220 protein-coding genes, 5 tRNA genes and 3 pseudogenes (2 of these 228 only partly in view) are annotated in these 226,478 nt (G+C 61.3%); 153 read left to right on the top strand and 75 right to left on the bottom strand.

Annotated elements, in window-relative coordinates:
• Window positions 1-585, bottom strand: the 5' portion of a protein-coding gene (locus J3P96_RS21175; RefSeq protein WP_434569488.1) for a M48 family metalloprotease. 849 nt of this gene lie to the left of the window's left edge; the window shows 585 of its 1,434 coding nt (coding positions 1-585); it begins with the start codon at window positions 583-585; the stop codon falls past the left edge of the window.
• Window positions 586-683: 98 nt separating this feature from the next.
• Here J3P96_RS21175 and J3P96_RS21170 point away from each other — a divergent pair, with 98 nt between their 5' ends.
• The gene (locus tag J3P96_RS21170; protein ID WP_025212368.1) at window positions 684-923 is read left to right on the top strand and encodes a sulfurtransferase TusA family protein; all 240 of its coding nucleotides are present in this window, start codon (window positions 684-686) and stop codon (window positions 921-923) included.
• Window positions 924-952: 29 nt separating this feature from the next.
• Window positions 953-2,023 carry an AI-2E family transporter gene (locus tag J3P96_RS21165; protein WP_434653356.1) on the top strand — a complete coding sequence of 357 codons (1,071 nt, stop codon included), beginning with the start codon at window positions 953-955 and terminating at the stop codon, window positions 2,021-2,023.
• Window positions 2,024-2,160: 137 nt separating this feature from the next.
• On the opposite strand, the gene J3P96_RS21160 is transcribed toward J3P96_RS21165, so the two are convergent.
• Window positions 2,161-2,634, bottom strand: a complete 474-nt coding sequence (locus J3P96_RS21160) for a peroxiredoxin (protein WP_434653354.1) — start codon at window positions 2,632-2,634, stop codon at window positions 2,161-2,163.
• Between the two features lie 10 nt (window positions 2,635-2,644).
• On the bottom strand, window positions 2,645-3,205 hold the full coding sequence (locus J3P96_RS21155) for a glycine cleavage system protein R (RefSeq protein WP_003184325.1): 561 nt from the start codon (window positions 3,203-3,205) through the stop codon (window positions 2,645-2,647).
• A gap of 315 nt (window positions 3,206-3,520) precedes the next feature.
• On the opposite strand from J3P96_RS21155, the gene dapA reads away from it, so the two are divergent.
• The 8 genes and pseudogenes from dapA to J3P96_RS21115 all read left to right on the top strand — a co-directional run bounded on the left by dapA (window position 3,521) and on the right by J3P96_RS21115 (window position 10,764).
• Complete coding sequence (gene dapA / locus J3P96_RS21150; protein WP_434603051.1) at window positions 3,521-4,399, top strand: 4-hydroxy-tetrahydrodipicolinate synthase; 879 nt, start codon at window positions 3,521-3,523, stop codon at window positions 4,397-4,399.
• 17 nt (window positions 4,400-4,416) lie between these two features.
• Complete coding sequence (gene bamC / locus J3P96_RS21145) at window positions 4,417-5,532, top strand: outer membrane protein assembly factor BamC (RefSeq protein ID WP_434653352.1); 1,116 nt, start codon at window positions 4,417-4,419, stop codon at window positions 5,530-5,532.
• Between the two features lie 4 nt (window positions 5,533-5,536).
• Window positions 5,537-6,295, top strand: coding sequence for an MBL fold metallo-hydrolase (locus tag J3P96_RS21140; protein WP_305496207.1), 759 nt, complete (start codon window positions 5,537-5,539; stop codon window positions 6,293-6,295).
• Between the two features lie 28 nt (window positions 6,296-6,323).
• Entirely contained in the window at window positions 6,324-7,037 is a 714-nt protein-coding gene (gene purC, locus J3P96_RS21135; RefSeq protein WP_025212375.1) for a phosphoribosylaminoimidazolesuccinocarboxamide synthase, read from the top strand.
• 83 nt (window positions 7,038-7,120) lie between these two features.
• Window positions 7,121-7,210, top strand: a tRNA-Ser gene (locus tag J3P96_RS21130).
• A 1,114-nt stretch (window positions 7,211-8,324) separates the two neighbouring features.
• A pseudogene (locus J3P96_RS21125) lies at window positions 8,325-9,098 on the top strand (MCP four helix bundle domain-containing protein); the annotation flags it as partial.
• 117 nt (window positions 9,099-9,215) lie between these two features.
• Window positions 9,216-10,004: a methyl-accepting chemotaxis protein gene (locus J3P96_RS21120; protein ID WP_370871136.1), complete on the top strand. Its 789-nt coding sequence runs from the start codon at window positions 9,216-9,218 to the stop codon at window positions 10,002-10,004.
• A gap of 13 nt (window positions 10,005-10,017) precedes the next feature.
• Complete coding sequence (locus J3P96_RS21115; protein WP_434653350.1) at window positions 10,018-10,764, top strand: phytanoyl-CoA dioxygenase family protein; 747 nt, start codon at window positions 10,018-10,020, stop codon at window positions 10,762-10,764.
• A gap of 11 nt (window positions 10,765-10,775) precedes the next feature.
• Here J3P96_RS21115 and J3P96_RS21110 read toward each other — a convergent pair whose 3' ends face one another.
• From J3P96_RS21110 to J3P96_RS21100, 3 genes are all read right to left on the bottom strand, one after another.
• Window positions 10,776-11,144 (bottom strand): cupin domain-containing protein, encoded by a 369-nt coding sequence (locus J3P96_RS21110; protein ID WP_305496201.1) that lies wholly within the window; start codon window positions 11,142-11,144, stop codon window positions 10,776-10,778.
• A gap of 101 nt (window positions 11,145-11,245) precedes the next feature.
• Window positions 11,246-12,052 carry an AraC family transcriptional regulator gene (locus J3P96_RS21105; protein WP_434653348.1) on the bottom strand — a complete coding sequence of 269 codons (807 nt, stop codon included), beginning with the start codon at window positions 12,050-12,052 and terminating at the stop codon, window positions 11,246-11,248.
• 123 nt (window positions 12,053-12,175) lie between these two features.
• The gene (locus tag J3P96_RS21100) at window positions 12,176-12,367 is read right to left on the bottom strand and encodes a YegP family protein (protein ID WP_305496199.1); all 192 of its coding nucleotides are present in this window, start codon (window positions 12,365-12,367) and stop codon (window positions 12,176-12,178) included.
• 164 nt (window positions 12,368-12,531) lie between these two features.
• Here J3P96_RS21100 and J3P96_RS21095 point away from each other — a divergent pair, with 164 nt between their 5' ends.
• Both J3P96_RS21095 and J3P96_RS21090 read left to right on the top strand, forming a co-directional pair.
• Window positions 12,532-13,467 (top strand): LysR substrate-binding domain-containing protein, encoded by a 936-nt coding sequence (locus tag J3P96_RS21095; RefSeq protein ID WP_305496198.1) that lies wholly within the window; start codon window positions 12,532-12,534, stop codon window positions 13,465-13,467.
• 71 nt (window positions 13,468-13,538) lie between these two features.
• Window positions 13,539-13,904, top strand: a complete 366-nt coding sequence (locus J3P96_RS21090) for a 5-carboxymethyl-2-hydroxymuconate Delta-isomerase (RefSeq protein ID WP_305496197.1) — start codon at window positions 13,539-13,541, stop codon at window positions 13,902-13,904.
• A gap of 3 nt (window positions 13,905-13,907) precedes the next feature.
• On the opposite strand, the gene J3P96_RS21085 is transcribed toward J3P96_RS21090, so the two are convergent.
• Window positions 13,908-14,843 carry a LysR substrate-binding domain-containing protein gene (locus J3P96_RS21085; RefSeq protein WP_434653346.1) on the bottom strand — a complete coding sequence of 312 codons (936 nt, stop codon included), beginning with the start codon at window positions 14,841-14,843 and terminating at the stop codon, window positions 13,908-13,910.
• Window positions 14,844-15,337: 494 nt separating this feature from the next.
• Between J3P96_RS21085 and J3P96_RS21080 the strand changes: the two genes are divergently transcribed.
• The 6 genes from J3P96_RS21080 (at window position 15,338) to J3P96_RS21055 (ending at window position 21,843) form a co-directional block, all read left to right on the top strand.
• Window positions 15,338-16,720 carry a glutamine synthetase family protein gene (locus tag J3P96_RS21080; protein ID WP_434653344.1) on the top strand — a complete coding sequence of 461 codons (1,383 nt, stop codon included), beginning with the start codon at window positions 15,338-15,340 and terminating at the stop codon, window positions 16,718-16,720.
• Between the two features lie 162 nt (window positions 16,721-16,882).
• Complete coding sequence (locus J3P96_RS21075) at window positions 16,883-18,532, top strand: phosphoethanolamine transferase (RefSeq protein WP_434653342.1); 1,650 nt, start codon at window positions 16,883-16,885, stop codon at window positions 18,530-18,532.
• A gap of 72 nt (window positions 18,533-18,604) precedes the next feature.
• Complete coding sequence (locus J3P96_RS21070) at window positions 18,605-19,246, top strand: class I SAM-dependent methyltransferase (protein ID WP_434653340.1); 642 nt, start codon at window positions 18,605-18,607, stop codon at window positions 19,244-19,246.
• A 121-nt stretch (window positions 19,247-19,367) separates the two neighbouring features.
• Complete coding sequence (gene rnd / locus J3P96_RS21065; protein WP_434653338.1) at window positions 19,368-20,501, top strand: ribonuclease D; 1,134 nt, start codon at window positions 19,368-19,370, stop codon at window positions 20,499-20,501.
• Window positions 20,498-20,791, top strand: a complete 294-nt coding sequence (locus J3P96_RS21060; RefSeq protein WP_030141193.1) for a YcgL domain-containing protein — start codon at window positions 20,498-20,500, stop codon at window positions 20,789-20,791. Before rnd ends, J3P96_RS21060 begins: the two co-directional genes overlap by 4 nt.
• Window positions 20,792-20,910: 119 nt before the next feature.
• Window positions 20,911-21,843 (top strand): D-2-hydroxyacid dehydrogenase, encoded by a 933-nt coding sequence (locus tag J3P96_RS21055; RefSeq protein ID WP_434625407.1) that lies wholly within the window; start codon window positions 20,911-20,913, stop codon window positions 21,841-21,843.
• Between the two features lie 126 nt (window positions 21,844-21,969).
• Here the strand turns inward: J3P96_RS21055 and J3P96_RS21050 are convergent, their stop codons facing one another.
• Window positions 21,970-22,563 (bottom strand): nitroreductase family protein, encoded by a 594-nt coding sequence (locus tag J3P96_RS21050; RefSeq protein WP_434653336.1) that lies wholly within the window; start codon window positions 22,561-22,563, stop codon window positions 21,970-21,972.
• A 160-nt stretch (window positions 22,564-22,723) separates the two neighbouring features.
• Here J3P96_RS21050 and J3P96_RS21045 point away from each other — a divergent pair, with 160 nt between their 5' ends.
• On the top strand, window positions 22,724-23,173 hold the full coding sequence (locus J3P96_RS21045) for a YcgN family cysteine cluster protein (RefSeq protein ID WP_003184256.1): 450 nt from the start codon (window positions 22,724-22,726) through the stop codon (window positions 23,171-23,173).
• Between the two features lie 30 nt (window positions 23,174-23,203).
• Window positions 23,204-24,433: a hypothetical protein gene (locus J3P96_RS21040; protein WP_434653334.1), complete on the top strand. Its 1,230-nt coding sequence runs from the start codon at window positions 23,204-23,206 to the stop codon at window positions 24,431-24,433.
• A gap of 137 nt (window positions 24,434-24,570) precedes the next feature.
• On the opposite strand, the gene J3P96_RS21035 is transcribed toward J3P96_RS21040, so the two are convergent.
• The 4 genes from J3P96_RS21035 to J3P96_RS21020 form a co-directional block, all read right to left on the bottom strand.
• Window positions 24,571-24,948, bottom strand: a complete 378-nt coding sequence (locus J3P96_RS21035; protein ID WP_434653332.1) for a YgaP family membrane protein — start codon at window positions 24,946-24,948, stop codon at window positions 24,571-24,573.
• Window positions 24,949-25,025: 77 nt separating this feature from the next.
• A complete protein-coding gene (locus tag J3P96_RS21030) occupies window positions 25,026-25,496 on the bottom strand; it encodes an RNA methyltransferase (RefSeq protein ID WP_264432809.1) in 471 nt (156 codons plus the stop codon).
• 203 nt (window positions 25,497-25,699) lie between these two features.
• On the bottom strand, window positions 25,700-26,074 hold the full coding sequence (locus J3P96_RS21025) for a YajD family HNH nuclease (protein WP_003184246.1): 375 nt from the start codon (window positions 26,072-26,074) through the stop codon (window positions 25,700-25,702).
• 47 nt (window positions 26,075-26,121) lie between these two features.
• Complete coding sequence (locus J3P96_RS21020; protein ID WP_030141186.1) at window positions 26,122-26,808, bottom strand: spermidine synthase; 687 nt, start codon at window positions 26,806-26,808, stop codon at window positions 26,122-26,124.
• Window positions 26,809-26,884: 76 nt separating this feature from the next.
• Here J3P96_RS21020 and J3P96_RS21015 point away from each other — a divergent pair, with 76 nt between their 5' ends.
• Window positions 26,885-27,172, top strand: a complete 288-nt coding sequence (locus tag J3P96_RS21015; protein ID WP_434653330.1) for a hypothetical protein — start codon at window positions 26,885-26,887, stop codon at window positions 27,170-27,172.
• A 128-nt stretch (window positions 27,173-27,300) separates the two neighbouring features.
• On the opposite strand, the gene J3P96_RS21010 is transcribed toward J3P96_RS21015, so the two are convergent.
• Window positions 27,301-27,774 (bottom strand): cyclic nucleotide-binding domain-containing protein, encoded by a 474-nt coding sequence (locus J3P96_RS21010; protein ID WP_434569467.1) that lies wholly within the window; start codon window positions 27,772-27,774, stop codon window positions 27,301-27,303.
• 210 nt (window positions 27,775-27,984) lie between these two features.
• Complete coding sequence (locus J3P96_RS21005) at window positions 27,985-30,039, bottom strand: S9 family peptidase (RefSeq protein WP_434653328.1); 2,055 nt, start codon at window positions 30,037-30,039, stop codon at window positions 27,985-27,987.
• 159 nt (window positions 30,040-30,198) lie between these two features.
• Between J3P96_RS21005 and J3P96_RS21000 the strand changes: the two genes are divergently transcribed.
• The 7 genes from J3P96_RS21000 (at window position 30,199) to J3P96_RS20970 (ending at window position 36,073) form a co-directional block, all read left to right on the top strand.
• Window positions 30,199-30,693, top strand: coding sequence for an MFS transporter (locus tag J3P96_RS21000; protein ID WP_305496183.1), 495 nt, complete (start codon window positions 30,199-30,201; stop codon window positions 30,691-30,693).
• Window positions 30,694-30,724: 31 nt separating this feature from the next.
• Window positions 30,725-31,501, top strand: coding sequence for a class II glutamine amidotransferase (locus tag J3P96_RS20995; protein ID WP_305496182.1), 777 nt, complete (start codon window positions 30,725-30,727; stop codon window positions 31,499-31,501).
• Window positions 31,502-31,513: 12 nt separating this feature from the next.
• Window positions 31,514-32,056: a DUF2937 family protein gene (locus J3P96_RS20990; RefSeq protein WP_305496181.1), complete on the top strand. Its 543-nt coding sequence runs from the start codon at window positions 31,514-31,516 to the stop codon at window positions 32,054-32,056.
• A gap of 296 nt (window positions 32,057-32,352) precedes the next feature.
• A complete protein-coding gene (locus J3P96_RS20985; protein ID WP_305496180.1) occupies window positions 32,353-33,639 on the top strand; it encodes an MFS transporter in 1,287 nt (428 codons plus the stop codon).
• A gap of 63 nt (window positions 33,640-33,702) precedes the next feature.
• Window positions 33,703-34,455 carry a 5-oxoprolinase subunit PxpA gene (locus J3P96_RS20980; RefSeq protein ID WP_434569463.1) on the top strand — a complete coding sequence of 251 codons (753 nt, stop codon included), beginning with the start codon at window positions 33,703-33,705 and terminating at the stop codon, window positions 34,453-34,455.
• Entirely contained in the window at window positions 34,452-35,156 is a 705-nt protein-coding gene (gene pxpB / locus J3P96_RS20975; protein ID WP_434653325.1) for a 5-oxoprolinase subunit PxpB, read from the top strand. The genes J3P96_RS20980 and pxpB overlap by 4 nt, the downstream gene beginning before the upstream one ends.
• Complete coding sequence (locus tag J3P96_RS20970; protein ID WP_434653323.1) at window positions 35,153-36,073, top strand: biotin-dependent carboxyltransferase family protein; 921 nt, start codon at window positions 35,153-35,155, stop codon at window positions 36,071-36,073. Before pxpB ends, J3P96_RS20970 begins: the two co-directional genes overlap by 4 nt.
• Window positions 36,074-36,192: 119 nt before the next feature.
• Here the strand turns inward: J3P96_RS20970 and J3P96_RS20965 are convergent, their stop codons facing one another.
• From J3P96_RS20965 to J3P96_RS20955, 3 genes are all read right to left on the bottom strand, one after another.
• The gene (locus J3P96_RS20965; protein WP_305496176.1) at window positions 36,193-37,371 is read right to left on the bottom strand and encodes a vWA domain-containing protein; all 1,179 of its coding nucleotides are present in this window, start codon (window positions 37,369-37,371) and stop codon (window positions 36,193-36,195) included.
• Between the two features lie 34 nt (window positions 37,372-37,405).
• Window positions 37,406-38,251, bottom strand: coding sequence for an AAA family ATPase (locus tag J3P96_RS20960; protein ID WP_304550908.1), 846 nt, complete (start codon window positions 38,249-38,251; stop codon window positions 37,406-37,408).
• Window positions 38,252-38,508: 257 nt separating this feature from the next.
• Window positions 38,509-39,585 carry a DUF748 domain-containing protein gene (locus J3P96_RS20955; protein WP_434569460.1) on the bottom strand — a complete coding sequence of 359 codons (1,077 nt, stop codon included), beginning with the start codon at window positions 39,583-39,585 and terminating at the stop codon, window positions 38,509-38,511.
• A 125-nt stretch (window positions 39,586-39,710) separates the two neighbouring features.
• On the opposite strand from J3P96_RS20955, the gene cysK reads away from it, so the two are divergent.
• The 3 genes from cysK to J3P96_RS20940 all read left to right on the top strand — a co-directional run bounded on the left by cysK (window position 39,711) and on the right by J3P96_RS20940 (window position 43,177).
• On the top strand, window positions 39,711-40,685 hold the full coding sequence (gene cysK, locus J3P96_RS20950; protein WP_434569459.1) for a cysteine synthase A: 975 nt from the start codon (window positions 39,711-39,713) through the stop codon (window positions 40,683-40,685).
• A gap of 355 nt (window positions 40,686-41,040) precedes the next feature.
• On the top strand, window positions 41,041-41,979 hold the full coding sequence (locus J3P96_RS20945; protein ID WP_434658285.1) for an aspartyl/asparaginyl beta-hydroxylase domain-containing protein: 939 nt from the start codon (window positions 41,041-41,043) through the stop codon (window positions 41,977-41,979).
• A 334-nt stretch (window positions 41,980-42,313) separates the two neighbouring features.
• Entirely contained in the window at window positions 42,314-43,177 is an 864-nt protein-coding gene (locus J3P96_RS20940; protein ID WP_434653321.1) for a DMT family transporter, read from the top strand.
• A 114-nt stretch (window positions 43,178-43,291) separates the two neighbouring features.
• On the opposite strand, the gene J3P96_RS20935 is transcribed toward J3P96_RS20940, so the two are convergent.
• Window positions 43,292-44,200 (bottom strand): DMT family transporter, encoded by a 909-nt coding sequence (locus J3P96_RS20935; protein WP_434653319.1) that lies wholly within the window; start codon window positions 44,198-44,200, stop codon window positions 43,292-43,294.
• A 131-nt stretch (window positions 44,201-44,331) separates the two neighbouring features.
• Here J3P96_RS20935 and aceK point away from each other — a divergent pair, with 131 nt between their 5' ends.
• The 5 genes from aceK (at window position 44,332) to J3P96_RS20910 (ending at window position 54,521) form a co-directional block, all read left to right on the top strand.
• The gene (gene aceK, locus J3P96_RS20930) at window positions 44,332-46,053 is read left to right on the top strand and encodes a bifunctional isocitrate dehydrogenase kinase/phosphatase (protein WP_434653317.1); all 1,722 of its coding nucleotides are present in this window, start codon (window positions 44,332-44,334) and stop codon (window positions 46,051-46,053) included.
• Window positions 46,054-46,311: 258 nt separating this feature from the next.
• The gene (gene hrpA, locus J3P96_RS20925) at window positions 46,312-50,223 is read left to right on the top strand and encodes an ATP-dependent RNA helicase HrpA (protein WP_434653315.1); all 3,912 of its coding nucleotides are present in this window, start codon (window positions 46,312-46,314) and stop codon (window positions 50,221-50,223) included.
• A gap of 335 nt (window positions 50,224-50,558) precedes the next feature.
• The gene (locus J3P96_RS20920) at window positions 50,559-51,680 is read left to right on the top strand and encodes a beta-ketoacyl-ACP synthase III (protein ID WP_434603076.1); all 1,122 of its coding nucleotides are present in this window, start codon (window positions 50,559-50,561) and stop codon (window positions 51,678-51,680) included.
• Between the two features lie 266 nt (window positions 51,681-51,946).
• The gene (locus J3P96_RS20915) at window positions 51,947-53,257 is read left to right on the top strand and encodes an OprO/OprP family phosphate-selective porin (RefSeq protein ID WP_305496166.1); all 1,311 of its coding nucleotides are present in this window, start codon (window positions 51,947-51,949) and stop codon (window positions 53,255-53,257) included.
• A 139-nt stretch (window positions 53,258-53,396) separates the two neighbouring features.
• Window positions 53,397-54,521 carry a GNAT family N-acetyltransferase gene (locus J3P96_RS20910; RefSeq protein WP_434653313.1) on the top strand — a complete coding sequence of 375 codons (1,125 nt, stop codon included), beginning with the start codon at window positions 53,397-53,399 and terminating at the stop codon, window positions 54,519-54,521.
• Between the two features lie 165 nt (window positions 54,522-54,686).
• Here the strand turns inward: J3P96_RS20910 and J3P96_RS20905 are convergent, their stop codons facing one another.
• The 4 genes from J3P96_RS20905 to J3P96_RS20890 form a co-directional block, all read right to left on the bottom strand.
• Window positions 54,687-56,519 carry an ABC transporter ATP-binding protein gene (locus J3P96_RS20905; RefSeq protein ID WP_434569451.1) on the bottom strand — a complete coding sequence of 611 codons (1,833 nt, stop codon included), beginning with the start codon at window positions 56,517-56,519 and terminating at the stop codon, window positions 54,687-54,689.
• Window positions 56,520-56,604: 85 nt separating this feature from the next.
• Window positions 56,605-57,168 (bottom strand): peptidylprolyl isomerase, encoded by a 564-nt coding sequence (locus J3P96_RS20900; protein WP_434625368.1) that lies wholly within the window; start codon window positions 57,166-57,168, stop codon window positions 56,605-56,607.
• Window positions 57,169-57,172: 4 nt separating this feature from the next.
• A complete protein-coding gene (locus J3P96_RS20895; protein ID WP_434653311.1) occupies window positions 57,173-57,976 on the bottom strand; it encodes an alpha/beta fold hydrolase in 804 nt (267 codons plus the stop codon).
• A gap of 14 nt (window positions 57,977-57,990) precedes the next feature.
• Window positions 57,991-58,914 (bottom strand): LysR family transcriptional regulator, encoded by a 924-nt coding sequence (locus J3P96_RS20890; RefSeq protein WP_305496160.1) that lies wholly within the window; start codon window positions 58,912-58,914, stop codon window positions 57,991-57,993.
• Window positions 58,915-58,964: 50 nt separating this feature from the next.
• On the opposite strand from J3P96_RS20890, the gene J3P96_RS20885 reads away from it, so the two are divergent.
• From J3P96_RS20885 to J3P96_RS20875, 3 genes are all read left to right on the top strand, one after another.
• A complete protein-coding gene (locus J3P96_RS20885) occupies window positions 58,965-59,279 on the top strand; it encodes a 3-phosphoglycerate kinase (protein ID WP_305496159.1) in 315 nt (104 codons plus the stop codon).
• 150 nt (window positions 59,280-59,429) lie between these two features.
• Complete coding sequence (locus J3P96_RS20880; RefSeq protein ID WP_434625363.1) at window positions 59,430-60,029, top strand: FMN-dependent NADH-azoreductase; 600 nt, start codon at window positions 59,430-59,432, stop codon at window positions 60,027-60,029.
• 343 nt (window positions 60,030-60,372) lie between these two features.
• Window positions 60,373-61,239 (top strand): carboxylate/amino acid/amine transporter, encoded by an 867-nt coding sequence (locus tag J3P96_RS20875; RefSeq protein ID WP_434653309.1) that lies wholly within the window; start codon window positions 60,373-60,375, stop codon window positions 61,237-61,239.
• A 123-nt stretch (window positions 61,240-61,362) separates the two neighbouring features.
• Here the strand turns inward: J3P96_RS20875 and J3P96_RS20870 are convergent, their stop codons facing one another.
• Entirely contained in the window at window positions 61,363-62,661 is a 1,299-nt protein-coding gene (locus J3P96_RS20870; RefSeq protein ID WP_434653307.1) for a mechanosensitive ion channel family protein, read from the bottom strand.
• 191 nt (window positions 62,662-62,852) lie between these two features.
• On the opposite strand from J3P96_RS20870, the gene J3P96_RS20865 reads away from it, so the two are divergent.
• Window positions 62,853-64,199, top strand: coding sequence for a DEAD/DEAH box helicase (locus J3P96_RS20865; RefSeq protein ID WP_434569446.1), 1,347 nt, complete (start codon window positions 62,853-62,855; stop codon window positions 64,197-64,199).
• Window positions 64,200-64,253: 54 nt separating this feature from the next.
• Here the strand turns inward: J3P96_RS20865 and J3P96_RS20860 are convergent, their stop codons facing one another.
• From J3P96_RS20860 to puuE, 6 genes are all read right to left on the bottom strand, one after another.
• Window positions 64,254-65,039 carry an outer membrane protein OmpK gene (locus tag J3P96_RS20860; RefSeq protein WP_434569445.1) on the bottom strand — a complete coding sequence of 262 codons (786 nt, stop codon included), beginning with the start codon at window positions 65,037-65,039 and terminating at the stop codon, window positions 64,254-64,256.
• A 374-nt stretch (window positions 65,040-65,413) separates the two neighbouring features.
• Entirely contained in the window at window positions 65,414-66,715 is a 1,302-nt protein-coding gene (locus tag J3P96_RS20855) for a urate hydroxylase PuuD (protein WP_305496153.1), read from the bottom strand.
• 51 nt (window positions 66,716-66,766) lie between these two features.
• On the bottom strand, window positions 66,767-67,270 hold the full coding sequence (locus tag J3P96_RS20850) for an ureidoglycolate lyase (protein ID WP_434653304.1): 504 nt from the start codon (window positions 67,268-67,270) through the stop codon (window positions 66,767-66,769).
• Between the two features lie 120 nt (window positions 67,271-67,390).
• A complete protein-coding gene (alc, locus tag J3P96_RS20845) occupies window positions 67,391-68,386 on the bottom strand; it encodes an allantoicase (protein ID WP_434653302.1) in 996 nt (331 codons plus the stop codon).
• 67 nt (window positions 68,387-68,453) lie between these two features.
• Window positions 68,454-68,969, bottom strand: a complete 516-nt coding sequence (gene uraD, locus J3P96_RS20840; protein ID WP_434569442.1) for a 2-oxo-4-hydroxy-4-carboxy-5-ureidoimidazoline decarboxylase — start codon at window positions 68,967-68,969, stop codon at window positions 68,454-68,456.
• Window positions 68,966-69,892, bottom strand: coding sequence for an allantoinase PuuE (puuE, locus tag J3P96_RS20835; protein WP_434569441.1), 927 nt, complete (start codon window positions 69,890-69,892; stop codon window positions 68,966-68,968). Before puuE ends, uraD begins: the two co-directional genes overlap by 4 nt.
• A 411-nt stretch (window positions 69,893-70,303) precedes the next feature.
• On the opposite strand from puuE, the gene uraH reads away from it, so the two are divergent.
• On the top strand, window positions 70,304-70,657 hold the full coding sequence (gene uraH / locus J3P96_RS20830; protein ID WP_305496148.1) for a hydroxyisourate hydrolase: 354 nt from the start codon (window positions 70,304-70,306) through the stop codon (window positions 70,655-70,657).
• 203 nt (window positions 70,658-70,860) lie between these two features.
• On the opposite strand, the gene J3P96_RS20825 is transcribed toward uraH, so the two are convergent.
• The 3 genes from J3P96_RS20825 to J3P96_RS20815 all read right to left on the bottom strand — a co-directional run bounded on the left by J3P96_RS20825 (window position 70,861) and on the right by J3P96_RS20815 (window position 73,669).
• On the bottom strand, window positions 70,861-71,487 hold the full coding sequence (locus tag J3P96_RS20825) for a LysE family translocator (protein ID WP_434653299.1): 627 nt from the start codon (window positions 71,485-71,487) through the stop codon (window positions 70,861-70,863).
• A 64-nt stretch (window positions 71,488-71,551) separates the two neighbouring features.
• On the bottom strand, window positions 71,552-72,901 hold the full coding sequence (locus J3P96_RS20820) for an NCS2 family permease (protein ID WP_305496146.1): 1,350 nt from the start codon (window positions 72,899-72,901) through the stop codon (window positions 71,552-71,554).
• A gap of 330 nt (window positions 72,902-73,231) precedes the next feature.
• Complete coding sequence (locus J3P96_RS20815) at window positions 73,232-73,669, bottom strand: MarR family winged helix-turn-helix transcriptional regulator (protein WP_305496145.1); 438 nt, start codon at window positions 73,667-73,669, stop codon at window positions 73,232-73,234.
• Between the two features lie 81 nt (window positions 73,670-73,750).
• Between J3P96_RS20815 and J3P96_RS20810 the strand changes: the two genes are divergently transcribed.
• Window positions 73,751-74,917 carry a PLP-dependent aminotransferase family protein gene (locus J3P96_RS20810; RefSeq protein WP_434569437.1) on the top strand — a complete coding sequence of 389 codons (1,167 nt, stop codon included), beginning with the start codon at window positions 73,751-73,753 and terminating at the stop codon, window positions 74,915-74,917.
• A 143-nt stretch (window positions 74,918-75,060) separates the two neighbouring features.
• Here the strand turns inward: J3P96_RS20810 and J3P96_RS20805 are convergent, their stop codons facing one another.
• The 5 genes from J3P96_RS20805 to J3P96_RS20785 form a co-directional block, all read right to left on the bottom strand.
• On the bottom strand, window positions 75,061-75,432 hold the full coding sequence (locus tag J3P96_RS20805; protein WP_434653296.1) for a glutathione S-transferase N-terminal domain-containing protein: 372 nt from the start codon (window positions 75,430-75,432) through the stop codon (window positions 75,061-75,063).
• A 103-nt stretch (window positions 75,433-75,535) separates the two neighbouring features.
• Window positions 75,536-76,081, bottom strand: a complete 546-nt coding sequence (folE, locus tag J3P96_RS20800) for a GTP cyclohydrolase I FolE (protein WP_305496142.1) — start codon at window positions 76,079-76,081, stop codon at window positions 75,536-75,538.
• A 77-nt stretch (window positions 76,082-76,158) separates the two neighbouring features.
• Window positions 76,159-76,716: a Smr/MutS family protein gene (locus J3P96_RS20795; RefSeq protein WP_434603147.1), complete on the bottom strand. Its 558-nt coding sequence runs from the start codon at window positions 76,714-76,716 to the stop codon at window positions 76,159-76,161.
• Window positions 76,717-76,790: 74 nt separating this feature from the next.
• Entirely contained in the window at window positions 76,791-77,111 is a 321-nt protein-coding gene (locus J3P96_RS20790; protein WP_434653294.1) for a hypothetical protein, read from the bottom strand.
• Between the two features lie 129 nt (window positions 77,112-77,240).
• The gene (locus tag J3P96_RS20785) at window positions 77,241-77,831 is read right to left on the bottom strand and encodes a cysteine hydrolase family protein (RefSeq protein WP_305496139.1); all 591 of its coding nucleotides are present in this window, start codon (window positions 77,829-77,831) and stop codon (window positions 77,241-77,243) included.
• Window positions 77,832-78,082: 251 nt separating this feature from the next.
• On the opposite strand from J3P96_RS20785, the gene prmB reads away from it, so the two are divergent.
• Complete coding sequence (prmB, locus tag J3P96_RS20780; protein WP_434653292.1) at window positions 78,083-78,991, top strand: 50S ribosomal protein L3 N(5)-glutamine methyltransferase; 909 nt, start codon at window positions 78,083-78,085, stop codon at window positions 78,989-78,991.
• A 182-nt stretch (window positions 78,992-79,173) separates the two neighbouring features.
• Here prmB and J3P96_RS20775 read toward each other — a convergent pair whose 3' ends face one another.
• Together J3P96_RS20775 and J3P96_RS20770 are read right to left on the bottom strand one after the other, a co-directional pair.
• On the bottom strand, window positions 79,174-79,962 hold the full coding sequence (locus J3P96_RS20775; protein WP_434569433.1) for a hypothetical protein: 789 nt from the start codon (window positions 79,960-79,962) through the stop codon (window positions 79,174-79,176).
• Between the two features lie 118 nt (window positions 79,963-80,080).
• Window positions 80,081-81,046 carry an alpha/beta hydrolase gene (locus J3P96_RS20770; protein WP_434653290.1) on the bottom strand — a complete coding sequence of 322 codons (966 nt, stop codon included), beginning with the start codon at window positions 81,044-81,046 and terminating at the stop codon, window positions 80,081-80,083.
• Between the two features lie 129 nt (window positions 81,047-81,175).
• Here J3P96_RS20770 and aroC point away from each other — a divergent pair, with 129 nt between their 5' ends.
• Genes aroC through mtnC form a run of 5 tightly spaced genes read left to right on the top strand, consistent with a single transcriptional unit; the run spans window position 81,176 to window position 85,316 of the window.
• Window positions 81,176-82,267 (top strand): chorismate synthase, encoded by a 1,092-nt coding sequence (gene aroC, locus J3P96_RS20765; protein ID WP_434653288.1) that lies wholly within the window; start codon window positions 81,176-81,178, stop codon window positions 82,265-82,267.
• Between the two features lie 34 nt (window positions 82,268-82,301).
• Window positions 82,302-83,447: an MFS transporter gene (locus J3P96_RS20760; RefSeq protein ID WP_434625313.1), complete on the top strand. Its 1,146-nt coding sequence runs from the start codon at window positions 82,302-82,304 to the stop codon at window positions 83,445-83,447.
• A complete protein-coding gene (locus tag J3P96_RS20755; protein WP_434569429.1) occupies window positions 83,444-84,064 on the top strand; it encodes a methylthioribulose 1-phosphate dehydratase in 621 nt (206 codons plus the stop codon). Before J3P96_RS20760 ends, J3P96_RS20755 begins: the two co-directional genes overlap by 4 nt.
• Before the next feature lie 18 nt (window positions 84,065-84,082).
• On the top strand, window positions 84,083-84,628 hold the full coding sequence (locus J3P96_RS20750) for a 1,2-dihydroxy-3-keto-5-methylthiopentene dioxygenase (RefSeq protein WP_434653286.1): 546 nt from the start codon (window positions 84,083-84,085) through the stop codon (window positions 84,626-84,628).
• 4 nt (window positions 84,629-84,632) lie between these two features.
• The gene (mtnC, locus tag J3P96_RS20745) at window positions 84,633-85,316 is read left to right on the top strand and encodes an acireductone synthase (RefSeq protein WP_434625309.1); all 684 of its coding nucleotides are present in this window, start codon (window positions 84,633-84,635) and stop codon (window positions 85,314-85,316) included.
• A gap of 86 nt (window positions 85,317-85,402) precedes the next feature.
• Here the strand turns inward: mtnC and J3P96_RS20740 are convergent, their stop codons facing one another.
• On the bottom strand, window positions 85,403-85,681 hold the full coding sequence (locus J3P96_RS20740; protein WP_186637286.1) for a DUF3509 domain-containing protein: 279 nt from the start codon (window positions 85,679-85,681) through the stop codon (window positions 85,403-85,405).
• Window positions 85,682-86,036: 355 nt separating this feature from the next.
• On the opposite strand from J3P96_RS20740, the gene J3P96_RS20735 reads away from it, so the two are divergent.
• The 4 genes from J3P96_RS20735 to J3P96_RS20720 all read left to right on the top strand — a co-directional run bounded on the left by J3P96_RS20735 (window position 86,037) and on the right by J3P96_RS20720 (window position 89,355).
• Entirely contained in the window at window positions 86,037-87,860 is a 1,824-nt protein-coding gene (locus J3P96_RS20735; RefSeq protein ID WP_434653284.1) for a long-chain-acyl-CoA synthetase, read from the top strand.
• Window positions 87,861-87,953: 93 nt separating this feature from the next.
• A complete protein-coding gene (locus tag J3P96_RS20730) occupies window positions 87,954-88,472 on the top strand; it encodes an ankyrin repeat domain-containing protein (RefSeq protein WP_305496129.1) in 519 nt (172 codons plus the stop codon).
• Window positions 88,473-88,562: 90 nt separating this feature from the next.
• Window positions 88,563-89,093, top strand: coding sequence for a hypothetical protein (locus tag J3P96_RS20725; protein ID WP_434653282.1), 531 nt, complete (start codon window positions 88,563-88,565; stop codon window positions 89,091-89,093).
• A 70-nt stretch (window positions 89,094-89,163) separates the two neighbouring features.
• Window positions 89,164-89,355: a PLDc N-terminal domain-containing protein gene (locus J3P96_RS20720; protein ID WP_053149901.1), complete on the top strand. Its 192-nt coding sequence runs from the start codon at window positions 89,164-89,166 to the stop codon at window positions 89,353-89,355.
• Between the two features lie 61 nt (window positions 89,356-89,416).
• Here J3P96_RS20720 and J3P96_RS20715 read toward each other — a convergent pair whose 3' ends face one another.
• From J3P96_RS20715 to gcl, 9 genes are all read right to left on the bottom strand, one after another.
• The gene (locus J3P96_RS20715) at window positions 89,417-90,616 is read right to left on the bottom strand and encodes an MFS transporter (RefSeq protein WP_434653280.1); all 1,200 of its coding nucleotides are present in this window, start codon (window positions 90,614-90,616) and stop codon (window positions 89,417-89,419) included.
• Window positions 90,617-90,869: 253 nt separating this feature from the next.
• A complete protein-coding gene (locus tag J3P96_RS20710; protein WP_434569423.1) occupies window positions 90,870-91,868 on the bottom strand; it encodes a sulfate ABC transporter substrate-binding protein in 999 nt (332 codons plus the stop codon).
• Between the two features lie 93 nt (window positions 91,869-91,961).
• The gene (locus J3P96_RS20705; RefSeq protein ID WP_434569422.1) at window positions 91,962-92,786 is read right to left on the bottom strand and encodes an ion transporter; all 825 of its coding nucleotides are present in this window, start codon (window positions 92,784-92,786) and stop codon (window positions 91,962-91,964) included.
• A 21-nt stretch (window positions 92,787-92,807) separates the two neighbouring features.
• Window positions 92,808-93,719 (bottom strand): urea transporter, encoded by a 912-nt coding sequence (locus tag J3P96_RS20700; RefSeq protein WP_434653277.1) that lies wholly within the window; start codon window positions 93,717-93,719, stop codon window positions 92,808-92,810.
• Between the two features lie 121 nt (window positions 93,720-93,840).
• Window positions 93,841-95,256 carry a pyruvate kinase gene (gene pyk / locus J3P96_RS20695; RefSeq protein WP_434569420.1) on the bottom strand — a complete coding sequence of 472 codons (1,416 nt, stop codon included), beginning with the start codon at window positions 95,254-95,256 and terminating at the stop codon, window positions 93,841-93,843.
• Entirely contained in the window at window positions 95,246-96,526 is a 1,281-nt protein-coding gene (locus J3P96_RS20690) for a glycerate kinase type-2 family protein (RefSeq protein ID WP_434653275.1), read from the bottom strand. Before J3P96_RS20690 ends, pyk begins: the two co-directional genes overlap by 11 nt.
• A gap of 148 nt (window positions 96,527-96,674) precedes the next feature.
• Complete coding sequence (locus tag J3P96_RS20685) at window positions 96,675-97,565, bottom strand: 2-hydroxy-3-oxopropionate reductase (protein WP_434653273.1); 891 nt, start codon at window positions 97,563-97,565, stop codon at window positions 96,675-96,677.
• A 165-nt stretch (window positions 97,566-97,730) separates the two neighbouring features.
• Entirely contained in the window at window positions 97,731-98,513 is a 783-nt protein-coding gene (gene hyi / locus J3P96_RS20680) for a hydroxypyruvate isomerase (protein WP_434653271.1), read from the bottom strand.
• Between the two features lie 127 nt (window positions 98,514-98,640).
• Entirely contained in the window at window positions 98,641-100,416 is a 1,776-nt protein-coding gene (gcl, locus tag J3P96_RS20675; RefSeq protein WP_305496119.1) for a glyoxylate carboligase, read from the bottom strand.
• Between the two features lie 268 nt (window positions 100,417-100,684).
• Between gcl and J3P96_RS20670 the strand changes: the two genes are divergently transcribed.
• A complete protein-coding gene (locus J3P96_RS20670) occupies window positions 100,685-101,125 on the top strand; it encodes a GlcG/HbpS family heme-binding protein (RefSeq protein ID WP_434653269.1) in 441 nt (146 codons plus the stop codon).
• Between the two features lie 209 nt (window positions 101,126-101,334).
• A pseudogene (locus J3P96_RS20665) lies at window positions 101,335-101,793 on the top strand (REP-associated tyrosine transposase).
• 128 nt (window positions 101,794-101,921) lie between these two features.
• On the opposite strand, the gene J3P96_RS20660 reads toward J3P96_RS20665, so the two are convergent.
• Window positions 101,922-102,527 (bottom strand): TetR/AcrR family transcriptional regulator, encoded by a 606-nt coding sequence (locus tag J3P96_RS20660; RefSeq protein WP_305496116.1) that lies wholly within the window; start codon window positions 102,525-102,527, stop codon window positions 101,922-101,924.
• A 131-nt stretch (window positions 102,528-102,658) separates the two neighbouring features.
• Between J3P96_RS20660 and J3P96_RS20655 the strand changes: the two genes are divergently transcribed.
• A complete protein-coding gene (locus tag J3P96_RS20655; RefSeq protein ID WP_434653267.1) occupies window positions 102,659-103,573 on the top strand; it encodes a DUF808 domain-containing protein in 915 nt (304 codons plus the stop codon).
• A 131-nt stretch (window positions 103,574-103,704) separates the two neighbouring features.
• On the opposite strand, the gene J3P96_RS20650 is transcribed toward J3P96_RS20655, so the two are convergent.
• Both J3P96_RS20650 and J3P96_RS20645 read right to left on the bottom strand, forming a co-directional pair.
• Window positions 103,705-104,493, bottom strand: coding sequence for an MlaA family lipoprotein (locus J3P96_RS20650; protein ID WP_434653265.1), 789 nt, complete (start codon window positions 104,491-104,493; stop codon window positions 103,705-103,707).
• Window positions 104,486-105,784: a serine/threonine protein kinase gene (locus tag J3P96_RS20645; protein WP_434653263.1), complete on the bottom strand. Its 1,299-nt coding sequence runs from the start codon at window positions 105,782-105,784 to the stop codon at window positions 104,486-104,488. The genes J3P96_RS20650 and J3P96_RS20645 overlap by 8 nt, the downstream gene beginning before the upstream one ends.
• A gap of 427 nt (window positions 105,785-106,211) precedes the next feature.
• On the opposite strand from J3P96_RS20645, the gene J3P96_RS20640 reads away from it, so the two are divergent.
• The 3 genes from J3P96_RS20640 (at window position 106,212) to J3P96_RS20630 (ending at window position 109,349) form a co-directional block, all read left to right on the top strand.
• Entirely contained in the window at window positions 106,212-107,066 is an 855-nt protein-coding gene (locus J3P96_RS20640; protein WP_434569410.1) for a glycine betaine ABC transporter substrate-binding protein, read from the top strand.
• Between the two features lie 316 nt (window positions 107,067-107,382).
• Window positions 107,383-107,694, top strand: coding sequence for a DUF485 domain-containing protein (locus J3P96_RS20635; RefSeq protein ID WP_305496111.1), 312 nt, complete (start codon window positions 107,383-107,385; stop codon window positions 107,692-107,694).
• Window positions 107,691-109,349, top strand: a complete 1,659-nt coding sequence (locus tag J3P96_RS20630; RefSeq protein WP_305496110.1) for a cation acetate symporter — start codon at window positions 107,691-107,693, stop codon at window positions 109,347-109,349. The genes J3P96_RS20635 and J3P96_RS20630 overlap by 4 nt, the downstream gene beginning before the upstream one ends.
• A 287-nt stretch (window positions 109,350-109,636) precedes the next feature.
• Here J3P96_RS20630 and gltA read toward each other — a convergent pair whose 3' ends face one another.
• Window positions 109,637-110,926 carry a citrate synthase gene (gene gltA / locus J3P96_RS20625; RefSeq protein WP_003172803.1) on the bottom strand — a complete coding sequence of 430 codons (1,290 nt, stop codon included), beginning with the start codon at window positions 110,924-110,926 and terminating at the stop codon, window positions 109,637-109,639.
• A 365-nt stretch (window positions 110,927-111,291) separates the two neighbouring features.
• Here gltA and sdhC point away from each other — a divergent pair, with 365 nt between their 5' ends.
• The 11 genes from sdhC to J3P96_RS20570 all read left to right on the top strand — a co-directional run bounded on the left by sdhC (window position 111,292) and on the right by J3P96_RS20570 (window position 125,414).
• Complete coding sequence (gene sdhC / locus J3P96_RS20620) at window positions 111,292-111,666, top strand: succinate dehydrogenase, cytochrome b556 subunit (RefSeq protein ID WP_003179220.1); 375 nt, start codon at window positions 111,292-111,294, stop codon at window positions 111,664-111,666.
• Entirely contained in the window at window positions 111,660-112,028 is a 369-nt protein-coding gene (sdhD, locus tag J3P96_RS20615; RefSeq protein WP_003179222.1) for a succinate dehydrogenase, hydrophobic membrane anchor protein, read from the top strand. Before sdhC ends, sdhD begins: the two co-directional genes overlap by 7 nt.
• A gap of 3 nt (window positions 112,029-112,031) precedes the next feature.
• Window positions 112,032-113,804 (top strand): succinate dehydrogenase flavoprotein subunit, encoded by a 1,773-nt coding sequence (sdhA, locus tag J3P96_RS20610; protein WP_434653260.1) that lies wholly within the window; start codon window positions 112,032-112,034, stop codon window positions 113,802-113,804.
• A gap of 11 nt (window positions 113,805-113,815) precedes the next feature.
• A complete protein-coding gene (locus tag J3P96_RS20605; protein WP_039594133.1) occupies window positions 113,816-114,520 on the top strand; it encodes a succinate dehydrogenase iron-sulfur subunit in 705 nt (234 codons plus the stop codon).
• Between the two features lie 262 nt (window positions 114,521-114,782).
• Window positions 114,783-117,614: a 2-oxoglutarate dehydrogenase E1 component gene (locus J3P96_RS20600; RefSeq protein WP_305496108.1), complete on the top strand. Its 2,832-nt coding sequence runs from the start codon at window positions 114,783-114,785 to the stop codon at window positions 117,612-117,614.
• 44 nt (window positions 117,615-117,658) lie between these two features.
• Window positions 117,659-118,882, top strand: coding sequence for a 2-oxoglutarate dehydrogenase complex dihydrolipoyllysine-residue succinyltransferase (gene odhB / locus J3P96_RS20595; protein ID WP_305496107.1), 1,224 nt, complete (start codon window positions 117,659-117,661; stop codon window positions 118,880-118,882).
• Between the two features lie 111 nt (window positions 118,883-118,993).
• Window positions 118,994-120,430, top strand: coding sequence for a dihydrolipoyl dehydrogenase (lpdA, locus tag J3P96_RS20590; RefSeq protein WP_434569407.1), 1,437 nt, complete (start codon window positions 118,994-118,996; stop codon window positions 120,428-120,430).
• 196 nt (window positions 120,431-120,626) lie between these two features.
• The gene (sucC, locus tag J3P96_RS20585; protein WP_305496105.1) at window positions 120,627-121,793 is read left to right on the top strand and encodes an ADP-forming succinate--CoA ligase subunit beta; all 1,167 of its coding nucleotides are present in this window, start codon (window positions 120,627-120,629) and stop codon (window positions 121,791-121,793) included.
• Window positions 121,793-122,677, top strand: a complete 885-nt coding sequence (gene sucD / locus J3P96_RS20580) for a succinate--CoA ligase subunit alpha (protein WP_305496104.1) — start codon at window positions 121,793-121,795, stop codon at window positions 122,675-122,677. The genes sucC and sucD overlap by 1 nt, the downstream gene beginning before the upstream one ends.
• Window positions 122,678-123,130: 453 nt before the next feature.
• Complete coding sequence (gene brnQ, locus J3P96_RS20575) at window positions 123,131-124,444, top strand: branched-chain amino acid transport system II carrier protein (protein WP_305496103.1); 1,314 nt, start codon at window positions 123,131-123,133, stop codon at window positions 124,442-124,444.
• Window positions 124,445-124,676: 232 nt separating this feature from the next.
• Entirely contained in the window at window positions 124,677-125,414 is a 738-nt protein-coding gene (locus tag J3P96_RS20570; protein WP_434603187.1) for a DUF599 domain-containing protein, read from the top strand.
• Between the two features lie 72 nt (window positions 125,415-125,486).
• On the opposite strand, the gene J3P96_RS20565 is transcribed toward J3P96_RS20570, so the two are convergent.
• Window positions 125,487-125,738, bottom strand: a complete 252-nt coding sequence (locus tag J3P96_RS20565) for a hypothetical protein (protein WP_030138335.1) — start codon at window positions 125,736-125,738, stop codon at window positions 125,487-125,489.
• A 158-nt stretch (window positions 125,739-125,896) separates the two neighbouring features.
• Between J3P96_RS20565 and J3P96_RS20560 the strand changes: the two genes are divergently transcribed.
• From J3P96_RS20560 to J3P96_RS20545, 4 genes are all read left to right on the top strand, one after another.
• Window positions 125,897-126,373 (top strand): PaaI family thioesterase, encoded by a 477-nt coding sequence (locus J3P96_RS20560; RefSeq protein ID WP_434653257.1) that lies wholly within the window; start codon window positions 125,897-125,899, stop codon window positions 126,371-126,373.
• The gene (locus J3P96_RS20555; RefSeq protein ID WP_434653255.1) at window positions 126,370-126,831 is read left to right on the top strand and encodes a PaaI family thioesterase; all 462 of its coding nucleotides are present in this window, start codon (window positions 126,370-126,372) and stop codon (window positions 126,829-126,831) included. The genes J3P96_RS20560 and J3P96_RS20555 overlap by 4 nt, the downstream gene beginning before the upstream one ends.
• Window positions 126,832-126,918: 87 nt before the next feature.
• Window positions 126,919-128,823 carry a molecular chaperone HtpG gene (gene htpG, locus J3P96_RS20550; protein WP_305496099.1) on the top strand — a complete coding sequence of 635 codons (1,905 nt, stop codon included), beginning with the start codon at window positions 126,919-126,921 and terminating at the stop codon, window positions 128,821-128,823.
• A 70-nt stretch (window positions 128,824-128,893) separates the two neighbouring features.
• Window positions 128,894-129,622 carry a dienelactone hydrolase family protein gene (locus tag J3P96_RS20545; protein ID WP_434653253.1) on the top strand — a complete coding sequence of 243 codons (729 nt, stop codon included), beginning with the start codon at window positions 128,894-128,896 and terminating at the stop codon, window positions 129,620-129,622.
• A gap of 142 nt (window positions 129,623-129,764) precedes the next feature.
• On the opposite strand, the gene J3P96_RS20540 is transcribed toward J3P96_RS20545, so the two are convergent.
• Window positions 129,765-130,625 (bottom strand): pirin family protein, encoded by an 861-nt coding sequence (locus tag J3P96_RS20540; protein ID WP_434653251.1) that lies wholly within the window; start codon window positions 130,623-130,625, stop codon window positions 129,765-129,767.
• 119 nt (window positions 130,626-130,744) lie between these two features.
• Between J3P96_RS20540 and J3P96_RS20535 the strand changes: the two genes are divergently transcribed.
• Together J3P96_RS20535 and J3P96_RS20530 are read left to right on the top strand one after the other, a co-directional pair.
• Window positions 130,745-131,761 (top strand): amidohydrolase family protein, encoded by a 1,017-nt coding sequence (locus tag J3P96_RS20535; protein ID WP_434658283.1) that lies wholly within the window; start codon window positions 130,745-130,747, stop codon window positions 131,759-131,761.
• 209 nt (window positions 131,762-131,970) lie between these two features.
• The gene (locus J3P96_RS20530; protein WP_018610122.1) at window positions 131,971-132,435 is read left to right on the top strand and encodes a DUF3859 domain-containing protein; all 465 of its coding nucleotides are present in this window, start codon (window positions 131,971-131,973) and stop codon (window positions 132,433-132,435) included.
• A gap of 194 nt (window positions 132,436-132,629) precedes the next feature.
• On the opposite strand, the gene fabB is transcribed toward J3P96_RS20530, so the two are convergent.
• The 5 genes from fabB to J3P96_RS20505 form a co-directional block, all read right to left on the bottom strand.
• Window positions 132,630-133,850 carry a beta-ketoacyl-ACP synthase I gene (gene fabB / locus J3P96_RS20525; RefSeq protein WP_434569400.1) on the bottom strand — a complete coding sequence of 407 codons (1,221 nt, stop codon included), beginning with the start codon at window positions 133,848-133,850 and terminating at the stop codon, window positions 132,630-132,632.
• 11 nt (window positions 133,851-133,861) lie between these two features.
• Window positions 133,862-134,377 carry a 3-hydroxyacyl-[acyl-carrier-protein] dehydratase FabA gene (gene fabA / locus J3P96_RS20520; protein WP_030138344.1) on the bottom strand — a complete coding sequence of 172 codons (516 nt, stop codon included), beginning with the start codon at window positions 134,375-134,377 and terminating at the stop codon, window positions 133,862-133,864.
• Window positions 134,378-134,626: 249 nt separating this feature from the next.
• Entirely contained in the window at window positions 134,627-136,528 is a 1,902-nt protein-coding gene (locus J3P96_RS20515) for an ATP-binding protein (RefSeq protein ID WP_434653249.1), read from the bottom strand.
• On the bottom strand, window positions 136,525-137,457 hold the full coding sequence (locus tag J3P96_RS20510) for an ABC transporter substrate-binding protein (RefSeq protein ID WP_434653247.1): 933 nt from the start codon (window positions 137,455-137,457) through the stop codon (window positions 136,525-136,527). Before J3P96_RS20510 ends, J3P96_RS20515 begins: the two co-directional genes overlap by 4 nt.
• Complete coding sequence (locus tag J3P96_RS20505) at window positions 137,458-139,617, bottom strand: TonB-dependent receptor plug domain-containing protein (protein ID WP_434653244.1); 2,160 nt, start codon at window positions 139,615-139,617, stop codon at window positions 137,458-137,460.
• 164 nt (window positions 139,618-139,781) lie between these two features.
• On the opposite strand from J3P96_RS20505, the gene J3P96_RS20500 reads away from it, so the two are divergent.
• The 8 genes from J3P96_RS20500 to J3P96_RS20465 all read left to right on the top strand — a co-directional run bounded on the left by J3P96_RS20500 (window position 139,782) and on the right by J3P96_RS20465 (window position 146,097).
• A complete protein-coding gene (locus tag J3P96_RS20500; protein WP_434653242.1) occupies window positions 139,782-140,807 on the top strand; it encodes an NAD(P)H-dependent glycerol-3-phosphate dehydrogenase in 1,026 nt (341 codons plus the stop codon).
• 30 nt (window positions 140,808-140,837) lie between these two features.
• On the top strand, window positions 140,838-141,185 hold the full coding sequence (locus J3P96_RS20495) for a DUF4389 domain-containing protein (RefSeq protein WP_434569395.1): 348 nt from the start codon (window positions 140,838-140,840) through the stop codon (window positions 141,183-141,185).
• Complete coding sequence (gene sixA, locus J3P96_RS20490; protein WP_434653240.1) at window positions 141,182-141,634, top strand: phosphohistidine phosphatase SixA; 453 nt, start codon at window positions 141,182-141,184, stop codon at window positions 141,632-141,634. Before J3P96_RS20495 ends, sixA begins: the two co-directional genes overlap by 4 nt.
• Before the next feature lie 50 nt (window positions 141,635-141,684).
• Window positions 141,685-142,128 (top strand): hotdog fold thioesterase, encoded by a 444-nt coding sequence (locus tag J3P96_RS20485; protein WP_434653238.1) that lies wholly within the window; start codon window positions 141,685-141,687, stop codon window positions 142,126-142,128.
• Between the two features lie 274 nt (window positions 142,129-142,402).
• A complete protein-coding gene (locus tag J3P96_RS20480; RefSeq protein ID WP_434653236.1) occupies window positions 142,403-143,197 on the top strand; it encodes an alpha/beta fold hydrolase in 795 nt (264 codons plus the stop codon).
• Window positions 143,194-144,045: an alpha/beta hydrolase gene (locus J3P96_RS20475; protein WP_434653234.1), complete on the top strand. Its 852-nt coding sequence runs from the start codon at window positions 143,194-143,196 to the stop codon at window positions 144,043-144,045. Before J3P96_RS20480 ends, J3P96_RS20475 begins: the two co-directional genes overlap by 4 nt.
• A 147-nt stretch (window positions 144,046-144,192) precedes the next feature.
• Window positions 144,193-144,999, top strand: coding sequence for a DUF4892 domain-containing protein (locus tag J3P96_RS20470; RefSeq protein WP_434653232.1), 807 nt, complete (start codon window positions 144,193-144,195; stop codon window positions 144,997-144,999).
• A 60-nt stretch (window positions 145,000-145,059) separates the two neighbouring features.
• Window positions 145,060-146,097 carry an AI-2E family transporter gene (locus J3P96_RS20465; protein ID WP_434603211.1) on the top strand — a complete coding sequence of 346 codons (1,038 nt, stop codon included), beginning with the start codon at window positions 145,060-145,062 and terminating at the stop codon, window positions 146,095-146,097.
• A gap of 32 nt (window positions 146,098-146,129) precedes the next feature.
• On the opposite strand, the gene J3P96_RS20460 is transcribed toward J3P96_RS20465, so the two are convergent.
• Both J3P96_RS20460 and J3P96_RS20455 read right to left on the bottom strand, forming a co-directional pair.
• Window positions 146,130-147,176 (bottom strand): sensor histidine kinase, encoded by a 1,047-nt coding sequence (locus tag J3P96_RS20460; protein WP_434625209.1) that lies wholly within the window; start codon window positions 147,174-147,176, stop codon window positions 146,130-146,132.
• Window positions 147,176-147,934, bottom strand: coding sequence for a response regulator (locus J3P96_RS20455; RefSeq protein WP_434625207.1), 759 nt, complete (start codon window positions 147,932-147,934; stop codon window positions 147,176-147,178). Before J3P96_RS20455 ends, J3P96_RS20460 begins: the two co-directional genes overlap by 1 nt.
• Window positions 147,935-148,206: 272 nt before the next feature.
• Between J3P96_RS20455 and pyrF the strand changes: the two genes are divergently transcribed.
• Entirely contained in the window at window positions 148,207-148,905 is a 699-nt protein-coding gene (gene pyrF / locus J3P96_RS20450; RefSeq protein ID WP_434569389.1) for an orotidine-5'-phosphate decarboxylase, read from the top strand.
• 132 nt (window positions 148,906-149,037) lie between these two features.
• Here pyrF and J3P96_RS20445 read toward each other — a convergent pair whose 3' ends face one another.
• Window positions 149,038-150,042, bottom strand: a complete 1,005-nt coding sequence (locus J3P96_RS20445) for an NADP-dependent oxidoreductase (protein WP_305496080.1) — start codon at window positions 150,040-150,042, stop codon at window positions 149,038-149,040.
• Window positions 150,043-150,267: 225 nt separating this feature from the next.
• Between J3P96_RS20445 and J3P96_RS20440 the strand changes: the two genes are divergently transcribed.
• The 4 genes and pseudogenes from J3P96_RS20440 to J3P96_RS20425 all read left to right on the top strand — a co-directional run bounded on the left by J3P96_RS20440 (window position 150,268) and on the right by J3P96_RS20425 (window position 154,711).
• On the top strand, window positions 150,268-151,029 hold the full coding sequence (locus J3P96_RS20440; RefSeq protein ID WP_434569387.1) for an SDR family oxidoreductase: 762 nt from the start codon (window positions 150,268-150,270) through the stop codon (window positions 151,027-151,029).
• Between the two features lie 206 nt (window positions 151,030-151,235).
• The gene (locus J3P96_RS20435; RefSeq protein WP_434653229.1) at window positions 151,236-152,633 is read left to right on the top strand and encodes a PLP-dependent aminotransferase family protein; all 1,398 of its coding nucleotides are present in this window, start codon (window positions 151,236-151,238) and stop codon (window positions 152,631-152,633) included.
• A 110-nt stretch (window positions 152,634-152,743) separates the two neighbouring features.
• Window positions 152,744-153,802 (top strand): annotated as a pseudogene (locus J3P96_RS20430) (methyl-accepting chemotaxis protein); the annotation flags it as partial.
• Between the two features lie 27 nt (window positions 153,803-153,829).
• Window positions 153,830-154,711 (top strand): methyl-accepting chemotaxis protein, encoded by an 882-nt coding sequence (locus J3P96_RS20425; RefSeq protein ID WP_434658281.1) that lies wholly within the window; start codon window positions 153,830-153,832, stop codon window positions 154,709-154,711.
• A 227-nt stretch (window positions 154,712-154,938) separates the two neighbouring features.
• Here J3P96_RS20425 and J3P96_RS20420 read toward each other — a convergent pair whose 3' ends face one another.
• A complete protein-coding gene (locus J3P96_RS20420; RefSeq protein WP_305496076.1) occupies window positions 154,939-155,697 on the bottom strand; it encodes a hypothetical protein in 759 nt (252 codons plus the stop codon).
• 371 nt (window positions 155,698-156,068) lie between these two features.
• On the opposite strand from J3P96_RS20420, the gene J3P96_RS20415 reads away from it, so the two are divergent.
• The 4 genes from J3P96_RS20415 to J3P96_RS20400 all read left to right on the top strand — a co-directional run bounded on the left by J3P96_RS20415 (window position 156,069) and on the right by J3P96_RS20400 (window position 156,482).
• Window positions 156,069-156,144 (top strand) — tRNA-Glu (locus tag J3P96_RS20415).
• 2 nt (window positions 156,145-156,146) lie between these two features.
• A tRNA-Gly gene (locus tag J3P96_RS20410) sits at window positions 156,147-156,222 on the top strand.
• A 105-nt stretch (window positions 156,223-156,327) separates the two neighbouring features.
• Window positions 156,328-156,403, top strand: a tRNA-Glu gene (locus tag J3P96_RS20405).
• Window positions 156,404-156,406: 3 nt separating this feature from the next.
• A tRNA-Gly gene (locus tag J3P96_RS20400) sits at window positions 156,407-156,482 on the top strand.
• Between the two features lie 175 nt (window positions 156,483-156,657).
• Here the strand turns inward: J3P96_RS20400 and J3P96_RS20395 are convergent.
• Both J3P96_RS20395 and J3P96_RS20390 read right to left on the bottom strand, forming a co-directional pair.
• On the bottom strand, window positions 156,658-157,065 hold the full coding sequence (locus J3P96_RS20395) for a PA2817 family protein (RefSeq protein WP_305496075.1): 408 nt from the start codon (window positions 157,063-157,065) through the stop codon (window positions 156,658-156,660).
• Between the two features lie 88 nt (window positions 157,066-157,153).
• Window positions 157,154-159,601 (bottom strand): acyl-CoA dehydrogenase, encoded by a 2,448-nt coding sequence (locus J3P96_RS20390; RefSeq protein ID WP_434653227.1) that lies wholly within the window; start codon window positions 159,599-159,601, stop codon window positions 157,154-157,156.
• A gap of 278 nt (window positions 159,602-159,879) precedes the next feature.
• Between J3P96_RS20390 and J3P96_RS20385 the strand changes: the two genes are divergently transcribed.
• The 3 genes from J3P96_RS20385 to J3P96_RS20375 all read left to right on the top strand — a co-directional run bounded on the left by J3P96_RS20385 (window position 159,880) and on the right by J3P96_RS20375 (window position 162,352).
• On the top strand, window positions 159,880-160,503 hold the full coding sequence (locus J3P96_RS20385; protein WP_434653225.1) for a glutathione S-transferase family protein: 624 nt from the start codon (window positions 159,880-159,882) through the stop codon (window positions 160,501-160,503).
• 134 nt (window positions 160,504-160,637) lie between these two features.
• A complete protein-coding gene (locus tag J3P96_RS20380) occupies window positions 160,638-161,570 on the top strand; it encodes an ABC transporter ATP-binding protein (protein WP_305496072.1) in 933 nt (310 codons plus the stop codon).
• 2 nt (window positions 161,571-161,572) lie between these two features.
• Window positions 161,573-162,352, top strand: coding sequence for an ABC transporter permease (locus J3P96_RS20375; RefSeq protein ID WP_434574258.1), 780 nt, complete (start codon window positions 161,573-161,575; stop codon window positions 162,350-162,352).
• 164 nt (window positions 162,353-162,516) lie between these two features.
• Here J3P96_RS20375 and J3P96_RS20370 read toward each other — a convergent pair whose 3' ends face one another.
• Window positions 162,517-163,047, bottom strand: coding sequence for a DUF2062 domain-containing protein (locus tag J3P96_RS20370; protein WP_434569369.1), 531 nt, complete (start codon window positions 163,045-163,047; stop codon window positions 162,517-162,519).
• 144 nt (window positions 163,048-163,191) lie between these two features.
• Between J3P96_RS20370 and J3P96_RS20365 the strand changes: the two genes are divergently transcribed.
• The 12 genes from J3P96_RS20365 (at window position 163,192) to J3P96_RS20310 (ending at window position 174,682) form a co-directional block, all read left to right on the top strand.
• Window positions 163,192-165,438, top strand: coding sequence for a DNA internalization-related competence protein ComEC/Rec2 (locus J3P96_RS20365; RefSeq protein ID WP_434653223.1), 2,247 nt, complete (start codon window positions 163,192-163,194; stop codon window positions 165,436-165,438).
• A gap of 95 nt (window positions 165,439-165,533) precedes the next feature.
• Window positions 165,534-166,169, top strand: a complete 636-nt coding sequence (locus J3P96_RS20360) for a MotA/TolQ/ExbB proton channel family protein (protein ID WP_305496069.1) — start codon at window positions 165,534-165,536, stop codon at window positions 166,167-166,169.
• Complete coding sequence (locus J3P96_RS20355) at window positions 166,166-166,594, top strand: ExbD/TolR family protein (protein ID WP_434569368.1); 429 nt, start codon at window positions 166,166-166,168, stop codon at window positions 166,592-166,594. The genes J3P96_RS20360 and J3P96_RS20355 overlap by 4 nt, the downstream gene beginning before the upstream one ends.
• Window positions 166,594-167,604, top strand: a complete 1,011-nt coding sequence (lpxK, locus tag J3P96_RS20350; RefSeq protein ID WP_434653221.1) for a tetraacyldisaccharide 4'-kinase — start codon at window positions 166,594-166,596, stop codon at window positions 167,602-167,604. Before J3P96_RS20355 ends, lpxK begins: the two co-directional genes overlap by 1 nt.
• 23 nt (window positions 167,605-167,627) lie before the next feature.
• Window positions 167,628-167,813, top strand: coding sequence for a Trm112 family protein (locus J3P96_RS20345; RefSeq protein ID WP_003179363.1), 186 nt, complete (start codon window positions 167,628-167,630; stop codon window positions 167,811-167,813).
• On the top strand, window positions 167,810-168,574 hold the full coding sequence (kdsB, locus tag J3P96_RS20340) for a 3-deoxy-manno-octulosonate cytidylyltransferase (protein ID WP_434653219.1): 765 nt from the start codon (window positions 167,810-167,812) through the stop codon (window positions 168,572-168,574). Before J3P96_RS20345 ends, kdsB begins: the two co-directional genes overlap by 4 nt.
• Complete coding sequence (locus tag J3P96_RS20335) at window positions 168,574-169,038, top strand: low molecular weight protein-tyrosine-phosphatase (protein ID WP_434653217.1); 465 nt, start codon at window positions 168,574-168,576, stop codon at window positions 169,036-169,038. The genes kdsB and J3P96_RS20335 overlap by 1 nt, the downstream gene beginning before the upstream one ends.
• Complete coding sequence (gene murB / locus J3P96_RS20330; RefSeq protein WP_434653215.1) at window positions 169,035-170,054, top strand: UDP-N-acetylmuramate dehydrogenase; 1,020 nt, start codon at window positions 169,035-169,037, stop codon at window positions 170,052-170,054. Before J3P96_RS20335 ends, murB begins: the two co-directional genes overlap by 4 nt.
• Window positions 170,055-170,321: 267 nt before the next feature.
• The gene (locus J3P96_RS20325; protein ID WP_305501323.1) at window positions 170,322-170,792 is read left to right on the top strand and encodes a (2Fe-2S)-binding protein; all 471 of its coding nucleotides are present in this window, start codon (window positions 170,322-170,324) and stop codon (window positions 170,790-170,792) included.
• Complete coding sequence (locus J3P96_RS20320; protein ID WP_434653213.1) at window positions 170,789-173,104, top strand: molybdopterin cofactor-binding domain-containing protein; 2,316 nt, start codon at window positions 170,789-170,791, stop codon at window positions 173,102-173,104. Before J3P96_RS20325 ends, J3P96_RS20320 begins: the two co-directional genes overlap by 4 nt.
• Window positions 173,104-174,075, top strand: a complete 972-nt coding sequence (locus tag J3P96_RS20315; protein ID WP_434653211.1) for an XdhC family protein — start codon at window positions 173,104-173,106, stop codon at window positions 174,073-174,075. The genes J3P96_RS20320 and J3P96_RS20315 overlap by 1 nt, the downstream gene beginning before the upstream one ends.
• Window positions 174,076-174,091: 16 nt before the next feature.
• A complete protein-coding gene (locus J3P96_RS20310; protein ID WP_434653210.1) occupies window positions 174,092-174,682 on the top strand; it encodes a nucleotidyltransferase family protein in 591 nt (196 codons plus the stop codon).
• A 249-nt stretch (window positions 174,683-174,931) separates the two neighbouring features.
• Here the strand turns inward: J3P96_RS20310 and rne are convergent, their stop codons facing one another.
• Window positions 174,932-178,153, bottom strand: coding sequence for a ribonuclease E (rne, locus tag J3P96_RS20305; RefSeq protein ID WP_434653209.1), 3,222 nt, complete (start codon window positions 178,151-178,153; stop codon window positions 174,932-174,934).
• Between the two features lie 699 nt (window positions 178,154-178,852).
• Here rne and rluC point away from each other — a divergent pair.
• Genes rluC through J3P96_RS20290 form a run of 3 tightly spaced genes read left to right on the top strand, consistent with a single transcriptional unit; the run spans window position 178,853 to window position 181,472 of the window.
• Window positions 178,853-179,809 carry a 23S rRNA pseudouridine(955/2504/2580) synthase RluC gene (rluC, locus tag J3P96_RS20300; RefSeq protein ID WP_434625175.1) on the top strand — a complete coding sequence of 319 codons (957 nt, stop codon included), beginning with the start codon at window positions 178,853-178,855 and terminating at the stop codon, window positions 179,807-179,809.
• Window positions 179,799-180,461, top strand: a complete 663-nt coding sequence (locus J3P96_RS20295) for an HAD-IIIA family hydrolase (protein ID WP_434625173.1) — start codon at window positions 179,799-179,801, stop codon at window positions 180,459-180,461. Before rluC ends, J3P96_RS20295 begins: the two co-directional genes overlap by 11 nt.
• A 21-nt stretch (window positions 180,462-180,482) precedes the next feature.
• Entirely contained in the window at window positions 180,483-181,472 is a 990-nt protein-coding gene (locus tag J3P96_RS20290) for a S49 family peptidase (protein ID WP_305496057.1), read from the top strand.
• A gap of 126 nt (window positions 181,473-181,598) precedes the next feature.
• Here the strand turns inward: J3P96_RS20290 and J3P96_RS20285 are convergent, their stop codons facing one another.
• The gene (locus J3P96_RS20285) at window positions 181,599-182,177 is read right to left on the bottom strand and encodes a Maf family protein (protein WP_434625169.1); all 579 of its coding nucleotides are present in this window, start codon (window positions 182,175-182,177) and stop codon (window positions 181,599-181,601) included.
• Window positions 182,178-182,282: 105 nt separating this feature from the next.
• Between J3P96_RS20285 and J3P96_RS20280 the strand changes: the two genes are divergently transcribed.
• The 23 genes from J3P96_RS20280 (at window position 182,283) to araH (ending at window position 202,618) form a co-directional block, all read left to right on the top strand.
• Window positions 182,283-182,810 carry a YceD family protein gene (locus J3P96_RS20280; RefSeq protein ID WP_003204262.1) on the top strand — a complete coding sequence of 176 codons (528 nt, stop codon included), beginning with the start codon at window positions 182,283-182,285 and terminating at the stop codon, window positions 182,808-182,810.
• A 13-nt stretch (window positions 182,811-182,823) separates the two neighbouring features.
• A complete protein-coding gene (gene rpmF, locus J3P96_RS20275; RefSeq protein WP_003179396.1) occupies window positions 182,824-183,006 on the top strand; it encodes a 50S ribosomal protein L32 in 183 nt (60 codons plus the stop codon).
• Between the two features lie 4 nt (window positions 183,007-183,010).
• On the top strand, window positions 183,011-184,021 hold the full coding sequence (gene plsX, locus J3P96_RS20270; RefSeq protein ID WP_434653208.1) for a phosphate acyltransferase PlsX: 1,011 nt from the start codon (window positions 183,011-183,013) through the stop codon (window positions 184,019-184,021).
• A gap of 123 nt (window positions 184,022-184,144) precedes the next feature.
• The gene (gene fabD, locus J3P96_RS20265) at window positions 184,145-185,083 is read left to right on the top strand and encodes an ACP S-malonyltransferase (RefSeq protein WP_434625165.1); all 939 of its coding nucleotides are present in this window, start codon (window positions 184,145-184,147) and stop codon (window positions 185,081-185,083) included.
• Window positions 185,084-185,098: 15 nt separating this feature from the next.
• Complete coding sequence (fabG, locus tag J3P96_RS20260; protein WP_434653207.1) at window positions 185,099-185,842, top strand: 3-oxoacyl-ACP reductase FabG; 744 nt, start codon at window positions 185,099-185,101, stop codon at window positions 185,840-185,842.
• Between the two features lie 191 nt (window positions 185,843-186,033).
• Complete coding sequence (gene acpP, locus J3P96_RS20255) at window positions 186,034-186,270, top strand: acyl carrier protein (RefSeq protein WP_003175607.1); 237 nt, start codon at window positions 186,034-186,036, stop codon at window positions 186,268-186,270.
• 108 nt (window positions 186,271-186,378) lie between these two features.
• Entirely contained in the window at window positions 186,379-187,623 is a 1,245-nt protein-coding gene (gene fabF, locus J3P96_RS20250; protein WP_305496054.1) for a beta-ketoacyl-ACP synthase II, read from the top strand.
• Entirely contained in the window at window positions 187,623-188,438 is an 816-nt protein-coding gene (gene pabC, locus J3P96_RS20245; protein ID WP_434653206.1) for an aminodeoxychorismate lyase, read from the top strand. The genes fabF and pabC overlap by 1 nt, the downstream gene beginning before the upstream one ends.
• 21 nt (window positions 188,439-188,459) lie before the next feature.
• The gene (gene mltG, locus J3P96_RS20240; protein ID WP_434658278.1) at window positions 188,460-189,617 is read left to right on the top strand and encodes an endolytic transglycosylase MltG; all 1,158 of its coding nucleotides are present in this window, start codon (window positions 188,460-188,462) and stop codon (window positions 189,615-189,617) included.
• A 19-nt stretch (window positions 189,618-189,636) separates the two neighbouring features.
• Window positions 189,637-190,269, top strand: coding sequence for a dTMP kinase (tmk, locus tag J3P96_RS20235; RefSeq protein ID WP_434625158.1), 633 nt, complete (start codon window positions 189,637-189,639; stop codon window positions 190,267-190,269).
• On the top strand, window positions 190,262-191,248 hold the full coding sequence (locus tag J3P96_RS20230) for a DNA polymerase III subunit delta' (protein ID WP_434653204.1): 987 nt from the start codon (window positions 190,262-190,264) through the stop codon (window positions 191,246-191,248). Before tmk ends, J3P96_RS20230 begins: the two co-directional genes overlap by 8 nt.
• 40 nt (window positions 191,249-191,288) lie before the next feature.
• Window positions 191,289-191,645 (top strand): PilZ domain-containing protein, encoded by a 357-nt coding sequence (locus J3P96_RS20225; protein ID WP_305496049.1) that lies wholly within the window; start codon window positions 191,289-191,291, stop codon window positions 191,643-191,645.
• Between the two features lie 10 nt (window positions 191,646-191,655).
• Complete coding sequence (locus J3P96_RS20220) at window positions 191,656-192,450, top strand: TatD family hydrolase (protein ID WP_434653202.1); 795 nt, start codon at window positions 191,656-191,658, stop codon at window positions 192,448-192,450.
• A gap of 382 nt (window positions 192,451-192,832) precedes the next feature.
• Complete coding sequence (locus J3P96_RS20215) at window positions 192,833-193,471, top strand: TetR/AcrR family transcriptional regulator (protein WP_003204240.1); 639 nt, start codon at window positions 192,833-192,835, stop codon at window positions 193,469-193,471.
• 137 nt (window positions 193,472-193,608) lie between these two features.
• On the top strand, window positions 193,609-194,577 hold the full coding sequence (locus J3P96_RS20210; protein WP_305496047.1) for a GTP 3',8-cyclase MoaA: 969 nt from the start codon (window positions 193,609-193,611) through the stop codon (window positions 194,575-194,577).
• Window positions 194,578-194,807: 230 nt separating this feature from the next.
• Entirely contained in the window at window positions 194,808-195,413 is a 606-nt protein-coding gene (locus tag J3P96_RS20205) for a DUF4823 domain-containing protein (RefSeq protein ID WP_434569347.1), read from the top strand.
• Between the two features lie 16 nt (window positions 195,414-195,429).
• Window positions 195,430-195,990: a DUF1285 domain-containing protein gene (locus J3P96_RS20200; protein ID WP_434625151.1), complete on the top strand. Its 561-nt coding sequence runs from the start codon at window positions 195,430-195,432 to the stop codon at window positions 195,988-195,990.
• A gap of 177 nt (window positions 195,991-196,167) precedes the next feature.
• Window positions 196,168-196,914 (top strand): FadR/GntR family transcriptional regulator, encoded by a 747-nt coding sequence (locus tag J3P96_RS20195; RefSeq protein WP_305496044.1) that lies wholly within the window; start codon window positions 196,168-196,170, stop codon window positions 196,912-196,914.
• On the top strand, window positions 196,911-197,786 hold the full coding sequence (locus tag J3P96_RS20190) for an SMP-30/gluconolactonase/LRE family protein (protein ID WP_434569345.1): 876 nt from the start codon (window positions 196,911-196,913) through the stop codon (window positions 197,784-197,786). Before J3P96_RS20195 ends, J3P96_RS20190 begins: the two co-directional genes overlap by 4 nt.
• A gap of 236 nt (window positions 197,787-198,022) precedes the next feature.
• Entirely contained in the window at window positions 198,023-198,841 is an 819-nt protein-coding gene (locus J3P96_RS20185; RefSeq protein WP_434653199.1) for an SDR family oxidoreductase, read from the top strand.
• A gap of 174 nt (window positions 198,842-199,015) precedes the next feature.
• Window positions 199,016-200,020 (top strand): substrate-binding domain-containing protein, encoded by a 1,005-nt coding sequence (locus tag J3P96_RS20180; RefSeq protein WP_434625147.1) that lies wholly within the window; start codon window positions 199,016-199,018, stop codon window positions 200,018-200,020.
• A 75-nt stretch (window positions 200,021-200,095) separates the two neighbouring features.
• Window positions 200,096-201,640, top strand: coding sequence for an L-arabinose ABC transporter ATP-binding protein AraG (araG, locus tag J3P96_RS20175; protein ID WP_434653197.1), 1,545 nt, complete (start codon window positions 200,096-200,098; stop codon window positions 201,638-201,640).
• A gap of 9 nt (window positions 201,641-201,649) precedes the next feature.
• On the top strand, window positions 201,650-202,618 hold the full coding sequence (gene araH, locus J3P96_RS20170; protein ID WP_434653195.1) for an L-arabinose ABC transporter permease AraH: 969 nt from the start codon (window positions 201,650-201,652) through the stop codon (window positions 202,616-202,618).
• A gap of 275 nt (window positions 202,619-202,893) precedes the next feature.
• On the opposite strand, the gene J3P96_RS20165 is transcribed toward araH, so the two are convergent.
• Complete coding sequence (locus tag J3P96_RS20165; protein ID WP_434625143.1) at window positions 202,894-203,274, bottom strand: Rho termination factor N-terminal domain-containing protein; 381 nt, start codon at window positions 203,272-203,274, stop codon at window positions 202,894-202,896.
• A gap of 47 nt (window positions 203,275-203,321) precedes the next feature.
• Window positions 203,322-203,663, bottom strand: coding sequence for a hypothetical protein (locus J3P96_RS20160; RefSeq protein ID WP_305496037.1), 342 nt, complete (start codon window positions 203,661-203,663; stop codon window positions 203,322-203,324).
• Window positions 203,664-203,829: 166 nt separating this feature from the next.
• On the opposite strand from J3P96_RS20160, the gene J3P96_RS20155 reads away from it, so the two are divergent.
• On the top strand, window positions 203,830-204,312 hold the full coding sequence (locus J3P96_RS20155) for a GNAT family N-acetyltransferase (RefSeq protein WP_434569340.1): 483 nt from the start codon (window positions 203,830-203,832) through the stop codon (window positions 204,310-204,312).
• Window positions 204,313-204,315: 3 nt separating this feature from the next.
• Here the strand turns inward: J3P96_RS20155 and J3P96_RS20150 are convergent, their stop codons facing one another.
• Complete coding sequence (locus tag J3P96_RS20150; RefSeq protein WP_434653193.1) at window positions 204,316-204,948, bottom strand: glutathione S-transferase family protein; 633 nt, start codon at window positions 204,946-204,948, stop codon at window positions 204,316-204,318.
• A 184-nt stretch (window positions 204,949-205,132) separates the two neighbouring features.
• On the opposite strand from J3P96_RS20150, the gene J3P96_RS20145 reads away from it, so the two are divergent.
• From J3P96_RS20145 to J3P96_RS20125, 5 genes are all read left to right on the top strand, one after another.
• Window positions 205,133-206,116 carry a 2-dehydro-3-deoxygalactonokinase gene (locus tag J3P96_RS20145; protein ID WP_434653191.1) on the top strand — a complete coding sequence of 328 codons (984 nt, stop codon included), beginning with the start codon at window positions 205,133-205,135 and terminating at the stop codon, window positions 206,114-206,116.
• A gap of 20 nt (window positions 206,117-206,136) precedes the next feature.
• Window positions 206,137-206,757, top strand: coding sequence for a 2-dehydro-3-deoxy-6-phosphogalactonate aldolase (locus J3P96_RS20140; RefSeq protein WP_434653189.1), 621 nt, complete (start codon window positions 206,137-206,139; stop codon window positions 206,755-206,757).
• Window positions 206,758-206,806: 49 nt separating this feature from the next.
• Window positions 206,807-207,955: a galactonate dehydratase gene (gene dgoD / locus J3P96_RS20135; RefSeq protein WP_434653187.1), complete on the top strand. Its 1,149-nt coding sequence runs from the start codon at window positions 206,807-206,809 to the stop codon at window positions 207,953-207,955.
• Between the two features lie 191 nt (window positions 207,956-208,146).
• Window positions 208,147-209,457: an MFS transporter gene (locus J3P96_RS20130; protein WP_434653185.1), complete on the top strand. Its 1,311-nt coding sequence runs from the start codon at window positions 208,147-208,149 to the stop codon at window positions 209,455-209,457.
• 60 nt (window positions 209,458-209,517) lie between these two features.
• The gene (locus tag J3P96_RS20125) at window positions 209,518-210,321 is read left to right on the top strand and encodes an IclR family transcriptional regulator (protein WP_013693986.1); all 804 of its coding nucleotides are present in this window, start codon (window positions 209,518-209,520) and stop codon (window positions 210,319-210,321) included.
• An 89-nt stretch (window positions 210,322-210,410) separates the two neighbouring features.
• Here J3P96_RS20125 and J3P96_RS20120 read toward each other — a convergent pair whose 3' ends face one another.
• A complete protein-coding gene (locus J3P96_RS20120; RefSeq protein ID WP_434653183.1) occupies window positions 210,411-212,075 on the bottom strand; it encodes an electron transfer flavoprotein-ubiquinone oxidoreductase in 1,665 nt (554 codons plus the stop codon).
• 547 nt (window positions 212,076-212,622) lie between these two features.
• On the opposite strand from J3P96_RS20120, the gene J3P96_RS20115 reads away from it, so the two are divergent.
• The 11 genes from J3P96_RS20115 (at window position 212,623) to J3P96_RS20065 (ending at window position 220,550) form a co-directional block, all read left to right on the top strand.
• Window positions 212,623-213,372, top strand: a complete 750-nt coding sequence (locus J3P96_RS20115; RefSeq protein WP_024776877.1) for an electron transfer flavoprotein subunit beta/FixA family protein — start codon at window positions 212,623-212,625, stop codon at window positions 213,370-213,372.
• 2 nt (window positions 213,373-213,374) lie between these two features.
• Entirely contained in the window at window positions 213,375-214,304 is a 930-nt protein-coding gene (locus J3P96_RS20110; protein ID WP_053123770.1) for an electron transfer flavoprotein subunit alpha/FixB family protein, read from the top strand.
• A gap of 75 nt (window positions 214,305-214,379) precedes the next feature.
• Window positions 214,380-215,204, top strand: a complete 825-nt coding sequence (locus J3P96_RS20105) for a substrate-binding periplasmic protein (protein WP_434653181.1) — start codon at window positions 214,380-214,382, stop codon at window positions 215,202-215,204.
• A gap of 9 nt (window positions 215,205-215,213) precedes the next feature.
• Complete coding sequence (locus J3P96_RS20100) at window positions 215,214-215,573, top strand: DUF4398 domain-containing protein (protein ID WP_434603286.1); 360 nt, start codon at window positions 215,214-215,216, stop codon at window positions 215,571-215,573.
• On the top strand, window positions 215,570-216,379 hold the full coding sequence (locus J3P96_RS20095; protein ID WP_434569332.1) for an OmpA family protein: 810 nt from the start codon (window positions 215,570-215,572) through the stop codon (window positions 216,377-216,379). Before J3P96_RS20100 ends, J3P96_RS20095 begins: the two co-directional genes overlap by 4 nt.
• 199 nt (window positions 216,380-216,578) lie before the next feature.
• Window positions 216,579-218,021, top strand: a complete 1,443-nt coding sequence (locus J3P96_RS20090; RefSeq protein WP_305496026.1) for a PLP-dependent aminotransferase family protein — start codon at window positions 216,579-216,581, stop codon at window positions 218,019-218,021.
• Window positions 218,022-218,105: 84 nt separating this feature from the next.
• Window positions 218,106-218,579, top strand: coding sequence for a translation initiation factor 2 (locus J3P96_RS20085; RefSeq protein ID WP_434653179.1), 474 nt, complete (start codon window positions 218,106-218,108; stop codon window positions 218,577-218,579).
• 148 nt (window positions 218,580-218,727) lie between these two features.
• Window positions 218,728-218,982 (top strand): YkgJ family cysteine cluster protein, encoded by a 255-nt coding sequence (locus tag J3P96_RS20080; RefSeq protein ID WP_434653177.1) that lies wholly within the window; start codon window positions 218,728-218,730, stop codon window positions 218,980-218,982.
• A gap of 39 nt (window positions 218,983-219,021) precedes the next feature.
• Window positions 219,022-219,630 carry an START domain-containing protein gene (locus J3P96_RS20075; RefSeq protein WP_434653175.1) on the top strand — a complete coding sequence of 203 codons (609 nt, stop codon included), beginning with the start codon at window positions 219,022-219,024 and terminating at the stop codon, window positions 219,628-219,630.
• Window positions 219,631-219,768: 138 nt separating this feature from the next.
• Window positions 219,769-220,005: a hypothetical protein gene (locus tag J3P96_RS20070; RefSeq protein WP_434653173.1), complete on the top strand. Its 237-nt coding sequence runs from the start codon at window positions 219,769-219,771 to the stop codon at window positions 220,003-220,005.
• Between the two features lie 203 nt (window positions 220,006-220,208).
• The gene (locus J3P96_RS20065; RefSeq protein ID WP_030137746.1) at window positions 220,209-220,550 is read left to right on the top strand and encodes a ribonuclease E inhibitor RraB; all 342 of its coding nucleotides are present in this window, start codon (window positions 220,209-220,211) and stop codon (window positions 220,548-220,550) included.
• 78 nt (window positions 220,551-220,628) lie between these two features.
• Here J3P96_RS20065 and J3P96_RS20060 read toward each other — a convergent pair whose 3' ends face one another.
• On the bottom strand, window positions 220,629-221,447 hold the full coding sequence (locus J3P96_RS20060; protein WP_434658275.1) for a c-type cytochrome: 819 nt from the start codon (window positions 221,445-221,447) through the stop codon (window positions 220,629-220,631).
• 587 nt (window positions 221,448-222,034) lie between these two features.
• On the opposite strand from J3P96_RS20060, the gene J3P96_RS20055 reads away from it, so the two are divergent.
• The 3 genes from J3P96_RS20055 (at window position 222,035) to J3P96_RS20045 (ending at window position 226,227) form a co-directional block, all read left to right on the top strand.
• Complete coding sequence (locus tag J3P96_RS20055; RefSeq protein WP_434653171.1) at window positions 222,035-223,240, top strand: acetyl-CoA C-acetyltransferase; 1,206 nt, start codon at window positions 222,035-222,037, stop codon at window positions 223,238-223,240.
• Window positions 223,241-223,266: 26 nt separating this feature from the next.
• Entirely contained in the window at window positions 223,267-225,408 is a 2,142-nt protein-coding gene (locus tag J3P96_RS20050) for a 3-hydroxyacyl-CoA dehydrogenase NAD-binding domain-containing protein (RefSeq protein WP_434653170.1), read from the top strand.
• Between the two features lie 84 nt (window positions 225,409-225,492).
• Window positions 225,493-226,227, top strand: a complete 735-nt coding sequence (locus J3P96_RS20045; protein WP_434653169.1) for an amidotransferase — start codon at window positions 225,493-225,495, stop codon at window positions 226,225-226,227.
• 91 nt (window positions 226,228-226,318) lie between these two features.
• Here the strand turns inward: J3P96_RS20045 and J3P96_RS20040 are convergent, their stop codons facing one another.
• Window positions 226,319-226,478 carry the end of a magnesium and cobalt transport protein CorA gene (locus J3P96_RS20040; RefSeq protein ID WP_305496018.1) on the bottom strand. The gene runs 812 nt beyond the window's last position, so only the last 160 of its 972 coding nucleotides appear in the window; the start codon falls outside the window, past its right edge — the gene reads right to left on this strand; the stop codon is at window positions 226,319-226,321.

Genomic DNA, 226,478 nt, shown 5'->3' with positions numbered 1-226,478 from the left:
TTCCTGTTCGTTTTGCCGCGAAAAACGCCGTTGCTCCTGGATGGCGGCCGCCTGGGTCCCGGCAATGGCGGCGATCCCGGCGTCACCGCCACCGGCGGCGGCAATCACGATGCCGGCCAGCAGCGCCGCCATCATCGGCACCTGCATGCGCTGTTGGGCTTCGACGCCGCGGGCAAAATGGCGTTGCGACAAGTGCGCCAGTTCGTGGGCCATGACCGAAGCATATTCGCCTTCGGTCTGGGCGTTGAGGAACAGGCCGCCGTTGACCCCGACGATCCCGCCGGGCGCGGCGAAAGCGTTGAGCTGGGGGCTATTGATCAGGATGAATTCCAGGCGCCGGTCGTTGACCTGGCTGGTCTCCACCAGCTTGTAGACGCTGGTTTCGACATAGTCCTTGAGCTGCGGATCGTTGAGCTGCGAGACCTGGCTGCGCAACAAGGCCAGCCAGGCGCGGCCCAGCTGATGCTCCTGTTCCGGCGAGACGATGGCAGAACTGGCATCGCCAAGTGACGGCAGGTCGTCGGCGAAGCCCGGTGAGGCGAGCAGGCAAGCGAGCGTCAGCAGGGTGGGGCGCAGAAATGTCATGCACGAAGCCTTAGTCGACAAAGACCTTACTGTAGCCGGACAGCGGGTCCGGGACCAGATATTCTAGGCCGCTCGACGACCTGTTGCGGAGTGAAACAATGACCGATGCTGTAGCCCACGATGCCGAGCTGGACGCCAGTGGCCTGAACTGTCCGTTGCCGTTGCTCAAGGCCAAGCTGGAACTCAATCGCCTGGCCAGTGGCGCCGTGCTCAAGGTGACGGCCACGGATGCGGGCTCCCAGCGCGACTTTCGCACCTTTGCCCGCTTGGCCGGTCATACGCTGCTGCGCGAAGAAGACGATAACGGCGTCTACCGTTACTGGCTGAAAAAAGCCTGAAAACCGACAGCGTCTCCTAAGGATTTTTAATGTTCAAAGTGTTACGCGACTGGATTCAGCGCTACTTCTCCGATGAGGAAGCGGTGGTCCTGGCAGTGCTGCTGTTCCTGGCGTTTACGGCGGTCCTGACGCTGGGCGGAATGCTCGCGCCGGTGCTGGCGGGAATGGTGCTGGCGTACCTGATGCAGGGGCTGGTCACAGCCTTGGAACGCCTGCGTTTGCCTGGCTCCGTGGCGGTAGGGCTGGTGTTCGCGCTGTTCATGGGGCTGCTGGTGGTGTTCCTCGTGGTCATCGTGCCGTTGCTCTGGCATCAATTGGTGACCCTGTTCAATGAACTGCCGGGAATGCTCGCCAAATGGCAATCGCTGTTGTTGCTGCTGCCGGAACGCTACCCGCACCTGGTTTCGGACGAGCAAGTGCTGCAGACCATCGAAGTGGTGCGTGGCGAGATCGGCAAGTTCGGCCAGTGGGCGCTGACGTTTTCGCTGTCCAGCCTGCCGTTGCTGGTGAACATCATGATCTATCTGGTGCTGGTGCCGATTCTGGTGTTTTTCTTTCTCAAGGATCGGGAAATGATCGGACGCTGGGTCCGAGGCTACCTGCCGCGCGAGCGGGCATTGATCACCCGTGTGGCCCAGGAGATGAACCGGCAGATCGCCAACTACATCCGTGGGAAAGTCATCGAGATTTTCATCTGTGGCGGCGTGACCTACGTCGGCTTTGTGGCCCTGGGTCTCAACTATGCCGCGTTGCTCGCGTTGCTGGTGGGCATTTCGGTGGTGGTGCCTTACGTCGGCACTGTGGTCGTGACCGTGCCGGTGGCGCTGATCGCGCTGTTCCAGTGGGGTTGGAGCGACCAGTTCATCTATCTGATGGCGGTGTACGGGATCATCCAGACGCTGGACGGCAATGTGCTGGTGCCGCTGCTGTTCTCCGAGGCAGTGAACCTGCATCCAGTGGCGATTATCTGCGCGGTATTGTTGTTTGGCGGGCTGTGGGGCTTCTGGGGGGTGTTCTTTGCGATTCCCCTGGCGACGTTATTCAAGGCGGTGCTGGATGCGTGGCCGAGCAAGGAGCCGGTGGTGGCGCCGTTGTTGTAGAAGTCAATCTGACTGGTCGGGAGGCTGATGGCCCCTTCGCGAGCAGGCTCGCTCCCACAGGGGATTGATTAACGCCACAAATCCAGTGTGGGAGCGAGCCTGCTCGCGAATGAGGCCAGTGCGGACAACAAAGATCTTCAGGCTTGGTTGAGCGCCTGAGCCGCCGCCAGCACCGCATCCACATGCCCCGGCACTTTCACACCACGCCACTCCTGGCGCAGCACGCCATCCTTGTCGATCAAAAAGGTGCTGCGATCAACGCCCAGGTATTCCTTGCCGTACAGCTTCTTCAGCTTGATCACGTCGAACAGTTGGCAGACCGTTTCGTCCTTGTCGCTGATCAGCTCGAAGGGGAACTCCTGCTTGCACTTGAAGTTCTCGTGGGACTTGAGGCTGTCCCGCGATACACCGAATATTTCGGTGTTGGCGGCCTGGAATTGCGCGTAGTGGTCGCGAAAACCCTGGCCTTCGGTGGTGCAACCGGGGGTGCTGTCTTTCGGGTAGAAATAAATGACCACCTGTTTGCCTTTCAGGGCGGCGAGGCTGATGGTCTGCCCGCTGGTGGCGGGCGCCTGGAAATCGGTAACCGGCTGGTCGATGGCAACGGCCATGAACGCTTCCTTACATTGGGTTTTGTGGGCGCCACGGTTCGATCAGTGCGTCCAGGTTCATCGCGTCGGCGAAATCCAGGAACTGATCGCGCAGCCAGCTGATCTGGGTGCCGGCCGGCAATGTCACGGTGAACGTGGCGTTGAGCATGGTGCCGCCAGTCTGCGGGGCCTGATAGGTATCGCAGGTCAGGTTTTCCAGCTCGACGTGATGGTCCATGAAGAACTGGCACAGTTCGTTGATGATGTCCGGGCGGTAGGCCGAACTCACATAAGCTACATACGGCAAGGCCTGGGGACGATTTTCCAGCGCGGCGCTGCGCACCACGTTGACGGTGAAGGCGTGCTTCTTGGCCAGCACCGGCAGGCTGCCCTCCAGGCGCGCCAGGGCGTCCCAGCTGCCGGAAATTTCCAGCACGAGGGCGCTGCATTCGCCATGACGGGTCAGGCGTGAGGTCACGACGGCGCAGCGATTTTCATGGCTGGCGCGGCACAGGACGTTAGTCAGCTCCATGGGGTTTGCGCCAAGGGCACTGATAACAAGGAATTGTTCGCGGACTGTGGGGGTGGACATGCAGCATTCCTAAAGCGATGAGCGGTCGGTACCTTTGTGCCGCGCGGCACGGTAGCAGCCCTGCGAAAGCGAACGGTTCAAGCCCTCTGCCGGGTTTCTGCTGCATTGCGGGATCAGCCAATGCTTCAGGACAAACGCAGGATCGGGGCTTGTAGCGACGAAAACGGAGGCTGGGAACCGGCGTGTGAGCTTATCGGTACCGATCAAAGCCTGAAGGGTAGCGAAAACCATCGCCAAGGGGAATGGGAGTTCGCTTGTACAAGCATCTTGGCGCCAGTACCATTACCGCTCTCTTTTTCCGGCAGGAGCGGTTTCATGATTGCGGGCAGTATGGTGGCACTGGTCACACCCATGGATGCACAAGGGCGTCTTGACTGGGCCAGCCTCAGCAAACTCGTGGACTTCCACCTTGAAAACGGCACCCACGCCATCGTTGCCGTCGGTACCACCGGCGAGTCGGCCACCCTTGACGTCAACGAGCACATCGAAGTAATCCGCGCCGTGGTCAAGCAGGTCAATGGCCGCATTCCGGTAATCGCCGGCACCGGCGCCAATTCGACCCGCGAAGCCGTCGAGCTGACACGCAACGCCAAGGAAGCCGGGGCCGATGCCTGCCTGCTGGTCGTTCCGTACTACAACAGGCCGACCCAGGAAGGCCTGTACCAGCACTTCAAGCACATTGCCGAAGCCGTCGACATCCCGCAGATCCTCTATAACGTTCCCGGCCGCACCTCCTGCGACATGCAGGCCGAGACCGTGATCCGCCTGTCCACCGTGCCGAACATCATCGGCATCAAGGAAGCCACTGGCGACCTGACGCGTGCCAAGGCCATCCTCGATGGCGTGAGCGAGGACTTCATCGTCATGTCCGGCGATGATCCGACCGCTGTCGAGCTGATCCTGATGGGCGGCAAGGGCAATATTTCCGTCACCGCCAACGTCGCGCCACGCGCCATGGCCGACCTGTGCGAGGCCGCGCTCAAGGGCGACGCCGAGACCGCACGGGCAATCAACGAAAAACTGATGCCGCTGCACAAGGACCTGTTCATCGAAGCCAACCCGATCCCGGTGAAATTCGCCCTGGTCGAAATGGGCCTGATGCACGAAGGCATCCGCCTGCCGCTCACCTGGTTGAGCACTACCTGTCACGAACAGCTGCGGCAGGCCATGCGCCAGTCCGGCGTCCTGGTTTAATTGAGGAACTACACCGCATGAAGCGAATGGCCGGCCTTTCCGCACTTGCCTTGATTATCTCCAGCACCAGTGGCTGTGGATGGATCTGGGGCCCGGATGGTTATTTCCGCGACCGTGGTAGCGATTACCTCGAAGCGCAACAGACTGCACCGATGCAACTGCCACCTGATGTCAGCGTTGCCAAGCGCCTGGATCCGCTGCTGCCGATCCCGCGCAACGTCGCCGACGACAGCGTCAAGGGCGAATACGTTGTCCCGCGTCCACAGCCGTTGTCGGCCGTGGCCGATGCCAGCGACTACACCTTGCAGAAGAGCGGTGATTCGAGCTGGGTCATGGGCCAGCATCCACCGGCCGAAGTCTGGCCCGTGGCTATCCAGTTCTTCCAGGACAACGGTTTCCGCCTGGACGAACAGCGCCCGCAGACCGGCGAATTCACCACCACCTGGCAGCGCTCCGATGAACTGTCCGCGGCCATGGCCAAGCGCCTGAGCGCCGCCGGTGTCGCAGCCGACAGCGAAACCCGCGTGCGCGTGCGCATCGAGCCGGGCGTGCAGCGCAACACCAGTGAGATCTACGTGGTCAGCGCCGAGCGTCCCGCCGGCAGCACTGCCGACGTGGCTTTCACCAATCGTTCGGTCAATGGCAGTCTCGACGCCGCGCTCGTCGACGACATGCTCGCCAGCATGAGCCGTAACGCCGAGCAGGGCGGTTCGGTCTCGATGCTCGCGACCCGTGACTACGACACGCCGAGCCGGGTCAGCCTGAGCGAAGACGGCAGCGGCAACCCGGTGCTCAACGTCGGCTCCGACCTCGACCGCGCCTGGTCGAGCGTTGGCCGCGCGCTGGAGCAGGGCGAATGGCGGGTTGAAGACATCAACCGCAGCCTGGGCCTCTACTACATCAACCTCGCTGAAAAAGCCGAGAAGAAAGACGAGAAGCCTGGCTTCTTCAGTAGCTTGTTCGGCAGTGCGCCGGACAAGGAAGAAGTCGAAGCCCGCGCCGAGCGTTACCAGGTTCGCCTGAGCAAGGTCGGCGACAACGTCCAGGTCACCGTCGAGAAAAACATCAATACCGTGGCGCCAGCCGATGTGGCTCGCAAGGTATTGGGTGTGATTCAGGACAACCTGGGCTGATCCGATGCGTTTTGCCGTTCTCGGCAGCGGTAGCCAGGGGAACGGCACGCTGATAGCCAGTGCTGGCACCTACGTGCTGGTCGATTGCGGTTTCTCCCTGCGGGAAACCGAGAAGCGCCTGTTGCGCCTGGGTGTGCATCCGGCGCAACTGAGCGCGATACTCGTGACCCACGAACATGCCGACCACGTGCATGGCGTGGGTTTGCTGTCTCGGCGCTACAATCTGCCGGTCTACCTCAGTCGCGGGACGTTCGGTGGCCTGCGCAAGCCCATCGAGCCGGCTGGCTTCGTGGCCGGTGGCGAGCAGTTGCGTATCGGTGCCCTGGACATCAGCGTGGTCAGCGTGGCGCACGACGCCCGCGAGCCGACGCAGTATGTGTTCAGTGATGGCGAGCGGCGCTTCGGATTGCTCACTGACCTGGGCTCGTACTGCGACAGGGTGATGGACAGTTATCGGGACCTCGACGCACTGATGATCGAATCCAACCACTGCCGCGACATGTTGGCGCGAGGGTACTATCCCTACTTCCTGAAGCAACGGGTAGGCGGGGAACACGGACATCTGAACAACCACCAGGCGGCATTCCTGGTGGCCGAGTTGGGCTGGCAAGGCCTGCAACACCTGGTCCTGGCCCATCTGAGCAGCAAGAACAACCTGCCGCAGCTGGCCCGGCAATGTTTCGTCGACACCCTCGGGTGCGACCCGGACTGGCTGCAACTGGCCGATCAAGATTCAGGGCTCGACTGGCGACATATCGCCTAGCCCATCTACTTAGCAAGCGGAGCCCATCATGGAAAAACGTGAAGAACTCTACCGCGGCAAAGCCAAGTCGGTTTACAAGACCGATGACGCTGACCGCTTGATCCTGCTGTTTCGCAACGACACCTCGGCGTTCGACGGCAAGCGTATCGAACAGCTGGACCGCAAGGGCATGGTGAACAACAAGTTCAACGCCTTCATCATGCAAAAGCTCGAAGCCGCCGGCGTGCCGACCCAGTTCGACAAGCTGCTGGGCGACAACGAATGCCTGGTCAAGAAGCTGGACATGATCCCGGTCGAATGCGTCGTGCGTAACTATGCCGCCGGCAGCCTGGTCAAGCGCCTGGGCGTGGAAGAGGGCATGAAGCTCAACCCTTACACGTTCGAGCTGTTCCTGAAGGACGACGCCAAGGGCGACCCGTTCATCAACGAATCCCACGTCGTGGCATTCGGTTGGGGCACCGCTGAGCAACTGGCGCGCATGAAGGAATTGTCGCTCAAGGTCAACGAAGTGCTGACCAAACTGTTCGACGACGCCGGCCTGCTGCTGGTCGACTTCAAACTCGAATTCGGCGTGTTCAGCGACGGCTCCATCGTCCTGGGTGACGAATTCAGCCCGGACGGCTGCCGCCTCTGGGACAAGGACACCAAGAAGAAGATGGACAAGGACCGCTTCCGCCAAGGCCTCGGTGACGTGATCGAAGCCTACGAAGAAGTCGCCCAACGCCTGGGTGTTCCGCTGTAATCGACGCAAGCATCTGATAGCACGGAAAAAATTTCGCTCGGGGGTTCGCTTCCGGCAAATGTACTGGTATGATGCGCGCCACTGGAGAGATGCCGGAGTGGCCGAACGGGACGGATTCGAAATCCGTTGTACTGGCGACAGTACCTAGGGTTCAAATCCCTATCTCTCCGCCATTATTGAATACGACTAAGCCCCTGAAATGGTTGAACATTTCAGGGGCTTAGTCGTTTCTGGCGTTTGGTTTTGAGGCGTTTTCAGGACGAAGAGCCTTGCTTCATTACCGCTCAGTGCAGTGACGTTGCGTCGTGGCCAGTTGGGCGGGCCTTGGCAGAGCCAAGCAAGAGAGCATAATTCGGCGGAGCAATGGAAATTCCTCAACTGATCAATAGCGAAAGGGCAAGTGCACAAGGCACTGGATCGGCAGCCGGACGCCTGATAGTGCTAAAAGAGTTATAAAACTAAATCCTGATTCAAAAAATGATTGAAAAACTGTCATTTATAACAGTGTTCCTGGCAATGATAATACCTACTATGAAGTTGCCACTTCATGTTATGAGGATTTATTGGATGAATAACTTAAATAAAGTAATTGCCCTGTCCCTGTCAGTGATGTTCTTGGGGATTCATCAAATTGTGCTCGCGGACCAGTGCGAGGATGCTTGGCGTAAAAGCTCAGCTTCTAGAAGTTGCGGGTCGGGGTCGTCGCCTGAGGCAAGGGCGGAATATATTGATAAGGGAGATGGGCAGTGCCGAGTTCGCACTTACTGCGGGACAAATATAAGTACGAATTCATATCCTAACAGCGGTACATATAGCTTGGAGGATATTTCTAAACTGGAAAACATAAATGGAAAATTAAGGTTAGGTGGTCGCTAAATTAGTCGAGCGCTACGCAAGCGCGGCTACAGGTAATGCCGCGCTTGTACCCCGTGCTTTTTATGAATGGAACGGATCGAACGCTAAAATCATTGGGTGTAGACCGCCAATAGGTCCTTCAGCTCATTACGTATTTCATTCTCCAAGTCCTAAAAATTGGCGCTTTATCGCTATAGGTTTTATAGGCGGCAATCCATCACCTGCGATGAAACATTGGTTGGCGCGCACCCGTTCAGCACTTGGTCCTGCTGCTTTCCGAAATGGATCATGCTCGGGACGGTTTTCATGCGGCTATCCATCTCAATGGCAGCTCGCGAATTGTCCAGTTCGATGAAACACGGCTGAGTAGGGTGCGCATTTCGAGACCGCCAATCTTTGTAACAATTAGACTAATGGTCTATAGCTCAAGGCATGGCTGCCGATAGGCAGGTTATCCCCCATGTAAGGAGTGACACCATGCTGCGGTTCTTCGCCGACCTTGGCTTTCGTTGGAAAATCACTCTGCCGATTGCGTTCCTGGCGGTGCTGCTGGTGCTGATGGGGTGGACGGGCATGCGCGGCATCGGTCAGGTGACCGAGTCCAGTACGCAGTTGACCAAGCGCTATCTGCCGGCCATCAGCCTGTTGCTCAATGCCGACCGCGATCTTTATCAGGCCTTTGTGGCCGAGCGCAGTCTGCTGGATGGTCATGCGGATGAGCATATCCAAGCGCTGAGTGCCAGTCATGGCGAGAATGCCAAGCAGGCCTATGACCGTGTGCAGAAATATGCCGCGATGCAGCCCGGCGCAGAGGCTCAGGCCTTGGTCAGCCAGTTCAATGACAGTTTCGGGAAATGGATGCAGGTTTCGCGGCGGGTCGTCGAGCAGTCGGTAGGCGATCCGCAGGGCGCCAGCGCGCTGAGCTTTGGTGACAGCGAGCGCCTGTTCGAAACCATGCGTGATTCAATCGACAAGCTGGGTGATCTGGAAGATGCGGCGTCCCATCGCGAGGGTGATGCGGCCATCGCCAATGGCGAGGCAGTCGGCGTGCAGCAGGGCGTTATTCTGCTGGTTGGCCTGCTCGGTTGCGTCCTGGTTCTGGTTGCCTTGCCGCTTGTGGTGCTGAGCCCGATGCGCCGTTTGTTGCACCGCGTCGAGCAAATCGCAGAAGGCGGCGGCGATCTCAAGGGGCGCCTTGAAGTGCGTTCGTCTGACGAACTCGGGCAATTGGGCAGCGCGTTCAACCGTTTCCTCGACAAGCTGCAGCCGCTGATTGCCGAGGTCGGACGGGTAACCGGGGAAGTGGACTCGGCAGCCCGGGCCATGGCTGCTATGGCTGCGACAAATGACCGGCTGATCAGCAGCGAGCACGCGGCGCTCGACCAGGTCAGCACCGCCGCGACGCAGATGAGCGCCGCTGTGCATGAAGTTGCTCATAACGCGGTCAGTGCCTCGGACGCCGCGCAGCAGGCCACGAGCCAATCCCGCGACGGCGCCGAGGTGGTCAGCAGCACGATCGAGTCGATCCGCCAACTGGCTCACGAAGTGGAAAGTGCCTCGGGCACGATCGAGGCATTGGCCCAGGAAACGTCCAGTATCGGTGCGGTGCTGGAGGTGATCCGTGGCATCGCCGAGCAGACCAATCTGCTGGCGCTGAACGCCGCCATCGAGGCTGCGCGAGCTGGCGAACAGGGTCGTGGTTTTGCCGTGGTGGCCGATGAGGTCAGGGCGCTGGCGGCGCGTACCCAGGATTCGACCAAGGATATCCAGGTCCGCATCGAGCGCTTGCAGAGCGGTGTCGCCAAGGCCGTGCAGGCCATGCAGGTCGGCAGCAGCAAGGCGCGGGACAGCGTCGAGCGCGCCGCCGGTGTCGACCAGGTGCTCAGTGGTACTGGCGGGTCGATCCAGCGGATCAATGACATGGCCGCGCAGATCGCCAATGCCTGTGAAGAGCAGAGCAGCGTGACCGAGGAGATCGCTCGCAACATTTCCGATATTCGTGACCTGTCCAACGAAGCGGCAGCGAACTCCGCCCAAAGCATGCACGCCAGCCAGCAGCTGTCGAACCTGTCGAGGAACCTGGCGGAGCTGACCGGTCGTTTCCGGACCTGAGCAGGTTGCGACCGTGTCCACCGCTGATCTTTTGCACGCATTGCATCAGGACGGTTTTGTCCTGATGCCCGGTGTGTTGACCGCCACGCAAATCACCGAAATACGCCAGGCCATCGACCAACTGAAACCCCGCCACTGGGACTACAGCGGCGTCATCGATCATTACAAATGCGTCTTCAATCGAGACCCGTTCTGGCTGCCGTATCTGGAAGTGGGCGGGGTGATCGAGCTGGCCGAGGCGGCGTTGGGCGAGGATTGCCACATCATTGGGCAGACCGCCTGGCGCTGCCATCCCGGTTTTGTTGGCGCTGCGCTGCACCTGGATTACTTGCCGATGCAGCTGCCCCCCAGCCTGTTGGCCGAGCCTTCTTTTGATCTGCCGATGCAGGTTTTCACCGCACAGTTCTACCTTGATGACATCGAGGCCGACTTGAGCCCGACGCGGGTCATTCCCGGCAGCCACAAGGCGGGGCGGGCGCCCATGGCCGGCGAAACCCAGTGGCAGGGCCGTGCGGCTAAACCGGTGCTGTGCCAGGCGGGTGATGTGCTGATATTGCGCAGCGAGTTGTGGCACGCCGGCAGTGACAACCGGACCGCCGACCGCACCCGCTACATGCTCCAGGTGCACTATGGCCGGCGGATGGTCGCGCAGAAGTTTTCACCTTACCTGCACTGGCAGTTCAATCCCGCGGTGCTGGCCGCCGCGACACCTCGCCAACGGCGGCTGCTGGGCGACCATCAGGAGGCGGAATACGATTGAGCCTGGCTCGGTCAGATCCAGACATCATTGATCGCGGTTCGCGCATTCACTTGTTCGCCGGTGTTGATGACTCCCCGCGGTTCGATCAGCAACAGTTTCACTTCCTGCGCGGCACTGGGCTTGTGCTCGACGCCTTGCTTGACGACATACATCTCGCCCGGGCCGATCAGCACCGCGCCATCGCGAAAGTCGATACGAAGTTCACCGTCCAGCACGATGAAGGTTTCATCCGTGTCGGCGTGGGTGTGCCAGATGAAATCGCCTTCGAGGCGGACGATCTTGAACTGGTAGTCATTCATTTCAGCCACGACTTTCGGTGCCCACTGATCGTGGAACAGCGTGTATTTCTGCGCGAAGTTGATGGGTGAATATCGAGTCATCCTGGCGTGCTCCTCTGTGGTTGATGAGCATCACCTTAGCGCTGGGAACTGCGTGGATATTGGATGATCGTGCAGCTTTTCGCGTTATGCCGTGCGTGCCGCTAGCGCAGCATTTTCAGCCAGCGTGCCGGTGAAATGCCGAAGGCCTGGGTGTGCAGCCGGGTCATGTGGCTCTGGTCGAAAAAGCCGCAGGCCAGTGCGGCTTCGCTCAGTGGCATGCCATGCAGCACCAGACGACGGGCTTCATTCAATCGACGCTGGGTGATGTAGCGATAGGGGCTGGTGCCGTACAGGGCGCGAAAGTCCCGGGACAGGCTCCATCGGTCCCGGCCACTGGCCTGCACGAGATCATCCAGGGTAATGGCCTGATGAAGGGCATCATGAATGAACAGGCGCGCGCGCTCTGCTGCCGGGTAGTCAAGCAGTCGGCGTCCGCGTTGGTGACCTGCCGCGTCAGCCAGTGCCTGGGCCACATCGTAGAGGGCATCGTCTTCCTCCAGCGGATCGAGGTGATGCCCGAGGCTGCCCAAGAGCCTGCGAGTCGCAACGTTGAGCCGAGGATCGTTCGACAACCCGCCTTCGATGAAAGGCAATGGCCTGCCCCCCAATACCTGCTGGATCAATGACGGTTCGATGTAGGACATTCGATAATGAAAACCATCGCTTGTCCCCGCCTCGCCGTCATGGACTTCGTCCGGGTGCAGCACGATGGTTCCGCCGGGCTGGCTATGACGTTTGCTCTGCCGGTAGTTGAAGCTCTGGACCCCGGCGAGCGTGAACCCGATGGCATAGGTGTCATGCCGGTGGGTGCTATAGCCGTGCCCACTGAAGTAGGCTTCGATGCGCTCGAGCTTCTTTGATTCAGGCGCGCGCAGCAGCCAGTCGCGACGGTTACCAGGTTGGGTCATGGAAGGTCGGCTCTCGCTTTTGTCTGCATACGATACCTGTCCGGCACGACCCATCCCAGCGGCGGCTTGTAGTTCAGGGAAAGCTGCTCATCGAGCAGCTTCGAGTGATACGAATGGACGGCTTCAGATTTCCTTTACAGGCGTCTCGCATTGGGCGGTTTTGATCAATCCGATGACGTGAAGGCAGTCCGCCTTGTTCACGTAGGATTCACCGCTGGCGATGGTTTCGTGGTTGCCGGCTCGCAGGCGCCAGCGCCATTGGCCTTGTCCTGTGGTCGGGGTCCCTCGGGTCTGTCGATAGATTTCAAAGTACATCGGTTCGCTCCATGCGATTAACGGATTCAGGACATGCTTGAACATGTCCTGGCAAGCCTAGCCAAGCTGGAATTTTTCGCTAATGGGAATACGTTTCCAATGATTGTGAGATATTTCCGCACATTGCAGCGCTTGCTTGATCCGACCGGAACCAGGAGCAATGGATGAACCGCAACGAATTGCGCAAGGCCGACATCAACCTGATGGTGGTTTTCGAAACGCTGATGCTGGAGCGTAACGTGACACGGGCGGCGGAAAAGCTGTTCCTCGGCCAGCCAACCATCAGCTCGGCCCTGAACCGCTTGCGCACGCTGTTCAACGACCCGTTGTTCATTCGCGTCGGGCATCGCATGGAGCCCACCGCCCGCGCCGAGGAAATCATCCAGCACCTTTCGCCGGCGCTGGATTCGCTGTCGGTGGCCTTGAGCCTGACCCATGATTTCGACCCCTCCAGCAGTGCCATGACGTTTCGCATCGGGCTGTCCGACGATGTCGAGTTCGGCCTCTTGCCGCCGCTGTTGCGCAGCTTGCGGCAGGAGGCGCCGCAGATCGTGTTCGTGGTCCAGCATGTCGATTACTGGCGTATCCCCGATTTGCTGGCCTCGGGCGATATCACTGTCGGCATCAGCCAGACCCGTGGGCTGCCGGCCAATGCCAAGCGCAAGCTGTTGCGACATATCCAGCCCTGCGTGTTGCGCGCCGATGCCTCGGATACCCCGCTGACCCTGGATGAATACTGTTCGCGGCCCCACGTGCTGGTTTCCCATACCGCCAACATCGCCGGGTTTGCTGACGAATGGCTGGCCGAGATCGGTCGCAAGCGCCAGGTAGTGCTGTCGGTGCCGCAGTACAGCGCGCTACCGGCGTTGCTGGCTGGCACCGACCTGATCGCCAGCCTGCCGGACTACACCGCCACCGCCATGGCCGCTTCCGGCCAGGTGTTCTGCGAACCCTTTCCCTTCAAGACACCGACCCTGGACCTCTCCATGGTCTGGCTGAGCCATGTCGACAATGACCCGGCCGAACGCTGGTTGCGGTCCCGCCTGGAGGCTTTCATGAGCGAGCGTGCCGGCTTGCTGGACGAAACAAAACCTGCCTGAAACTGCAAAGTCGAGGTATGGTTGCGCCGACTGTCATCCCAACATCATCTTTTCGAAACGGAGTCGAACACATGCCTCACCTGCACATGGAGTACACCGCGAACCTGACCGAGCTGAACGCCGACGTCGCGCTGTTGCGCATGAACAACGCACTGGTGGCATCCGGTCAGTTCGCCGCCGAGTTCGACATCAAGAGCCGGGCCGTGAAAATCGATACGTTTCGCGTCGGCACCGGCATGGGGGAGCGTGGGTTCGTGCATGTGAAGCTGGCTTTGCTGAGCGGCCGTTCGCCGGAAATCAAGAAGCAGCTGGCCGATAGCCTGCTGGCGGTGATCCAGGATCTTGGCCCATGGCCCGTCGGTGTCAGCGTGCAACTGTGCGTGGAAGTCCTCGATATCGACCGCGGCCCCTACGCCAAGGCCGCCATCGGTCTTTGAGGTTCAAGCGAGGTCTAGCCCGGGACAGGCCTTGACGATCTGTTCACGCAGCCAGGCGTTGGCGCTGTCCTGATCGGCCGCAAGGCTCCATTGCATGTCCAGGGTAAATCCCGGCAACCCCGCCGGCGCCGGGCAGTGCTGGAATGTCGCTGCGCTGGTCAGCAATTGCTGGATGCGACGGGGCAGGGTCAGGAGAAAATCGGTACCGGTAATCATCTTCAACGCCGCGCCGTAACTGTTGGCACGTGCGGCGATCTGCCGTTGCCGAGCCTGCCGCGTCAGCCAGCCGTCGACCATGTTGGTGGGCGACGCCCAAGGCGTGGGAAAAACGTGTCGACGCTGTACGAACGCTTCGATGCTCAACGGCGATTCCAGCGGAGCCGACCGTTTGTCTGTCACGCAGACCAGTTCTTCTTCCAGCAGGCGTTGGGTCTTGAGATCGGCATGGCTGCTGTGGAAATGGGGGCCGAAACAGATCACCAGGTCTAGGCTGCCGTCCCGCAAGTCATCAACGGGAATATCGGCCCCGAGCTTGTGCACGTTCACCACGACAGGCAGGTCTGCATGATCGAAGCCTTGCAGCAGTTGTGGCAGGAGCAGCTGTTCAAAGTATTCCGGTGCGCAAATCTCGAAGGTCACGGCCTGCCGGGTCGGATCGAAGGCCGGCGTGCCGGCATGGCAGAGGTTGATGCTTTGCAAGATGCTGCGCACATGCTCGTGCATGCCTTCGGCCTTGAAGGTGGGGCGCATGCCGGTCCGGGTGTTGATGAACAGTTCGTCGTCAAAGCAGGCCCGCAACTTTTTCAGGCTGTAGCTGACCGTTGACTGGCTGACGCAGAGGATTTCCGCCACACCGGTGACGCTGCCTTGCTCGAATACGGCGCTGAACACCATGAGGTCCTGCATGTCGAGCTTTCTGAGGGTGTTGCTGTTCAGCATCCGTTCTGTCTCTCGCTGTGCTCCTTGCGCGGGGCGTGCGCAAACAGGTTTTGATCCTAACGGAACGAGCGTGTGCAGAGAATGCCGGCCGCTGCTTTTCCCGCTGGCAAGACGGTGTTCAGCCGGCTTGGCGAAGACGATTGTTTAGCCGACGCCAACGCAGACTCCATCAAATCCTGGTTTAACGGCTCCTGGCGTCATGGGAGGCTCTTGTCGAATGTTTTTCCGTGATGCTCCTATGGACGGTTGGCCTGTCGCATTTCAATACCCGCCGTGCCCCGCCATCGTCCTGGTCGGCGCCCAACCGCCTGCCGTGCCTCCAGCATCCTTTGCGCTGCCCTGCGAACTGGCGTTTTGGGCCCTCTGGCATTGTCGCCACGCACGTCCTCCGGATGGCCGCATTTCCTGTTGATTCCTTGAACCGTGCTCGTTGATCGCGAGCACAGGATGACGGTGCCTGATCGCCCGTCCGACACGAAAATACGAGCATTCCCATGAGTCTTGTCGAATCTTCTTTTGCCTCCGTGCAGCAAGCCCAGGCGTTCCTGGCACAGAATCCGGATATCGAGCTGTTCGAATTGTTTATCGTGGATAACAACGGCGTGCCTCGGGGCAAGTGGCTGCATCGGGACGAACTGCTCGCGGTCTACCAGAGTGGCCGGCCGCTGCCGAGCACGATCCTCGGGCTGACGCTCAATGGCGACGATGTTGAGAACTCTGGCCTGGTCTGGGACGTCGGTGATATCGATTGTCGTGCCTACCCCATCAGCGACAGTTTGCAGCGCATGCCGTGGCGGCGGATTCCTACCGCCGCCGTGCAAGTCGGCATGCATCCCCGGGAGGGCATGCCTGCGGCCATCGCCGATCCGCGCTATCTGCTCAGTCGGGTGATCGAAGCCTTGCAGGCGCAGGGTTATTACCCGGTGATGGCGGCGGAGCTGGAGTTCTACCTGCTGGATGCGCAACGGGACAGCGAGGGGCGACCGCAACCGGCGCGGGATGCAGATGGGAGCAGGCCGCGTTCCACCCAGGTCTATGGTTTGCGTGAGCTGGAGCAGATCGAGCCCTTCCTTGCTGATCTTTATGCGGCCTGCAAGCTGCAGGGTATCCCCGCTCGGACAGCCATTTCCGAATACGCGCCGGGCCAGGTCGAGATCACCCTTGAACACCGCACCGATGCCCTGCAAGCCATGGATGACGCAGTGCGCTACAAACGGCTGGTCAAGGGCGTGGCGCACCAGCACGGCATGGCGGCCTGTTTCATGGCCAAACCGTTCGATCACCTGGCGGGTTCCGGCATGCACATGCATGTCAGTCTCGCCGACCGGGAGGGCAATAACCTGTTTGCCAGCGAAGCCGCCGACGGCACGCCGTTGCTGCGTCATGCGGTGGGCGGAATGCTCGCAACCTTGCTCGATTCGCTGCTGTTGTTTTGCCCGAACGCCAACTCCTACCGCCGTTTCCAAAGCCACAGCTACGCGCCGCTGGCAGCGACCTGGGACGTGGACAACCGCACCGTCAGCCTGAGAGTCCCGGGTGGCCCGGCCTTTTCTCGGCACATCGAACACCGTATCTGCGGTGCCGATGCCAATCCGTACCTGGCCGCAGCGGCGATCCTGGCCGGTATCCATCGGGGCATACGCGAACAGCGCGATCCCGGAGCGCCTGTCGAGGGCAACGGGTACGCCCAGGCGAGCCAATTGTTGCCCACCGACTGGCTGACCACCTTACGTGCCCTTGAGTCTTCGACATGGGCGCGGGAAGCGTTGGGGGATGAATTCCTTGGCGTCTACCTGGCGGTCAAGCGCGCCGAATATCGCCAGTTCATGGGCGAAGTCGGCGAGCAGGATTGGCGTTGGTACCTGAACCAGGCCTGAAGTGTTTTGAAGTGGCTGTTGAAAAATTATTTAACAGCAACTTTTTCACGAAAAATTGATGGTGGGCTGCCTAAAGTTTGTGTTGCCGTAGCAAATGAATTTTTCACATTTGCCTACGGCAGGTCTTTTTAAAGAGCAACTTTCAGGAAGTCTCCAACCCTCATGCTGACTATTAAAGCCGTGCGCCCCGAGTGGGTGACGCTGGTCGCCAGTGCCTTTTTGTTAGTGGCCTTCAACGCCATTCTCTGGCAACACCTGCTCGCCATCACGGCGGCGGACGGACACGGTGTGTTGCTGTGCATGGCGTTTGCCGTGATGGTGTTCTGCGCGTTCAATCTGGTGCTGACACTGGTGGCGTTCCGTGCGCTGCTCAAGCCGGTGTTGATGCTGTTGTTCATGATCAGCGCCGGGGTCGCTTATTTCATGGCCCAATACGGTGTTTTGATTGATGCCGGCATGTTGCGTAACTTTGCCGAAACCAATGCCACGGAAGTGCGTGACCTGATGTCGTTAAAGTTGTTTGGCTACCTTTTACTGTTAGGTGTACTGCCTGCATGGTTATTGTTCAAGACCCCGATAAGTTATCGTCGCTGGCCCAGGGAGTTGTTAAGCAAGTTGCTCGTCGGCGTCGTCTCGGCTGCGCTGTTGGGCGGGGTTGCCTTGATCAATTACCAAGGGTTGTCTTCGCTGTTTCGCAATCATCACGAGTTGCATCTGATGGTGGTGCCGAGCAACTACATCGGCGCCTCGATCGGCTACTTGCGCGAGCAGGTCGCCTCGGCCAAGCAGCCGTTCATTACATTGGGCGAGGATGCGCAGCGCAACCCGGCCTGGCAAACCCATGGGCGCAAATCCCTGACGGTGCTGGTAGTGGGCGAGAGCGCGCGTGCGGAGAACTTCGGCATTCTCGGCTATCACCGCGATACCACACCGCAGTTGGATAAAGAGGCCGGCCTGATTGCCTTTACCGACGTGCATTCCTGCGGCACCGAGACCGCCGTGTCGGTGCCGTGCATGTTTTCCAACATGGGCCGCAAGAACTACGACGCGAGCAAGGCCAAGAATGAAGAGGGCCTGCTGGATGTGCTCAAGCGCGCCGGACTGGAAGTGATCTGGCGCGACAACCAGTCCGGCTGCAAAGGCACCTGTGATCGGATTGCGGTGCAGGACGTGAGTAATCTCAAGGACCCGGCCCTGTGTGCCAACAGTGAATGCCGCGATGAAATCCTGCTCCAGGGCCTGCAGCAGTTCATCGATACCCTCGACAAGGACACGGTGCTGGTGTTGCACCAGATGGGCAGCCACGGACCGGAATACTTCAAGCGTTATCCCAAGGAGTACGAGCATTTCACCCCGGTGTGTGAAAGCAACGCGTTGAATAATTGCAGCCGAGAAAGCATCGTCAACGGCTACGACAATACGTTGGTATACACCGATCACGTGCTGTCGACGCTGATCGACCTGCTGCGGGCGAATCAGGACAAGGTCGACACGGCCATGCTGTACCTGTCGGACCATGGCGAGTCGCTTGGCGAATACAACCTGTTCCTCCATGGCACGCCTTATATGCTCGCTCCGGAGCAACAGAAGCATGTGGCGATGCTGGCCTGGTTCTCCGACGGTTATCAGAAAGCCTTCTCGGTCGATACGCATTGCCTGCAACTGAGTCGGGACAAACCCCTCAGCCAGGACAACCTGTTTCATTCGATGCTCGGGCTGCTGGAGGTCAACAGCAAGGTCTACAACCAGGAGCTGGACATGTTTGCCGGTTGTCGCGGCGCAGTCATAGACGGCGTGCTGGCCCGTGAGTAGAAGTTTCCTACACCTTTTTTTCACGCGGCACTGTTTAAGCTGTTGCTCACTTATTTTTACTGAGCTGTGAGTATGCCCGGGCAATCCCCATCCACCGTCGAGCTTGAGTTCACCCGACAGCACGAGCAGGAGCATGCGCAAACGTGCCGTCAACCGGCGCCTCGGCGGTTGCGCCTGGTGTTCTGGCGTGACGAGCAGTTGGTGCGCAACGCTCTGAAGGCCGCCGGCGAGCCCGGCCTGGTGCTGGATGTGGCGTGCGGGGCGGGGCGCTTCTGGCCGGTGCTGGCCGAACATGCCAACCGGGTGATCCTGGCGGCGGACCCGTCGCCGCAAATGCTTGATCACGCGCTCGCCCACCACGAGCAAGCGTTGCTTGAGCGGGTCAGGACCTTCCCGAGTTCCGCGTTCACCCTCGGGCTATCCGCGAACGCGGTGGACTGTATTTTTTGTCTGCAACTGTTTCTGCATATCCAGGCCAGCGAGCATCGCCTGGCGTTGCTGCGCGAATTCCATCGGGTCAGCCGCGACACAGTGATCGTGTCGGTCCAGATCGAGGGCCGGCTGAGAACCGGCCAGCCGCCACCCAGGCGCCTGGTCGACCGGGCCCGGGTCGAAGCCGAGTTTATCGAGGCCGGTTTCAGCGTGCAGTGGTATCAGGATTTCCTGCCCGGTTTCGCCTTGAAGCGAGTTTATGTATTACGTAAGACCAGTTAACCGCTGATGTAGGACTATTCTTGCGTTTGCGCAGGCGATTTCTCTAAAGCTCTTGCTCCGTAGATGCTCGCAATCGCCGACGGCGATATATACTGCGCGCCATTCTTCAAGGGAGAGCCGTGTGGCCATCGATATTCACTGGATTCGCGACAACGATAGCCTCGGTCGGTTTTGCGCCGAATGGCAACAGTTGCCATTCGTCGCCCTCGACACCGAATTCATGCGGGTCGACACCTTTTATCCCATCGCCGGCTTGCTGCAGATCGGTGACGGTAAAAGCGCCTACCTGATCGACCCATTGACCATTGATGACTGGCAACCCTTGGCTGCGCTGCTGGAGAACCCGGCAGTGCTCAAGGTGTTGCATGCCTGCAGCGAGGATCTGGAAGTCTTGCTGCGCCTGACGGGCAGCCTGCCCGCGCCGCTGTTTGACACCCAGCTGGCCGCCGCTTACCTGAACCTGGGCTTTTCGATGGGTTACTCGCGGCTGGTGCAGGAAGTGCTGGGTATCGAGTTGCCCAAGGGCGAGACCCGTTCCGACTGGTTGCAGCGGCCCCTTTCCGAGACGCAGATCAGCTACGCCGCCGAGGATGCCGTGCACCTGGCGGAAGTTTTCGTCGAGTTGCGCCCGAAGCTTTCCGATGAAAAATACGCCTGGGTATTGGAGGATGGCGCCGAGCTGGTGGCCAACCTGCGGCGTGAAATCGACCCGTATGAGGTCTACCGCGACGCCAAGCTGGCCTGGAAGCTCTCCCGTGCGCAACTGGCCGTGCTGCGCGAGTTGTACGCCTGGCGCGAACGCGAGGCGCGAGCCCGTGACCTGCCGCGTAACCGCATTATCCGCGAGCATTCGCTGTGGCCCCTGGCCCGCACGCAGCCGGATAACCTCGGCGCGCTGGCAAAAATAGAAGACATGCACCCGCGCACGGTGCGTCAGGACGGCGAATTCCTGCTGGACCTGATCAAGCGTGCCGGCAGCGTGCCGCCCGAACAATGGCCGCCCGCCGTGGCCGAGCCGCTGCCCATCGAGGCCGCGGCGCTGCTCAAGCGCCTCAAGGCGCTGGGCCAGGCTGAAGCCGAGCGCCTGGGCATTGCTCCTGAATTGATGCTTCGCAAGAAAACCCTCGAAGCCCTGATCAAGAGCGGCTACCCCGAGGGACCTTACCAACTGCCCGATTCGCTGCGTGGCTGGCGCCGCGAGTTGATGGGCCAGGCGCTGCTCGACAGCCTGGCCACCGCCGGAGAACAGCCTTGAAACGTATCTGCTCCATCTACCGAAGCTCGAAGAAAAACGAGATGTACCTGTATGTGCTCAAGAGCGAGGCATTGGCCCGTGTGCCTGAGCCATTGATGGCGGCCTTCGGCAAGGCGATCCATGCCTTCGACCTGGTTCTGAGCCCGGAGCGGCAATTGTCCCGCGAAGACATCAACAAGGTGCTTGAGAATCTCGATACCCAGGGTTATCACCTGCAGATGCCACCGGCGGAAGACGAGTACATCGAGCATCTGCCCGAAGAGTTGTTGCGCCGCAACGACCCGGTCTGATTGCCTTGGGCGTCCGTCCTGGGGGCTCTCGAAACACTGGAATGATTATCGGGATGGCCGCGAAGATGGAGCAACACTCTGTCGGCGGCCGTTTGCACTGTTTTTGAAAGGTTTGATTCATGCGCGTTCTGATTGCCGAACACGACCACGCGATGTATGCCCAGCTCCTGCGCCAGGCTGCAGCCGATATCGAAATCCTGACCAGCGGCGACTCCGCTGAACTGTCACGCCTGGCCGCCGATTGCCCGGTCTGGCTCGGCCAGCCGGACTTGCTGGCGACCTTGTTGCGTCAGGGCCACAAGCCCCGTTGGTTGCAATCGACCTGGGCGGGGATCACGCCGCTGCTGGCCGAGGGCCTGACCCGTGACTACCGTCTGACCCGCGCGGTGGGCATTTTTGGCCAGGTCATGGCCGAATATGTGCTCACCTACATGCTCGGCCATGAGCGCGAAGTCCTGGCGCGCCTGGTCAGCCAGGTGGAGCGCAAATGGGATAATCGCCAGAGCCAGAGCCTGGCGGGCCGCAAGGTATTGATCGTCGGGACCGGCGATATCGGTCGCCGCGTGGCTGAGTTCCTGGTGCCATTTGGCGTGCAGTTGTACGGCATCGCCAGTGAAGCTCGGGAGTTGGCGCCGTTTATTGAAGTTGGCGCGTTGCAGGACTTGCCCCGTCTGGTGGGCGAGGTGGACTACGTGATCAACCTGTTGCCGAATACACCGGACACTCACGATATCTACGACGCGGCGTTGTTCAAGCAATTCAAACCCACCGGGCTGTTCATCAATGTCGGCCGTGGCGTGGCCGTGGTCGACGCGGACCTGGTGCAAGCGTTGCAGGACGGGCACCTGGCCGGTGCGGTAATCGACGTGTGCCGCCAGGAGCCGTTGCCACAGCGCCATCCGTTCTGGACCGCCTGGGGATTGTTGCTGACCGGCCACAGCTCCGCACCGACGTCGCCGCCGATGATGGTGCAGCTGTTCCTGGAGAACCTGCGAGCCTATGAGGCCGGCGAAGCGTTGCGCGGGGAAGTGGATTTCAGTCGGGGCTACTGATCCGGCATTCAATGCGGTCCATTGTGGGAGCGAGCCTGCTCGCGAAAGCGGTGTGTCAGTCGACATCCCTATGTCTGACTGGGCGCTTTCGCGAGCAGGCTCGCTCCCACAGGGATTGTGTCGAGATCAGAGGGTGAAATCACCCTCGGCCACCAGTTCGCTCAACGGCCGGCGCGGGCTCGGGACTTCGCGGGCCTGGAGGTAGTCGGCCAGCGTCGATTTGTCTCCCAGCTTGCCAATCGCCACGGCCGCGTGCAGAGCGTAGCCGTCGGGGATCTTCAGTTCCTTGCGGGTCAGCTCCTGGTCGAAGCCGGCCATGCCATGGGTGTGCCAGCCGCTGAGGCTCGCTTGCAACGCCAGGTGGCCCCAGGCCGCGCCCGTGTCGAAGGTGTGGCACTGGGCCGGGGTTTCCTCGGTGGCGCCGGGCACCGCGAAGGTGGTTTTCGAGGCGATGATCACCAGCGCCGAGGCGTGTTGGGCCCAGCCACGGTTGAATTCGTTGAGCAAGCCCAGGTAACGCTCCCAGTTCGGCGTGTCGCGACGGGCATACAGGAAACGCCACGGCTGCGAGTTATAGGCCGAAGGCGCCCAGCGCGCGGCTTCGAAGAAGCTCAGCAGGGTTTCTTCGCAAATGCTTTCAGCGGTGAAAGCGCGGGGGGACCAGCGTTCGATGAACTGGGGGTGGATGGCGTATTCGGCGATGAGGGGATTGGCACTCATGGGCTTACCTTGGCTGGGATCGGGAACGTGATGAAGCAACCTACGTCCGGACATCCGGGCTGACAAGCCCCCTTGTACCGACAGTCGCCAATGCTTGGCCTCAAGAGGCCCCGGCACTAGACTGTCGGCCTTTTCACCACGTGATGTTGATGCTTGAGCCATGGCCGCCAAAGTCGAACCGTTCTGGATACGCAAAACCCTCGATCAGCTTGATTCACAGGAGTGGGAATCGCTGTGTGACGGCTGTGGCCTGTGCTGCCTGCAAAAGCTCGAAGACGAAGACGACAACAGCGTCTACTACACGCGCATCGCCTGCAAGTTGCTCGACCTGAAGACATGTCAGTGCACCGATTACCCCAATCGTCGCGACTTTGTTCCTGATTGCATCCAGCTCACGCCGGGCAAGGCCGATGAGTTCAAATGGTTGCCGCCAACCTGCGGCTATCGCCTGGTCAGCGAGGGCAAGGACCTGCCGCTGTGGCACCATCTGGTCTGCGGCGACCGTGACGCGGTGCACCACGAACGCATTTCCCAATCCGGGCGCATGCTCGCCGAAGGCAGCGTGGCTGAAGAGGATTGGGAAGATCACCTGATTTTCCGCGCCGGCTGAACCACCCGCCATCGCACCCCAGGAGAGCCCATGGCTGCAGGATTGAAATGGTTGCTGGCGGCCGGGCTGCTGGCAGTGAGCGGACCGCTGTGGGCGGTGCAGAAAGTCGATCTGGATTATCACGTCCACCTGTTGCCGCAGAGCGACCAGGCCGAAGTGCGCCTGACGCTGGCGCGGGGCTCGGCGGTGCGCAGCCTGGATTTCGATCTTGGAAGCGATGATCGCTACAGTGATTTCAAAGCCGATGGCCAGTGGCAACTGACTCCCGGTCACGAAGCTCGGGGCGTCTGGCGCCCAGCCGCCGACAAGGCGAGCCTGACTTATCGCGTCCGCCTCAGCGAGTCGCGCAAGAACGGCTCCTTTGAGACCCGCATGACCCCCGGATGGGCGCTGCTGCGCGGTGATGACCTGGTACCGCCAGCCAGGCTGGATCAGCAGGACGGCACCGAGCTGGTGTCACGCCTGGAATTCGAATTGCCGGGTGGCTGGCAAAGCATCGAGACGCCCTGGCCGCGTATCGGCAAGCAGCGTTTTCGCATCGACAACCCTTCGCGCCTGTTCGACCGGCCGACGGGCTGGATGCTGGCCGGCAAGCTCGGCAGCCGCCGCACGCGCTTGGGCGAGACCGAAGTGACCGTGGCTTCGCCGCGAGGCCAGGGCATGCGGCGGATGGACGTGCTGACGCTGCTGACCTTCGTCTGGCCGCAGGTGCAGGCAATCGTGCCGCGCCATCCGGCCAAGCTGTTGATCGTTGGCGCGGGCGATCCGATGTGGCGTGGCGCCCAGGGCGGCCATGAATCGATTTACCTGCACAGCCGTCCGGCATTGGTCAGCGAACGGGGCAGCAGCCCGTTATTGCGGGAGTTGGTCCAGGTGCTGGCGCGCATCAACGATCATGATCGCAGCGATTGGATCAGCGAAGGGCTCAACGAGTATTACGCCATCGAATTGCTGCGCCGTGCCGGCGGCATGAGCGACGAGCGTTACCAGGCATTGAATGATCGACTCGCCCGGGACAGCAAGGGCGTCACGACATTGCGTGGTGAACAGGTGAGCCCTGCAATGGTGTCCAAGGCGGTGCTGCTGTTGCAGGAGCTTGATCGGGAAATTCGCCTGAAGACCCGCAACAAGCGTTCGCTGGATGATGTGCTGCAAGGGGCGATGCGGTTGGAAACCGTCGACACCGAGGAGTTTGTGCAGCTCAGCGAGAGCATCCTGGGTGGAGGCTCAACTGTTCTGGATACACGGTTACTTCAGTAGTACCGCTTTCGCGAGCAAGCTCGCTCCCACATTGATCGAGCCGTACACAACATGGTGTATCACTAAAAATCCTGTGTGGGAGCGAGCTTGCTCCGGGCGGCGTTCCGACGATGAGGCCATCAGCCTCACCGCAAAAATCAGAGCCCAGCCTTCGGCGAAACCAACGAATCATTCCCCGTCACCGTAGCGGTGCCGGTCGCCGCCTCGGCATTGGTTTTCATGCGGCTCAGTTCATCGCCGGCCTGCTCGATCCGGGCGCGGGCGTCGTGCAGGTGCTGACGATTTTTTTCCAACAGGGTCTTGGCCGAACAATGCCCGGTGATGCCGCGGGCCAGGGCCATGCCGCCGATTGCCAGTTGGGCCAGGCCGATCACACCGCCGCGGCGCAAGCCCTTGCCCATCATCAGCACCCCACCGGCCAGTGACCCAAGGCGCTCCCAGCCGTGCACATTCTGCGGGCTGCGGGTTTGGAAAGGGGTGGTCTCAACCGGCCCGAACGGATTGTTGTCGCTCATGATCTGTCTCCAGTGTGGGGATGTGTATAAAGCTGACTGCCAGAGCGAATCCGTCGTTCCATGGAATTTCCCGCCGGTCAGCGAAATTGCGGCCCCGAGCGGGTGTTGTTGCCTTTGGCCATGCGGTCGTAGAGCACGACGTTGACTGTAGCGGCCAGGTTCATGCAGCCGTTGGTGGGGATATAGATCACGTCTTCGCACCAGTCGCGGATGTCCTTGTCCAGGGAACCGTCTTCCGGGCCGAAGATGTACAGGGCCCGGTCCGGATGGGTGTATTCGGGCAAGGGACGGGCGCCGTCCACCAGCTCGACGGCCACCGGCACGCAGCCCAGGGGCAGGATTTTTTTCAGGTCGTCGATGCCGATCAGCGGGATGTCGTAGTGGACTTTTTTGGTGTCGGTAACGAAGTCGGCAGCGCGTTCGTAGCGCTTGCCGGTATAGAACACCGACGCGACGCCGTAACAGCCGGCGGCACGCATGACCGAACCGACGTTTTCCGGCGACTTGGGGTTGAACAGACCGATGCAGCTGTAGCGTTTGTTGGCCACGGACGGGGGTGCCTTTGGGAAAAGGCGCGATTATACGGGGAATGGCTGAGGGTGGTCAGGTTCGAGATCAGTGGTGGGCTGGTTGACCGCCTTCGCGAGCAGGCTCGCTCCCACACTGGATTTTCGGCGTCCACAAAACCTGTGGGAGCGAGCTTGCTCGCGATGGCGGCCTGACTGTCTGCAACATTTTCGGGTAATGACGACTACTCGTCTTTTTTCATCAACCCGGCTAACGCGGCGAAGGGGTTATGCGTCGCCTTGGCGATCTTCGGCGTGCTCAGGGAGCCGTCGCCGAAGTATTGCTGGTCGGTGTAGCGCGAGTGCTCGTTGTCGTGGCAGTACAGGCACAGCAGTTCCCAGTTGGAACCGTCCTGCGGGTTGTTGTCGTGGTTGTGGTCACGGTGATGGACGGTCAGTTCGCTCAGGCGCTTGCCGGAAAACTCACGGGCGCAGCGACCGCAGACGTGGGGGTACATTTTCAGGGCTTTGTCGCGGTAGCCCATTTCCCGGTCGCGCTGGGCGTCGGCGAGGATGCGGTCGAGCTTGGCGGTGTTGGACGGTGGGGTGGACGAACTCATGGGTTCACCTTTGTAAAAAGACTGATGACGGTTGGACAGAGTTTAGCTCAGCCCTTGAGCTTCTCGGCAATCCAGATGGTGTGGCGGGTGCCTTTGTTGCCATGGGCGAACACTTGCACCTCTTCGGCCTTGAAACCGGCCTTTTTCAGCTTGTCGGAAAACTGCCGGTCAGCGCTGGCCGACCATACCGCCAGCACGCCCTTGGGGCGCAGCGCCTTGGCGCACGCGGCCAGGCCGCCGGCCGAATACAGCCAACTGTTGGCTTTCTGGGTAAGGCCTTCCGGGCCGTTGTCGACATCCAGCATGATCGCGTCGAACCCCTGCGGCTCGGCTTGCAGGACCTTGGCGACGTCTTCCATGCGGATCACGGTGCGCGGGTCCGACAGCGGTCGCCCGGCCTTTTCGCCGAGGGGGCCGCGGTTCCACTCGACCACCCCCGGGACCAGTTCAGCCACCACCACTTCGGCGCTCTTGCCCAGGTGCTTGAGGGCGGAGGCGAGGGTGAAGCCCATGCCGAGACCACCGATCAGTACCCGCGAGCCGGGACGGCCGGCGACCTTGCGACAGGGAATCTCGGCCAGGGCATCTTCGGAACCGTGCATGCGGGTATTCATCAACTGTCCGCCGTCACCGCCCTGGATCTTGATGACGAAGTCTTCGCCATACTCGAAAAGGCACAAGGCACCGCCGTTGTCGGGAATGGGCGTGGTGTCGAGCAGAACGAAACGTTTCATGGAAATCTCATGGGAATGGGGCAGACCGGCCCGGTTGGGACTAGCCTGAAAGCAGACAATAGCCACGGAGCCATTGATGAAGTGCACCATTCTAACGGCCATTGCCGTGGCGGCGCTCTCGATAAGTTGCGCCCAGGCCCAGCAGCCGACGATTCCCGTCAACCCGCCGAGCATCCCCGGGGCGCCGGGCACCGCCACGCCCATGCCGTATCCGCCAGTCACGCCCAACGGCGTGCCCAAGGCTGCCCCACCGGGTGGCGGCCCGCCGCTGTTGCCGCCGATCGAAATGCCCAGGCCGCCGAAGGACCAGCCGATCCCGGGCATGGAACCGAAGCCGGCGAAGGCGAAGTCGCCGGGGGGGTAGATCGCCAAATACCTGTGGGAGCGAGCCTGCTCGCGAAAGCGGTGTGTCAGGCAACACAACACTGACTGATCTGACGCCTTCGCGAGCAGGCTCGCTCCCACAGGTTCTGTATTTGCTGATAGAAAGCGCTACACCTGCTGCGACAGCAACTGCCCGTCGGCCATGCGCAGGCGCTTGGACAGGGAGACGGCGAGGGCGCGGATGATCTTGGCGGCGATCTTCGGTGCGTCGTTGAGCATTTTTTCCAGGGAGTCCTTGCCCAGGTTCAACAACTGACATTCGGTGGCGGCGATGCAACTGGCCGAGCGTCGTTCGCCGTCGAGCACGGCCATTTCGCCGAAGGCGCGGCCGCTGCGCAGCGTGGCGATGGTCACGGGCTGGCCGTCGGGGCCGGTTTTCTGCACGGCCACCTGGCCGGTGTGAAGGATGCACATGAAACTGCCGGCATCGCCTTCGCGAAAAATCGCTTCGCCCTGGGCGACGGTACTGATGCTGAAATAGCCCGATGCCGCGGCGAAGTCAACGGGCAGCAGTTGGTCGAAGAGACCACAGTCCATCAGCCAGTCGCGAATTTGGTTGTTCAGTAAGGTCGGTTCTGACATGTCGTCACGGTCTTTTCTTATCGTGTTCTGCGGTTTTGGATTGTCTTGAATGTAAGGCGATTCCCTGTGGGAGCGAGCCTGCTCGCGAATTCGGTCTTTCAGCCAACGTTGGGGCAGGCCGATCCACCGTCATCGCGAGCAGGCTCGCTCCCACATTTGATCCAGTCGAGCCAGGTATGGAGCTAAGACCCAGCCATCCCGCAGAGTTCCTCAAGCCACGCGCAAAACCTTCAAGACAAATGCATATTCGAGCGCTACGTCACGCAATCCCTGGTAGCGGCCGCTCATGCCGCCATGGCCAGCGCCCAGTTCGGTCTTGAGCAGCAGCGGGTTTTCGTCGGTCTTGGTCGCGCGCAGTTTCGCCACCCACTTGGCCGCTTCCCAGTACTGCACGCGGCTGTCGTTGTAGCCGGCGACCACCAGCATTGCCGGATACGCCTGGGCGCGGACGTTTTCGTACGGCGCGTAGGCCCGGATCCGATCATAGACGTCCGGCTCCTCGGGGTTGCCCCATTCGTCGTATTCGGTCACGGTCAGTGGCAGTTCGGGGTCGAGCATGGTGTTGAGCACGTCGACGAACGGCACTTCGGCGATCGCCACCTTGAACAGCTCCGGGCGTTGGTTGAGGACTGCGCCGATCAGCAGGCCACCGGCGCTGCCGCCGCTGATCGCCAACTGATCGGCCGAGGTGAAGCCCTGGGCGATCAGGTGCTCGGCGCAAGCGATGAAATCACTGAAAGTGTTGTGCTTGTGCTCCTGCTTGCCGGCTCGATACCAGGCCTCGCCCAGTTCGCCGCCGCCACGCACATGGGCGATGGCAAACGCTACACCACGATCCAGCAGGCTCAAGCGCGAATGAGAAAACCACGGGTCGAGGCTTTCGCCATAGGCGCCGTAGCCGTACAAGTACAGCGGCACGGGCTTGCCCAAGGCCTCGCGCTTGACCACCAGGCTGATGGGCACTTGCGTACCGTCCGGTGCCGTCGCCCAAAGCCGTTGGCTGACATACGCATCGGCATCAAACGGACCCAGTACCGGGGTTTGCTTGAGTACGACCTGAGCACCGCTGGCCAGGTCCAGCTGGCGGATCTGCGCCGGACGATTCAGCGCTTCGTAGCGCAGGCGAATGCGCTCGCTGACAAACTCCAGGCTGTTCTGCACGTGCAGGCTGTAGGCCGCGTCCGGCAATTGCACCCGATAGGCCGGTAAACCTTGTGGGTGGACTTCGATGATCGGCAGGCCGCCCTCGCGCAGGCTCAATGTCATGGCGCTGGCGTTCAGGCTCAGGCCGTCGATCATCACCGTGTCACTGTGGGGGATCAGGTTCTGCCAGTCCGCTTCGGCCGGCGCTTCGCCCATATCGGGCGCCTGGTACAGGGCGAAATTGATGCCGTCGCGGTTGCTGCGGATAAACCAGGTCCATTGCCCTTCGAGCAGGCCATGGTCGACATCGTATTCGTGGTTCTCTACCCGTGGCGCGACGCAGGTAAACGGTTGTTGTGGTTGCGCCGCGTCCAGCACCCAGACTTCGCTGGTGGTCTTGCTGCCCAGGGACAGGATCAACTGCCGCTCGGAGCTTGAACGGTAGCAATGCAGGAAAAAGCGCCCGTCCGGCTCATGGAACACTTCTTCGGCGGCGGTGCCGTCCAGGCGATAGCGCAACAGCTTGTGCGGGCGATGGGTATCGTCAAGTTCGCCGAAGAACAGCGTCAGGCTGTCGTTGGCCCAGGTCATGCTGCCGTCGCAGTTTTCGAAGGACAGTTCGCTGACCTTGTCGTTGGACAGCTCCTTGACGAACAGCGTGTAGATCTCATCGCCGCTGGTGTCCAGGCTGTAGGCCAGACGCTGATGGTCGGGGCTGATGCTGAACGCGCCGAGGGAAAAGAAACCGCCGCCGGCCAGCGCGTTCGGGTCCAGCAACAGCTGTTCACGACTTTCATCGACCGTCAGGCTGTCATCGGCCGGACGCGGGCAACGGTAATGGCGAGCGTATTCATCACCCGCCGTGGTGCGGGTGTAATACAGGTAAGGGCCCCAGGGCGAGGGCAGGGAGAGGTCGGTTTCGAGGATTCGTCCCTTGATTTCCTGGAACAGCGTTTCGCGCAGTTCGGCCTGATCGGCGAGCCGGGCTTGCTGGTAGCTGTTTTCAGCCTTCAGGTATTCGAGCACGGCGTCGGTGTCGCGCTCCTGCAGCCAGGCGTAGGGGTCAACACCGGGGGCCTTGCGGGCAATCGGGGCGTCGGGAACGTGGGCGGATAGGGGCATGGAAAAACTCTCAAGCATGATACGAACAGGGACAAGTGGCCGACGGGGTCAGTTCGGTAGCCGGACCGAAAAACTCACCCCGCCGGGCATCCGGCAGATGCCGGGGCAGCCTGACGAGCGAAAAGCCGTTACTATAAGCGCCTCTTTGCCTGCCTTGCCATGGACACCATGACCGAGAACGATTATCTGATTGCCTGGGGTCTCTACGCCTTCGCCGCCCTCGGCTGCCTCCTGGTGTGGATGCGCATGACCCGCTTCATGTGGCGCTGGTTGCGCGAGCCGCTGCGGCTGCTGATGGCGGTGTTGCTGTTCAGCCCGACCATCGTCGACCCGGTGAAGGAAAAGGTCGCCCCGGCGCTGGCCATTGCCGCCCTGGACTTGCTCTTCAAGGTTGGCAACAACGTCTGGCGCGCAGCGTCCGACCTGCTCATGTACGCCATGATCGCCTTCGGCCTCTATCTGGTCCTGGTGCTGATCCGTATTCCTGTCGAACGCGCGGCCAAGGCTCGCCAGGAGCGGGCCGCCGCAGCCAAAGCGGCCGCCGCTGCCGAGCCTGACGACGAGCCTGCGTTCGGCGTGGCCGGTGACGACCGTTATGGTCGCCCACCCGTGCCGAGCAATCCCCAGCGTTCGCGTATCGAACCGCGCCTGTAACCGGGCTGCCCAATCAAACGAGGGTTCGAGCATGTGTGAGTTATTGGGCATGAGCGCCAATGTGCCGACCGATATCGTCTTCAGCTTCACCGGGCTGATGCAGCGCGGCGGCAAGACCGGGCCGCACCGCGACGGCTGGGGCATCGCTTTTTATGAAGGCCGTGGCCTGCGCCTGTTCCAGGACCCGGCCGCCAGCAGCGAGTCGGAAGTGGCGAACCTGGTGCAACGCTATCCGATCAAGAGCGAAGTGGTCATCGGTCACATCCGCCAGGCCAACGTCGGCAAGGTCTGCCTGTCCAACACCCACCCGTTCGTGCGGGAGTTGTGGGGGCGCAACTGGTGTTTCGCCCACAACGGCCAGCTCGCCGATTTCCAGCCGGGCGTGAGTTTCTACCGCCCGGTGGGCGATACCGACAGCGAGGCGGCGTTCTGCGACCTGCTCAACCGCGTGCGCCAGGCTTATCCTGAGCCGGTGGAGGTCGAGCAGTTGCTGCCGGCCTTGATCGAGGCGTGCAGCGAATACCGCAGCAAGGGCGTGTTCAACTGCCTGCTCAGCGACGGCGACTGGCTGTTCTGCTATTGCTCGACCAAACTGGCGCAGATCACCCGGCGCGCACCGTTCGGCCCGGCGCGGCTGAAAGATGTGGACGTGATTGTCGATTTCCAGGCCGAAACCACGCCCAACGACGTGGTCACGGTGATTGCCACCGAACCCTTGACCGAAAACGAAACCTGGACCCGCTACGAACCGGGCCAATGGAGCCTGTGGCGACGCGGCGAATGCGTCAGCCACGGCCGGACCGAATAAGGACGTCACGTTATGTTGCTCAGTTATCTACGGTTGGTGTTGTTCGCGGTGGGCCTGCTGGTTGGGGTCCAGGTGCCGGGCTTCGTCAATGATTACGCCAAGCGGGTCGAGGCCCACCTGATCGAGGCGCAGACTGGCCTGCAGGGGTTCCAGGGCACCGCCAACCAGTTCTTCAAGGGTGACATGCAGGCCCTGGTGGCGCATTACCGCGCCAGTGAAGACCCGATCTTTCGCAGCGATGCCGACAGCCTGAACACCTTGCTCGTGCGCCAGCAAGCTCTGGACAAACAGTTCCAGGCAATGCAGGGCCCGTGGTACATCCGCCTGCTGCAGGTGGCCCTGGCCGCCGATCCGGACATCCGCAAGGAAACCTGGAACGGCTACAGCTACCAGATCCTGCTGACCCCCGAGGCGATGATCTGGGGCATCAGCGGCGCGATGTTGCTGTCGTTCGGCCTGGAATGCCTGTTCCGCCTGATCGACTGGGTGGTGCTGGGCGGCAAGCGCCTGCGCCAGAGCCGGCCGATCGAAGAGCGTGACCTGCGCGGACTGTAGCGCCGCGCCGGGCTCCTGTGGCGAGGGGATTTATCCCCGCTGGGTCGCGACGCGGCCCCAACAAGGCCGCATGCAGTATCAGACAGGGTTGCTGATGGGGCTGCTTTGCAGCCCAGCGGGGATAAATCCCCTCGCCACAACGGCGCGTGCCCCAACCTACCCAATCAAGTTTTTCTTATGACCCGGCCAAGGTTTTATTCGTTGGACGCGATCAGCCGTGGGCTCAAGAATCGGGGCAACGGTCTCCACGCCAGCGTCGTCGAGACTCACAACAATAAAACCCGTGGAGAACCACCATGAGTGCACCCGACACGCTCGGCGTCCCCCAACCCCAGGCCCGCTCCGGTCCGTTCGATTGGTATCGCAACATCAACCAGCAGGAACGGCGCACCTTCTGGAGCTGCAAGATCGGTTACGCCCTGGACGGCATGGACACCCAGATGCTCAGCTTCGTGGTGCCGACGCTCATCGCGATGTGGGGCATCAGCACCGGTGAAGCGGGGCTGATTCACACCAGCACCTTGATCGCTTCGGCCATCGGCGGCTGGGTGGCGGGCATTCTCTCGGACCGCATCGGTCGAGTGCGCACGTTGCAATTGACGGTATTGTGGTTCGCCTTCTTCACCTTCCTCTGCGGTTTCGCCCAGAACTACGAACAACTGTTGATCGCCCGCACGCTGATGGGCTTCGGCTTCGGCGGCGAGTGGACCGCCGGCGCCGTGTTGATGGGCGAAGTGATTCGCGCCAAGGACCGTGGCAAGGCGGTCGGCATGGTGCAATCGGGCTGGGCCCTGGGCTGGGGCATGACGGCGATTCTGTATGCGCTGCTGTTCTCGGTGCTGCCGCCGGAAGACGCCTGGCGCGCATTGTTCATCCTCGGCATCGTGCCGGCGGTGTTCGTGATCTTCGTTCGCCGGCTGGTCAAGGATCCGGAAGTCTATAACCAGACCAAGGCCCGGCTGACGCCCGAGAACCCGGCGAAGTTCTACGAGATTTTTGCCCCCGGCATTCTGTTCACGACGATTCGAGCCTCGCTGCTGACTACTGGCGCGCTGGGTGGCTACTACGCCATCACCTCCTGGCTGCCGACCTTCCTGAAAAACGAGCGCGGCTTGAGCGTCCTGAGTACCGGCGGCTACCTGGCGATGGTGATCGTCGGCTCTTACGTGGGTTACGTCATTAGCGCTTATCTGTCCGACATCCTCGGACGGAAGAAAAATTTCGTCCTGTTTGCCGTCGGTTCCTTCACCATCGTGCTGCTGTACACCCAGGTGCCGGTGAGCAACAACGTGATGCTGTGGCTGGGCTTCCCCTTGGGCTTCTTCGCTTCGGGCATGTTCAGCGGCATGGGGTCGTTCCTCACCGAACTGTTCCCCACGCGCATCCGCGGATCGGGGCAGGGCTTCTGCTACAACATTGGCCGCGCGGTGGCGGCGCTGTTTCCGCTGTTGATCGGTATCCTGAGCCAGAAGGTGCCGCTGAGCGTCGGCATCGGAGCCTTCGCGGCGGTGTCCTATGGCGTGGTGATCCTGGCGGCCCTGAGCCTGCCGGAGACTCAGGGCAAGCAGTTGGAAGCCGACTGATTGATAACCTGTGGGGGCGCGATCCCCATGGTCCATAAGAAAGAATCCACAGGAGCGTTCACCGTGAACCGCCTGCTACTGAACTGCGACATTGGCGAAAGCTTCGGCAACTGGACCATGGGTCTGGACGCCGAGGTGATGCCCTTTATCGATTGCGCCAACATCGCCTGCGGCTTTCATGCCGGCGACCCGAGCATCATGCGCAAGACCGTCAGCCTCGCCCTGAGCCACGGCGTACGGATCGGCGCGCACCCGGCCTATCAGGACCTGGCGGGCTTCGGCCGCCGCTCCATGGCCTATGGCGCCCAGGAGCTGCAAGACCTGCTGCACTACCAGATCGGCGCCTTGGACGGTATCTGCCGGGCCCAGGGTGGACAGGTCAGCTACGTCAAACCTCACGGTGCGATGTACAACGACATGATGGCCAACCCGGCGCAACTGCGTGCTGTTATCGAGGCCATCGCCGCGTATGACCGGCAGTTGCCGCTGATGCTGCTGGCGACCCGGGACAACAGCGCCGCCCAGGCCCTGGGCGACGAATACGGGGTGACCCTGTGGTTCGAAGCCTTCGCCGACCGGGCCTATGACAGCGCCGGTCGCCTGGTCTCGCGGCAGTTGCCGGGGGCGGTGCATCACGATTCCGAGGTGATCATCGGGCAGGCGCTGACCATTGCCCGCGGCGACGCGCTGACGGCCAGCGACGGCAGCGCGTTGAATCTGCACGCCGATACGTTGTGCGTGCACGGCGACAACGCCAGCTCCGTGGCGGCCGTGCAGCGTATCCGCGAGGCCCTCGACCGGCAGAGCGCGCCATGAAACCACGCGTGGAAGTGGTGGCGGTGGACTGCCTGATGGTGCGCCTGTTCGACGAAATCGCCGAGGCCAACATGCCGTGGATGCTCGCTGCCAGCGCGCGCCTGCGCGCGGTTTTCGCCGATGATCTGATTGATCTGGTGCCGTCCTACACGACCCTGATGGTGCATTACGATTTGCTCGCCCTGACCCCGGCCCAGGCCCGCGAGTTGATCGGCCAAGCGCTGAACAACCTCTCGCCGGATGCCCGGTCTGCCGGGCAATGCCATGTGCTGCCGGTGTGGTACGACCCGCGTGTCGGGCCGGAGCTGGACCTGCTGGCGAGCCGCAGCGGGTTGACGGTGACGCAAGTCATCCAGCGTCACAGTGAGCGGGAATATCAGGTGTTCGCCCTGGGCTTCGCGCCGGGATTCGCTTTCATGGGGCTGGTGGACGAGGCGCTGGCCGCACCGCGCCTCGACACCCCACGCAAGCGGGTCGCGGCGGGCAGCGTCGGGATCGCCGAGCGCCAGACCGCAGCGTATCCGGTGGTATCGCCTGGCGGCTGGAACCTGATCGGCCGCACCCCGGCCAAATTGTTCGATCGCGAGCGCGATGGCTACAGCCTGATGCAACCCGGCGATACGGTGCGTTTTGCCGCTGTCGATCACGCTGAGTTCATTGCCCTGGGCGGCGATGACACACCGTTGGAGGCACAGGCATGAGCCGTCTGTTGATCGAGGCCAGCACAGCGCTGTGCCTGTTGCAGGACACTGGCCGCTTTGGCGTCAGGCATCTTGGCGTGACCCAGGGCGGCGCGGCGGACTGGCTGTCGATGAGCTGGGCCAACTGGATGCTGGGCAACGCCCCGGATGCCGCAGTGGTGGAAATCACCCTCGGCGGTTTTACCGTGGTGGCCGAGGAGAATTGCGTGCTGGCGCTGGCCGGTGCGGACCTGGGCGCGAGGATAGACGGCCAGGGCGTGGCGTCGTGGCGCTTCTTCAGCCTGCGCCAAGGCCAGACGTTGGCGCTCACTCAGCCGGTGCTCGGTGCCCGCGCCTACCTGGCGGCTCCCGGCGGCTTTAACGCGCCTGCGGTGCTGGGCAGCCGGGCGACGGTGGTACGCGAGGAACTCGGTGGCCTGGATGGGCGGGGGCGGGCGCTGAGTCGCGGTGAGCAGCTGAGTTATTCAGGCTCGGCAACGCCTCGGCCGATGCCCCACAGGCGGATTCCGGATTTTCAGCAGCTGCAGCCGCTGGACCTGATCCTCGGCGCGCAAAATGGCGCGTTCAGCGGACGCAGTCTGTTCGATGCCTTCAATACACTGTGGACGCTGGACAGTCGCGCCGATCGCATGGGCATGCGCTTGCTCGGTCCGGCGCTGGAATACCAGGGCCCGGCGATGATTTCCGAAGGCATTCCGCTCGGCGCCGTGCAGGTGCCGCCGGACGGCCAACCGATCGTGCTGCTCAATGATCGACAGACCATCGGCGGTTATCCGCGCCTGGGCGCCTTGACGCCGCTGTCCCTGGCCCGGTTGGCGCAATGCCTGCCTGGGACGCAACTGCGGTTGCGGCCGGTGGTGCAGGAGGTGGCGCATCGGCAGCAGGTGGAGTGTATGCGCAGTTTCCTCGACCGCTAAAAGCATCGTCGGATCGCCGCCCGGAGCAAGCTCGCTCCCACACTGGATCTTCGTCACACCCTAGATCCCTGTGGGAACGAGCCTGCTCGCGAAGAGGCCCTTACAGGCACCGGAAGACTTTACTTGGAAAGAAACCGCATCCCTTCCTCCAACCCTCGCAACGTCAGCGGATACATCCGGTCCTCCACCAACTCACGGACAATATTGGTCGAGGCGGTGTAGCCCCAGGTGTCCTTCGGGTACGGATTGATCCAGATGAGCTTCTTGTACTTCTCCATGAAGCGCTGCATCCACACATAACCGGCTTCTTCGTTCCAGTGCTCGACGCTGCCGCCGGCCTGGGTGATCTCGTAGGGGGCCATGGCCGCGTCGCCGATGAAGATCACTTTGTAGTCGGCGCCGTATTTGTGCAGCAAGTCTTGGGTCGAAGTGCGCTCCGAGGTGCGACGCAGGTTGTTCTTCCACACCGATTCGTAGACGAAGTTGTGGAAGTAGAAATACTCCAGGTGCTTGAACTCGGTCTTGCAGGCCGAGAACAGCTCCTCGCAGATCTTCACATGGGCGTCCATCGAGCCGCCGATGTCGAACAGCAGCAGGAGCTTGACGGTGTTGCGGCGCTCCGGGCGCATCTGGATGTTCAGCAGGCCAGCGTCCCGGGCGGTGTGATCGATGGTGCCGTCGATGTCCAGCTCTTCGGCCGCGCCCTGGCGGGCGAACTTGCGCAGGCGGCGCAGGGCGATCTTGATATTGCGGGTGCCCAGTTCCACCTGGTCGTCGAGGTTCTTGTACTCGCGCTGGTCCCAGACTTTCACGGCCTTGCCCTGGCGCTTGCCAGCGTCGCCGACCCGGATACCTTCGGGGTTGAAGCCGCCGGAACCGAACGGGCTGGTGCCGCCGGTGCCGATCCACTTGTTGCCGCCGGCGTGGCGTTCCTTCTGTTCTTCCAGACGCTTCTTGAACTCTTCGATCAGCTTGTCCAGACCGCCCAGGGACTGGATCTGCGCCCGTTCCTCATCGGTCAGGGAGCGCTCGAACTCCTTGCGCAACCAGTCCTCGGGAATCAACGCCTGCAGATGATCATCAAGTTTTTCCAGGCCATTGAAGTAAGCGCCGAACGCCCGGTCGAACTTGTCGAAGTGCCGTTCGTCCTTCACCAGGATGGCCCGGGACAGGTAATAGAACTCGTCCATGTCGGCGAAGATCACCCGCTGTTTCAGCGCGTTGATCAGGTCCAGCAGTTCGCGCACCGACACCGGCACCTTGGCGGCGCGCATCTCATTGAACAGGTTAAGCAGCATGGCAATCGCCCTCGCTCTTGTTGGACGAAGAGGATCAGCGAGTGCCGCGACGGCTCATGAACGCCAGGCGCTCAAGCAATTGCACGTCCTGTTCGTTCTTGACCAGGGCGCCGGCCAGCGGCGGGATAGCCTTGGTCGGATCACGCTCGCGCAGCACCGCTTCGCCGATGTTGTCGGCCATCAGCAGCTTGAGCCAGTCCACCAGTTCGGAGGTGGAAGGTTTTTTCTTCAGACCCGGCACCTTGCGCACGTCGAAGAACACGTCCAGCGCTTCGCTGACCAGGTCTTTCTTGATGTCCGGGTAGTGCACGTCGACGATTTTCTGCAGGGTGGCGCGGTCGGGGAAGGCGATGTAATGGAAGAAGCAGCGGCGCAGGAAGGCGTCCGGCAGTTCCTTTTCGTTGTTGGAGGTAATGATGATGATCGGGCGCTGCTTGGCCTTGATGGTTTCGTCCGTCTCGTAGACGTAGAACTCCATCTTGTCGAGTTCCTGCAGCAAGTCGTTGGGGAACTCGATGTCGGCCTTGTCGATTTCGTCGATCAGCAGGATGACCCGCTCTTCGGACTCGAACGCTTCCCAGAGCTTGCCCTTCTTCAAGTAGTTGCGCACGTCGTGGACCTTGTCCACGCCCAGCTGTGAGTCGCGCAGGCGGCTGACCGCATCGTATTCGTACAGGCCCTGGTGGGCCTTGGTCGTGGATTTGATGTGCCAGGTGATCAGGCGCGCGCCGAAGGACTCCGCCAGTTGTTCGGCCAGCATGGTCTTGCCGGTGCCCGGTTCGCCCTTGACCAGCAACGGCCGTTCCAGGGTGATGGCGGCGTTCACCGCCAGTTTCAGGTCATCGGTGGCCACGTAGGCGCGGGTGCCTTCGAACTTCATCTGCAAATCCTCGAACGGTGTCGCCGGCCCGGCGAGGCGGGGCGCGCGAAATAAATGTCGTGCCCGACTATAACGCGCGGCCCCGCCGACTGTGAACGCAGACGCTGTATTCAGTCTCTGAATGGGGCGTCACATGTTGACTCAGTCTTGTGGCGAGGGAGCTTGCTCCCGCTCGAGTGCGCAGCGCTCGCAGGCTTTTAAGGCCCGCTTCGCGGCCCAGCGGGAGCAAGCTCCCTCGCCACTAAAAGCCGCAAATCTCAGTCCTTCGAGGGCGGCGGCTGTTCATAACGCGCATTGAAGGCCTGGACGAAACCGTTGCGCAGAATCTGCAGGAAGGCTTCGAAGGCGCTGATGTTCTGCTGATGCACGTTGCCGCTGAGCTCCACGCGAGTGGCGAACTGGTTCCTGCTCTGGTTTTTCAGGGCGGTTTCGCCCGTGCCGACCAAGGCTTCCCAGACCGAACGGAAGATGTTCTTGTTCTTGTTTTCGACGTCCTGTTGCCAGTCGAACACGTCCACATCGCGAAGCAGCGGCTTGATGTAACCGCTGAGCCGGGCGTTGTCGGCTTCGGCCTCGACTACAAGGTCGCCGTGGCCGGCGTTGAAGTCGAACTTGCCATAGGCCGCGGCAAAGTCGTTCAGGCGCTTGAGCTCGATATTGGTGGCGCGCAGGCGGAAATCGAAATCCTCGAAGTCGCTCAATGGGTCGAAGGTTGCCTGGACTTCCAGTGGCGCATGCTCGGCCACCAGGGCCTTGCCTTCGAAACGGGCGTCGCGCTTGCCTTCGGTGTCGACCACATTGGTCAGGTTATAAAAGCTGGCGTTGACGTTGGTAGCTCGCAGATTGACCGGTGGTTTGGAGTTGAAGTTGCGAAACGTGGCCTTGCCGTCGCTGATCCGCACCTCGTTCAAGGTGATGGGCATCAGTTTGCTCAATTGTTCACGCCAGTTGGTGCCACGGCCGGTCTGGGAATTCTGCCGGTTGGGCCCGCCGTCAACGAAGTTGACCTCGGGATGGGTGAACTCCACGGCGGCGACCACCGCATGGTCATACCAGAGCGAGTGCCAGCTCACGGACAGGTCGACCAGCGGCGCGTCGACGAATGGCACCGGGATCTTGCCATCGACCTTGACGATTTTCAGGCCATTGATCCGGTAGGCGCCGCGCCAGAGCGCGAGGTCGACATCGCTGACCTGGCCGCGGTAGTCGCCCATGTCCGCCAATTTGTCGTTCAGGTAGTCGCGCACCAGATAAGGCAGCGCGAAATGCACGGCCACCAGCAGTGCAACGATGGCGACGAAGGCCCACAGTGGCCAACTGTATCGACGCTTCATGTCAGTAGTCTCCGTTGTTAAAGCCATTGACTCTCGTAACAACTGGAACGTTCGCTGCAACTGGACGCCCTTTGGCAACAGGCTTACCTTTAAGCGCTAAATTCCCTCTGCATTAAGGACCGGTCATGAGTCGTATATACGCTGACAACGCCCATTCCATCGGCAATACGCCACTGGTGCAGATCAACCGCATCGCCCCGCGCGGCGTGACCATCCTGGCGAAGATCGAAGGGCGCAACCCGGGTTATTCGGTCAAGTGCCGGATCGGCGCAAACATGATCTGGGACGCTGAAAGCTCAGGTCGTCTCAAGCCTGGCATGACCATCGTCGAGCCAACCTCGGGCAATACCGGCATTGGCCTGGCGTTCGTGGCCGCCGCCCGTGGCTACAAGCTGATGCTGACCATGCCGGCGTCCATGAGCATCGAGCGGCGCAAGGTGCTCAAGGCGCTGGGCGCGGAGCTGGTGCTCACCGAGCCGGCCAAGGGCATGAAGGGCGCCATTGAGAAGGCCGCGGAGATCCTCGCCAGCGACCCGTCGAAATATTTCATGCCGCAGCAGTTCGATAATCCGGCGAACCCGGCGATCCACGAAAAAACCACCGGTCCGGAAATCTGGAACGATACCGATGGCGCGGTGGACGTGCTGGTCGCGGGCGTGGGCACGGGTGGAACCATTACCGGGGTCTCGCGGTATATCAAGAACACCTGTGGCAAACCGATCCTGTCGGTGGCGGTGGAGCCCGAGGCGTCGCCGGTGATTACCCAGGCGATGGCGGGGCAGGAGATCAAGCCGAGCCCGCACAAGATCCAGGGGATCGGTGCGGGTTTTGTACCGAAGAACCTCGATCTGTCGATTGTCGATCAGGTCGAGCGAGTGACCGATGAGGAGTCCAAGGCCATGGCCCTGCGCCTGATGCAGGAAGAGGGCATCCTTTGCGGCATTTCCTGCGGCGCGGCCATGGCCGTGGCGGTGCGCCTGGCGGAAAAACCGGAAATGCTGGGCAAGACGATCGTGGTGATCCTGCCTGATTCGGGCGAACGGTACCTGTCGAGCATGTTGTTCAGTGACCTGTTTACCGAGCAGGAGACTCAGCAGTAACTGAACGCTGGATTTAGCGGGGGAAGGCTCTTGTGGCGAGGGAGCTTGCTCCCGCTCGACTGCGAAGCAGGCGCCCGGGATTGAGGCGTGCCGCCGATTGCAGGGCGCGCTTCGCACGCCAGCGGGAGCAAGCTCCCTCGCCACAAAAAGATCTCGCCCTCTGGAGGGCAGGTGGAAGATCGTTCGATGCGTCAGCCAAGGTTCAGCTGACGCATGTTAAGAAGGGCTTTGTTGCGTAATCCTCAACAGTGAATGTCGCGTCTGACGATGTTTCATCTGCACGAGGATATCTAACATGGCCAGCCGCCGCGTCGGGCTGATGGCGCTGCGCAATTCAAACAAGGAGTTGAAAGAAATGAGCGTTTCGTTTGTCGCCAAGGCCTCGGTGTTGCTGCTGTTTGTGGGCAGTACGCTTTTTGTGCATTTGCGTGGCAAGGCGCGTCTGCCGGTGTTGCGCCAGTTCGTCAACCACTCGGCGTTGTTCGCCCCTTACAACGCCTTGATGTATCTGTTTTCCAGGGTGCCCTCCAAGCCCTACCTCGATCGCCGCGAATTTCCGGAATTGGATGTGCTCAAGGAAAACTGGCAAGTGATCCGCGACGAAGCCATGCATCTTTTCGACGAGGGTTATATCCGCGCCGCCGAGAAAAACAACGACGCCGGTTTTGGTTCGTTCTTCAAGAAAGGCTGGAAGCGCTTCTATCTCAAGTGGTACGACAAGCCGCTGCCATCGGCGGAGTTGTTGTGCCCCCAGACCGTCGAGCTGGTCAATCGGATTCCCAACGTGCGGGGCGCGATGTTTGCCCTGTTGCCGGGGGGCAGCCATCTCAATCCCCATCGTGACCCGTTCGCCGGTTCGCTGCGCTATCACCTGGGGCTGTCCACGCCCAACTCCGATGATTGCCGGATCTTCGTCGACGGGCAGGTCTACGCCTGGCGCGACGGCGAAGATGTGATGTTCGATGAAACGTATGTGCACTGGGTCCGCAATGAAACAGACCAGACGCGCGTGATCCTGTTCTGCGATATCGAGCGTCCCCTCAAAAACCCATTGATGACTCGTTTCAATCGCGCCATAAGCGCCTTCCTCGGCCGCGCCACCGCGCCGCAGAACCTGGACGACGAGCACGTCGGCGGCATCAACCGCGCCTATGCCTGGAGCAAGACGTTCAGCGACGGCATCAGTGGCCGGGTCAAGCAACTCAAGCGCCGGCATCCCAAGGCCTATCGGGTGATGCGACCGGTGTTGGCGGTGGCAGTGTTGACGGCGCTGGGCTACTGGTTGTTCGTTTAAGCATTGCGTTACACATCGGGCGCTGGTTATAGTCGGCGCTCGGTCTTCGGACCCATCCTCCAAGAGATCGGCTCATGCCTGCATTCCTATTCACCGCGGTTGTGGTTCCAGCGTTCAACGCTGGCGTCGTGCCGTGCGGGAATCCGCAGCCTGAGCAGATCGGTCAATACCCTCCACCTGTCAGTCGCTCACCGGTATACGCCTGCGTATCACCGCCGGGTGTTGGCGTTCGGGGCTGATCGGCAACGGTTGCCGTCCCCTGTGCCTGCCTGAAAAAACGACTGGATTTCAGCTTCGGCTGAGTTGGCTTTTTGCCTGACTACAGGTGGTTTTCATGTTTTCCTTTTCCAAGAACGCCTTATTGGCGACGGCTTCCACGAGCCTGTTCGTTTTGTTGTGGAGCAGCGGAGCGATCTTTTCCAAACTGGGCCTGGCCCACGCGTCACCCTTCGCTTTCCTGCTGATCCGTTTTGCGCTTGCGCTGTGCGCGCTGGTGCTGTTGATCCCGCTGTTGAAGTTCAAGCTGCCGAAGGCTGGCAAGCCGATGCTGTACGCGGCGGCGACCGGCCTGGTGTTGTTGGGTGCCTATCAGATTTTCTATCTGCTGGCGCTGCAATTGAACGTTACGCCCGGTGTGATGGCCACGTTGATGGGCGTACAACCGATCCTCACCGTGGTGCTCATGGAGCGCCAGCGTTCCTGGCAACGGGTGTTCGGCCTGGCGCTGGGCCTGGTGGGCTTGATCATGGTGGTTTACCAAGGCATTGGCCTGGCCGGCATGTCGTTGACGGGCATGCTGTGCGGGTTGCTGGCGCTGGTGAGCATGACGGCAGGTTCGATCATGCAGAAACGCATCACCGACAATCCCCTCGGTACATTGCCGGTGCAGTACCTGGCCGGGCTCTTGCTGTGCGTGGTGTTCGTGCCGTTTCAACCGTTTCACTTCGAGCACAATGCGGGGTTCATCGTGCCGGTGTTGTGGATGGGGCTGGTGGTGTCGGTGTTGGCGACCTTGTTGCTCTACCGCTTGATCGCCCGGGGCAACCTCGTCAACGTCACCAGCCTGTTCTACCTGGTGCCGGCAGTGACGGCGATCATGGACTACCTGGTGTTCGGCAACCGGCTTGCGTTATTGAGCCTGCTGGGCATGGTGCTGATCATCGTCGGGTTGGTGTTTGTGTTCCGTAAAGTCCGCTAGAGCTTCGGTAACTGTCATACCGCTATCGCGAGCAAGCTCGCTCCCACAGGGTTATGCGCAGCCCTTTGTGGGAGCGAGCTTGCTCGCGATGGCGGAGTCAATCACACCGATGTGCTACCGGCCAGACACCTCAGCCGGTTTCGCCCCGCCAGGCTTCAACACCAGCCACAACGCCGCCGCAATCAACACCCCGCCATACAAATGCGCCATCCCCAACGGCTCATCCAGCAGTAACGCGCCCCACAGCACGCCGAACGGCGGGATCAAAAAGGTCGTTGTCATGGATTTGACCGGACCGATAGAGCTGAGCAAGCGGAAATACAGGATGTACGCCAGCGCGGTACACACCAGGCCCAGCCCCAGCAACGATAGCCAGACGCTCCAGCCGCCCCAACTGGCCGGCGGTTGGCTGATGATGCTGTAACCGAACAACGGCAGGAGGAAAACCGTGGCGCCGAACATACTGCCCAAGGCGGAGAGGCGGCTGTCCAGCCCACCTTGATGGTCGAGCCAACGACGGGTGAGGAAACCGGCAAAACCATAGCAAGTGGTGGCGAGCAGACAGGCGAGGGCACCCATCAGTAACTGGTGGTCGAATGCCACCGGGCCGGCACCGGTCAGGATGCCAACGCCGAACAGGCCGAGGAACACCCCGCTGACCTTGGCCACGGTGAGTTGCTCGCTGAAAAACAACCCGCCAATCAGCACGCCCATCAACGGTGTGGTGGCGTTGAAGATTGCCGAATAACCGGCCGGCAACACCTGGGCGGCAAGGGAATAGAACGTTGCCGGAATGCCCGAGTTGATCAGGCCCAGCACCATTACCGCTTTCAGCTTGCCGCGAAAATTCCAGTCGATACGCATCAGCGCAAGAATGACCAGCAAGCCGACGAAGGCAATGGAAACGCGGAAAAAAGCCGTGGGAATTGTGCCGATCACCGGAGCGATGATGCGCATGAACAAGAAACTGGCCCCCCAGATGGCGGCCAGCGACAGCAAGCGCAGGGTGTCGACGAGATTCACGAGATGCGTCCTTCCTTGATCGGGCCGCAAGTGTCGCCCCGCCAAACACCGATGGCAATGGTTGCGTTGCCGCTCGGTTGGCCTCTAAGCTCAGTCGCCAATAACAAGCATGACCCGCCGAGGTTTTCCCTATGTCGCAGCCATGGCCCACCACCGATATCGCCCGTTCGATTCTCGACGGCTTCGATGATTACCGTGAGCAATTCCGGCACATCACCGATGGCGCCCGTGCCCGATTCGAGCAGGCGCAGTGGCAGGAGGCGCAAGCAGCGTCGGCGGCGCGCATCAACTTGTATGAAGAAAAAGTCTTCGAAACCGTGGCCAGGCTGCGCAACACCTTCGATGCCGAGGCCTTGATGGATGTCGGTTGCTGGCCGCTGGTGAAAAGCGCCTATATCAGCCTGATCGACCTGCGTTTTGACGATGAGCTGTCGGAGACCTGGTACAACTCGATCTTCTGCGGCCTGTTCAGCCATGACCTGATCAGCGACGGCACCATGTTCATCCACACCACCCGGCCGAGCCTGCGCCGTGCCCGTGCGGCCCAGACCCGGACCTACAAACCCCAGGGGCAACTGGACAGCATGCTGGCGGCGATGTTCGCCGACTATCGCTTCAGCGAGGACTACGCCGACCTGCCCGGCGACCTGCAACGCCTCGAAAGCCAACTGCGCGAGAACCTGCCGGATTGGGTCTGCAAGGATCCGGAACTGACGGTGGAGTTGTTCTCCTCGGTGCTCTACCGCAACAAGGGCGCCTACCTGGTGGGGCGCATCTACACCCGTGACGACCAATGGCCGCTGGTGATCCCGCTGCTGCATCGTGAAGGGCGCGGCATCCAGATCGACGCGCTGATTACCGACGAGGCGCAGGTGTCGATCATTTTCTCGTTCACGCGTTCGTATTTCATGGTCGATGTGCCGGTGCCCGCGGAATTCATCGGTTTCCTCAAGCGCATCCTGCCGGGCAAGCACATCGCCGAGTTGTACACGTCCATCGGTTTCTACAAGCACGGCAAATCGGAGTTCTACCGGGCGCTGATCAACCACCTGGCGAATACCGACGACCAGTTCATCATGGCCCCGGGCGTGCGCGGCATGGTCATGAGCGTGTTTACCCTGCCGGGCTTCAACACGGTATTCAAAATCATCAAGGACCGCTTCTCGCCGTCGAAAAACGTCGACCGGGCCACAGTGATCGAGAAGTATCGACTGGTGAAAAGCGTCGACCGGGTCGGGCGCATGGCCGACACCCAGGAGTTCGCCGACTTCCGTTTTCCCCTGAGCAAATTCGAACCGGCCTGCCTGGAAGAATTGCTGGAAGTGGCGCCGTCCACGGTGTCGGTGGAAGGCGACACGGTGCTGATTCGCCACTGCTGGACCGAACGCCGGATGACGCCGCTGAACCTCTATCTGGAAAACGCCAATGAAGCCCAGGTACGCGAGGCGCTGGAAGATTATGGCCTGGCGATCAAGCAACTGGCGGCGGCCAATATCTTCCCCGGCGACATGCTGCTGAAGAACTTCGGCGTCACTCGCCATGGTCGCGTGGTGTTCTACGACTACGATGAAATCTGCTTCCTGACCGAAGCCAACTTTCGCCACATTCCCCAGCCGCGCACACCGGAAGATGAGATGGCCTCCGAGCCTTGGTATTCCATCGGCCCGCTGGACGTCTTCCCGGAAGAATTCCCGCCGTTCCTGTTTGCCGATGCCGGGCAGCGCAAGCTCTTCGACCAGTTGCATGGCGAGCTGTACAACGCCGATTACTGGAAGGGCCTGCAAGAGGCGATTCGGGCGGGGAAGGTGATCGATGTGTTCCCGTATCGACGCAAGGACCTGGACAGCGAATAATCGCCCGGCAAACAAAGCCCCTGTGACTTGTGGCTCCCTCGCCACAACCGCATTCCTTGACGCAAATCCCCTGTGGGAGCGAGCTTGCTCGCGATGACGGTGTGTCAGTTAACATCAACGCTGGCTGATCCACCGCTATCGCGAGCAAGCTCGCTCCCACAAGGGGAGAGTGGTGGGGCTGCTTTGTGTGCTCGGCGCAATAGCCGCAAATCTGCGACAATCGCCCCCTTGCTCAAACCGACGACCCCTGCGTACCTGATGACTGACCAAGCCCCCGCTATCGACAAACTGCTGAAGAACCTCGATCACGCCATGCTCGCCGACCGTCACCGGTTGCGGCGGCAGTTGCTCGAGCTGCGCAAGAAACCCGACGAGGCCAAGCTGGCCCAGTGGGTGACGCGCATGCAGGCATCGTGCGACCAGGTGCTGGCGCGCAAGGCGAGCGTGCCGTCGATTCGCTACGACGACAATTTGCCGATCGCGGCCAAGCGCGACGAGATCAAAGAGGCGCTGCTCAAGCATCAGGTGTTGATCATCGCCGGCGAAACCGGCTCGGGTAAAACCACCCAGTTACCGAAAATCTGCCTGGAAATCGGTCGCGGCCAGCATGGCTTGATCGGCCACACCCAACCACGCCGGATCGCCGCCCGCAGCGTGGCGAGCCGGGTCGCCGAAGAGCTTGGCACGCCGTTGGGGGCGTTGGTGGGTTACCAGGTGCGCTTCGAGGACCAGAGCGATGCCAATACCCTGATCAAGCTGATGACCGACGGTATCCTACTGGCCGAGACCCAGAACGACCGCTACCTCGAACGCTACGACACGATCATCGTCGACGAGGCCCACGAACGCAGCCTCAACATCGATTTCCTGCTCGGCTACCTCAAGACCCTGTTGCCGCGCCGTCCGGACCTGAAGGTCATCATCACCTCGGCGACCATCGACCTGGAACGCTTCTCCAAGCACTTCGATGACGCGCCGATCGTCGAAGTCTCGGGCCGCACCTTCCCGGTGGAAACCTGGTATCGCCCGCTGACGCTGGAGCAGGACGAGGAGGGCAATCGGGTCGAGGACGACTTGACCGTCGACCAGGCGATCCTCGCCACCCTCGATGAAATTGCCGCCCATGAACGCAGCGAGCGGCGCAGCCCCGGTGATGTGCTGGTGTTCCTGCCGGGCGAGCGGGAGATTCGCGACGCGGCGGAGATGCTGCGCAAGGCCCAGCTCAAACACACCGAAATCCTGCCGTTGTACGCGCGACTGTCGCCGGCCGAACAACAGCGTATCTTCCAGTCCCACCCGGGCCGGCGCGTGGTGCTGGCGACCAACGTCGCCGAAACCTCGCTGACCGTGCCGGGCATCCGCTACGTGATCGACAGCGGCACCGCGCGCATCAGCCGCTACAGCTACCGCGCCAAGGTCCAGCGTCTACCCATCGAAGCCATTTCCCAGGCCAGCGCCAACCAGCGCAAGGGCCGCTGCGGACGGGTCGAGCCGGGGATTTGCGTGCGCTTGTACAGTGAAGAGGATTTCCTTGGCCGGCCGGAGTTTACCGATCCGGAGATCCTGCGCACCAACCTGGCGGCGGTGATCCTGCAGATGCTGCATCTGCGCCTCGGCGAGATCACTGACTTTCCGTTTATCGAGCCGCCGGATGGCAAGGCCATCAGCGACGGTTTCAACCTGCTGCAAGAGCTTTCGGCGGTGGACCGCAACAGCCAGCTGACGCCGTTGGGGCGCCAGTTGGCGCGCTTGCCGGTGGACCCGCGCATGGGCCGCATGTTGCTGGAAGCGGCGAAACTGGGCAGCCTCCAGGAAGTCCTGATCGTTGCCAGTGCCATGTCGATCCAGGATCCGCGCGAACGCCCGCCCGAGCGCCAGCAGGCCGCCGACCAGGCCCATGCGCAGTGGAAGGATGCGGATTCGGACTTCGCCGGGCTGGTCAATCTGTGGCGCGGCTTCGAAGAGCAGCGCCTGGCCTTGACCGCCAGCCCCCTGCGTAACTGGTGCCGCAAGAACTTCCTGAATTACTTGCGCCTGCGCGAATGGCGCGATTCCCATCGCCAGTTGAGCCTGATCTGCCGCGACATGCAGTTGAGCCTCAATAAGGAACCGGCCGATTATCCGAAACTGCACAAGGCGGTGCTCTCGGGCCTGTTGAGCCAGATCGGCCAGAAAACCGAGGACGGCGATTACCTCGGTGCGCGGCAGCGACGCTTCTGGGTCCATCCCTCGTCCGGGCTGGGCAAGAAGCGCCCGCAGTGGCTGATGACCGCCGAGCTGGTGGAAACCACCAAGTTGTATGCGCGCATGGTGGCGAAGATCGAACCGGACTGGATCGAACCGCTGGCCGGGCACCTGATCAAGAAAAACCACTTCGAACCCCATTGGGAGAAGAAGCGCGGGCAGGTGGTGGCTTACGAGCAGATCACCTTGTTCGGGCTGATCGTGGTCGGTCGCCGGCCGGTGCACTACGGGCCGGTGGACCCGGTGGTGTCCCGCGAACTGTTCATCCGCGAGGCGCTGGTGCGTGGCGAAATCCAGTCCCGGGCCAAGTGCCTGAGCGCCAACACCCGATTGCTCGAGCAGCTTGACGAACTCGAAGCCAAGGCCCGTCGCCGCGACATCCTGGCGGACGAGGAGACCCTCTTCGCCTTCTACGATGCACGCCTGCCCGCCGAGATCCACCAGACCGCGACGTTCGATAGCTGGTACCGGATCAACAGCCAGAAAGACCCGCAGTTGTTGATCATGCGCGAAGAAGACGTGCTCGCTCGCGAGGCCAGCGAGGTGACGGCCAATCTGTATCCCGACACCTTGCGCGTCGGCGACCTGACCTTGCCGTTGAGCTATCACTTCGAGCCCAACCACCCGCGCGATGGCGTGACGCTGCGGGTACCGGCGCCGCTGCTGCCGATGCTGCCGCCGGAGCGCCTGGAATGGCTGGTGCCGGGGATGATCGAAGCCAAATGCATCGCCCTGGTGCGCAACTTGCCCAAGGCCTTGCGCAAAAACTTCGTGCCGGTGCCGGACTTCGTCAAGGCGGCGCTGCAGCGCATCACGTTTGCCGAGGGCTCACTGCCGCAATCCCTGGGACGTGAGTTGCTACGCATGACCGGCGCACGGGTTAGCGACGAAGCCTGGGCGGAAGCGGCGCAGCAAGTGGAAAGCCATTTGCGCATGAACCTGGAAATCGTCGACGGCCAAGGCAAGTTCCTCGGTGAAGGCCGCGACCTGGCCGAGCTGACCGCGCGTTTTGCCGAAGCCAGCCAGGCGGCCCTGGCCGTGCCGCAAACGGCGAAGAACCAGGAACCGGTGGAAGCGAAAATCTTCGCGCCAGTGGCGGAAAAAACCCAGCAGAAGATCGCCGGGTTGTCGATGACGGTGTACCCGGCGCTGGTGGAAGAGGGCGGCGTGGTCAAGGAAGGGCGTTTCCCGACCCCGGCCGAAGCCGAGTTCCAGCATCGCCGCGCCTTGCAGCGGCTGCTCATGCAGCAACTGGCCGAAACGGCGAAATTCCTTCGCGGCAAGCTGCCGGGCCTGACCGAACTGGGCCTGCTGTATCGCGAACTTGGGCGCATCGACGGTCTGGTGGAAGACATCCTGCTGGCGAGCCTCGACAGTTGCGTCCTCGAAGGCGAGCCGAGCCTGCCACGCGACGGCGCCGCGCTGGCGGCCCTGGCCGAACGCAAGCGTGGCGGCTGGACCGAGCATGCCGAACGCCTGGCCAGGTTGACCCTGGATATCCTGAAACTCTGGCACGGCCTGCAAAAACGCTTCAAGGGCAAGATCGACCTGGCCCAGGCCGTGGCGCTGAACGACATCAAGCAGCAGCTCAGCCACCTGGTGTACCCGGGCTTTGTGCGTGAAACCCCGCATCAATGGCTCAAGGAGCTGCCGCGCTACCTCAAGGCTATCGAGCAACGCTTCGAGAAGCTCGGCAGCCAGGTGCAGAAGGACCGGGTCTGGAGCGGCGAGCTGTCCAACCTCTGGGCGCAATACCAGGCCCGCGCCAGCAAGCATGCCCAGGAAGGCAAGCGCGATCCGCAGCTGGAACTGTACCGCTGGTGGCTGGAGGAATACCGCGTATCGCTGTTCGCCCAGCAACTGGGCACCAAGGTGCCGATTTCCGACAAGCGCCTGAGCAAGCAATGGGGGTTGGTGGAGGCTTAGGGTCGGCGTACGACCTGTGGGAGCGAGCCCGCTCGCGAAGGCGGTGGTCCAGCCGGCATTGAAGGTGACTGACACTCCGCTTTCGTCGGATCGCCGCCCGGAGCAGGCTCGCTCCCACAGGGTTTTGTGTTGTAAGCAAGGGAGAATGGGCCAAACGCCAGCGTTTATGGCAAACTTCGCGCCTATAAATGCCGGTCCCGTGGTTTTGGCTTCAATGCCACGGGCGGATCGGAATAAAGCGATGCCAGGTCTGCTCCCACGGGATGGGAAAGACCCTTTGCGTGTTGGTACGTCGGTGCCAATACTTTCTGCCTGAACAGATCAGAGACACGACCATGCATAACGTCGTCATCAGCGGCACCGGCCTGTACACCCCAGCCAACAGCATCTCCAACGAAGAGCTGGTGCAGTCTTTCAATACCTATGTCGCGCAGTTCAACGCCGACAACGCCGACGCCATCGAGCGCGGCGAAGTCGAGGCATTGACCGAGTCCAATGCGGCCTTCATCGAAAAGGCTTCAGGCATCAAGAGTCGTTTCGTGATGGACAAGGACGGTATTCTCGATCCCAAGCGCATGACGCCGCGCCTGCCGGAGCGCTCCAACGAAGAATGGTCGGTGCTCTGCGAAATGGCCGTCGGCGCCGCGAAACAGGCGCTTGAGCGCGCCGGTCGCAGCGCCGCTGACATCGACGGCGTGATCGTTGCCTGTTCCAACCTGCAGCGTCCCTATCCGGCCATTGCCATCGAAGTCCAGGAAGCCCTGGGTATCGAAGGGTTCGGTTTCGACATGAATGTGGCCTGTTCTTCGGCGACCTTCGGCATCCAGGCCGCCGCCAACAGCGTACAGCTGGGCCAGGCCCGGGCGATCCTGATGGTCAACCCGGAAGTGTGCACCGGGCACTTGAATTTCCGTGATCGCGACAGCCATTTCATCTTCGGCGACGCAGCCACGGCGGTGATCATCGAGCGGGCGGACCAGGCGACATCGCCGTACCAGTTCGACGTGGTCAGCACCAAGCTGCTCACCAAGTTCTCCAACAACATCCGCAACAACTTCGGCTTCCTCAACCGCGCGGCGGAAGAGGGCATCGGCACGCGGGACAAACTGTTCGTCCAGGAAGGCCGTAAAGTGTTCCGCGATGTTTGCCCTATGGTCGCTGAATTGATTGGCGCTCATTTGCAGGAAAACCAGCTGAACGTCGGCGAAGTGAAGCGTTTCTGGCTGCATCAGGCCAACCTGAGCATGAACCAGCTGATCGTGCGCAAGCTGCTCGGGCGCGAAGCCAGCGAGGAAGAAGCCCCGGTGATTCTCGACCGCTACGCCAACACCAGCTCGGCGGGTTCGGTGATTTCCTTTCACCTGTACCAGGACGACCTGCCCAGCGGCTCGGTCGCGGTGCTCAGCTCGTTTGGCGCCGGCTACTCGATCGGCAGCGTGATCCTGCGCAAGCGCTGATCCGGACTGCTTGATTCGTGGCGAGGGAGCTTGCTCCCTCACCATGCAATAAACCTAACTTCATGTGGGAGCGAGCCTGCTCGCTCCCACAGGTTTTGCAGAAAATCTGTTATTCCCTTTCGAAGTAAAAAGTTCCGCTGTCATAAAATCTTTATGTGATAGCAACTCGCCTGACACAACCCATCGCCAAGATCCCCTCCCAACACCAGCGGGCCCAGTTCCGCGTGTTTTCTAACGCATAGACTACCAACTAGGGGAATTCTTCGATGATCCGTAAGCACTTCGCAGGTTTTGCCGCCAGCGCTCTGGCAATGGCAGTAACCGCCCAGGCTTTCGCCGGCACCGTAACCACCGACGGCGCCGATATCGTGGTCAAGACCAAGGGCGGCCTGGAGGTCGCTACCACTGACAAAGAGTTCAGCTTCAAGCTCGGCGGTCGTTTGCAGGCTGACTACAGCCAGTTTGACGGGATCTACACCGACAACGGCGACAAGGCTGATGCCGCTTACATCCGCCGCGGCTTCCTGGAGCTGTCCGGTGTGCTGTACACGGACTGGGCCTACACCATCAACTACGATTTCTCCCACAACAGCGGCGATTCCGACAACGGCTACTTCGACGAAGCGTCCCTGGCTTACAACGGCTTCAAGCCGGTGTCGATCAAGGTTGGTCGCTTCGACCCGGACTTCGGCCTGGAAAAAGCCACCAGCTCCAAGTGGGTGACCGCGCCTGAGCGTAACGCCGCCTACGACCTGATCGACTGGGCCAACGGCCACCAGAACGGCCTGGGCCTGCAAGCCTCCGGCGTCTTCGCCGACTCGTTCTACGCCTCGGCTGGCGTGTTCAGCAAAGACACCGACGACACCGACGGCAACAGCATCAAGCAGGCCAACGGTCGTTTCGTATTCGCTCCGATGCACGACGCCGGCAACGTGCTGCACTTCGGTGTGAACGTGGCCTCGCGTGACGTTTCGGACACTGCGTTCGACGCGCGTTATCGCTCCCGTCTGGGCATGCGTGGTGTCGAGACCCTGGGCGGCAACGATGCCGGTCCTAACGGCAACCGTCCGGTACTGGGTGGCGCGAATAACTCGCCGGCCGGCTCCTACGACACCGACACCGCTTTCGGCCTGGAAGCCGCGTTCGCCATGGGTCCTGCGTCGATCCAGGGTGAATACATCACCCGCAAGACCAAGGCTGACGACAGCGCCTTCGAAGACCTCAAGGGCCATGGTTTCTACGTGCAGGGCGCCTACACCCTCACCGGCGAGGCGCGCGGTTACAAAATCGGCAAATTCGATTCGATCAAGCCTGCCAACAAATCCATCGGCGCCTGGGAACTGTTCTATCGCTACGACAGCATGACCGTCGAAGACGACAACATCACCACCGCCACCGCGACCCGTGATGTGGGCGACGCCGAAGCCAAGGTGCACAACCTGGGCGTCAACTGGTACGCCAACGAAGCGGTGAAGATCTCTGCCGCTTACGTCAAGGCCAAGACCGACAACGTGACCAACGTCAACGGCGACGACGACGGCAAAGGTGTGGTCGTGCGTGCCCAGTACGTGTTCTAAATCGCTTTGACCTGATACACCGCTCCACTTTCATCCGTTACGCTCCTTTGAACCCCGCCTCTGGCGGGGTTTTTTTATGCCCGACCGGCCTGGATCGGCGATACTCGGGTAATCCGCCGCCTGGATATCGAGGAACCGCATGCCGCTTCACGTCCTGGACAACCTGTCCGCCATCGCGTCACCCGAGTGGGACGCGTTGGTGCCCGCCAATCAACCGTTCCTGCGCCACGCTTTTTTAAGCACCCTTGAAGACAGCGCCAGCCTGGGCGCGCATTCCGGCTGGCAGCCCGAGCACCTGTTGCACATGGAAGACGGACGGCTGCTGGCGGCCCTGCCCAGTTACCGCAAGTGGCATTCCTACGGCGAGTACGTGTTCGATCATGGTTGGGCCGACGCCTGTGCCCGGGCGGGCATCGACTATTACCCCAAGCTGTTGACAGCGGTGCCGTTCAGTCCGGTCAGCGGGCCGCGGCTGCTGGCGGCGTCAGTGGAGGACGGTCTGGAATTGCTCGGCAGCCTGCCGGGTTATCTGGAAATCGAAGGGCTTTCCAGCGCTCACATCAACTTCACCGATGCCTTTACCGATGCGGCGCTTACCGGTCAGGACGGTTGGCTGCAGCGGATCGGTTGCCAGTACCACTGGCAGAATCGCGGCTATCGGGACTTCCAGGATTTCCTTGATGCGCTCAGTTCCCGCAAGCGCAAGCAGATGCGCAAGGAGCGCGAGCAAGTGGCAGGGCAGGGCATCGAGTTCGAGTGGCTCGAAGGCCATCAACTGGACGAGGCGCAATGGGATTTTGTCTACGCCTGTTACGCCAATACCTATGCGGTGCGTCGGCAAGCACCTTATCTGACCCGGACATTCTTCAGCCTGCTGGCCGAGCGCATGCCCGAGGCCATTCGCGTGGTGCTGGCCAAGCAAGGTTCGCGGCCGGTGGCGATGGCATTCAGCCTGGTCGGTGGCGACAGTTTTTACGGCCGTTACTGGGGCTGCCTCGCGGAGTTCGATCGCCTGCACTTCGAGACGTGTTTCTACCAGGGCATGGACTATGCGATCGCCAACGGTCTGCAGCGCTTTGACGCCGGAGCCCAGGGCGAGCACAAATTGATTCGCGGGTTCGAGCCGGTGATTACCCGCTCGTGGCATTACTTGCGCCATCCGGGCCTGAAGGCGGCGGTGGCGGATTTTCTCCTGCGTGAGCATGAGGGCGTGCTGGCGTATGCCGAAGAGGCCAGGACAGCATTGCCGTATCGGCAGTGCTGAGAATGTTATGAAACCCCGTGGCGAGGGAGCTTGCTCCCGCTGGGCTGCGCAGCAGCCCCAAAAAATCTGAATCCAACCATGAAGCTGGACCGGGCCCCAAGGGGGGCGCTGCGCACCCCAGCGGGAGCAAGCTCCCTCGCCACGGGTTTTGTGCGGACTCCGGAGTCAATCAATCCCGACAAATCCACCCGTCTGATGCTGCCAGAGCCGCGCATACAGCCCGCCATGGGCCAACAGCTCGGCATGACTGCCGGTCTCGGCGATGTGGCCGTTTTCCAGTACTACCAGTCGGTCCATCCGGGCGATCGTCGAGAGGCGGTGGGCGATGGCGATCACGGTCTTGCCTTGCATCAGCGTCTCGAGACTTTCCTGGATCGCCGCTTCGACTTCCGAATCCAGCGCGGAGGTCGCTTCGTCCATGATCAGGATCGGCGCATCCTTGAGCAATACCCGGGCGATGGCGATGCGTTGGCGCTGGCCACCGGAGAGCTTCACGCCGCGCTCACCGACGTGCGCATCGAAACCGCTGCGGCCTTCGGCGTCCGACAGCAACGGGATGAACTGATCGGCACGAGCCTTGTGCACCGCTTCCCAGAGTTGCGCGTCGGTGGCGTCGGGCTTGCCGTAAAGCAGGTTGTCGCGGATCGAGCGGTGCAGCAGCGAGGTGTCCTGGGTGATCATGCCGATGCGTTCGCGCAGGCTTTCCTGCCCGACATGGGCAATGTCCTGGCCGTCGATGAGGATGCGTCCGCCCTGCACGTCATAGAGGCGTAGCAGCAGGTTCACCAGTGTCGATTTACCCGCGCCGGACGGCCCGATCAGGCCGATTTTCTCGCCGGGCCTGATGGTCAGGTTCAGGTCGCTGATCACGCCGCTTTTCTTGCCATAGTGGAAATCGACATGCTCGAAACGCACCTCGCCACGGGCCACCGCGAGCGGCTTGGCCTGCTCGCGGTCGGTGACGCTGACCGGCTGGGAGATGGACTGCAAGCCGTCCTGGACCATGCCGATGTTTTCGAAAATGCCGGTGACCACCCACATGATCCAGCCGGACATGTTGACGATGCGGATCACCAGGCCGGTGGCCAGGGCAATGGCGCCGACGCTGATGAGCGATTGCGTCCACAGCCACAGCGCCAGGGCCGTGGTGCCGACGATCAGCAGCCCGTTCATGCTGGTGATGACCACGTCCATGCTCGTCACCACGCGTCCGGCCAACTGGGCTTTCTCGGTCTGTTCCTCGATGGCTTCGCGAGCGTATTGCTGTTCGAAGTTGGTGTGGGCGAACAGCTTCAGGGTGGTGATGTTGGTGTAGCCGTCGACGATCCGGCCCATGAGCTTGGAGCGCGCATCGGAGGACACCACGGAGCGTTCCTTGACCCGTGGCACGAAGTAGCAGAGCGCGCCGATGTAGGCGGCGATCCAGGCCAGCAGCGGGATCATCAGGCGCCAGTCGGCTTCGGCGAACAGCACCAGTGAGCTGATGGCGTAGATCAGCACGTGCCACAACGCATCCACGGCCTGTACCGCCGAGTCGCGCAGGGAGTTGCCGGTCTGCATGATGCGCTGGGCGATGCGCCCGGCGAAGTCGTTCTGGAAGAAGTTCAGGCTCTGTTTGAGCACGTAGCTGTGGTTTTGCCAGCGGATCAGGCTGGTCATGCTCGGGCTCAGGGTCTGGTGCACCAGCAGGTCATGCAGGGCCACGAAGATCGGCCGGAACACCAGCGCGACCACCGCCATCCAGGCCAGTTCGAGGCCGTGCAGCTTGAAGAAGTCGGTGTTGGGCGTGGCCTGGGTCAGGTCGATGATGCGGCTCAGGTAGCTGAACAGCGCCACTTCGATCAGCGCGCCGATCAGGCCGACCACCAGCAGTGCGGCGAAGCTGGGCCAGACCTGTTTCAGGTAATACGTGTAGAAGGGCAGGACGCGGTTCGGCGGGGCCGAGGTCGGGGCGTCGCGGAAGATGTCGATCAGTTTTTCAAAACGGCGGTAAACCATGGGGTACATAGCCCGGGCGGGGGCTCTCCTTTTTTGCGGTGGGCGGCGCGGGGTAGCCGGCGCCGCTCAGGCTTGCCCTGTGGGTTCAGTCGATGCGCTTGGCCGACTTGATGATCACAGGATCGACCGGCACGTTTTGCATGCCTGATTTGGTGGTGGTCTGGGAGTTGACGATGATGTCCACCACGTCCATGCCCTTGACCACCTTGGCGAATACCGCGTAGCCGGCGTCGCGGCCCGGGTCGAGGAAGGCGTTGTCGGCCACGTTGATGAAGAACTGGCTGGTGGCCGAATCCGGGTTGGATGTACGGGCCATCGACAAGGTGCCGCGAACGTTATGCAGGCCATTGCTGGCTTCGTTCTTGATCGGTGGCTTGGTGTCTTTCTGCTGCATCTGCTGGGTGAAACCGCCGCCCTGAGCCATGAAGCCCGGAATGACGCGATGGAAAATCGTGTTGTTGTAGAAGCCGCTGTCCACGTACTCAAGGAAATTCTTGGTACTGATGGGCGCCTTGACCGGGTCCAGTTCGATTTCGATCTGGCCGTTGGTGGTGTCCAGCAGGACGTGTGGCGCCTTGGCCGGCGTGGCGGCCATCAGGTTGGCAGCAAACAGTACGGTGCCGGCGGCGAGGGCGATTTTTTTCAGCATGGGTTCAGTGATCCTGGGTAGTGAAGTCGGTTGCGGTCAAGAATTCGAGCAGGGTCTGGTTGAAGCGTTCGGGTTGATCCAGGGGCGTAGCGTGCCGTGAATCGGCGATGACCGCCAGTCGTGCGTCAGGCAGCAGTTTTACATAGGCCTCTTTCAGCGCCACCGGGGTGTAGTCGTGGTCGGCGCAGATAATGAGGGTTGGACAGGCAATTTGCGCCAGGCGTTCCTGCACGCCCCAGCCGACAATGGCGTCGAAACTGGCGAGATAGGCACGTTTGTCGTTCTCTGCCCAACGCCGGGCCATCTCCAGGCGCAGTTCGGTTTGTTCGGGCTTGGGGAACAACTTCTCGCCGAGGGCCTTGCCGATGGTTTCCAGGCTCAGCAGGCGCATCAGGCTCCAGCGCTTGAACCATTGCCAGCAATCGTCGGGCGTACGGACTTTGACTTCAGGGGCACTGTTGACGATGCACAGGCTCCTGACCCGTGCGGGTTGGTCCACGGCCAGCTGGAAACAGATCATGCCGCCCATGGACCAGCCCACCAGGTGCACCGGGCCGAGATCGAGGTGCTCGATCAGGGCATCCAGATCGGCGCTGAAGCCCGCGATGCTGTAGTGCTCGCGCGGCTTGTCGGAGCGGCCGTGGCCGCGCACATCCATCACGATCAGGCGGTAGTGGCGCGACAACACGGGAATCTGCTTTTCCCAGTCGCGCGTGCTGGAGCCCAACCCGTGGACCAGCACCAACGGTGCGCCGTGGCCATATTCCTCATAGTGCAGGTTGCAACCTTCATGTTCGAAAAAGGCCATCGGCGAGATCCTTGTCAGGCTTGTTCAGGGGCAGCGAACGGCGCATCCAGCGGCGCGGTATCGAAGGTGCGCAGCAGCTCGATGAGAATCTGCGTGGCCGGTCCCAGGGGCTTTTCCTTGTTCGAATACAGATAGAAGCTCGGGTTGCGGCTGGCGCCCTGATCCAAGGGTAGACGTTTGAGCGTGCCCTCCCTGAGTTCTCGCTCGATCATGTGCCGGGGCAGCCAGGCAAAGCCCAGGCCGCTGCCGACGAACGTCGCGGCGGTGGCCAGGCTCCCCACGGTCCAGCGCTGTTCGGCGCCGAGCCAGCCGACATCGCGGGGCTGCTGGCGGCCGGAGTCGCGGATCACCACTTGCAACTGGCTCTCCAGGTCCTGGAACGTCAGCTCGCGGTTGAGTCGGTGCAGGGCGTGCTCGGGATGGGCCACCGCGACGAATTCGACATCGCTCAGTTCCGCGCCCAGGTAACCGGGAATGCTGAAGCCGCTGATGGCGAGGTCGGCGACGCCTTCGAGCAGTACCTCTTCGACACCGGACAAGACTTCTTCGCGCAGCCTTACCCGGCAGCCCCGACTCTGCGGCATGAATGCGGTCAGGGCGCGGACGAGGCGGGCAGTGGGGTAGGCCGCGTCGACCACCAGGCGCACTTCAGCTTCCCAACCCTGCTCCATGTGGTGGGCCAGGTCTTCCAGCTGGCTGGCCTGTTTCACCAGTTGCCGGGAACGGCGCAGCAGCACGCCGCCGGCTTCGGTCAGCACGGCCTTGCGTCCGTCGATACGCAGCAACGGCACGCCGAGCTGATCCTGCATGCGGGCCACGGTGTAGCTCACCGATGATTGAGAGCGGTGCAGTACTTCGGCGGCCTGGGCGAAACCACCATGGTCCACCACCGCCTGCAACGTTCGCCATTGATCAAGGGTCACGCGGGGCGCTTTCATATTGAGCTCCTCTTGTCCTAAGCTGGCGGTCCCCTCGTGGAGACTGCCGAATGAAAAAAATCTGTTGTGCGCTGCTGGCCCTGCTGCCGCTGAGTGCCTTTGCCTACCCGATCGACGTGGAAAAACACCTCAACGGCTTGAGCATCGACTACACCGCCTACGACACCGATGCCGACATCGGCTCGATCCAGGTCAACAACTACGGCAGCACCGACGCGGCGTGCAGCGTGGTGTTTCGCAACGGCCCCGAAGCGCCGCGAACCCGCAAGATCGAAGTCGCCGCCGGCAAGTTCAAGAACGCCACCGCCAAGTTCAACCGCAACATCATCAAGCTGCGCATCGAGCTGACCTGCAAGCCGAAATAACCAGCGGCGGGGCAGCGTCACAAGGCGTGCTCCGCTTATAAACGAAATAATCGATGTTTTGCAGCAATTATTTGCGCTTTTTCATCGATATGATCGCACTTAACCTTCACTCCATCGACTTACAACATTCTCAGATGGAGCCTACAAGCCATGTCCCGCGTTCTGATCATCGAAAGCAGTGCCCGCCAACAAGACTCGGTTTCCCGTCAACTGACCCAGACCTTCATCAGCCAGTGGAAAGCCGCGCATCCGGCCGATGAGATCAGCGTTCGCGACCTGGCAGTCAACCCTGTTCCGCACCTGGACGCCCATCTGCTGGGGGGCTGGATGAAACCGACCGAGCAGCGCAACGACCTCGAGAACGCCTCCCTGGAGCGCTCCAACCAGCTGACCGATGAGCTGCTCGCCGCCGATGTTCTGGTGATGGCCGCGCCGATGTACAACTTCGCCATCCCGAGCACCTTGAAAGCCTGGCTCGACCACGTGCTGCGCGCCGGCGTGACCTTCAAGTACACCCCCACCGGTCCCCAGGGGCTATTGACCGGCAAGCGCGCTTTCGTGCTCACCGCCCGCGGCGGCATTCATGCCGGTGGCAGCACCGATCACCAGGAACCGTACCTGCGCCAAGTCATGGGCTTCATCGGTATCCACGACGTGACCTTCATCCATGCCGAAGGCATGAACCTGGGCGGCGACTTCCAGGAGAAGGGCCTGAACCAGGCCAACGCCAAGCTATCCCAAGTGGCCTGAGCGTTAATCCTCGGGTAATCGCCAGGTGTTCTAGTGACTTGGCGCTTCCCTTCAAACCGTTTTGCGCATCGAACCTCCCTTGGCACTTATTGCTCCTGAGTGCAGCCGCCCGATTGAACGCTGAAGCGAGATCGGGCTTTTTTTTGCCTGCGATCTGGTGACCGCTACACATCCCCTGTGGGAGCGAGCCTGCTCGCGAAGACATCCTGTCAGTCAATACATCTGTTGCCTGATACTCCGCTTTCGCGAGCAGGCTCGCTCCCACAGGGTTCCCGGTGTTGGGGTAACTCGCGACAATTTCGAAAAACCGCTATCTTCGCCGCCATTCGAAACGAGGGGCGGTATGGGCTATCTACTTTTTGTGACCTTGATCCAGGCGTTGTCCTTCAGCCTGATCGGCGAATACCTGGCCGGGCATGTCGACAGTTATTTCGCGGTGCTGGTGCGCGTCGTGCTGGCGGGGCTGGTGTTCATTCCACTGACCCGCTGGCGCCAGGTTGAGCCGTCGTTCATGCGCGGCATGCTGTTGATCGGCGCCCTGCAGTTCGGCGTGACCTACGTTTGCCTTTACCTGAGTTTCCGCGTACTGACGGTGCCCGAAGTGCTGCTGTTCACCATCCTCACGCCCCTGCACGTGACCTTGATCGAAGATGCACTCAATCGGCGTTTCAACCCTTGGGCCTTGATTGCGGCGCTGGTGGCGGTGGCCGGCGCGGCGGTGATTCGTTATGACCGGATCAACCCGGATTTCTTCATGGGCTTTTTGCTGCTGCAACTGGCGAACTTCACCTACGCGGCCGGGCAAGTGTTGTACAAGCACCTGGTGGCACGGCACCCGAGCGACCTGCCGCACTATCGGCGTTTCGGCTATTTCTACCTCGGCGCGCTGATGGTCGCGCTGCCGGCCTTCCTGCTGTTCGGCAAGGCCGATTTCTGGCCTGAAGCGCCGTTGCAATGGGGCGTGCTGGTATTCCTCGGCCTGGTCTCCACCGCGCTGGGGCTGTATTGGTGGAACAAGGGCGCGTGCCTGGTGAACGGCGGGACATTGGCGGTAATGAACAACCTGCACGTGCCGGTGGGGTTGCTGGTGAACCTGCTGATCTGGAACCAGCATGAGGCGTTGGGTCGGTTGCTGCTGGGTGGGTCGGTGATACTCGCGGCGGTGTGGATCAGTCGGTTGGGGATACGCCAGCCTCAGCCTTCACATTGACCCTTCACCCTGAACCCTGTGGGAGCGAGCTTGCTCGCGATGGCGCACTATCAGTCAACATCTATGTTTCTGATGCACCGCTATCGCGAGCAAGCTCGCTCCCACAGGGGAATCGGGTTGGCTTCAGACCACCTGCTTTTCCGGTTCCGGAATATGGCTTGCCCCCAACACCGCCGGCAGCAATCCGGCCCGCAGGTCCGTACCGCTCGGCTGTTGGTACAAGCCCAGCCCGAACTCTGGCATCACCGCCAGCAGGTAATCGAAGATATCCCCCTGGATGCGCTCGTAGTCGGCCCACACGGTGGTGCCGGTGAAGCAGTAGATTTCCAGCGGGATACCCTGGGCAGTGGTCTGCAGCTGGCGGACCATGCAGGTCATGTTCGGTTGGATCTCCGGGTGGCTTTTCAGATAGGCCAGGGCATAGGCGCGGAAAGTGCCCAGGTTGGTCATCCGCCGGCGGTTGGCCGACATCGCCGCGACGTTGCCCTGGGCTTCGTTCCAGGCCTTGAGCTCGGCCTGCTTGCGGCCGATGTAGTCGGTCAGCAGGCGCACCTGGGTCAGGCGCTGTTCCTCCTCGTCGTGGAGGAAGCGCACGCCGCTGGCATCGATGAACAGGCTGCGCTTGATCCGCCGTCCGCCGGATTGCTGCATGCCGCGCCAGTTCTTGAACGATTCGGACATCAGGCGCCAGGTGGGGATCGAGACGATGGTCTTGTCGAAATTCTGCACCTTCACCGTGTGCAACGTGATGTCCACCACATCACCGTCGGCGCCGACCTGGGGCATTTCGATCCAGTCGCCGACCCGCAGCATGTCGTTGCTGGTCAACTGCACGCTGGCGACAAACGACAGCAGCGTGTCTTTGTAGACCAGGAGGATCACCGCCGACATCGCACCCAGGCCCGACAGCAGCAACAGCGGCGAGCGGTCGATCAGCGTGGCGACGATGATGATCGCGCCGAACACGTAGAGGACCATTTTTGTCAGCTGCACGTAGCCCTTGATCGAGCGGGTGCGGGCGTGTTCGGTGCGCGCATAGACGTCCAGCAGCGCACTGAGCAGGGCACTGACGGCCAGCAGCATGAACAGGATGGTGAAGGCCAGCGCGACATTGCCGAGGAAGACCATGCTGGTCTTGCTCAGCCCCGGCACCAGGTGCAGGCCGAACTGGATGATCAGCGACGGCGTCGTCTGCGCCAAGCGATGGAAGACTTTGTTCTGGCGCAGGTCGTTGACCCAGTGTAGGGCCGGTTGGCGGCCGATCAGCTTGGCGCCGTGCAGGATCAGGTAACGCGCCACGCGTCCGAGCACCAGCGCGATCGCCAGCAGCAGGGCCAGGGCGAGGCCGGAATGCAGGAGCGGGTGCTGATCCAGGGCCCCCCAGAAATCCTGAAGGTTGAGCCAGAATTGTTTGATATCCATGGACGAGACGGTCTTCTAATGAGCGCGATGGGCGAATTAGAGCATTTAAGCGTGGCGAAGTGACCGTTGATGACAAATCCGGTCTTGAAAACACACTGATTTGCAGCCGTTTGTATAAAGAAACTCGGCCTGCGCGCTCGAAACCGGTAACCTATGCAGCTGTTTTTTTGCATTTCTTCGAGGTAGCACCCGTGTTTTCCCAATTCGCCCTGCACGAACGCCTGCTCAAAGCCGTGGCCGAGCTTAAATTTGTCGAGCCAACGCCGGTGCAGGCAGCGGCTATTCCGCTCGCGCTCCAGGGGCGTGACCTGCGGGTGACGGCGCAGACCGGCAGCGGCAAGACCGCTGCGTTCGTGCTGCCGATTCTCAATCGCCTGATCGGCCCGGCCAAGGTCCGCGTCAGCATCAAGACTCTGATCCTGCTGCCGACCCGCGAACTGGCCCAGCAGACCTTGAAGGAAGTGGAACGCTTTTCGCAGTTCACCTTCATCAAGTCCGGCCTGATCACCGGCGGGGAAGATTTCAAGGTCCAGGCCGCCATGCTGCGCAAGGTGCCGGACATCCTGATCGGCACCCCGGGGCGGATGATCGAGCAACTGAACGCCGGCAACCTCGACCTCAAGGAAGTCGAAGTGCTGGTGCTGGACGAAGCCGACCGCATGCTGGACATGGGTTTTGCCGAAGACGTGCAGCGCCTGGTGGATGAATGCGTCAATCGCCAGCAGACCATGCTGTTCTCCGCCACCACTGGCGGTTCGGGCCTGCGCGAGATGATCGCCAAGGTCCTGAACAACCCTGAGCACTTGCAGCTCAACGCGGTCAGCCAGCTGAACTCCACGACTCGCCAGCAGATCATCACCGCTGACCACAACCAGCACAAAGAGCAGATTGTGAACTGGTTGCTGGCCAACGAGACCTACGAAAAAGCCATCGTATTCACCAACACCCGGGCCATGGCCGACCGCATCTACGGTCGTCTCGTCGCCCAGGAATACAAGGCGTTCGTGCTGCACGGCGAGAAAGACCAGAAGGACCGCAAGCTGGCCATCGACCGTCTCAAGCAGGGCGGTGTGAAGATCCTGGTTGCCACCGATGTCGCCGCCCGTGGCCTGGACGTCGACGGCCTGGACATGGTCATCAACTTCGACATGCCCCGCAGCGGGGACGAGTACGTGCACCGCATCGGCCGCACCGGTCGCGCCGGCAACGATGGCCTGGCGATCTCGCTGATCTGCCACGGCGACTGGAACCTGATGTCGAGCATCGAGCGCTACCTCAAGCAGAGCTTCGAGCGCCGCACCATCAAGGAAGTCAAAGGCACCTACGGCGGACCGAAAAAGGTCAAGGCGTCGGGCAAGGCCGTTGGCGTGAAGAAGAAAAAGGTCGACGCCAAGGGCGACAAGAAAAAAACCGGCGCCAAGGCCCCGACCAAGCGCAAGACCGCCAACCGCCCGAAGAGCGATGCGCCGTCGCTGGTCAGCAAGGACGGCATGGCCCCGCTCAAACGCCGCAAGCCCGAGGCGCCGGCGGCTGAATAAGCCCATGAATGAAAAACCGGACCTTGGGTCCGGTTTTTTTATGGGTACGCCGAGTCAGAAATGGTATTTGACCAACAGGCTGGTATTGCTCTGGTTGGTCTTGAAGCTTTCACTGTCCTCGATGGCGTACTTGTTCTTCCAGTAGTCGTATTCCACGCCCACGTATAGCTGCTTGGCGCCGAGCTTCAAGGCCTTGCCCAGGTCATATTTGATCTGCGGGACGATATGCAGGTTGGCGTGGTACGTGCCCTTGGCGTTGCTGTCGTTGTCGACGACCCAGTCGATGAACCCGTCGAACAGAATGTCGGATGAACCCACCGGGACGGTGACGGCCCAGACCGGGGTGATCTGCCAGACGTTGTCGCCCGCCCGCGAGCCTTCGGTCTGTCGGTTGTAGAAGTTCAACTGGAAATAGTCGAAGCCGGGAATCGCCAGGTCGAAACCCGGGCCGATCAGGTAGGACTCGTTGTCACCTTCGCCAAACTCATAGGTCATCGCCAGCAGCACATCCTTGACCGGGCCCAGTTCCAGCTTCTGATCAAAAATCTTGCCGAACGACAGGCGCGGGCTGAACTCGCCGTAGTAGGTGTTCGGGCCGGAATTGCTGTCGTCCTCGCCGTTGTAGAAGATCCGGTCGAGGAAGAAGAAGTTGTCGCCGTAGGTCCAGGCATCGGCGTGTTCGAACGTCACGGTCTGCTGGATACGCGGGTTGATCTGGAAATCCTTGCCGTAGAGATAACTCAGGCTGTTGTTCTGCCACTGCAACAGATCGCCGGCCATGGCTTGGCTGCCGGCGAGCAACGATCCTGCGAGTATCAGGCTGGTGCACGTACGTTTCATTCGGTTTGCTCCCAAAGGTAAGTGGTACCGCGTTGTTGTCGTCAGCGCTCTGGTGTGGCGCCTTTTTCCACGGACAAAACATCCGTTCGGTCAGCTTTTTGTTTGTGGCAGTGGCTGAAAGTCGGCGGGTCGCTCAGGACTTGATGATTATTTTGAGGTGTCCGGGTTTGAACGGCCGCGCAGGATACGGACTTGCCTGGGACGACTCAAGTGCGTTGCGACGGCGCATCTGGAGGCGTGACGATGGAGCGCATGCATAAAGCTTTCCTCTTGTTCTTGTTGTTGAGGCGCAGGCGGCCGCTGACAGGCGACCGGTCGTGTGCCGGCCTGCCTGTCTGCGGTATTGCGGGTGGAGCGGGGTGTGTCTGGCCGGACTAGTTGGTGCGTGCGCCCTGGGTGATCCAGGCGCCGATCAGATCACGTTCCTGCTGGGTCATCTGGGTGATGTTGCCCAAGGGCATGATCTGGGTGGTCACGGCCTGGGCCTGGATGCGTGCGGCCTGTTGCTGGATCTGCTGCGGCGTATCGAAGATCACCCCGCCCGGCGCGGCGCTGAACAGCGGACTGGTGGGCTTGGCCGAATGACAGACCGAGCAGCGCTCCTGGATCACGCTGTGGACCTTTTCAAATGACGGGCCCTGCGCACTGGACGCCTGGGCGGGCGCGGTTGCCGGAGCGGCTGGCGCCGTGGCCGGTTTGGCCCCGCCGCCCACCGCCGTTTCCGGCAACGGTTGATACTCGATCACGCCAGGAGCCTTGGCGACTTCCGGTGCCGTTGGCATTGGCTTGGGCCCGGTGACGTAAGCCAGGCAGATCATCGCCAGGGCGCCGACCGGCAGCGTCCAGGCAAACCGGTTGCTGTCATGGCGGGTGTTGAAGTAATGACGCACCAACACGGCCGCCACGGCGATCCCGGCCAGGATCAACCAGTTGTACTGGCTGCCGTAGGTGCTCGGGAAGTGGTTGCTGATCATGATGAACAGCACCGGCAGGGTGAAGTAGTTGTTGTGGCGCGAACGCAGCAGGCCCTTGGCTGGCAACGCCGGGTCAGGTGTGCGGTTCTCGGCGATGGCCGCCACCAAGGCGCGCTGGGCCGGCATGATGATGCGGAACACGTTGCCGACCATGATCGTACCGATGACGGCGCCGACATGCAGATAGGCGCCGCGACCGCTGAACACCTTGCTGAAGCCGTAGGCCGCGGCGATCAACAGCACGAACAGAATCAGGCCGAGCAGGGCGGGGCGTTTGCCGAGTGCCGAGTCGCAGAGTGCCGAATAGACGAACCAGCCAACGAACAATGAACCGATGCCCAGGGCAACACCCTCAGCGCCGCTCAGGCTGCTGCCGGGAGCCAGCAGGTAGACGGTCGGGTTCCAATAGAACACCAGGCACAGCAGGGCGATGCCCGACATCCAGGTGAAATAGGCTTCCCATTTGAACCAGTGCAGGTTGTCCGGCATGGACGGCGGCGCGAGTTTGTATTTTTCCAGGTGGTAGATGCCGCCACCGTGGATGGCCCATAAATCACCGGCCAGGCCGCTCCGGGGATTGACGCGATTGAGGTTGTTTTCCAGCCAGACGAAGTAGAACGACGCGCCGATCCAGGCCACGCCAGTGATCATGTGAACCCAGCGCACGCTCAGGTTCAGCCATTCCAGCATATGTGCTTCCACAGTCTTTACCTCTCGCCCGTCACCCTTGTCTTCGGGTGATCGGACCTTCTCTTATTGGTGGGGGGCGAGGATCAATAGCTCATCCTCTTGGAAAAAATGCTCATCGCAGTTGTTGCCTGTGCCACTGCGATCAACCACCAGGAAGTCATCCCGCTTTTCGATCGTCAGCACCGGGTGGTGCCAGACGCCGCGATGGTAATTGATGCCCTGCCTGCCGTTGGTGACGAAGGCGCGGACCAAGCCTGATACAGGTGCATCGCCAAGTGGCGCGACCACGATCAGAAAGGGGTTGCCGAGCAGCGGAATGAAGGCCTGGCTGCCCAGCGGATGGCGCTCCAGCATGCGCACGGTCAACGGCATCTGCAGCGCGTCGGCGCGGAAGATGCTGATGATCGCGTGGTCGTCCGGCGTGGCGGTCTCGACCGTCGCCAGGCGGTGGAAGCGCATGGTCGAACCGTTGTTGATCATGAAGTGATCGCTGCCGTCGGTTTCGATCACGTCACCGAACGGGGCGAAGGCTTCTTTGGTCAATGGCTCGATCTTGAGTGTGCGCATGCTGGTCTTCTTAACCTTGAATTCGTTGTTGTCTGTTCTATTGCTATCGCGAGCAGGCTCGCTCCCACATTTGACCGCATACCCCTGTGGGAGCGAGCCTGCTCGCGATTGGCTTCACTGCTATTTAGCGACCTTGCCCAATACCCGCAGGCGACTCACGCCACCGTCCGGGAACACGTTCAGACGGATGTGGGTGATCGGCCCCAGCGCCTTGATCTGCTCGGCGAAGGTGTGTTCGGCGTGCATTTCCAGCTTCTGGCTCGGCAGCAGTTCACGCCAGAACAGCGACTGGGTTTCGATCTGGCTGTCGGTGCCGCCTTTGACGAACGCGCCCTGGATCGAGCAGCTGTCCGGGTAGTTGCCTTTGAAGTGCAGGGTATCGACGACGACTTTCTCAACAATGCCGGCATGGCCCAGGGCGACAATCACCCAGTCATTGCCGGGGGTGCGCCGACGGGCGGTTTCCCAGCCGTCGCCCATGTTCACGCCACGGCCCGGGTTGAGGATGTTGCTCATGCGGCCGAAGTGTTCGTCGGAACAGGCCAGGGCACGGCCACCGTTGAGGGCGGCAGCCAGGTCGATCTGTTCGTTGTCGCCGACGGCGGACCAGTCGCGGTATGGAATCCCGTAGACCCGCAGCCGGGCCACGCCGCCGTCCGGATAGATGTTGAAGCGCAGATGGCTGAACGCCTGGTCATTGCTGATTTCGTGGTAGTGGTGGCTGTCGCCCTTCAGCTCGACGGCCGACAGCACTTCGGTCCACTGGGTGTTTTCATCCGACTCGCCTTCAGCCAGGAAACAGGCTTCCAGGGAGGCCGACGGTGGGTAATTACCGGTGAAGAATGAGGTGTCGATATCCACGCCCTTGATCGAGCCCGGCACGCCGAGGCGGATCACCGCGCTGTCGTAGCCTTCGAAACGTTTGCGGCGCGACTCCCAGCCGTCCATCCATTTGCCGTTATCGTCGAACACACCCTCCTTCCACACGGCCGGGGTCGGCTGGAACAGGCGGTTGGCATCGGCGAACCAGTCATCGGTCACCGAAATGATCCTGGTGCCCAGGCGGGCGTCGGCCAGGTTGACGAATTTCTCGAACGGTACGGCGTAAGCTTTCATTCTTCTTGTCTGCCTTTGATAAGTTGGCTGGGGATGCTTGCAGGACCTGGTCTTGAGGTGCTGCTCGCTAAAGGGTCAGTAATCGGAACAACGCGATCTTGTTGATCTCTGCCAATGCGCATTTGAATTCGGCATCCGCCGAGTGGTGAATGCGCGTTTCGAACGCGGCAAGGATCTGGTGCCGGTTGCTGCCTTTTACCGCCATGATGAAGGGAAACTTGAACTTGGCCTTGTAGGCCTCGTTCAGCTCGGTGAAGCGCTGGAACTCTTCGGCCGTGCATTGGTGAATACCGGCGCCAGCCTGTTCGTTGGTGCTGGCTTCGGTCAGTTGGCCCTGGACGGCGGCTTTGCCGGCCAGGTCCGGGTGAGCGTTGATCAACGCCAGCTGGCTGGCGTGGTCGGCACTCAACAGGATGTCGCTCATGCGCTGGTGCAGGGTTTCGATCTGGTCGATCGAGGGATCCTGGCCCAGGTCGAAGGCCTTTTCGGCAACCCATGGCGAATGTTCGTAGATGTCGGCGAAGGCTTCGACGAACGCTTCGCGGCTCAGGCTGGAAGGCTTGAGGGTCTGGAAGGCAGTCATTTCGAAGCTCCCGGATACGGGTGGGTCTGCTGCCAGTGGCGCGCAATGTCGACGCGGCGGCTGAACCACACCTGTTCGTGGCCCTTGACGTATTCCAGGAAACGCTTGAGGGAGGCGAGGCGGGCAGGGCGGCCGATCAGGCGGCAATGCAGGCCGATGGACAACATCTTCGGTGCTTCGGCGCCTTCGGCATACAGTACGTCGAAGGCATCCTTGAGGTACTGGAAGAAGTCGTCACCCTTGTTGAAACCCTGCACCTGGGTGAAGCGCATGTCATTGGTGTCGAGTGTGTAAGGGATTACCAGGTGCGGCTTGCCGGTGGGGTTGTTCGGCTCCCAGTACGGCAGGTCGTCGTCGTAGGTGTCGCTGTCATAGAGAAAGCCGCCTTCTTCCATTACCAATCGCCGGGTATTGGGGCCGGTGCGGCCGGTGTACCAGCCCAACGGCCGCTCGCCGGTAAGTTCGGTGAGGATGCGGATCGCTTCGAGCATGTGTTCGCGCTCCTGCGCTTCATCCATGTACTGGTAGTCGATCCAGCGATAGCCGTGGCTGCATATTTCATGGCCGGCGGCGACCATGGCGCGGATCACGTCCGGATGGCGCTGGGCGGCCATGGCCACGGCGAAGATAGTCAGCGGGATATCGAATTGCTTGAACAGCTTGAGGATCCGCCAGACGCCGGCACGGCTGCCATACTCGTATAGCGACTCCATGCTCATGTTGCGCTCGCCCAGCAACGGTTGCGCCGAAACCATTTCCGAGAGGAACGCTTCGGACTCACGATCGCCATGCAGGATGTTGCGCTCGCCGCCTTCCTCATAGTTGAGTACGAAAGACAGGGCGATTCGGGCATTGCCCGGCCATTGCGGGTGGGGAGGGTTACTGCCGTAACCGATCAGGTCGCGTGGGTAGTCAGCGCTCACTGCAGTCTTCCTTCTTCTTCGAACCATGTAGGTGGCGCCTTGGGGGTGGATCACAGGCTGGCGTCACGACGATGGGCTGATTGTATACAACTTTATATTCGACTTGTAAGCCTGTTTTTTGCATTTTTCACCGCGACCGTCGGTTTGTCTACACTGCAAGAAATCTGCCCACTTGGTCAATTTACTCTTCACAAGCCTTTGTCGAAGCAGGGGCGGACCGGGAGTCGGGCGGAACCATCGTCAGGCGGTGTGGACGAGAAAAATTCAGTTTTTATTGTGTACAATTTACGTTTAAAGTGTCTTAATTCGAAAATTGCCGCAGCGTTAATGCTTCACAATGGTGCGGCCTGTCTTTCAACTGACTCAGGAGGCGCCGTGCCTGGTCGCCTTGCGGCAAGGCACGCACAATCAATGGGACGTCTGACTACACACGTTTTGGATGCTGCACACGGTTGTCCGGGCAGCTCGATCAGGATCGAGCTGTACCGCGTCGAAGGTTCGCAATTGCAGCTGGTCGCCAGCGCGTTGACCAACAGCGATGGCCGTTGCGACGCACCGCTTCTGCAAGGGGATGACTACCGCAGCGGGGTCTACCAGATCCAATTCCACGCCGGCGACTACTACCGCGCCCGTGGCGTGCAATTGGCCGAGCCGGCGTTCCTTGATGTGGTGGTGCTGCGCTTCGGTATTGCGCAGGAGCAGGAGCACTACCACGTGCCCCTGCTGATTTCGCCTTATGCCTATTCAACCTATCGAGGCAGCTGAGCCCCCAAGCAGCTGCCTTGCCCTGGAAGCGACTGCGCATAGAGCTTCTTTGGTTTTTAGCCCGCTCACACTGCGGGCTTTTTTTGGCCTTGAAAAAGAGCTTGTCTTAGAGGCTGCCTTCGCGAGCAGGCTCGCTCCCACACTGGATGTCTGGCGCTCACAAAACCCTGTGGGAGCGAGCCTGCTCGCGAAGCTTTTGCTTTTCAGCGGCTCAACAAAGAAGCCGCCCCCGCCCCACTGAACAACCCCGCACTGACCCGGTTGAACCAGCTCTGACCCTTGCCTGTACGCAGATACCGGGCGGCGCCGTGGGCACCCAGGCCATAGGCCAGCTTGCACAGCAGGTCAAGCGCGGTCCAGGTGGCGATCATGATCAGCAGTTGCGGCAGGAGTGGCTGCTCGGCGCTCAGGAATTGCGGCAGGAACGCCGCGAAGAAGAGGATGTCTTTCGGGTTGCTCGCGCCCAGCATGAATGCCCGGCCGAACAGCGCGCGAAACCTTGGAGTGGCGGTAGCCTGGGGCACTTCGGCGCCCTGGGATGGCTGACGCGATTGCTGCCAGCTCTGCCAGGCGAGGTAGAACAGATACAGCGCGCCGACGATTTTCAGGGCGCTGAACAATTGTTCCGACGCCAGCAACAGCGCCCCGAGCCCCAGCGCTGACGCGCTCAACAGGCAGATCGAGGCGACCACCCCACCGAGGAACGCCGGATAAGAACGACGCAGACCGTAGTTGAGGCTGTTGCTGATCATCAGCAGCGACAGCGGGCCGGGGATGAGGATCACCACCAAGGCGGCGCCACTGAACAACAACCAGGTTTCCAGATTCATTGCTTTGCTCCTGATGCACAAAAGCCTCACCCGACGGGGTGAGGCGGATACAGACGGTGCCCGCTTACAAGAAGATGAACTTGGCGATAAAGATCGCGCAGAGCACCCACAGGCTGACGGATATTTCCTTGTGTTTACCGGTGCCGGCCTTCAGTACCACGTAGGTGATGAAACCCAGCGCGATGCCATCGGCGACCGAGAAGGTCAGCGGCATCATGATGGCGGTGACGATGGCTGGAATACTGTCGGTCGCTTCGTCCCACTCGATGTGGGCCATGCCGCCCATCATCAGCATGGCCACATAAATCAAGGCGCCGGCCGTGGCGTAGGCAGGAATCATCCCGGCCAGCGGGGCAAAGAACATGGCGGCAATAAATAGCACACCGACCGTCACCGCCGTAAGCCCCGTGCGGCCGCCGGCTGCGACGCCGGCCGCGCTTTCCACGTAGCTGGTCACCGGCGGAACACCGACCATCGCGCCGAATACGCTGGAGGCGCTGTCGGCCTTGAGGGCCTTGGACAGGTTTTCGATCTTGCCGTCGGGCTTTACCAGGCCGGCGCGTTGGGCGACGCCCATCAAGGTGCCGGCGGTGTCGAACATATGCACGAACAGGAAGGCCAGCACCACACTGATCATGCTGACGTTGAACACGCCGGCGACGTCCATCGCCATCCAGGTCGGAGCCAGGCTCGGCGGCGTCGACATCACGCCGTTGTATTGCACCAGTCCCAGGCCCCAACCGGCCAGGGTCACGGCAATGATGCTGATCAGGATCGCGCCGAACACGCGGTGATAGCTCAGCACGGCGATCATCAGGAAACACACGGCGGCCAGCAGCGGTCCTGGCTCATGCAAGGAACCCAGCTTGATCAACGTCGCCGGGCTGTCGACGATGATTCCGGCGGTCTTCAGGCCGATCAGCCCGAGGAACAATCCGACCCCCGCGCCCATGGCGTAGCGCAGGCTCACCGGAATGCTGTTGAGCAACCACTCACGCACCCGCGACAGGGTCAGGAACATGAACAACACCCCGGAAACGAACACCGCGCCCAGCGCGGTTTCCCAGTTGTAGCCCATGGTCCCGACGACGGTGTAGGTGAAAAAAGCATTCAGGCCCATGCCCGGCGCCAGGCCTACCGGCCAATTGGCATACAGGCCCATCAGCAGGCAACCCAGGGCGGCGGCAATGCACGTAGCGACGAATGCAGCGCCATGATCAATGCCCGCGTCGGCCATGATGTTGGGGTTGACGAAGATGATGTAGGCCATGGTGATGAAGGTCGTCAGGCCGGCGATCAGCTCGGTCTTCACCGTGGTGCCATGCAAGCTGAGTTTGAAGATTCGCTCCAGCCAGCCACTGCGTAGTGGCGGCGAAAGGTCCAGGGTCTGGGCTTCGGGTTTGCGGCTTTCCACAGCGAGTACTCCTCAAGAGTCTTATTGTTATTTCAGCACCGCGTGCTCCCTGAGGAGGGCTGCGAGGCATTGAGGCGGTAAGGCTGGCGAAGTAGTTGACCTTTTGGTCAGAAACTCGCACGAAGCGAATTATGCTTTTGTATACAAATAAAGCAAATAATGTTTTCTGTTTTGTTGACGAAAATTATGACGGTCGGGCTATATCGGTCTTTAGGACGCTATCGCGAGCAAGCTCGCTCCCACAATGGTGCAGTGGTGAATGAAAGATTGTGTTCACCGATGAACCCTGTGGGAGCGAGCTTGCTCGCGATAGCGGCGGAGCAGACGCTTTCATTCACTGGATTTCCCCAACCCCAGATTCACCGCCAGCCACCCATCCACCGCCGCTTCCCCCGCCTCGGCAAACACCCGTTCAAGCAATTTCACCTGCTCGCGCCGTAACGCCTGTTCAAAGCGCGCGCCCTCGGCGGTCAGTTCCAGCAGCCGCTTGCGCTTGTCGGCCTCGGAGGCAACGCTGTTCACCAAATGCATTTCCATCAATTGCCGCAGCGGCATGTTCAATGCCTGTTTGCTCACGCCAAGCAGCGCCAGCAGCTCCTTCACACTCAATGATGGATAACGGGCGATGAAAAAAACGATGCGCTGATGCACGCGGCTCAAGCCCCGGCGCTCAAGCATTTCATCGGCTTTGGCGGTGAACGCCTGGTAACCGAAGAAGAACGCTTCCATGGCCATTTGTTGGGAAGTCGGATTTTTAAGGTCAAGCATGTTGACGTTTCCAGAGGCGACGCGGTAATTTCGGTCAAACAGTTTGACTCATTTTTCCAACGCCTCGCTACGGGTGACCCCATGGCTTTTTCCGAACGTGTCTCGCGCCTCAAAAGTTCTTTGATCCGGGAAATTCTCGCCGCGGCGCAGCGCCCGGAAGTGATGTCGTTTGCCGGCGGCCTGCCGGCCGAAGCCATGCTGCCGAAGGTGCAGTGGGAGGACATGCCGCTGTCCATGGGCCAATACGGCATGAGCGAAGGTGAGCCGGCCTTGCGTGAAGCGCTGGCAGCGCAGGCGCGATCGTTGGGCCTGGCTTGTGAGGCCGGTCAGGTATTGGTCGTGAGCGGTTCCCAGCAAACCCTCGATCTGGCGGCAAAGCTGCACATTGACGTCGGCACCGAGATCCTGCTCGAAGCGCCGACCTACCTTGCGGCTCTACAGATTTTCCAGTTGTTCGGCGCCAATTGCATCACCGTGCCCCTTGAAGCGGATGGCCCGGACCTTGAGCAATTGCGGGCCCGGCTGCAGCAGCATCGACCGGCGTTCATCTACCTGATCCCGACGTTCCAGAACCCTTCGGCGGTACGCTACAGCGAGGCCAAGCGCGATGCGGTCGCGGCACTGCTGGACGAGTTCGGCGTGACGCTGGTGGAGGACGAGCCCTATCGCGAACTGACCTTCGATGGCGGCAGCGCCACGCCAATTGCCAGCCGTTTGAAAAAGGCCAGCTGGATCTACACCGGCACGGTGTCGAAGACGCTGCTGCCTGGGTTGCGTGTGGGTTACCTGATTGCCAGCCCGGACCTGTTCCCGCATTTGCTACGGCTCAAGCAGTCAGCGGACCTGCACACCAATCGCATCGGCCAGTGGCAGGCGTTGCAATGGATCGGCACCGAGCAGTACCGCAGCCATTTGAGTGAATTGAGGGATTTCTACCGGGATCGCCGCGACAGGTTCCAGGCCGCGCTGCAAAAGCATTTCGCCGACATCGCCGACTGGAACGTGCCCCAGGGCGGGCTGTTTTTCTGGCTGACCCTCAAGCAACCGCTGGATACCCGGACCTTGCTTGCCGCAGCCCTGGCGGAGGACGTGGCGTTCATGCCAGGAGAGCCGTTTTTTCCCGAGCCGGACAAGCATCCCGGGCACTTGCGGTTGAATTTCAGCCATATCGATCCGGCGCGGCTGGATGAAGGGCTCAGGCGACTGGCGGGGGTGGTGCGGGGGGCTTTGGCTGCCGAGGCGGCTTGAGGCTTGGGTTGGATCGACCGGCCTCTTCGCGAGCAGGCTCGCTCCCACATGGATCTCTGGGTGATTGCAAACTTGTAATCAACACCGGCCTCCTGTGGGAGCGAGCCTGCTCGCGAAAGGGCCATCAACCCCAGCACAAACCCTCAGACCGCCGAAAACCGCTTGTCCAGATAATCAATAATCACCTTGGACTCATACATCCAAGTGGTCTCGCCATTCTCTTCAATACGCAGGCAAGGCACCTTGATCCGGCCGCCCTGTTCGAGCAGCGTCTGGCGATCCTGCTCGTTGTTTTTCGCATCGCGCAGCGCCACGGGCACGTTGAGGCGGTGCAGGGCGCGGCGGGTCTTCACGCAGAACGGGCAGGCATGGAACTGATAAAGCGTCAGGCTGCGGGCCGCCTGGTCGACTTGCGCCTGGGCTTCGGCCGAGCGCTTTTTCTTGCCGGGGAGAGTGATGAAATCGATGAAGATGATGAGCTGGCCCAGACCAACTCGAAGCGCTTTGACGATCACGGTGCAAGCCTCGAAGCAGGGAAGAAGAGGGCGCGCAGCTTACCTGATTTTTGCCAGGCGAAAAAAAACCGGCGATCAATGCCGGTTTTCTTGATGCATCGCGTTACTTGATCAGGCTGAGGAATTCCATGCGAGTCGCCGCGTTTTCACGGAATTCACCGAGCATCACCGACGTGATCATCGAAGAATTCTGTTTTTCCACACCGCGCATCATCATGCACATGTGCTTGGCTTCGATCACCACTGCCACGCCCATGGCCCCCGTCACCTGCTGGACCGCATCGGCGATCTGGCGGCTGAGGTTTTCCTGGATCTGCAGGCGACGCGCATACATATCGACGATACGCGCGACTTTCGACAGGCCCAGCACCTTGCCACTCGGGATGTAGGCCACATGGGCCTTGCCGATGAAAGGCAGCAAGTGATGCTCGCACAGCGAGTACAACTCGATGTCCTTGACCAGCACCATTTCGCTGTTGTCGGAGCTGAACAAGGCACCGTTGGTGACTTCTTCCAGGGTCTGTTCATAACCGCGGCAAAGGTACTGCATGGCCTTGGCAGCGCGCTTGGGCGTGTCGAGCAGGCCCTCGCGGGAAACGTCCTCGCCGAGTTGGCCGAGGATCGCGGTGTAATTCTGTTCCAGAGACATGAAACTACCTGTGGGATTTTACGCAAAGGGCAAGGGTACGGTGGCGGACACGGCGCTGCAAGCTCGGCAATCGAGGGTTACTCGTCGCGACCTTCCATCATGGTGCGCTTGAGCATCACGTAGACCGCCCCGGCGCCGCCGTGCCTGGCCTGGCAGGAGGTGAAGCCGAGCACTTGCGGGTGCTGGCGCAGCCAGGTGTTGACGTGGCTCTTGATCATCGGTCGCTTGCCGTCCAGCCGCACCGCCTTGCCGTGGGTGACGCGCACGCAGCGGATTTCGAATCGGGTGGCTTCGGCGAGGAAGGCCCAGAGGGTTTCCCTGGCCTTTTCGACAGTCATACCGTGCAGGTCGAGGCTGCCTTCGAAGGGGATCTGACCGACCTTCAACTTGCGCATCTGGCTTTCCTGGACCCCGTCGCGCGCCCACATCAACTCGTCTTCAGGACCGACGTCGATGACGAACTGATCGGACAGGCCATCCACGGTTGTTGCATCGGTGCGCACGGTGGCGGCCTGGCGCAACTTGGCGATCTGCGCGCGATCGGCCTTTGGCTTGCCGGTTTCGGCGCGATCGTGTTTGATCGGTTTTACGCCCTGGATCGCACTTTTGAACAGGGAAAAGTCGTCGTCTTGCATGTCAGCCTCCGCGAAGGCCGGCCAGTTTACCCAACTCCGCTGGGATAGGGCGCGACAAAACGTCGGATGGCGGATCAGTCGTGTTTTTTCATCAGATGGGGAGCCATGGCCAGCTCCAGGGATTGGCGGGCGCGACGGCGGCAACGGCGCCAGAGCCAGATGCCCAATAGCAGAACCAACAGACCGATTGCCAGGATGATCGCCGAGCCGAACGGGGTGGCGTTCAACTCGCCCAGCGCGGGCGGACGGCCGAGCAGGCTGGCGGCGCCGGCCATCGCCAGCAGCACACCGAGCGTTGCCAGCAGCGCCGCGATCCCTGCGCCGATACGAAATCGCCAGTTGCTCGGGCCCTTGGGCCGCAAGCGACGTGCGTCAAAACCATCGGATAACTTCATTCCGACCTTCCTCAATGGGTATCGGCCCTTCGACCGGAAGATGTTCGGGTTGTTCCTGAAGCTGGGACAATTGCAGCAAATGAGACGTTTTTGCGGATGAGCGGCGCAACCAGCCGCTCATCAGCGCTGTCAGGTGAAGTCGCGGGTCATGGCCAGGGTGGCGAAGTTGTCCGCCATGATCGCCATTTCAGTCTGGTGGACGTGTTCGGCGCTCAGCACGCCGCCCTTGTGCGGCAGATCACGGGTGGCGCAGGCGTCTTCGACCAGGGTGCAGCGAAAGCCCAGGTTCTTGGCGGCGCGCACGGTGGTGCTGACGCTGGAATGGCTCATGAAACCGCAGACGATCAGATCCAGTGGGCCGAAATCTTCCAGGCGCTTCTTCAGTTCGGTGCCGTGGAAAGCACTCGGCAAGAGCTTTTCGATAATGGTTTCGTCGTCCCGCGGCTCAAGGCCTGGAATGAACTCCCCCCGTTCGCCCTGTGGATCGAACAGCCCGCCGTGGGTACCGAGGTGGCGTACATGCACGATCGGCCGGCCGGCGGTGCGGGCTGCGCCGAGCAGTTGCTTGATGTTCGCGACCGCCGCATCCATGCCGCTAAGGGCCAGGGGGCCGGCGAGATACTCTTTCTGGGCATCGATGATGATCAGCGTCGCTTGACTCAGGTTGGCCGCTGCATAACCGCGGCCGCTGAGTTGAAACATCGTTTTTGGAACGGACATTCTGGGGCTCCTTCGAGTGGGGCTTTTGCGACATTCTCCTCCGGCTGAGCGGTTCTGTGAATCGCTTCCATCGCAAGGGCCGTCGTTGCTGGCCTACAGCCTGTCAAGATCGCCATCTTATTCAACGGGCGGTGCAAAAAATGGAAAGATCCTACGGCTGGATCGGAGTTTTTCGTTTCTCGCGGGGGTGTTTGGGAGAGTGCGGGTTTGGCTGGTAGACTCGCCCGTCGATTTCTCTGGAGTTTGCCGCTGTGATCACTTCCCGCCTTCGTACCCTGCGCGACCATATTCGTTGGGCCGTCAGCCGTTTCCATGGCGAGGATCTGTTCTTTGGCCATGGCACCGACAATGCCTGGGATGAGGCTCGCCAACTGGTGTTGGGCGCGCTGCATTTGCCTTGGGAAATTGCCGACAGCTATCTGGATTGCCGTCTCGAAGACGAAGAGCTGGTGCATGTACAGCGCCTGCTGCGCCGACGTATTGCCGAGCGCATTCCGACTGCCTACCTGCTCGGTGAAGCGTGGTTCTGCGGAATGTCTTTCATCGTCGACGAACGCGTGCTCATCCCGCGTTCGCCCATCGGCGAGCTGATTGAAAAACGCTTCGAACCCTGGCTGGGCCAGGAGCCTGCGCGGATCCTCGACCTGTGCACCGGTTCCGGCTGCATCGGGATCGCCTGTGCCTATGAATTCCCGGAAGCCGAAGTGGTGTTGGCCGACCTGTCGTTCGAAGCGCTGGAGGTGGCCAATCAGAATATCGAGCGCCATGGCGTCGATGAGCGGGTGTTCACAGTCCAGGGCGATGGTTTCGATGGCTTGCCGGGGCAACGTTTCGATCTGATCGTGTCGAACCCGCCTTACGTCGACGCGGAGGATTTCGCCGACATGCCCCAGGAGTACCAGCACGAACCTGAGTTGGGCCTGGCCTGTGGCGATGACGGCTTGAACCTGGTTCGCCGGATGCTGGCCGAGGCGGCCGACCATCTGACCGAGAAGGGCCTGTTGATTGTCGAGGTGGGCAACAGCCAGGTACATGTCGAGGCGCTGTACCCGGAGGTCGACTTCGCCTGGCTGGACTTCGAACGCGGCGGGCATGGCGTGTTCATGCTCAGCGCCGGACAGTGCCGTGAGCACCAGGCGTTGTTTGCCTCAAGGGTTTGACGCTGGGCTGCCTTTGTGGCGAGGGAGCTTGCTCCCGCTGGGCTGCGCAGCAGCCCCGCTTCAAAGGTTTGAGATAGGAGTCGCCAGGTTTACGACTGCTGCGCAGCCGAGCGGGAGCAAGCTCCCTCGCCACGGTTTCTGCGTTCCGCCGCGCTCCCACAGGGTTATTCACCCGCTTGGATTCAATGTCGCGTCGCAATCCAGATCAGCAATCCCGCCTGGAACATCGCAAACGCCACCAGGCAAGTGATGGTAAAGCGCAAGCCGGTGTCTTCGCGCTTGAACTTGTTGACCTTCTCTTCCTGCTTCTTGAGTTTGACTTCCTGCTCCGCCAGGTTCTGCTCGGCTTGTTGCAGCATCTGCGCGGCTTCGAGAATCTCGACGAACTGCAGCTTCTCGGTGTTCCAGTCGCCCACCAGGTCGCCAACCTGGGCGGCCTTGACGCTGCCCTTGAGATGCTGGGCGTCGGCGTAGACCACCTCGAAGCCGTGGGCCTTGAGGAAGTGATCGCGGCGCAGGCGCGTGTCTTCGTTCAGCGCGTCCTTGTTGTTCAGGTCGCTGCCGTCCACCCGATAGCTCGACCAGCGCTTCTTCGCCCAGGTGATGCCCTGAGCGGCGAGAAAGCGTCCGAGCCCACGATTCAAAGGCTCGACTTGCAAGTTGTCAGGGGAGAAAGACAGACGTTTCTCGACGTGGTCGGCCCAGACGTCCAGATGGTTCTGTTCCTTGCGCACCCGTTGGCCCGGCAACTTGATGCTCATGCGCAGCAAACTGCGCTCCTTGCTGTGACGCTCGGCGTAGCTGAACTCGACAAAGCGCAAGGGCCGCACACCGGTGGCGCGATCGGTCTTGAGCGGGGCCAGCCGGAGCATTTTATGCTGCTCAGCCTGCACATCCGCCCAAGGCTGCTCCACCGCAGGCGCGGCGGCCGGTTCGGCGACGGTGTCGGGAGAAGTTTGAGTCTCAGTCATAACGGCAAAATCCTGTCCAGGCCGGCTTGTCGACAGCCATTGCGCTGCCCGACGTCGGTTTATCGGCCGTTTTCGCCAGGACTGGAGGGCAATTGGCCGGTATGGCGATCAAGTCCGCTCAACGGGAACCGATCGAGCCGATAAAGCGCAGGATCTGCACACCCAGTTCAGCCGCCAGGGGCAGATTGGGGTCTTTATAGGACGCCAGTTGCCGCTTCACGTCGTTGGGCACAATGCGCATCACATGGTTCATGCCCTCGATCAGGGCCAGTTGTGCGTCAGGCTTGGCGGCTTTCAGCTGCCTGGCATCGTCGACGCTGACCTGGATGTCATGGCTGCCCTGGATGATCAGCGCCGGCATCTTCAATGCCGCGAAGGCTTGGGCCGGGTCCTGGCGGAACAACGAGATCAGGTAAGGCTGCACACTGGGACGGAAAATCACCTGCAGCTGCGCAGGAACGTCCGCGTCGGGGCGCCCGGCCTTGAGGCTGTCGAGTAGCTCGTTGCTGCGCAACATCAGCGCCGGTGGCAAGCGGCTGCTCAGTTGTTGCCGTAGCACCTGGTCGATCGGCCGTGCACTGCCGGACACCGAAATCACTGCCACAGCGTTGGCCTGGGGCGCGGCGAGGCTGGCGATCAGCGCGCCTTCGCTGTGGCCCAGCAGGATCAACGGGCCCAGTCGCGGATCGGCGGCGAGCTTGTGGCTCCAGGCCACGGCATCGGCGACGTAGGCCTCGACGCTGAGGTTGCGCTCGTCCGGCGTGGCGGCGAGGCTGGCGGCCACGCCGCGCTTGTCGTAGCGGACGCTGGCGATGTTGTGCCTGGCGAGTACCCAGGCCAGGCGCTTGAGGCTGTCGTTGCGCCCGCCCTCGGGGTTGTTTCCGTCACGATCCGTAGGACCTGACCCGGAAATGATCAGGACAACGGGCACCGGTGTGTCGGACTTGGGCAGCAGCAGCGAGCCGAAAAGTTCACCGTTGCCGGTGTCGAGGCTGATGGGGCGTTGCAGGACGGTGGCCTGGGCCTGGCCGCAAACCAGGCCAGTCAAGAGGGCGAGACTCAAGGCAAACAGTTTTAACATCATGACGCCATTAGTTGCGAAGGTGCCGGTTGGACTGGCGCGCACCGATAAGGTTCGAGGATGAACTACTCGGGGAGCCTGCGTATACTGGCGCCCATCTCGATTTTTCAGCGATTCCACGGAGCACCCTGCATGTCCGGCAATACCTACGGCAAGCTGTTCACCGTCACCACCGCGGGCGAAAGCCATGGCCCGGCGTTGGTCGCCATTGTCGACGGCTGCCCGCCGGGCTTGGAGATTTCCCTGGAGGACCTGCAGCGTGACCTTGATCGCCGCAAGCCCGGCACCAGCCGCCACACCACCCAGCGCCAGGAAGCCGATGAAGTCGAAATCCTCTCCGGTGTGTTCGAAGGTCGCACCACCGGTTGCGCCATCGGCCTGCTGATTCGCAACACCGACCAGAAGTCCAAGGACTACTCGGCCATCAAGGACCTGTTCCGCCCGGCCCACGCCGACTACACCTACCATCACAAATACGGCGAGCGCGACTACCGTGGCGGCGGTCGCAGTTCGGCCCGGGAAACCGCCATGCGCGTAGCGGCCGGGGCAATCGCCAAGAAGTACCTGGCCAGCCAGGGCATCGTCATCCGTGGCTACATGAGCCAGCTGGGCCCGATCGAAATCCCGTTCAAGACCTGGGATTCGGTGGAGCAGAACGCCTTCTTCAGCCCCGACCCGGACAAAGTCCCCGAGCTTGAAGCCTACATGGACCAGCTGCGCCGGGACCAGGATTCGGTCGGCGCGAAAATCACCGTGGTCGCCGAAGGCGTGATGCCTGGCCTGGGCGAGCCGATCTTCGACCGTCTCGACGCCGAACTGGCGCACGCGCTGATGAGCATCAACGCAGTCAAGGGCGTGGAGATCGGCGCCGGTTTCGCCTGTGTCGCCCAGCGCGGCACCGAACACCGCGACGAGTTGACTCCCCAGGGATTTCTGAGCAACAACGCCGGCGGCATCCTTGGCGGCATCTCTTCGGGCCAGCCGATTGTCGCTCACCTGGCGTTGAAGCCGACGTCCAGCATCACCACGCCGGGACGCTCGATCGACATCCACGGCAACCCGGTGGATGTCATCACCAAGGGTCGCCACGACCCTTGCGTGGGCATCCGCGCAACGCCGATTGCCGAGGCGATGATGGCGATCGTGCTGATGGACCACCTGTTGCGTCATCGCGGACAGAACGCCGACGTTCGGGTCGGCACGCCGGTGTTGGGTCAGCTTTGATGGCTGGCCTGCCGACCGCCGTGGCCTGACGACCATGGCGGCAGTGCCGTACTGGCGGCTTTCCAGCTTCTATCTGTTTTACTTTGCGCTGCTCGGTTCGACCGCGCCGTTCCTGGCGCTGTATTTCGATCACCTCGGGTTCAACGCCGCGCGCATCGGCGAGCTGGTGGCGATTCCCATGCTGATGCGTTGCGTCGCGCCGAACCTCTGGGGCTGGCTGGGTGACTACACCGGCCGGCGCCTGGCAATCGTGCGGTTTGGCGCGATCTGTACGCTGCTCAGTTTCTCGCTGATCTTCATCGATAAAAGCTACGCTTGGCTGGCGATGGTCATGGCGCTGCATGCGTTCTTCTGGCACGCGGTGCTGCCGCAATTCGAAGTCATCACCCTGGCCCACTTGAGCGGGCAGGCTGCGCGCTACAGCCAGATCCGCCTGTGGGGCTCCATCGGCTTCATCATCACCGTGGTCGCGCTCGGTCGGTTGTTCGAATGGTTGAGCCTGGACATCTATCCCGTGGCGCTGGCGTTGATCATGGGTGGCATCGTGCTCAGCAGTTTCTGGGTGCCCAACGCCCAGCCCGTTCAGGGGCCGCGGGTGGCCGGGGACGGTTTCCTGCGGCAGTTGCGCAATCCGGGCGTGCTGGCGTTTTATGCCTGCGTCGGCCTGATGCAACTGAGCCATGGGCCGTATTACACCTTCCTGACGTTGCACCTGGAACGCCTGGGCTACAGCCGCGGATTGATCGGCATGCTCTGGGCCGTCGGCGTGGTTGCGGAAGTGCTGGTTTTCCTGCTGATGAGCCGGATCCTGGCGCGGTTTTCCGTGCGCCGGGTGTTGATGGCCAGCTTCCTGCTGGCGGCGCTGCGCTGGTTGCTACTGGGGTCGTTGGCGGAGTTTCTCTGGGTGCTGCTGCTTGCCCAGGTCCTGCACGCAGCGACCTTTGGCAGCTTTCACGCCGCTGCCATCCATTTCGTGCAACGTAGCTTCGGTTCACGCCAGCAAGGTCAGGGGCAGGCGCTGTACGCCGCGCTGGCCGGCACCGGCGGTGCCCTGGGTGCGCTGTATTCCGGCTACAGCTGGAATGCCCTGGGCGCCGGTTGGACTTTCAACATCGCCAGTCTCGCAGCCTTCGCTGCAGCCGTTATCATTGCCACACGCATGCAAGAGGACAGGCCATGAGCCTTACCCGTGAACAACTCACCCGGGAGATCATCGACGCCGGGCGTTTTCTGTATGGTCGCGGCTGGTCCCCGGCCACCAGCAGCAATTATTCGACCCGGTTGTCTTCCGACCAGGCCCTGCTTACCGTTTCCGGCAAACACAAGGGGCAACTGGGCGTCGACGATGTGCTCGCCACCGACCTGGACGGCAACAGTCTGGAGCCGGGCAAGAAACCGTCTGCCGAAACCCTGTTGCACACGCAGCTGTATCGCTGGCGGCCGCAGATCGGCGCGGTGCTGCACACCCATTCGGTGAATGCCACGGTGCTCTCGCGCCTGACCGGCGCAGCCTTCATCGACTTCGAGGACTACGAGCTGCAAAAGGCCTTCAGCGGAGTCACGACCCATGAGTCCCAGGTTCGCGTGCCGATTTTCGACAACGACCAGGACATCGCGCGCCTCGCCGCCAAGGTTCAGCCCTGGCTCGACGCGCACCCCGATTGCGTCGGTTATCTGATCCGTGGGCACGGCCTGTACACCTGGGGGCCGGGCATGAACGATGCGCTGCGGCAAATCGAGGCGTTCGAGTTCCTGTTTGAATGCGAGCTCAAGACTCGCACAGTCCTGAACCGTTAAATTGCTGGAGCCATGACCATGAGCAGCCTGTCCGTCTATCACGTTTCAAGTTCCGAGATTCCGAACAAGGTCCTGACCCATTTCGAAGACATCGCCGCGACCCTCGCCGAAAAAGGCGTGCGCTTCGATCGTTGGGAAGCCGCGACGAAGATCCAGCCCGGCGCCAGCCAGGAGGAAGTGATCGGCGCCTACCGGACCCAGATCGACAAGCTCATGAGCGAGCGCGGCTACGTCACGGTGGATGTCATCAGCCTCAACAGCGACCACCCGCAAAAAGCCGAACTGCGCGCCAAGTTTCTGGATGAACACCGTCACGGCGAGGACGAAGTCCGCTTTTTTGTCGCCGGTCGTGGCCTGTTCACCTTGCACATCGACGACTACGTCTATGCGGTACTGTGCGAAAAGAACGATCTGATCTCGGTGCCCGCCGGTACGCCGCATTGGTTCGACATGGGCGAACACCCACATTTCGTCGCCATTCGGCTGTTCAATAACCCGGAAGGCTGGGTCGCCAAGTTCACCGGTGATGAAATCGCCAGCCGTTTCCCGCGCCTGGAGGACTGAGCCCGTGACAATCAAGGCCATCCTCACCGACATTGAAGGCACTACCAGCGCCGTCAGTTTTGTATTCGACGTGCTGTTTCCCTATGCCGCCCGACACCTGCCGGATTTTGTCCGGCACAACGCCGGGCGTGCCGACGTGGCCGAGCAACTGGACGCCGTGCGCCGCGACAGTGCCGAGCCGGACGCAGACGTCGAACGGGTCATCGCGATCCTGCTGGGCTGGATTGCCGAAGACCGCAAGGCCACGCCTCTCAAGGCCTTGCAGGGTATGGTCTGGGAGCAGGGATACACGGCCGGCCAGTTGAAAGGGCACGTTTATCCTGACGCGGCGCAGGCGCTCGAAGCCTGGCATCAGCAAGGTTACCGGTTGTTTGTCTATTCCTCGGGGTCGATCCAGGCACAGAAGCTGATTTTCGGCTGTTCCGAGGCTGGCGACCTGTCGCCGTTGTTCAGCGGTTATTTCGACACCACGTCGGGAGCCAAGCGGGACGCGCAGTCGTATCGGCGAATCAGCGAGGCGATGGGGATCGCGCCGCAGGAAATCCTGTTTCTGTCGGATATCGTCGAGGAACTGGACGCGGCCAGGAATGCCGGAATGGCAACCTGTGGATTGGCCCGCGAGGGCGGTGATCTGGCCGGCCACACGACGGTTGAAAGCTTCGCGCAGATCGAACCTTCGCGCTTCTGAACGCCTTCTCGCTGCTGAAAAAATCAGGCCATGGAACCGCTGGGTTCCATGGCCTGTCTTTGTTCAGAGCTTGAAGCTGTTGGCTGTCAGGCGCTGTGATAGGTCGGCAGCGCGAAACGGTGCTGGCTCTGCAGCATCGCGACCGGTGGCAGTTCGCTGGCCTGTTCAGCCAGATCGCGGCGAATGGCACTGATCGCCCAGGAGAGTTGATCCCCGGCATGCAACTGAGCGTAGGAAATCGTACGCTTGAACAGTTTGCCATCGCTGTTGCGCAAGGTCAGCAGAATGCCGCCGTCCGGGCGAGGCTGCGTGGTGACTTCGTAGTTGGAAAACAGCGATGCAAACTTCTCTTGAATCATGTTCATAGTTGACTGCTCCATGGTATGGCAAACCGTGGAGGGGTAGTTGCAGTGTCTATGCCAGCATTGGAATTATAAAAAATACGTTTAAAAACAATAAGTTAATCTTTTCAGGGTTTTTTGCATTCGTGCATCTTGCATGAACGGCCATCGTGCATCCTGCATTTTGCGGGGGTGCTTGATTATTTTTGGAACCAAACCGCATCCTGGCGCTCCCGCTTCGCCTGTTCCCCGCAGCGGATACAAAACATTGCAAAAACCGCATGTACAGCACCGGAATCGCTGGCGTAATTTCCCTCCAGATTCGCCCAACCCATAACAAGAACCGCGGCCCACAAGGTCGAACGGGGAAGGATCGTCCATGAGTCGTACACCCAGCGACGCTATTACCTGGGGCATGATGCTGCGCAAACTGCCCGTCATCGCCAAAGTTGTTCCGCGAATCATCAAAGGCCTGAAACTCGCCAACGTCCAGGACCCCACCCAGCCTTGCGGCCTTGGTTGGTGTTTCGAACAGGCCACGCAACGCAATCCCCTCGGCCCGGCGCTGCTCTGCGGCGACACGGTGCTGTCTTATGCACAGGTCAATGAACAGGCCAATCGCATTGCCCATTACTTGCTGGCGCAAGGTATTGGCAAGGGCGACTGCGTGGCGATTGTTCTGGAAAACCGCCCGCAGTTGCTGATTACGGTGTTGGCGGTGGCGAAGGTCGGGGCGGTGAGCGCGATGATCAATACATCGCAAACCGGAGACGCCCTGGTGCACAGCCTGGCGCTGGTCGCGCCGGTGGCGGTGGTGGTCGGGGATGAACGGGTCGCTGTCTTCAACGACGTGCGCGGCCGAACGGCGCTGGCGGATGCGCGGACCTGGTGGGTTGCCGACCAGGACAGTGGCGCGGTTCCGTGCGGATTCGTCGACCTGATGGTCGGCAGCGAGGATTACCCAGGCGATAACCCGCTTGGCAGACAGGTGTTTTTCAACGATCCCTGTTTTTATCTCTACACCTCGGGCACCACCGGGTTACCCAAGGCCGGCGTATTCCGCCATGGACGCTGGATGCGCACCTCCACCAGTTTTGGCCTGATCGCCCTGGACATGCAGCCCGATGACGTCGTTTATTGCACGCTGCCGCTGTATCACGCCACCGGCCTGTGTGTTTGCTGGGGCGCGGCAGTTTGCGGTGCCTCGGGGTTCGCCATCCGCCGCAAGTTCAGCGCCAGCCAATTCTGGAGCGACGTGCGTCGCTACCGGGCGACCACGTTGGGTTATGTCGGCGAACTGTGTCGCTACCTGATCGAGCAGCCCGCCAGCGCCGACGACCGGCGGCATGAGGTCCGGAAGATGATCGGCAACGGCTTGCGCCCGGGCGCCTGGCTGGCCTTCAAGACCCGCTTCGGGATTGGCCATATCTGTGAATTGTATACGGCCAGCGACGGCAATATCGGCTTCACCAACATCCTGAATTTCGATAATACGGTCGGGTTTTCCCTGATGGGTTGGGAACTGGTGCAGTACGACCATGACAGCGGCGCGCCGTTGCGCAACCTGCAAGGGCGCATGCAGAAAGTCCCCAAGGGCGAGCCGGGCCTGCTGCTGGCGCGCATCGACGACAAGGCGCCGCTGGATGGCTACACCGATCCGGCCAAGACCGAAAAAACCGTCTGCCGAGACGTCTTCGTCCCAGGCGATCGTTATTTCAACACCGGCGACCTGCTGCGCAATATCGGCTTCGGCCACGGGCAGTTCGTTGATCGCCTCGGCGACACCTATCGCTGGAAAGGCGAAAACGTCTCCACCACCGAAGTCGAAAACGTGCTCCTGCAACATCCACAGATCGCCGAGGCGGTGGCCTACGGCGTGGAGATCACCGGCACCAACGGCCGCGCCGGGATGGCCGCGATCACCCCGGCCGAGTCCCTCGCGACCCTGGATTTCAACGAGCTGCTGCAATTTCTGCAAGGCAAGCTGCCGGCCTACGCGGTGCCGCTGTTCCTGCGGATCAAGGTGAAGATGGAAACGACCGGCACGTTCAAGTATCAGAAAACCCGCCTCAAGGCCGAAGCCTTTGACCCCTGCCTCACGGGCGAGGAACCGATCTACGCCTGGCTCCCCGACACCTCGACCTACGTGCGGGTGGACCGCCAACTGGCGACGCTGATCCAGGGTGGGCAGTACCGCTATTGATTGTGGCTATGGCTCTTGCAGAGAAAAAAGGGATGACAGGCTATGAGTCCCTCGGGAAACTAGCGGCTTTGCAAAAGCCAGAGGAAGTTGTCCATGTCCGATACAAGCCGCCAGATGACCCCGGAAGAGGCTGCGGAGTTTGCCGAGCAGGTATTCAACGTCGCTCGTCAGGGCGATGCCGCGATGATGGCCGCGCTGTTGAGCAAGGGCCTGCCACCGAACCTGCGCAATCACAAGGGCGACACCTTGCTGATGCTGGCCGCGTACCACGGGCACGTGGAGACGGTAAAAGTGCTGCTGGAGAATAAGGCCGATCCGGAAATCCGCAACGACAACGGCCAGAGCCCGATTGCCGGTGCGGCGTTCAAGGGCGATCTGGCGGTGGTTTCGGCCCTCGTCGATGGCGGCGCGCAAGTCGAAGGCTCCTCGTTCGATGGCCGCACGGCGCTGATGATGGCGGCGATGTTCAACCGGGTGGAAATAGTCGATTACCTGATCAGCAAAGGCGCCGACCCGAAGGCCAAGGATGCCAACGGCGTGTCGGCGCTGGACGCGGCCAGGACCATGGGCGCGGTGGACACCACGGCGCAGCTGGAAAAGTTGTTGGGCTGAAGCCTGGCTCCCTGGCCACAGGGTTCCTGACTTGACCTGGGGTGATGCGCTATCCTGCGCGCCAGAAAATTCAGCCACAGGATCCGCCCCATGAAAGCCGCACTCGTCGAACTCATCAGCAAAATCAGCTCCGGCTGCCTGGGCGAGGCGGACATCGAGAAAATCGCCGACGAAGCGGCCCAGGCCTACGCCGACCCGGTGACGTTCCTGGCGGCGAACCCGGACATCAACTATGACGACAGCTTCCCGATCCCGCTGGGGGAGTGGGTGGTGGTAGGCAGTCTGCCGGACACCGTGCTGTTCCAGGCCGACTCCTACGTCGACCTGTTCGAGCAGATCGTCGCCTCGTTCGGCCCTGGCGTCGCGTTCAACCTCAAGCCCAAGCAACTGGCGAAGACCGAGGCGCTGACCGCGCTCAATCGTATCCAGATCCAGATGAGCAGCCTGAACAAGGAGAGCGGCGGCTACGTGCTGATGAACTTCAGCCAGTTGCTCGACGATGAATTGCAGATGGTGCTGGTGTACGGCAACGACGTGCCGCGTGTGCTGGAACTGTGTGGCGAAGTCGGCATCGCCACGGCCCCCGCCCTGGAAGCGCTCAAGATCGCGGTTCACGTCTGAAACAATAAACGGAACCCTTGCCCGGACCCCGCTATCCTAAGTGTGCATACCACCATTCGGGAGCGACACCATGGGTTCCACTTTCAACGGCCTGATTGGCCTGATCATCCTGGCGCTCGATATCTGGGCGATCATCAATGTGCTCAAGAGTGGCGCGGGCACCGGGGCGAAAGTCCTGTGGGTGCTGCTGATTCTCCTGCTGCCGGTGTTGGGCCTGATTATCTGGGCGATTGCCGGGCCGCGGGGCAACGTGCGGGTCTGACCGCTCCATGTAAAAAGCCCGACAGGTCCTGGCCGGTCGGGCTTTTTTTTGCTCGACGGTATCAGGCCGTCGCCAGCGAAGCCTTCTTCGAAGCACTCAGGAAACGCAACAGGGCCAGCAACGGGAGGGCGCTGCCGACGATCACTACCCACAGCCAGCCGCCATGCTCGTAGACGGCGCTGGCGATGGACGAACCGAAAGCGCCGCCAACAAAGATGCTGGTCATGTACAGCGCGTTCAGGCGGCTGCGGCTTTTTGCGTCAAGGGCGTAGATGGTGCGCTGGCCCAGGACCATGTTCATCTGCACGCAGAAATCCAGGACCACGCCGGTCACCGCGAGGCCGATCACGCTATAAGCGGGATGGATGAATGCCGGCAGGAAACTCAGGCTGGCGAATAGCATGGCCAGCAGCGAAGCAATTCGGGTGTGGCCGGCGTCCGCCAGGCGGCCGGCAATCGGCGCGGCGACGGCACCGATGGCGCCGACCAGCGCAAACAGCGCGATTTCAGTCTGGGACAGGCCATGGTTGCGCGACAGCTCCAGGGGGACGGCGGTCCAGAACAGGCTGAACGTGGCAAACATGCACGCCTGGTACAAAGCCCGCTGGCGCAACTGCGGCTGCTGGCGTAACAGGGTGCCGAGCGAGCCCAGCAGTTGCGCGTAGGAGGCGCGGTGCTCGGGCTGGCGCTTGGGCACGGTGAATGCCAGGACGATGCTGATTGCCGCCATCAACGCGGCGGCGATCATGAACATCGCCCGCCAGCCAAGGTGATCGGCGACGAGGCTGGACACCGGGCGCGCCAGCAGGATCCCCAACAGCAGGCCGCCCATGATCCCGCCCACGACCCGTCCCCGGGATTCTTCCGGTGCCAGGTGCGCGGCCAGCGGAATCAGCACTTGCACCGAGACGGAACTGAACCCCACCAGCAATGACACCAGCAGGAACACGTTCGACTGCTCGGTAAACGCCGCGCCCAGCAGGCTGGCGATTGCCACCACGGTGGTGAGGATCATCAAGCGCCGGTTTTCCAGCAAATCCCCCAGCGGCACCAGGAAAAACAGGCCCAGGGCGTAGCCGATCTGGGTCAGCGAGACGATCAGGCTGGCCATGGTGCTGGACAGGCCGACGTCGGGCGCGATCAGTTCGATGATGGGTTGGGCGTAGTAGATATTGGCAACGATGGCGCCGCAGCAGAAGGCAAACAGCAGGACCATGCCTCGGGTCAGGGCAGCGGGCGAGGCGGGTGAATGAGCACTCATGGCAATCTCATCGATCGATTGAAAGGGATGGCGAGAGGCTAAAGACTTGCAGGGCTCTGGAACAGGGCTTGGGGTTGATAGCAGTCATGCCTGCGGTTGATGGTAGAAGGCGCCAGAGGGAATGTGAAAGTGCTCTTGTGGCGAGGGAGCTTGCTCCCGCTCGGTTGCTCGGCAACCGCCTGAATGGGGCTGCTACGCAGCCCAGCGGGAGCAAGCTCCCTCGCCACAGGACCGCGTTCAGCTCACTATTGCCTTATTGCCCGCTATAGATCTGGTCAAAAATCCCACCATCGTTGAAATGGGTCTTCTGCACGGTGCGCCAGTCGCCGAAGGTTTTTTCCACCGAGAGGAAATCCACTTTCGGGAAACGGTCGGTGTATTTGGCCAGCACCGCCGGGTCGCGAGGGCGCAGGTAGTTGGCGGCGGCAATTTCCTGGCCTTCGGGCGACCACAGGTATTTGAGGTACTCCTCGGCAGCGGCGCGGGAACCTTTCTTCTCGACGACTTTATCCACAACGCTCACCGGTGGCTCGGCTTCGGCGGAGACGCTTGGGTAGACCACTTCGAACTGGTCGCGACCGAATTCACGGGCGATCATTTCCGCTTCGTTCTCAAAGGTCACCAGCACATCGCCGATCTGGTTGGTCATGAACGTAGTCGTCGCGGCACGACCGCCGGTGTCCAGCACGGGGGCCTGCTTGAACAGCTTGCCGACGAAATCCTTGGCCTTGTTCTCATCGCCGCCATTCTTCAGCACATAGCCCCAGGCCGAAAGATAGGTATAGCGGCCGTTGCCCGAGGTTTTCGGGTTGGGCACGATCACTTGCACGCCGTCCTTGAGCAGGTCCGGCCAGTCCTTCAGCGCTTTCGGATTGCCCTTGCGCACGATAAACACGGTGGCCGAGGTGAACGGCGCGCTGTTGTTCGGCAGGCGGGTGACCCAGTTATCCGGAACCAGCTTGCCGTTGTCGGCCAAGGCATTGATGTCAGTCGCCATGTTCATGGTGATGACATCCGCTGGCAACCCATCGATTACCGAGCGCGCCTGCTTGCTCGAACCGCCAAAGGACATTTGCACGGTGATGCTTTCGTTGTGCTCGGCCTGCCAGTGTTTCTGGAACGCGGCGTTGTAGTCCTTATAGAAATCCCGCATCACGTCGTAGGAAACGTTGAGCAGAGTCGGGGCGGCGTGGGCCAGGCTGCCGAACGCCAGGCCGGCGGCGAGGAGGGAGGCGCCAAAGAAATTCTTCACTGCGAGGTCCTTTTTATTGGCAAGGGATGCGGGCGATAAGCCAGCACCCTAGCGTTTAGCTTATAGGTCATCAAGAATTAAAAAGTGCTTTGCTTATTCCAATTTTTTAAACAGTGCGTTACCGCAACGAGAACAGAATGCAGCGCCATGTTCGTGGTTGTTTTTGCTGCACACCGGGCAATTGTGCTTGAGCTGGTCACCGCGCATGGCGGTGGCGAGTTCCGCAGTGAAGATACCCGTCGGCACGGCGATGATCGAGTAGCCGGTAATCATCACCAGGGACGAAACCACTTGGCCCAGCGGCGTCTTCGGCACGATGTCGCCGAAGCCTACGGTGGTCAATGTCACGATAGCCCAATAGATGCCCTTGGGAATGCTGGTGAAACCATGCTCGGGGCCTTCGATGACATACATCAGGGTGCCAAACACCGTCACCAGCGTCGACACGCTGACCAGGAACACGATGATTTTCTGCTTGCTGCCGCGCAGTGCGGCCAATAGATAGTTGGCCTGCTTGAGGTAGGGGCTGAGCTTGAGAACGCGGAAAATCCTTAGCATGCGGATGATCCGTACGATCAGCAGGTACTGGGCATCGCTGTAGTACAACGCGAGGATGCCCGGCACGATCGCCAGCAGATCCACCAGGCCATAAAAGCTGAACGCATAGCGCAGCGGCTTGGGCGAGCAGTACAGGCGCAGGCCGTATTCAACGATGAAAATCAACGTGAAACCCCACTCGATGTAGGCCAGCAGGGCTGCGTAGTTCTTGTGCACGCTGTCGATGCTGTCAAGCATCACGATCACCAGGCTCGCAAGGATGATCAACAGCAGCGTGCTGTCGAAGCGCCGGCCGGCCACCGTGTCGGTCTGGAAAATGATCACGTAGAGGCGTTCACGCCAGTTGTTGTTGCTGTCCATAACCTTCGCCTGAACCAATGATCAGCCCAGCCTAGGGTGATTGCCCCGCAGAGTGCAAGGCGCGATGTCGAGACAGCCTGGGTGCCAAAGCCGCGCGGTGGCATGCACCAGCCAGCACGCGAGAATGAAAGGCGCCGTCAGCGGCGCCGCGCCCAGCGCCGCGAAACCCGGTGCGAGAAGGACCGCCAGCAGCACGCCCGCCAGCGGCTGCCATGGCCCGCGTGTGTGTTGGCCGAGGGCCAGGGCCGCTAACGCCGGGTTGTAGCCGCCCAGGCCGGACAAGGCGTGCGGGCAATCGTGCAGCCAGGCGAAGGCAAAGCCTGCGACGGAACCGAACAGCGCCCAGCCGGCGGCGCGACGGTTGGCGATCAGCAGGCCGATGGTGATCAGCACACCAGCCAGGGGCTGGTCGAGAAACATGACCTGGCCCAGGCCGTTCAGCGGGGCAAGCAACAGGTTGGGGAGTGTCTGCTCCAGTGCAGCGGGCAAGGGCGCAGGCGGGGCGAGACCCAGCAGCAACCAGCCGAGCCCGACGAAAGGCGCGGTGTAGGCGGGCAGGCAGCGTGGGCCTCGGGTGCGCTTGAGCCACTGTTGGGTGAGCATTGCGCTGAGGCCGCCAGCGGCGATGATCAATGGCGGCAACAGGGCTGACCAAGGCAATACCAGGCTCAGCAGCAAACCCAGCAGGATGCCGTTATAACTGAACAGCCCGGCCTGCCGATCCTCCTTGGCATAACCACGCCGTTGGGCCGTCAGCAATCCGGCCACGCCGCCCAGGAGCGCGCCGCCGAACAACGCTGGCGCGGTGAGCAGAATCGCCAAGAGACAGAACAGGCCGCACAGGGGATGGCGCTGGAGGAAGATCTGGCTGAAGCCGTTGAGCAGGGCGGTGGCCCAGTCTGGGCAGTGGGAGGATGAAGAATGGTTGGGCATATGGGTCAGGGATAAGGGAACACTGTGGCGAGGGAGCTTGCTCCCGCTCGGTTGCGTAGCGACCGCAAAAAAAGGGGCCGCTACGCGACCCAGCGGGAGCAAGCTCCCTCGCCACGGAAAATCAGAGGAGGGTCTCGATACGCAGCGAGTTGGTCGACCCCGGCTGCCCGAACGGCACGCCGGCGGTAATCAGCAGGGTGTCGCCACGCTGGGCCATGCCCTGGGCCTGGGCGATTTCCAGCGCGGTGGAACACACTTCGTCCACCTGCCGCAGCCGATCGTTGACCACCGAATGCACGCCCCACGCGACGGTCAGGCGACGGGCCGCCTGCAGGTTGGGCGTCAGGTTGAGGATCGGCACCGTCGGCCGTTCCCGCGCCGCCCTCAGGCTGGAGCTGCCCGACTCGCTGTAGTTGACCAGCACCGCCACGGGCAGCACGTTGCTGATCCGGCGGATCGCGCAACTGATGGCGTCCGACACCGTGGCCTCGGCTTTCGGTCGGCTGACGTCGAGTTGTGCCTGGTAGTCCGGGCCGTTTTCCACCTGGCGGATGATCTTGCTCATCATCTGCACGGCTTCGAGGGGATAGTCGCCCGAGGCGGTTTCCGCCGACAACATCACCGCGTCGGCACCCTCGGCCACGGCGTTGGCGACATCGGTGACTTCGGCGCGGGTCGGCGCCGGGGAGAAGCGCATCGACTCAAGCATCTGTGTCGCCACCACCACCGGTTTGCCGAGGGCGCGGCAGGTGCCGATGATGTTTTTCTGAATCTGCGGCACGCTCTCGGCCGGCACCTCGACGCCCAGGTCACCTCGGGCAACCATGATCGCGTCGCTCAGTTCGGCGATTTCCCGCAGTTGGGCGACGGCCGAGGGCTTCTCGATCTTGGCCATCAGGAACGCCTTGTCGCCGATCAGCGCGCGGGCTTCGCGGATGTCCTCGGCACGCTGGACGAACGACAGCGCCACCCAGTCCACGCCCAGCTCCAGGCCGAAGCTCAGGTCGCGGCGGTCCTTGGCGGTCAGCGGGCTCAGGTCGAGCACGGCCTGGGGCACGTTCACGCCCTTGCGGTCCGACAGTTCGCCACCGTTGAGCACCTCGGTATCGATGGCGTCGGTGTGTCTGGCGGTTACCCGCAGGCGCAGCTTGCCGTCATCGAGCAGCAAGTCCATGCCCGGCTCCAGCGCGGCGATGATTTCCGGGTGGGGCAGGTTGACCCGACGCTGATCGCCCGGCGTCGGGTCCAGGTCCAGACGCAAGGCTTGACCGCGCTGCAACAGCACCTTGCCATCGGCGAACTTGCCGACCCGCAGTTTTGGTCCCTGCAGGTCCATCAGGATGCCCAGCGGGTAATTGAGCTGCTGCTCGACTTCGCGGATCCACTGGTAGCGCTGGGCGTGGTCGGCGTGGTCGCCGTGGCTGAAGTTCAGGCGAAAGATGTTCACCCCGGCCTGCACCAGTTCGCGGATGTCGTCGATTCCACGTGTGGCGGGGCCGAGTGTCGCGAGGATCTTGACCTTCTTGTCAGGCGTCATTTTTCGGGTTCTCGAGGATCAGGATGGCGCGAAAATCGTTGACGTTGGTGCGGGTCGGCTCGGTGACGATCAACCCGTCCAGCGCGGCGAAGTAGCCGTAGCCGTTGTTGTTATCCAGTTCATCGCTGGCGTTCAGGCCCAGCTCGGTGGCGCGGCGATAGCTGTCCGGGGTCATGATGGCGCCGGCGTTGTCTTCGGAGCCGTCGATGCCGTCGGTGTCGCCCGCCAGTGCATAGATGCCGGGGTGCCCCTTGAGGCTGTCGGTCAGGCTCAGCAGGAACTCGGCGTTGCGCCCGCCACGGCCATTGCCGCGCACGGTGACCGTGGTTTCGCCGCCGGAGAGGATCACGCACGGCGCAGCCAAGGGCTGGCCGTGGAGGGCGATTTGCCGGGCGATGCCGGCGTGGACCTTCGCCACGTCCCGGGATTCGCCTTCCAGGTCACCGAGGATCAATGGGCTGAAACCGGCCTGGCGAGCCTTCACCGCTGCGGCTTCGAGGGATTGCTGAGGACGGGCGATGAGCTGGAAATGACTGCGCGCCAGGCTCGGGTCGCCGGGCTTGATGGTCTCCGATTCCGGACTTTGCAGCCAGGTGCGCACCGAGGCCGGGATCTCGATGCCGTAGCGCTTGAGAATCGCCAGCGCGTCGACCGAAGTGCTGGGGTCGGCCACGGTAGGGCCGGAGGCGATGACCGTGGCAAGATCGCCGGGCACATCGGAAATCGCGTAGGTGTAGACGGTCGCCGGCCAGCAGGCCTTGCCTAGTCGGCCACCCTTGATCGCCGAGAGGTGCTTGCGCACGCAATTCATCTCGCCAATGGTGGCGCCAGACTTGAGCAGGGCCTTGTTGATCGATTGCTTGTCGGCCAGGGTGATGCCCGCCGCCGGCAAGGCCAGCAACGCCGAGCCCCCACCGGACAGCAGGAAGATCACCCGGTCGTCTTCGTTGAGGTTGCTGACGAGTTCGAGCACCCGTCCGGCCACTTCCAGGCCAGCGGCGTCCGGTACTGGATGAGCGGCCTCGACCACTTCGATTTTCTCGCAGGGCGCGCCATGGCCGTAGCGGGTCACCACCAGGCCGCTGACTTCGCCGCGCCAGCAGCGCTCGACCACTCGCGCCATGGCCGCGGCGGCCTTGCCGGCACCAATGACGATCACCCGACCGCTGCGGTCAGCGGGCAGGTACTGTTCGAGGACGTGCTGCGGATGGGCCGCGTCGATGGCCGTGGCAAACAGCTCGCGCAGCAATTGTTGCGGATCGACCGACATGGCGGGCTCCCGATTTTTATTATTGGCTGAGGCGACTCGGTTACCTGTGGGAGCGAGCCTGCTCGCGAAGGCGGTGTGTCAGTCAACGCTTGATTGGCAGATTGACCGCCTTCGCGAGCGGGCTCGCTCCCACAGGGTGTCGGCTATGTCAGTTATCGCGAATCGAGAAATTGGCCATATGCTCCAGCCCCTTGATCAGCGCCGAGTGGTCCCAATTGCTGCCACCCATGGCCGCGCAGGTGCTGAACACTTGTTGGGCGTTGGCGGTGTTGGGCAGGTTGATGTTCAGCTCCCTGGCGCCTTGCAGGGCCAGGTTCAGGTCCTTCTGGTGCAGGCTGATGCGGAAGCCCGGGTCGAAGGTGCCCTTGATCATGCGCTCGCCGTGCACTTCGAGGATCTTCGACGAGGCGAAACCACCCATCAGCGCTTCACGGACCTTGGCCGGGTCGGCGCCGTTCTTCGAGGCGAACAGCAGGGCCTCGGCCACGGCCTGGATGTTCAGCGCGACGATGATCTGGTTCGCCACCTTGGCGGTCTGGCCATCGCCGTTGCCGCCCACCAGGGTGATGTTCTTGCCCATCGCCTGGAACAGTGGCAGCGCGCGCTCGAACGCGGCGCTGTCGCCACCGACCATGATGCTCAGGGTCGCGGCCTTGGCGCCGACTTCACCGCCCGATACAGGGGCGTCGAGGTACTGCGCGCCTTTTTCATTGATCTTCGCCGCGAACGCCTTGGTGGCGGTGGGGGAGATCGAACTCATATCGATCACCACCTTGCCCGCGCCCACGCCGGCCGCTACGCCGTCGGCGCGCAACAGCACGTCCTCGACCTGTGGGGTATCCGGGACCATGACGATGATGAACTCGGCCTCCTGGGCGACTTCCTTCGGGTTGGCCAGCGCCACCGCGCCGCCTGCCACGAGGTCGGCCGGGGCAGCGTCGTGATGCTGGGTCAGGAACAGGCTGTGACCGGCCTTTTGCAGGTTCAGTGCCATGGGGTGGCCCATGATGCCGGTGCCGATGAATCCTATTTTAGCCATGTGGAAAATCCTCTCTTGTTTAAGATGCCCCGCGGACTCTGTGGCGAGGGAGCTTGCTCCCGCTGGGCCGCGAAGCGGCCCCAGAAATCCATCGGTGAAAAAAACATGCGTCTGCTTCGCAGCCGAGCGGGAGCAAGCTCCCTCGCCACAAAAGCTCGTGTCAGGTCAGATCGCGTTATGGGTCTTCAGCCAGCCCAAGCCTGCTTCGGTCGTGGTGAGCGGCTTGTATTCGCAGCCGACCCAACCCTGATAGCCGATACGATCCAGGTGTTCGAACAGGAAGCGGTAGTTGATCTCGCCGGTGCCGGGCTCGTTGCGGCCCGGGTTGTCCGCCAGTTGCACATGGTTGATCTCGCCCAGATGCGCCGACAGCGTCCGGGCCAGGTCGCCTTCCATGATTTGCATGTGATAGATGTCGTATTGCAGGAACAGGTTGGCGCTGCCCACCTGTTCGCGGATCGACAGGGCCTGGGCGGTGTTGTTCAGGAAGAAACCCGGGATGTCGCGGGTGTTGATGGCTTCCATCACCAGCTTGATGCCGGCGCCCTGGAGCTTTTCGGCGGCGTACTTCAGGTTGGCGACGAAGGTTTTTTCCGCCAGCGCTTCGTCGCACTTCTGCGAACGGATCCCGGCCAGGCAATTGACCTGGGTGTTGCCCAACACCTTGGCATAGGCAATCGCCAGGTCGACCCCGGCACGGAATTCCTCGACCCGGTCCGGCAGGCAGGCGATGCCGCGCTCACCGTTGGCCCAGTCGCCGGCCGGCAGGTTGAACAGCACCTGGGTCAGGCCATTGGCGTCGAGCAGGGCCTTGAGTTCGGCGGAGCTGTAGTCGTAGGGGAACAGGTACTCGACACCACTGAAACCGGCCTTGGCGGCCGCTTCGAAACGGGCGAAAAAATCCTGCTCGGTAAACAGCATGGACAGGTTGGCGGCGAAACGCGGCATGGTGGTCTCCTGTAAAAAGTTGGCAGGTCCTTGTGGGAGCGAGCCTGCTCGCGAAAGCGGTATGTCAGTCAACATTCAATAAAGGGTAGATCGCCTTCGCGAGCAGGCTCGCTCCCACAGGAGGAGGTCAGTCGAGCAATGAAATCGCGGTGGGTGCATCGTTGCCCACCAGCGCCAGGTCTTCAAATTCATTGACGGCGTTGATCTCGGTGCCCATGGAAATGTTGGTCACCCGCTCAAGGATGATCTCGACGATCACTGGCACCCTGAACTCTTCGATCATCTCCTGGGCCTTGCGCAGCGCTGGCTGGATACCTGACGGCTCGAACACCCGCAATGCCTTGCAACCCAGGCCCTCGGCCACGGCGACGTGGTCCACGCCATAACCGTTGAGCTCCGGGGCGTTGAGGTTGTCGAACGACAGCTGCACGCAGTAGTCCATGTCGAAGCCGCGCTGAGCCTGGCGGATCAAGCCCAGGTAGGAGTTGTTCACCACGACGTGGATGTAGGGCAGCTTGAATTGTGCGCCCACCGCCAGTTCTTCGATCATGAACTGGAAATCATAGTCGCCCGACAGCGCCACGACCTTGCGATCCGGATCGGCCTTGACCACTCCCAGCGCGGCCGGAATGGTCCAGCCCAGGGGACCGGCCTGGCCGCAGTTGATCCAGTGGCGTGGTTTGTAGACGTGGAGGAACTGCGCCCCGGCGATCTGTGACAGACCGATGGTGCTGACATAGCAGGTGTCCTTGCCGAACACCTGGTTCATTTCCTCGTAGACGCGCTGCGGCTTCACCGGCACGTTGTCGAAATGGGTCTTGCGCTGCAGGCTGGCCTTGCGTTGCTGGCAATCCTGAAGCCAGGCGCTGCGGTTCTTCAGCTTGCCGGCGGCTTGCCATTCGCGGGCCACTTCGATGAACACGGTCAGGGCCGAGGCTGCGTCGGAAACGATACCCAGGTCGGGGGTGAATACCCGGCCGATCTGGGTCGGTTCGATGTCGACGTGAATGAACGTGCGGCCTTCGGTATAGACGTCCACCGAACCGGTGTGGCGGTTGGCCCAACGGTTGCCGACGCCCAGCACCACGTCCGACTTGAGCAAGGTGGCGTTGCCGTAGCGGTGCGAGGTTTGCAGGCCGACCATGCCGACCATCAACGGATGATCGTCCGGGATCGTGCCCCAGCCCATCAAGGTCGGGATCACCGGGATGCCGGTGAGCTCGGCAAACTCCACCAGCAAATCGCTGGCATCGGCATTGATGATGCCTCCACCCGCCACCAGCAATGGGCGCTCGGCCTGATTCAGCATCGCCAGGGCCTTCTCGATCTGCACCCGGTTGGCGGCCGGCTTGGCCAGGGGCAGCGGCTGATAGGCGTCGATGTCGAATTCGATTTCGGCCATCTGCACGTCAAACGGCAAGTCGATCAGCACCGGGCCCGGACGGCCGGAGCGCATCTCGAAGAAAGCCTTCTGAAAGGCGTAGGGCACCTGTCCCGGCTCCAGCACCGTAGTCGCCCATTTGGTCACGGGCTTGACGATACTGGTGATATCCACCGCCTGGAAATCTTCCTTGTGCATGCGGGCGCGGGGCGCTTGCCCGGTGATGCACAGGATCGGAATCGAGTCGGCCGAAGCGCTGTAGAGGCCAGTGACCATGTCAGTGCCCGCCGGCCCCGAAGTACCGATGCACACGCCGATGTTGCCGGCCTTGGTCCGGGTGTAGCCCTCGGCCATGTGCGAGGCGCCTTCAACGTGGCGAGCGAGGACATGATCGATGCCGCCAACCTTTTGCAGGGCAGAGTACAGCGGGTTGATCGCGGCACCCGGGATGCCGAAGGCGGTGTCCACGCCTTCACGGCGCATCACCAGGACGGCGGCTTCGATTGCTCTCATTTTGCTCATTGTTTTGTGCCTCTTACGTTTTGTAATTGTATACAAGTGGCTTTGCGGCAGAGTGTATTCATGGCGAATGGCGCAGGTCAATCCCTTTCCTCAAGCACGCGTTTAATTCGTTGGGAACCTGATTCTGCTGCGGCCTTTTGTCGCTAAAGCTGCTTTGCGTAAATTATTGTATACAAAAATATATATTGTTGTGTTCTATTTGTGGTGTTCGGTTTTGCTGAAAGTGAAGCCGCCAAGGCTTTCCCATAACAAAAGAAGGACAGCACCCATGAGCGTTCTAACCTTGAAAGTTGCCGTCAACCTGGCGGGACAAGCACTGGCCGCAGGCCGTGAGGTCAATGCAGCCCCCTTGACCGTCGCGGTCCTGGACAGCGGCGGACACCTGGTGGCCTTGCAGCGTGAAGACGGCGCCAGCCTGCTACGCCCGCAAATCGCCATCGGCAAGGCCTGGGGCGCCATCGCCCTGGGCAAAGGCTCACGCCTGCTGGCCCAGGACGCCCAGCAGCGCCCGGCGTTCTTTGCCGCTTTGAACGGCATGGGGCAAGGCAGCGTCGTGCCGGCGCCGGGCGGAGTGTTGATCAGGGATCAGGACGGGAGGGTGATAGGGGCGATTGGTGTCAGCGGGGATGTTTCGGATGTGGATGAGCAGGTGGCGGTGAAGGCGGTGGAGGTTTCGGGGTTGAGGGCGGATACGGGGGTGGTTGTTTGATTATGTAGTGACTGGACTGGCGCCATCGCGAGCAAGCTCGCTCCCACAGGGTTGGGTGTTGGACACATAATTTAAGAAATGCGCAAATCCAATGTGGGAGCGAGCTTGCTCGCGATGACGATCTACCCGACACATCCTGCGAAGAGTCTGCCCGGCGTTCAAAATCCACTGGCCTAGCCTTTGATGACCTGATCATTGGAGGCGCAGGAATGTCTGACCTACCCGCTTCACACCGCTTGCGAACCGGCCGCTACGGTGAGTTGAATCGAATCTATTTATTGACCACTAACACGGCTGATCGAAAGCCCGTCTTCCATGATTTCGCTTTAGGCAGATTGGTCGTTGAACAATTTCGATGTGCTGAGGATAAACGATGGGCAAAGTCATTAGCCTGGGTGGTCATGCCGGACCATTTTCATTAGCTGGTTGAGTTGCAACAAAGCTCACTGAACGAGCTGATGCAAAAGACCAAGTCCTTGAGCGCTCGGGCAGTAAACATATCCACCGGCTATAGAGGCAGCCTTTGGCAGCCGGGATACCATGACCGAGCATTGAGGCAGGAGGATGGATTGATAGTTATGGCGCGCTATGTCGTCGCCAACCCACTGCGGGCAGGCCTGGTGAAGCGGCTTGGCGACTATCCGCTGTGGGATGCCATCTGGCTTTGACTTGAAACCGAGTGGTCTTCATCGCGAGCAAGCTCGCTCCCACAGGGTTTTGTGGTGAATACAGTCTCTGCTGGCAACCTGGATTCCTGTGGAAGCGAGCTTGCTCGCGATAAGGGCAACCCGGTCTATCAGCCCACCTCACACCCCTTCAAAACCAACCGGATAATCGTCTGCGCCGCGGCTTCGTAATCCGCTTCGTCGAGCTTGGCCTTGCCGGTCACGGCGCTGATCTGCCAGTCGAAATCGGCGTAGGTCTGGGTGGCGGCCCAGATGCTGAACATCAGGTGGTTGGGGTCGATGGGGGCGATTTGGCCGCGGTCGATCCAGGTCTGGATGCAGTCGATGTTGTGCCGGGCCTGGGCGTTGAGTTGTTCGACCAGGTCGGCGCTGAGGTGCGGGGCGCCGTGCATGATTTCACTGGCGAAGACTTTCGAGGCGAAGGGCAGGTCGCGGGAGATGCGGATCTTGGAGCGGATGTAGTGGCTCAATACTTCGCCCGGCTCGCCGTCAGCGTTGAAGGGCGTGGAGGCCTGGAGGATCGGCTCGATGATGCTTTCCAGGACCTCGCGGTAGAGGTTCTCCTTGGATTTGAAGTAATAGTAGACGTTGGGTTTGGGCAGGCCCGCCTTGGCCGCGATGTCGCTGGTTTTGGTCGCGGCGAAGCCCTTGTCGGCAAACTCTTCGCTGGCGGCACGCAGGATCAGTTCTTTGTTGCGCTCGCGGATAGTGCTCATAAACCCTGGGGTTCCTTGCCGGTTCTGGCGGTGGCGCATGGTAGCACCGGCCTCGCGGGCCGCTCAAGAATGCCCCAAGGCGGCGCCGCTCGCGGTATGCTGCGCAGCATTATTGTTCAAGGAGCCCCTCCATGGCTGGAAGCAGTTTGCTGGCTTTGATCGACGACATCGCCACCGTGCTCGACGATGTGGCGCTGATGACCAAGATGGCCGCCAAGAAAACCGCCGGCGTGCTCGGCGACGACCTGGCGCTCAATGCCCAGCAAGTCTCTGGTGTGCGGGCCGAGCGGGAGCTGCCGGTGGTCTGGGCGGTGGCCAAGGGTTCCTTCATCAACAAGCTGATCCTGGTGCCGTCGGCGCTGGCAATCAGTGCCTTCGTGCCTTGGCTGGTGACACCCCTGTTGATGGTGGGCGGTGCCTACCTGTGTTTCGAGGGGTTCGAAAAACTCGCCCACAAGTTCCTTCACAGCAAGGCTGAAGACCAGGCCGGGCATGCGCAACTGGTGGAGGCGGTGGCCGACCCGGCGGTGGACCTGGTGGCCTTCGAAAAGGACAAGATCAAAGGCGCGGTTCGCACCGACTTCATTCTCTCGGCGGAAATCATCGCCATCACCCTCGGCACTGTCGCCGATGCGCCGCTGACCCAGCAGGTTATCGTGCTGTCGGGCATTGCGATTGTCATGACTGTCGGCGTGTACGGCCTGGTGGCGGGGATCGTCAAGCTCGATGACCTGGGCTTGTGGCTGACCCAAAAGCCTGGCCAGGCCGCCAAAAGCATCGGCGGCGCCATCCTGCGCGCCGCGCCCTACATGATGAAAAGCCTGTCGGTGATCGGTACGGCAGCGATGTTCCTGGTGGGCGGCGGCATCCTGACCCATGGCGTACCGGCGGTGCATCACTGGATCGAAGGCGTGGCGGCTGGTGCCGGCGGCGCCGGGTTTATCGTGCCGATGCTGCTCAATGCGGTGGCGGGGATTGTCGCGGGTGCGGCCGTGTTGGCGGGTGTGCTCGTCGTGGGCAAAATCTGGAAAGCGCTGAAAGGCTGAGTCTGCCAACGCATTACAACTGTGGGAGCGAGCCTGCTCGCATAGCGGCCTGTCAGGCAACATTAATGTTGAATGTCAGGCCGCATTCGCGAGCAGGCTCGCTCCCACAGTGGTTTTATGGTTGCCGAAAGTTACTCGGCGATCTGCAACTTGCGCGACTCGGTGTACACGTACCGCACCTTCTCATACTCGAACGGCGAGTTCAGCTGCCCGTAGCGGAAGCTGGTCTGGTAGCGCCTGTCCACGCCGCGCAACAGCAGCAGTTCCGGGTGGTTGGAGCTGACCTCCGAGACGTTCAGGAAGTTGATCGCCGATTCCGCGGTGTAGTCCACCAGCAGGCCCGACGTGTCGCGCAGGTTCGAAGGACCGAAGATCGGCAGCACGAAATACGCGCCGCCGGGCACACCATAGAAACCCAGGGTCTGGCCGAAGTCCTCGCTTTGGCGCGGCAGGCCCATGGCCGTGGCCGGGTCCCAGAGGCCGGCGATGCCTACGGTGGTATTGAGGAGCAGGCGCGCCGTGGTCTCCATCGAACGCTTGCCCTTCAATTGCAGCAGGCTGTTCATCAGGTTCGGCACGTCGCCCAGGTTGTTGAAGAAATTGCTGACGCCGGTGCGCACGAAGCTCGGAGTGACGTAGCGATAGCCGTCGACGATGGGCAGGAAGACCCATTCGTCAAAGCGGTAGTTGAAGTGGTAGACGCGGCGGTTCCACGATTCCAGCGGGTCATAGACGTTCAAGGCGTTGAGCGTCGAGCGTTCGAATTCGCGCTGGTCTAGGCCGGGGTTGAACTTGAGTTTGGTCAGCGGCTCCTTGAAGCCGTCCGAATCCACCACCACGGGCGCATTGGCCTTGCTGTCATCGGCGTGGACCATGCCCGCGCTCATTAACGCGGCGATAAGCAGGAGGTATTTAGCCACGGAAGAACTCCAGCATGGCGTCGCTGTTGACGCGATAGTTAAGGTTGCCGCAATGGCCGCCCAGTGGATAAACGGTCAGGCGGTCGCCAAAAGTCTTGCGCAGGAAGCCGAGGTCGCCCGGGCCGAGAATCACATCGTCGGCGTTGTGCATCACCGCGATTTTCGTGCTGGCCTGCAGATAATCCTTCAGCGCGTAGAGACTGACCTGGTCGACCAGTTGCAACAGGCTGCCGCCGTCTGTGCGAGCACGCCACATCGGGATCACCTGTTCGGTGAGGTAGCAGTCGAAATCGCATTGCAGCGCGCGCTTGAGGAACGGCGTCAGGCTGGTGCTTTCAGTGATCGGGAACTTCGGCGGGATGATCAGGCCGCGACGGTTGATCAGGTCTGAGGTAAAGGCGATGTCGGCCGCGGAGAAACGGAACGAGGTGCCGATCAGCATCGCCATCTGCTCGTTGCTCAGGTGTTGCTTGGACTGCTGGAAGTCATAGAGCAGGGCGTCGTTGAGGTCGATGTAGCCTTTCTGCTGGAAGTAGCGGGTCAGCTTGTTCAGCACCAGTTCATAGAATGTCGTGGTGCTGTTGATGCCCTTGACCTCGGTCTGGACCAGCTTGTCCAGGTTGGTGATCGAGGTGTAGAGGTTCACTGGCGGGTTCAGCAACAGGACTTTCTTGAAGTTGAAACTGCGCCGGGTCTCGTCCAGGTGCGCAACGAAGGCCGCGTCCAGGGCGCCGAGGCTGTAGCCGGTCAGGTAGTACTCGGTGACGGGCACTTTCGGATTTTGCGCGCGCACGGCCTGCATCACGCGGTACATGTCTTCGGCGTCTTCCTTGGTGATGCCTGGCGTGGCGAAGCGCGAAGCGGCACTCATGAAATCGAAACTGGTGGGCGAGGACAACTGCACCACGTGGTAGCCGGCCTTGTAGTAGAGGCGCTTCAAATACTCATTGAGCGTGCTGTCATACCGCGCGCCGGTGCCGGCGATCAGGAAGATCAGCGGCGCGGGTTTGTCCTGGGTAGCCATGCGGTAGGTGAGGCTTTTCACCGGCCAGAAATTGTCCGGCAGGATGAATTCGCGCTCCGGACGCAGGGTCAGGCTCTGGTCCGACTGGTTGATGTCCTCATTGAGCGGCAGCTCCGGGCGCAGGTCCGGCGGCGTGGTGGCAATGGTCGCCTCGAACGGGTTGGTCAAGGGATAGCCATAGCTGGCGGCGTCGACATCCACCGCCAGCGCGGACGCACTCAGGATAAGGCCGCCGGCGAAGGCAGCGAAGCGCAAGGAACGGAGCATGTCTGGATCCCTTAGAGGAAGGTGCCGAATGAAGTTCGCAGCCTATGACCACCGAAGTGAAGCCAAGTGCCATGACGGCTGCAAAACAAGCGCGGACGGGTCGCGATAGTAGCGGGACGATACACGTTGAGGCGTGTTGACCGCTAGTGACCTGGCGGCTCGCCTGGTTCAGGCATGCAAGATTTGATCGAAATCCGCGGTCTGAAACGCCCGGGATGGCTTGCTGGCTTTCTGATGTCGTTTCTCGCTGCCTCAGGGTCGCAGACAGAGCAGGTTCCAGATCGGCGCAGGTTGATGATCAGCCTGTCAGTACTCCACTGGCGTTCGAACCGGTTTGCAGGTGAGCGTGATGGGGGCGCTGTGCACCATAACAATACGTTGACGCTGCTCGGCATCCGTCGGGCGCAGCACTTTCGGGGAAGTAACGATGAAGATGCGACGACTCTTGGGCGCAGGTGCCGCACTGGTACTGGCGATCAGCTCCACCCTGGCCAGCGCCGAAACCAAAACCCTGAGCATTGGTTATGTCGACGGCTGGTCCGACAGCGTCGCGACCACCCATGTGGCGGCCGAAGTGATCAAGCAGAAACTCGGTTATGACGTGAAGCTGCAAGCGGTGGCGACCGGGATCATGTGGCAGGGCGTGGCCACCGGCAAGCTCGATGCAATGCTTTCGGCCTGGCTGCCGGTGACTCACGGTGACTACTGGACGAAAAACAAGGACAACGTGGTCGACTACGGCCCGAACTTCAAGGACGCCAAGATCGGCCTGATCGTGCCAGAGTACGTCAAGGCCAAGTCGCTGGAAGACCTCAAGACCGACGATTCCTTCAAGAAACGCATCGTCGGCATCGACGCCGGTTCAGGCGTGATGCTCAAGACCGAACAGGCGATCAAGGACTACGACCTGACCGGTTATCAACTCAAGGCCAGCTCCGGCGCCGGCATGATCGCCGAGCTGACCCGTGCCGAGAAGAAGAACGAGTCCATCGCCGTCACCGGTTGGGTGCCGCACTGGATGTTCGCCAAGTGGAAACTGCGCTTCCTTGAAGACCCAAAAGGCGTCTACGGCGCGGCTGAAACCGTAAACAGCATCGGCAGCAAGGAGCTGGCTACCAAGGCGCCGGAAGTGGTCGAGTTCCTGAAGAAGTTCCAGTGGGCCTCGAAAGACGAAATCGGCGAAGTCATGTTGGCAATCCAGGAAGGCGCCAAGCCGGACGCCGCCGCGAAGGATTGGGTTGCCAAGCACCCGGACCGCGTGAAGGAGTGGACCGGCAAATAAACGGCCTGGTCTGACTGTTCCGAAAAACCGCATGAGTTGTTCATGCGGTTTTTTTGTGCCCGTGATTCCTGACTTGTCCACAAATCCTGTGGGAGCGAGCTTGCTCGCGATGACGGCGCAACATTCAATAGAGATGCAAGCAGACACGCCGCTATCGCGAGCAAGCTCGCTCCCACAGGAGGGGGAACCGCGGAAAATTGCGGGAAACTGGCAAAACCGTCATGTCGTTCTAATACTAAGGTCGTCTGGAACCTGGCCTTGAGCCGCATAGAGTAGGGTCGTTCCAACTTAAATCTGTGCTGCGAGGATAAAAACAATGAACGACAGCATTTACCTCTCGATACAAAACAGCCCGCGCTTCAAGGAGCTGGTGAGTAAAAGGGAAAAGTTCGCCTGGATTCTCTCGGCGATCATGCTAGGGCTTTACTCGGGATTCATCCTGCTGATTGCCTACGGGCCGCATATTCTCGGTGCCAAGATCACGCCTGAGGGAACGATCACCTGGGGCATTCCCATCGGGATCGGCCTGATTCTCTCGGCTTTTGTCCTGACCGGCATTTATGTACGACGCGCCAATGGCGAGTTCGACGACCTGAACAATGCGATTCTCAAGGAGGCTCAGCAATGATCCGGCGTCTACTGGCTCTTTTGAGCATCGCTGCGTTCGCACCGAGCGTCTGGGCGGCTGATGCCGTGGCGGGGGCTGTGCAGAAACAACCCCTCAACGTCGCGGCTATCCTGATGTTCGTGGCCTTCGTCGGTGCGACTCTGTACATCACCTACTGGGCATCCAAGAAAAACAACTCGGCGGCCGACTACTATGCGGCCGGCGGCAAGATCACCGGCTTCCAGAATGGCCTGGCGATTGCCGGCGACTACATGTCGGCGGCATCCTTCCTGGGTATTTCCGCGCTGGTGTTCACGTCCGGTTATGACGGCCTGATCTACTCCATCGGCTTCCTGGTGGGCTGGCCGATCATTCTGTTCCTGATCGCCGAGCGTCTGCGCAACCTGGGTAAATACACCTTTGCCGACGTGGCGTCCTATCGCCTCGGGCAAACCCAGATCCGCAGCCTGTCGGCTTGCGGCTCGCTGGTGGTGGTGGCGTTCTACCTGATCGCGCAAATGGTCGGTGCCGGCAAGCTGATCCAGCTGCTGTTCGGCCTGGACTACCACGTTGCGGTGATCCTGGTCGGTATCCTGATGTGCCTCTACGTGCTGTTCGGCGGCATGCTGGCCACCACCTGGGTACAGATCATCAAGGCCGTGCTGTTGCTGTCGGGTGCTTCGTTCATGGCGCTGATGGTGATGAAGCACGTCAACTTCGACTTCAACATGCTGTTTGCCGAAGCGGTCAAGGTTCACCCTAAAGGTGAAGCGATCATGAGCCCTGGCGGCCTGGTGAAGGATCCGATCTCGGCCTTCTCCCTCGGCCTGGCGCTGATGTTCGGTACCGCTGGCCTGCCCCATATCCTGATGCGCTTCTTCACCGTGAGCGACGCCAAGGAAGCTCGCAAGAGCGTGCTGTATGCCACCGGCTTCATCGGCTACTTCTACATCCTGACCTTCATCATCGGCTTCGGCGCGATCCTGCTGGTCAGCACCAACCCGGCCTTCAAGGATGCGGCAGGTGCCTTGCTGGGCGGCAACAACATGGCGGCGGTGCATCTGTCCAACGCGGTTGGCGGCAGCATCTTCCTGGGCTTCATCTCGGCGGTGGCGTTCGCGACCATCCTGGCGGTGGTAGCGGGCCTGACCCTGGCCGGTGCCTCGGCGGTGTCCCATGACCTGTATGCCAGCGTGATCAAAAAAGGCAAGGCCAACGAGAAGGACGAGATTCGCGTCTCGAAGATCACCACCATTGCCCTGGCAGTGCTGGCAATCGGCCTGGGTATCCTGTTCGAGAAGCAGAACATCGCATTCATGGTGGGCCTGGCGTTCTCCATCGCGGCGAGCTGCAACTTCCCGGTACTGCTGCTTTCGATGTACTGGAAGAAGCTGACCACCCGTGGCGCCATGATCGGTGGCTGGCTGGGTCTGGTCAGTGCCGTGGGCCTGATGGTGCTTGGTCCGACCATCTGGGTGCAGATCATGGGTCACGAGAAGGCGATCTTCCCGTATGAATACCCGGCGCTGTTCTCGATGATCATCGCGTTTGTCGGCATCTGGTTCTTCTCCATCACCGACAAGTCGGCTGAAGGCGCCAACGAGCGGGCGCTGTTCTTCCCGCAGTTCGTGCGTTCGCAGACTGGCCTGGGGGCGAGTGGGGCGGTGAATCACTGAGGCAGCTGCAAGTTGAAAGCTTCAAGTTGAAGCGTTGTGTTTGAAGAAATACCCCGGTCGAGAGGCCGGGGTATTTTTTTGCATGTGATGTTTGCGTTGTCTGTGAGGACGCCTTCGCGAGCAGGCTCGCACCCACAGTGGTATGCGATCCTTGTGGGAGCGAGCCTGCTCGCGAAGAGGCCGGTCCTGACACTAAGCTTTTTGAAGGCATAAACAAAACAGCCCCTGCTCTTTATAAGAAGCAGGGGCTGTTCCGGTGCAGCTTGAGACTTACTGCAAGGCAAGCCTTACTTGCGGTCTTCCAGCTTGGTGATGTCACGCGACTCGTAGCCGGTGTACAGCTGGCGCGGGCGGCCGATCTTGTACGGGCTGGAGAGCATTTCCTTCCAGTGGGAGATCCAGCCGACGGTCCGCGCCAGGGCGAAGATCACGGTGAACATGCTGGTCGGGATGCCGATCGCCTTGAGGATGATCCCCGAGTAGAAGTCGACGTTCGGGTACAGCGAGCGCTCGATGAAGTACGGGTCGGTCAGGGCGATCTCTTCCAGGCGCATGGCCAGTTCGAGTTGCGGATCGTTCTTGATCCCCAGTTCCTTGAGCACTTCGTCGCAGGTCTGCTTCATGACGGTGGCGCGCGGGTCGCGGTTCTTGTAGACCCGGTGACCGAAGCCCATCAGCTTGAACGGATCGTTCTTGTCCTTGGCCTTGGCGATGAACTTGTCGATATTCGAGACATCGCCGATTTCATCGAGCATGGTCAGTACCGCTTCGTTCGCGCCGCCGTGGGCAGGGCCCCAGAGCGCGGCGATACCGGCGGCGATACAGGCGAACGGGTTGGCACCCGACGAGCCGGCCAGGCGCACGGTGGATGTGGAGGCGTTCTGCTCGTGGTCGGCATGGAGGATGAAGATGCGGTCCATGGCCTTGGCGAGCACCGGGCTGATCGGTTTGATCTCGCACGGGGTGTTGAACATCATATGCAGGAAGTTCTCTGCATAGGTCAGGTCGTTGCGCGGGTACATCATGGGCTGGCCCATGGAGTACTTGTAGACCATGGCTGCCAGGGTCGGCATCTTCGCCACCAGGCGGATCGCGGAGATTTCGCGATGCTGGGGGTTATTGATGTCCAGGGAGTCGTGGTAGAAGGCCGAGAGGGCGCCGACAACACCGCACATGACGGCCATCGGGTGAGCATCGCGACGGAAGCCGTTGAAGAAGGTCTTCAACTGCTCGTGGACCATGGTGTGGTTCTTCACGGTGCTGACGAACTGGGCCTTTTGCTCTGCGGTTGGCAGCTCGCCGTTGAGCAGCAGGTAGCAGGTTTCCAGGTAGTCCGATTTTTCAGCCAGTTGCTCGATCGGGTAGCCGCGGTGCAGCAGGATGCCGTTGTCGCCGTCGATATAGGTGATTTTCGACTCGCACGAGGCGGTCGACATGAAACCTGGGTCAAAGGTGAAACGGCCCGTGGCCGTCAGGCCCCGTACGTCGATTACATCGGGACCAACGGTGCCGGTTAAAATGGGCAGCTCGACGGGGGCTGCGCCCTCGATGATCAACTGCGCTTTTTTGTCAGCCATGTGGCCTCCTATTAATGCTTGGAATCATCAGACAGACCCCCCACGCAGGGCCCGCACCACTATAGTGAGATAAATCCGAATGTCAATTTGCCTAAAGTCTTGCTCCAGAAGGCTTTAACCGGACTTTTTCCGCGAAATTGCCTGCCGTTTACGCCTTTTGCCCTGCATGTGCAATGCGCTATTAGGGGAAGGTGAACGCGTTGTCATTAGTAGCCTAACTGTCTATACTCGGCCACCGACCGCCAGGGGCTTTTGGGCCTGCTTTCTTGGGGGTCGTCACTCCCTGGGTGGTGAGTACCTGACCAGTGCGCGCCCCAACAACTTTGCCCTGATTGTTAGGGGCTCTTCAGTGTGAAAAAAAAGCCGTGAAAAGCCAACGACCTGTAAACCTAGACCTAAGGACCATCAAACTCCCAGTCACTGCTTACACGTCCATTCTTCACCGTATTTCCGGTGTCATCCTCTTCGTCAGCCTGGCCATCATGCTTTATGCATTGGACAAGTCGCTCGATTCGGAAGAAGGCTTCGGTCAGGTGAAAGCGTGTCTGACCAGTCCGCTAGCCAAGCTAGTGATTTGGGGCATCCTGTCCGCCTTGCTGTATCACCTGGTAGCCGGCGTGCGCCACTTGATCATGGACATGGGCATCGGTGAGACGCTGGAAGGCGGCAAGCTGGGCTCGAAAATCATTATCGCCGTGTCTGCGGTGCTGATCGTTCTGGCAGGAGTCTGGATATGGTAACCAACGTCACGAACCTTTCGCGTTCGGGCCTCTATGACTGGATGGCGCAGCGTGTCTCTGCGGTCGTTCTCGCGGCTTATTTCATCTTCCTGATCGGATATGTGGTAGCCAACCCCGGCCTGGGCTATGCCCAATGGCACGAACTGTTTGCAAACAACTGGATGCGTATCTTCAGTCTGCTGGCACTTGTCGCACTCGGCGCTCACGCCTGGGTCGGCATGTGGACCATCGCGACCGACTACCTGACGCAGATGGCGTTCGGCAAGTCGGCGACTGCCGTACGTTTCCTCTTCCAGGCAGTATGCGGCGTTGCGATGTTCGCTTACTTCGTCTGGGGTGTGCAGATTCTCTGGGGTATCTGATTCATGGCTAACATTCCAACGATTTCTTTCGACGCCATCATCATTGGTGGTGGCGGTGCCGGCATGCGCGCAGCGCTGCAACTGGCACAGGGCGGTCACAAGACTGCCGTGATCACCAAGGTCTTCCCGACGCGTTCGCACACTGTTTCCGCCCAGGGTGGCATCACTTGCGCCATCGCTTCGGCCGACCCGAACGATGACTGGCGCTGGCACATGTACGATACCGTCAAGGGTTCCGACTACATCGGCGACCAGGACGCTATCGAATACATGTGTCAGGAAGGCCCGGCTGCTGTTTACGAGCTGGACCACATGGGCATGCCGTTCTCGCGTACCGAACAGGGTCGTATCTACCAGCGTCCGTTCGGCGGCCAGTCCAAGGACTACGGCAAGGGCGGCCAGGCTGCACGCACTTGCGCTGCGTCCGACCGTACCGGTCACGCACTGCTGCACACGCTGTATCAGGGCAACCTGAAAGCCGGTACCGTGTTTCTGAACGAGTACTACGCTGTCGACCTGGTGAAGAACCAGGACGGCGCCTTCGTCGGCGTGATCGCGATCTGCATCGAAACTGGCGAAACCACCTACATCCGCGCCAAGGCCACCGTGCTGGCGACCGGCGGTGCGGGCCGTATCTACGCGTCCACCACCAACGCCCTGATCAACACCGGTGACGGCGTCGGCATGGCCCTGCGTGCCGGCGTGCCGGTGCAGGACATCGAAATGTGGCAGTTCCACCCGACCGGCATCGCCGGCGCTGGTGTACTGGTCACCGAAGGCTGCCGTGGTGAAGGCGGTTACCTGATCAACAAGCACGGCGAGCGTTTCATGGAGCGTTATGCTCCGAACGCCAAGGACCTTGCCGGTCGTGACGTCGTTGCTCGTTCGATGGTTAAAGAGATCATTGCCGGTAACGGCTGTGGCCCGAACGGCGACCACGTGATGCTCAAGCTCGACCACCTCGGCGAAGAAGTGCTGCACAGCCGCTTGCCAGGTATCTGCGAACTGTCCAAGACCTTCGCTCACGTCGATCCAGTCGTTGCGCCGGTTCCAGTGGTTCCAACCTGCCACTATATGATGGGCGGCGTTGCCACAAACATTCATGGCCAGGCAATCACCCAGAACGCCGAAGGCGTGGACGAAATCATCCCTGGCCTGTTTGCGGTGGGTGAAGTGGCATGCGTATCGGTGCACGGTGCCAACCGCCTGGGCGGCAACTCGCTGCTCGACCTGGTGGTATTCGGCCGCGCTGCCGGTCTGCACCTGGAAAAAGCGCTGACCGACGGTATCGAATACCGCGACGCCAGCGACACCGACATCGACGTGGCGCTCAAGCGTCTGGCCGGTCTCAACGAGCGTACCGAAGGCGAAGACGTCGCCACCCTGCGTCGCGAGCTGCAAAGCTGCATGCAGAACTACTTCGGTGTGTTCCGTACCGGCGAATACATGCAGAAGGGTATTGCCCAGCTGGCGCAATTGCGTGAACGAATCGCCAACGTGAAGATCAACGATAAGTCGCAGGCGTTCAACACTGCCCGTATCGAAGCGCTGGAACTGCAGAACCTGCTGGAAGTGGCCGAAGCCACCGCCATCGCGGCTGAAGTGCGTAAAGAGTCCCGTGGTGCACATGCCCGCGAAGACTTCGAAGACCGTGACGACGAAAACTGGCTGTGCCACACCTTGTACTTCCCGGGTGAAAAACGCGTCGCCAAGCGTGCCGTGAACTTCTCGCCGAAGACTGTTCCGACTTTCGAACCTAAAGTCCGGACTTATTAAGGGTGACCGCTATGTTGCAAGTCAGTGTGTATCGCTACAACCCTGATCAGGACGCCGCGCCGTTCATGCAGGACTTCCAGGTCGATACCGGTGGTAAAGACCTGATGGTGCTGGACGTGCTGGCCTTGATCAAAGAGCAGGACGAAGGTTTTTCCTATCGTCGCTCGTGCCGCGAGGGCGTTTGCGGCTCCGACGGCATGAACATCAACGGCAAGAACGGCCTGGCCTGCATCACGCCGCTGTCGGCGGTGGTCAAGGGCAACAAGCTTATCGTTCGGCCGCTGCCAGGTTTGCCGGTCATCCGTGACCTGGTCGTCGATATGAGCATCTTCTACAAGCAATACGAGAAGGTGAAGCCATTCCTGCAGAACGACACGCCGGCTCCGGCCATCGAGCGTCTGCAGTCTCCTGAAGAGCGTGAAAAGCTCGACGGTCTGTACGAGTGCATCCTGTGCGCCTGCTGCTCGACCTCGTGCCCATCGTTCTGGTGGAACCCGGACAAATTCCTGGGCCCGGCCGCCCTGCTGCAAGCGTATCGCTTCCTGGCAGACAGCCGTGACACCAAGACGTCCGAGCGTCTGGCCGCACTGGATGACCCGTTCAGCGTATTCCGCTGCCGCGGGATCATGAACTGCGTCAACGTCTGCCCGAAAGGCCTGAACCCGACTAAGGCCATCGGTCACGTACGTAACATGCTGCTGCAAAACGGCGTGTGATTCAGCTGCTGTACCCGTAGAACCGCTGTACCCGTAAAGGCGAGGGCGTGGGCTTCAACCCACGTCCTGGCTATAACCAGAGCAGCCACTCACAAAGCGGCCGTTCTTATTTTGAAGAAATGAGACAAGCAGGGGCATCCGGGCTGGTACCCGGACTATCAGCGTGATCCTAAGTGGCTTGTTTTAGTCGCTGCACTCGGACTTCTGCAAGTTTGCTCGGTGTTTTCGCCGGTGGTGTTCCCCTAATCGAGGGTGACCAAGCATGCAAGAAAGCGTGATGCAGCGCATGTGGAACAGTGCCCACCTCTCCGGTGGTAACGCTGCCTATGTGGAAGAGCTCTACGAGCTCTACCTGCACGACCCTAACGCTGTGCCAGAAGAATGGCGCACCTACTTTCAGAAGTTGCCGGCTGACGGTAACTCTGCCACCGATGTTTCGCACTCGACGATTCGCGATCATTTCGTGCTGCTGGCAAAGAACCAGCGCCGCGCCCAACCGGTGTCTGCCGGCAGCGTGAGCTCCGAGCACGAGAAGAAGCAAGTTGAAGTACTGCGACTGATCCAGGCCTACCGGATGCGCGGCCACCAGGCAGCCCAGCTGGACCCGCTGGGGCTGTGGCAGCGTCCTGCACCTGCAGACCTGTCGATCACTCATTACGGCTTGACCAATGCCGATCTTGATACGACCTTCCGTGCCGGCGACCTGTTCATCGGCAAAGAGGAAGCGAGCCTACGCGAAATTCACGAAGCGTTGCAGCAGACATATTGCCGCACCATCGGCGCTGAATTCACGCACATCACCGATTCCGAGCAGCGCCAGTGGTTCCAGCAGCGTCTGGAAAGCGTTCGTGGCCGTCCGACGTACTCCGCCGACATCAAGAGCCACTTGCTCGAGCGCGTCACCGCCGGTGAAGGTCTGGAGAAATACCTGGGTACCAAATACCCGGGCACCAAGCGTTTCGGCCTGGAAGGCGGCGAAAGCCTGATTCCGATGCTCGACGAGCTGATCCAGCGTTCCGGCTCCTACGGTACCAAGGAAGTCGTCATCGGCATGGCCCACCGTGGTCGCCTGAACGTACTGGTCAACACCTTCGGCAAAAACCCGCGCGAGCTGTTCGACGAGTTCGAAGGCAAGAAGAAGGTCGAGCTGGGTTCCGGTGACGTGAAATACCACCAGGGCTTCTCGTCCAACGTGATGACCACCGGTGGCGAAGTCCACCTGGCCATGGCCTTCAACCCGTCCCACCTGGAAATCGTTTCCCCGGTGGTCGAGGGTTCGGTCCGTGCCCGCCAGGATCGTCGCAACGACCCGACCGGTGAAAAGGTCCTGCCGATTTCCATCCACGGTGACGCGGCATTCGCCGGTCAGGGCGTGGTCATGGAAACCTTCCAGATGTCGCAGACCCGCGGCTTCAAGACTGGCGGTACGGTTCACATCGTCATCAACAACCAGGTCGGTTTCACCATCAGCAACCCGCTGGACTCGCGTTCCACCGAGTACGCTACCGACGTCGCGAAAATGATCCAGGCGCCGATTCTCCATGTGAATGGTGATGACCCGGAAGCCGTGCTCTTCGTGACCCAGCTGGCCATCGACTACCGCATGCAGTACAAGCGCGACGTGGTGATCGACCTGGTCTGCTACCGTCGTCGCGGCCACAACGAGGCCGACGAGCCAAGCGGTACCCAGCCACTGATGTACCAGCAGATCGCCAAGCAGCGCACCACCCGCGAGCTGTACGCCGATCGCCTGACCCAGAGCGGCGTTCTGGATGCCGCGCGCGTCCAGGAAAAAGTCGATGAATATCGCAACGCCCTGGACAACGGCCTGCACGTTGTAAAAAGCCTGGTCAAGGAACCGAACAAGGAACTGTTCGTGGACTGGCGTCCTTACCTGGGCCACGCCTGGACCGCGCGTCACGACACGCGCTTCGACCTCAAGACCTTGCAGGAACTGTCCGCCAAGCTGCTGGAAATCCCGGAAGGCTTCGTGGTCCAGCGCCAGGTTGCGAAGATCTACGAAGACCGCCAGAAGATGCAAGCCGGCGGCCTGCCGATCAACTGGGGTTACGCCGAAACCATGGCGTACGCGACCCTGGCGTTCGAAGGTCACCCGATTCGCATCACCGGCCAGGACGTAGGCCGCGGTACTTTCTCGCACCGCCACGCGGCGCTGCACAACCAGAAAGACGCCAGCACCTACATCCCGCTGCAACACCTGTACAAAGGCCAGCCACGTTTCGACCTGTACGATTCGCTGCTGTCCGAGGAAGCCGTCCTGGCGTTCGAATATGGCTACTCCACCACCGAGCCGAATGCGCTGGTGATCTGGGAAGCCCAGTTCGGCGACTTCGCCAACGGTGCCCAGGTGGTGGTCGACCAGTTCATCACCAGCGGCGAGCACAAGTGGGGTCGTCTCTGCGGCCTGACCATGCTGCTGCCACACGGTTATGAAGGGCAGGGGCCGGAGCACTCTTCGGCACGTCTGGAGCGTTACCTGCAATTGTGCGCCGAGCACAACGTCCAGGTTTGCGTACCGACGACCCCGGCGCAGATCTACCACCTGCTGCGTCGTCAGGTCATCCGTCCGCTGCGCAAGCCGCTGATCGTGCTGACCCCCAAGTCGCTGTTGCGCCACAAGCTGGCGATTTCCACGCTCGAAGACCTGGCCGAAGGCTCCTTCCAGACCGTTATCTCGGAAATCGATACCCTGGACGCGGCGAAGGTGACTCGCCTGATCCTGTGCAGCGGCAAGGTCTACTACGATCTGCTGGAAAAACGTCGTGCCGAAGGCCGCGAAGACATCGCCATCGTGCGTATCGAGCAGCTCTACCCGTTCCCGGAAGACGACCTGATGGAGGCTATCGCGCCTTACACCAACCTCACCCACGTGGTGTGGTGTCAGGAAGAACCGATGAACCAGGGCGCGTGGTACAGCAGCCAGCATCACCTGCGTCGCAGCATCGGCAACCATAACAAGGCCCTGGGCCTGGAGTACGCCGGTCGTGACGCTTCTGCTGCCCCTGCGTGTGGTTATGCGTCGATGCACGCCGAGCAGCAGGAAAAACTGCTGCAAGATGCCTTCACTGTTTAACGCCTTCGTGCTGACTGAAACCGAATTTTAAGGACCCACAGATAATGGCTATCGAAATCAAAGCCCCGTCATTCCCGGAATCGGTTGCCGATGGCACCGTTGCCACCTGGCACAAGAAACCAGGCGAGGCCGTCAAGCGTGACGACCTGATCGTCGACATCGAGACCGACAAGGTCGTGCTGGAAGTATTGGCCGAAGCCGACGGCGTGCTGGGCGCAATCATTGCCGAAGAAGGCGCTACGGTTCTGTCGAACCAGGTCCTGGGCTCGATCGAAGAGGGCGGCGCTGCCGCCGCCGCTCCAGCAGCAGCTGCTGCACCGGCTGCCGCTCAGGCCGCTGCTCCTGCTGCATCGGGCGAAGACGATCCAGTCGCTGCCCCTGCTGCTCGCAAGCTGGCTGAAGAGAACGGTATCAACATCGCTTCCGTTGCCGGCACCGGCAAGGGTGGTCGCGTGACCAAGGAAGACGTGGTTGCAGCTGTTGCCGCCAAGAAAGCCGCACCGGCCGCAGCACCAGCCAAGCCTGCCGCGCCTGCCGCTTCCGCACCAGTGTTCGCTGCCGGCGACCGCGTGGAAAAACGCGTTCCGATGACCCGCCTGCGGGCCAAGGTTGCCGAGCGTCTGGTCGAAGCCCAGTCGAACATGGCGATGCTGACCACTTTCAACGAAGTCGACATGACCGAAGTCATGGCCCTGCGTTCGAAGTACAAGGATCTGTTCGAGAAGTCCCACAATGGCGTACGCCTGGGCTTCATGTCGTTCTTCGTCAAGGCTGCCACCGAAGCGCTGAAACGCTTCCCGGCCGTCAACGCGTCGATCGACGGTTCCGACATCGTCTACCACGGCTACGCCGACATCGGTGTCGCGGTCTCCAGCGACCGTGGCCTGGTGGTTCCGGTACTGCGCAACGCCGAACTGATGAGCCTGGCCGAAATCGAAGGCGGCATCGCCACCTTCGGCAAGAAGGCCCGTGACGGCAAGCTGTCCATCGAAGAGATGACCGGCGGTACGTTCACCATCACCAACGGTGGTACATTCGGTTCGATGATGTCGACCCCGATCGTCAACCCGCCACAAGCGGCTATCCTCGGCATGCACAACATTCTGCAGCGTCCGATGGCGATCAATGGTCAAGTCGTGATTCGTCCGATGATGTACCTGGCACTGTCCTACGATCACCGCCTGATCGACGGCAAAGAAGCCGTGACGTTCCTGGTAACCATCAAGAACCTGCTTGAAGATCCGGCTCGTCTGCTGCTGGATATCTGATTTTCGCCGCGAGGGCCGGTCTGTTGATCGGCTTCTTGCTGAAACAACCGGTTTCGTCCCTCGACGGTCACCACAAGTGACCGTCCGGTTTGATTCGAAAAGGAATGACTCATGACTCAGAAATTCGACGTGGTAGTGATTGGTGCGGGCCCTGGCGGCTACGTAGCGGCCATCAAGGCTGCGCAACTGGGCCTTACCACTGCCTGCATCGAGAAATACACCGACAAGGAAGGCAAGCAAGCCTTGGGCGGTACTTGCCTGAACGTCGGTTGCATTCCTTCCAAGGCGCTGCTGGACAGCTCTTGGAAATACAAGGAAGCGAAAGAAAGCTTCAACGTTCACGGTATCTCTACCGGTGAAGTGAAAATGGACGTCGCCGCGATGGTTGGCCGCAAGGCCGGCATCGTCAAGAACCTGACCAGCGGTGTTGCCACCCTGTTCAAGGCCAACGGCGTGACTTCCATCGAAGGCCACGGCAAGCTGCTGCTGGGCAAGAAAGTCGAAGTGACCAAGCCAGACGGCTCGGTTGAAGTGATCGAAGCCGAAAACGTCATCCTGGCGCCAGGCTCGCGTCCGATCGACATCCCGCCGGCTCCGGTCGACCAGAACGTCATCGTCGACTCCACCGGTGCCCTGGAATTCCAGACCGTGCCAAAACGCCTGGGCGTGATCGGCGCTGGCGTGATCGGCCTGGAGCTGGGTTCGGTATGGTCGCGCCTGGGCGCTGAAGTGACCGTGCTCGAAGCCCTCGACACCTTCCTGATGGCCGCCGACACCGCGGTTTCCAAGGAAGCGCTGAAAACCCTGACCAAGCAAGGCCTGGACATCAAGCTGGGCGCTCGCGTGACCGGCTCCAAGGTCAACGGCGAAGAAGTCGTGGTCAACTACACCGACGCCAACGGCGAACAGACCATCACGTTCGACAAGCTGATCGTAGCGGTCGGCCGTCGTCCGGTGACGACTGACCTGCTGGCCGCCGATTGCGGCGTGGAAATCGACGAGCGCGGCTTCATCGCGGTCGATGACCATTGCGCAACCGCCGTACCGGGCGTCTTCGCCATCGGTGACGTGGTTCGCGGCATGATGCTGGCGCACAAGGCGTCCGAAGAAGGCATCATGGTTGTCGAGCGCATCAAGGGTCACAAGGCCCAGATGAACTACGACCTGATCCCATCGGTTATCTACACCCACCCGGAAATCGCATGGGTCGGTAAAACCGAGCAGGCCTTGAAAGCCGAAGGCGTTGAAGTTAACGTCGGCACCTTCCCGTTCGCCGCCAGCGGCCGCGCCATGGCAGCCAACGACACCGGCGGTTTCGTGAAAGTCATCGCCGACGCCAAGACCGACCGCGTATTGGGCGTTCACGTCATTGGCCCAAGCGCTGCCGAGCTGGTACAGCAAGGCGCGATCGGTATGGAATTCGGCACCAGCGCTGAAGACCTGGGCATGATGGTCTTCTCCCATCCGACCCTGTCCGAAGCCTTGCACGAAGCGGCCCTGGCCGTGAATGGCGGCGCCATCCACGTGGCCAACCGCAAGAAGCGTTAACGGATAATAAGAAACCACGGCGGTGCGGCCCGTCGCGAGCCTTGCGTGCAAGACTCACCGCGGAATGTCCGCTGGACGCAGTCTTGCGTAGCGGCACCGGTTAACCGGAACGCTACGCAAGCAGCAGTCACAGGTGGTGCGGCACCACAACGGTGCAGCACCGAATGCGCAGTACCTAACGAAGACGGTAATAAGCATGAATCTTCACGAGTATCAGGGTAAGCAGCTGTTCGCTGAGTACGGCCTGCCAGTATCCACCGGTTACGCGGTAGACACCCCGGAAGCGGCAGCAGAAGCTTGCGACAAGATCGGCGGCAGCGAATGGGTTGTCAAAGCCCAGGTTCACGCCGGTGGTCGCGGTAAAGCGGGCGGCGTCAAGCTGGTTCGCAGCAAAGAAGACGCCAAAGCCTTCGCGCAGCAGTGGCTGGGCAAGCGTCTGGTGACTTACCAGACTGACGCCAACGGTCAGCCAGTCACCAAGATCCTGGTTGAATCGTGCACTGATATCGCTAAAGAGCTGTACCTGGGCGCTGTCGTTGACCGTTCGAGCCGTCGTATCGTGTTCATGGCTTCCACCGAAGGTGGCGTGGACATCGAGAAAATCGCTCACGACACCCCTGAGAAAATCCTCAAGGCCACCATCGATCCACTGGTTGGCGCACAGCCATTCCAGGGTCGCGAGCTGGCTTTCCAGCTGGGCCTGGAAGGCAAGCAGGTTGCCCAGTTCGCCAAGATCTTCGTGGGTCTGGCCAAACTGTTCCAGGATCACGATCTGGCCCTGCTGGAAGTGAACCCGCTGGTGATCAAGGCCGACGGCGATCTGCACTGCCTCGATGCCAAGATCAACATCGACGCCAACGCCATGTACCGTCAGCCTAAGCTGAAGACTTTCCACGATCCGTCGCAGGACGATCCGCGCGAAGCGCACGCTGCCAAGTTCGAACTGAACTACGTAGCGCTGGAAGGCAACATCGGCTGCATGGTCAACGGTGCCGGCCTGGCCATGGGTACCATGGACATCGTCAACCTGCATGGCGGCAAGCCAGCCAACTTCCTCGACGTGGGCGGCGGTGCTACCAAGGAACGCGTTACCGAAGCGTTCAAGATCATCCTGTCCGACTCCAACGTCGCTGCAGTACTGGTCAACATCTTCGGCGGCATCGTTCGCTGCGACATGATTGCCGAAGGCATCATTGGCGCCGTGAAAGAAGTCGGCGTGAAAATCCCGGTTGTTGTGCGCCTTGAAGGCAACAACGCTGAACTGGGCGCTAAAGTACTGGCAGAAAGCGGTTTGAACATCATCGCTGCTACCAGCCTGACCGACGCTGCTCAACAAGTCGTCAAAGCTGCGGAGGGCAAATAATGAGCGTCCTGATCAACAAAGACACCAAGGTTATCTGCCAGGGCATTACCGGTTCGCAAGGTAGCTTCCACACCCAGCAAGCCATCGAATACGGCACCCAGATGGTCGGCGGTGTAACGCCGGGCAAAGGCGGCACCGAGCACCTGGGCCTGCCAGTGTTCAACACCGTGAAAGACGCTGTAGCTGCCACTGGCGCCACCGCCAGCGTGATCTACGTTCCAGCTCCTTTCTGCAAGGACTCCATCCTGGAAGCAGCATTCGGCGGCATCAAGCTGATCGTTTGCATCACCGAAGGCATTCCTACCCTGGACATGCTGGATGCCAAGGTCAAGTGCGACGAGCTGGGTGTTACCCTGATCGGCCCTAACTGCCCAGGCGTGATCACTCCAGGCGAATGCAAGATCGGCATCATGCCAGGTCACATTCACTTGCCAGGCAAGGTCGGTATCGTTTCCCGTTCCGGCACCCTGACCTACGAAGCCGTGAAGCAGACCACTGACGCCGGTTTCGGTCAGTCCACTTGCGTCGGCATCGGCGGTGACCCGATCCCAGGCTCCAACTTCATCGACATCCTGAAGCTGTTCCAGGAAGACCCGAAGACCGAAGCGATCGTCATGATCGGTGAGATCGGCGGTTCCGCTGAAGAAGAAGCCGCTGCCTACATCAAGGCAAACGTGACCAAGCCGGTCGTTTCCTACATCGCTGGTGTGACTGCCCCTGCTGGCAAGCGCATGGGCCATGCGGGTGCAATCATCTCCGGCGGCAAAGGCACTGCGGACGAGAAGTTCGCTGCGCTGCAAGACGCAGGCGTGAAAACCGTGCGTTCGCTGGCAGACATCGGCAAGGCCCTGGCCGAGCTGACTGGCTGGGAAATGAAGAAGTAAGCTTCGGCTGACCCTTCGTTCCAAACAAAGGCCACCTTCGGGTGGCCTTTGTCGTTTCTGGTTCGCTCTTGTGGCGAGGGAGCTTGCTCCCGCTCGGCTGCGTAGCAGTCGCAAACTGGACAGCGCATTTTGTCTGAATAGATACAGGCGCCTGAATGAGGGCTGCTGCGCAGCCCAGCGGGAGCAAGCTCCCTCGCCACGGGGGGGGCATTGCTGCGGCCTGGTGGAAAAATAGATACGTAAATGCGACACAGCAATGTCGTGTATCGGATAGTTCGCCCTGTAACAGTGCGTTTTTCACTTGAATTCGTTAGGCTAGCAGCCATTTTTGCGACCGCTGCCCACAAGGAAGCGACGCGCTAAACGGGTCGGTCTCATACGGATCGGCAGCATTTCCCTCACCCATAAGGGAAATCCCTCTCTAAATTCCGATTCAGTAGTGTGGTTTCCTTAATGAAAGTGTTGAAAGGCCAGGACATCCTGGCGCTTGGTTTCATGACATTTGCCCTGTTCGTCGGGGCCGGCAACATCATCTTCCCGCCTATCGTCGGTTTGCAGTCCGGGCCTCATGTCTGGATGGCGGCGCTGGGCTTTCTCATCACGGCGGTCGGGCTGCCGGTGATCACGGTCGTTGCGCTGGCCAAGGTCGGCGGCGCGATGGACGCCTTGAGCAGCCCCATCGGCAAGATCGCCGGTGGTTTGCTGGCAGCGGTGTGCTACCTGGCGGTCGGCCCGCTGTTCGCCACCCCGCGAACCGCTACCGTATCGTTCGAAGTCGGCCTGGCACCGCTGACCGGCGAGAGCCCGTTGGCGTTGTTCCTGTACAGCGCGGTGTACTTTCTGGTGGTGTTCTTCATCTCGCTTTATCCGGGCCGCTTGCTGGACACCGTCGGGCGCTTTCTCGCGCCGCTGAAAATCATCGCCCTGGCAGTGCTGGGCATCGCCGCGTTTGCCCTGCCGGCGGGCGACATCGGCGTGGCGACTCCCGAATACGTGGCGGCGCCGTTTTCCCAAGGCTTCATCAATGGCTACCTGACCATGGATACCCTCGGTGCCTTGGTGTTCGGCATCGTCATCGTCAACGCCATCCGTTCCCGAGGGGTCGAGTCTCCGGCCTTGATCACCCGCTACGCCATCATCGCCGGGCTTATAGCCGGGGTGGGGCTGGCGCTGGTCTATGTCAGCCTGTTCCGCCTGGGTTCGGGCAGCCATGAAGTTGCCGCGGGCGCGACCAACGGCGCGGCCGTCTTGCATGCCTACGTGCAACATACCTTCGGCAGCCTGGGCAGCGGCTTCCTTGCGGTACTGATCTCCCTGGCGTGCCTGGTGACGGCGGTTGGCCTGACCTGCGCCTGCGCCGAGTACTTCAGCCGCGTCCTGCCGCTGTCCTACAAGACGCTGGTGATCATCCTGGCGGCGTTTTCGCTGCTGGTGTCCAACCTCGGGCTGACCAAGCTGATCGCTTTCTCGATTCCGGTCCTGACCGCGATCTATCCGCCTTGCATCGCATTGGTCGCCCTGAGCTTCTGCAAGGACTTCTGGCATGAGCAGGGGCGCATCGTCGGCCCGGTCATGCTGGTGTCGTTCCTGTTCGGCTTGATCGACGCCCTCAAGGGCGCCGGGCTGGCGGATTGGCTGCCGACGCAGTTGGCCCACCTGCCGTTGAGCGACCAGGGCCTGGCCTGGCTGGTGCCTTCGGTCATGACCCTGGTGGTCGCAGTGGTCTGCGATCGACTGCTGGGCAAGCGCAGCGAAGCGTTGGCGTAAGCGGCTTCCAGCAGGCCCATCGGTAAAACGAAATGCCCCGTATCAATCGATGCGGGGCATTTTTTATTGGGACAGTGTCTTTTTCCGTGGACCTGTGGGAGCGAGCCTGCTCGCGAAAGCGCCCGAACTGCTGACATAGAAGCGAAAGTTATATCGCTATCGCGAGCAGGCTCGCTCCCACAGGGTTCGCTGATATTATTGCCGCAGGTTTTGTTTCATCACAGGGAACTGCATGTCATTCATCCAAGCCAACCTGATCCATCTGCTCGCCGCCGTCTGGTTCATCATCTGCTGGGCCGGTTATACCCGTTACGCTTCCTGGAAGGCCCGCGACACGGCGTGCCTGGCCAGCGTGATGCACCTGTACCGCGAAGACTGGATGCGTCGCATGCTGCTGCGCGACAACCGCATTGCCGATGCCAGCGTGATCGGCAACCTGGAGCGCAACGCGTCCTTCTTCGCCTCCAGCACGCTGATCATCCTGGCCGGTATCCTGACCGTGCTCGGGGCGTCTGACCGCGCGGTATCGCTGCTTGCGGACCTGCCGTTGGTACAACAGGCCTCCCAGGGCATGGCGGAAGTGAAGCTGCTGTGTCTTGCGCTGGTGTTCGTCTACGCGTTCTTCACGTTCAGCTGGTGCATGCGCCAATACAACTTCGCCGCGGTCCTGGTAGGTTCTGCGCCGATGATCGGCGAGCGGCATGTGTCCGAGCTGGAGCGCAAGGCCTTTGCTTCGAGGGCGGCGCGGGTCATTTCGATGGCGGCCAACCAGTTCAACTTCGGCTTGCGTGCCTATTATTTCGGCATGACCATGCTGGCATGGTTCGTCAGCCCCTGGCTGTTCATGCTGATGAGCGCCGGCGTGGTGTTTGTGTTGTATCAACGCGAGTTTCATTCGGATGTGCTGGACGTGATGGTCTACACGCCTACCGAAGCGCCGGTGCCCGAAACCGGCAAGGAAGCGGCTTGACGGCTGTTTTGTCGAATTGCAGGCAAAAGAAAACCCGCACCAGGCGGGTTTTCTTTTACCACTGAAACCGTATCAGTTGGTTTTAGGCGCGGTAGCAGGGGCTTGTTCCTGCTGGGCGGCACTGTTCGATTCAGACTGAGCTTTGGCAGCTTCGGCGTTTTCTTTCGCCGCGTCGTTCACTTTATCCTGTGCTTTGTTCATGTCTTGCTGAGCTTGTTCAGCGTGTTGGTTGGCATCTTGAGCCTTGTCCTCGGATTTTTTATCGCAGGCAGCGAGACCGAGGGAGGCGGCCAACATCAAGGCAATAGCAAAAGTCTTACGCATGGGGTGTTTCTCCTTATGGATATAACTACTGGCCTTTTGAGCGGGCCCCCTCTGGTTAAGTTCCTCTTTTGCTCTAGATATATAACTTTGCAGCGCAGCGGAACTTTATGGCCCACGGTGGTTGTTGGGCTTCTGCATACACAAGGGCATTAACACAAATGGCTGAAGATTCCGTTTTTGAGCGTGCGACACGCTTTTTATCCGCGCTGAGGCATTGCCAGGTGCTGGGTCTGACGCTGCACAGCGCCAGTTCCGAAGGGTTGACGGTAATGTTGCCGTACAGCCCCTCCATTGTCGGTAATCCGCTGACAGGCATCGTCCATGGCGGAGCGCTGACCACGCTGATGGATACCGCCTGCGGCATGTCGACCTTGTGCGTGCTGCCGCAATTCGAGGTCTGCCCGACCCTGGATCTGCGCATCGATTACATGCACGCGGCCATGCCTGATAAAGCCATCTATGGTTTCGCCCAGTGCTATAGGGTCACGCCGGACGTGATTTTCAGCCGGGGTTTTGCCTACCAGGATGATCCCGGGCAACCCATCGCCCATGTGGTGGGCACTTTCATGCGCCTGGGCGATAGCGCTCGGGGAATGAGAAAGGGTGGCCTGACGGCTGCGGCGCAAAAGCCATGACCGATATCACCGAGGAACAACTGCGCCAGGCCTGCGAGCATGGCGACCACGCGCTGCTGCTGGCCTCGATTCCCTATGCGCGCCTCATCGGCGTCGAATGTTCTCGTCAGGGCGACGAGTTGCTGTTTTGCCTGCCGGCCAACAAGGACAACATTGGTAACCCTTTACTGCCCGCGATCCATGGCGGGGTGATTGCCGGTTTCATGGAGCTGTCGGCCGCTGTTCATCTGCTGATTGCGACCCGTGCGACCGGGGTGCCGAAGATCATCGATTTTTCCCTGGATTACCTGCGCGCCGGGCAGTTTCGTGACACTTATGCCCGGTGTCAGGTCTGGCGCCAGGGCCGTCGCGTGGCCAATGTGGCGATCACCGCCTGGCAGGAATCCGAAGCCGAACCGATTGCCACGGCTAGAGCCCATTTCAAGATCCCGGCACCCTCCAGGCCGACCGCCCCTTGAAATCATCACCGGTGCCCCCACCTTGTGGACATCCCGCCGCCAATCTCAGCGAGGCGGACACCACCATCCACTTGGAGTTTGATGACCATGAGCGTGGAAACTCAAAAGGAAACCCTGGGCTTCCAGACCGAGGTGAAGCAGCTGCTGCACCTGATGATTCACTCGCTGTATTCGAATAAGGAAATTTTTCTTCGCGAGCTGATCTCGAACGCCTCTGACGCTGTCGACAAATTACGTTTCGAAGCGCTGTCCAAGCCAGAACTGCTGGAAGGCGGCGCGGAGCTGAAAATCCGTGTGAGCTTCGACAAGGACGCGAAAACCGTCACTCTCGAAGACAACGGTATCGGCATGAGCCGCGACGAGGTGATCACGCACCTGGGCACCATCGCCAAGTCCGGCACCGCCGATTTCATGAAAAACCTGTCGGGCGACCAGAAGAAGGATTCCCATCTGATCGGTCAGTTCGGCGTCGGTTTTTATTCCGCGTTCATCGTTGCCGATCAGGTCGAAGTGTTCAGCCGCCGTGCCGGCCTCGCAGCGAGCGAAGGCGTGCACTGGTCATCCAAGGGCGAAGGCGAATTTGAAGTCGCGACCATCGACAAGGCTGAGCGCGGTACCCGCATCGTCTTGCACCTGAAGTCCGGTGAAGAAGAATTCGCCGATGGCTGGCGCCTGCGCAACATCATCAAGAAATACTCTGACCATATCGCGCTGCCGATCGAGTTGCCGAAGGAAGTCACCGCTGCCGAAGGCGAAGAAAAACCTGAAGTGGAATGGGAAACCGTCAACCGCGCCAGTGCCCTGTGGACCCGTCCTCGTACCGAGATCAAGGACGAGGAATACCAGGAGTTCTACAAGCACATCGCCCACGACTACGAGAACCCGCTGAGCTGGAGCCATAACAAGGTCGAAGGCAAGCTGGAATACAGCTCGCTGCTGTACGTGCCGGCCCGTGCGCCATTCGACCTGTACCAGCGCGAAGCACCACGCGGGCTGAAGTTGTACGTGCAGCGCGTGTTCGTGATGGACCAGGCCGAATCGTTCCTGCCGCTGTACCTGCGCTTCATCAAGGGTGTGGTGGACTCCAACGACCTGTCGCTGAACGTTTCGCGGGAAATCCTGCAGAAAGATCCGATCATCGACTCCATGAAGTCGGCGCTGACCAAGCGCGTCCTCGACATGCTGGAAAAGCTGGCGAAGAGCGAGCCTGAGCAATACAAGAGCTTCTGGAAGAACTTCGGCCAGGTGATGAAAGAAGGCCCGGCCGAAGATTTCGCTAACAAAGAGAAGATCGCCGGCCTGCTGCGTTTCGCCTCGACCCAGAGTGACGACGGCGAGCAGAGCGTCAGCCTGGCCGATTACCTGGCCCGCGCCAAGGAAGGCCAGGACAAGATCTACTACCTGACCGGCGAAACCTATGCACAGGTCAAGAACAGCCCGCACCTGGAAGTCTTCCGCAAGAAAGGCATCGAAGTGCTGCTGCTGACCGACCGCATCGACGAGTGGCTGATGAGCTACCTCAACGAGTTCGACGGCAAGAGCTTCGTCGATGTGGCCCGTGGCGACCTCGACCTTGGCAACCTGGATTCGGAAGAAGACAAGAAAGCCGCCGAAGAAGTCGCCAAGAGCAAGGAAGGCCTGGTCGAGCGGATCAAGACTGCGTTGGGCGATGCCGTCAGCGAAGTGCGTGTCTCGCACCGCCTGACTGACTCCCCGGCCATCCTGGCCATCGGCGAGCAGGACCTCGGCCTGCAGATGCGCCAGATCCTTGAGGCCAGCGGTCAGAAGGTGCCGGATTCCAAGCCGATCTTCGAATTCAACCCGGCTCACCCGCTGGTGGAAAAACTCGACAACGAGCAGAGCGAAGAGCGTTTTGGCGACCTCTCGCACATCCTGTTCGACCAGGCGGCCCTGGCGGCCGGCGACAGCCTGAAGGACCCGGCGGCCTATGTCCGGCGTTTGAACAAGCTGTTGGTTGAGCTGTCAGCTTGATCAAGTGAATACAAAACCCGCTCAGGCGGGTTTTGTCATTTCTGGTGTTCAGTCAATAAAGGAATCCGTCATGAGTCAGGTTACGGTTCGTTCACTGGTGTATCAGATCGATGGGCAAAGCTATGAAGGTCGCCTGGCCTTCGACGTCAACCAGCAGGGCCCGCGTCCGGGTTTGCTGATGGCGCCGAACTGGATGGGCGTGGGGGCGGGGGCCGAGGACATTGCCAGGTCGGTGGCCGCCAACGGCTACGTGGTGCTGATCGCCGACCTGTACGGGCAGACGCTGCGCCCGACCAACGCCGACGAGGCGGGAGCGGCAATGATGCCGCTCAAGAATGACCGGGCCTTGTTGCGCAAGCGCATGCAGGTAGCGCTGGAGCAATTGCAGAACCAGGGCGAAGCGCAGGTCGACACGGCCAAACTGGCCACGTTCGGCTTCTGCTTCGGTGGTTGCTGCTCACTGGAGCTGGCTCGCAGCGGCGCACCGCTCAAGGCTGCGATCTCGTTCCACGGGACCCTGGATACGCCGAACCCGGCCGATGCGCAGAATATCCAGGGCGCCGTCCTGGTGATGCATGGCGCCTCCGATCCGCTGGTGCCGAAAGAACAGTTGCCGGCTTTCGAGGAGGAGATGAACGCCGCCGGGGTGGACTGGCAATTGCTGAGTTACGGCGGCGCGGTGCATTCCTTCACCGATCCTCAGGCCAATGTGCCGGGCAAGATGATGTACAACGCCAAGATCGCCGGGCGGGCGTTCCGGTCGATGCATAATTTGCTGGATGAGGTGTTCAAGGGCTGATTGCCCTGGCTTCTGTCATATTGCTTTCGCGAGCAGGCTCGCTCCCACATTGAACCGAGTTGTACGCGAGATCTGCGAACCGCGCCGATCCAGTGTGGGAGCGAGCCTGCTCGCGATGGCTGCATATGAGACACCCCTGAAATCAGGGCAATTCGATCCGCTCGCTTTCCCCCGGCACAGTCGGCCAGTCCCCGGCCGCCCAGCGCCGGCGGGCTTCATCGATACGGGCCGGGTCGCTGGCGACGAAATTCCAGTTCATCCGCCGTGGCCCGTCCAGCGGTGCCCCGCCGAACAGCACGGCATGGCAGTCGCTGCTGGCGAACAGGGCCATCTCTTCTCCGGCCGGCAGGATGACCAGCGAATGAGGCTCCAGCGGCTCACCGTCCAGTTGCGCCTCGCCGCTCAATACATACAGTGCACGCTCTTCATGCTCGGTGGGGATCAGCAATGTCGTCGCGGTTTGCAGGGTCAGTTCGGCATACAACGTAGGCGAGAGCACCGGTACCGGCGATTCCAGGCAAAAGCCTGACCCGGCAATCATGCGGATGCTGACGCCCAGGTTCTCGCTGACCGGCAGGGTCGGTGCCGGATGATGGCTGTAGTGCCCGGGCCCCTGCTCGTGAGACTGGGGCGAGGCCAGCCAGACTTGCAGGCCATGCATGACAAAAGCGCTGCCCAGCAACGACTGCGGAGTACGCTCGACATGGGCGATCGCGCTGCCCGCCGTCATCCAGCTGACATCCCCGGCATCCACTACCTGGTCGGAACCCAGGCTGTCCTTGTGCTGGAGTTTTCCTTCGAACAGGTAGGTGAGGGTGGATAACCCGATGTGCGGGTGCTGGCGGATGTTCATGCCTTTGCCCGCCGGGTAGGTGGTTTGCAACATATGGTCGAAAAACACGAAAGGCCCGACGCTGCGGCATTTGGCGGACGGCAGCGGGCGAAGAATCGGCTGGCCCTCCACGTCTTCTGCGCGGGGACGAACGATCAGGGGAGCGGTCATGGTGTCTTCCAGGTTGAACGACGAATGCGCAAAGCATAACCCGAGGCTACAGCGGACGGCAGCGCTGGCTGAACCCAGGCGGGACGGATGGGTCTATGCTGCTTATGGCTTTTCGGAGACTGCCTGTGCCTTTGACCCGTTTGATCTTCATTTGGCTGCTGGCTGTTTCGAGCACCGGCGCTGTGGCTCGCGAATACACCTACAGTGATGCGCACCTGCACTACGTCGATTTCTTCCAGGAAACGGCCGGCATGCCCAAGTTGCTCAAGGCCATGGCGGACAATCGCATCGAGCATGTGATGATCTCCGGCGTGCCGGTGGCCAAGAAATGGCATGAAGACGAACCCAAGCGCCCGCGCTATTACGCCGGTGACGATGCCGACGCCTATTGGTACAGCGCCACCGATGTGATTGTGGCCGCCGCGGTAAACAAACTGTCCGCCGAACAGCGGCAGTACTTCCATCCGTTCCTGTCCGGCTTCAATCCCAATGACAAGAACTCCGACGCTCATATCCAGCGCATGCTCGACCTGTATCCGGGGCTGTGGCAAGGCATCGGCGAAGTTTTCACTCGCCATGATGACCTGACGGCGCTGACCTCCGGCGACACACCGCGCGCCAACAACGAAGCGATGACGCGGATCTATCACCTCGCGGCGGAAAATGACCTGCCGGTGATGCTGCATTCCAACATCACCTCCAAGCGTGAGAAAAATCCGCTGTACCTGGCGGAGGTCGAAGAGCCGTTGCGCAATCATCCCCATACGCGATTCATCTGGGCTCATGCCGGCACCAGCATGGAAATCCATCGGCACCAGACTCGGCTGGATTTCCTGTTGCCCACCCTGACGCGGATGCTTGAGTCTTATCCCAATCTGTTCATCGACCTGTCCTGGAGCATGCTCACGCCGTATTTGCTCGACGAGGCGGGTAAGCCCCGCGAGGAATGGGTAAAACTGGTGGAGCGCTTCCCGGAGCGCTTCATGCTCGGGTCTGATGTGGTCGGACGCTTCAACAAGCTGGGCAAGGAGCTGCACAGCTTCGACCCGTTCCTTGATGCCTTGCCGGAAGATGTCGCGAGGAAAGTGGCGCGGGATAACTTCCTTTCGGTATTGCCGCGCTCAGTGACCCGCTAAGTCCGTTTTTGTGGCGAGGGAGCTTGCTCCCGCTGGGCTACGCAGTAGCCCCAAAATCTGGCGACTGCTGCGCAGCGGAGCGGGAGCAAGCTCCCTCGCCACAGGTCAGCCATAACCCAGGCCATTGGGGGCATGGCGAACATCGCCTTGTCATCAGGCTGTCACTCCCGCGTCATACCCTCGCGCTCATCTCAATCAAGGAGCGCACTATGCATCTCACCCGTTCAAGCGCACTGGTCGCGCTGTTGTTGACCTGCGGCCTGGCACAGGCCGAAGTCCGTGTCGAAGGTCCGGTGGAATACGGTGTCTTCGAAGGGCCGCAAGCCGAATTGCAATCGGGCGAGCGGGTCTTGCGGCGCAGCAATGAGCAGATCCGCCAGACCGAGAGCGTACCGGCAAAGCTGGGCACCAAATTTGGCATGCGTTACCAACTGGCCGGCAAGGTCGCGGATGACCAGCCGTTGACCCTGTTGTATTTCACCCCGGGCATCCGTACCCCCGATGGCGTGCGCCATGACAAATTCGAAGTCATCCAGAAGCTGGTGCCTGGCGCGCCGCAGGATGTGATGGCCTACGAATTCACCGAAAGCCACGAAGTGGTGCCGGGGGAGTGGCGATTCATGGTGTTCCAGGGTGATCGGTTGCTGACGCAGCAGCGGTTTGTCGTGCGCTGAACCTTCATTTGCGCAGATCAAAAATGTGGGAGCGAGCCTGCTCGCGAAGGCAGGGCGACAGTCAGGGAATCGTTGCCTGACACTCCGCTTTCGCGAGCAGGCTCGCTCCCACAATGAACCCAGGCACATTTGCCGGACAAAAAAAACGCCCCGAACCAGTCGGGGCGTTTTTGTGTGCGGCGTAGCAGCGGGGCTTACTGGCCCTGCCAGCGCTTCATCACCAGGGTGGCGTTGGTGCCACCGAAGCCGAAGCTGTTGCTCATCACGGTGTTGATGGTGGCGTTTTCGCGAGTCTTGGTCAGGATCGGCAGGTCGGCCACTTCCGGGTCAAGCTCGTCGATGTTGGCCGAACCGGCCATGAAGTTGCCTTCCATCATCAGCATGCAGTAGATCGCTTCGTGAACGCCGGCGGCGCCCAGGGAGTGACCCGACAGGCTCTTGGTGGAGCTGATGGCCGGGGCCTTGTCGCCGAACACTTCACGTACGCCCTTCATCTCCGCGACGTCGCCGACCGGAGTCGAGGTGCCGTGGGTGTTCAGGTAGTCGATTGGCGTATCGACGGTGGACATGGCCATCTGCATGCAGCGCACGGCACCTTCGCCGCTTGGCGCGACCATGTCGTAGCCGTCGGAAGTGGCGCCGTAGCCGACGATTTCCGCATAGATTTTCGCGCCACGGGCGAGGGCGTGTTCCAGCTCCTCGACCACGACCATGCCGCCACCGCCGGCGATGACAAAACCGTCGCGGTCGGCATCGTAGGCACGGGAAGCTGTCTGCGGAGAGTCGTTACGCTTGCTGGACAAGGCGCCCATCGCGTCGAACAGGAACGACTGGCTCCAATGTTCTTCTTCGCCGCCACCGGCGAAGACGATGTCCTGCTTGCCCATCTGGATCTGCTCGACCGCGGTGCCAATGCAGTGGGCACTGGTGGCGCAGGCGGAGGAGATCGAGTAGTTCAGGCCCTTGATCTTGAATGGCGTGGCCAGGCAGGCCGACACAGTGCTGCCCATGGTCCGCGTGACGCGGTACGGGCCGACACGCTTGACGCCTTTCTCGCGCAGGATGTCCAGCGCTTCCATCTGGTTCAGGGTCGACGCGCCACCGGAACCGGCGATCAGGCCGGTGCGCACGTTGGAAACCTGCTCGTCGGTCAGGCCGGAGTCAGCGATTGCGTCCTTCATGGCCAGGTAGGCATAAGCTGCCGCGTGGCCGACGAAACGGTAGATCTTGCGATCGATCAGCTCTTCGAGATTGAGGTCAATGGAGCCGGAAACCTGGCTACGCAGACCCATTTCGGCGTATTCCGGGTTGTACCGGATGCCAGGGCGACTTGCACGCAGGTTAGCGGAGACGGTCTCTTTGTCATTGCCCAGGCACGAAACGATGCCCAGACCAGTGATAACGACGCGGCGCATGCGGATAACCCTTAGAAGTTGTCAGTGGAGGTGAAAACGCCGACCCGAAGGCCTTCGGCGGTGTAGATCTCGCGACCGTCGACAGCCACCGAACCATCGGCAATGGCCATGTTCAGCTTGCCCTTGAGGACGCGTTTGATATGAATGTTATAGGTAATCTTCTTCGCGGTCGGGAGCACCTGACCGAAGAACTTCACCTCGCCCGAACCCAGGGCGCGACCGCGACCCGGCAGGCCCTGCCAGCCAAGGAAGAAGCCGACCAGTTGCCACATGGCATCCAGGCCCAGGCAGCCCGGCATCACCGGGTCACCTTCGAAATGGCAGGCGAAGAACCACAGGTCCGGAGTGATATCCAGCTCGGCGACCAATTCACCTTTGCCGTACTTGCCACCCTCGTCGCTGATATGGGTGATGCGATCCACCATCAGCATGTTCGGGGCGGGCAGTTGCGCGTTACCTGGGCCGAACAGCTCACCGCGACTGCAGCGCAGCAGATCTTCCCGAGTAAAGGCGTTTTGTTTGGTCATGCGAGCTCCTCAATAGTCCCATGCGGCAGGGTGGGGCAAATCTTCCCGGCCGATCGAAGCGTTCATGCCTCGAGTCGGCAGCCTACTCATAGACTATTGCGTTGTAGTGAAAGTCACAGCGCACGGGAAAATGAATGTACACCTGTGCACTGAAATTGTTATTCGTTTCCCGATCGAGTCTTGTCCGGGTGCTTAAGACTGCCGCACTTTCGCCTTTCACGCCAGTCACAGATGGTCCGGGGCCCCGGATCAACGTACCCAGCGCTGCAAAATCTGCTGCAGGTCAATTCTTTTGAATGGCTTGGCCAGGTAATCGTTCATGCCTGCGGCCAGGCAGGCTTCACGGTCGCCCTGCAACGCGTTGGCCGTCAGGGCGATGATGGGCACCTCGGCACAGCCCGGCAACTGACGGATCTGTCGCGTGGCTTCGTAGCCGTCGATCACCGGAAGCCGGCAGTCCATCAGGATGACTTCGAAAATCAGGCTTTCGGCGCTGCGCACGGCCTGGGCGCCATCGGTGGCGACGCTGACCGTGAAGCCCAGGCTGCGCAGCATGGCTTCGATCACGGTCTGGTTGACCGGATTGTCTTCCACCAGCAAGACGTTGCGGCCCTCGCCATCATTGCCGCCACCGGGGGCGCGCGGGGCCAGGGTCGGTGGAGACTGCCGCGACAGCGCGAGCGGGATTTCCAGGGTGAACACCGAACCTTGGCCTTCCGCGCTCTGGGCCCGCAGTGTGCCGCCCATGCGTTCGGCCAGGGTGCGCGCGATCGGCAGGCCCAGGCCCGTGCCGCCATAGCGGCGGGAAATCGAACTGTCGGCCTGCTGGAACGCATCGAACATGCGCTCCAGGCTGTCGGCCGGGATGCCGATCCCGCTGTCGCGTACCGTGCAGGTGAACCACAGCAGTTCATGATCCAGCGCCTGCCACTGGCATTGCACGGTGACGCGCCCCTGGTCGGTGAACTTCAGTGCGTTGCCAATCAGGTTGACCAGGATCTGGCGGATCCGCGTCGGGTCGCCTTGCACTTGCAGGGCCCGCATATCGTCGGGGATCAGCAGGTCCAGGCCCAGCTTGCGTTGCGCGGCGCTGTGCTGGAACGACTGGGCGCAGCTGCCGACCAGTTCCGCCAGGTTGAAAGCGATATGTTCAAGTTCCAGGGCCGAACGTTCGATGCGCGAGAAGTCGAGAATGTCGTTGATCACCTTCAGCAGGTGCTCGGTGGATTCCGAAGCCAGCGCGGTGTACTCGTGCTGCTCGTCGGTCATCTGGGTGGTTTCCAGCAACTGCAACATGCCCAGGACGCCATTCATGGGCGTGCGCAGTTCATGGCTCATCATGGCCAGGAATTCCGATTTGGCGCTGTTGGCCTTTTCCGCTTCCTCGCGGGTCTGGATCAACTGCGCCATGGCTTGCTGCTGTTCGCGGCTGGCCTGCTCGAGGCCGTCGGCCAGATTGTTGATGTGCCGCGACAGAGCGCCCAGTTCGCCGTCGTCGACGATCGGCAAAGGGGTGCTGTAGTCGCCTTGCTGGATCGCCTTGACCGCATTGCCGATGTCGCGGATCGGCTGTGACAGGCTGGCGGCCAGTCGGCGCGCCACCAGGAAGGTAAAGAGCAGGGCGAACAACGCCAGGATCGCGGCCTTGAGCAGGATCTCCTGCTGGCGCTCGCTGAAGGCATCACTGGACATGCCGACGATCACGCGGCCCAGGTAGTCTTCACCGGGCGCCTCGGTGGACGGGCTGGTGCCTTGCAGGAAGTCATTGTTCAGCGCAATGCGTTGCAGGCGAACCGGAGCCTGGAACACTTCTACCTGCCGCGAGTGGTTGCGCGTCTGCGCCGGTTGCTCGACGTACACGAGGATCCGCTCCGTGCGGTCCTGGACTTCCAGGAAGCGTACATGAGGGGTGGCCAGGGTGGCGGTGAGCAAACTTTCTAGCACCTCGTTGTTGCCGGAAATCACCCCGTATTCCGCAGCCGGAGCCAGCTGGTTGGCGATCAGTTGCCCGGTGTGGTTGAGCTCCTGGCGCAAGTCCTGGATTCGCACGAAGGTAAAGAAGCTGATCAACAGCACGGTCAGCAACAATGCCGGGCCGAGGGCAATGAGCTGGGTGCGGGTATTGATATCCCAACGTCGACGCAAGGTCATGGGCGGTGTTCTCCTTCTGCCAGCTGCGCAGCGACGGCTTCGGCATCAATCGGTTCAATGCCCAGCGAGCGGGCGACCTGCTGGTTACTCATGACTTTGAAACGGACCGGATACAGCGTGCGCGGCCAGCTGGCGGTGGGACGGTCGAGCAATTCGTCGAGGATCGCCAGCCAGTCGTCCTGGTCGCTGTAGGTGCTGGCCAGGCTGCCGGCCCTGACAAAAGCGGCGCTTGGCCCGATCAGCGCGCGTTGCCGGGCGTAGCTGCTGAGCAGCAGGTTCTTCACGGTCTTGGGGTTGTAGAGGTCGGGGTCATCGAGGCCCAGCAGTACGTCGCTGCGGCCCAGCAGGTTCTGCAAGGGACGGTTGTCACTGCTGTCGTCCCAGCGTTCGCTGACGATTTCCAGGCCCAGCGGCCTAGCTGCCTGCTGGATGTCCTTGAGCAGGAATTCGCTGTGCCGGTCGAACAGCACGCCGACCCGCCGCACTTGCGGCAGCACCCTGCGGATCAGTTGCAGTTGCCGCGCCATGGGCGGATCGCTCCACAGCAGGCTCAGACGCTCAGGCGTTGCCTCGCCCAGGCGTTCGTATGCCTGCAAGCGACTGATGCGCAGGACCAGCGTGGCCGGGCCGTGGTTTTTTTGCAGGCGCCAGTCGAGGCTTGGCGGATCAAGCAGGACCAGGCGCACATCGCCGGGCAGACGGTCCGGCGACGGCAGGCTGGCCAATGGCGCGAACCGCACGTTGTCTTGCGGGCGTCGGGCTTGCAGGGCCTGGGTGAACGATTGCACGCCGGGGCTATCCTGGGCGCCGGTCAAGAGAATCTCGGCGGCCCGGGCATCGAGGGTCGTCAGCAGACTGACAAACGCCAGGCACAGGAGTAGCGGCAGGCGGCCGCGGAGGGGCGTCTTGCGCGGTTGGTCCACAGACATCTAGAACGACAGCTCCGCGCTGAAATACAGGACGTGACGGGCGTCGTAGCGATTGTCGGCGAATGTGGTCGGCTGGTTATCGAGGCGCTGCTGCACGATACCCGCCAGCTCCAGGCTGGCCTTGCCCAGGGGGATCCGCTTGGCGACGCGGGTATCGACCCGCTCGTAGCGGTAGCCATTGAGATCGTCGGCCCCGTAATAGAAAACCGCGCTGTTCCAGCCCTGGCCCCAGTCGTGCAGCCATCCGGCCGAGCCGCTGTTGCGGGCGGTCAATTGTTCGTCGAGAGGATTGCTGGCCTGGGCATCGACGTAGGCATAGGTCAGGCGCAGGCGATCGGCGCCGGTCAGGCGCCAGTCGAGCTGGGTCTCGGCACCGTCGAACTGCGAGTCGTTGGCATTGCTGGCGATGTACTGGTTGTTGCGCAGCGGTTCGCTGATCATGCCGGTGATTTCGTCATGGAACAGCTTCACATCCACCGTCAGGCCCAGGTCCATGAAATAACCGTTGTAGCCCAGCTCTCGCGAGCGCATGTGCTCCTGCTCGAGGTTCCCCGGGCCGCGCGTGCGGACGAAATAGCGCGCGCTGTCCTGGCCGAACGCGGCGGGCCGCAGGTTGGTGACCTGGTAGCTCCAGTTGACGTTGTTCTCGAACATGTCTGGCGAGCGCACCGCTTCGGAGTACACCGCCCGAAGCCCGTGTCGCGGGTTGATCAGGTAATTGACCGCGACTCGCGGGGTCAGTGAGCTGCCGGTCAGGCGGGTGTCTTCGAACATCGCCCCACCCTGTAGCAGCCAATGCTCGCTGGCGCGCCATTCGAGTTGGCCGAACAGACGCCAGGTGGTGTCGTCCAGCGTGCCGTTGAAGTACGTCTCGGAGTCGGCCCGGTCGTAGCGATAATTCGCCCCGGTGACCAGGCGCAGGCTATCGGACAGGCTCAGGGTGTCCTGGATTTCCAGGTCGTAACGTGACTCCCGGGCGCTCTGGTCGATGTCGCCGCACAGGGTTCGCGAGGCACCGTTGCGCCATTGATCGATCACCTGGTTGGCCAGCGCCTGCTCCTGGGCCGTGCCGGCAGGTGCCCCTGTGCCAAGGAAGCTTGGAATATTGCGCGCCAGCTTCTCGGCGTAATTCGGGTTGAGCTGCCAGAGGTCGGTCAATTGCGGGCTGAAGGACACCTCGGCATCGCAGGCGCGCCAGGTCTGCTGGCGATCCCAATGCTGGATCGAGCCCTGTACGTAGAGACTGTGGTTGGGGTCCAGGTCGAGGTTCCAGCGCAACGAACCGGCGTAGTCCTTGGCGATGACATCGGAGTTGTCCCCGGCCGCGGTTATCCCGGCGAAAACCGGGCGATAGGTATAGGGCCGCTGGTTGCTGCCCTCCTTGGCGCTCAGTTGCCAATCGATGCTCTGCCATTCGTCCAGGGCCTGGCTGACGGAAAGGTTGATGCGATTCAGGCGCCGACTGTCGCGGTAGTCCGCGCCGTTGCGGTCACTGTCGAAACCGTCGTCTTCCTGGCCGGACAAGGACAGGCGCATATCGCCATTTTCCCAACCGCTGCCCTGGCTGGCGTACCAGTCGCTGATGCCACGCTGGCCCCGGGTCATTTTCAAGCGGGTGCCGTGGCTACCCGCCGGGGCGCGGGTGATGATATTGACGACTGCCATCAGCGCGTTGGCGCCGTAGCTGACGGTGTTGGGGCCGCGGAAGACTTCGATCCGGTCGATGTCTTCCATGGCGACCGGAATGTCACTCCAGTCCACCGTGGCGAGGCCGGCGCGGTACACCGAGCGGCCGTCGATCAGCACTTGCATGCGTCGCGCTTCGCTGGCGTTGGTGCCGTGGTAGTTCACCGTGGCCTGGTTGCCGCTGAGGTTGCCGACCATCATGCCCGGCACCAGGCGCAACAGTTCGCTGATGTCCCGGGCACCGCTGGCCTTGATCAACTCGCTGTCAAGCACGGTCATGCTGCCCGGCACCGCCGCCGGCGACTGTTTCAGGCGCGTGGCGGTAAGTACCTGGGGCAGGGGCTGGTTGTCCACGAACAGATCATCGGCCACCACGGAGGGGCTGATGACCAGCGCCAACAGCAGTGATGAACCTGGACGGGAAGGGCCAACGAACACGGCACAGCCTTTGATTGAAGGAGGGATGGCGGGCATGTTAACCGAGCCGTGCGACTTTTCCATTCACGTTGGCAGCATTTTCCACGCAATTGATTGTCAGCTTGCTACTGCCATCGGTAATTGCTGACGGGGCTGGTCGCGGTTCGGCTGCTCCGTATAATGCCGGGCATTGCCACTTGGTATGGAAGAGCGGATTGCATATGACTGAACAGCGCCCGATCGCGGTCCTGGGAGGCGGGAGTTTCGGCACCGCCGTGGCTAACCTGCTGGCGGAGAACGGCCACGCGGTGCGCCAGTGGATGCGTGACCCGGAGCAGGCCGAGGCCATCCGGCTCAACGGGGAGAATCCGCGTTACCTCAAAGGCATCAAGGTTCGCCCTGAAGTGGAGCCGGTCACCGATTTGCAGGCCGCGCTCGAGGGCAGCGATCTGTTCTTCGTTGCCTTGCCTTCCAGCGCCCTGCGCTCGGTGCTGGCGTCCCACGCCGAACGCCTGAGCGGCAAGTTGCTGGTGAGCCTGACCAAAGGCATCGAGGCGCAGACCTTCAAGCTGATGAGCGAGATTCTTGAGGAAATCGCCCCCAAGGCGCGCATCGGCGTGATTTCCGGGCCGAACCTGGCGCGGGAAATCGCCGAGCATGCGCTGACTGCCACCGTGGTCGCCAGTGAAGACGAGGAGCTTTGCCAGCGGGTCCAGGCCGCCCTTCATGGCCGAACCTTCCGGGTCTATGCCAGCGCCGATCGTTTCGGCGTGGAGCTGGGCGGGGCGCTGAAGAACGTCTACGCGATCATCGCCGGCATGGCGGTCGCGCTGGGCATGGGCGAAAACACCAAGAGCATGCTGATCACCCGGGCGCTGGCGGAGATGACCCGTTTTGCCGTCAGCCAGGGTGCCAACCCGATGACATTCCTCGGGCTGGCCGGGGTGGGCGACCTGATTGTCACCTGCTCTTCGCCCAAGAGTCGCAACTACCAGGTCGGCTTCGCCCTCGGCCAGGGCCTGAGCCTGGACGAGGCCGTGTCGCGCCTGGGCGAAGTGGCGGAAGGGGTCAATACCCTCAAGGTCCTCAAGGCCAAGTCCCAGGAGACCGGCGTGTATATGCCGCTGGTCGCGGGACTGCACGCCATTCTGTTTGAAGGGCGCACGCTGGAGCAGGTCATCGAACTGTTGATGCGTGGCGAACCGAAGACCGATGTCGATTTCATTTCCACCAGCGGTTTCAACTGATTCCGTATCGACCGCAAGCAGGAGCGAACCATGAACGATCCGAAAGGGCAGCCCCAATACGAATCCATCCTGCTGCGTGTGCTGTGGATGGTGATTTACCTGCTGGTCTGGCAGGTGGCGCAATTCATCCTCGGCGCCGTGGTGCTGGTGCAATTGGTTTATCGACTGATCTACGGCGCACCCAGCGCCAGCCTGATGAATTTTGGCGACAGCCTGAGCCAGTTCCTCGCGCAGATCGGCCGCTTCGGCACTTTCCACAGCGACCAGAAACCCTGGCCCTTCGCTGACTGGCCGACCCCGCGGACACCGGAAGGCGAAGCGCCTCACACCGTGGCGCCGGCGCCGCACCCGGTCCGTGACGAGGAACCGAAACTATGAAACTGTGGGTATTGCGTCACGGTGAAGCAGAGCCGCACGGGGCTCGTCCGGACCCTGAGCGGGTATTGACGGTCCATGGCCGCGAAGAGGTGCTGCGCAGCGCCGGGCAGTTGATGGCTGAGCCGTTGCGGGCCATTTATGCCAGTCCCTACGTGCGTGCCCAGCAAACCGCGCAACTGGTGCGTGAAGCCCTGGGGTTCGAGCCTGAGTTGATCACGGTCGACTGGCTCACCCCGGAGACCCGGCCGGCCGATGTGTTGAAACATCTGGAGGACCAGGACGACGTGCTGCTGGTCAGCCACAACCCGCTGGTGGGCAGCCTGCTGGGCTTGTTGCAGCACGGCCACCTGCAGCAACCTGAACAGGTGCAAACGGCCGGCCTGGCCGAGCTGGAAGGCGACCTGCCGTTGGCCGGCTCGATGAACCTCAAGAGCCTCAGGCATCCCTGAGAAACCGCTTCCGGGCGGGCAAAACAAAAAAATCACGAAGGAAGGGCACGATGAGTCATTGGCGCACCACCCCCAACATCGAACAACTGAACGCCGCCGGTAAGAACACGATCAGCGAAGTGCTGGACATCCGTTTTGAATCCTTCGATGACGAATCCCTGACCGCGAGCATGGTGGTCGATCACCGCACCCACCAACCGTTCGGGTTGCTGCACGGCGGCGCTTCGGTGGTGCTGGCCGAAACGGTCGGGTCCATGGCCGCCTACCTGTGCGTGGACACCAGCAAGTTCTATTGCGTCGGCCTGGAAATCAACGCCAACCACCTGCGCGGCGTGCGCAGCGGGCGGGTCACCGCGACGGCGCGCGTGGTTCACCTGGGCCGCACCACGCAGGTCTGGGACATTCGCCTGGTCAATGATGATGGCAAGGTCAACTGTGTATCGCGCCTGACCATGGCGGTAGTGCCGCTGGGCGAGCAGCCGCCGGGGCGTTGATGCCTACGCGGATGTCTTCGTGGCGAGGGAGCTTGCTCCCGCTGGGCCGCAAAGCGGCCCCCGGTCAATTGACTCGCGCAGCCTGACATACCGCGTCGCCTGGCTTCGGGCCTGCTGCGCAGGCCAGCGGGAGCAAGCTCCCTCGCCACGGGTGCAGCGGGGCAGGGCGCCATATCCCAACCCCGACTGTCATCATTCCTGTCAGTTACGGTCATTGCCGGGCTATCGGGTTCTGCGGACAATCGGTGGCAGTTCTCGCAACGGATCGGCCAACATGTCGCAACAGGTGTTTTTCGCCCACGCCAATGGTTTCCCCTCGGCCACCTACGGCAAGCTGTTCGCCGCGCTGGCGCCGCAATATGAGGTCGCGCACCTCGAACTGCACGGTCACGACCCACGGTTTCCGGTGGACGACAACTGGAACAACCTGGTGGACGAGCTGATTCATCACCTGGAGCAGCAACCGGAACCGGTGTGGGGCGTCGGCCATTCCCTGGGCGGTGTGTTGCACTTGCACGCGGCGTTGCGTTGCCCTCGGTTGTATCGCGGCGTGGTCATGCTCGATTCCCCGGTGCTGACCCGCGCCGACCGATGGCTGATCCTGGCCGCCAAGCGCATGGGGTTCATTGATCGCCTGACCCCGGCCGGGCGGACACTGGGACGGCGCGAGGAATTCAGCGACCTGGCGTCGGCGCGGGCCTATTTTGCCGGCAAAACGCTGTTTCGCGGTTTCGACCCGGAATGCTTTGAAGCTTATCTGCAACATGGCTTGCAACCCGTCGGTGACCGGTTGCGGCTGCGCTTCGACCCGGCCACGGAGATCAGCATCTACCGTGGCGTGCCCCATACCCGCCCCGCGAGGGCTGGAACACTCCGGGTTCCGCTGGCGGTAGTACGGGGCCGGCAGAGTCGCGTGGTGATGCGTCATCACACGCGTGTAGTGGGGCGCATGCCGCAGGGTGAATCCCTGACCATGCCCGGTGGCCACATGTTTCCCCTCGAATATCCCCAGGACACGGCCAACCTGCTCAAGGACCTGCTTAAGCGCTGGCAAGGGCCTGACGCATGAACGGCGTCGAAGAGGTTCGCCTGAGCTTGCCCCACATCGAACTGGCGGCGCATCTGTTCGGACCGGAGGATGGCCGGCCGGTGATCGCGCTGCATGGCTGGCTGGACAACGCCAACAGCTTCGCCCGGCTCGCCCCACGGCTGGAGGGTGTGCGGGTGATTGCCCTGGACATGGCCGGCCACGGTCATTCCGGACACCGCCCGCCCGGGGCCGGCTACGCCCTGTGGGACTACGCCCATGATGTGCTGCAAGTGGCCGAGCAATTGGGCTTGAAACGTTTCGCGCTGTTGGGGCACTCGATGGGTGCCATCGTTTCGCTGGTGCTGGCCGGCTCCCTGCCGGAGCGGATCACGCACCTGGGCCTGATCGACGGGGTGATTCCGCCTACAGCCAAGGGCGACAATGCGGCGGAGCGCATGGGCATGGCCCTGCAGGCGCAGCTGGATTTGCAGGAAAAGCGCAAACCGGTCTACACAACCCTCGACCGAGCCATCGAAGCGCGCATGAAAGGGCTGGTGGCGGTCAGTCGCGAGGCCGCCGAGTTGCTCGCCCAGCGCGGCCTGATGCCAGTGTCGGGCGGCTATACCTGGCGCACCGACAACCGCCTGACCTTGCCATCGCCACTGCGCCTGACCGATGAACAGGCCATGGCGTTCGTGGCCCGAGTCGCCTGTCCAGCGCACCTGGTGGTGGCAGCTGACGGCATGCTGGCCCAGCATCCGGAGTTGCTGGAACGTCTACCCTTCAGTCATGAGCGGTTGCCTGGCGGTCATCATTTGCACCTGAACGACGAGGTCGGTGCGGCTCTTGTAGCAGACTGTTTCAATCGGTTCTTCAGCGTTTCTTGACTTGCGCCGGGCAACTGTCGAGGCTTGGCGGGTGGAAAGGGAGCCAACCATGACAGAAAACCGTACATTCGCCTTGCTGCGCATCAGCATTAAAAAACGCCTTCGCGTCGCGCGGGTCCAGGCACAGTCGATCCGATGAAACTATCCATGTATTCATTCGCCCTGCTGGCGCTGGCCGCTTTCGGTCCGGCCGCCCTGGCCGCCGATGTGCCCGGCAGCCAGGACCTGGCGCGCGTGCCGCGGATGCCCGACGCGCAAATCGTCGATTACAAGCAAACCAGCGACCTTGAGCGTATCTACCCGATGGGCTCGATCCGCAGGATCAGCGGCCAGCTGCGCTTCGATGGGCAGGTCGACGCCCGCGGCAACGTCACGTCGGTCACCTATGAATTACCGCCGGAGCACACCGCCACCCAGGCTTTTACCGCTGCTCGCGAAGCACTGCAGAAGCAGGACGCCGAGCTGCTTTTCTGGTGCCAGGCGCGTGATTGCGGTGAGAGCAGCCTGTGGGCCAACCAGGTGTTTGGCAATGCCAAGCTCTATGGTGCCGACAGCGGCCAGGCCTATCTGCTGTTGCGCCTGGCGCCGCCGGCGGACAACACGCTGATCGCGCTGTATGCCATCACCCGCGGCAACCGCAAGGCCTACCTGCACGTCGAACAGTTCGAAGCGAACGCTCCCCTGGGGGATCTGCTGCCGACATCTGCGACGTTGCTGCGCCAGCTCAAGGACACCGGCGTGCTGGATCTGCCGCGTCTTGCCGGCGAGCCGGACGACGCCTGGCAACGCTTGCTCTCCCGGGCGCTGAACCTGGACACCGGCCTTCGGGTCAGTATCGCCGGCCCGCAGGCCGAGGTCTGGCGCCAGGCCCTCATTGGCCAGGGTGTGCGGGCCGCGCGCATGGAGACGTCCAGCGATGACGCGAAGGGTCTGCACCTTGAACTGTTGCGATAAGCTGTTTCAGGGATGCACCCTACGCCGTTGACCGGCCCCGTTAATTTTTCGAGACCTTTCATGCTCAATAACGATCGGCTATTGGTGCAGATCCTGCTGCTGGTGTTGTTCGGCGCAAGCCTCTGGGTGATGGCGCCATTCTGGTCGGCGCTGTTCTGGGGCGCCGTGCTGGCTTTCGCCAGCTGGCCGCTGATGCGCTTGCTGACCCGCTGGGTCAACGGGCGTGAATCCCTCGCCGCGGCGTTGCTGACGGTCGGCTGGATGTTACTGGTGGCGGTGCCGCTGGTGTGGCTGGGATTCAACCTGGCCGATCATGTGCGCGATGCCACGGCGTTCATCAGGGATGTCCAGGTCGACGGCCTGCCCGCAGCGCCGGAATGGCTGGCTGGTGTGCCGCTGGTCGGTGGGCGGCTGGTGACGCTCTGGGACAGCATCGACCAACAGGGCGCGGCGATGATGGTGTCCATCAAGCCATACCTCGGAAGGGTCGGCAATTGGTTGCTGGCCCGCAGCGCGCAAGTAGGCGGCGGTATTCTCGAACTGACGTTGAGCATCGTGTTCGTGTTCTTTTTCTACCGTGACGGCCCGCGCCTGGCGGCCTTTGTCCAAGGCTTGCTGGAGCGGTTGATTGGTGACCGTGCCGGGTACTACGTCGACCTGGTGGCCGGTACGGTGCAGCGGGTGGTCAACGGCGTGATCGGTACCGCGGCGGCCCAGGCCGTGCTCGCGCTGATCGGTTTCCTGATCGCGGGCGTGCCGGGAGCACTGGTGCTTGGTATTGTCACTTTCCTGCTCAGCCTGATTCCCATGGGCCCGCCGCTGGTCTGGATCCCCGCCACGGCCTGGCTGGCGTGGAAGGGCGAATACGGGATGGCGGTGTTCCTCGGTATCTGGGGCACCTTCATCATCAGCGGCGTGGATAACGTGCTCAAGCCTTACCTGATCAGCCGCGGCGGAAACCTGCCGCTGGTCATCGTGCTGCTGGGGGTTTTCGGCGGGTTGATCGCCTTTGGTTTCATCGGCCTGTTCATCGGTCCGACGCTGTTGGCGGTGGCGTACAGCTTGCTGACGGATTGGAGCAAGAGCCACGCGCGGTAACGCTACCGCCGCGGATTTTCGATTGCCTCAAATCAACGACGGGGCAGGCCGATCACCGCCGTTAATCCGCCCCCGGGAGTTTCCTCCAGGCTCAATTGCCCACCCAGACGTTCGGCGGCTTCCCGGGCGATGGTCATGCCCAGGCCTACGCCGCCGGAGTTGCGGTTGCGCGAGCCTTCCAGGCGAAAGAACGGCTCGAACACAGCTTCGCGTTTGTCTGCGGCGATGCCGGGGCCGTGATCGATCACTCGGATCAGCAATTGGTGGCGCTGGTCTTCCAGGACGATCGAGGCATGACCGGCGTAGCGCAAGGCATTGTCGATGAGGTTGTTGATGCACGAGCGCAGCGCCATGGGTTGCACCAGCAGCGGGGCGCAGGCACCACTGACCTGGACATCGGCACCCTGATCCTGGGCATTCTCGCTCAGTGATTCCGCCAAGGCTTGCACATCCATCCATTGCAACGCTTCGCTGGTGCGTTGTTCATGCAAGTAGGAAAGCGTGGCGTCGAGCATGCCGATCATGTCGTCCAGGTCCTGGCGCATCTGGTTTTGCAGCTTGGGGTCGTCAATCTGTTCCAGGCGCAACTTTAGCCGTGACAGCGGCGTTCGCAAATCATGGGAGACCGCGCCGAGCATCCGCGAGCGCTGTTGTACCTGCTCACGGATCCGCTGCTGCATCAAGTTGAACGTATGGGCCGCCTGGCGTGCCTCCCTGGGGCCGCTTGCATCCAATGGCTGGCTGTCGAGGTTCTCGCTTAATCGTTCGGCGGCCTCGCTCAGGCGCTGGATCGGCCGGGTCAACAGCTTGGCGCCGTACCAGGCGGCTACGATCAGGAACACAAACTGAAATGTCAGCGGCACCACGGGACCGCCGAACCGCGGGCGCAAAGGACGATCGGTTGGTGGCGCCGAGCCTTGGCCGCCTTCGATTGGCCGGGAAGACTCGGGTGGTGGTCCCGGAGGCGGTGGCGGGCCGTAGTAGAAAAACCAGGCAAAAGCCAGCAGGTGCGCCAGGACGATCGCCAGCAAAAGCACGCCGAACAGCCGGCCGAACAGGGTGTCCAGGCGCATGCGCATCAACTGATGGCTCGCGCGTCGAACAGGTAGCCTTCACCGCGTACGGTCTTGATCAACTGCGGGGCCTTCGGGTCGTCACCCAGCTTTTGACGCAAGCGCGAGACCAGCAGGTCGATACTGCGATCAAAGGCTTCGATCGAACGACCGCGGGCCGCGTCCAGCAGTTGTTCACGGCTGAGCACTCGGTGCGGACGCTCGATGAACACCCATAGCAGCCGGAACTCGGCGTTGGATAGCGGCACCACCAGCCCGTCGGCGGAAATCAGTTGGCGCAGTACGCTGTTGAGCCGCCAGTTGTCGAAGCGGATATTGGCGCGCTGCTCGGTGCGATCATCACGCACGCGGCGCAGGATGGTCTGGATTCGCGCCACCAACTCCCTGGGTTCGAAGGGCTTGGCCATGTAGTCGTCGGCACCCAGTTCCAGGCCGATGATGCGATCGGTGGGTTCGCAGCGGGCAGTCAGCATCAGGATCGGAATGTCCGATTCGGCCCGCAGCCAGCGGCACAGCTGCAAGCCGTCCTCGCCCGGCAACATCAGGTCCAGGACGACCACATCGAAATGCCCGGCCTGCAGCGCCTGGCGCATGGCCGCGCCATCGGTCACGCCGATGGCGCGAATGCTGAAGCGGGCCAGGTAGTCGATCAGCAGTTCTCGGATCGGTACGTCGTCATCGACGATCAGTGCGTGGGTGCTCCAACGCTTATCGTCGTCGAGTACTTGTGGGTCGCCAGAATTTGCAACAGGGGTGTTCTGCATGGGTGCATCATCTGCCAAGTTGACTGCCAACCGCAGAGAGGCGGCGAGGCGTGGTTAGAGCATAAGCTTCGGCCGGTGGGCCGTGAAGCGCCGGAATAACCGGGTGCGGCGGCGCAGATTAACGTGCCGGCGTGTTGCATGCGTGTCATGAATGTATCGGCGCGGACACAGAGGGCGCCAGGGCTGACGACGATTTACCGATCATCGGGTCCCGCACAGGCGCTGGTTCCGCTACAATGCGCGCCGATTTCGACTTGCCTGAGAGCCCGCTCATGTCCGCCTGCCAGACGCCTATCATCGTCGCCCTGGATTTCCCTACCCGTGACGCCGCCCTGAAGCTGGCCGACCAGTTGGACCCCAAGCTCTGCCGGGTCAAAGTCGGCAAGGAACTGTTCACCAGTTGTGCTGCGGAAATCGTCGGTACCCTGCGGGACAAGGGCTTCGAGGTCTTCCTCGACCTGAAATTCCACGACATCCCCAACACCACCGCCATGGCCGTCAAGGCCGCTGCGGAGATGGGCGTGTGGATGGTCAACGTGCACTGCTCCGGTGGCCTGCGCATGATGGCGGCGTGCCGGGAAGTGCTGGACCAGCGCAGCGGTCCGAAACCGCTGCTGATCGGTGTGACCGTGCTGACCAGCATGGAGCGTGAGGACCTGGCGGGAATCGGCCTGGACATCGAGCCCCAGGAGCAGGTGTTGCGTCTGGCGGCGCTGGCGCAGAAGGCCGGTATGGACGGTCTGGTCTGTTCGGCCTTGGAAGCCGGCGCCCTGAAGACGGCCCACCCGTCGCTGCAACTGGTGACCCCGGGGATTCGTCCAGCGGGCAGCGCCCAGGACGACCAGCGCCGTATCCTGACTCCGCGCCAGGCACTGGATGCCGGTTCTGACTATCTGGTGATCGGCCGTCCGATCAGCCAGGCCGCCGATCCGGCCAAGGCCTTGGCGGCGGTGGTGGCCGAACTGGCCTGACGCCCACCTATGGTTCAAATCTGCTCACCATCTGTGGGAGCGAGCCAGCTCGCGAAAGCGGTATGTCAGTCAAGCTGATATTGACTGACACGGCCCCTTCGCGAGCAGGCTCGCTCCCACAGTTGCTTCCTGTCAGACCTTCAACACCAACTTCCCGAAGTTCTCCCCGCTGAACAGTTTGGTCAGCGTTTCAGGAAACGTTTCCAGACCTTCGACAATGTCTTCCTTGCTCTTGAGCTGACCCTTGGCCATCCAGCCGGCCATTTCCTGCCCGGCGGCGGCGAATTGCGCGGCGTAGTCCATGACCACGAAGCCTTCCATGCGCGCACGATTGACCAGTAGCGACAGGTAGTTGGCCGGTCCTTTCACCGCTTCCTTGTTGTTGTATTGGCTGATGGCACCGCAAATCACCACGCGGGCCTTCATGTTCAGGCGGCTGAGCACCGCATCGAGGATGTCGCCGCCAACGTTGTCGAAGTACACATCCACGCCTTTCGGGCATTCGCGCTTGAGGCCGGCGTGGACATCTTCGCTCTTGTAGTCGATGGCGCCGTCAAAGCCCAGCTCATCAATGAGAAACCGGCATTTATCGGCGCCGCCGGCAATGCCGACCACGCGGCAGCCTTTGATTTTGGCGATCTGCCCGGCGATGCTGCCCACCGCCCCGGCGGCTCCCGAGAGCACTACGGTTTCGCCGGCCTTGGGGGCGCCCACATCCAGCAGGGCGAAATAGGCGGTCATGCCGGTCATGCCCAGCGCGGACAAATAACGCGGCAGCGGCGCCAGTTTCGGATCTACCTTGTAGAAACCTCGTGGCTCGCCGAGAAAATAATCCTGCACGCCCAATGCACCGTTGACGTAGTCCCCGACCGCAAAGCCCGGATTATTCGACGCGACCACCTGGCCTACGCCCAAGGCTCGCATGACTTCACCGATGCCGACCGGCGGGATATAGGACTTACCCTCGTTCATCCAGCCACGCATGGCCGGGTCCAGAGACAGGTATTCGTTCTTCACCAGGATCTGACCGGCTGCCGGTTCGCCGACCGGCACTTGTTGATAAGTGAATGTCTCGCGGGTCGCGGCGCCTACCGGGCGTTTGGCGAGCAGGAACTGGCGATTGATCTGAGCAGTCATGGCTGGGACTCAAGATGAATGAAGCCTTGTTGATAGACCCTCGGCGGGTTGACCGCAAGGTTTGCCGACACAGCGAATGCACGTCGATCCAACCTGGTGATGACGAGACTGGGGCTGTTATCACTGGCATCCATGGATATCCAACCGGCATTTGCATAGTGCTGCCGCAGTAGCGCGAACGATGACTATATTCAGTGACTCCCGTAACTCTTCGAGGCATTGACGATGAGCATGACGTTTTCCGGACAGGTTGCCGTGGTGACGGGCGCGGCAGCAGGCATTGGCCGCGCCACCGCGCAGGCGTTCGCGGCGCAAGGCCTGAAAGTGGTCGCGGCGGACCTGGACGTGGCGGGCGGCGAGGGTACGGTGCAGTTGATTCGCGATGCCGGTGGCGAGGCGGTGTTCGTGCGCTGTGACGTGACCGTGGAAAGCGATGTGCGACGTCTGATGGACGAGGTGATCAGTGCCTACGGTCGCCTGGATTACGCATTCAACAACGCCGGCATCGAGATCGAGAAGGGCAAGCTGGCCGATGGCACGCTGGACGAGTTCGACGCGATCATGGGGGTCAACGTCAAAGGCGTCTGGCTGTGCATGAAGTATCAATTGCCGTTGCTGCTGGCCCAAGGGGGCGGCGCTATTGTCAATACGGCCTCGGTGGCCGGGCTAGGGGCCGCGCCGAAAATGAGCATCTATGCAGCCTCCAAGCACGCGGTGATCGGGCTGACCAAGTCGGCTGCCATCGAATACGCCAAGAAGAAAATCCGTGTGAACGCGGTCTGCCCGGCGGTCATCGACACCGATATGTTCCGGCGCGCCTACGAGGCGGACCCGAAGAAAGGCGAATTCGCCAATGCGATGCACCCCGTGGGGCGTATTGGCAAGGTCGAGGAGATCGCCAGCGCGGTGCTGTACCTGTGCAGCGACGGGGCGGCATTCACTACGGGGCATTCACTGGCCGTGGACGGCGGGGTCACGGCGTTCTGACCGTCATGGTTGCAGCCCTGCATGCAGGACGAAGCCCGCACTGGATGCGGGCTTCGTTTTTGGAGGCAGGTGCGCTCGATTGACCGGCCAATGTATTTCAAAGGATGAGAAGCAGGCGTTTTCACGTCTTTGGCTTACATCGTCCGACTCGGCCCTGTGCTTAACTCTTTCGAACGTAAAACATTCGCTTAGGAGCTTGGTTACTCATGGAGTTGAGAATCGACCGGCAGGCCCTGGTGCCTGTCGTGCAGCAAATTGTCGACGCGCTGGCCAGCCGGATCCGCCAGGGTGTGGTGCCACCAGGGGCGCGCCTGCCATCGATCCGGCGGCTCGCGCGGGAAAACCTGCTAAGCCAGGCGAGTGTCCACGAAGCCTGCCAGCGGCTGGTGGCCCAGGGGCTGCTGGCCTCTCGTCATGGCTCAGGTTTTCTGGTTGCCTCAGGCCCCTTGGCATGGCATGAGCCTGCCGATCAGTTTTGGCCGCCGGGCATTTCTGACCAGCAGGCGGGATTGGGGGACGGTTTGCCAGGGCCACTGGAGTTGGGTGGCGGCGGGTTGCCGGAGAGTTGGCGTGAAAGCGATGACCTTGGTTATGCGATCCGCCAGGTCTCTCGAACCGACATGGCGGGGCTGTTCAACTACAGCACGCCGATGGGGCTGCCGGCACTGCGGGAGCAATTGTCCAGGCGCCTGAAACAGTTCGATATCGATGCCGATGAAAACCTGATCCTGACCACGACGGGGGTAAGCCACGGGCTGGACCTGATCGTGCGCACACTGCTGCAAGCAGGGAGCTGCGTCGTGGTGGAAAGCCCGGGTTATTCGAAGCTGTTCGACCTGCTCAGGCTGCACAGGATCGACATGATCGAACTGCCGAGAACACCGCACGGCCCGGACATCGCTGCGCTCGAATGTCTGTTGGCGATGCATCGCCCCAACGCCCTGTTCATCAACAGTGCCTGCCACAACCCTACCGGCAGCAATCTTTCCCTGGCTGTCGCCCAGCGATTGCTTGAGTTGGCGAAAGAGCACGCCATGCTGGTTATCGAGGACGATGTCTATGCCGATTTCCAGGGTTCGACGCGAATCCGCCTGGCCGCTCTGGATGCCGATGTGATCTACCTCGGCAGTTTCTCGAAAACCCTCAGCAGTTCGTTACGAGTCGGCTTCGTGGTGGCCGGGCCCTGCGTTATCGCGCGATTGAGCGAGGTCAAGGGAATAACCAGCATGGGCGGGTCGCGATTCTCTGAAGCGGTACTGACCAATCTGTTGGCCAACGGTGCCTACCGAAAACTGGTCCAGCGCCAGCGGCAGCGGCTGAATGCCGATATGGCCATGACGTTGCAGTTGCTCGACGAGGCCGACTGGGAAGTTTTTGGCAAACCGGCAGGGGGGCTATTCATTTGGGCGCGCCCGCCCATTTGCGACTACGGCAGGTTGCAGCGTCTGGCCAGGTACTCCGGCATCCAGCTGTCCTCGCGTACGGCGTTCAGTCCTTCAGGCACCGACACTGACTGGTTGCGGATCAACGTGGCCCATGCCCGAGACCCCAAGGCGTTGGCGTTTTTCCATGCCACGGCTCTGGATCGACCTCAAGTGTCCTGAAAACGACGCGGCTGTAGCTTTTTGCCATTATTCCGACGCAGGCATCTTGTGTTGCGAGGTGTCTCGTTGCGAATCTGCAAGCAACACACACTGGCAGAGGACTGGGCGCAATGATTACGGCCGTGCAAGGACGTTTCGCCAACCTCGGTATGGCGAAAAAACTGGGCATCGGGTTTTTCCTGGTGTTGCTGCTCACTGCGTTGGTGGCGGCCATCGGTGTCTGGTCCCTGCAAACCATCAGTCAGCGTTTCGATGGTTTGAAACAGATGTCGTCCCTCAACAGCGGGTTGCTCAAGGTCCGGTTGCTTGAGCAGGAATACGCCTCGCGCTCCGACCCCAAGACGGCCGATGCCTTGCGCCAGGGTGTCGATGCATTGGTTGCCCTGGCGAATGAGCTCAAGGCGCAATCGGCTGCCAATGTACCGGTGATGAATGATGTGGAGCAGGCCCTGGCGGCGTATCGCAAGGCGTTCGATGAGTTTGTGGATCTGAGCCAGAGCAAGGACCTGGCCCTGGAAATGGCCAGTTGGTCGGTTTCCAGTGTCGCCAACAACCTGGATGTGTTGCAGGCGGGTCTGGCTGATGACGGCGCCTATACCTTGAAAGAGTCCGAAGGCAAGGACGGTGCGGAATTCATCGAGCAGGCCAACCAGGTCAGCGAGGTCTCGCGGCTGATGCTGCAGGCCATGAACGAAGCGCGGGTTCGCTTGGACCAGAGCCGTAAAGGCAGCGAGGAGAACGCTGGGCAAGGCAACATCGAACAGGCCGAGCAGGCCATGAAACTGGCCGAAGTACTCAAGGGCGCGGTCAAGGATCCAGGTTACCAGACCGTACTCAACGAAGTGGCCGGGCACATCGGCGGATTCAATCAGCAGTTGGCCGAATACACCGGTTTGCTGGCCAAGGAGAAAACCGTCTACCAGCAATTGCATGAGCGTGCCGACCAGGTTGTGGCGCGGGTCGACCAGGCCTACAACGTCGAAGACAGTGCAATGCAGGCGGAGCTGAAGAAAAATTCGCTGATGATCGTCGGTTCGTCGGCCCTGGCCCTGCTGGTGGGATTGATCGCTGCCTGGCTCATCACCCGGCTGATCGTTACGCCGCTGCGCAGTGTCATTCGCGTCGCCCAACAGATTGCTTCAGGTGACTTGAGTGCCAAGGTCGATGTGACACGTCGGGATGAGATCGGCCAGTTGATGCTGGCCATGCAGCAGATGGCGGCCGGCTTGAGCAGCATCGTCAGCGGTTTGCAGGCCGGCATCGAGCAATTGGCCAGCTCGGCACAGTCGCTGTCGTCCGTGACCGAGCAGACCAACCTTGAAGTCAGCAGCCAGAAGGAGGAAACCGAGCAGGTGGCCACGGCCATGAACCAGATGACCGCCACCGTGCATGACGTGGCGCGCAACGCCGAAGAGGCCGCGCGAGCAGCCCAGACCGCCGACGACAAGGTTGAAAGCGGCCAGCGGGTGGTGCGCCAGAGCATGGTGCGTATCGAACAACTGGCTGATTCGGCCACGTCGGCCAGCACCAGCATCGAAAGCCTCAGCGCCGAGATACAGAACATCGGCACGGTGCTGAGCGTGATCAAGAGCGTCGCCGAACAAACCAACCTGCTGGCGCTCAACGCCGCTATCGAGGCGGCCAGGGCGGGCGAGCAGGGCAGGGGTTTTGCCGTGGTGGCCGATGAGGTACGAGCCCTGGCCAAGCGTACGCAACAGTCCACCGAGGAAATCGAGCGATTGGTCAGCGCCCTGCGCTCGGCCGCACAGGCCTCCGTACAACAGATCCAGAGCAGCGGCGAATTGGTGAAAATGGCCGTCAGCGATGCGCTGCAGACCGAAAGCGCACTGGGCAGCATCGCGGCGGCGGTGTCGTTGATCCAGCAGATGAACCAACAGATCGCGGCGGCAGCCGAGCAACAGAGTTCGGTGGCTGAAGAGATCAACCGCAGTGTTACCAGTATCCGTGCCAGCGCCGATCAATCGTCCATGGCCATGCAGGGCAATGCCGCTTCAAGCATTGAGCTGGCACAGCTGGGGAGCGAGTTGAAGGGGATGGTGGGGCATTTCAGGTTGTGAGTGTGGGGCTGCACTGATCGCCTTCGCGAGCAGGCTCGCTCCTACATTGGATCTTCGGTATGCGCTGCATCATGTGCGACACCAGACCCTGTGGGAGCGAGCCTGCTCGCGAAGGCGGCGTGTCAGGCACTGAGATGCTGGATGTGCTGGCCTCTTCGCGAGCAGGCTCGCTCCCACCCACAGAGAAATGTGTTTGCACAAGAAACGGGCGGCCTATCAGTCCGAACTCAATCGTAGACTTTCTTCTTCTTCCACTCGTCGTTCGCTTCGTCTTCCTTCAACCCTTCAGTCAACTGGTTAACCTCGCCCTCGACCGGCTGGGTGCTGGCCAGGACCTGGGCGTTGGCGCGGGCCAGAAGCTTCTCCAGATAGGCCAACTGTTCGGCATAGACCTGCGGCTCCTGCTGTTTGCGCAGGTATTGCACGCCCCGCTCGAAGGCCAGCCGGGCCTGCCCCGGTTGCTCCTGTTGCAAGGCTTGCTGACCGAGATTGTTAAAGAACTCGATGTGCAGCAGCACCAGCAGGTGCCGCACTTCACGGATCCAGCGCTTGGCCTCGTTGGGCGGCAGGAAGCCATCCTGCGCGGCGCGGGTGATCTGGCCGTGCAACGCTTCGAGCAGAAACCGCACATCCTTGGCCTTGGCCTCGGTTTGTATCGGTGCCGGCGGGTTGCTTACCGGAATCGACTCACCCTGAGCAGCCAATGCGGAGAGTTCATCCAGGCGAGCCTTGACCGCAGCGTTGGACTTTTCAAGATTGAGCAAGCGCTGGCAGACATTCATCTCCAGGCGCGTCATCAGCAACTTCAGGGCCGGGGTCATCAACTGGCCGGGGAAGGTTTCCGTGAGCTCGCCGCAACGCCGCAAGCGGTCGTTGAGTTCGACTTTGGTGCGGGCCTTTTCCAGCTTGTTGTTTTCCACCACATGGTTCATGTAGCCAATGGCGATCAACAGTGCGATCCCGGCTACGACGAGCAGGGTGATCATGAGTGGTGTCACCGGTAAGACCTCTTTATTAGCGTTCGCATGTCATGAGTGTAGTGGCTTGGCTTTTAAGCGCATAGGCCCGAGCGACGCGATTAGACGGGCGACGTACTGTTCACGCGGCGCGTAGCGGAGTAGATGCACATTGCCACTATTTGTCGGGCGCGACTATAACCCCTTGGCGGGCGACAGAATATAGGCGCCAGAGAGCGGACGGGGAAAATCCGCGAATCCTCCTCAAACCGGGCGAAGTCATTGATTTAAATAAATTTATATTCGGGGGTTGACGACCCTCCAATCCATCCATAGAATGCGCGCCACTTACAGCGTAAAGCACTCAGCCAAACGCGATAAGCAGTGAATGTTGTACGTGTGTCCCCTTCGTCTAGTGGCCTAGGACACCGCCCTTTCACGGCGGTAACAGGGGTTCGAGTCCCCTAGGGGACGCCAATGCGGGAATAGCTCAGTTGGTAGAGCACGACCTTGCCAAGGTCGGGGTCGCGAGTTCGAGTCTCGTTTCCCGCTCCAATTTTAAACAGCGTTGCTTTCGGGCAGGGCTGAGTGAAACCAGAGCCGACATCTTCGGATGCGGATTTGGGCACTGGGATACACACCATGTGTTCCAGTTAGCGTGTCCCCTTCGTCTAGTGGCCTAGGACACCGCCCTTTCACGGCGGTAACAGGGGTTCGAGTCCCCTAGGGGACGCCATTTGCGGGAATAGCTCAGTTGGTAGAGCACGACCTTGCCAAGGTCGGGGTCGCGAGTTCGAGTCTCGTTTCCCGCTCCAAATTTAAAAAGACGCCGCTCATCGAGTGGCGTTTTTTTTATGCGCGTGAAAAAAGTCTTTTTCAGCCCTCAAGGCTAAGTACCACGCGCGCACTGCCAAACCTGGCTCGATAAAAGATCAAAAAAAGACCCGCAGAGTTTTTAAGCCATGCGGGTCTTGGTCGTGCTGTTTGCAATCAGTGCTTGCTGTCCTGATCAGACATGGCCAGCAATTGTTTTTCCTGGTTCCAGTCGAACGGCTCGTCGTTTTGCTCGGCTTCGAAACGACGTTCCTCGAGGGCCTGGTACAGGGCGATCTCTTCGTCGGGCATGTAGTGCAGGCAATCGCCGCCGAAATACCACAGCAGGTCTCGGGGCACCAGGTGGGCGATTTGTGGATAACGCACGATCACCTGGCACAGCAGGTCCTGGCCAAGGTACTGGCTTTCGATCGGGTCGACTGGCAGTTGCGCACGCAATTCGTCAAAGCGCTCCAGGAACAGCGCATGGCTTTCTTCGGGAACCTGTTCGGCCTCACCCACGGCGACCAGGATGCTACGCAAGTGGTCAAGCAAGACGAGGTGATCGGCAACGACGTTGGACACGAGATAAGTCCTCAAGAGCAAAACGGGCGCAGGAGTATAAAGCTCCTGCGCCCGCTTTTACATGCTATCGATCAGATCGCTGCCAGCATCACCGCACCTTGGCCTCGGCGAGGGTCAGTTCCTCCTTGTCGAAATCATCCACATCGATGACCTTGCGGCGTGCCGCTTCGGCTGCGCGCAGGGTCTGCGCCTCACCGGCTTGCAGGATACCCGCCTCCAGGGCCGCATCGATGATAGGTTCGCCGGGCGCCGGGCTGAGTTGACCCTGCTTGAGCGCTCCATGGAGCTTTTTATGAAGCGGTTGGGCGGCGGCCAGCAGGTCGGCAGCATGTTGCAGCGCACCCACCGGGTCCTCTTCCGACTGCGGGCGATAACAGCCTTGGAGCAGCTCTTCCAGAGTCGGATCGCCCTTGGCGCGGCCGATAACGCCAGCCACCTCGGCGTCCAGCCTGTCGCTCGGTCCCTTGTGACGGCGGCCGAAAGGAAACACCACCACTCGCAAGAGGCCGCCCAGCAGCCGATTCGGGAAGTTGACCAGCAGTTCGTCCAGTGCCCGCTCCGATTGACCCAGGCTTTCCTCCATGGCCCAGCGAAACAGCGGCGCCATATGGTCTGGCGAGTCAAGGTCGTGATAGCGCTTGAGCGCCGCCGAGGCCAGGTAAAGGTTGCTCAATACATCGCCCAGGCGGGCCGACAGGCGTTCGCGACGTTTGAGTTCGCCACCCAGCAGCATCATGCTCAGGTCCGCCAGCAAGGCGAATGCCGCCGCCTGCCGGTTGAGGGCACGGAAATACCCTTGGCCCAGGGCATTGCCCGGCACGTTGTCGAAGTGCCCCAGGCCGAGGTTCAGGACCAGGGTGCTGGCGGCGTTGCCGATGGCAAAACCGATGTGCTTGAGCAGCAACCCGTCGAATTCGACCAATGCCTGGTCTTTGTCTTCTCGAGTTGCCAGGGCCATTTCCTTCAATACGAACGGATGGCAGCGAATCGCCCCCTGGCCGAAGATCATCAGGTTGCGCGAGAGGATATTCGCGCCTTCGACCGTGATGAAAATCGGCGCACCTTGCCAGCTGCGGCCCAGGTAATTGTTCGGCCCCATGATGATGCCCTTGCCGCCGTGCACGTCCATGGCGTGGCTGATGCACTCGCGGCCGCGCTCGGTCAGGTGGTACTTGAGGATGGCCGAGAGTACCGAGGGTTTTTCGCCGAGGTCCACCGCGTTGGCGGTCAGCATGCGTGCGGCGTCCATCAACCAGGCATTGCCGCCGATACGTGCCATGGCTTCCTGGATGCCCTCGAAGGCGGACAACGGCACGTTGAATTGTTCCCTTACCTGGGCGTACTGGCCGGTGACCAGGCTGGTGAACTTCGCCGCGCCGGTCCCTACCGCTGGCAGGGAAATCGAGCGCCCGACCGACAGGCAATTCATCAGCATCATCCAGCCCTTGCCGAGCATGGCCTGGCCGCCGATGAGGAAGTCCAGCGGGATGAACACGTCCTTGCCCCAGTTCGGTCCGTTCATGAAGGCGGCGCCAAGAGGCAGGTGACGGCGGCCGATATTGACACCGGGCGTATCCGTGGGGATCAGCGCCAGGCTGATCCCCAGGTCCTCTTCTTCACCCAACAGGTGGTCGGGATCATAGGCTTTGAAGGCCAGGCCGAGGAGGGTGGCGACGGGGCCGAGGGTGATGTAGCGTTTTTCCCAGTTCAAGCGCAGGCCGATGGTTTCCTGGCCTTGCCATTCGCCTTTGCAAATGATCCCGGTGTCGGGCATCGCCCCCGCATCGGAGCCGGCCAGCGGCCCGGTCAGGGCGAAGCAGGGAATATCGTCGCCCCGGGCCAGTCGCGGCAGATAATGGTTGCGTTGTTCATCGGTGCCGTAGTGCAGCAGCAGTTCCGCCGGGCCGAGGGAGTTGGGGACCATCACGGTGGACGCCAGGTCGCCACTGCGGGTCGCCAGTTTCATCGCTACCTGGGAATGGGCGTAGGCGGAAAACCCCTTGCCACCGTATTCCTTCGGAATGATCAGGGCGAAGAAACCATGTTCCTTGATATGGGCCCAGGCTTCGGGCGGCAGGTCCATGGCCTGGCCGATCTGCCAGTCGCTGACCATCGCGCAGAGTTCTTCGGTTGGACCGTCGAGAAATGCCTGCTCTTCGTCAGTCAGTTTCACTTTTGGGTAGGCCAGCAGCATGTCCCAGTCCGGCCGGCCGCTGAATAATTCCCCGTCCCACCACACCGTGCCGGCATCAATGGCATCGCGCTCGGTCTCGGACATCGGTGGCAAGGTTTTCTGGAACCAGTCGAACATCGGCGCGCTGAAATATCTGCGGCGCAGGTCAGGTAGCAACAGCGGGGCTGCAACGGCGGCAAGTACCAGCCATAGGACAAGCAGCAGCCACCCGGGCGCATGGCTGAAGATCCCCATCGCCAACAGGTAGACCGCAACGATGCCCAGCGCTGGCAGCGGGGCGGTGCGGCGGTGAGCCAGCCAGGCTATCCCGACGACCAGAACCAGTATCCACAACAACAGCATAAATAATCCTCCGTGAACCAGGGCAAGACCGACCCTCAGAGCTTAGACGTCCTCTGTAAAACCGGCGGTCGGCGCGATGTGATTGATTTCGTGGGAAACCTTGGATGCATTGCGCCAGTCTGGTTGGCAACACCGGTAGGAAATCGTTCGTTGGTCAGGTGAGAAAACGCCATTGTTTGGCTGAAACGCCGTTATTGCTCGGCGACGTGCAGGGGTGATTTGAGTCGCGGTTGATCCGGCGTATGCTGCTGCGGCATTTATCCATTGAGGAAGCCGTGATGCTGAAGATCTGGGGTCGGAAGAATTCGTCGAACGTGCGCAAGGCGCTGTGGTGTGCCGAAGAGCTGGGGCTGGCCTACGAGGCCATCGACGCGGGCGGCGCGTTTGGCGTGGTGGATACGCCCGGGTACCGCGCGAAAAATCCCAACGGCCGGGTTCCGATGATAGAAGACGACGGCTTCGTGCTCTGGGAATCCAATACCATCGTGCGTTACCTGGCGGCTCGCCATGCCTCAGGCTCGGCCTGGTATCCCGATGACATACAGGCCCGGGCCAGCGCTGAAAAATGGATGGACTGGACCACGTCCAGCTTTGCCGCTCCGTTTCGCACGGTGTTCTGGGGCGTGCTGCGCACCCCGGCCGAGCAGCAGGACTGGCCGGCCATCAATGCGGCAATCAAGGAGTGCGACCAGTTGCTGGCAATGGTGGAGCAAGCCCTGGGCGAACAGCCTTACCTCTGCGGTGACGAAATCGGCATGGGCGACATTCCCTTGGGCAGTTTCATTTATGCCTGGTTCGAGATGCCCATCGAGCGCGCCGCATTGCCTCGGCTGGAGGCCTGGTACGCGCGGCTCCAGCAGCGTCCGGCTTATCGCAAGGCCGTCATGACCGCGTTGACTTAATACTTACTATCGACACACTTCACTGTACTTGTGCGGCGACGCCACGCACCATTGCCTTCATGCGCCGTGGTTGTATTGCTTGCCGCCGGCCCTTATCTATTCTTCTTCCTCCCCTTCTTGGTGCGTAATCCGATATGAGTTCCGCTCTGTCCATACGGCAGCTAACCAAAACCTACGGCAACGGTTTCCAGGCCCTGAGTGGTATCGATCTGGATGTCGCCGAAGGTGATTTTTTTGCCTTGCTGGGCCCCAACGGTGCCGGCAAATCCACCACCATCGGCATTCTTTCCACGCTGGTGAACAAATCCGGCGGGACGGTGAACGTCTTCGGCCATGACCTGGACCGCGAGCCCGCCGCGCTCAAGCGCTGCATCGGCGTGGTGCCCCAGGAATTCAACTTCAACCAGTTCGAAAAGACCTTCGACATCGTCGTGACCCAGGCCGGCTACTACGGCATCCCGCCGAAGATCGCCAACGAGCGCGCCGAGCAGTATCTGACCCAGCTCGGCTTGTGGGACAAGCGCGATGTGCCGTCCCGTTCGTTGTCCGGCGGCATGAAGCGACGCCTGATGATTGCCCGCGCGCTGGTGCATGAACCGCGCCTGCTGATCCTCGACGAACCCACCGCCGGCGTGGACATCGAGCTGCGTCGTTCGATGTGGACCTTCCTCACGGAGCTGAACCAGAAAGGCATCACCATCATCCTCACCACGCATTACCTGGAAGAGGCCGAGCAGCTGTGCCGCAACATCGGCATCATCGACCACGGCACCATCGTCGAGAACACCAGCATGCGGCAGTTGCTGAGTCAGCTGCATGTGGAAACCTTCCTGCTGGATCTCAAGCATGACCTGAGCGCCGCGCCGCAGCTGGTGGGTTATCCGGCTCGCCTGCTCGACGGCCATACCCTGGAAGTCCAGGTCGACAAGTCCGCTGGTATCACCGGGCTGTTCACCCAGCTGGCCGTGCAAAACATCGAAGTGCTGAGCCTGCGCAACAAGACCAATCGCCTTGAGGAGTTGTTCGTGTCCCTGGTGGAAAAAAACCTGGCGAAGGTGGCGGTATGAGTATGAGTTCGGAACTGCGCCCCAACCTCATCGCCCTCAATACCATTGTCTATCGTGAAGTCCGGCGCTTCATGCGGATCTGGCCGCAGACCCTGCTGCCCCCGGCGATCACCATGGTCCTGTACTTCGTGATTTTCGGTAACCTGATCGGCCGGCAGATCGGCGACATGGGCGGTTTCACGTACATGGACTACATTGTGCCGGGGCTGATCATGATGTCGGTGATCACCAACTCCTACGGCAACGTGGTATCGAGTTTCTTCGGCAGCAAGTTCCAGCGCTCCATCGAAGAGCTGATGGTTTCACCGGTTTCACCCCATACGATCCTGATCGGCTTCACCCTGGGCGGCGTGCTGCGCGGGCTGGCGGTCGGCCTGATCGTGACGCTGCTGTCGCTGTTCTTCACTAATCTGCAGGTGCATCACCTGGGGGTGACGATCCTGGTGGTGGTCCTGACGGCGACGATCTTTTCGCTGCTGGGCTTCATCAACGCGGTGTTCGCGCGAAACTTCGATGACATCTCCATCATCCCGACGTTCGTGCTCACGCCGCTGACGTATCTGGGCGGGGTGTTCTACTCGATTTCCCTGCTGCCACCGTTCTGGCAGACCGTATCGCTGGCCAACCCGGTGCTGCATATGGTCAATGCTTTCCGCTACGGGATCCTTGGCGTTTCGGACATTCGCATCAGTATTGCAATTACCTTCATGCTAGTGGCGACCGTGGTGCTTTATGTGAGCTGTGCACGGTTGCTGGTGAGTGGGCGAGGGATGCGTACCTGACACTGTCCGTGTCTGAAGTGTCGTACCTGTGGGAGCGAGCCTGCTCGCGAAGGCTGAACATCATCCGATGCAGATGTCGGATGTGATGGCCTCTTCGCGAGCAGGCTCGCTCCCACAAGGGCTTCGGATCACCCCCGAATGTCGTGTCTGGGGGTGAAACGCGGTCAGTCCAGCTTTTCTCTCATCCGGCTGCGCTTGCGCCGCCGCCACTGCCTGGCAACCCACCATCGCCAATACGCCATGGTGACGAAATAAGCCAAGACTCCAAGCACCAACCCAGTGACTACCGACCCCAGCAAAAACGGCTGCCACAACGTTGACAGCTGGTTGGTGATCCACTCCCAGGTCAATTCGTCCGGCAGCGTCCGGGCTGGAACGTCCATCAGCCAGGCGCCGGTCTGATAGGTGCAGAAGAATACCGCAGGCATGGTGATGGGGTTGGTCAGCCAGACCAGGCTTACCGCGATCGGGATGTTGCCGCGAACCGTGACGGCCAGCGCGGCGGCCAGGAGCATTTGCAGCGGTATCGGCAGAAAAGCGGCGAACAGGCCAACGGCCATCGCCCGCGCCACCGAATGACGATTGAGGTGCCAGAGGTTGGGATCGTGCAGCAGGGTGCCGAGAAAGCGTAAGGATTTATGTTCCCGAATGCTCGCGGGGTCAGGCATGTAACGTTTGAATAATCGCCGGGGCATAAGGCTTCTCGGTCGGGTCAAAGCAGTAAGGCCGCAAGTATGTCCGGATTCTACAACCGGGAGATTCAGACTTTGTGACAATTGTTAACGCCCACGGTGCCCCGCACCGGCTAAGCCTGGAGAGGGACTCTCAAGGATGGGCTTATGCGCACGGCAATGGTCGCGCTTGCACTGGGGCTGCTGGCCCCGGTTTTTCTACCGGTACTGCCGTCGCCATGGCTGATCGCAGCCATGGCGACGCTGGCGTTGATGGTACTGCCGTTTCGCCTGTACCCGGCGGGTTGCTTCCTCTTCGGGCTGGTCTGGGCGAGCCTCGCCGCACACCATGCACTGGACGGACGGTTGCCCTTCGCACTGGACGGCGAGACGCGCTGGGTCGAAGGGCGGGTCGTCGGTTTGCCGCAACACGGCGATGGAACGGTGCGTTTCGAGTTGGCCGATATCCAGTCAAGGCGCACGCGCTTGCCAACCTCGATGCGCCTGGCCTGGTATGGTGGGCCGCCGGTCAGCAGCGGTGAGAAATGGCGCCTGGCGGTAAAGCTCAAGCGACCCGCGGGGCTGCTCAATCCCCATGGCTTCGACTATGAGGCGTGGCTGTTGAGCCGCGGCATTGGCGCGACCGGCAGCGTCAAGCAAGGGCGACGCCTGCAACCGGCCCAGGGCGCCTGGCGCGACGGGGTGCGCCAGGCATTGGCGAAAGTCGATGCCCAAGGGCGTTCCGGGGCGCTGATGGCATTGGTCCTTGGCGATGGCTCCGGGTTGAGTCGCGAAGATTGGCAGGTGCTGCAAGACACCGGCACGATCCATCTGCTGGTCATTTCCGGGCAGCACATCGGCCTGTTCGCCGGCCTCGTATACCTGCTGGTCGCCGGCGCGGCGCGTCATGGTGTCTGGCCGGCGTGGTTGCCATGGCTGCCTTGGGCGTGCGTGCTGGCGTTCACCGCGGCGCTGGGTTACGGCCTGCTCGCCGGTTTCGAAGTGCCGGTGCGGCGGGCCTGTGTGATGATCGGACTGGTGCTGCTGTGGCGCTTGCGCTTTCGCCAGGCCGATCCTTGGAAAGCCTGGCTGTTGGCGCTCCTGGCAGTGCTGCTGCTCAATCCGCTGGCGAGCCTGCGGCCGGGGTTCTGGTTGTCGTTCGCCGCGGTGGCCATTCTGATGTTTACCTTCGGCGGTCGCCTGGGCCCCTGGCGTTGGTGGCAGACCTGGACCCGCGCCCAGTGGTTGATTGCTCTCGGGTTGTGCCCGCTACTCTTGATCCTCGGGCTGCCGGTCAGCCTCAGCGGTCCGTTGGCCAATCTGCTGGCGGTGCCCTGGGTCAGTCTGCTGGTGTTGCCTTCGGCCTTGCTTGGCACCGCGTTGCTACCGATACCTTACATAGGCGAGAGCCTTCTCTGGATTGCCGGCGGCTTGCTCGATCTGCTGTTCAAGGCGCTCGCGCTGGCAGCCGGGCAGATGCCAGCCTGGGTGCCTCCCGCGGTGCCGCTGTGGGCCTGGTGCGTGGCGGCGCTCGGCACTGCGCTGCTGTTGGTGCCCAAGGGCGTACCGCTGCGGATCCTGGGTTGGCCGATGCTGATGCTGATGGTTTTTCCCCCACGGGAAGAAGTACCCCACGGGCAAGCCGAAATCTGGCAACTGGACGTCGGCCAGGGGCTGGCGATCCTCGTGCGCACCCAGCGGCACGTCTTGCTTTATGACGCGGGGCCGCGTTTTGGCGACGCCGATGCGGGCGAGCGCGTGGTGGTGCCGACCTTGCACAGGCTCGGTGTGCGTACCTTGGACATGCTGCTGCTCAGTCACGCCGATGCCGATCACGCCGGCGGTGCACAAGCCGTACGCAAGGGATTGCCGACCCGTCGGGTGGTCAGCGGCGATCCCGAGGCGCTGCCCGTCGATCTGCAGGCGGGGGCGTGCAATAGCGGCGAAAGCTGGGAATGGGACGGGGTGAGGTTCGAACTGTGGCGCTGGGCATCGGCTGTCGAGAGCAACCAGAAATCCTGTGTCTTGCTGGTCGAGGCCGGTGGCGAGCGGTTGCTGCTGACCGGAGATATCGATACCCATGCCGAACGGGCCTTGCTCGACAGTCCCTTGGCGATGCCGACCCAGTGGCTGGCAGCGCCGCACCATGGCAGCCGCAGCTCATCGTCGATGGCGCTGCTGGCGCGCCTCGAGCCCCATTCGGTATTGATTTCCCGGGGGCGCAACAATGCGTTCGGCCATCCCCATCCGTGGGTGATGGAGCGTTATCGACGCTTGGGCATGGCGATCTACGACAGTGCCGAACAAGGTGCCATTCGTCTGCAACTCGGCGCCTTTACGCCTGCGCTTGGGCAGGCGGGCATCCGCCGTTACTGGCGTGATCCGCCGCCTGCCGGGCCAGCGTCGGAGCATTGATCTGGCGCAGCGTTCTTGCCGTGTTGTCGGCAGGGCGGGCCTGCACAGCGAGTCTGTATGATAAAGTGGCGCACTTTTTCGAGGGGGCTGTCACTGTGTGGGAATTGGTCAAATCCGGCGGCTGGATGATGTTGCCGATCATTCTGAGTTCCATCGCGGCACTGGGTATCGTTGCCGAACGCCTGTGGACCCTGCGGGCCAGCCGCGTGACCCCGGAGCATCTGCTCGGGCAGGTCTGGGTCTGGATCAAGGACAAGCAGCTGAACAAGGACAAGCTCAAGGAGCTGCGAGCCAGCTCGCCGCTGGGGGAGATCCTCGCGGCAGGCCTGGCGAATTCCAAGCATGGTCGCGAGATCATGAAGGAGTGCATCGAGGAGGCCGCCGCGCGCGTCATTCATGACCTGGAGCGCTACATCAATGCCCTTGGGACCATCGCGGCCATGTCGCCATTGCTGGGCCTGTTGGGCACGGTCCTGGGTATGATCGACATTTTCAGCGCGTTCACCGGTTCCGGCATGACAACCAACGCCGCCGTGCTGGCGGGCGGTATTTCCAAAGCACTGATCACTACCGCCGCGGGCCTGATGGTGGGCATCCCGGCCGTGTTCTTCCATCGCTTCCTGCAGCGCCGCGTCGACGAGCTGGTGGTGGGCATGGAGCAGGAAGCCATCAAGCTGGTCGAGGTGGTGCAGGGCGACCGTGACGTGGACCTGGCCGGGGGCAAGAAGTGAAATTCCGCCGCAAACCACGGGAAAATATCGAGATCAACCTGGCGTCGCTGATCGACGTGGTGTTCATCCTGCTGCTGTTTTTCGTCGTGACCACCACCTTCACCCGGGAAACCCAGTTGAAGGTTGAGCTGCCGCAAGCGGTGAGTGGCTCGCCGGCCGAGGACCAGCAGTTGAAAAACCTGGAAGTCACCATCAGCGCCGAGGGCGCGTTCTCGGTGAACAACCAGTTGTTGCCCAAGAGCGACCTGGCGAGCCTGATCGAGGCGCTGCAGAGGGAGTCCGGCGGTGATACCAACCTGCCGCTGGCCATCAGCGCCGACGGCAAGACGCCTCACCAATCGGTCATCACCGCCATGGACGCGGCTGGCAAGCTCGGCTTCAGCCACCTGCGCATGACCACGATCGAGGCGGCGCCGGCACCTTGATGGCCATGTCCGATCGATTGCTTGCCGCGTGGTACAAGGGGCATCCCGCCCTGGTGCTGCTGCGCCCGCTTGAATGGCTGTACCGACGCGTAGTGATCGGCAAGCGCGAGCGCTTCCTGGCGGGCGAGGGCGAGATCTACCAGCCGCCGGTGCCGCTGATTGTGGTGGGTAACATTACCGTCGGCGGCACCGGCAAGACGCCATTGATCCTCTGGATGATCGAGCATTGCCAGCGCAGTGGCCTACGGGTCGGCGTGGTCAGCCGGGGTTACGGCGCCAGGCCGCCGCAATTGCCATGGCGAGTCGAGGCCGAGCAGGGCGCCGACATCGCGGGCGACGAACCGCTGCTCATCGTCCAGCGCAGCGGCGTGCCGTTGATAATCGATCCTGATCGCAGCCGCGCTGTCCGGGCGCTGCTGGACGCCGAGCCGCTGGACCTGATCCTGTCCGACGATGGTATGCAGCATTACCGCCTGGCCCGTGACCTCGAACTGGTATTGATCGACAGCGCCCGTGGCCTGGGCAACCGCCGTTGCCTGCCGGCCGGTCCGTTGCGCGAGCCGGTGGAGCGCCTGCGCTCGGTCGACGCCGTGCTGTTCAACGGCGCCAGCGTCGATCGCGAGGATGGCTTCGCGTTCGAGTTGCGGCCGACCGCGCTGATCAATCTGGCCAGCGGCGAGCGGCGCCCCCTCAACCATTTCCCACCCGGCCAGGCTCTGCATGCCGTGGCCGGCATCGGCAACCCCCAGCGTTTCTTCAAGACCCTCGAAACGCTACACTGGCGGCCTGTACCGCACGGGTTTGCCGATCATGCCGAATACAGTGCCCAGGCCTTCGATTTCGAACCGTCATTGCCAGTGGTCATGACGGAAAAGGACGCGGTCAAATGCCGTGCCTTCGCCGCGCCCGACTGGTGGTACCTGGCGGTTGACGCAGCGCCTTCGCCAGCCTTCGAGGCCTGGTTCGATACGCAGCTGATGCGCCTGTTGCCGGATCGGCTCTTGCCTTAAAACGTTATACCCAGGGGAATTTCATGGACACCAAACTGCTCGACATCCTGGCTTGCCCGGTCTGCAAAGGCCCGCTCAAGCTCAGTGCCGACAAGACCGAGCTGATCAGCAAGGGCGCCGGCCTGGCCTATCCGATTCGCGACGGCATCCCGGTGATGCTCGAAAGCGAAGCCCGTACCCTGACCACCGACGAGCGCCTGGATAAATGAATACAGCTTTTACCGTTGTCATTCCGTCGCGCTTTGCCTCCACGCGCTTGCCCGGTAAACCGTTGCTGCTGATCGCCGGCAAGCCGATGATCCAGCATGTCTGGGAGCAGGCTTGCAAGAGCAGCGCCCAGCGTGTGGTGGTGGCAACGGACGACGCGCGCATCGTGGAGGCCTGCCAGGGCTTTGGCGCCGAAGTGGTGATGACTCGCGAGGATCACAACTCCGGTACTGACCGCCTGGCGGAAGTGGCTGGGAAACTCGGTCTGGCGCCCGACGCCATCGTCGTCAACGTGCAGGGTGACGAGCCGCTGATCCCGCCGAGCGTGATTGATCAGGTCGCCGCGAACCTGGCGGCGCACCCAGAGGCGCGCATGTCCACCCTGGCCGAGCCGATCGAGGACGTGCAGACCCTGTTCAATCCCAACGTGGTCAAGGTGGTCAGCGACCTCAACGGCCTGGCGCTGACGTTCAGTCGTGCCACTTTGCCTTGGGCCCGAGAGGCATTCGCTCAGGACCGCGACGTGTTGCCCGAAGGCGTGCCGTACCGTCGCCATATCGGCATCTATGCCTACCGCGCCGGTTTCCTTCAGGACTTCGTCGCTTGGGGCCCCTGCTGGCTGGAAAACACCGAAGCCCTCGAGCAACTTCGAGCGTTGTGGCATGGCGTGCGGATCCATGTCGCCGATGCGCTGATTGCGCCGCCAACCGGTGTAGACACCCCCGAAGACCTCGAGCGCGTTCGTCGCCTGCTGGAGGCTTGATGCGGGTTCTGTTCGTCTGCCTTGGCAACATTTGCCGGTCGCCCACCGCCGAAGGCATTTTGCGCCATAAGCTGCGCGAAGCCGGGCTGGAGGGGCAAGTGGAAGTCGCCTCTGCCGGTACCGGTGACTGGCACGTCGGCAAGGCCCCGGATAAACGCAGCATGGCCGCGGCCCTGCGACGTGGCTACGATCTGTCGGCCCAGCGGGCCCGGCAAGTCACCCGGGCCGATTTCGCCGCCTATGACCTGATCCTGGCGATGGACAGCAACAACCTGCGCAACCTCAAGGCACTGCAACCGGCCAGTGGCAAGGCCGAGCTCGATCTGTTCCTGCGTCGCTACGAGGCTGAGCTCGATGATGTCCCAGATCCGTACTACGACGGCGAACAGGGTTTCGAGCAGGTGCTCGACCTGATCGAACAGGCCACGGATCGTCTGGTCATCGAAGTGAGGGGGCGGTTATGACCTTGCATGTCCAGGCCGGTGTCAGCCTCAAGCCGTTCAACAGCTTTGGCGTGGACGTCGCCGCACGGTTGTTCGCCGAGGCCCACAGCGATGCCGATGTCCGCGAGGCGCTGGTCTATGCCGCCGGGCATGATCTGCCGTTGCTGGTGATCGGCGGCGGCAGCAACCTGCTATTGACCGACGACATCGACGCGCTGGTGTTGCGCATGGCCAGTCGGGGGATCCGCCTGCTCAGCGACGACGGCGAACGCGTGGTGATCGAGGCCGAGGCCGGGGAGCCCTGGCATCCTTTTGTCCAGCACACGCTGGCGCAAGGTTGGTCGGGGCTGGAGAACCTCAGCCTGATTCCCGGTACGGTAGGGGCGGCACCGATGCAGAATATCGGTGCCTACGGCGTCGAGATAAAGGATGTCTTCGCCGGCCTTACCGCGCTGGATCGCCATAACGGCGAGTTGCGCGACTTCACTCTTGAAGAATGCGCCTTCGCCTACCGCGACAGCCTGTTCAAGCAGCAGGCGGGACGCTGGCTGATCCTGCGGGTACGTTTTGTCCTCAGTCGTGTCGCGCATCTGCACCTGGAATACGGCCCGGTCCGCCAGCGCCTGAGCGAGCAAGGCATCGATCAGGCAACGCCTTCGGACGTCAGCCGGGCGATTTGCAGCATCCGCAGCGAAAAACTTCCGGACCCCGCCGTACTCGGCAACGCCGGCAGCTTCTTCAAGAACCCGTTGGTGCACGCCACCCACGTGGCCCATCTCAAGCTGCAATACCCCGACCTGGTGGCTTATCCACAGCCTGGGGGGCAGATGAAAATCGCTGCCGGCTGGCTGATCGAACGGGCCGGCTGGAAGGGCTTTCGCGAGGGCGACGCTGGCGTGCACAAGTTGCAGGCACTGGTGCTGGTCAATTATGGCAACGCCACGGGCCTGCAATTGCTGGACCTGGCTCAACGGATCCAGAAGGACATTGCCGAACGTTTCCAGGTCGATCTGGAGATGGAGCCGAATCGGTACTGACGGGCGCTTGGCCCTGCGTGAACAAAAAACGCCCTGCATGACCTGCACACGCTCATTCGTGCAGGATTGTGCAGGGCGTTTTGCTTGTTCCTGGGTTAATTTAATTGGCTGACGATGCGAGCATACGCATCCCCAAGGCCCGGTGCAGACGCTGTTGACGTGTGCACAAGAGAGCCGGATCAGCCTGAGCCAGTCTGCGACACCGAACCGATCACCAAACGGCAGATTGCTCGACCCCCATAACTCGAAACGAATGCGGGCGTGCCCATGATTACCCTGAAACTCAATGGAACAGATCATCAACTGGATGTCACCGAGGACATGCCGCTGCTGTGGGCAATCCGCGATGTGGCCGGTTACAACGGCACCAAGTTCGGCTGCGGCATGGGCCTGTGCGGCGCGTGCACGATCCACATCGATGGCGCCCCGGCGCGCAGTTGCATCACGCCGATCGGCTCGGTGAAGGGCCAGAACATCAGCACCATCGACGCGCTTCACGTCGACCCGGTCGGCCAGGTGGTACAGAAGGCCTGGCTGGACACCGCCGTGGCCCAGTGTGGTTTTTGCCAGGGCGGGCAGATCATGTCCGCCACGGCATTGCTCAAGACCAACCCCAACCCGACGGATGAACAGATCGAAGAGGCCATGGTCGGCAACCTCTGCCGCTGCGGCACCTACAACCGGATCAAGACCGCGATCCGTCAGGCCTCCACTCACCTGAAGGAGGCCAAGGCATGAGCCGCTTGCCGAATGATTTTGTGCTGAGCAACCTCAGTCGTCGGGGTTTCCTCAGGGGCGCCAGCGCCACGGGCGTGCTGGTGCTGGCCGCCAGTTGGGGGCTGCCGGAGGCCTTTGCCGAAGAGAAGAAATTCGGCGCCGAGGGCATGCCCCATGGTGCGGTCGACGACCCCAAGGTCTACGTGAGCATTGCCGCCGACGGCAGCGTCACGGTGATCTGCAACCGTTCGGAAATGGGCCAGGGGGTGCGCACCAGCCTGAGCATGGTGGTGGCCGACGAACTCGACGCCGACTGGGCGCTCGTCAAGGTCAGGCAGGCGCCGGCTGATGAGGCGCGCTTCGGCAACCAGGACACCGACGGCTCGCGCAGCATGCGTCACTGGTACGAGCCGATGCGCCGCTGCGGTGCCGCCGCCCGAACCATGCTTGAATCGGCCGCCGCTACCCAGTGGAAAGTGCCGGTGGGCGAATGCCGTGCGCAACTGCATAAAGTGGTGCATCAGCCTTCGGGGCGCGAACTGGGTTATGGCGAGTTGGCCGCCGCCGCGGCGGCCTTGCCGGTTCCGGCCCGCGACAGCCTGCGCCTCAAGCAGCCGTCGGAGTTTCGTTACATTGGCAAGGAAGCGAGCCGTGCCATCGACGGCGCGGACATTGTCAACGGCCGAGCGGTGTTCGGTGCCGATGTGCATTTCGACGGCATGCTCTACGCCGTCGTGGCCCGCCCACGGGTCTATGGTGGCAAGGTCAGGAGCGTGGACAGCAGCGCGGCGTTGAAGGTGCCGGGCGTGATCAAGGTGGTGCAGATCGAAGGACGCCCTTTGCCCTCTGAGTTCCAGCCGCTGGGCGGCGTGGCGGTGGTAGCGAAGAACACCTGGGCGGCGATCAAGGGCCGCGAAGCGTTGAAAATCGAATGGGACGATGGCCCGAACGCCGGCTATGACTCCATCGCCTACCGCAAGGAACTGCAAGCGGCTGCTCTGAAACCGGGCAAAGTCCTGCATAGCACTGGCGATCTTGACGACGCACTGGCCAAAGCCGATTCGACGTTGGAGGCTGCCTACTACCTGCCGCACCTGTCCCAGTCACCGATGGAGCCGATGGTCGCGGTCGCCCGCTTCAAGGACGGTCAATGCGAAGCCTGGGCACCGAGCCAGGCACCCCAGGTCACCCGCGAGCGCGTCGCCGAACGCCTGGGCATCCCTTTCGACAAAGTCACGATAAACATCACGTTGCTGGGCGGCGGTTTCGGACGCAAGTCCAAACCCGATTTCGTCGTCGAGGCGGCGGTGCTCGCCAAGGAATTCCCCGGCCAGGCGGTTCGGGTGCAATGGACCCGCGAGGACGATATTCATCACTCGTATTTCCATACCGTATCGGCCGAATACCTGAAGGCCGGCCTGAACAAGGACGGGCTGCCCTCCGGTTGGCTGCATCGCACCGTGGCCCCAACCATCACCGCGCTGTTCGCGCCGGGCATGACCCACGAAGCGCCGTTCGAAGTGGGCATGGGCGTGACCAACATGGCCTATGCCATTCCCAGCCTGCGCCTGGAGAACCCCGAGGCGGTGGCCCACACCCGCGTTGGCTGGTATCGCTCGGTGTCGAACATTCCCCATGGTTTTGCGATCCAGAGCTTCATCGACGAACTGGCCCACAAGGCCGGCCAGGACCCGCTCAAGTACCATCTGAAGTTGCTCGGCCCGGACCGCAGGATCAACCCCAACAGCCAGAACGACAGCTGGAACTACGGCGAATCGCCCGAGCGTTATCCCATCGATACGGCGCGGATCCGCACCGTGCTGGAGACTGCCGCGAAGGCCGCTGGCTGGGGCCGTGAATTGCCCAAGGGCCGAGGCTTGGGGCTGGCGGTGCACTACAGCTTCGTCACCTATGTGGCCGCGGCAATTGAGGTCGAGGTCAAGGATGACGGCACGATAATCGTGCACAAGGCGGACATTGCCGTGGACTGTGGGCCGCAGATCAATCCCGAGCGTATCCGCTCGCAGTTCGAAGGCGCCTGCGTGATGGGCCTGGGCAACGCGATGGTCGGGGAAATCAGCTTCAAGGACGGCAAGGTCCAGCAGGACAATTTCCACATGTATGAAGTGGCGCGCATGTCCCTGGCACCCAAGGAAGTAGCCGTGCACCTGGTCACTCCGCCGGGCGAAGTGCCGCTGGGGGGCGTTGGTGAACCGGGCGTGCCGCCGATCGCGCCGGCATTGTGCAACGCAATCTTCGCCGCCACCGGCAAGCGCATCCGTGATCTGCCTGTGCGTTACCAGTTGCAAGGCTGGCAGCAGGCCAAAGCCTGATGGACAGCGTTGATCTGAACGTGCTGCGCAGCGTGCTGGAATGGCGTCGCGCCGGGCAGCGGGTGGTGCTGTTCACCGTGGTCCAGACTTGGGGCACCGCGCCGAGACCTCCGGGGGCTATGCTGGCCCTGCGCGAAGACGGCGTAGTGATCGGTTCGGTATCGGGCGGTTGTGTCGAGGATGACCTGATCGCCCGGCTGCACGACGGCCGGATTCCGGCGGATGGCCCGCCCGTGCAGCTCATCACCTACGGTGTCACCCGCGAGGAAGCGGCGCGTTTCGGCTTGCCGTGCGGCGGCACCTTGCGCCTGACAGAGGAGCGAGTCGGCGATCCAGGCTGGGTCGCGGAGTTGCTGGCGCGGTGCGAGGCCCACGAAATAGTTGCCCGGGAATTGACCATCGCGACCGGCGCTGTGGTGCTGACACCAGCGAGCAAAAGCGATGCCTTGGTGTTCGATGGCAAAAAGCTGCGGGCGATTTATGGCCCGCGCTGGCGGCTGTTGCTGATCGGCGCCGGACAGCTGTCGCGTTACGTCGCGGAAATGGCCCGGTTGCTGGATTTCGAGGTGTTGATCTGTGACCCGCGCAAGGAATTCGTCTACGGTTGGGAAGAGCAGCATGGCCGCTTTGTTCCGGGCATGCCCGACGAGGCGGTGCTGAACATCGAGACCGATGAGCGCACCGCGATCGTTGCCCTGACCCATGACCCGCGCCTGGACGACATGGCCTTGCTCACCGCCCTGGATTCCAGGGCTTTTTATGTGGGCGCCCTCGGCTCACGGGTCAACAGTCAGAAGCGCCGGGACAACCTCGCTCAGCTAGGCTTGTCAGCACAAGCCATCGAGCGGCTGCACGGGCCCATCGGCTTGCACATCGGCAGCCACACCCCGGCGGAAATCGCCTTGTCGCTGCTGGCGGAAATCGTCGCGATCAAGAATGGCGTCGAATTGCGTCAAAAGAAACCGCTGTAGTCCAGGAGGGAAGGGTATGTCTGAGTCCATTGGCGTGATCATCCTCGCGGCGGGCTCGGGCCGCCGTTTCCGTCAGGTCGCCGGGGCCGACAAGGACAAGCTGCTGGCGGATTGCATAGGCCGTGACGGCGCGGTGCGCTCGGTGATCGAGCACGTGCTGGTCAATCTGCCGGCCTCCCTGGACAAGCGCGTGCTGGTCACCCGCAATGACCGTCCGCAAGCCATTCGCATGGCCCAGGCCTATGGATGCGATTTTGTCGAGCTGGATTCACCGGGACTGGGAGATAGTATTGCCGCCGGCGTCCGAGCCTGTCCGGATGTGGCTGGGTGGCTGATCGTGCTGGGCGACATGCCGTTTATCCTGCCGTCGAGCATCGAAACGGTCGTGGCAGGGATTCGCGAGGATGGCATCAGCGTGCCGGTTCTTGCCGGGGAGTATGGGCATCCGGTGGGATTTGGTCGTGGGTTTGGCCCGCAGTTAATGGCGTTGTCCGGTGACCGTGGTGCGAAGGTGTTATTCGCCGGGGCGCAAGTCGTCGAGGTGTCGGTGGACGATCCTGGTGTGACCTGGGACATTGATGTGCCGGAGGCACTGATCTTCAGATAGATTTCTTGAAGGATTGTAAAGTTTATGGTGGTTGCAATTCCCCTGTGGGAGCGAGCTTGCTCGCGAAAGCGGTCTGATATTCAACAGTGATGCAAGCTGATCCACCGCCTTCGCGAGCAAGCTCGCTCCCACATGGGTTTTTCAGCGGATATAAATCTCGTGCCAGGTTCTCATAGGGACCTGCAAATCGAAGGCATAAAAAAGCCCCGCCTGGCATCACCAGGCGGGGCTTTTTACTGGGCGGTGGAATCAGGCGTGAGGTTTAGGCTCGTGCTCTTTTTCCAGGGCTTCAGTGTGACGCGGAGCGACTTCTTCTTCAGCGGCGTGCTGAGGTTCGTCGATCACCGGGGCCGATTCAGTCGGGGCTTCAGCTACCGGGGCAGGGGCTGCCTCGGCGTCTTCTTCCACGACCGGAGCCGGTTCGGCGGCAGGCGCTTGAGTGGCAGCTGCGGCGGCCAGTTCAGCTTCCTTCTGCAGACGCTCGGCTTCACGCTTGCGACGACGCACTTCGCGTGGATCGTTCGGGGCGCGGCCGTTAGGGGTCAGGGCACTGCCCGGTGCAGGCGCTTCAACCGGGGCTGGGGCTTCGGCAACCACTGCTTCGGCAACCACAGGCGCCTCGACCATTGGCGCAGGCTCGACCACTTGCGGTTCGACGGCTACCACCGGCTCAGGTTCAGCAACCGGCGCTGGTGCGGCTGGCTCTGCGTTCCAGTTGAAAGCGGTCTGCTCTTCGCGTACTGGCTCTGGTGCGGTTTCCTCGGCAGGCATTTCGACGGCAGAAACTTCAACGGCAGGTTCAGCGGCTACCACCGGCTGCTCGACGACCGGGGCAGGCTCGGCGGCGGCTTCGGCTTGCGGCTCGGCTTCACGAACCGGTGCGAGTTCCACTTCTGGCGAAGCAGTGATTTCTACCGGAGTGGTCGCTTCGACAACTGGCGCTTCGACCGCTGCCTCTTCCACCGCAGCGGTGGCCCGTTCGGCCTGCTCGTGTGCCTGGGCCTCGGCTGGGGCGCTGATCGCGCTGCTGGCAACTGCCGCGGTGACGGCCAGGCCGGCGGCCAGGTCGGCAGCGCTAGGCGCTTCGGCGTTCTCGCCGGCTTCGGACTCTTCCGAGCCTTCGATCACGTTGCCGTTGGCATCGCGTTGACGCTCGCGACGGTTGCTGCGACGACGCTGGCCGCGGGAGCGACGACGTGGACGATCGCCCTCGGCGCTGTCCTGACCGTCTTCCTGCAACTGCTCCTCTGTGTTCAGTACTTCCTCTTCGCTGGCTTCGGCGGCTGCCTGCTCGGCGCGCGGCTGACGCTCTTCACGCGGCGGACGCGGTGCACGCTCTTCGCGAGGCTGGCGAGCCGGGCGTTCTGCTGCCGGAGTCGCAGGCGTCGCTGCAACAGCCGGTGCGGCGTCCAGAGGCTCGCGCAGTTCGCGAACACGTTCTTCACGCTCGCCACGCGGCTTGCGATCTTCACGTGGTGCGCGTGGCTGGCGCTCTTCGCGAGGCGGACGCGGTGCGCGTTCTTCGCGGGCTACCGCTGGAACTTCCTCACGGGCTTCGCGTGGTTGACGCTCTTCACGCGGCTCACGGGGTGCGCGCTCTTCACGCGGAGCACGTTCTTCGCGCGGCTTGCGCTCTTCGTCGCGACGACCGTTGCGGTTGCGGGTCTGCTGGCGACCGTTGCGGCGTTCTTCATTGCGGGCCGGACGCTCGGTAGCGGCAGGCTTGGCGACAACGGCCGGTGCAGCAGGCTCTTCCTTGGTGGCGAACAGGCTGACCAGGGACTTCACCAAGCCTTTGAACAGGCTAGGTTCCGGGGCTGCGGCCGGGGCGGCAACCGGTGCGGCGGCTTCGGTCGGGACCGGAGCGTTGGCACGGGCCGGCGCGGTCTTGACCGCCGCTTCCTGGCGAACCAGGGTGCGGGTGGCGGCAGCTGGCTGGACGTCTTCGACTTCGGCGGCGGCCGCGGCGATTTCGTAGCTGGACTGGTTGGTGTGGGCCTCGGGGCTGTCATCACGCAGGCGCTGCACTTCGAAGTGCGGCGTCTCGAGGTGGTCGTTCGGCAGGATCACGATGCGGGCGCGGGTGCGCAGTTCGATCTTGGTGATCGAGTTGCGTTTTTCGTTGAGCAGGAACGCGGCCACCGGGATCGGCACCTGGGCACGAACTTCAGCGGTGCGGTCCTTCAGGGCTTCTTCTTCGATCAGGCGCAGGATCGCCAGGGACAACGACTCGACGTCACGGATGATGCCGGTGCCGTTGCAGCGCGGGCAAACGATGCCGCTGCTTTCGCCCAGGGATGGACGCAGGCGCTGACGGGACATTTCCAGCAGGCCGAAGCGCGAGATACGACCGACCTGTACGCGGGCACGGTCGGCTTCCAGGCATTCACGGACCTTTTCTTCCACGGCGCGCTGGTTCTTGGCCGGGGTCATGTCGATGAAGTCGATGACGATCAGGCCGCCGATGTCGCGCAGGCGCAACTGGCGGGCGATTTCTTCGGCGGCTTCAAGGTTGGTCTGCAGGGCGGTTTCTTCGATGTCGCTGCCTTTGGTGGCGCGCGCCGAGTTGATGTCGATGGACACCAGGGCTTCGGTCGGATCGATGACGATGGAGCCGCCCGACGGCAGTTCGACGACGCGCTGGAAGGCGGTCTCGATCTGGCTTTCGATCTGGAAACGGTTGAACAGCGGAACGCTGTCTTCGTAGAGCTTGATCTTGCTGGCGTACTGCGGCATCACCTGGCGAATGAAGGTCAGGGCTTCGTCCTGGGCTTCGACGCTGTCGATCAGCACTTCGCCGATGTCTTGGCGCAGGTAGTCGCGGATGGCGCGGATGATCACGTTGCTTTCCTGGTAGATCAGGAAAGGTGCGGAACGATCCAGCGAGGCTTCCTTGATCGCGGTCCAGAGTTGCAGCAGGTAGTCGAGGTCCCACTGCATTTCTTCGCTGCTGCGGCCCAGACCGGCAGTGCGCACGATCAGGCCCATGTCGGCGGGTGCGACCAGACCGTTCAGGGCTTCGCGCAGTTCGTTGCGCTCTTCGCCTTCGATACGGCGGGAGATACCGCCGGCACGTGGGTTGTTCGGCATCAGGACCAGGTAGCGGCCGGCGAGGCTGATGAAGGTGGTCAGGGCGGCGCCCTTGTTGCCACGTTCTTCTTTTTCGACCTGGACGATGACTTCCTGGCCTTCGCTCAGGACGTCCTTGATGTTGACGCGGCCTTCGGGGGCCTTCTTGAAGTATTCGCGGGAGATTTCTTTGAGGGGCAGGAAGCCGTGGCGCTCGGAGCCGAAATCGACAAAGGCAGCCTCAAGGCTTGGTTCGATGCGAGTAATCCGGCCTTTATAGATGTTGGCCTTCTTCTGCTCGCGTGCACCGGATTCGATATCCAGGTCGTAGAGGCGCTGGCCGTCTACCAGTGCAACACGCAACTCTTCGGGTTGAGTTGCGTTAATCAGCATTCTTTTCATGTAGTACCGTCGGTTTCCGGGCTGCCGGAAACGGCGTTCGGCACACACGACTTCTCACGGTCGGTGTCAGGTGCGTCCTGGCGATGGCGGGGCCATTCCAGTGTCCAGCGAGTTCGACCCAATGATGGCGAAGTCGCGACGGACGCGTCCTGCTTGCTGGTACTCAAGCACTCAGTCAGGAGGAGGAATCAACCGGCGCCTGTGGACGAGATGAAGCGTCTAAATATAAGCCTAGTGCTACACAGTCCGACGGTTGTACATCTCCACCCTACACGTATCCCTGATAATTCGGGTGCTGCCGCGCGCAGAATCCGCAGCGGGTTGGCATTTACCGTGAGCTCCGGAAGGGGAGGTCACGCATCATGGCTCATTTAGGCGTTGTTTCCGAAGCTCTCGCTCGGGGTCGTCTGCGGGCGACTGCACTTTGTGAACTGGCCGTGAATGTGGCGCGCAAGGCGAGTCAAGACTCTGCTTTGCGGCGTATTTCAGGCCTCATGTCACCTGCGCTCGTTACACCTGCGAACTCTACCGTTACGTAGCAAAAGCCCCGTAGGACGGCCTCTCGTCCTCGTGAATTGCGTTGGTCAGGGCCGGTTTTTGACCGCTGGTCCGCTGTCCAGCCACTTTTGGCGGCGTTCGCGACTATAGCAGCAATGATTAAGTGCTTCAATTCCATAAAAAATTGTTATCATCGCCGCCATGACAACTACTGCCCCTTCGACCCCAGGCGTTCAACTGCTTGAGGTCTCGCCGGAATATGCCGGCCAACGAATTGATAACTTCCTGCTTGCCCGGCTCAAAGGCGTGCCCAAGACCTTGATCTATCGCATTTTGCGCAAAGGCGAAGTGCGGGTGAACAAAGGTCGGATCAAGCCCGAATACAAGCTCCAGGCGGGCGACGTCGTGCGCGTGCCGCCGGTTCGCGTGCCCGAGCGCGATGAGCCGGTGCCACTGGCACAAGGCTTGTTGCAGCGCCTGGAAGCCGCCATCGTCTTCGAAGACAAGGCGCTGATCGTGGTCAACAAGCCCGCGGGCATCGCGGTCCACGGCGGCAGCGGCCTGAATTTCGGCGTGATCGAAGCCTTCCGCCAGCTGCGTCCCGATGCCAAGGAGCTGGAGCTGGTCCATCGTCTGGATCGGGACACCTCCGGGCTGTTGATGATTGCCAAGAAACGCAGCATGTTGCGCCATCTGCACGAACAGTTGCGCGGCGATGGCGTCGACAAGCGCTACATGGCGCTTGTGCGCGGTCGTTGGGATACATCCGTCAAGCAGGTCCGCGCGCCGCTGCTCAAGAGCAACCTGCGCTCCGGCGAGCGCATGGTAGAAGTCAACGAAGAAGGCAAGGAAGCGCTGACCGTGTTCAAGGTGCTGCGCCGTTTCGGCGACTTCGCCACCATGGTCGAGGCCAAGCCGGTCACTGGGCGGACCCACCAGATCCGCGTCCACACCCTGCATGCCGGGCATTGCATTGCCGGTGACAGCAAGTACGGGGACGATGACTTCAGCAAGGAAATCCGTGACCTGGGCGGCAAGCGCCTGTTCCTCCATGCCTACATGCTGACCGTGCCGTTGCCGGACGGCGGCGAGCTGAAATTGCAGGCCCCCGTGGATGACATGTGGGCCAAGACCGTGGAGCGGTTGAGTGCATCCTGACTACAAGCTGCTGATATTCGATTGGGACGGCACTCTGGCGAACTCCATCGGTCGGATTGTCGAGTCGATGCACGTCGCGTCGGACCGTACGGGTTTTGCTCGGCGGGATGATTTTGCGGTGAAGGGCATTATCGGTCTCGGGCTGCCGGAAGCGATTCGCAGCCTGTACCCGGAAATCGCTGATGATGAGTTGAGCGTTTTTCGCCAGCATTATGCCGACCACTACATCGCGCTGGAGGCCGAGCCTTCGCCGCTGTTTGACGGCGTGGCCGACACGCTCCAGACCCTGCGGGACGAGGGCTATCACCTGGCTGTCGCGACCGGCAAGGCTCGACGCGGGTTGGATCGGGTGCTGAAGTCCCATGGCTGGGACGATTATTTCGACATCACCCGCGCCGCCGACGAAACCGCCAGCAAGCCGCATCCGCTGATGCTTGAGCAAATCCTGGCCCACTGTAATGTGCGGCCCGAGCAGGCGCTGATGGTGGGGGATTCGTCGTTCGACCTGCAGATGGCGCGTAATGCCGGCATGGGCTCTGTCGCTGTCAGTTATGGCGCGCAGACGATCGAGGCGCTTCGGGCGTTTGAACCGTGCCTGGCGATTGACCATTTTCCCGAATTGCACGCGTGGCTGAGCCAGCGTGCCGGTTGACGTTTTGATGGGGATGCATGCATGACCGATGAATGGAAAGCACCGGCCAAGGCAGATGCCGAGAGCGGTGATGGAAAAAGCTGGAAGCTGTTGGAAAAGACTCTGTTGGCCGGTGTGCAAGAGCAGCGTCGGTCGCGTCGCTGGGGGATCTTCTTCAAGCTGCTGACCTTTGTTTATCTTTTCGTTGCGCTGCTGCTGTTTACGCCGTTGATGAGTATCGAAAAGGGTGCGGTCAGTGGTTCGGCGTATACCGCGTTGATCGACATTGAAGGCGTGATCGCCGACAAGGAGCCAGCCAGTGCGGATAACATCGTCGGCAGTCTGCGGGCTGCCTTCGAAGATCCGAAGGTCAAGGGCGTGGTGCTGCGCATCAACAGCCCGGGCGGCAGTCCGGTGCAGTCGGGTTACGTCTACGACGAGATCGTCCGGTTGCGCGCGCTTCACCCGAACACCAAGGTCTATGCAGTCATCGCCGATCTCGGCGCGTCGGGTGCCTATTACATTGCCAGCGCCGCGGACCAGATCTATGCCGACAAGGCCAGTCTGGTCGGCTCCATTGGCGTGACGGCGGCCGGTTATGGTTTTGTCGGGACCATGGAGAAGCTCGGTGTGGAGCGGCGGGTCTATACCTCCGGCGAGCACAAGTCGTTCCTTGATCCGTTCCAGCCGCAAAAGCCTGAAGAAACCGCGTTCTGGCAGGGCGTACTCGACACGACTCACAAGCAATTCATTGCCAGCGTCAAGAAAGGCCGCGGCGAGCGCTTGAAGGACAAGGAGCATCCGGAATTGTTTTCCGGGTTGGTCTGGTCCGGGGAGCAGGCTTTGCCGCTGGGCCTGATCGATGGCCTGGGCAGCGCCAGTTCGGTGGCTCGGGATGTGATCGGTCAGAAGGACCTGGTGGACTTCACCATCGAAGAATCGCCGTTTGACCGCTTCTCGAAGAAGCTAGGCGCAAGCATCGCCGAGCATCTGGCGATGTGGATGGGCTTCCAGGGTCCGGCGTTGCGCTGATTCAAGCGTGACGCATTTGCCCTTGTGGCGAGGGAGCTTGCTCCCGCTGGGCTGCGCAGCGGCCCCAGATTTTTGCGGTCGCTGCGCAACCGAGCGGGAGCAAGCTCCCTCGCCACGGAGGGCGGTTCAGGGAACCTCCACACCCTCAACTAGCAACATATCCACAAGACGAATCAGCGGCAGGCCGACCAGGCTGGTGGCGTCCGGCCCTTCGGTGCGCTGGAACAGGCTCACGCCCAGGCCTTCGGCCTTGAAGCTGCCGGCGCAGTCGTACGGTTGCTCGGTGCGCAGATAGCGCTCCACGCGAGCCTGATCCAATGTCCGCATGGTTACGGTAAACGGAACGCAATCGACCTGGCAGGCGCCGGTCTGGCTGTTGAGTAGTGCCAGGCCGGTCAGGAAGGTTACCTTGGTCCCGCTGGCGGCCAGCAGTTGCTCGCGGGCGTTCTCGAAGGTGTGGGGCTTGCCCAGGATGCGCTCGCCGAGCACGGCGACCTGGTCCGAGCCAATGATCAGGTGTGCCGGGTAACGGTCCGCCAGGGCGAAGGCTTTTTCCCGGGCCAGGCGTTTCACCAGTTCGAGCGCGGCCTCGCCGGCGCGATGGCTTTCGTCGATGTCCGGTGAGTCGCAGACGAACGGCAGCCCCAGGCGGGCAAGCAGTTCCCGACGGTAGACCGAGCTTGAGGCAAGTAATAAAGGCAGCATTGGCGTCTCCAGGAGGCAGGAGAGGATTCTAGCGAGGCGTGCAAGTGACGGACAGGGCTGAATTTCCTTTGACATGGCCCGGTGCATCCCTATAATGCTGCGCCTATGTTGAATGACCCGATTCCACCTCACGTTGACCCGCGCAAATTGGCTGACCGTGGCACCACCCTTCAAGGTGAATTGCTGCTGGCCGATTTGAAGAGACTCTGCGACCCGCTTTCCGACGATGTCGGTACGGTCCAGGCCAAATTCGTTTTTGAACGAGATGAACGTAAATCTGTGGTGATCCACAGCTTTATCGACACTGAAGTCAAAATGGTTTGCCAGCGTTGTCTTGAGCTGGTCACCCTGCCGATCCACAGCGAATGCAGTTACGCCGTGGTGAAGGAGGGTGCGAATACCCAGTCGTTGCCGAAAGGTTATGACGTGCTGGAACTGGGCGAAGATCCATTGGATCTGCAGTCACTGATCGAGGAGGAGCTTCTGCTCGCCTTGCCCATTGTGCCTGCTCATCATCCGGAAGAATGCCAGCAGCCGGCGGGAGCAGATGAGCCCGAACCGAGCGAGGACGAGGTAACGCGGTCCAACCCGTTCAGTGTATTGGCGCAGTTAAAGCGTGACCCAAACGTTTAGGAGTTAATCAATTATGGCTGTTCAGCAGAACAAAAAATCCCGCTCTGCCCGTGACATGCGCCGTTCGCACGACGCTCTCGAGGCTAGCACCCTGTCTGTAGAAAAAACCACCGGTGAAGTTCACCTGCGTCACCACGTATCGCCAGAAGGCGTATACCGTGGCCGTAAAGTGATCGACAAGGGCGCCGACGAGTAATCACTTGTCCGCTCAAGTCATCGCAATTGACGCAATGGGCGGGGACTTCGGTCCCCGCAGCATTGTCCAGGCCAGCCTCGCTTGCCTGAATGCTACGCCCTCGCTGCACCTGACCCTCGTCGGTCAACCCTCCCTCCTGGAAGAATTGCTCAGTGGCTATCCCGCTGCGGATCGCGCGCGCCTGACGATTACCCCGGCGTCCGAAGTCATCGCCATGGACGAGAAGCCTGCCCAGGCTCTGCGCGGCAAGCCCGACGCCTCGATGCGCGTGGCGTTGGAGCTGTTGCGCGACGACAAGGTCCAGGCGTGTGTCAGTGCGGGTAATACCGGGGCGTTGATGGCGCTGTCCCGCTACGTGCTGAAAACCCTGCCGGGGATCGATCGGCCCGCCATGGTCGCGGCGATCCCGACCCAGCGCGGTTTCTGCCAGCTATTGGACCTGGGCGCCAATGTCGACTGCAGCGCCGAGCATTTGCTGCAGTTCGCGGTGATGGGCTCGGTCGCGGCTGAAACCCTCGGCATCGCTCGCCCTCGCGTGGCACTGCTGAATATCGGCACCGAAGACATCAAGGGTAATCAGCAGGTCAAGCTCGCGGCCACATTGTTGCAAAGCGCCCGGGGCATCAATTACATCGGTTTTGTCGAGGGTGACGGGCTATATCGCGGCGAGGCTGACGTGGTGGTATGCGACGGTTTTGTCGGCAATATCCTGCTCAAGTCCAGCGAAGGCCTGGCGACCATGATTGGCGGCCGCATCGAGGCCCTGTTCAAGCAGAGCCTGGCTTCCAGGGCGGTGGGTGCGCTGGCATTGCCGCTGATGCGTCGTCTGCAGGCGGATCTGGCCCCGGCGCGGCACAATGGTGCGAGTTTTCTCGGGCTGCAGGGCATCGTGATCAAGAGTCATGGTTCGGCTGGGGTGCAGGGCTTTCAGAGTGCAATCAACCGGGCGGTGATTGAAATCGAGGAAAACCTGCCTGAGCGCCTGCATGGCCGTCTTGAAGATTTGTTAACTTAGGCGTTTTCGTCCGACAATGCTTAAATGTGACCGGTCGGTTCAACCCGCCATCCAACTGTCAGTTTCCTAGCGCCCCCAGGGGCGTCAATTTTTGACGACAAGATCATTAGGGGCTTTGTTTTCATGTCTGCTTCCCTCGCATTCGTCTTTCCAGGACAGGGCTCGCAGTCCCTCGGCATGCTGGCCGAGCTGGGCGCGCAATACCCGTTGATCCTGGAAACATTCAAAGAAGCATCCGATGCACTCGGCTACGACTTGTGGGCACTGACCCAGCAAGGGCCGGAAGAGCAGCTCAACCAGACCGACAAGACCCAACCCGCGATCCTGACCGCCTCCATTGCGCTATGGCGCCTGTGGCTGGCTGAAGGCGGCGCGCGTCCGGCGTTTGTCGCCGGTCACAGCCTGGGTGAGTACAGCGCCCTGGTGGCGGCTGGCAGCCTGAGCCTTGGCGACGCGGTCAAGCTGGTGGAGCGGCGTGGCCAGTTGATGCAAGAGGCGGTTCCGGCCGGGCAGGGTGGCATGGCCGCTATCCTCGGCCTGGAAGACGCCGATGTGTTGGCAGCCTGTGCCGAAGCGGCGCAAGGCGATGTGGTCAGCGCGGTGAATTTCAATTCGCCGGGCCAGGTGGTCATTGCCGGCGCCAAGGCGGCTGTCGAGCGCGCGATCGAAGGTTGCAAGGCCCGTGGCGCCAAGCGCGCGATGCCCTTGCCGGTCAGCGTTCCGTCGCACTGCGAGCTGATGCGCCCGGCCGCCGAGCGGTTTGCCGAATCCATCGCCGCCATCGACTGGCAGGCGCCGCAGATTCCCGTGGTTCAGAATGTCAGCGCCAACGTGGCGCCGGATCTCGAGACCCTCAAGCGCGATCTGCTGGAACAACTCTACAAGCCGGTTCGCTGGGTCGAATCGGTACAGACCCTGGCAGCCAAGGGCGCGACCGAACTGGTCGAGTGCGGCCCTGGCAAGGTGCTGGCAGGTCTGAACAAACGCTGCGCCGAAGGCGTGTCGACTTCCAATCTCAACACCCCAGACGCTTTCGCTGCCGCTCGTGCAGCGCAAGCCTGAACAGGAGAAGCTTGCATGAGTCTGCAAGGTAAAGTTGCACTGGTGACCGGTGCAAGCCGCGGCATCGGCCAGGCTATCGCACTGGAATTGGGTCGCCAAGGCGCCATTGTCATCGGCACCGCGACTTCCGCTTCAGGCGCCGAGCGTATCGCCGCGACCTTGAAGGAAAACGGTATCCAAGGCACCGGCCTTGAGCTGAATGTCACCAGCGACGAATCTGTTGCGGCGGTTCTGGCAAGCATCCAGGAGCAGTTCGGCGCTCCGGCGATCCTGGTCAATAATGCCGGCATCACTCGCGATAACCTGATGATGCGCATGAAAGATGACGAATGGTTCGATGTGGTGGATACCAACTTGAACAGCCTGTATCGGCTGTCCAAGGGCGTTCTGCGTGGCATGACCAAGGCCCGTTGGGGCCGAATTATCAGTATCGGCTCGGTTGTGGGTGCCATGGGCAACGCTGGCCAAGTAAACTATGCTGCGGCTAAAGCCGGCCTGGAAGGTTTCAGCCGTGCGCTGGCACGGGAAGTCGGTTCGCGCTCGATTACGGTAAACTCGGTTGCACCGGGTTTCATCGACACCGACATGACCCGCGAACTGCCGAAAGCACAGCGTGAAGCTTTGTTGACACAGATTCCGCTGGGCCGTCTGGGGCAAGCTCAAGAAATCGCGTCCGTGGTCGCTTTTCTTGCTTCGGACGGTGCGGCATACGTGACTGGGGCTACAATCCCGGTAAACGGCGGGATGTACATGAGTTAAATGTGACGGATTGCTTCAAAAAAATGTCATACGAGCTGTCTAAAATCCGTTATAAAGCTGCAATCTATTTATAGGCGGCGGGCCCCAGGGTTCGAGGAGTGAAGCTTTCGGTTGAAAAACCGAAAAGTCTTTCTATACACTTACCCACCGGCCAGCTGCCTGAATTTGTCCATTAGGAGTGAAAACAAGGTATGAGCACCATCGAAGAGCGCGTCAAGAAAATCGTTGCCGAGCAACTGGGCGTTAAAGAAGAAGAAGTTGTGAACACCGCTTCCTTCGTCGAAGACCTGGGTGCCGACTCCCTTGACACCGTTGAGCTGGTGATGGCTCTGGAAGAGGAATTCGAGACCGAGATTCCTGACGAAGAAGCTGAAAAGATCACTACTGTACAAGCCGCTATCGACTACGTTACCAGCCACCAGGCGTAATCGTATTCAGTCGTCGCTAGCTGTCATGGAAAAACCGCACTGCCATTTCGGCGTGCGGTTTTTTCTTTAGGCCTGATGCAAAGTCGTCATTTGAAAAAGGAGAGTGCTGTGTCGCGTAGACGCGTCGTAGTCACCGGTATGGGTATGTTGTCGCCACTGGGCACGGATGTGCCGAGCAGCTGGCAGGGCATTCTGGCTGGCCGTAGTGGCATTGGTCTGATCGAACACACCGACCTTTCTGCCTATTCCACCCGTTTTGGCGGCTCGGTAAAGGGTTTCAATGTCGAGGAATACCTGTCGGTCAAGGAAGCCCGCAAGCTTGACCTGTTCATTCAATACGGCCTGGCAGCCGGTTTCCAGGCGGTGCGCAATGCCGGGCTGGAAGTCACCGACGCCAACCGTGAGCGCATCGGCGTGGCCATGGGTTCGGGTATTGGCGGCTTGACCAATATCGAAGAAACCAGCCGTACGCTGCATGATTCCGGGCCGCGGCGTATTTCGCCGTTTTTCGTGCCGGGCTCGATCATCAATATGATTTCCGGTTTCCTGTCCATCCACCTTGGTGCACAGGGACCCAACTACGCCATCGCTACCGCCTGCACCACGGGCACGCACTGCATCGGCATGGCCGCGCGCAACATCATGTACGACGAAGCTGACGTGATGATTGCCGGTGGTGCCGAAATGGCCGCCTGCGGCCTCGGCATGGGCGGTTTCGGCGCGTCCCGTGCGCTGTCGACCCGCAACGATGAGCCGGACCGGGCTAGCCGCCCGTGGGACAAGGGCCGCGATGGTTTCGTACTGTCGGACGGTGCCGGTGCGCTGGTGCTCGAAGAACTTGAGCACGCCAAGGCTCGTGGCGCGACCATCTATGCCGAACTGATCGGCTTCGGTACCAGCGGCGATGCGTTCCACATGACGTCGCCACCGGCCGATGGCGCCGGTGCGGCCCGTTGCATCACCAATGCCTTGCGCGACGCTAAGCTCAATCCAGGGCAGGTGCAGTACATCAACGCCCATGGTACGTCGACCCCGGCCGGCGATCTGGCCGAAGCCCAGGCCATCAAGACGGTGTTCGGCGACCACGCCTACAAACTGGCTGTCAGCTCGACCAAATCGATGACCGGCCACCTGTTGGGCGCGGCAGGTGCGGTGGAAGCGATCTTCAGCGTACTGGCGATCAACAGCCAGGTGGCGCCGCCGACCATCAACCTTGATGAGCCGGACGAGGGCTGCGACCTCGACTTCGTGCCACATACCGCCCGCAGCATGGACATCGACGTCGTGTTGTCCAATTCCTTCGGCTTCGGCGGGACCAACGGCTCGCTGGTGTTTCGCCGGTTCGCCGGTTGATGGAAAGCTGGGTCGACGGTCAGCCGGCTGACGCTCTGTCGCTGAAAGATCGCGGCCTGGCCTACGGTGATGGGTTGTTCGAAACCATCGCCGTGCGGGACGGTAAGCTCGTTCTGCTTGAGGGGCATCTGCAACGCCTCGCGTTGGGATGCCGACGGTTGGCAATCAGTGCCGATTGGGCGGTATTGAATGCAGAACTGCAAGCCTATGCGCAGCAGCTCGGCGATGGCGTTCTGAAACTGATCGTGACCCGTGGCGACAGTCTGCGGGGCTATGCCGCCAATCCTTCAGCCCAGGCCCGCCGCATCTTGCAGGGCAGCCCGCCGGCGGCCTATCCGCTGGCCCATGCCGAGCAAGGCGTTCAGCTGTTTCCTTGCACTACACGCCTGTCCGAGCAACCGTTGCTCGCCGGCCTCAAACACCTCAATCGCCTTGAACAAGTGATGGCCCGCGCCGAGTGGAGCGACACCGAGCATGCCGAAGGCTTGATGATGGATATGTCCGGGCGGGTGATCGAAGGCGTGTTCAGCAATCTGTTCATGGTGCACGACGGAGCGCTGATCACGGCGGATCTGAGCCGTTGTGGTGTCGCCGGGGTGATGCGCGGGCAATTATTGTTTCAAGCCGAGTCTGATGGCATCGCTACTCAGGTCACCGATATCCGCCTCGAACAGCTGCAGCGGGCCGACGAGGTCTTTGTCTGCAACAGCGTTTATGGCGTGTGGCCGGTACGCGGATGCGGTTCGGCGCGCTGGTCGGTTGGCCCGCTCACCCGTAAACTGCAGACCCTTGCCCGTGCGCTATTGGATGCTTGATTCGTGAGACGTAAATTCTTGCTGCTGCTGCTGGAAGTCGGACTGGTTCTGGCAGGGCTGTTGCTGGGCGCTTCGGCGTGGAAAATTCATTCGACGCTGCAGCAGCCGTTGAACATCACCCAGGAAGAACTGCTTGACGTACCCAGCGGCACCACGCCGACCGGGACGCTCAATCGCCTGGAAGCCGATGGCCTGATCAAGGATGCATTCTGGCTGCGGGTGTACTGGCGCTTCAACCTCGCCGGCCAACCCCTGCACTCCGGCGAATACCGGATGGTCCCAGGGATGACGATGGACGGCCTGATCGGTGTCTGGAAGCGTGGTGACGTGGTGCAGTACAGCGTCACGCTGGTGGAGGGCTGGAATTTCCGTCAGGTTCGCGCAGCGCTGGCCAAGGATGAGAAGCTCCAGCAGACCCTCGCCGGGCTGAGCGACAGTCAGGTGATGGACCGTCTTGGTCATTCCGGGATATTTCCCGAAGGCCGGTTCTTCCCGGATACCTATCGGTTCGTGCGCGGTACGTCGGATGCCGATCTGCTGAAGAAGGCCTACGATCGGCTGGAAGAGGTGCTCGCCAAGGAGTGGGCGCAACGAGCCGCCGACGTGCCTTACACCCAGCCCTACCAGGCATTGATCATGGCCTCCCTGATCGAGAAGGAGACCGGCGTGCCCCAGGAGCGTGGCCAGATCGCCGGGGTGTTCGTGCGCCGCTTGCGCCTGGGGATGTTGTTGCAGACCGATCCCACCGTAATCTATGGCCTGGGGGAGCGCTACACCGGCAAGCTCACCCGTGCCCATCTGAAAGAACCGAATCCCTACAACACCTATCTGGTTCCAGGGCTGCCGCCGACGCCGATCGCGATGGTCGGGCGCGAGGCGATTCATGCGGCGTTGAACCCGGCGGACGGCAACAGCCTTTATTTCGTGGCCCGGGGCGATGGCAGCCATGTGTTTTCCGATGACCTGGAAACGCACAACAACGCGGTGCGCGAATACCAGCTCAAGCGCCGCGCCGATTATCGTTCGAGCCCGGCCCCGGTTGCGCCGGACGATGTGGCGCCGATTCCCGCCGCTTCACCTGATACGGCGCCTGAAGCCGTGCCCCAGGTGCCGCCCCAGGAACCCGCGCCGCAACCCGCCCCCGAACCGAATGCCAGCGAGCCGCCGAGCCCGCAATGACTCTGATTAAGGATCGCCCGTGACTGGCTTGTTTATAACCCTGGAAGGCCCCGAAGGCGCCGGCAAGAGCACCAACCGCGAATACCTCGCCGAACGTTTGCGGGCGGAAGGCATCGAGGTGGTGCTGACCCGTGAGCCGGGCGGCACGCCGCTGGCCGAGAGGATTCGCGAGGTGCTGCTGGCACCCCTTGACGAGGTCATGAACCCCGACACCGAGCTGTTGCTGGTTTTCGCTGCCCGGGCGCAACATCTGGCCGAGGTGATCCGCCCGGCGCTGGCCCGTGGAGCGGTGGTGCTGTGTGATCGCTTCACCGATTCGACCTATGCCTACCAGGGGGGCGGCCGGGGCTTGTCCCTTGAGCGTATCGCCGCGTTGGAAACCTTTGTCCAGGCGGACCTGCGGCCAGACCTGACTCTGGTGTTCGACTTGCCGGTGGACATCGGTCTGGCCCGCGCCAGCGCCCGGGGTCGGCTTGATCGCTTCGAGCTGGAAGGGCAGGCCTTCTTCAACGCCGTGCGCAATGCCTTCCTGGAGCGTGCCCAGGCTGATCCGGCGCGTTACCTGCTGATCGACGCCGCCCAACCGCTGGCACAGGTCCAGCAATCGCTGGATGGTCTGCTGCCGCGTCTACTGGAGCGTGCCCGTGGCTGAAGCCTATCCCTGGCAAGACAGCCTCTGGCAGCAATTGGCCGGGCGTGCCCAGCATGCCCATGCCTACCTGCTCCACGGTCCGGCCGGGATCGGCAAGCGGGCCCTGGCCGAACGCCTGATGGCGAGCCTGTTGTGCCAGGCCCCGGTGGCCACGGGCGCCTGCGGCGAATGCAAGTCCTGCCTGCTGCTCAAGGCCGGTAGCCATCCAGACAACTACGTGCTGGAGCCTGAAGAGGCGGACAAGGCGATCAAGGTCGACCAGGTCCGGGACCTGGTGAGTTTCGTTGTCCAGACCGCGCAGATGGGCGGGCGCAAGGTCGTGTTGATCGAACCGGTGGAGTCGATGAACATCAACGCTGCCAATGCCTTGCTCAAGAGTCTCGAAGAGCCTTCCGGGAATACCGTCCTGCTGTTGGTCAGCCACCAGCCGAGTCGGTTGTTGCCGACCATCAAGAGCCGTTGCGTGCAGCAGGCTTGTCCGCTGCCCAGCGAGGCCATGAGCCTGCAGTGGCTGGGCCAGGCCTTGCCTGACAGCAGCGATGAGGAGCGTGTCGAGCTGCTGACCCTGGCCGCCGGTTCGCCACTGGCGGCCGTCAGCCTCCAGGCCCAGGGCGTGCGTGAGCAGCGGGCACTGGTCGTGGACGGCGTCAAGAAGCTGCTCAAGCAACAGCAGTCGCCGACGCAACTGGCCGAGGGCTGGAACGCCATTCCGTTGCTGCTGCTGTTTGACTGGTTCTGCGACTGGTCGAGCCTGATCATGCGTTATCAGCTCACCGAGGACGAGGCAGGGCTGGGACTGGCGGACATGCGCAAGGTGATCCAGTACCTGGCGCAAAAAAGCAGCCAGGACAAAATCCTGAACATTCAGGACTGGATCCTTGCCCAACGCCAGAAGGTGCTGAGCAAGGCCAACCTCAATCGCGTCCTGTTGCTGGAGGCGCTGTTGGTGCAATGGGCAAGTTTGCCTGGTCGTAACTGACAGGCACACTAAACTCAGCTCAATTGCAGCGGAGATCAGCATGAACGAACCTGTCAGCCCCGGGCCACGCAATGGCATCCTGTCCCTGACCATCAAGGACAAGTCGGTGCTCTACGCCGCCTACATGCCCTTCATCAGGAATGGCGGCCTGTTTATCCCGACCAACAAAAATTATCGCCTGGGCGACGAGGTGTTCATGCTGTTGAGCCTGATGGACGAACCGGAGAAAATCCCGGTCGCCGGCAAGGTGATCTGGCTCACCCCCAAAGGCGCCCAGGGCAACCGGGCGGCCGGGGTTGGTGTGCAGTTCAACGAAGGCGATAACTCGGCCCGCAATCAGATCGAAACCCACCTGGCCGGAACCCTCAAGTCCGACCGTCCTACCCATACGATGTAGCTGGCCCCATATGCTTGTAGATTCCCATTGTCACCTTGATCGCCTCGACCTTACCGCCCATGGTGGTTCGCTGGACGCCGCGCTGGATGCCGCGCGCCAACGGGGCGTCGGGCATTTCCTGTGCATCGGCGTCAGCGCCGACAACGCCGCCGACGTCAAGGTCCTGGCCGACCGTTATGCGGATGTCGATTGTTCGGTGGGTATCCACCCGCTGGACGTGCAGCCCGATGCCGCGCCGGCCCTGGACTGGCTGCTGCAAGAGCTCGACCATCCTCGGGTGGTGGCCATTGGCGAGACTGGCCTCGACTATCACTACGAGCCGGAGGCCGCCGAGGTGCAGCAGGCTTCGTTCCGCTTGCACCTGGAAGCGGCTCGTCAGACTGGCAAGCCGGTGATCATCCACACCCGCGGTGCCCGCGCCGATACCCTGGATCTGCTGCGCGACGCGGCGTTGCCCCAGGCAGGCGTGCTGCATTGCTTCACCGAGGACTGGGACATGGCCAAGGCTGCGCTGGACATGGGTTACTACATCTCCCTGTCCGGAATTGTCACGTTTCGCAATGCCGATGCCCTGCGCGACGTCGCCAGCAAAGTGCCGGCCGATCGATTGCTGGTGGAGACCGATTCGCCCTACCTGGCGCCGATACCCTATCGCGGCAAGCCGAACCTTCCTCAGTATGTACGCGAGGTCGCCGAGTTCCTGGCCATGTTGCGCGGTGAGTCCTATGAGCGGTTCGCGCAGCAGACCACGGAAAACTTCAAGCGCCTGTTCCCCCTGGCGCATGTCGGTTCGCCGAGGGCCTGAATCACGGACAAAAAAAACCCGGGTTCTGGGGGGTGAATCCGGGTTAAGACCATTAGGAGTAAACAAAGGCACTCGGTCCGTTGGTACCTTTATCGGCGCGTCACTTGGGGAGATGTCACGCCGACAGTTCAAGTATTGATCACTGTGGCGATGCGTCCAGTGTGGTTGCGGCGGTTTTTAAACAAATTTGGAATACGCTCGCTTCGGATAGGTTCTCACTGTCCTGTTAACCTGCCAGTACGGTAGGGTGCCAGGTAAACGGAGGAGTCGGGACTGCACGGTTTTCCGCAGAACACTGATCGAAAATGGATGATCCGTGCATTTTTGCGTAATTTAGGCATAATACCCGGCTTCGAATTTTGACCCTTCAGACCTTTTTCTTATGCACAAAGAACCCCGTAAGGTCCGTGAGTTTCGTCGCCGCGAGCAGGAAATTCTCGACACCGCGCTCAAGTTGTTCCTCGACCAGGGTGAAGACAGTGTCACCGTCGAGATGATTGCGGATGCCGTGGGTATCGGCAAAGGCACGATTTATAAACATTTCAAATCCAAGGCCGAGATCTACCTGCGGCTGATGCTCGATTACGAGCGCGATTTGAACGAGTTGTTGCATTCGGCCGATGTGGACAAGGACAAGGAAGCGCTATCCCGGGCCTATTTCGAGTTCCGCATGCGCGACCCGCAACGTTACCGCTTGTTCGATCGCCTGGAAGAGAAGGTGGTCAAGGGCAACCAGGTGCCGGAAATGGTCGAGGAGCTGCACAAGATCCGCGCTTCCAACTTCGAACGCCTGACCCTGCTGATCAAGGGCCGGATCAGCGAAGGCAAGCTCGAAGATGTGCCGCCGTATTTCCATTACTGCGCAGCCTGGGCGCTGGTGCATGGCGCCGTGGCGCTGTATCACTCGCCGTTCTGGAGCAATGTGCTTGAAGACCAGGAAGGCTTCTTCCAGTTCCTGATGGACATTGGCGTGCGCATGGGCAACAAGCGCAAGCGCGACACCGACGTCCCGAGCAGTTGAGGCATTCAGCTGTCTGATTGCGCCATGTCTGCTTACATGGCGCATTGCCCGAGGAATATACTCAGGCTTGGGCCTTGCAGAAATCTGATTTTTAGGTCAGGTTTTGCGGGCCCGATTCTTCTTTCGCCGGAGTCATCATGATCGTTGACCGTCAAGGCAGGCGTTTTCGCAATTTGCGGATCAGCCTGACTTCAGCCTGCAACTATGCCTGTACCTACTGCGTGCCAGACGGCAAGCGGCTGGTGGCTGCGCAGGATGAACTGTCGGCCGAGGCCATGGCGCGGGGCGTGGCCTATCTGATCGAAGCCGCCGGCATCGAGCGGTTGCGCATCACCGGTGGAGAGCCACTGGTCAGCCCCAAGCTGGAAAGCTTCATGACGGCGGTGGGGCAGATGGGACTGCAGGACATCAGTCTGACCACCAATGGTCAGCTGCTGGCAAAGAAGCTGCCGCTGCTGGTCAATGCCGGTATCCGCCGTATCAACGTCTCCCTCGACACCCTGGATCCCGTGGCGTTTCGCAGCATCGCCCGTGGTGGCGACCTGGCGACCGTGCTGGACGGCATGGAGCAGGCCCGGGCGGCGGGAATGAAGATCAAGGTCAACATGGTGCCGTTGCGCGGGCAGAACCTGGACCAGGTGATGCCGTTGCTCCAGTACTGCCTGGAGCGTGGTTATGAGTTGCGTTTCATCGAGTTGATGCGCATGGGCCACCTGGCCAAGGACTCCAATGCGTTCCTTCAACAGTTCGTCAGCCTCCAGCAGTTGCTGGGCCTGATTGGCGACCAGTACGAATATCTGCAGGCCGATGCGCCAATCGATGCCACGGCCGTGCGTTACGAGATTCCGGGGTTGGGGCATTTCGGTGTGATTGCCAACGAAAGCGTGCCGTTCTGCCGCACCTGTTCGCGGCTGCGGCTGTCTTCCACGGGCTGGTTGCATGGCTGCCTGTCGTCGAGTAACCGTCACTACGTTGGCGATCTGTTGGACAAACCGCGTCACCAGGCATTGCCGGCGCTCCAGCGGCTGTTGGTTAAGGCCTTGGGGGACAAGCAGGAAGTGGCGTTCTCCGGTGGCGCGACCATCATGAAGATCATCGGCGGCTGAATAAGGCTGTTGTGGCGAGGGGATTTATCCCCGCTGGGTTGCGCAGCAACCCCCGGAACCATCGCCTCGGAGAATCAGGTCGAATATTTCTATCCTTTGGGGGCGCTTCGCACCCAGCGGGGATAAATCCCCTCGCCACAGGAATAGCGAACCATCCACATCAAGCTGGCGCAAAAGCTGCATCCCATGGCCATTCGCCGGTTTTCCGTCACCGGTTTTTGGAGGATAGGATGCGTAGCCTGTTTTTGCTGCTGGCCGTTTTGACGCTGGGTGGCTGCATGAATGTCAGCGACATGGGGGAGGGCGTTCGTTATCACATGAGCGACGCCGGCCTGCTGGACCATAGCGACAGCCGTCGGGTGAACAACCTGCGCATTCAGCCGGATTCCTTCATCTACATTGCCCAGGGTGCTTTTGCTCCGCCAGGCAGCGCTTATCCGCGGCCCAATGTCGTGGCTGAAGAAGCGTTCAACGGTTTCATCGAGTATTTCCCCATGGTTCGTCGCGCCCGGGTCCCGGAAGGCCTCGACCAGGCGATGGGCGAAGCGCGGGCCGCCGGTGCTCATTACTTGCTGTATACCCGGTTCGCCAAGGCGGACAACCGCATCGGCAACACCGACGAATGGCTGGACGAAGAAGCCGTGGATCGACTGGGTGTCGATACCGGTGTCATTCAGATCATGTTGATCGAGACCAGCACCCAGTATTTGATTGATACTGCGCGTATCAAAAGTCGTGGCGGTTTACTGACGTTGCACGACAAACAGCCAGAAGACTTGATCGCCGCCCCACTGCGTGAATATGCCCGCACCTTGCTGGGGATAAGCGACCAGTAAAATTCAAGGAGTCACCATGAGCGGACCGCAAAAAGCCAATGACCTGCTGGGACAGATCCCGAAGACCAAAGGCCTGCCGCCGGTCCACTTGTGGAACCCCGACTTCTGCGGCGACATCGACATGCGCATCGCCCGTGATGGCACCTGGTATTACCTGGGCACGCCGATCGGGCGCAAGCCGATGGTCAAGCTGTTCTCCACCATCATTCGCCGCGACGGCGATGATTATTTCCTGATCACCCCTGTGGAAAAAGTCGGCATCAAAGTCGACGACGCCCCGTTCGTGGCCGTGACCCTTGAGGTCGAGGGGGAGGGGGAAGGGCAGTTGTTGCGCTTTACTACCAATGTCGAGGAAACCACCGAAGCCGGCCCCGATCATCCGATGCGGGTGGTCATCGACCCCCGGACCCAGGAGCCTGCGCCGTACGTGCATGTGCGCAGCAACCTCGAAGCGCTGATTCATCGCAACGTGTTCTATCAACTGGTGGAGCTGGCGGTGAGTCGCGAGATCGATGGTCAGCGCTGGCTGGGCGTGTGGAGCGGCGGCGTGTTTTTCCCCATCGGCCTTGAGCCCTGAATCCTGCGTGGGAGCGAGCCTGCTCGCGAAAGCGGCAGCATAGTCGACACCTTTTTATGCAGACCCACCGCTTTCGCGAGCAAGCCCGCTCCACAGTGGTTATGCAAAATTCAAATTGACACCCAATCATATGATGATTAGCGTGGGCGCCTGATAAGAAAAGCCCACGGGGTAGTCATGTCCAGCAGTTTTCACGCGTCGACCGTCGATTGGCTGGGTGGCTGGATTGCCGCCGGCCAGGTCAAGCCTGGGCAAACCATCAAGGTCGAGGCAGATCTGGGCGAGCAACTGGGCGTCAGCCGCACGGTGATCCGTGAGGCAATCAAGACGCTGGTGGCCAAAGGCATGTTGGAAGTCGGCCCGAAAGTCGGCACGCGGGTACTGCCGGTGCGCCGCTGGAACCTGTTCGACCCGCAGGTGGTTGGCTGGCTGTCACGCAGCGGCCTGCCGGAAAACTTCGTCGACGACCTGCTGGACCTGCGGCGCACCATCGAACCGATGGCGGTGCGCTGGGCCTGCGAACGGGCGACGGCTGATCAGGTGCAGGCGATCCGCCTGGCTTATCATGCGCTGGAGCGGGCGGTGGACAGCGGCGCCGATTACAACCTTGCCGACCAGTTTTTCCACGAATGCATTCTCGCCGCCAGCCACAATCAATTCATCGAGCAGATGGTCCCGGCCCTGGGCGCGTTGCTTGCGGTCTCGTTCGAGGTGTCGGCGGCCGATCCGGACGAATTGCGGCGCACCTTGCCGATCCACAAGGATATCGCCGAAGCCATCGCCGAGCGCGACGCGGCGCGCGGCGTCTGGGCCTGCATGACCCTGATCGACAACGCTGACCTGGCCATCAAGCGCTTTTACCCCGACGTCATGGCCGGTCGAACAGACAATACCGGGCGAGCCGGGAACGGGAGGTTGCAATGAACTGGACGGCTGTGACGGAACATCGGGCGAAACTGGGCGAGGGACCGTTCTGGGACGAGCCGACCCAGGCGCTGTATTGGGTAGATATCGCCGGCAAGCAGGCGCTGCGGCTGATCGGCGCCAATGTACAGATCTGGCAGATGCCCGAACACGTTTCCGCCTTCATCCCGACCCAGAGCGGCGATGCGTTGGTGACATTGAGCAGTGGCGTCTATCGACTGGACCTGGATTCGCCTGGGCTGGAGCCGCGCCTTAAGTTGCTGTGCATGGCCGATCCCCAGCCCGGCAATCGTGCCAATGAAGCGCGCTGTGATGCGCTGGGCCAGCTTTGGCTGGGCACCATGCAAAACAATATCGGAGAAGAGGGCGAGGACCTGCCCATCGAGCGACGTTCCGGCGGCCTGTTCCGTGTCGGCGGCGATGGCCGGGTGATGCCCCTGCTGCGCGGGCTGGGCATTCCAAACACGCTGCTATGGAGCCCCGATGGCACGACGGTGTATTTCGGTGAGAGCCTCGATGGCACGCTCTATCGGCACTTCATCTACCCCGACGGCAAACTCGCGCCCGCGGAGGTCTGGTTCGGCCCCCATTCCCGTGGCGGGCCGGACGGTTCGGCGATGGATGCGCAAGGTTACATCTGGAATGCTCGCTGGGATGGCAGTTGCCTGCTGCGGCTGCATCCGGACGGCCACGTCGATCGGGTGATCGAGTTACCGGTCAGCCGTCCCACCAGTTGTGTATTCGGTGGAGACGACCTGCGGACGCTGTACATCACCAGTGCGCAAAGTCCGCTTGGGCATCCGCTGGACGGTGCGGTGCTGTCGATGCGAGTGGACGTTCCGGGTGTGGCTTGTACGAGGTTTGCTGGCTAGATCCCAAAATATGGGATGTAAATATATATATTGAGATTATTTGGCGGTCGGGTTTATAGTCGGCTGCATCAGCAATACGCACTCACACTAAAAAAACAAAACTGGTGAAGCGATGCATCGAATTTCCCCCGAACGCCCCAGCGGCGTTCGCCAGCTACTGTCCGTTCTGCCGTTTCCTGACCGGTCCCCCGTGGGTGCCCGGTTTTTCTCGTGTCTTGCCGCGGGAGCCCAGGTCCATGGCTGAAGCGCTTTGCTTGCCACCGGTTCCGGAGCCACCGAAGGGCGAACGGTTGAAAGGCAAGGTCGTGCTGCTGACGGGTGCTGCCCAGGGCATTGGCGAGGCAATCGTTGCTGCGTTTGCTTCCCAACAGGCGCGGCTGGTCATCAGCGACATCCAGGCTGAAAAAGTCGAGGCCGTCGCCGCCCATTGGCGTGGGCGCGGTGGGGATGTACAAGCACTCAAGGTCGATGTTTCAAGCCAGCAGGACCTGCACGCCATGGCCCGGCGAGCGGTTGAACTGCATGGTCGCATCGACGTATTGGTGAACTGCGCTGGCGTCAATGTGTTCCGCGATCCGCTGGAAATGACCGAGGAAGACTGGCGCCGTTGCTTCGCCATCGACCTGGACGGTGCCTGGTATGGCTGCAAGGCCGTATTGCCACAGATGATCGAGCAGGGCGTGGGCAGCATCATCAATATCGCGTCGACCCATTCGTCCCACATCATTCCCGGCTGTTTCCCTTACCCGGTGGCCAAGCATGGCCTGCTCGGGCTGACCCGTGCCCTGGGCATCGAATACGCCCCCCAAGGCGTGCGGGTGAATGCCATTGCGCCGGGCTACATCGAGACCCAGCTGAATATCGATTACTGGAATGGCTTCACCGATCCACGGGCCGAACGCCAGCGTGCGCTGGATCTGCACCCGCCACGGCGTATCGGCCAGCCGATCGAAGTGGCAATGACGGCGGTGTTTCTGGCCAGTGACGAAGCACCTTTCATCAACGCTTCATGCATCACCATTGATGGTGGACGTTCGGTCATGTACCACGACTGAATATTTCTGGATTGCAGTGGGAAACTTCGCCTGTAATCCAATCATCATACGATATGACTATTTAGACCTATGCTGTGCAGTAACACGATTTGACCGGCCAGCCTGCGCATTTCCACCAACGTGGAGCAGATCCCTGGACGTTTGGCTTTCAATAAAAAAAACAAGGAGTCAGCTATGAAACATCGTCGTGGGATCCGTTCCCTGTGTCGCGCCGCCCTGGCGGTTACCGCGTTCAGTCTCAGCAGCCACCTGCTGGCGGCCGATGCGGTGAAAATCGGTTTCCTGGTCAAGCAGGCCGAGGAGCCCTGGTTCCAGACCGAATGGGCATTCGCCGAGAAGGCGGCCAAGGACAAAGGCTTCCAGTTGATCAAGATCGCCGTGCCTGACGGCGAGAAAACCCTCTCCGCTATCGACAGCCTGGCCGCCAACGGTGCCAAGGGCTTTGTGATCTGCCCGCCGGACGTGTCCCTGGGCCCGGCCATCATGGCCAAGGCCAAGCTCAACGACCTCAAGGTGATCGCCGTGGACGACCGTTTCGTCGACGCCAGCGGAAAATTCATGGAAGACGTGCCGTACCTGGGCATGGCCGCGTTCGAGGTTGGCCAGAAACAAGGCGCCGCGATGGCTGCCGAAGCGAAAAAACGCGACTGGGACTGGAAAGACACCTACGCGGTGATCAACACCTTCAACGAGCTGGACACCGGTAAGAAACGCACCGACGGTTCGGTCGATGCCCTGAAGAAGGCCGGGATGCCGGAAGACCATATCCTGTTCACAGCGCTGAAGACCCTCGACGTGCCGGGCAGCATGGACTCCACCAACTCGGCGTTGGTCAAGCTGCCTAGCGCCGCGAAAAACCTGATCATCGGCGGCATGAATGACAACACCGTGCTGGGTGGCGTGCGCGCTACCGAAGCAGCCGGCTTCAAGGCGGCCAACGTGATCGGTATCGGCATCAACGGCACCGACGCCATCGGCGAGCTGAAGAAACCAAATAGTGGCTTCTTCGGTTCGATGCTGCCAAGCCCGCACATCGAAGGCTACAAGACCGCCGAAATGATGTACGAGTGGATCACCACCGGCAAGGAGCCGCCGAAGTACACCGCCATGGACGAGGTGACGCTGATCACCCGGGAGAACTTCAAGCAGGAACTGGAAAAGATCGGCCTGTGGAATTGACGGCTGGTTGATTCAAAAGCGGCCCTGGTCACAGGCGTGACCGGGCCGCTTGATCTCTGTGAGTTCGAGGTGGTTATGCAAGCGCAAACAGCGACACGGCAACACAACACTGGCGGCAGCTTGCGATTCAACGGGATCGGCAAGACCTTTCCCGGCGTGCAGGCCCTGGCCAATATCAGTTTCGTCGCCCATCCAGGACAGGTTCATGCCTTGATGGGTGAAAACGGCGCGGGCAAGTCCACGTTGCTCAAGATCCTTGGCGGCGCCTATATCCCGAGCAGCGGCGACTTGCAGATCGGTGAGCAGACGATGGCGTTCAAAGGCACCGCCGACAGCATCGCCAGCGGTGTGGCGGTGATTCACCAGGAGCTGCACCTGGTGCCGGAAATGACCGTCGCCGAAAACCTGTTCCTTGGCCATTTGCCGGCGCGTTTCGGCCTGGTCAATCGCAGCGTGCTGCGCCAGCAGGCGTTGGCGCTGCTCAAAGGCCTGGCGGACGAAATCGACCCGCAGGAAAAAGTCGGTCGCCTGTCCCTCGGCCAGCGCCAGTTGGTGGAAATCGCCAAGGCATTATCCCGTGGCGCCCACGTCATTGCTTTCGACGAACCGACCAGCAGCCTCTCGGCGCGGGAAATAGACCGTTTGATGGCGATCATCGCCCGCCTGCGGGACGAGGGCAAAGTGGTGCTGTACGTCAGCCACCGCATGGAAGAAGTCTTTCGAATCTGTAACGCGGTGACGGTGTTCAAGGACGGTCGTTATGTCCGGACCTTCGAAAACATGAGCGAGTTGACCCATGATCAACTCGTCACCTGCATGGTCGGTCGTGATATCCAGGACATCTATGACTATCGTCCGCGTGAGCGTGGCGATGTGGCGCTGCAGGTGAAGGGACTGCTGGGGCCGGGCCTGCGCGAGCCGGTGAGTTTCGAGGTGCACAAGGGTGAAATCCTTGGACTGTTCGGACTGGTCGGTGCCGGTCGTACCGAGCTGTTTCGCTTGCTCAGTGGGCTGGAGCGTCAGAGCGAGGGCAGTCTTGTCCTGCACGGCAAGGAACTGAAACTGCGTTCGCCACGGGATGCTATCGCCGCTGGCGTGCTGCTCTGCCCGGAGGACCGCAAGAAGGAAGGCATCATTCCGTTGGGCAGTGTCGGCGAGAACATCAACATCAGCGCGCGTCCGTCCCATTCGACCCTCGGCTGCCTGCTGCGCGGCGAATGGGAGCGGGGCAATGCCGACAAGCAGATCAAGTCGCTGAAAGTGAAGACCCCGGCGGCCAGCCAGAAAATCATGTACCTGTCCGGTGGTAACCAGCAGAAGGCGATCCTCGGGCGTTGGCTGTCGATGCCGATGAAGGTCCTGCTGCTGGACGAGCCGACACGGGGCATCGACATCGGTGCGAAAGCCGAGATCTACCAGATCATCCACAACCTGGCGGCCGATGGCATCGCCGTGATCGTGGTGTCCAGCGACCTGATGGAAGTGATGGGTATTTCCGACCGGATCCTGGTGCTGTGCGAAGGGGCCATGCGCGGCGAGCTGCCGCGTGACCAGGCCAACGAATCCAACCTGCTGCAACTGGCGCTGCCGCGCCAACGCGTTGCCGACGCGGCGAACTGAGAGGTAATCATGACCATTCAAAACAATGCACTGCCAACGGCACGCAAGCCCCTCGACCTGCGCCGCTTCCTCGACGACTGGGTCATGCTGCTGGCGGCTATCGGCATCTTTGTGCTCTGCACCCTGATGATCGACAACTTCCTGTCGCCGCTGAACATGCGGGGCCTGGGCCTGGCGATTTCCACCACCGGCATTGCCGCCTGCACCATGCTTTATTGCCTGGCTTCCGGGCACTTCGACCTGTCGGTGGGCTCGGTGATTGCCTGTGCCGGCGTGGTCGCTGCCGTGGTAATGCGCGACACCAACAGCGTGTTCCTCGGTGTCAGCGCGGCGCTGGTGATGGGCCTGATCGTCGGTCTGATCAACGGCATCGTCATTGCAAAACTACGGGTCAACGCGTTGATCACGACGCTGGCGACGATGCAGATCGTTCGCGGCCTGGCGTATATCTTTGCCAACGGTAAAGCGGTCGGCGTGTCCCAGGAATCGTTCTTCGTGTTCGGCAACGGCCAGCTGTTTGGCGTGCCGGTGCCGATCCTGATCACGATTATCTGCTTCCTGTTCTTCGGCTGGTTGTTGAACTACACCACCTACGGGCGCAACACCATGGCCATCGGCGGCAACCAGGAAGCCGCGTTGCTGGCGGGGGTGAACGTTGATCGCACCAAGATCATCATCTTCGCCGTGCATGGCGTGATCGGCGCGCTGGCGGGTGTGATCCTGGCGTCGCGCATGACCTCGGGCCAGCCGATGATCGGCCAGGGCTTCGAGCTGACGGTGATCTCGGCCTGTGTATTGGGCGGGGTTTCGCTGAGTGGCGGGATCGGCATGATTCGCCATGTCATTGCCGGTGTACTGATCCTCGCGATCATCGAGAACGCGATGAACCTGAAAAATATCGACACCTTCTACCAGTACGTCATCCGTGGTTCGATCCTGTTGCTGGCGGTGGTGATCGACCGGTTGAAGCAGCGCTGAAGGTCGGTGGCGACTGATCTACCGCTATCGCGAGCAAGCTCGCTCCCACAGGTTGCGTGCCAGGCCTCATTACCGTGGCACAGCACAGAACCAGTGTGGGAGCGAGCCTGCTCGCGAAGGCATCAGTAGCTCCAACACTTCCTCAGCTGATCCACCGCTATCGCGTGCAGGCTCGCTCCCACAGGTTCTCGTGTTCGGCACAGAAATCTCGGATGCCGCAGAACCAGTGTGGGAGCGAGCCTGCTCGCGAAGGCGTTCTTGGCTGACGCCAACAATTACCCAGCCTTGCGCAACGCCTCGACCAACTCCTGCTTGCGCATCTTCGAACGTCCGGGAATGTTTTTCGCCCGGGCTTCCTTCATCAGGCTGTCCACCGTCTGAGCCTCATGGGAGGCGTTGCTGGTGCGCGGATGGCCTTCACGCGACTTGACGGCGCGCCGGGCCGATTCCTTGCGGTCGGATTGCTTGGCCTCGGCGGGTTTTTTCTTGCCGGACCCACCGGAGCGTTCGCCACCCCCGGACTGCTTGTTGACCGTCGCCCAGGCCCGAGCTTCGGCCTTGCCCTCCGGCACGCCTTTTTGCTCATAACTCTCTTCGATGTGCTCGGCCTTGCGCTTTTGCTTGTCGGTGTATTTGTCTTTGCTTCCACGAGGCATGGACTGTTCCTCCTCTGGCGTGTGAGCAGAGTCACCTGCGAGCCAGGCTATTGGTTGGCGCCACCTTCCGAACCGGAACCGCCGGTGGTGGTTTTCGAACCCACGCCGGTGTCGGCGTTATCCGGAGCGGTGGAGTCCGGGGTGTTCATGCCACCCTGGCGACCGGTGTCATTACCCTGGACCCGTGGATCGGTGCCCGTGGCGGGCGGCTGGCCATTGTTCAAGGTGCCGCCGGTGCCGTCGGTATTCAGCTTGGGCAAGCCTTGGGTGGCGGGCGAATTCGGTGCCTGTACCGGATCGGTCGGGCCGGTCCCTGAAGTCGTGGCCGCGAAAGCCGCCGAGGACAACAGAGCGGCAAATGTGAACGCAGTCAGCCTGGAACTGATCATGGTGTAGCCTCCGTTTTAGGAATGCTTGCCTGATTTTTGGCCGCGCGGGAGCGGGGATGGTGCCTTGAGGGCGACGAACGGTACTGTGAAAGTTGTCTTCAGAAGATGTGACGAGCGCCGCGCAGCGGCTTAGTATGGTGCTTTCAATTGGCTACAAGGCCCGTTCATGTCGATCGAGATCCGTCCTGCGCAACCCAGCGATGCGCCGCAAATCCTTGCCTTCATCACTGAGCTTGCCGATTACGAAAAAGCCCGCCACGAAGTCATCGCCAGCGTTACCGATATCGAGCGCAGCCTGTTCAGCGAAGGCGCAACCGCCCATGGGTTGATGTGCCTGCGTGATGGCGTGCCGATCGGTTTCGCAGTGTTTTTCTTCAGTTACTCCACCTGGCTGGGCAGCAATTGCCTGTACCTCGAAGACCTCTATATCACTCCCGAACAACGCGGCGGCGGGGCGGGCAAGACGTTGTTGCGGCATCTGGCGAAGATCGCCTGCGACAACGACTGCGGTCGCTTCGAGTGGAGCGTCCTGGACTGGAACACCCCGGCCATCGAGTTCTACAAGTCCCTTGGCGCGCAACCCCAGGAAGAATGGGTGCGCTACCGCATGGATGGCAAGGTACTGCGGGATTTCGCCAACGGCAATTGAGGCTTACGAGTAGGCGCTGGACGCGTACTCGGCAAATCCGGGACGCTGTTCGAGCCGCTTGCAATAAGCGGCCACGGCTGGATAGTCCGGACGCTCCATGGGCGTCTGGCGCCAGCGGTGCGCGGACAGGCCGATAAGCACGTCCGCCAGGGAAAATTTCGCACCGGCCACGTAGGCGCCGGTGTGATTCAACTGCTGCTCGAGCAACCCCATTTTCTCGTTCCAGCCTTTAACCCCGGCAGCGATGAGCTGCGGGTCCTGGAAATCCGGATGTTTGCGCACCAACCCATAAAACGCATCCCCCCACGACGGATTGAGCTCCGTGGCTTGCCAGTCCATCCACTGCTCGACGCGCGCGCGGGCGGCAGGTTCGATGGGCAACAAATCGTCGCGCCCATGCTTGCCCACTAGGTAGCGGCAAATAGTGTTCGACTCCCAGAGCACGCCGTTCTCATCGATGATCACCGGCACCTGGGCGTTGGGGTTGAGGGCCAGGAATGCCGGGTCATGGGTCGACGCAAAGCCGATGCCCCAATCTTCGCGTTCGTAAGGGATGTCCAGTTCCTGACGGGTCCAGAGTACTTTTCTGACGTTGATCGAAGAGGTGCGGCCGAGGATCTTCAGTGAGTGTTCCATTTTTTGTCCCTGATGTTTGGCGTCCGGTCAAAAAACGTAGCAGGGTCTCATGCAGATAGCGATGGTTTTACGGGATGCTTTTATATCCCAATATATGGGATTGATATTTATATATTGAGATTTTCCGGCGCCCGGGTTTATAGTCCGCTTCACTCACTGCCAATAAACAAAACAGGTGAAGCGGATGCAGGCGCAATTGATAGCGCTCGATTGGGGTACCACCTCATTACGAGCTTACAAACTTGCCGCTGGAGGCGAGGTGCTCGAACAGCGTTCGCTGTCGTCGGGGATCATGCAGTTGCCGTCCGGGCCGCGCACGGTTGCCGGCCAGGCGTGCAACAACGGTTTCGAACTGGCCTTCGATGAAGCCTGCGGCGACTGGCTCGATGCGCAGCCAGGTTTGCCCGTCATCGCTTGTGGCATGGTCGGCAGCGCCCAGGGCTGGCGTGAAGCGCCTTACTGCGACACGCCGGCAAACGTCGCCAACCTCGGACATTCCCTACAGGTCATCCGCAGTCTTCGCGGAGTCGATGTGCACATTGTGCCGGGAGTGATCCAACGTTCCCGGCTGCCCAATGTCATGCGCGGCGAAGAAACCCAGGTGCTCGGTGCGTTGGCCAGCCTGCCGAACGAAGCGGTGCTGATCGGCCTGCCAGGCAGCCATTCGAAATGGGTGGAAGTGGCCGATGGCTGCATTGTGTATTTCGACACCTTCATGACCGGCGAGATCTTCGCCGTGCTCAGTGAGCACAGCATTCTCGGCCGCACCCAGCAACGCGGTGTGGCGTTCGACGGCGCGGCGTTTGATCGTGGCGTGCAGGTAGCGCTGTCGGTAGACGGCCAGATCGGCCCGCTGTCCACGGTATTCAGCGCCCGCAGCCTGGGCTTGACCGGCGAACTCGGTGCCAGCGCCCAGGCCGACTATCTTTCCGGCCTGCTCATCGGCCATGAACTGACCGCCCTGGCCGCCGTGCAGCGGCAGCGACGCAACAGCGTGCATCTGCCAACGGTGGTGCTGATCGGCAACTCTCAACTATGTGCCCGCTATCAACGGGCTCTCGACGCCTGCGGGTTCGCCCGCGTGACCCTGGCCGAACAGGCCACCGAACGCGGGCTGTGGCAACTGGCCGTGGCGGCCGGGCTGCTCGATTCCACCGCATCGCGCTAAACCTCACTGGAGACCTTGAAATGCTCACCCAAGCACTGGCGCAAAACGGGCTGATCGCGATCTTGCGCGGCCTACGTCCCGAAGAGGCGGCCGCTATCGGCGAAGTCCTTTATGACGCCGGATTTCGCGTCATCGAAGTACCGCTCAATTCTCCTGAGCCGTACGAAAGTATCCGCATCCTGCGCAGCACGTTGCCCGCCGATTGCCTGATCGGTGCCGGCACCGTGCTCACACCGGAGCAGGTCGAGCAGGTGAAAGCGGCTGGCGGCCAGGTGATCGTCATGCCCCACAGCGATCCAAAGGTGCTGCGCGCGGCGAAAGCGGCGGGCCTGTACCTGTCGCCCGGCGTCGCCACGCCCACCGAAGCCTTCGCTGCGCTGGCCGAGGGTGCTCATGTGTTGAAGATGTTTCCGGCCGAGCAGATGGGCCCGGCAGTGGTGAAGGCCTGGCTTGCGGTGTTGCCGGCCGGGACCGTGCTGGTGCCGGTGGGCGGGATCACGCCGGACAACATGGCGGTATTCATCGAGGCTGGCGTGAAGGGTTTCGGCCTCGGTTCCGGGCTGTTCAAGCCGGGCCTGACAGTGGACGAAGTGGCGGTGCGCGCCAAGGCCTACGTGGCCGCATGGAACGCTTTGAGCTGAAGACTTTCCCAGCGCCCCGCGCGCTGCATCCGACAAGAGAGACAAGAAGATGAAAATCACCAAGTTGACCACCTTTATCGTTCCGCCGCGCTGGTGCTTCCTCAAGGTCGAGACCGACGAGGGCGTGACCGGTTGGGGCGAGCCGGTGGTCGAAGGCCGTGCCCACACGGTGGCGGCCGCCGTCGAGGAATTGTCCGACTACCTGATCGGCAAAGACCCGCGCAACATCGAGGACATCTGGACCGTGCTCTATCGCGGCGGTTTCTACCGCGGTGGTGCCATTCACATGAGCGCGCTGGCCGGTATCGACCAGGCATTGTGGGACATCAAGGGCAAGGCCTTGGGCGTGTCGGTCAGCGATCTGCTGGGCGGCCAGGTGCGCGACAAGATCCGCGTGTATTCGTGGATCGGCGGCGACCGCCCGGCGGACACCGCCCGAGCGGCGAAAGAAGCCGTTGCACGGGGCTTCACTGCGGTGAAGATGAACGGCACCGAGGAGCTGCAATTTCTCGACACGTTTGAAAAAGTCGACCTGGCCCTGGCCAACGTGGCGGCGGTGCGCGATGCGGTCGGGCCGAACGTCGGCATTGGCGTGGACTTCCATGGCCGCGTGCACAAGCCGATGGCCAAGGTGCTGATGAAGGAGCTCGACCCTTACAAGTTGATGTTCATCGAGGAGCCGGTGCTCAGCGAAAACTACGAAGCGCTCAAGGAACTGGCACCACTGACCAGCACGCCGATCGCCTTGGGCGAACGGTTGTTCTCACGCTGGGACTTCAAGCGGGTGCTCAGCGAAGGCTACGTGGACATCATCCAGCCGGATGCCTCCCACGCCGGCGGCATCACCGAAACCCGCAAGATCGCCAACATGGCCGAGGCCTATGACGTGGCGCTGGCGTTGCACTGCCCGCTGGGCCCGATCGCGCTGGCGGCGTGCCTGCAGCTGGACGCGGTTTGCTACAACGCGTTCATCCAGGAGCAGAGCCTGGGTATCCATTACAACGAGAGCAACGACTTGCTGGATTACATCAAGGATCCGCAGGTGTTCGACTATGACAAAGGCTTCGTGAAGATCCCCAACGGCCCGGGCCTGGGCATCGAGATCAACGAGGAATACGTCATCGAGCGCGCGGCCATCGGCCACCGCTGGCGCAACCCGATCTGGCGCCATGCCGATGGCAGTTATGCCGAGTGGTGAATGCCTGGCCGCCCACTTTCCCCCGTGGCGAGGGAGCTTGCTCCCGCTGGGCTGCGCAGCAGTCGCACAAGCATCAACTCATAAACCCAGGGGCTGCTACGCAGCCCAGCGGGAGCAAGCTCCCTCGCCACGGTAGTGACGTGACCGCTCAAGAGTTTCACCCTCAATAAACATAAAAAGAGGCACCTCACATGCAAGCGCACACCCTGAGCGCGCAGGCGTCGTTGGTGACGCCCAGCCGCAAGCGTTTTTTCATCATGGTCCTGCTGTTCATCACTGTGGTGATCAATTACCTGGACCGCAGCAACCTCTCGATTGCCGCCCCCGCACTGACCAGCGAACTGGGGATCGATCCGATCCATGTCGGGCTGATTTTCTCGGCGTTCGGCTGGACCTACGCCGCCATGCAGATTCCCGGTGGCTGGCTGGTGGACCGCGTGCCGCCACGCATTCTCTACAGCGTGGCGCTGCTGCTGTGGTCGGTGGCCACGGTGATGCTCGGTTTCGCTGCCAGCTTCATCGCGCTGTTTGTCCTGCGCATGGCCGTCGGCGCCCTGGAAGCGCCGGCTTATCCGATCAATAGCCGCGTGGTCACCACTTGGTTTCCCGAGCGTGAACGGGCCACGGCAATCGGTGTTTATACGTCCGGGCAATTTGTCGGCCTGGCATTCCTGACGCCGGTCCTGGCCTGGCTGCAGCATGCCTTCGGCTGGCACATGGTGTTCGTCGTGACCGGTGCCGTCGGCATTCTCTGGGCGGTGATCTGGTACGCGGTGTATCGCGAGCCGCGGGATTTCAAAGGCGCCAACGCCGCCGAAATCGAACTGATCCGCGAAGGCGGCGGGCTGGTGGATATCCAGGCCGAGACGGCCAAGGCCAAGGCGAAATTCAGCTGGACCGATCTCGGCATCGTCCTGACCCAGCGCAAGCTCTGGGGGATTTACCTGGGCCAGTTCTGCCTCAACTCCACGCTGTGGTTCTTCCTGACGTGGTTTCCGACCTACCTGGTGAAATATCGCGGCATGGATTTCATCAAATCCGGCTTGCTGGCGTCGCTGCCGTTCCTCGCGGCGTTTGTCGGCGTGTTGTGTTCCGGGTTCTTCTCCGACTGGCTGATTCGTCGCGGCGCCACAGTGGGGTTCGCGCGCAAGCTGCCGATTATCGGTGGTCTGTTGATTTCCACGGCAATCATCGGCGCCAATTTCGTCGAGTCGACGCCGCTGGTGATTGCATTCCTGGCCCTGGCCTTTTTCGGCAACGGCCTGGCGTCGATCACTTGGTCGCTGGTATCGACTCTGGCGCCGGCACGGCTGTTGGGGTTGACCGGTGGGGTGTTCAATTTCATCGGCAACCTGGCGGCCATCGCCACGCCGATCGTCATTGGTTTTCTCGCCAGCGGCGATTCGTTTGCCCCGGCCATCACCTACATCGCCGTTCTGGCGTTGATTGGCGCGCTGTCCTACATCCTGCTGGTCGGGAAAGTCGAGCGCATCGAGTTGTAGTCCCGAGGGGCGGGCGACCATAATGCCGCCCGTTCCCCCGCTCACTGTGAAAGGCCGGATATGCAGCAAGACGATCCAAAAATCACCAAGGACGCCGCGCCTACAGGCACCCAGACATTGCTGCGTGGCCTGGGCGTGGTCCAGGCGGTCGCCAGCGGCGCCCGTGACTTGAAGGAAATCGCCCGGCTGATCGGCACCACCCGCAGCACCACCCATCGCCTCGCCAGTTGCCTGGTGGACGAGCGTTATCTGCGCGTGGTGCCGCAAGTGGGCTATCTGCTGGGGCCGAAGCTGATCGAGCTGGGTTTCCAGGCGCGGGAAGAACTGCCGTTGGTGAGCCTGGCGGGGCCGTACCTGGACGAGCTGTCGGCGCTCACCGGAGACACCGTCCACCTGGCGATTCGCGAGGGCGACGAGGTCCTGTACCTGTTGAAAAATCCGGGCCGCAACGGACCGGAAATGCGCTCCCGGGTGGGCCACCGCATGCCACTCGCGCGCACCGGGATCGGCAAGGCGCTGATGCTCGATGATTCCCAGGAACAATGGAAAAGGCTATACGAGATCAGCCTTCCGGCGGGTGGGAAGAATCAGTTCTGGCCCCAGCATCAGGAACAGTCCTGGGAGCAGTTCCAGCAACGAATGGTGGAATACGTGGCAGGCGGCTATGCCTTCGACCTCGAAGACAACGAACCGTCGATTCGTTGCGTGGCGGCACCGATCCGCGACGCCGGCAAGCGCATCGTCGCCGGTATCAGCATCGCCAGCACCGTGCCGTACATGCCGCTGGAAAAGATGGCCGAGCTGATTCCCCTGGTCAAAGGCGTCACCGCGCGGCTGTCGGCGGAGCTGGGCGCCAAGGTCTGACGGCCGTCACGCATGGTGCTGGGGTGTTTTTTTGATGGCGGGCAACAAAAAGGCCCCCATTCGGGAGCCTTGATGTTCAGCGGATCGGCTTACATGTTCGGGTAGGTCGGTCCGCCGGCGCCTTCCGGCGTGACCCAGGTGATGTTCTGTGCAGGGTCCTTGATGTCGCAGGTCTTGCAGTGAACGCAGTTCTGGGCGTTTATCTGGAAGCGCTTCTCACCGTCTTCCTTGGTGATCACTTCATACACGCCGGCCGGGCAGTAGCGCTGGGCCGGTTCGTCGTACAGTGGCAGGTTCTTGCCGATCGGGATGCTCGGGTCGGTCAGCTTCAGGTGGCAAGGCTGTTCTTCTTCATGGTTGGTACCGGAGATGAACACCGAGCTGAGCTTGTCGAAACTGATCTTGCCGTCCGGTTTCGGGTAGTCGATCTTCTTGCAATCGGCCGCCAGTTTCAGGCACGCATAGTCCGGCTTGGTATCGCGCAGGGTGAACGGAATCTTGCCGCCGAAGACGTTCTGGTCGAGCCAGTTGAAGCCGCCGCCGACGATCGCGCCGTACTTGTGGATCGCTGCGCCGAAGTTGCGACTGGCGAACAGTTCTTCGTACAGCCAGCTGCTCTTGAAGCCATCGACATAGGCGGTCAGTTCGTCACCGCCTTCGGACTCGGCGAACAGGCGATCAGCCACTGCTTCGGCGGCGAGCATGCCGGACTTCATTGCGGTGTGGCTGCCCTTGATCTTGGCGAAGTTCAACGTACCGAGGTCGCAACCGATCAGCGCGCCGCCCTTGAAGATCATTTTCGGCAACGAATTCAGGCCGCCCTTGGCGATGGCGCGAGCACCGTAACTGACGCGCTTGCCACCTTCCAGATACTGCTTGAGCACCGGGTGATGCTTGAGGCGCTGGAACTCGTCGAACGGCGACAGAAAGGTGTTGCTGTAGGAAAGATCGACGATCAGACCGACCACCACCTGATTGTTTTCCAGGTGATAAAGGAACGAGCCGCCGGTGTTTTCGGTGCCCATGATGTCCAGCGGCCAACCGGCGGTGTGCACCACCAGGCCAGGCTGATGCTTGGCCGGGTCGATTTCCCAGATCTCTTTCAGACCGATGCCGTAGTGCTGGGTGTCGGCCTCGCTGTCCAGGTTGAAGCGCTTGATCAGTTGCTTGCCGATGTGACCACGGCAGCCTTCGGCGAACAGCGTGTACTTGCCACGCAGTTCCATGCCAGGGGTGTAGAGGCCTTCCTTCGGGTTGCCTTCACGGTCGACACCCAGGTCGCCGGTGATGATGCCGCGAACCACGCCGTTTTCATCGAACAGCGCTTCCTGGGCGGCGAAGCCAGGGTAGATTTCCACGCCCAGGTTCTCGGCCTGCTGGGCCAGCCAGCGGCACAGGTTGCCCAGGGAAATAATATAGTTGCCTTCGTTGTGCATGGTCTTGGGCACAAAGAAGTCGGGGATTTTGCTCGCCGCCTCGGCGTTTCGCAGGACATAAATGTCATCGCGCACCACCGGCGTGTTCAACGGCGCGCCGAGTTCTTTCCAGTCCGGGAACAATTCGTTCAGGGCACGCGGTTCGAACACCGCGCCGGAGAGAATGTGCGCACCGACCTCGGAGCCTTTTTCGACCACGCAGACGCTGATTTCCTTACCGGCTTCGGCGGCCTTCTGTTTCAGTCGGCAAGCGGCAGACAGGCCAGCGGGGCCGGCACCGACGATGACCACGTCGAATTCCATGTATTCGCGTTCCACAGGCTATCTCCTACTCAAGGCTCTACAGTTTTTTTCTAATTGGAGGTTTGGCGTTGCATCCGTTATTTCCTTCGCCGCGCGACGAAAGCGACAATGGATGACCCGCGCTTCTCTCTCTGAGCGGCGCATTATATCTACACCACTCTTGGGGTCCAATACAAACGTTCGTTTGAAATTGCCGCAGCCCAGATAAATCACTGACGTACGGCTTATGACCGACCATTTTGCCGTATTGACCGGAATAGGCGTTCCGGTCAATATACGGGCGGTTTTGCGCTCGCCGTAGGCTGACTGTTGGTTTCAAGAGCACCTCTAAAGACAGGGCGAAGGCAGCACAAAGTGACGAGGTGCGCGGTTCGGACGCGCAGTTTACACGCCGCGATAATGAATGACTCATCGGTCATCACTGACGAATGGTCTTCACTCCCGTGAGCAAGGTCATGTGTGGTTCATGCCGGCGTTTTTAGAGGTGCCCTTGCGCCCATGATCATCAACCGCCAGGTTCGCCCAGGCGACTTTCTTTTCACCGGAGAGTAACGAGGAATCCATGAAGGTTCTTGTAGCTGTCAAACGAGTGGTCGACTATAACGTCAAGGTTCGCGTCAAGGCGGACAACTCCGGCGTCGACCTCGCCAACGTCAAGATGTCGATGAACCCCTTCTGCGAAATCGCCGTGGAAGAAGCCGTACGCCTGAAAGAGAAAGGCGTGGCAACCGAGATCGTTGTCGTCTCCATCGGCCCGACCACCGCCCAGGAGCAACTGCGTACTGCGCTGGCGCTGGGTGCCGATCGCGCCATCCTCGTCGAATCCGCCGAAGAGCTGACTTCCCTGGCCGTTGCCAAACTGTTGAAAGCCGTTGTCGACAAGGAACAGCCACAGCTGGTGATCCTCGGCAAACAGGCCATCGACAGCGACAACAACCAGACTGGCCAGATGCTTGCTGCGTTGAGCGGCTACGGCCAGGGCACCTTCGCTTCGAAAGTCGAAGTGTCCGGCGACAGCGTTGCCGTGACCCGCGAGATCGACGGCGGCGCGCAGACGGTTTCCCTGAAACTGCCGGCCATTGTCACCACCGACCTGCGTTTGAACGAGCCGCGTTATGCGTCCCTGCCAAACATCATGAAAGCCAAGAAGAAGCCGCTTGAAGTGCTGACTCCGGATGCTTTGGGCGTTTCCACCGCCTCCACCAACAAGACCCTGAAGGTCGAAGCGCCGGCTGCACGCAGCGCGGGCATCAAGGTCAAGTCGGTGGCTGAACTGGTCGAGAAACTGAAAAACGAAGCGAAGGTAATCTGACTATGACTATCTTGGTAATCGCCGAACACGATAACAAGGCGCTGGCTCCGGCCACGCTGAACACCGTTGCTGCCGCGGCCAAAATCGGTGGCGATGTGCACGTGCTGGTGGCCGGGCAGGGCGCAAGTGCCGTTGCCGAAGCTGCTGCTAAAATTGCCGGCGTGGCAAAAGTACTGTCGGCCGACAACGCCGCCTACGCACATCAGCTGCCGGAAAACGTTGCTCCGCTGGTGGCCGAGCTGGGCAAGGGCTACAGCCACATCCTGGCTGCCGCTACCTCCAACGGCAAGAACATCCTGCCGCGCGTGGCTGCCGCACTGGACGTCGACCAGATCTCCGAAATCATCTCGGTGGAGAGCGCCGATACTTTCAAGCGCCCGATCTACGCTGGCAACGCCATCGCCACCGTACAATCGACCGCTGCGATCAAGGTCATCACCGTGCGCGCCACCGGTTTCGACCCGGTTGCCGCCGAAGGTGGCTCGGCTGCCGTTGAAGCGGTAGGCGCTGCTCATGACGCCGGCATCTCCAGCTTCGTCAACGAAGAACTGGCGAAATCCGATCGCCCTGAGCTGACCGCTGCCAAGATCGTCGTTTCCGGCGGTCGCGGCATGCAGAACGGTGACAACTTCAAGCACCTGTACGCCCTGGCCGACAAGCTGGGCGCTGCCGTCGGCGCTTCCCGCGCCGCGGTCGACGCAGGTTTTGTGCCCAACGACATGCAGGTCGGCCAGACCGGCAAGATCGTTGCGCCACAGCTGTACATCGCCGTCGGTATCTCCGGCGCGATCCAGCACCTGGCCGGCATGAAAGACTCCAAGGTGATCGTTGCGATCAACAAGGACGAAGAAGCGCCGATCTTCCAGGTGGCCGATTATGGCCTGGTGGCTGACCTGTTCGAAGCCATCCCCGAGCTGGAGAAGCTGGTCTAATCCGGCGTCTTCACTTATAAAGAGCCCGGCCTTTGGCCGGGTTTTTTTATTTCTGCTTCCGGGGAGCGTAGCGCCATGGATCTTCGCCGTTTGGCCGGTTGGTCGTTGTTGTGGACATTGGCTTGCATGCCAGGCCTGTCTGTCGCCGCTGGCAAATGTGAGCGTCTGGTCGCCACTGGCAGCCCCGATGCGCCGCCTTATCTTTGGCAAGACCCCCAGGACCCCAAACACCTGATCGGCGCTGGCGCCGAACTGCTGGAGCAGGTGGCGCAGGCGCTGGGGATCAAGATCGAGCTGCTCTACGCCGGCAAGCGTGCCCAGGCAATGGACGAGGTGCGCAGCGGGCGCATGGACCTGCTCACCGATGCTCCGCTGACCACGAACGGGCTGGAAAGCCTCGATTACGTGCATCCGGCCTTGCTGGAAAATGATTACCTGGTCTGGACCCGCAAGGATTCGACGTTGCTCATCACCCGGCCCGAGGACCTTCACGGACATCCCGGAGCCTTGTCGGAGAAGGCCCGAATGACCCAGGGATTTAGCATCTTTGCCGAGCAGAACCTAACCCTGACCCGAACACCCAACCTGACCCAGGCCTTTCAGAAATTGCTGCTGGGTGAAGTGGAATATGTCTTGGCAGGACGCTACTCGGGCATGGCGATGGCGCAGACATTGGGGATGGCCAACGATCTGCAGGCGGTACCGCAACCGGTGGATAAACCGGGATTGTTCCTCGCGGTTTCCCATAACTCAGCCTGCAACGACCCATGGTTGCGCGGACAGCTGGCGCAAAAGATGACAGAATTGGCCGCGTCCGGCCTGACGGAGGCTGTGTTGCAGCGCAATCTGGAGCGTTGGAGAACACAGTTGCAGCCACCTGTCAGTGCCCCAAAACAGTAGGGAACATTAGTGACTATTCGACCTCTTTTCGCTGCCCTGGCCGTTCTGGCTCTGGCGGGTTGTGCAGCCGATCCGGCGCCGAATGAACAGCTGCGCCTGACTGAACAGGCCATCGAGCAGGCCCATGCGGTGGGCGCCACCGCGGATGACGTGCCTGAACTTAAACTCGCCGAAGAAAAATTCGCCCGCGCCAAGAGCAACATGGCCGACGAATCCTACAAGAAGGCACGCATGCGCGCCGAGCAGGCCGAGCTGGACGCGCGCCTGGCCGAAGCGAAGGTGCTCAGTCTCAAGCGCCAGGAGCAGTTGAACGTGCTCGATACTCGAATCAAGCGCTTGCGCAAACAGTTGAGGGATGATGCCCAATGAAGCCGTCCCATGTATGTGGCAGCCTGGTCCTCGCGGGCCTCGCCAGTTTGTATGGCTGCGCCGGGCAGCGTAGCGAAGCGGCGCTGGAACAGGCCAGTGCCAGCTTCCAGAAGGTCAAGGAAGACGCCAATGTCCTGCGCGCCGCGCCCAAGGATGTCATCCGCGCCGGCGAATCCCTGGCCCGGGCCGATCGCCTGTCCAGCTATTGGGGCAGCGGCGAGGACGTCCAGCATTACGCTTACCTGAGCCAGCGCTACAGCGAGATCGCGCGGGAACACAGCAATCAGTTGCTCAACGAAGAGCGCGCGGCGAAGCTTGAGCTGGAACGCCAGCGCCTGCAATTGGCCTTGCGCGAATCCAAGTTGCTGAGCGTCCAGCAGCAAGGCAAGTGGCTGGAAGAACAGATCATGGCGATGGCCACCACCCAGACTGATCGCGGCTTGGTGATGACCCTGGGTGACGTGCTGTTCGACACCGGCGAAGCGGAACTGAAGAACTCGGCCAACCGCGTGGTGCTCAAGATCGTGCAGTTCCTGCAGCTCAATCCCAAGCGCGTGGTGCGTATCGAGGGCTATACCGACAGCACTGGCGGCAAGCAGGAGAACCTCAAGTTGTCCCGTGATCGCGCGCAGGCGGTGGCGGACGTGCTGGTGGACCTGGGGATCGATGAAAAGCGCATCCAGGTCGAAGGCTACGGCGATCAATACCCGGTGGACGTCAACGCTTCCGAGCGTGGCCGGGCCCAGAACCGTCGTGTGGAAATCGTCTTTTCCGACGAGAAAGGCCAGCTCGGCGCCGCCCGCTGAGGGTTGCGTCACTGGAAAACCCGGCCCCTGCCAAGGCGCCGGGTTTTTTTTGGTCTGAGATTGCGAGGAATGGGTACAGTTTGGGGGTGTCACTGCACTGTGCTGTCAAGTAATCTGGCAACTGTCCCAGTACACTTCTAAACTGTTCCGGTAATATTTCCCACAAGAATAAAATGCCCGTGAAATCGAGTGCTGCGTCATGACCAACCTCCTGCTCTACCAACGTATTGCTCAACAACTGGCTGAAGATATCCGGCGCGGTGTGTATCAGCCCGGTGAACGCGTACCGTCGGTGCGCAAGATGAGTTCGCAGCTCAATGTCAGTCATGCCACTGTGTTGCAGGCCTATGCCAACCTGGAAGACCAGGGGTTGATCCGGGCGCGGCCGCAGTCGGGTTACTACGTGCACCAGACGCCGGCCCTGACCGCGCCGACGCCGGACATCGCCCGGGTCGAGCGCCCCGGCCTGGTGACGCGCAGCAGCATCATCCAGCAGGTGTTGGTCGAGTCGCGTCGTGAGGGGGTCTTCCCGCTGGGCGCGGCGGTACCGAGCGTCGATTATCTGCCAGTGCGGGCTTTGCACCAGCAGTTGGCCAAGGTCACACGGTTTCACAGCCCGCGCGCCTTCAGCTACATGTTCAGCCCCGGCTTCGAGCCGTTACGACGCCAGGTGGCGATTCGCATGCGTGATGCCGGAGTCGTGGTCGACCCCTCCGAAGTGGTGATCACTCATGGCTGCGTCGATGCGTTGCAAATGTCGCTGCGCGTGCTGACCCGGCCGGGGGATTTGATCGCCGCCGAGTCGCCGACCTATTACGGTTTGCTGCAGTTGGCGGATCTGTTGGGACTCAAGGTGATCGAGATCCCCAGCGATCCTGTCACCGGTATGAGCCTTGAAGCCTTGCAGCTGGCGGCCAACCAATGGTCGATCAAGGCGTTGGTCCTGACCACGCGCCTGAGCAATCCCCTCGGCGGCACGATGCCCGAGGAGCGGCAGAAGCAGCTGCTGCGCCTGGCGTCGGATTTCGACATTCAGATTGTCGAGGACGACATTTACGGCGAACTGATGTTCGAGCAGGGGCGTACCAAGGCACTCAAGGCGTACGACCGACTGGATCGGGTGATCTACTGCTCGAGTTTTTCCAAGACCTTGTCGCCGGGTGTGCGCATCGGCTGGATGATTGCCGGCAAGTTCCAGCAAGAGATCCAGCGGCTGCAAACGTTCAGTACTCATTCGGCGTGCAGCGTCACGCAGATGGGCATCGCGGCGTACCTGGAAAACGGCGGCTACGACCGGCACCTGCGCTACATTCGCCAGGAGTACCGCAAGAACCTCAGCGCCTTTCAACTGGCTGTGCAGCAGTATTTTCCCGAAGGCACGCAAATGAGTCGTCCTACCGGGGGCTTCATCCTTTGGGTCAGCCTGCCGGGACGGGTCAATACCCAGGAGTTGCACGTGCGGGCGCTGCAGCAGGGCATCAGCATCGCCCCCGGGCTGATCTTCAGTAACACCGAGCAGTTCAATCACTGCATTCGCTTGAACTGCGGCACGCCCTGGAACCGCGAGGCCGAGCGGGCCCTGATGACGCTGGGGCTGTTGGCCACCCAGCTGTGCCAGGAGACCGCGAGCGGGCTCCTTTAAATTCAAGCGCTTGGATGGACATGCTTGTCAGCGCTCGATTAACAGGCGAGCATGGGGCTTGTGTCGTAACTGCCATCGAGTCCAATGAAAGCCATTGTCCCTGCCGTCTGGGTTTTGCTTGGCCTGTTGACTGCCTTCCATTCAGGAGGCGTCGTGGCGGCTGCGGCACAGGAAAAACCCGCGGCCAGCGCCACGAAGAATCCGGGCAAGGCACCCGCAGCGGTGAAAAAAGCCCCCGCGAAGAAAACCGCGAATACCAGAAAAAAACGTGCCCCCGTCGCCTCCAAAAGCAAATCCGCTCGCGAAATTGCCAAGACCCGACTGCCACCGGCGAAGCTCGATTTGAGCTTGCCCAATGAAATGGTCGAGGAGCTGAAGCCCCCGGGAACTGTGCCGCTGCCCAAGCGTGAGCCGTTGTTGCCGCCCATGTTCGGCGATAAGCCTGGGCCGTTCCAACTCAACGGGCGTTTGTTGAGCAACGAAATGCAGCTGCCGTTGCGCAACCAGGAGCGCAACGAAGTGGAAGGCGCAGCGCTGGAGTTCGAATTCAAGCAGTAGGCATTCATTGCGCCTGCAACTCGTCACTGACTGCTCGGTCATCGCGTCATGAACGAAAAAACACCCATCCAGTAATTTGAAACGTTCGTTTTAGCCGTTACTCTCTGTCCTGTTATCAACCATTACCTGCCGTGAGGACGTTGTCGTCATGAAATGCCGCGAGGGCTGTGGCGCCTGCTGCATCGCCCCCTCCATCAGCTCACCCATCCCGGGGATGCCTCAAGGCAAGCCGGCGGGCGAGCGTTGCGTGCAGTTGTCGATCGACAATCTGTGCCTGATATTCGGCCGGGCCGATCGCCCCGCGGTGTGCTCGGCGTTTGAGGCTGACATCGAGGTCTGTGGCGACAGCAGCGAAGAAGCCATTCGACTGATCGGTTGGTGGGAGCAAGTCACGGCAGCGTAATGCGTCAAGATCGGAACTTCGAAAACAAGGAAAACAATTATGGGTTCGCTGCATCGTATGGCTGTGTTGTGTGGTTTGACCGTTTTGTTGGCCACGGCTACCGCCCAGGCTGAGGATTGGCAGGTTGCCAAGGAAAAGGAAGGGATCAAGGTTTCACTTAGTGAAGTCAGCGGTTCCAAGTACAAGGCCTACCAAGGCGTGACCGTCATGAAGACCACCATGGCGAAGTTGCGAGCCTTGCAGGAAGACGTATCGGGTGCCTGTGCCTGGATTCATGAATGCAAGAGCCAGAAGCTGCTCAAGCACGAGGGCGGCAAGAGCTGGACCTACACTCAATTCAACACGCCATGGCCGGTCACGCCCCGTGACTCAGTGCTGGAGGTCACTACCGTCGAAGGCGCGGATGGCAGCCTGACCCGCAACCTCAAGGGCGTGCCCGCTTACGCACCTGAAGAAAAAGGTTTCGTGCGAGTGGCACAAGTCGACGGTTTCTGGAAATTCACTCCCAAGGGCGCGGATCAGGTCGAGGTGATTTACCAGGTCCATACCGAGCCGGGGGGCGACGTTCCGTCCTGGCTGGCTAACAAGTTCGTGGTGGATGCGCCGTTCAATACCCTTAAAGCATTGAAAGAACGCGCCGAAAAATAGCCCTGGTCACTCCAAGAAAAACCGCCCTTGAGGCGGTTTTTTCGTATGTGCCGTCAACGAGCTCAGCGGAACGATTGTTTCGCCGCCAATGTCGAGATAGAGGTAAGCCAGGCCATTCCATCGAGCAAGGAGACACTGATGCAAAAGTGGGAAATCACCTTCGTTGACGATCACGGCGAAACGATCGCCGAGCAGTTTGATTACGCCCAGGAGCCCACGATGGAACAGGCTGCACAATTGATTCGGGAAAAGCTGGTACCTCTCTCGAAAGAGCTGGACCTCAACGACCTGGAGGGCCGCACCGACGACCCCACGGTCAAGAGTCTGAAAACCCAGAACAGCATTGAAATCATCAGCATTAAACCGGTTTCATGAAATTCATTGTCTGGTCCCGCTTGGCAGTCGCACTGACTTGACGCTACTCTGCAATCGAGATCAGCGAAAGGATCGCGAAGGTCCGGTCTTGTCAGCTACATGCTTGTGTCCCGACGGTCATTTGATGCCGTATCGCTTGTAACCGCTGGTTGCATGCACGGGAAGACGGAAAGTCTATCCATCGGTTCTGAGGAGGACGTTTCATGAGCACAGCCTATCAAGAAGATATCAGCACCAGCGTATTGCGCCGCATGAAAGAAGGCGGTTTCGATTTCTCCCAATTCCATCCCATCGAGTTCTACGCCATTTTTCCCGACGAGGAACGGGCGCGCAGGGCGGCAGGTCACTTTCGGGGAGAATCGTTGAATGCGCAGATCAGCGCTCGGGAAGATGGTGCCTGGTCACTGGAGCTGAGCCGGGTGATGTACGCCACCTATGATGATATCGGCGACTTCGAACTGAATTTCGAAGCGGTGGTTGAGCCACTGGGTGGCATCATTGAAGGGTGGGGCGTCAAGCAGGAGATCCGTCGCCTGCAGGCCTGATACTTACTTTCTGCAGCACAGCAACGGCTGACTTTGTGTCGGCCGTTTTCATGTAGCGCTCTTGTGGCAATCAAGCATCTACGGCTGCTTGCGTCCCGCCATATGCTTCAAATATCCCACCAGCAAATCAAGCTCCGCATCCGGCAGCACCGCCGCCGAGAATCCCGGCATCTTCCCTTGAGGCCAGCGCCGCAGGCTCTGCGGATCCCGTATGTAACGCTTGAGAAAATCCCCCGAGAAGTACTCGGTTGGATTGAAGGGAATGTTCAGGTCCGGGCCGAACTGGGCATCACCTGCACCGTTGAGGCGGTGGCAGGCCAGGCAGTTTTTCTGGAACAGCGCAAAACCCTGATTGATCGGATCGTCCTTGGCCAGGCCTGCGGCGGGCAGCAGGGCAGGGAAGCGCTCGGCCACTGCGGACAGGCGCTTGATGCTCGCCAGCGCGTAGGGCCACTGTTCGGGGCTGATATGTCCCGCCTGGGGATCGGTCCAGACCAAGTAAAAGGGCCCGGCACTGCGCTTGCCCTCGCCCAGCGACGGCCAGGGGGCTGCTGGGTCTTCGATCGCCAGCCACGCACGGGCGCCATTCTGGTTGAGCAACGGGGCAGCGGGCATTTCGGCGGCAAAGCCATCCAGCGCCACGGCCTGCAAATGGTCATCCGGCTGGACGCCGGTCAACAACGCCGTGAGGGGGACGGCGCGATAGCTCATGGGTTTCTTGTAGGAAACGTCTTCATTGATCCGGACCGTTCGAGCTTCAGGATGCTTGAGCAGTTCCTCGGTTTGCCAGGTGCGTGCCTGCGTGCCCAGTTCGAGTACGAGTTGCGCGGCAAATAGAGGCGTGCTGAGCAGCAGCGCCCCGATTGCAATGAGAGCTTTCAATGAATCGCCTTCCATGTCGAGAGGGAAGCGCAAAGGGTGGCAGAGCCACCGTCGCTTGAACAACGACCCTCGTGCATTTGCTGGCGATGGCACCACGCCCCGGATTCAGCCGATAACCTTGGTGATATTCGGCAAAATCAACAGCAGCGTAGTGGCAAAGAGGATGAGTCCGGCTTGACGAACTTTCGAATGCTTGAACATGGCTGACCCGCCTTTTTTGTTATTTCCTGAGGCCAGCCTGCGTAGCTCCGTGGCGGCTGGCGTTGCACTTCCTGTTTGAAACTGGCTGACAAGCGCCTCGGCAAAACCCGACGACTCTCTTGTACAGGGTTTACATTAGGGGCCGCAGCCGCGTTGGCTTAGATCCAATTCGTATGAGTTCGAAGCTGATAGCTGTTAAACAGGCATGAGGCTTATTGCCAGCTACTTGCCGGCCCTCTTGCTAGACAGCTTGCTCACCTGAAACGGTTAACCCGATAGCACGCTACCGTTCGTCTGAGCGTGGCTGTCAATGCAGTTGAGCGCTGGGGTCATTGAATCCGGCGCCGCTGGGCTTAAGGTTGGAGGTGTTCGCATTACGTCGATGATGGTTCGAGGATGTCATGACCCAAGCTTTGATTTTCGATGCATTACGCACGCCCCGCGGCAAGGGCAAGACTGATGGCGCCCTGTACACCGTCAAGCCGGTGAACCTGGTCGCCGGCCTGCTCGACGCGTTGCGCCAGCGCATGGACCTGGACACCCGTCACGTCGATGACATCGTGCTCGGCTGCGTGACTCCGGTAGGCGACCAAGGCGCCGATATTGCCAAGACGGCGGCCCTGGTGGCGGGCTGGGACGTCAGCGTGGCGGGCGTGCAACTCAACCGTTTCTGCGCCTCGGGCCTTGAGGCGGTGAACCTGGCGGCGATGAAAGTGCGCTCCGGCTTCGAGGACCTGGTGGTGGCCGGTGGCGTGGAGTCGATGTCGCGGGTACCGATGGGCAGCGATGGAGGCGCGTGGGCGCTGGACCCACAATCGAACCTGCAGGGTCATTTTGTCCCCCAGGGCATTGGCGCGGACCTGATCGCTACCTTGGAAGGTTTCAATCGCGAAGATGTCGATACTTTCGCACTGCAATCCCAGCGCAAGGCCGCGCGGGCCCGGGACGACGGATCGTTCGCTAAATCCCTGGTGGCGGTGCGGGACCAGAATGGCATCGTGCTGCTGGACCACGACGAGTTCATCCGTGGCGACTCGACCCTCGAAGGCCTGGGCAAACTTCGGCCGAGTTTCGAGGCGATGGGCCAGATGGGCTTCGACGCGACGGCGTTGCGTGTCTACAGCCATGTCGAACGAATCAACCATGTGCACACCCCGGGCAACAGCTCGGGCATCGTCGACGGCGCGGCGCTGATGCTGATCGGCACCGAGGCAAAGGGCCGCGAGCTGGGCCTGGAGCCCCGGGCGCGAATCGTCGCCACTGCGGTCACCAGCACCGAGCCGACCATCATGCTCACCGGCCCGGCCCCGGCCACCCGCAAGGCCTTGGCGAAAGCCGGGTTGCGGGTGGAAGACATCGATCTGTTCGAGGTCAACGAAGCCTTCGCCTCGGTGGTGCTCAAATTCATCAAGGACATGGCCATCGATCCCGCAAAGGTGAATGTCAACGGCGGTTCTATCGCCATGGGGCACCCACTGGGTGCCACCGGGTGCGCAATTCTTGGCACTTTGCTCGATGAGCTGGAGGCGCGTCGCCTGCGTTACGGCCTGGCGACGCTGTGTGTCGGCGGCGGAATGGGCGTCGCCACCATCATCGAACGCCTCTGAGCCCTCGACACCAAGGAACACTTTTAATGACCGAAGCCATTCGTTACGAAACCGGCCAGGACCGGATCGTTCTCCTGACCCTGGACATGCCGGGCCAGAGCAGCAATACCATGAACGCGATCTATCGCGAGGCGATGGCCGCCTGCGTGGCGCGTCTGTTGGCCGAAAAAGATTCGATCGCCGGGGTGATCATCACCTCGGCCAAGAAAACCTTTTTTGCCGGTGGCGACTTGAACGAGCTGGTCAGGGTCGACCCATCCGAAGCCCAGGCGTTCTACCAGATGGTCCTGGGGCTGAAAGCGCAACTGCGCGCCCTCGAAACCCTCGGTGTACCCGTTGTCGCGGCGATCAATGGTGCGGCCTTGGGCGGCGGTTGGGAAATCTGCCTGGCGTGTCATCATCGCGTAGCGCTGGACCATCCATCGGTGCAGATCGGCTTGCCGGAGGTCACCCTCGGCCTGCTGCCGGGCGGTGGCGGTGTGGTGCGGATGGTGCGGGTGCTGGGTCTGGAAAAGGCCTTGCCGTATCTGCTCGAGGGCAAGCGACTTGGCCCGCAGCAGGCGTTGCAGGCCGGCTTGATCGACGAGCTGGCGGCGGATCGCGACGAGCTGCTGGCCAAGTCCCGAGCCTGGATTCTCGCCCATCCGGAGGCGATCCAACCTTGGGATTTGAAGGGGTATCGGCTTCCAGGCGGGACCCCGTCCGACCCGAAAGTCGCCCAGATGCTGGCGATCGCGCCTTCGATCCTGCGCAACAAGACCCAGGGCTGCTTGCCGGCCCCGGAAAGGATTCTCTGCGCTGCAGTAGAGGGCGCGCAGGTGGGATTTGACGCGGCGCATCTGATCGAGACGCGCTATTTCACCGAGCTCGCCACGGGACAAGTGGCGAAGAACCTGATCGGCACCTTCTGGTTTCAACTCAACGAGATCAAGGCCGGCAGATCACGCCCACAGGGTGTTGCGCCTTATCTGACAAAAAAAGTCGGGGTGCTTGGTGCGGGCATGATGGGCGCCGGTATCGCCTGCGTCAGCGCGGTGGCCGGCATCGACGTGGTGCTCAAGGACATCGACCTGGCCGCCGCACAGAAGGGCAAGGCACGCTCGGCGGCGCTGCTGGAAAAAAAAGTCGCGCGCGGCCAACTCACCGAGGAACAACGCGACGCCACACTGGCGCGGATTCACCCTACCGACAACGATGCCGAGCTGGCCGGTTGCGACCTGATCATCGAGGCCGTCTTCGAAGACCGTTCCCTGAAAGCCCAAGTGTCGGCAGCAGCCCAGGCGGCAGCGGGGCCTGAGGCGGTGATCGCTTCCAACACCTCGACCCTGCCCATCACCGGCCTGGCCGAGGCGGTGCCGGACGCGAGCAGATTCATCGGGCTGCACTTCTTCAGTCCGGTGGAAAAAATGCCGCTGGTGGAAATCATCAAGGGGGCCGGGACCAGTGATGAAACCCTGGCCCGGGCTTTCGATTTTGCCCGGCAGATCGACAAGACGCCCATCGTGGTCAACGACAGCCGTGGTTTTTTCACTTCGCGGGTGTTTGGCACCTTCATCAACGAAGGCATTGCGATGCTCGGCGAGGGCGTGAGTGCGCCGATGATCGAAACCGAAGCGCGCAAAGCCGGGATGCCGGTCGGGCCCCTGGCTGTTTCTGACGAAGTTTCCCTCGGTTTGATGAGCCATATCCGCGCTCAAACCGCCAAAGACCTGCACGCAGAAGGGAAAGCGCCTACAGAGCATCCTGCATTCGCCGTGATCGACCTGCTTGATGAGTACAAACGACCAGGCAAAGCGGCCGGAGCCGGTTTTTATGACTATCCAGCCCAAGGGCAGAAGCATCTCTGGCCGGAGCTCAAGAGCCGTTTCGAGAAAGCCGATGGGCAAATCCCCGCGCAGGATATCCGCGATCGCCTGCTGTTCATCCAGGCCTTGGAAACTGTTCGCTGCGTAGAAGAAGGCGTCGTCACTTCGACGCCGGATGCCAATGTCGGCTCGGTATTCGGCATCGGTTTCGCGGCCTGGACTGGTGGGACGTTGCAGTTCATCAACCAGTACGGTTTGCCGGCATTTATCGCTCGTGCCCAGTACCTGGCCGAGCAATATGGCGAACGTTTCTCACCGCCGGCCCTGTTGCTGGAAAAAGCCGCCAGCCGGGCGACGTTCTGACGGGGAGGGGGCTTGCCTTGGAGCGGTGTTTCAAGGCAGGCTCTGGAGTGTGCAATATTCCCATCATCGTGTCAGGTATTTTTTATGTCGTTACGCATCTGCATTCTGGAAACCGATATCCTGCGTCCGGAACTGGTCGAGCAATATCAGGGTTACGGGCAGATGTTCCAGCGCCTGTTTTCGCAACAGCCCATTGCGGCGGAATTTGTCGTATACAACGTGGTAGAAGGGCAATACCCCAGCGATGACGAGCAATTCGACGCCTACCTGGTGACCGGCAGCAAGGCCGACTCCTTTGGCAGCGACCCCTGGATCCAGACGCTCAAGACCTATCTGATGGACCGCTACCAGCGTGGCGACAAATTGCTGGGCGTCTGCTTTGGTCATCAGTTGCTGGCCTTGTTGCTGGGTGGCAAGACCGAGCGCGCCAGCCAGGGATGGGGTGTTGGCACCCATCGTTACAAACTCGCGGCAAAGGCGCCCTGGATGAGCCCGGTGATGGAGGAACTGACTTTGTTGATCAGTCATCAGGACCAGGTCACCGAACTGCCGGAAAATGCCACGGTCATCGCCTCAAGCGATTTCTGCCCATTCGCGGCCTATCACATCAATGAACAGGTCCTGTGCTTCCAGGGCCACCCGGAATTCATCCATGATTATTCCCGGGCCCTGCTGGAAATTCGCCAGCAACACCTCGGCGAGCAGATCTACAGCCAGGGCGTGGCGAGCCTTGAACAGGAGCATCATGGCACCACGGTAGCCGAGTGGATGATGCGTTTCGTCGCCCACAAACCCCAAGCTGAAGCTGCCCAAGGCTGATTATCCGGGCCATCCCACATTTGATCAGCAGATCAAATGTGGGAGCGAGCCTGCTCGCGAAGACGGCCACGCAAATCCCACCGGCAAATCCCTACAACCATCCCGATCGCTTGAAACTCGCCCACAACGACGTACACCCCACCCCGATAAACCCGAGCACCAGGAAATACCCGTAGTGCCAGGTCAACTCCGGCATGTTTTCGAAGTTCATCCCATAGATCCCGGCCACCGCCGTTGGAAACGCCAGGATC

Origin of the sequence: Pseudomonas sp. R3-56 (assembly GCF_051132075.1) — a bacterium.
Classification (GTDB): Bacteria; Pseudomonadota; Gammaproteobacteria; order Pseudomonadales; family Pseudomonadaceae; genus Aquipseudomonas.
This window is presented reverse-complemented; position numbering and strand designations above follow the sequence as displayed.

Coding starts and splice junctions, on each gene's coding strand:
- J3P96_RS21170 (WP_025212368.1), top strand. CDS start 684: ATGACCGATGCTGTAGCCCACGATGCCGAGCTGGACGCCAGTGGCCTG.
- J3P96_RS21165 (WP_434653356.1), top strand. CDS start 953: ATGTTCAAAGTGTTACGCGACTGGATTCAGCGCTACTTCTCCGATGAG.
- J3P96_RS21160 (WP_434653354.1), bottom strand. CDS start 2,634: ATGGCCGTTGCCATCGACCAGCCGGTTACCGATTTCCAGGCGCCCGCC.
- J3P96_RS21155 (WP_003184325.1), bottom strand. CDS start 3,205: ATGTCCACCCCCACAGTCCGCGAACAATTCCTTGTTATCAGTGCCCTT.
- dapA (WP_434603051.1), top strand. CDS start 3,521: ATGATTGCGGGCAGTATGGTGGCACTGGTCACACCCATGGATGCACAA.
- bamC (WP_434653352.1), top strand. CDS start 4,417: ATGAAGCGAATGGCCGGCCTTTCCGCACTTGCCTTGATTATCTCCAGC.
- J3P96_RS21140 (WP_305496207.1), top strand. CDS start 5,537: ATGCGTTTTGCCGTTCTCGGCAGCGGTAGCCAGGGGAACGGCACGCTG.
- purC (WP_025212375.1), top strand. CDS start 6,324: ATGGAAAAACGTGAAGAACTCTACCGCGGCAAAGCCAAGTCGGTTTAC.
- J3P96_RS21120 (WP_370871136.1), top strand. CDS start 9,216: ATGGCTGCTATGGCTGCGACAAATGACCGGCTGATCAGCAGCGAGCAC.
- J3P96_RS21110 (WP_305496201.1), bottom strand. CDS start 11,144: ATGACTCGATATTCACCCATCAACTTCGCGCAGAAATACACGCTGTTC.
- J3P96_RS21105 (WP_434653348.1), bottom strand. CDS start 12,052: ATGACCCAACCTGGTAACCGTCGCGACTGGCTGCTGCGCGCGCCTGAA.
- J3P96_RS21100 (WP_305496199.1), bottom strand. CDS start 12,367: ATGTACTTTGAAATCTATCGACAGACCCGAGGGACCCCGACCACAGGA.
- J3P96_RS21095 (WP_305496198.1), top strand. CDS start 12,532: ATGAACCGCAACGAATTGCGCAAGGCCGACATCAACCTGATGGTGGTT.
- J3P96_RS21090 (WP_305496197.1), top strand. CDS start 13,539: ATGCCTCACCTGCACATGGAGTACACCGCGAACCTGACCGAGCTGAAC.
- J3P96_RS21085 (WP_434653346.1), bottom strand. CDS start 14,843: ATGCTGAACAGCAACACCCTCAGAAAGCTCGACATGCAGGACCTCATG.
- J3P96_RS21080 (WP_434653344.1), top strand. CDS start 15,338: ATGAGTCTTGTCGAATCTTCTTTTGCCTCCGTGCAGCAAGCCCAGGCG.
- J3P96_RS21075 (WP_434653342.1), top strand. CDS start 16,883: ATGCTGACTATTAAAGCCGTGCGCCCCGAGTGGGTGACGCTGGTCGCC.
- J3P96_RS21070 (WP_434653340.1), top strand. CDS start 18,605: ATGCCCGGGCAATCCCCATCCACCGTCGAGCTTGAGTTCACCCGACAG.
- J3P96_RS21055 (WP_434625407.1), top strand. CDS start 20,911: ATGCGCGTTCTGATTGCCGAACACGACCACGCGATGTATGCCCAGCTC.
- J3P96_RS21050 (WP_434653336.1), bottom strand. CDS start 22,563: ATGAGTGCCAATCCCCTCATCGCCGAATACGCCATCCACCCCCAGTTC.
- J3P96_RS21045 (WP_003184256.1), top strand. CDS start 22,724: ATGGCCGCCAAAGTCGAACCGTTCTGGATACGCAAAACCCTCGATCAG.
- J3P96_RS21040 (WP_434653334.1), top strand. CDS start 23,204: ATGGCTGCAGGATTGAAATGGTTGCTGGCGGCCGGGCTGCTGGCAGTG.
- J3P96_RS21035 (WP_434653332.1), bottom strand. CDS start 24,948: ATGAGCGACAACAATCCGTTCGGGCCGGTTGAGACCACCCCTTTCCAA.
- J3P96_RS21025 (WP_003184246.1), bottom strand. CDS start 26,074: ATGAGTTCGTCCACCCCACCGTCCAACACCGCCAAGCTCGACCGCATC.
- J3P96_RS21020 (WP_030141186.1), bottom strand. CDS start 26,808: ATGAAACGTTTCGTTCTGCTCGACACCACGCCCATTCCCGACAACGGC.
- J3P96_RS21015 (WP_434653330.1), top strand. CDS start 26,885: ATGAAGTGCACCATTCTAACGGCCATTGCCGTGGCGGCGCTCTCGATA.
- J3P96_RS21010 (WP_434569467.1), bottom strand. CDS start 27,774: ATGTCAGAACCGACCTTACTGAACAACCAAATTCGCGACTGGCTGATG.
- J3P96_RS21005 (WP_434653328.1), bottom strand. CDS start 30,039: ATGCCCCTATCCGCCCACGTTCCCGACGCCCCGATTGCCCGCAAGGCC.
- J3P96_RS21000 (WP_305496183.1), top strand. CDS start 30,199: ATGGACACCATGACCGAGAACGATTATCTGATTGCCTGGGGTCTCTAC.
- J3P96_RS20995 (WP_305496182.1), top strand. CDS start 30,725: ATGTGTGAGTTATTGGGCATGAGCGCCAATGTGCCGACCGATATCGTC.
- J3P96_RS20990 (WP_305496181.1), top strand. CDS start 31,514: ATGTTGCTCAGTTATCTACGGTTGGTGTTGTTCGCGGTGGGCCTGCTG.
- J3P96_RS20985 (WP_305496180.1), top strand. CDS start 32,353: ATGAGTGCACCCGACACGCTCGGCGTCCCCCAACCCCAGGCCCGCTCC.
- pxpB (WP_434653325.1), top strand. CDS start 34,452: ATGAAACCACGCGTGGAAGTGGTGGCGGTGGACTGCCTGATGGTGCGC.
- J3P96_RS20970 (WP_434653323.1), top strand. CDS start 35,153: ATGAGCCGTCTGTTGATCGAGGCCAGCACAGCGCTGTGCCTGTTGCAG.
- J3P96_RS20965 (WP_305496176.1), bottom strand. CDS start 37,371: ATGCTGCTTAACCTGTTCAATGAGATGCGCGCCGCCAAGGTGCCGGTG.
- J3P96_RS20960 (WP_304550908.1), bottom strand. CDS start 38,251: ATGAAGTTCGAAGGCACCCGCGCCTACGTGGCCACCGATGACCTGAAA.
- J3P96_RS20955 (WP_434569460.1), bottom strand. CDS start 39,585: ATGAAGCGTCGATACAGTTGGCCACTGTGGGCCTTCGTCGCCATCGTT.
- cysK (WP_434569459.1), top strand. CDS start 39,711: ATGAGTCGTATATACGCTGACAACGCCCATTCCATCGGCAATACGCCA.
- J3P96_RS20945 (WP_434658285.1), top strand. CDS start 41,041: ATGAGCGTTTCGTTTGTCGCCAAGGCCTCGGTGTTGCTGCTGTTTGTG.
- J3P96_RS20940 (WP_434653321.1), top strand. CDS start 42,314: ATGTTTTCCTTTTCCAAGAACGCCTTATTGGCGACGGCTTCCACGAGC.
- aceK (WP_434653317.1), top strand. CDS start 44,332: ATGTCGCAGCCATGGCCCACCACCGATATCGCCCGTTCGATTCTCGAC.
- hrpA (WP_434653315.1), top strand. CDS start 46,312: ATGACTGACCAAGCCCCCGCTATCGACAAACTGCTGAAGAACCTCGAT.
- J3P96_RS20920 (WP_434603076.1), top strand. CDS start 50,559: ATGCATAACGTCGTCATCAGCGGCACCGGCCTGTACACCCCAGCCAAC.
- J3P96_RS20915 (WP_305496166.1), top strand. CDS start 51,947: ATGATCCGTAAGCACTTCGCAGGTTTTGCCGCCAGCGCTCTGGCAATG.
- J3P96_RS20910 (WP_434653313.1), top strand. CDS start 53,397: ATGCCGCTTCACGTCCTGGACAACCTGTCCGCCATCGCGTCACCCGAG.
- J3P96_RS20905 (WP_434569451.1), bottom strand. CDS start 56,519: ATGGTTTACCGCCGTTTTGAAAAACTGATCGACATCTTCCGCGACGCC.
- J3P96_RS20900 (WP_434625368.1), bottom strand. CDS start 57,168: ATGCTGAAAAAAATCGCCCTCGCCGCCGGCACCGTACTGTTTGCTGCC.
- J3P96_RS20895 (WP_434653311.1), bottom strand. CDS start 57,976: ATGGCCTTTTTCGAACATGAAGGTTGCAACCTGCACTATGAGGAATAT.
- J3P96_RS20890 (WP_305496160.1), bottom strand. CDS start 58,914: ATGAAAGCGCCCCGCGTGACCCTTGATCAATGGCGAACGTTGCAGGCG.
- J3P96_RS20885 (WP_305496159.1), top strand. CDS start 58,965: ATGAAAAAAATCTGTTGTGCGCTGCTGGCCCTGCTGCCGCTGAGTGCC.
- J3P96_RS20880 (WP_434625363.1), top strand. CDS start 59,430: ATGTCCCGCGTTCTGATCATCGAAAGCAGTGCCCGCCAACAAGACTCG.
- J3P96_RS20875 (WP_434653309.1), top strand. CDS start 60,373: ATGGGCTATCTACTTTTTGTGACCTTGATCCAGGCGTTGTCCTTCAGC.
- J3P96_RS20870 (WP_434653307.1), bottom strand. CDS start 62,661: ATGGATATCAAACAATTCTGGCTCAACCTTCAGGATTTCTGGGGGGCC.
- J3P96_RS20860 (WP_434569445.1), bottom strand. CDS start 65,039: ATGAAACGTACGTGCACCAGCCTGATACTCGCAGGATCGTTGCTCGCC.
- J3P96_RS20850 (WP_434653304.1), bottom strand. CDS start 67,270: ATGCGCACACTCAAGATCGAGCCATTGACCAAAGAAGCCTTCGCCCCG.
- alc (WP_434653302.1), bottom strand. CDS start 68,386: ATGAAAGCTTACGCCGTACCGTTCGAGAAATTCGTCAACCTGGCCGAC.
- uraD (WP_434569442.1), bottom strand. CDS start 68,969: ATGACTGCCTTCCAGACCCTCAAGCCTTCCAGCCTGAGCCGCGAAGCG.
- uraH (WP_305496148.1), top strand. CDS start 70,304: ATGGGACGTCTGACTACACACGTTTTGGATGCTGCACACGGTTGTCCG.
- J3P96_RS20825 (WP_434653299.1), bottom strand. CDS start 71,487: ATGAATCTGGAAACCTGGTTGTTGTTCAGTGGCGCCGCCTTGGTGGTG.
- J3P96_RS20815 (WP_305496145.1), bottom strand. CDS start 73,669: ATGCTTGACCTTAAAAATCCGACTTCCCAACAAATGGCCATGGAAGCG.
- J3P96_RS20810 (WP_434569437.1), top strand. CDS start 73,751: ATGGCTTTTTCCGAACGTGTCTCGCGCCTCAAAAGTTCTTTGATCCGG.
- folE (WP_305496142.1), bottom strand. CDS start 76,081: ATGTCTCTGGAACAGAATTACACCGCGATCCTCGGCCAACTCGGCGAG.
- J3P96_RS20795 (WP_434603147.1), bottom strand. CDS start 76,716: ATGCAAGACGACGACTTTTCCCTGTTCAAAAGTGCGATCCAGGGCGTA.
- J3P96_RS20790 (WP_434653294.1), bottom strand. CDS start 77,111: ATGAAGTTATCCGATGGTTTTGACGCACGTCGCTTGCGGCCCAAGGGC.
- J3P96_RS20785 (WP_305496139.1), bottom strand. CDS start 77,831: ATGTCCGTTCCAAAAACGATGTTTCAACTCAGCGGCCGCGGTTATGCA.
- J3P96_RS20775 (WP_434569433.1), bottom strand. CDS start 79,962: ATGACTGAGACTCAAACTTCTCCCGACACCGTCGCCGAACCGGCCGCC.
- J3P96_RS20770 (WP_434653290.1), bottom strand. CDS start 81,046: ATGATGTTAAAACTGTTTGCCTTGAGTCTCGCCCTCTTGACTGGCCTG.
- aroC (WP_434653288.1), top strand. CDS start 81,176: ATGTCCGGCAATACCTACGGCAAGCTGTTCACCGTCACCACCGCGGGC.
- J3P96_RS20760 (WP_434625313.1), top strand. CDS start 82,302: ATGGCGGCAGTGCCGTACTGGCGGCTTTCCAGCTTCTATCTGTTTTAC.
- J3P96_RS20755 (WP_434569429.1), top strand. CDS start 83,444: ATGAGCCTTACCCGTGAACAACTCACCCGGGAGATCATCGACGCCGGG.
- J3P96_RS20750 (WP_434653286.1), top strand. CDS start 84,083: ATGAGCAGCCTGTCCGTCTATCACGTTTCAAGTTCCGAGATTCCGAAC.
- J3P96_RS20740 (WP_186637286.1), bottom strand. CDS start 85,681: ATGAACATGATTCAAGAGAAGTTTGCATCGCTGTTTTCCAACTACGAA.
- J3P96_RS20735 (WP_434653284.1), top strand. CDS start 86,037: ATGAGTCGTACACCCAGCGACGCTATTACCTGGGGCATGATGCTGCGC.
- J3P96_RS20730 (WP_305496129.1), top strand. CDS start 87,954: ATGTCCGATACAAGCCGCCAGATGACCCCGGAAGAGGCTGCGGAGTTT.
- J3P96_RS20725 (WP_434653282.1), top strand. CDS start 88,563: ATGAAAGCCGCACTCGTCGAACTCATCAGCAAAATCAGCTCCGGCTGC.
- J3P96_RS20720 (WP_053149901.1), top strand. CDS start 89,164: ATGGGTTCCACTTTCAACGGCCTGATTGGCCTGATCATCCTGGCGCTC.
- J3P96_RS20715 (WP_434653280.1), bottom strand. CDS start 90,616: ATGAGTGCTCATTCACCCGCCTCGCCCGCTGCCCTGACCCGAGGCATG.
- J3P96_RS20705 (WP_434569422.1), bottom strand. CDS start 92,786: ATGGACAGCAACAACAACTGGCGTGAACGCCTCTACGTGATCATTTTC.
- J3P96_RS20700 (WP_434653277.1), bottom strand. CDS start 93,719: ATGCCCAACCATTCTTCATCCTCCCACTGCCCAGACTGGGCCACCGCC.
- pyk (WP_434569420.1), bottom strand. CDS start 95,256: ATGACGCCTGACAAGAAGGTCAAGATCCTCGCGACACTCGGCCCCGCC.
- J3P96_RS20690 (WP_434653275.1), bottom strand. CDS start 96,526: ATGTCGGTCGATCCGCAACAATTGCTGCGCGAGCTGTTTGCCACGGCC.
- J3P96_RS20685 (WP_434653273.1), bottom strand. CDS start 97,565: ATGGCTAAAATAGGATTCATCGGCACCGGCATCATGGGCCACCCCATG.
- hyi (WP_434653271.1), bottom strand. CDS start 98,513: ATGCCGCGTTTCGCCGCCAACCTGTCCATGCTGTTTACCGAGCAGGAT.
- gcl (WP_305496119.1), bottom strand. CDS start 100,416: ATGAGCAAAATGAGAGCAATCGAAGCCGCCGTCCTGGTGATGCGCCGT.
- J3P96_RS20670 (WP_434653269.1), top strand. CDS start 100,685: ATGAGCGTTCTAACCTTGAAAGTTGCCGTCAACCTGGCGGGACAAGCA.
- J3P96_RS20660 (WP_305496116.1), bottom strand. CDS start 102,527: ATGAGCACTATCCGCGAGCGCAACAAAGAACTGATCCTGCGTGCCGCC.
- J3P96_RS20655 (WP_434653267.1), top strand. CDS start 102,659: ATGGCTGGAAGCAGTTTGCTGGCTTTGATCGACGACATCGCCACCGTG.
- J3P96_RS20645 (WP_434653263.1), bottom strand. CDS start 105,784: ATGCTCCGTTCCTTGCGCTTCGCTGCCTTCGCCGGCGGCCTTATCCTG.
- J3P96_RS20640 (WP_434569410.1), top strand. CDS start 106,212: ATGAAGATGCGACGACTCTTGGGCGCAGGTGCCGCACTGGTACTGGCG.
- J3P96_RS20635 (WP_305496111.1), top strand. CDS start 107,383: ATGAACGACAGCATTTACCTCTCGATACAAAACAGCCCGCGCTTCAAG.
- J3P96_RS20630 (WP_305496110.1), top strand. CDS start 107,691: ATGATCCGGCGTCTACTGGCTCTTTTGAGCATCGCTGCGTTCGCACCG.
- gltA (WP_003172803.1), bottom strand. CDS start 110,926: ATGGCTGACAAAAAAGCGCAGTTGATCATCGAGGGCGCAGCCCCCGTC.
- sdhD (WP_003179222.1), top strand. CDS start 111,660: ATGGTAACCAACGTCACGAACCTTTCGCGTTCGGGCCTCTATGACTGG.
- sdhA (WP_434653260.1), top strand. CDS start 112,032: ATGGCTAACATTCCAACGATTTCTTTCGACGCCATCATCATTGGTGGT.
- J3P96_RS20605 (WP_039594133.1), top strand. CDS start 113,816: ATGTTGCAAGTCAGTGTGTATCGCTACAACCCTGATCAGGACGCCGCG.
- J3P96_RS20600 (WP_305496108.1), top strand. CDS start 114,783: ATGCAAGAAAGCGTGATGCAGCGCATGTGGAACAGTGCCCACCTCTCC.
- odhB (WP_305496107.1), top strand. CDS start 117,659: ATGGCTATCGAAATCAAAGCCCCGTCATTCCCGGAATCGGTTGCCGAT.
- lpdA (WP_434569407.1), top strand. CDS start 118,994: ATGACTCAGAAATTCGACGTGGTAGTGATTGGTGCGGGCCCTGGCGGC.
- sucC (WP_305496105.1), top strand. CDS start 120,627: ATGAATCTTCACGAGTATCAGGGTAAGCAGCTGTTCGCTGAGTACGGC.
- sucD (WP_305496104.1), top strand. CDS start 121,793: ATGAGCGTCCTGATCAACAAAGACACCAAGGTTATCTGCCAGGGCATT.
- brnQ (WP_305496103.1), top strand. CDS start 123,131: ATGAAAGTGTTGAAAGGCCAGGACATCCTGGCGCTTGGTTTCATGACA.
- J3P96_RS20570 (WP_434603187.1), top strand. CDS start 124,677: ATGTCATTCATCCAAGCCAACCTGATCCATCTGCTCGCCGCCGTCTGG.
- J3P96_RS20565 (WP_030138335.1), bottom strand. CDS start 125,738: ATGCGTAAGACTTTTGCTATTGCCTTGATGTTGGCCGCCTCCCTCGGT.
- J3P96_RS20560 (WP_434653257.1), top strand. CDS start 125,897: ATGGCTGAAGATTCCGTTTTTGAGCGTGCGACACGCTTTTTATCCGCG.
- J3P96_RS20555 (WP_434653255.1), top strand. CDS start 126,370: ATGACCGATATCACCGAGGAACAACTGCGCCAGGCCTGCGAGCATGGC.
- htpG (WP_305496099.1), top strand. CDS start 126,919: ATGAGCGTGGAAACTCAAAAGGAAACCCTGGGCTTCCAGACCGAGGTG.
- J3P96_RS20545 (WP_434653253.1), top strand. CDS start 128,894: ATGAGTCAGGTTACGGTTCGTTCACTGGTGTATCAGATCGATGGGCAA.
- J3P96_RS20540 (WP_434653251.1), bottom strand. CDS start 130,625: ATGACCGCTCCCCTGATCGTTCGTCCCCGCGCAGAAGACGTGGAGGGC.
- J3P96_RS20530 (WP_018610122.1), top strand. CDS start 131,971: ATGCATCTCACCCGTTCAAGCGCACTGGTCGCGCTGTTGTTGACCTGC.
- fabB (WP_434569400.1), bottom strand. CDS start 133,850: ATGCGCCGCGTCGTTATCACTGGTCTGGGCATCGTTTCGTGCCTGGGC.
- fabA (WP_030138344.1), bottom strand. CDS start 134,377: ATGACCAAACAAAACGCCTTTACTCGGGAAGATCTGCTGCGCTGCAGT.
- J3P96_RS20515 (WP_434653249.1), bottom strand. CDS start 136,528: ATGACCTTGCGTCGACGTTGGGATATCAATACCCGCACCCAGCTCATT.
- J3P96_RS20510 (WP_434653247.1), bottom strand. CDS start 137,457: ATGTCTGTGGACCAACCGCGCAAGACGCCCCTCCGCGGCCGCCTGCCG.
- J3P96_RS20505 (WP_434653244.1), bottom strand. CDS start 139,617: ATGCCCGCCATCCCTCCTTCAATCAAAGGCTGTGCCGTGTTCGTTGGC.
- J3P96_RS20500 (WP_434653242.1), top strand. CDS start 139,782: ATGACTGAACAGCGCCCGATCGCGGTCCTGGGAGGCGGGAGTTTCGGC.
- J3P96_RS20495 (WP_434569395.1), top strand. CDS start 140,838: ATGAACGATCCGAAAGGGCAGCCCCAATACGAATCCATCCTGCTGCGT.
- sixA (WP_434653240.1), top strand. CDS start 141,182: ATGAAACTGTGGGTATTGCGTCACGGTGAAGCAGAGCCGCACGGGGCT.
- J3P96_RS20485 (WP_434653238.1), top strand. CDS start 141,685: ATGAGTCATTGGCGCACCACCCCCAACATCGAACAACTGAACGCCGCC.
- J3P96_RS20480 (WP_434653236.1), top strand. CDS start 142,403: ATGTCGCAACAGGTGTTTTTCGCCCACGCCAATGGTTTCCCCTCGGCC.
- J3P96_RS20475 (WP_434653234.1), top strand. CDS start 143,194: ATGAACGGCGTCGAAGAGGTTCGCCTGAGCTTGCCCCACATCGAACTG.
- J3P96_RS20470 (WP_434653232.1), top strand. CDS start 144,193: ATGTATTCATTCGCCCTGCTGGCGCTGGCCGCTTTCGGTCCGGCCGCC.
- J3P96_RS20465 (WP_434603211.1), top strand. CDS start 145,060: ATGCTCAATAACGATCGGCTATTGGTGCAGATCCTGCTGCTGGTGTTG.
- J3P96_RS20460 (WP_434625209.1), bottom strand. CDS start 147,176: ATGCGCATGCGCCTGGACACCCTGTTCGGCCGGCTGTTCGGCGTGCTT.
- J3P96_RS20455 (WP_434625207.1), bottom strand. CDS start 147,934: ATGCAGAACACCCCTGTTGCAAATTCTGGCGACCCACAAGTACTCGAC.
- pyrF (WP_434569389.1), top strand. CDS start 148,207: ATGTCCGCCTGCCAGACGCCTATCATCGTCGCCCTGGATTTCCCTACC.
- J3P96_RS20445 (WP_305496080.1), bottom strand. CDS start 150,042: ATGACTGCTCAGATCAATCGCCAGTTCCTGCTCGCCAAACGCCCGGTA.
- J3P96_RS20440 (WP_434569387.1), top strand. CDS start 150,268: ATGAGCATGACGTTTTCCGGACAGGTTGCCGTGGTGACGGGCGCGGCA.
- J3P96_RS20435 (WP_434653229.1), top strand. CDS start 151,236: ATGGAGTTGAGAATCGACCGGCAGGCCCTGGTGCCTGTCGTGCAGCAA.
- J3P96_RS20425 (WP_434658281.1), top strand. CDS start 153,830: ATGCTGGCCATGCAGCAGATGGCGGCCGGCTTGAGCAGCATCGTCAGC.
- J3P96_RS20420 (WP_305496076.1), bottom strand. CDS start 155,697: ATGATCACCCTGCTCGTCGTAGCCGGGATCGCACTGTTGATCGCCATT.
- J3P96_RS20390 (WP_434653227.1), bottom strand. CDS start 159,601: ATGCTGTTGTTGTGGATACTGGTTCTGGTCGTCGGGATAGCCTGGCTG.
- J3P96_RS20385 (WP_434653225.1), top strand. CDS start 159,880: ATGCTGAAGATCTGGGGTCGGAAGAATTCGTCGAACGTGCGCAAGGCG.
- J3P96_RS20380 (WP_305496072.1), top strand. CDS start 160,638: ATGAGTTCCGCTCTGTCCATACGGCAGCTAACCAAAACCTACGGCAAC.
- J3P96_RS20375 (WP_434574258.1), top strand. CDS start 161,573: ATGAGTTCGGAACTGCGCCCCAACCTCATCGCCCTCAATACCATTGTC.
- J3P96_RS20370 (WP_434569369.1), bottom strand. CDS start 163,047: ATGCCCCGGCGATTATTCAAACGTTACATGCCTGACCCCGCGAGCATT.
- J3P96_RS20365 (WP_434653223.1), top strand. CDS start 163,192: ATGCGCACGGCAATGGTCGCGCTTGCACTGGGGCTGCTGGCCCCGGTT.
- lpxK (WP_434653221.1), top strand. CDS start 166,594: ATGGCCATGTCCGATCGATTGCTTGCCGCGTGGTACAAGGGGCATCCC.
- J3P96_RS20345 (WP_003179363.1), top strand. CDS start 167,628: ATGGACACCAAACTGCTCGACATCCTGGCTTGCCCGGTCTGCAAAGGC.
- kdsB (WP_434653219.1), top strand. CDS start 167,810: ATGAATACAGCTTTTACCGTTGTCATTCCGTCGCGCTTTGCCTCCACG.
- J3P96_RS20335 (WP_434653217.1), top strand. CDS start 168,574: ATGCGGGTTCTGTTCGTCTGCCTTGGCAACATTTGCCGGTCGCCCACC.
- murB (WP_434653215.1), top strand. CDS start 169,035: ATGACCTTGCATGTCCAGGCCGGTGTCAGCCTCAAGCCGTTCAACAGC.
- J3P96_RS20325 (WP_305501323.1), top strand. CDS start 170,322: ATGATTACCCTGAAACTCAATGGAACAGATCATCAACTGGATGTCACC.
- J3P96_RS20320 (WP_434653213.1), top strand. CDS start 170,789: ATGAGCCGCTTGCCGAATGATTTTGTGCTGAGCAACCTCAGTCGTCGG.
- J3P96_RS20315 (WP_434653211.1), top strand. CDS start 173,104: ATGGACAGCGTTGATCTGAACGTGCTGCGCAGCGTGCTGGAATGGCGT.
- J3P96_RS20310 (WP_434653210.1), top strand. CDS start 174,092: ATGTCTGAGTCCATTGGCGTGATCATCCTCGCGGCGGGCTCGGGCCGC.
- rne (WP_434653209.1), bottom strand. CDS start 178,153: ATGAAAAGAATGCTGATTAACGCAACTCAACCCGAAGAGTTGCGTGTT.
- rluC (WP_434625175.1), top strand. CDS start 178,853: ATGACAACTACTGCCCCTTCGACCCCAGGCGTTCAACTGCTTGAGGTC.
- J3P96_RS20290 (WP_305496057.1), top strand. CDS start 180,483: ATGACCGATGAATGGAAAGCACCGGCCAAGGCAGATGCCGAGAGCGGT.
- J3P96_RS20285 (WP_434625169.1), bottom strand. CDS start 182,177: ATGCTGCCTTTATTACTTGCCTCAAGCTCGGTCTACCGTCGGGAACTG.
- J3P96_RS20280 (WP_003204262.1), top strand. CDS start 182,283: ATGTTGAATGACCCGATTCCACCTCACGTTGACCCGCGCAAATTGGCT.
- rpmF (WP_003179396.1), top strand. CDS start 182,824: ATGGCTGTTCAGCAGAACAAAAAATCCCGCTCTGCCCGTGACATGCGC.
- fabD (WP_434625165.1), top strand. CDS start 184,145: ATGTCTGCTTCCCTCGCATTCGTCTTTCCAGGACAGGGCTCGCAGTCC.
- fabG (WP_434653207.1), top strand. CDS start 185,099: ATGAGTCTGCAAGGTAAAGTTGCACTGGTGACCGGTGCAAGCCGCGGC.
- acpP (WP_003175607.1), top strand. CDS start 186,034: ATGAGCACCATCGAAGAGCGCGTCAAGAAAATCGTTGCCGAGCAACTG.
- pabC (WP_434653206.1), top strand. CDS start 187,623: ATGGAAAGCTGGGTCGACGGTCAGCCGGCTGACGCTCTGTCGCTGAAA.
- J3P96_RS20225 (WP_305496049.1), top strand. CDS start 191,289: ATGAACGAACCTGTCAGCCCCGGGCCACGCAATGGCATCCTGTCCCTG.
- J3P96_RS20220 (WP_434653202.1), top strand. CDS start 191,656: ATGCTTGTAGATTCCCATTGTCACCTTGATCGCCTCGACCTTACCGCC.
- J3P96_RS20215 (WP_003204240.1), top strand. CDS start 192,833: ATGCACAAAGAACCCCGTAAGGTCCGTGAGTTTCGTCGCCGCGAGCAG.
- J3P96_RS20210 (WP_305496047.1), top strand. CDS start 193,609: ATGATCGTTGACCGTCAAGGCAGGCGTTTTCGCAATTTGCGGATCAGC.
- J3P96_RS20205 (WP_434569347.1), top strand. CDS start 194,808: ATGCGTAGCCTGTTTTTGCTGCTGGCCGTTTTGACGCTGGGTGGCTGC.
- J3P96_RS20200 (WP_434625151.1), top strand. CDS start 195,430: ATGAGCGGACCGCAAAAAGCCAATGACCTGCTGGGACAGATCCCGAAG.
- J3P96_RS20195 (WP_305496044.1), top strand. CDS start 196,168: ATGTCCAGCAGTTTTCACGCGTCGACCGTCGATTGGCTGGGTGGCTGG.
- J3P96_RS20190 (WP_434569345.1), top strand. CDS start 196,911: ATGAACTGGACGGCTGTGACGGAACATCGGGCGAAACTGGGCGAGGGA.
- J3P96_RS20185 (WP_434653199.1), top strand. CDS start 198,023: ATGGCTGAAGCGCTTTGCTTGCCACCGGTTCCGGAGCCACCGAAGGGC.
- J3P96_RS20180 (WP_434625147.1), top strand. CDS start 199,016: ATGAAACATCGTCGTGGGATCCGTTCCCTGTGTCGCGCCGCCCTGGCG.
- araG (WP_434653197.1), top strand. CDS start 200,096: ATGCAAGCGCAAACAGCGACACGGCAACACAACACTGGCGGCAGCTTG.
- araH (WP_434653195.1), top strand. CDS start 201,650: ATGACCATTCAAAACAATGCACTGCCAACGGCACGCAAGCCCCTCGAC.
- J3P96_RS20165 (WP_434625143.1), bottom strand. CDS start 203,274: ATGCCTCGTGGAAGCAAAGACAAATACACCGACAAGCAAAAGCGCAAG.
- J3P96_RS20160 (WP_305496037.1), bottom strand. CDS start 203,663: ATGATCAGTTCCAGGCTGACTGCGTTCACATTTGCCGCTCTGTTGTCC.
- J3P96_RS20155 (WP_434569340.1), top strand. CDS start 203,830: ATGTCGATCGAGATCCGTCCTGCGCAACCCAGCGATGCGCCGCAAATC.
- J3P96_RS20150 (WP_434653193.1), bottom strand. CDS start 204,948: ATGGAACACTCACTGAAGATCCTCGGCCGCACCTCTTCGATCAACGTC.
- J3P96_RS20145 (WP_434653191.1), top strand. CDS start 205,133: ATGCAGGCGCAATTGATAGCGCTCGATTGGGGTACCACCTCATTACGA.
- J3P96_RS20140 (WP_434653189.1), top strand. CDS start 206,137: ATGCTCACCCAAGCACTGGCGCAAAACGGGCTGATCGCGATCTTGCGC.
- dgoD (WP_434653187.1), top strand. CDS start 206,807: ATGAAAATCACCAAGTTGACCACCTTTATCGTTCCGCCGCGCTGGTGC.
- J3P96_RS20130 (WP_434653185.1), top strand. CDS start 208,147: ATGCAAGCGCACACCCTGAGCGCGCAGGCGTCGTTGGTGACGCCCAGC.
- J3P96_RS20125 (WP_013693986.1), top strand. CDS start 209,518: ATGCAGCAAGACGATCCAAAAATCACCAAGGACGCCGCGCCTACAGGC.
- J3P96_RS20115 (WP_024776877.1), top strand. CDS start 212,623: ATGAAGGTTCTTGTAGCTGTCAAACGAGTGGTCGACTATAACGTCAAG.
- J3P96_RS20110 (WP_053123770.1), top strand. CDS start 213,375: ATGACTATCTTGGTAATCGCCGAACACGATAACAAGGCGCTGGCTCCG.
- J3P96_RS20105 (WP_434653181.1), top strand. CDS start 214,380: ATGGATCTTCGCCGTTTGGCCGGTTGGTCGTTGTTGTGGACATTGGCT.
- J3P96_RS20095 (WP_434569332.1), top strand. CDS start 215,570: ATGAAGCCGTCCCATGTATGTGGCAGCCTGGTCCTCGCGGGCCTCGCC.
- J3P96_RS20090 (WP_305496026.1), top strand. CDS start 216,579: ATGACCAACCTCCTGCTCTACCAACGTATTGCTCAACAACTGGCTGAA.
- J3P96_RS20085 (WP_434653179.1), top strand. CDS start 218,106: ATGAAAGCCATTGTCCCTGCCGTCTGGGTTTTGCTTGGCCTGTTGACT.
- J3P96_RS20080 (WP_434653177.1), top strand. CDS start 218,728: ATGAAATGCCGCGAGGGCTGTGGCGCCTGCTGCATCGCCCCCTCCATC.
- J3P96_RS20075 (WP_434653175.1), top strand. CDS start 219,022: ATGGGTTCGCTGCATCGTATGGCTGTGTTGTGTGGTTTGACCGTTTTG.
- J3P96_RS20070 (WP_434653173.1), top strand. CDS start 219,769: ATGCAAAAGTGGGAAATCACCTTCGTTGACGATCACGGCGAAACGATC.
- J3P96_RS20065 (WP_030137746.1), top strand. CDS start 220,209: ATGAGCACAGCCTATCAAGAAGATATCAGCACCAGCGTATTGCGCCGC.
- J3P96_RS20060 (WP_434658275.1), bottom strand. CDS start 221,447: ATGGAAGGCGATTCATTGAAAGCTCTCATTGCAATCGGGGCGCTGCTG.
- J3P96_RS20055 (WP_434653171.1), top strand. CDS start 222,035: ATGACCCAAGCTTTGATTTTCGATGCATTACGCACGCCCCGCGGCAAG.
- J3P96_RS20050 (WP_434653170.1), top strand. CDS start 223,267: ATGACCGAAGCCATTCGTTACGAAACCGGCCAGGACCGGATCGTTCTC.
- J3P96_RS20045 (WP_434653169.1), top strand. CDS start 225,493: ATGTCGTTACGCATCTGCATTCTGGAAACCGATATCCTGCGTCCGGAA.